This window comes from Mucilaginibacter sp. (assembly GCF_965201005.1).
Taxonomy (GTDB): Bacteria; Bacteroidota; Bacteroidia; order Sphingobacteriales; family Sphingobacteriaceae; genus Mucilaginibacter_A.
On sequence record NZ_OZ241747.1, the window covers coordinates 1,153,309 to 1,383,994 of the forward strand.

Annotated in this window: 221 protein-coding genes, 2 tRNA genes, 2 pseudogenes and 1 riboswitch (2 of these 226 running past the window's edge); of the genes and pseudogenes, 116 read left to right on the top strand and 109 right to left on the bottom strand. The window is 39.7% G+C overall.

The features are described from left to right. The 3 genes in view from ACOFKR_RS05320 to gap are tightly spaced (at most 53 nt apart) and all read left to right on the top strand, a layout consistent with a single transcriptional unit that may run on beyond the window. Positions 1-311 carry the 3' end of a glycosyltransferase family 2 protein gene (locus ACOFKR_RS05320; protein ID WP_419802984.1) on the top strand. 427 nt of this gene lie to the left of the window's left edge, so only the last 311 of its 738 coding nucleotides appear in the window; its start codon lies beyond the left edge, outside the window; it ends in the stop codon at positions 309-311. Positions 312-352: 41 nt separating this feature from the next. Continuing rightward, positions 353-1,426 carry an MraY family glycosyltransferase gene (locus tag ACOFKR_RS05325; RefSeq protein WP_419802985.1) on the top strand — a complete coding sequence of 358 codons (1,074 nt, stop codon included), beginning with the start codon at positions 353-355 and terminating at the stop codon, positions 1,424-1,426. A gap of 53 nt (positions 1,427-1,479) precedes the next feature. Next, the gene (gene gap / locus ACOFKR_RS05330; RefSeq protein ID WP_419802986.1) at positions 1,480-2,502 is read left to right on the top strand and encodes a type I glyceraldehyde-3-phosphate dehydrogenase; all 1,023 of its coding nucleotides are present in this window, start codon (positions 1,480-1,482) and stop codon (positions 2,500-2,502) included. A 73-nt stretch (positions 2,503-2,575) separates the two neighbouring features. On the opposite strand, the gene ACOFKR_RS05335 is transcribed toward gap, so the two are convergent. Further along, positions 2,576-2,965, bottom strand: coding sequence for a hypothetical protein (locus tag ACOFKR_RS05335; RefSeq protein WP_419802987.1), 390 nt, complete (start codon positions 2,963-2,965; stop codon positions 2,576-2,578). 240 nt (positions 2,966-3,205) lie between these two features. Here ACOFKR_RS05335 and ACOFKR_RS05340 point away from each other — a divergent pair, with 240 nt between their 5' ends. Together ACOFKR_RS05340 and ACOFKR_RS05345 are read left to right on the top strand one after the other, a co-directional pair. Next, on the top strand, positions 3,206-3,640 hold the full coding sequence (locus ACOFKR_RS05340) for a GNAT family N-acetyltransferase (protein WP_419802988.1): 435 nt from the start codon (positions 3,206-3,208) through the stop codon (positions 3,638-3,640). A gap of 102 nt (positions 3,641-3,742) precedes the next feature. Then, positions 3,743-4,933, top strand: a complete 1,191-nt coding sequence (locus ACOFKR_RS05345; protein WP_419802989.1) for a phosphoglycerate kinase — start codon at positions 3,743-3,745, stop codon at positions 4,931-4,933. 64 nt (positions 4,934-4,997) lie between these two features. On the opposite strand, the gene ACOFKR_RS05350 is transcribed toward ACOFKR_RS05345, so the two are convergent. Continuing rightward, positions 4,998-5,378, bottom strand: a complete 381-nt coding sequence (locus ACOFKR_RS05350; RefSeq protein WP_419802990.1) for an HI0074 family nucleotidyltransferase substrate-binding subunit — start codon at positions 5,376-5,378, stop codon at positions 4,998-5,000. Beyond that, the gene (locus ACOFKR_RS05355) at positions 5,375-5,668 is read right to left on the bottom strand and encodes a nucleotidyltransferase domain-containing protein (RefSeq protein WP_419802991.1); all 294 of its coding nucleotides are present in this window, start codon (positions 5,666-5,668) and stop codon (positions 5,375-5,377) included. Before ACOFKR_RS05355 ends, ACOFKR_RS05350 begins: the two co-directional genes overlap by 4 nt. Before the next feature lie 52 nt (positions 5,669-5,720). Here ACOFKR_RS05355 and ACOFKR_RS05360 point away from each other — a divergent pair, with 52 nt between their 5' ends. The 3 genes from ACOFKR_RS05360 to ACOFKR_RS05370 all read left to right on the top strand — a co-directional run bounded on the left by ACOFKR_RS05360 (position 5,721) and on the right by ACOFKR_RS05370 (position 9,239). Beyond that, complete coding sequence (locus ACOFKR_RS05360; protein ID WP_419802992.1) at positions 5,721-7,592, top strand: CocE/NonD family hydrolase; 1,872 nt, start codon at positions 5,721-5,723, stop codon at positions 7,590-7,592. A 356-nt stretch (positions 7,593-7,948) separates the two neighbouring features. After that, positions 7,949-8,773, top strand: a complete 825-nt coding sequence (locus ACOFKR_RS05365) for a hypothetical protein (RefSeq protein WP_419802993.1) — start codon at positions 7,949-7,951, stop codon at positions 8,771-8,773. Next, complete coding sequence (locus ACOFKR_RS05370; protein WP_419802994.1) at positions 8,736-9,239, top strand: thioredoxin-like domain-containing protein; 504 nt, start codon at positions 8,736-8,738, stop codon at positions 9,237-9,239. The genes ACOFKR_RS05365 and ACOFKR_RS05370 overlap by 38 nt, the downstream gene beginning before the upstream one ends. A 60-nt stretch (positions 9,240-9,299) precedes the next feature. Here the strand turns inward: ACOFKR_RS05370 and ACOFKR_RS05375 are convergent, their stop codons facing one another. After that, positions 9,300-9,482, bottom strand: a complete 183-nt coding sequence (locus ACOFKR_RS05375) for a hypothetical protein (RefSeq protein WP_419802995.1) — start codon at positions 9,480-9,482, stop codon at positions 9,300-9,302. Between the two features lie 240 nt (positions 9,483-9,722). On the opposite strand from ACOFKR_RS05375, the gene mraZ reads away from it, so the two are divergent. From mraZ to ACOFKR_RS05450, 15 genes are all read left to right on the top strand, one after another. Further along, on the top strand, positions 9,723-10,187 hold the full coding sequence (mraZ, locus tag ACOFKR_RS05380; RefSeq protein WP_419802996.1) for a division/cell wall cluster transcriptional repressor MraZ: 465 nt from the start codon (positions 9,723-9,725) through the stop codon (positions 10,185-10,187). Next, the gene (gene rsmH / locus ACOFKR_RS05385) at positions 10,171-11,082 is read left to right on the top strand and encodes a 16S rRNA (cytosine(1402)-N(4))-methyltransferase RsmH (protein ID WP_419802997.1); all 912 of its coding nucleotides are present in this window, start codon (positions 10,171-10,173) and stop codon (positions 11,080-11,082) included. The genes mraZ and rsmH overlap by 17 nt, the downstream gene beginning before the upstream one ends. Next, a complete protein-coding gene (locus ACOFKR_RS05390) occupies positions 11,079-11,483 on the top strand; it encodes an FtsL-like putative cell division protein (protein ID WP_419802998.1) in 405 nt (134 codons plus the stop codon). Before rsmH ends, ACOFKR_RS05390 begins: the two co-directional genes overlap by 4 nt. After that, a complete protein-coding gene (locus ACOFKR_RS05395) occupies positions 11,473-13,578 on the top strand; it encodes a penicillin-binding protein (RefSeq protein WP_419802999.1) in 2,106 nt (701 codons plus the stop codon). The genes ACOFKR_RS05390 and ACOFKR_RS05395 overlap by 11 nt, the downstream gene beginning before the upstream one ends. After that, entirely contained in the window at positions 13,575-15,035 is a 1,461-nt protein-coding gene (locus ACOFKR_RS05400; protein WP_419803000.1) for a UDP-N-acetylmuramoyl-L-alanyl-D-glutamate--2,6-diaminopimelate ligase, read from the top strand. Before ACOFKR_RS05395 ends, ACOFKR_RS05400 begins: the two co-directional genes overlap by 4 nt. After that, entirely contained in the window at positions 15,035-16,276 is a 1,242-nt protein-coding gene (gene mraY / locus ACOFKR_RS05405) for a phospho-N-acetylmuramoyl-pentapeptide-transferase (RefSeq protein WP_419803001.1), read from the top strand. The genes ACOFKR_RS05400 and mraY overlap by 1 nt, the downstream gene beginning before the upstream one ends. A 20-nt stretch (positions 16,277-16,296) precedes the next feature. Then, positions 16,297-17,676: a UDP-N-acetylmuramoyl-L-alanine--D-glutamate ligase gene (gene murD / locus ACOFKR_RS05410; RefSeq protein ID WP_419803002.1), complete on the top strand. Its 1,380-nt coding sequence runs from the start codon at positions 16,297-16,299 to the stop codon at positions 17,674-17,676. Positions 17,677-17,765: 89 nt separating this feature from the next. Continuing rightward, positions 17,766-18,932 (top strand): FtsW/RodA/SpoVE family cell cycle protein, encoded by a 1,167-nt coding sequence (locus tag ACOFKR_RS05415; RefSeq protein WP_419803003.1) that lies wholly within the window; start codon positions 17,766-17,768, stop codon positions 18,930-18,932. Positions 18,933-19,013: 81 nt separating this feature from the next. Then, a complete protein-coding gene (murG, locus tag ACOFKR_RS05420; protein ID WP_419803004.1) occupies positions 19,014-20,138 on the top strand; it encodes an undecaprenyldiphospho-muramoylpentapeptide beta-N-acetylglucosaminyltransferase in 1,125 nt (374 codons plus the stop codon). 6 nt (positions 20,139-20,144) lie between these two features. Continuing rightward, on the top strand, positions 20,145-21,497 hold the full coding sequence (gene murC / locus ACOFKR_RS05425) for a UDP-N-acetylmuramate--L-alanine ligase (RefSeq protein WP_419803619.1): 1,353 nt from the start codon (positions 20,145-20,147) through the stop codon (positions 21,495-21,497). Beyond that, positions 21,490-22,356: a cell division protein FtsQ/DivIB gene (locus ACOFKR_RS05430; RefSeq protein ID WP_419803005.1), complete on the top strand. Its 867-nt coding sequence runs from the start codon at positions 21,490-21,492 to the stop codon at positions 22,354-22,356. Before murC ends, ACOFKR_RS05430 begins: the two co-directional genes overlap by 8 nt. 2 nt (positions 22,357-22,358) lie before the next feature. Beyond that, positions 22,359-23,705 carry a cell division protein FtsA gene (gene ftsA, locus ACOFKR_RS05435; protein ID WP_419803006.1) on the top strand — a complete coding sequence of 449 codons (1,347 nt, stop codon included), beginning with the start codon at positions 22,359-22,361 and terminating at the stop codon, positions 23,703-23,705. Positions 23,706-23,812: 107 nt separating this feature from the next. Beyond that, complete coding sequence (gene ftsZ / locus ACOFKR_RS05440) at positions 23,813-25,429, top strand: cell division protein FtsZ (protein ID WP_419803007.1); 1,617 nt, start codon at positions 23,813-23,815, stop codon at positions 25,427-25,429. A gap of 142 nt (positions 25,430-25,571) precedes the next feature. Beyond that, entirely contained in the window at positions 25,572-26,819 is a 1,248-nt protein-coding gene (locus tag ACOFKR_RS05445; RefSeq protein ID WP_419803008.1) for an aminotransferase class I/II-fold pyridoxal phosphate-dependent enzyme, read from the top strand. Between the two features lie 167 nt (positions 26,820-26,986). Next, positions 26,987-27,175: a histone H1 gene (locus tag ACOFKR_RS05450; protein WP_419803009.1), complete on the top strand. Its 189-nt coding sequence runs from the start codon at positions 26,987-26,989 to the stop codon at positions 27,173-27,175. Positions 27,176-27,220: 45 nt separating this feature from the next. On the opposite strand, the gene dapA is transcribed toward ACOFKR_RS05450, so the two are convergent. The 4 genes from dapA to ACOFKR_RS05470 all read right to left on the bottom strand — a co-directional run bounded on the left by dapA (position 27,221) and on the right by ACOFKR_RS05470 (position 31,138). After that, the gene (gene dapA / locus ACOFKR_RS05455) at positions 27,221-28,102 is read right to left on the bottom strand and encodes a 4-hydroxy-tetrahydrodipicolinate synthase (protein WP_419803010.1); all 882 of its coding nucleotides are present in this window, start codon (positions 28,100-28,102) and stop codon (positions 27,221-27,223) included. A gap of 314 nt (positions 28,103-28,416) precedes the next feature. Beyond that, positions 28,417-29,055 (bottom strand): TMEM175 family protein, encoded by a 639-nt coding sequence (locus ACOFKR_RS05460; protein ID WP_419803011.1) that lies wholly within the window; start codon positions 29,053-29,055, stop codon positions 28,417-28,419. A 218-nt stretch (positions 29,056-29,273) separates the two neighbouring features. Next, complete coding sequence (locus ACOFKR_RS05465) at positions 29,274-30,206, bottom strand: helix-turn-helix domain-containing protein (protein ID WP_419803012.1); 933 nt, start codon at positions 30,204-30,206, stop codon at positions 29,274-29,276. Between the two features lie 98 nt (positions 30,207-30,304). Further along, complete coding sequence (locus ACOFKR_RS05470; protein ID WP_419803013.1) at positions 30,305-31,138, bottom strand: SDR family NAD(P)-dependent oxidoreductase; 834 nt, start codon at positions 31,136-31,138, stop codon at positions 30,305-30,307. Between the two features lie 683 nt (positions 31,139-31,821). On the opposite strand from ACOFKR_RS05470, the gene ACOFKR_RS05475 reads away from it, so the two are divergent. Continuing rightward, on the top strand, positions 31,822-32,934 hold the full coding sequence (locus ACOFKR_RS05475) for an acyltransferase family protein (RefSeq protein ID WP_419803014.1): 1,113 nt from the start codon (positions 31,822-31,824) through the stop codon (positions 32,932-32,934). Between the two features lie 305 nt (positions 32,935-33,239). Here the strand turns inward: ACOFKR_RS05475 and ACOFKR_RS05480 are convergent, their stop codons facing one another. From ACOFKR_RS05480 to ACOFKR_RS05505, 6 genes are all read right to left on the bottom strand, one after another. Next, positions 33,240-34,241, bottom strand: a complete 1,002-nt coding sequence (locus ACOFKR_RS05480; RefSeq protein WP_419803015.1) for a hypothetical protein — start codon at positions 34,239-34,241, stop codon at positions 33,240-33,242. A 27-nt stretch (positions 34,242-34,268) separates the two neighbouring features. Beyond that, positions 34,269-37,334 carry an efflux RND transporter permease subunit gene (locus tag ACOFKR_RS05485; RefSeq protein WP_419803016.1) on the bottom strand — a complete coding sequence of 1,022 codons (3,066 nt, stop codon included), beginning with the start codon at positions 37,332-37,334 and terminating at the stop codon, positions 34,269-34,271. 163 nt (positions 37,335-37,497) lie between these two features. Then, complete coding sequence (locus ACOFKR_RS05490; RefSeq protein WP_419803017.1) at positions 37,498-38,394, bottom strand: efflux RND transporter periplasmic adaptor subunit; 897 nt, start codon at positions 38,392-38,394, stop codon at positions 37,498-37,500. A 47-nt stretch (positions 38,395-38,441) separates the two neighbouring features. Then, positions 38,442-39,758 (bottom strand): TolC family protein, encoded by a 1,317-nt coding sequence (locus tag ACOFKR_RS05495; RefSeq protein ID WP_419803018.1) that lies wholly within the window; start codon positions 39,756-39,758, stop codon positions 38,442-38,444. Further along, positions 39,697-40,485: a phosphatase PAP2 family protein gene (locus ACOFKR_RS05500; RefSeq protein ID WP_419803019.1), complete on the bottom strand. Its 789-nt coding sequence runs from the start codon at positions 40,483-40,485 to the stop codon at positions 39,697-39,699. The genes ACOFKR_RS05495 and ACOFKR_RS05500 overlap by 62 nt, the downstream gene beginning before the upstream one ends. A 220-nt stretch (positions 40,486-40,705) precedes the next feature. Beyond that, entirely contained in the window at positions 40,706-40,966 is a 261-nt protein-coding gene (locus ACOFKR_RS05505; RefSeq protein ID WP_419803020.1) for a hypothetical protein, read from the bottom strand. Positions 40,967-41,287: 321 nt separating this feature from the next. Here ACOFKR_RS05505 and ACOFKR_RS05510 point away from each other — a divergent pair, with 321 nt between their 5' ends. The 4 genes from ACOFKR_RS05510 to ACOFKR_RS05525 all read left to right on the top strand — a co-directional run bounded on the left by ACOFKR_RS05510 (position 41,288) and on the right by ACOFKR_RS05525 (position 46,539). Continuing rightward, positions 41,288-42,121, top strand: a complete 834-nt coding sequence (locus ACOFKR_RS05510) for a sterol desaturase family protein (RefSeq protein WP_419803021.1) — start codon at positions 41,288-41,290, stop codon at positions 42,119-42,121. Between the two features lie 286 nt (positions 42,122-42,407). Continuing rightward, positions 42,408-42,578 (top strand): transposase, encoded by a 171-nt coding sequence (locus tag ACOFKR_RS05515; protein ID WP_419803022.1) that lies wholly within the window; start codon positions 42,408-42,410, stop codon positions 42,576-42,578. Between the two features lie 896 nt (positions 42,579-43,474). Next, positions 43,475-45,331, top strand: coding sequence for a sodium:solute symporter family protein (locus tag ACOFKR_RS05520; RefSeq protein ID WP_419803023.1), 1,857 nt, complete (start codon positions 43,475-43,477; stop codon positions 45,329-45,331). Between the two features lie 29 nt (positions 45,332-45,360). Beyond that, positions 45,361-46,539, top strand: a complete 1,179-nt coding sequence (locus ACOFKR_RS05525; RefSeq protein WP_419803024.1) for a glycosidase — start codon at positions 45,361-45,363, stop codon at positions 46,537-46,539. A gap of 154 nt (positions 46,540-46,693) precedes the next feature. Here ACOFKR_RS05525 and ACOFKR_RS05530 read toward each other — a convergent pair whose 3' ends face one another. Further along, on the bottom strand, positions 46,694-47,569 hold the full coding sequence (locus ACOFKR_RS05530) for an AraC family transcriptional regulator (RefSeq protein ID WP_419803025.1): 876 nt from the start codon (positions 47,567-47,569) through the stop codon (positions 46,694-46,696). Between the two features lie 204 nt (positions 47,570-47,773). Here ACOFKR_RS05530 and ACOFKR_RS05535 point away from each other — a divergent pair, with 204 nt between their 5' ends. From ACOFKR_RS05535 to ACOFKR_RS05550, 4 genes are all read left to right on the top strand, one after another. Continuing rightward, a complete protein-coding gene (locus tag ACOFKR_RS05535) occupies positions 47,774-48,895 on the top strand; it encodes a glycoside hydrolase family 26 protein (RefSeq protein ID WP_419803026.1) in 1,122 nt (373 codons plus the stop codon). Next, positions 48,895-50,094, top strand: coding sequence for an AGE family epimerase/isomerase (locus ACOFKR_RS05540; protein WP_419803027.1), 1,200 nt, complete (start codon positions 48,895-48,897; stop codon positions 50,092-50,094). The genes ACOFKR_RS05535 and ACOFKR_RS05540 overlap by 1 nt, the downstream gene beginning before the upstream one ends. 34 nt (positions 50,095-50,128) lie before the next feature. Continuing rightward, positions 50,129-51,289, top strand: a complete 1,161-nt coding sequence (gene dinB, locus ACOFKR_RS05545) for a DNA polymerase IV (RefSeq protein ID WP_419803028.1) — start codon at positions 50,129-50,131, stop codon at positions 51,287-51,289. 124 nt (positions 51,290-51,413) lie between these two features. Then, on the top strand, positions 51,414-51,605 hold the full coding sequence (locus tag ACOFKR_RS05550) for a hypothetical protein (RefSeq protein WP_419803029.1): 192 nt from the start codon (positions 51,414-51,416) through the stop codon (positions 51,603-51,605). A 6-nt stretch (positions 51,606-51,611) separates the two neighbouring features. Here ACOFKR_RS05550 and ACOFKR_RS05555 read toward each other — a convergent pair whose 3' ends face one another. The 4 genes and pseudogenes from ACOFKR_RS05555 to ychF form a co-directional block, all read right to left on the bottom strand. Next, entirely contained in the window at positions 51,612-51,878 is a 267-nt protein-coding gene (locus ACOFKR_RS05555; protein ID WP_419803030.1) for a nucleotidyltransferase family protein, read from the bottom strand. Positions 51,879-51,916: 38 nt separating this feature from the next. Then, positions 51,917-52,312 (bottom strand): annotated as a pseudogene (locus ACOFKR_RS05560) (nucleotidyltransferase substrate binding protein). Positions 52,313-52,378: 66 nt separating this feature from the next. Beyond that, positions 52,379-52,450 (bottom strand) — tRNA-Arg (locus ACOFKR_RS05565). Positions 52,451-52,518: 68 nt separating this feature from the next. Further along, positions 52,519-53,616: a redox-regulated ATPase YchF gene (ychF, locus tag ACOFKR_RS05570; RefSeq protein WP_419803031.1), complete on the bottom strand. Its 1,098-nt coding sequence runs from the start codon at positions 53,614-53,616 to the stop codon at positions 52,519-52,521. 172 nt (positions 53,617-53,788) lie between these two features. Between ychF and mgtE the strand changes: the two genes are divergently transcribed. Further along, positions 53,789-55,159, top strand: a complete 1,371-nt coding sequence (gene mgtE / locus ACOFKR_RS05575; RefSeq protein ID WP_419803032.1) for a magnesium transporter — start codon at positions 53,789-53,791, stop codon at positions 55,157-55,159. Positions 55,160-55,208: 49 nt separating this feature from the next. After that, a complete protein-coding gene (locus tag ACOFKR_RS05580) occupies positions 55,209-55,676 on the top strand; it encodes a DUF5362 family protein (protein ID WP_419803033.1) in 468 nt (155 codons plus the stop codon). 73 nt (positions 55,677-55,749) lie between these two features. Here ACOFKR_RS05580 and ACOFKR_RS05585 read toward each other — a convergent pair whose 3' ends face one another. Both ACOFKR_RS05585 and ACOFKR_RS05590 read right to left on the bottom strand, forming a co-directional pair. Next, positions 55,750-56,082 carry a DUF3276 family protein gene (locus tag ACOFKR_RS05585; RefSeq protein ID WP_419803034.1) on the bottom strand — a complete coding sequence of 111 codons (333 nt, stop codon included), beginning with the start codon at positions 56,080-56,082 and terminating at the stop codon, positions 55,750-55,752. Positions 56,083-56,206: 124 nt separating this feature from the next. Beyond that, a pseudogene (locus ACOFKR_RS05590) lies at positions 56,207-57,907 on the bottom strand (ABC transporter ATP-binding protein); the annotation flags it as partial. Positions 57,908-57,932: 25 nt separating this feature from the next. On the opposite strand from ACOFKR_RS05590, the gene nusB reads away from it, so the two are divergent. From nusB to ACOFKR_RS05630, 8 genes are all read left to right on the top strand, one after another. Continuing rightward, complete coding sequence (gene nusB, locus ACOFKR_RS05595; protein WP_419803620.1) at positions 57,933-58,880, top strand: transcription antitermination factor NusB; 948 nt, start codon at positions 57,933-57,935, stop codon at positions 58,878-58,880. A 5-nt stretch (positions 58,881-58,885) separates the two neighbouring features. Further along, the gene (locus ACOFKR_RS05600) at positions 58,886-59,311 is read left to right on the top strand and encodes a DUF1573 domain-containing protein (RefSeq protein ID WP_419803035.1); all 426 of its coding nucleotides are present in this window, start codon (positions 58,886-58,888) and stop codon (positions 59,309-59,311) included. 27 nt (positions 59,312-59,338) lie between these two features. After that, positions 59,339-59,665 carry a preprotein translocase subunit YajC gene (yajC, locus tag ACOFKR_RS05605; RefSeq protein WP_419803036.1) on the top strand — a complete coding sequence of 109 codons (327 nt, stop codon included), beginning with the start codon at positions 59,339-59,341 and terminating at the stop codon, positions 59,663-59,665. 64 nt (positions 59,666-59,729) lie between these two features. Next, a complete protein-coding gene (locus ACOFKR_RS05610) occupies positions 59,730-60,680 on the top strand; it encodes a YbbR-like domain-containing protein (protein WP_419803037.1) in 951 nt (316 codons plus the stop codon). Further along, entirely contained in the window at positions 60,680-61,279 is a 600-nt protein-coding gene (gene coaE / locus ACOFKR_RS05615; protein ID WP_419803038.1) for a dephospho-CoA kinase, read from the top strand. Before ACOFKR_RS05610 ends, coaE begins: the two co-directional genes overlap by 1 nt. Continuing rightward, entirely contained in the window at positions 61,276-62,214 is a 939-nt protein-coding gene (locus tag ACOFKR_RS05620; protein WP_419803039.1) for an MBL fold metallo-hydrolase, read from the top strand. The genes coaE and ACOFKR_RS05620 overlap by 4 nt, the downstream gene beginning before the upstream one ends. Next, positions 62,215-62,382, top strand: a complete 168-nt coding sequence (locus ACOFKR_RS05625; protein ID WP_419803040.1) for a DUF5522 domain-containing protein — start codon at positions 62,215-62,217, stop codon at positions 62,380-62,382. A 25-nt stretch (positions 62,383-62,407) separates the two neighbouring features. Then, entirely contained in the window at positions 62,408-62,857 is a 450-nt protein-coding gene (locus ACOFKR_RS05630; RefSeq protein ID WP_419803041.1) for a MarR family winged helix-turn-helix transcriptional regulator, read from the top strand. A 7-nt stretch (positions 62,858-62,864) separates the two neighbouring features. Here ACOFKR_RS05630 and ACOFKR_RS05635 read toward each other — a convergent pair whose 3' ends face one another. Together ACOFKR_RS05635 and ACOFKR_RS05640 are read right to left on the bottom strand one after the other, a co-directional pair. Then, positions 62,865-63,581 (bottom strand): ZIP family metal transporter, encoded by a 717-nt coding sequence (locus ACOFKR_RS05635; protein WP_419803042.1) that lies wholly within the window; start codon positions 63,579-63,581, stop codon positions 62,865-62,867. Then, positions 63,578-64,144 carry a phosphatase PAP2 family protein gene (locus ACOFKR_RS05640; RefSeq protein WP_419803043.1) on the bottom strand — a complete coding sequence of 189 codons (567 nt, stop codon included), beginning with the start codon at positions 64,142-64,144 and terminating at the stop codon, positions 63,578-63,580. The genes ACOFKR_RS05635 and ACOFKR_RS05640 overlap by 4 nt, the downstream gene beginning before the upstream one ends. Positions 64,145-64,294: 150 nt before the next feature. On the opposite strand from ACOFKR_RS05640, the gene glmM reads away from it, so the two are divergent. The 3 genes from glmM (at position 64,295) to ACOFKR_RS05655 (ending at position 67,381) form a co-directional block, all read left to right on the top strand. Beyond that, positions 64,295-65,686, top strand: a complete 1,392-nt coding sequence (gene glmM, locus ACOFKR_RS05645) for a phosphoglucosamine mutase (RefSeq protein ID WP_419803044.1) — start codon at positions 64,295-64,297, stop codon at positions 65,684-65,686. A gap of 34 nt (positions 65,687-65,720) precedes the next feature. Beyond that, positions 65,721-66,863 carry a cysteine desulfurase family protein gene (locus ACOFKR_RS05650; protein ID WP_419803045.1) on the top strand — a complete coding sequence of 381 codons (1,143 nt, stop codon included), beginning with the start codon at positions 65,721-65,723 and terminating at the stop codon, positions 66,861-66,863. Positions 66,864-66,985: 122 nt separating this feature from the next. Further along, entirely contained in the window at positions 66,986-67,381 is a 396-nt protein-coding gene (locus tag ACOFKR_RS05655) for a hypothetical protein (protein ID WP_419803046.1), read from the top strand. 226 nt (positions 67,382-67,607) lie between these two features. On the opposite strand, the gene ACOFKR_RS05660 is transcribed toward ACOFKR_RS05655, so the two are convergent. Beyond that, complete coding sequence (locus ACOFKR_RS05660) at positions 67,608-69,236, bottom strand: ABC-F family ATP-binding cassette domain-containing protein (protein ID WP_419803047.1); 1,629 nt, start codon at positions 69,234-69,236, stop codon at positions 67,608-67,610. Between the two features lie 161 nt (positions 69,237-69,397). Between ACOFKR_RS05660 and ACOFKR_RS05665 the strand changes: the two genes are divergently transcribed. Further along, positions 69,398-70,285 (top strand): DMT family transporter, encoded by an 888-nt coding sequence (locus tag ACOFKR_RS05665; protein ID WP_419803048.1) that lies wholly within the window; start codon positions 69,398-69,400, stop codon positions 70,283-70,285. Positions 70,286-70,369: 84 nt separating this feature from the next. Here ACOFKR_RS05665 and ACOFKR_RS05670 read toward each other — a convergent pair whose 3' ends face one another. Further along, entirely contained in the window at positions 70,370-70,795 is a 426-nt protein-coding gene (locus ACOFKR_RS05670; RefSeq protein WP_419803049.1) for a c-type cytochrome, read from the bottom strand. A 164-nt stretch (positions 70,796-70,959) separates the two neighbouring features. On the opposite strand from ACOFKR_RS05670, the gene ACOFKR_RS05675 reads away from it, so the two are divergent. From ACOFKR_RS05675 to ACOFKR_RS05695, 5 genes are all read left to right on the top strand, one after another. Beyond that, on the top strand, positions 70,960-72,621 hold the full coding sequence (locus tag ACOFKR_RS05675) for a M28 family metallopeptidase (protein WP_419803050.1): 1,662 nt from the start codon (positions 70,960-70,962) through the stop codon (positions 72,619-72,621). A 12-nt stretch (positions 72,622-72,633) separates the two neighbouring features. Next, positions 72,634-73,668, top strand: a complete 1,035-nt coding sequence (gene proB / locus ACOFKR_RS05680) for a glutamate 5-kinase (RefSeq protein ID WP_419803051.1) — start codon at positions 72,634-72,636, stop codon at positions 73,666-73,668. Between the two features lie 293 nt (positions 73,669-73,961). Next, a complete protein-coding gene (locus ACOFKR_RS05685) occupies positions 73,962-75,209 on the top strand; it encodes a glutamate-5-semialdehyde dehydrogenase (RefSeq protein WP_419803052.1) in 1,248 nt (415 codons plus the stop codon). A 24-nt stretch (positions 75,210-75,233) separates the two neighbouring features. After that, a complete protein-coding gene (locus ACOFKR_RS05690) occupies positions 75,234-75,437 on the top strand; it encodes a DUF2683 family protein (RefSeq protein ID WP_419803053.1) in 204 nt (67 codons plus the stop codon). A 237-nt stretch (positions 75,438-75,674) separates the two neighbouring features. Continuing rightward, positions 75,675-75,785, top strand: a complete 111-nt coding sequence (locus tag ACOFKR_RS05695; protein ID WP_419803621.1) for a type II toxin-antitoxin system YoeB family toxin — start codon at positions 75,675-75,677, stop codon at positions 75,783-75,785. A gap of 171 nt (positions 75,786-75,956) precedes the next feature. On the opposite strand, the gene ACOFKR_RS05700 is transcribed toward ACOFKR_RS05695, so the two are convergent. Beyond that, positions 75,957-76,535 (bottom strand): YdeI/OmpD-associated family protein, encoded by a 579-nt coding sequence (locus tag ACOFKR_RS05700; protein ID WP_419803054.1) that lies wholly within the window; start codon positions 76,533-76,535, stop codon positions 75,957-75,959. 113 nt (positions 76,536-76,648) lie between these two features. On the opposite strand from ACOFKR_RS05700, the gene ACOFKR_RS05705 reads away from it, so the two are divergent. Further along, positions 76,649-77,974, top strand: coding sequence for a flavin monoamine oxidase family protein (locus ACOFKR_RS05705; protein WP_419803622.1), 1,326 nt, complete (start codon positions 76,649-76,651; stop codon positions 77,972-77,974). An 8-nt stretch (positions 77,975-77,982) separates the two neighbouring features. On the opposite strand, the gene ACOFKR_RS05710 is transcribed toward ACOFKR_RS05705, so the two are convergent. After that, on the bottom strand, positions 77,983-79,176 hold the full coding sequence (locus ACOFKR_RS05710) for a serine hydrolase (protein ID WP_419803055.1): 1,194 nt from the start codon (positions 79,174-79,176) through the stop codon (positions 77,983-77,985). 163 nt (positions 79,177-79,339) lie between these two features. Between ACOFKR_RS05710 and ACOFKR_RS05715 the strand changes: the two genes are divergently transcribed. From ACOFKR_RS05715 to ACOFKR_RS05730, 4 genes are all read left to right on the top strand, one after another. Further along, positions 79,340-79,561, top strand: coding sequence for a hypothetical protein (locus ACOFKR_RS05715; RefSeq protein ID WP_419803056.1), 222 nt, complete (start codon positions 79,340-79,342; stop codon positions 79,559-79,561). Positions 79,562-79,910: 349 nt separating this feature from the next. Next, positions 79,911-80,106, top strand: a riboswitch (cobalamin riboswitch). 111 nt (positions 80,107-80,217) lie between these two features. Next, entirely contained in the window at positions 80,218-82,083 is a 1,866-nt protein-coding gene (locus ACOFKR_RS05720) for a TonB-dependent receptor plug domain-containing protein (RefSeq protein ID WP_419803057.1), read from the top strand. Positions 82,084-82,117: 34 nt separating this feature from the next. Beyond that, positions 82,118-82,699, top strand: coding sequence for a DUF6580 family putative transport protein (locus tag ACOFKR_RS05725; protein WP_419803058.1), 582 nt, complete (start codon positions 82,118-82,120; stop codon positions 82,697-82,699). 344 nt (positions 82,700-83,043) lie between these two features. After that, positions 83,044-84,342: a DEAD/DEAH box helicase gene (locus tag ACOFKR_RS05730; RefSeq protein WP_419803059.1), complete on the top strand. Its 1,299-nt coding sequence runs from the start codon at positions 83,044-83,046 to the stop codon at positions 84,340-84,342. 22 nt (positions 84,343-84,364) lie between these two features. On the opposite strand, the gene ACOFKR_RS05735 is transcribed toward ACOFKR_RS05730, so the two are convergent. Next, positions 84,365-84,601 (bottom strand): VF530 family DNA-binding protein, encoded by a 237-nt coding sequence (locus ACOFKR_RS05735; RefSeq protein WP_419803060.1) that lies wholly within the window; start codon positions 84,599-84,601, stop codon positions 84,365-84,367. Between the two features lie 61 nt (positions 84,602-84,662). On the opposite strand from ACOFKR_RS05735, the gene ACOFKR_RS05740 reads away from it, so the two are divergent. After that, entirely contained in the window at positions 84,663-85,103 is a 441-nt protein-coding gene (locus ACOFKR_RS05740) for a hypothetical protein (RefSeq protein WP_419803061.1), read from the top strand. A 197-nt stretch (positions 85,104-85,300) separates the two neighbouring features. Here the strand turns inward: ACOFKR_RS05740 and ACOFKR_RS05745 are convergent, their stop codons facing one another. Both ACOFKR_RS05745 and ACOFKR_RS05750 read right to left on the bottom strand, forming a co-directional pair. Further along, positions 85,301-85,795 (bottom strand): NADH-quinone oxidoreductase subunit B, encoded by a 495-nt coding sequence (locus ACOFKR_RS05745; protein ID WP_419803062.1) that lies wholly within the window; start codon positions 85,793-85,795, stop codon positions 85,301-85,303. 2 nt (positions 85,796-85,797) lie between these two features. Then, positions 85,798-86,382: an NADH-quinone oxidoreductase subunit A gene (locus tag ACOFKR_RS05750; RefSeq protein WP_419803063.1), complete on the bottom strand. Its 585-nt coding sequence runs from the start codon at positions 86,380-86,382 to the stop codon at positions 85,798-85,800. On the opposite strand from ACOFKR_RS05750, the gene ACOFKR_RS05755 reads away from it, so the two are divergent. Further along, the gene (locus ACOFKR_RS05755; RefSeq protein ID WP_419803064.1) at positions 86,381-87,598 is read left to right on the top strand and encodes an NAD(P)/FAD-dependent oxidoreductase; all 1,218 of its coding nucleotides are present in this window, start codon (positions 86,381-86,383) and stop codon (positions 87,596-87,598) included. The two genes, ACOFKR_RS05750 and ACOFKR_RS05755, sit on opposite strands and share 2 nt — an antisense overlap. A 13-nt stretch (positions 87,599-87,611) precedes the next feature. Here the strand turns inward: ACOFKR_RS05755 and ACOFKR_RS05760 are convergent, their stop codons facing one another. From ACOFKR_RS05760 to ACOFKR_RS05770, 3 genes are all read right to left on the bottom strand, one after another. Further along, on the bottom strand, positions 87,612-87,941 hold the full coding sequence (locus ACOFKR_RS05760; protein WP_419803065.1) for a type II toxin-antitoxin system PemK/MazF family toxin: 330 nt from the start codon (positions 87,939-87,941) through the stop codon (positions 87,612-87,614). After that, the gene (locus tag ACOFKR_RS05765; RefSeq protein ID WP_419803066.1) at positions 87,935-88,183 is read right to left on the bottom strand and encodes an AbrB/MazE/SpoVT family DNA-binding domain-containing protein; all 249 of its coding nucleotides are present in this window, start codon (positions 88,181-88,183) and stop codon (positions 87,935-87,937) included. Before ACOFKR_RS05765 ends, ACOFKR_RS05760 begins: the two co-directional genes overlap by 7 nt. A 72-nt stretch (positions 88,184-88,255) precedes the next feature. After that, positions 88,256-90,088, bottom strand: coding sequence for a glycoside hydrolase family 2 protein (locus ACOFKR_RS05770; RefSeq protein ID WP_419803067.1), 1,833 nt, complete (start codon positions 90,086-90,088; stop codon positions 88,256-88,258). Positions 90,089-90,539: 451 nt separating this feature from the next. Here ACOFKR_RS05770 and ACOFKR_RS05775 point away from each other — a divergent pair, with 451 nt between their 5' ends. Then, positions 90,540-92,276, top strand: coding sequence for a phospho-sugar mutase (locus ACOFKR_RS05775; protein WP_419803068.1), 1,737 nt, complete (start codon positions 90,540-90,542; stop codon positions 92,274-92,276). Between the two features lie 255 nt (positions 92,277-92,531). Continuing rightward, positions 92,532-93,089 carry a hypothetical protein gene (locus tag ACOFKR_RS05780; RefSeq protein ID WP_419803069.1) on the top strand — a complete coding sequence of 186 codons (558 nt, stop codon included), beginning with the start codon at positions 92,532-92,534 and terminating at the stop codon, positions 93,087-93,089. Positions 93,090-93,192: 103 nt separating this feature from the next. Here ACOFKR_RS05780 and ACOFKR_RS05785 read toward each other — a convergent pair whose 3' ends face one another. Further along, complete coding sequence (locus tag ACOFKR_RS05785; protein WP_419803070.1) at positions 93,193-94,176, bottom strand: GlxA family transcriptional regulator; 984 nt, start codon at positions 94,174-94,176, stop codon at positions 93,193-93,195. A 302-nt stretch (positions 94,177-94,478) separates the two neighbouring features. On the opposite strand from ACOFKR_RS05785, the gene ACOFKR_RS05790 reads away from it, so the two are divergent. The 3 genes from ACOFKR_RS05790 (at position 94,479) to ACOFKR_RS05800 (ending at position 96,180) form a co-directional block, all read left to right on the top strand. Beyond that, a complete protein-coding gene (locus ACOFKR_RS05790; RefSeq protein ID WP_419803071.1) occupies positions 94,479-94,859 on the top strand; it encodes a VOC family protein in 381 nt (126 codons plus the stop codon). 17 nt (positions 94,860-94,876) lie between these two features. Beyond that, positions 94,877-95,290 (top strand): VOC family protein, encoded by a 414-nt coding sequence (locus ACOFKR_RS05795; RefSeq protein WP_419803072.1) that lies wholly within the window; start codon positions 94,877-94,879, stop codon positions 95,288-95,290. 335 nt (positions 95,291-95,625) lie between these two features. Beyond that, entirely contained in the window at positions 95,626-96,180 is a 555-nt protein-coding gene (locus tag ACOFKR_RS05800; RefSeq protein ID WP_419803073.1) for a sugar O-acetyltransferase, read from the top strand. 117 nt (positions 96,181-96,297) lie between these two features. On the opposite strand, the gene ACOFKR_RS05805 is transcribed toward ACOFKR_RS05800, so the two are convergent. After that, complete coding sequence (locus tag ACOFKR_RS05805; protein WP_419803074.1) at positions 96,298-97,491, bottom strand: pyridoxal phosphate-dependent aminotransferase; 1,194 nt, start codon at positions 97,489-97,491, stop codon at positions 96,298-96,300. A gap of 89 nt (positions 97,492-97,580) precedes the next feature. On the opposite strand from ACOFKR_RS05805, the gene ACOFKR_RS05810 reads away from it, so the two are divergent. From ACOFKR_RS05810 to ACOFKR_RS05825, 4 genes are read left to right on the top strand one after another with little or no spacing between them, the layout of a single operon-like run. After that, positions 97,581-98,582 carry a cation diffusion facilitator family transporter gene (locus ACOFKR_RS05810; RefSeq protein WP_419803075.1) on the top strand — a complete coding sequence of 334 codons (1,002 nt, stop codon included), beginning with the start codon at positions 97,581-97,583 and terminating at the stop codon, positions 98,580-98,582. Positions 98,583-98,612: 30 nt separating this feature from the next. Beyond that, the gene (locus ACOFKR_RS05815; RefSeq protein WP_419803076.1) at positions 98,613-99,065 is read left to right on the top strand and encodes an NUDIX domain-containing protein; all 453 of its coding nucleotides are present in this window, start codon (positions 98,613-98,615) and stop codon (positions 99,063-99,065) included. After that, positions 99,062-100,327 (top strand): adenosylmethionine--8-amino-7-oxononanoate transaminase, encoded by a 1,266-nt coding sequence (gene bioA / locus ACOFKR_RS05820; protein ID WP_419803077.1) that lies wholly within the window; start codon positions 99,062-99,064, stop codon positions 100,325-100,327. The genes ACOFKR_RS05815 and bioA overlap by 4 nt, the downstream gene beginning before the upstream one ends. Positions 100,328-100,330: 3 nt before the next feature. Beyond that, entirely contained in the window at positions 100,331-100,951 is a 621-nt protein-coding gene (locus ACOFKR_RS05825) for a hypothetical protein (RefSeq protein ID WP_419803078.1), read from the top strand. Between the two features lie 121 nt (positions 100,952-101,072). Here ACOFKR_RS05825 and bioD read toward each other — a convergent pair whose 3' ends face one another. From bioD to ACOFKR_RS05845, 4 genes are all read right to left on the bottom strand, one after another. After that, positions 101,073-101,642 (bottom strand): dethiobiotin synthase, encoded by a 570-nt coding sequence (gene bioD / locus ACOFKR_RS05830; protein ID WP_419803079.1) that lies wholly within the window; start codon positions 101,640-101,642, stop codon positions 101,073-101,075. A 10-nt stretch (positions 101,643-101,652) separates the two neighbouring features. Then, entirely contained in the window at positions 101,653-102,795 is a 1,143-nt protein-coding gene (locus tag ACOFKR_RS05835) for an aminotransferase class I/II-fold pyridoxal phosphate-dependent enzyme (RefSeq protein WP_419803080.1), read from the bottom strand. A 66-nt stretch (positions 102,796-102,861) separates the two neighbouring features. After that, positions 102,862-103,227 (bottom strand): hypothetical protein, encoded by a 366-nt coding sequence (locus ACOFKR_RS05840; protein WP_419803081.1) that lies wholly within the window; start codon positions 103,225-103,227, stop codon positions 102,862-102,864. A 63-nt stretch (positions 103,228-103,290) separates the two neighbouring features. After that, a complete protein-coding gene (locus ACOFKR_RS05845; protein ID WP_419803082.1) occupies positions 103,291-104,067 on the bottom strand; it encodes an XRE family transcriptional regulator in 777 nt (258 codons plus the stop codon). 113 nt (positions 104,068-104,180) lie between these two features. On the opposite strand from ACOFKR_RS05845, the gene ACOFKR_RS05850 reads away from it, so the two are divergent. Continuing rightward, positions 104,181-104,471, top strand: a complete 291-nt coding sequence (locus ACOFKR_RS05850) for a GIY-YIG nuclease family protein (RefSeq protein WP_419803083.1) — start codon at positions 104,181-104,183, stop codon at positions 104,469-104,471. Between the two features lie 51 nt (positions 104,472-104,522). Here ACOFKR_RS05850 and msrB read toward each other — a convergent pair whose 3' ends face one another. Continuing rightward, a complete protein-coding gene (msrB, locus tag ACOFKR_RS05855; protein ID WP_419803084.1) occupies positions 104,523-104,936 on the bottom strand; it encodes a peptide-methionine (R)-S-oxide reductase MsrB in 414 nt (137 codons plus the stop codon). 447 nt (positions 104,937-105,383) lie between these two features. On the opposite strand from msrB, the gene ACOFKR_RS05860 reads away from it, so the two are divergent. Both ACOFKR_RS05860 and ACOFKR_RS05865 read left to right on the top strand, forming a co-directional pair. Continuing rightward, positions 105,384-105,704 (top strand): ArsR/SmtB family transcription factor, encoded by a 321-nt coding sequence (locus ACOFKR_RS05860; protein ID WP_419803085.1) that lies wholly within the window; start codon positions 105,384-105,386, stop codon positions 105,702-105,704. After that, positions 105,701-106,207, top strand: a complete 507-nt coding sequence (locus ACOFKR_RS05865; protein WP_419803086.1) for an SRPBCC family protein — start codon at positions 105,701-105,703, stop codon at positions 106,205-106,207. The genes ACOFKR_RS05860 and ACOFKR_RS05865 overlap by 4 nt, the downstream gene beginning before the upstream one ends. A gap of 125 nt (positions 106,208-106,332) precedes the next feature. Here the strand turns inward: ACOFKR_RS05865 and ACOFKR_RS05870 are convergent, their stop codons facing one another. From ACOFKR_RS05870 to ACOFKR_RS05885, 4 genes are all read right to left on the bottom strand, one after another. Further along, the gene (locus ACOFKR_RS05870; RefSeq protein WP_419803087.1) at positions 106,333-106,926 is read right to left on the bottom strand and encodes a hypothetical protein; all 594 of its coding nucleotides are present in this window, start codon (positions 106,924-106,926) and stop codon (positions 106,333-106,335) included. 47 nt (positions 106,927-106,973) lie between these two features. Continuing rightward, entirely contained in the window at positions 106,974-107,528 is a 555-nt protein-coding gene (locus tag ACOFKR_RS05875; RefSeq protein WP_419803088.1) for a D-sedoheptulose 7-phosphate isomerase, read from the bottom strand. A gap of 1 nt (position 107,529) precedes the next feature. Beyond that, on the bottom strand, positions 107,530-108,516 hold the full coding sequence (gene rfaE1 / locus ACOFKR_RS05880) for a D-glycero-beta-D-manno-heptose-7-phosphate kinase (protein ID WP_419803089.1): 987 nt from the start codon (positions 108,514-108,516) through the stop codon (positions 107,530-107,532). 67 nt (positions 108,517-108,583) lie between these two features. Continuing rightward, complete coding sequence (locus tag ACOFKR_RS05885) at positions 108,584-111,394, bottom strand: TolB family protein (RefSeq protein WP_419803090.1); 2,811 nt, start codon at positions 111,392-111,394, stop codon at positions 108,584-108,586. Positions 111,395-111,610: 216 nt separating this feature from the next. On the opposite strand from ACOFKR_RS05885, the gene hscA reads away from it, so the two are divergent. Next, positions 111,611-113,455 carry a Fe-S protein assembly chaperone HscA gene (hscA, locus tag ACOFKR_RS05890; protein WP_419803091.1) on the top strand — a complete coding sequence of 615 codons (1,845 nt, stop codon included), beginning with the start codon at positions 111,611-111,613 and terminating at the stop codon, positions 113,453-113,455. Positions 113,456-113,528: 73 nt separating this feature from the next. Here the strand turns inward: hscA and ACOFKR_RS05895 are convergent, their stop codons facing one another. The 6 genes from ACOFKR_RS05895 to ACOFKR_RS05920 all read right to left on the bottom strand — a co-directional run bounded on the left by ACOFKR_RS05895 (position 113,529) and on the right by ACOFKR_RS05920 (position 120,626). Continuing rightward, complete coding sequence (locus ACOFKR_RS05895) at positions 113,529-113,834, bottom strand: hypothetical protein (protein WP_419803092.1); 306 nt, start codon at positions 113,832-113,834, stop codon at positions 113,529-113,531. A 95-nt stretch (positions 113,835-113,929) separates the two neighbouring features. Beyond that, a tRNA-Thr gene (locus tag ACOFKR_RS05900) sits at positions 113,930-114,002 on the bottom strand. 62 nt (positions 114,003-114,064) lie between these two features. Beyond that, a complete protein-coding gene (locus ACOFKR_RS05905) occupies positions 114,065-115,081 on the bottom strand; it encodes a chemotaxis protein CheB (protein ID WP_419803093.1) in 1,017 nt (338 codons plus the stop codon). Positions 115,082-115,101: 20 nt separating this feature from the next. Next, on the bottom strand, positions 115,102-116,685 hold the full coding sequence (locus ACOFKR_RS05910) for a PAS domain-containing sensor histidine kinase (RefSeq protein ID WP_419803094.1): 1,584 nt from the start codon (positions 116,683-116,685) through the stop codon (positions 115,102-115,104). A 7-nt stretch (positions 116,686-116,692) separates the two neighbouring features. Beyond that, positions 116,693-119,647, bottom strand: a complete 2,955-nt coding sequence (locus ACOFKR_RS05915) for a CheR family methyltransferase (RefSeq protein WP_419803095.1) — start codon at positions 119,645-119,647, stop codon at positions 116,693-116,695. A gap of 394 nt (positions 119,648-120,041) precedes the next feature. Next, complete coding sequence (locus ACOFKR_RS05920) at positions 120,042-120,626, bottom strand: TIGR00730 family Rossman fold protein (protein WP_419803096.1); 585 nt, start codon at positions 120,624-120,626, stop codon at positions 120,042-120,044. A 352-nt stretch (positions 120,627-120,978) separates the two neighbouring features. On the opposite strand from ACOFKR_RS05920, the gene ACOFKR_RS05925 reads away from it, so the two are divergent. Continuing rightward, positions 120,979-121,716 (top strand): SDR family oxidoreductase, encoded by a 738-nt coding sequence (locus tag ACOFKR_RS05925; protein ID WP_419803097.1) that lies wholly within the window; start codon positions 120,979-120,981, stop codon positions 121,714-121,716. A gap of 142 nt (positions 121,717-121,858) precedes the next feature. Here ACOFKR_RS05925 and ACOFKR_RS05930 read toward each other — a convergent pair whose 3' ends face one another. Further along, on the bottom strand, positions 121,859-124,720 hold the full coding sequence (locus tag ACOFKR_RS05930) for a TonB-dependent receptor (RefSeq protein ID WP_419803098.1): 2,862 nt from the start codon (positions 124,718-124,720) through the stop codon (positions 121,859-121,861). 466 nt (positions 124,721-125,186) lie between these two features. Between ACOFKR_RS05930 and ACOFKR_RS05935 the strand changes: the two genes are divergently transcribed. Both ACOFKR_RS05935 and ACOFKR_RS05940 read left to right on the top strand, forming a co-directional pair. After that, the gene (locus tag ACOFKR_RS05935) at positions 125,187-125,495 is read left to right on the top strand and encodes a hypothetical protein (RefSeq protein WP_419803099.1); all 309 of its coding nucleotides are present in this window, start codon (positions 125,187-125,189) and stop codon (positions 125,493-125,495) included. Positions 125,496-125,603: 108 nt separating this feature from the next. Then, the gene (locus tag ACOFKR_RS05940) at positions 125,604-126,338 is read left to right on the top strand and encodes a YqjF family protein (RefSeq protein WP_419803100.1); all 735 of its coding nucleotides are present in this window, start codon (positions 125,604-125,606) and stop codon (positions 126,336-126,338) included. Positions 126,339-126,406: 68 nt separating this feature from the next. On the opposite strand, the gene ACOFKR_RS05945 is transcribed toward ACOFKR_RS05940, so the two are convergent. Genes ACOFKR_RS05945 through ACOFKR_RS05960 form a run of 4 tightly spaced genes read right to left on the bottom strand, consistent with a single transcriptional unit; the run spans position 126,407 to position 131,728 of the window. Next, the gene (locus tag ACOFKR_RS05945; RefSeq protein WP_419803101.1) at positions 126,407-127,672 is read right to left on the bottom strand and encodes an anthranilate synthase component I family protein; all 1,266 of its coding nucleotides are present in this window, start codon (positions 127,670-127,672) and stop codon (positions 126,407-126,409) included. A 10-nt stretch (positions 127,673-127,682) separates the two neighbouring features. Next, entirely contained in the window at positions 127,683-128,957 is a 1,275-nt protein-coding gene (locus ACOFKR_RS05950) for an adenylosuccinate synthase (protein ID WP_419803623.1), read from the bottom strand. 14 nt (positions 128,958-128,971) lie between these two features. Next, on the bottom strand, positions 128,972-129,448 hold the full coding sequence (locus ACOFKR_RS05955; RefSeq protein WP_419803102.1) for a Fur family transcriptional regulator: 477 nt from the start codon (positions 129,446-129,448) through the stop codon (positions 128,972-128,974). Between the two features lie 57 nt (positions 129,449-129,505). Then, complete coding sequence (locus ACOFKR_RS05960; protein ID WP_419803103.1) at positions 129,506-131,728, bottom strand: RelA/SpoT family protein; 2,223 nt, start codon at positions 131,726-131,728, stop codon at positions 129,506-129,508. Positions 131,729-131,953: 225 nt separating this feature from the next. On the opposite strand from ACOFKR_RS05960, the gene ACOFKR_RS05965 reads away from it, so the two are divergent. From ACOFKR_RS05965 to bshB1, 3 genes are read left to right on the top strand one after another with little or no spacing between them, the layout of a single operon-like run. Beyond that, positions 131,954-132,451, top strand: a complete 498-nt coding sequence (locus ACOFKR_RS05965; protein ID WP_419803104.1) for a DUF4294 domain-containing protein — start codon at positions 131,954-131,956, stop codon at positions 132,449-132,451. A 5-nt stretch (positions 132,452-132,456) separates the two neighbouring features. After that, complete coding sequence (locus ACOFKR_RS05970) at positions 132,457-132,993, top strand: glutathione peroxidase (protein ID WP_419803105.1); 537 nt, start codon at positions 132,457-132,459, stop codon at positions 132,991-132,993. Then, positions 132,986-133,711, top strand: coding sequence for a bacillithiol biosynthesis deacetylase BshB1 (gene bshB1 / locus ACOFKR_RS05975; RefSeq protein ID WP_419803106.1), 726 nt, complete (start codon positions 132,986-132,988; stop codon positions 133,709-133,711). The genes ACOFKR_RS05970 and bshB1 overlap by 8 nt, the downstream gene beginning before the upstream one ends. Before the next feature lie 18 nt (positions 133,712-133,729). Here bshB1 and ACOFKR_RS05980 read toward each other — a convergent pair whose 3' ends face one another. Next, positions 133,730-134,185, bottom strand: a complete 456-nt coding sequence (locus ACOFKR_RS05980) for a hypothetical protein (RefSeq protein WP_419803107.1) — start codon at positions 134,183-134,185, stop codon at positions 133,730-133,732. A 565-nt stretch (positions 134,186-134,750) separates the two neighbouring features. Here ACOFKR_RS05980 and ACOFKR_RS05985 point away from each other — a divergent pair. From ACOFKR_RS05985 to ACOFKR_RS06015, 7 genes are all read left to right on the top strand, one after another. After that, positions 134,751-136,664, top strand: coding sequence for a beta-N-acetylhexosaminidase (locus ACOFKR_RS05985; RefSeq protein WP_419803108.1), 1,914 nt, complete (start codon positions 134,751-134,753; stop codon positions 136,662-136,664). Between the two features lie 186 nt (positions 136,665-136,850). Next, the gene (locus tag ACOFKR_RS05990) at positions 136,851-137,678 is read left to right on the top strand and encodes an ATP-binding cassette domain-containing protein (protein WP_419803109.1); all 828 of its coding nucleotides are present in this window, start codon (positions 136,851-136,853) and stop codon (positions 137,676-137,678) included. Between the two features lie 5 nt (positions 137,679-137,683). Continuing rightward, positions 137,684-138,472: a hypothetical protein gene (locus tag ACOFKR_RS05995; RefSeq protein WP_419803110.1), complete on the top strand. Its 789-nt coding sequence runs from the start codon at positions 137,684-137,686 to the stop codon at positions 138,470-138,472. Positions 138,473-138,474: 2 nt separating this feature from the next. Beyond that, positions 138,475-138,849 carry a GntR family transcriptional regulator gene (locus ACOFKR_RS06000; protein WP_419803111.1) on the top strand — a complete coding sequence of 125 codons (375 nt, stop codon included), beginning with the start codon at positions 138,475-138,477 and terminating at the stop codon, positions 138,847-138,849. A 10-nt stretch (positions 138,850-138,859) separates the two neighbouring features. Beyond that, on the top strand, positions 138,860-139,588 hold the full coding sequence (locus ACOFKR_RS06005; RefSeq protein ID WP_419803112.1) for a hypothetical protein: 729 nt from the start codon (positions 138,860-138,862) through the stop codon (positions 139,586-139,588). A gap of 44 nt (positions 139,589-139,632) precedes the next feature. Then, the gene (locus ACOFKR_RS06010; protein ID WP_419803113.1) at positions 139,633-139,827 is read left to right on the top strand and encodes a hypothetical protein; all 195 of its coding nucleotides are present in this window, start codon (positions 139,633-139,635) and stop codon (positions 139,825-139,827) included. An 18-nt stretch (positions 139,828-139,845) separates the two neighbouring features. Further along, positions 139,846-140,448 carry an NTP transferase domain-containing protein gene (locus ACOFKR_RS06015; RefSeq protein ID WP_419803114.1) on the top strand — a complete coding sequence of 201 codons (603 nt, stop codon included), beginning with the start codon at positions 139,846-139,848 and terminating at the stop codon, positions 140,446-140,448. A gap of 40 nt (positions 140,449-140,488) precedes the next feature. Here the strand turns inward: ACOFKR_RS06015 and ACOFKR_RS06020 are convergent, their stop codons facing one another. The 40 genes from ACOFKR_RS06020 to ACOFKR_RS06215 form a co-directional block, all read right to left on the bottom strand. Then, a complete protein-coding gene (locus ACOFKR_RS06020; RefSeq protein WP_419803115.1) occupies positions 140,489-141,433 on the bottom strand; it encodes a GDP-L-fucose synthase family protein in 945 nt (314 codons plus the stop codon). 42 nt (positions 141,434-141,475) lie between these two features. Further along, positions 141,476-142,591, bottom strand: a complete 1,116-nt coding sequence (gene gmd, locus ACOFKR_RS06025; RefSeq protein WP_419803116.1) for a GDP-mannose 4,6-dehydratase — start codon at positions 142,589-142,591, stop codon at positions 141,476-141,478. 76 nt (positions 142,592-142,667) lie between these two features. Next, positions 142,668-144,065, bottom strand: coding sequence for an undecaprenyl-phosphate glucose phosphotransferase (locus ACOFKR_RS06030; RefSeq protein ID WP_419803117.1), 1,398 nt, complete (start codon positions 144,063-144,065; stop codon positions 142,668-142,670). A gap of 162 nt (positions 144,066-144,227) precedes the next feature. Further along, positions 144,228-145,484 carry a WcaI family glycosyltransferase gene (locus ACOFKR_RS06035; RefSeq protein WP_419803118.1) on the bottom strand — a complete coding sequence of 419 codons (1,257 nt, stop codon included), beginning with the start codon at positions 145,482-145,484 and terminating at the stop codon, positions 144,228-144,230. A 14-nt stretch (positions 145,485-145,498) separates the two neighbouring features. Continuing rightward, positions 145,499-146,047 (bottom strand): WcaF family extracellular polysaccharide biosynthesis acetyltransferase, encoded by a 549-nt coding sequence (locus ACOFKR_RS06040; RefSeq protein ID WP_419803119.1) that lies wholly within the window; start codon positions 146,045-146,047, stop codon positions 145,499-145,501. Positions 146,048-146,252: 205 nt separating this feature from the next. Beyond that, entirely contained in the window at positions 146,253-147,509 is a 1,257-nt protein-coding gene (locus ACOFKR_RS06045) for a glycosyltransferase (protein WP_419803120.1), read from the bottom strand. Next, positions 147,509-148,633: a glycosyltransferase gene (locus ACOFKR_RS06050; RefSeq protein WP_419803121.1), complete on the bottom strand. Its 1,125-nt coding sequence runs from the start codon at positions 148,631-148,633 to the stop codon at positions 147,509-147,511. The genes ACOFKR_RS06045 and ACOFKR_RS06050 overlap by 1 nt, the downstream gene beginning before the upstream one ends. Positions 148,634-148,688: 55 nt before the next feature. Beyond that, the gene (locus tag ACOFKR_RS06055; protein ID WP_419803122.1) at positions 148,689-150,047 is read right to left on the bottom strand and encodes a hypothetical protein; all 1,359 of its coding nucleotides are present in this window, start codon (positions 150,045-150,047) and stop codon (positions 148,689-148,691) included. 211 nt (positions 150,048-150,258) lie between these two features. Beyond that, positions 150,259-151,512: a glycosyltransferase family 4 protein gene (locus tag ACOFKR_RS06060; RefSeq protein ID WP_419803123.1), complete on the bottom strand. Its 1,254-nt coding sequence runs from the start codon at positions 151,510-151,512 to the stop codon at positions 150,259-150,261. Further along, positions 151,509-152,582: a glycosyltransferase family 4 protein gene (locus tag ACOFKR_RS06065; RefSeq protein WP_419803124.1), complete on the bottom strand. Its 1,074-nt coding sequence runs from the start codon at positions 152,580-152,582 to the stop codon at positions 151,509-151,511. The genes ACOFKR_RS06060 and ACOFKR_RS06065 overlap by 4 nt, the downstream gene beginning before the upstream one ends. Before the next feature lie 73 nt (positions 152,583-152,655). After that, entirely contained in the window at positions 152,656-153,768 is a 1,113-nt protein-coding gene (locus ACOFKR_RS06070) for a hypothetical protein (protein WP_419803125.1), read from the bottom strand. A 210-nt stretch (positions 153,769-153,978) separates the two neighbouring features. Continuing rightward, positions 153,979-154,986 (bottom strand): glycosyltransferase family 2 protein, encoded by a 1,008-nt coding sequence (locus ACOFKR_RS06075; RefSeq protein WP_419803126.1) that lies wholly within the window; start codon positions 154,984-154,986, stop codon positions 153,979-153,981. Between the two features lie 3 nt (positions 154,987-154,989). After that, positions 154,990-156,084: a glycosyltransferase family 61 protein gene (locus ACOFKR_RS06080; RefSeq protein ID WP_419803127.1), complete on the bottom strand. Its 1,095-nt coding sequence runs from the start codon at positions 156,082-156,084 to the stop codon at positions 154,990-154,992. A 317-nt stretch (positions 156,085-156,401) separates the two neighbouring features. Further along, positions 156,402-157,238: a glycosyltransferase family 2 protein gene (locus ACOFKR_RS06085; protein ID WP_419803128.1), complete on the bottom strand. Its 837-nt coding sequence runs from the start codon at positions 157,236-157,238 to the stop codon at positions 156,402-156,404. Between the two features lie 197 nt (positions 157,239-157,435). Beyond that, the gene (locus ACOFKR_RS06090; protein ID WP_419803129.1) at positions 157,436-158,305 is read right to left on the bottom strand and encodes a beta-1,6-N-acetylglucosaminyltransferase; all 870 of its coding nucleotides are present in this window, start codon (positions 158,303-158,305) and stop codon (positions 157,436-157,438) included. Further along, entirely contained in the window at positions 158,305-159,402 is a 1,098-nt protein-coding gene (locus ACOFKR_RS06095) for a glycosyltransferase family 4 protein (RefSeq protein WP_419803130.1), read from the bottom strand. Before ACOFKR_RS06095 ends, ACOFKR_RS06090 begins: the two co-directional genes overlap by 1 nt. Then, complete coding sequence (locus ACOFKR_RS06100) at positions 159,399-160,403, bottom strand: glycosyltransferase family 2 protein (protein WP_419803131.1); 1,005 nt, start codon at positions 160,401-160,403, stop codon at positions 159,399-159,401. Before ACOFKR_RS06100 ends, ACOFKR_RS06095 begins: the two co-directional genes overlap by 4 nt. Before the next feature lie 44 nt (positions 160,404-160,447). Then, complete coding sequence (locus ACOFKR_RS06105) at positions 160,448-161,353, bottom strand: alpha-1,2-fucosyltransferase (RefSeq protein WP_419803132.1); 906 nt, start codon at positions 161,351-161,353, stop codon at positions 160,448-160,450. Between the two features lie 42 nt (positions 161,354-161,395). Continuing rightward, positions 161,396-162,601 (bottom strand): hypothetical protein, encoded by a 1,206-nt coding sequence (locus ACOFKR_RS06110; RefSeq protein ID WP_419803133.1) that lies wholly within the window; start codon positions 162,599-162,601, stop codon positions 161,396-161,398. Beyond that, positions 162,602-163,567: a glycosyltransferase family 2 protein gene (locus ACOFKR_RS06115; RefSeq protein ID WP_419803134.1), complete on the bottom strand. Its 966-nt coding sequence runs from the start codon at positions 163,565-163,567 to the stop codon at positions 162,602-162,604. A 48-nt stretch (positions 163,568-163,615) separates the two neighbouring features. Next, positions 163,616-164,656 (bottom strand): exostosin domain-containing protein, encoded by a 1,041-nt coding sequence (locus tag ACOFKR_RS06120; protein WP_419803135.1) that lies wholly within the window; start codon positions 164,654-164,656, stop codon positions 163,616-163,618. Then, positions 164,649-165,422 carry a CatB-related O-acetyltransferase gene (locus ACOFKR_RS06125; protein ID WP_419803136.1) on the bottom strand — a complete coding sequence of 258 codons (774 nt, stop codon included), beginning with the start codon at positions 165,420-165,422 and terminating at the stop codon, positions 164,649-164,651. Before ACOFKR_RS06125 ends, ACOFKR_RS06120 begins: the two co-directional genes overlap by 8 nt. Before the next feature lie 215 nt (positions 165,423-165,637). Next, complete coding sequence (locus ACOFKR_RS06130; protein WP_419803137.1) at positions 165,638-166,570, bottom strand: hypothetical protein; 933 nt, start codon at positions 166,568-166,570, stop codon at positions 165,638-165,640. Next, a complete protein-coding gene (locus tag ACOFKR_RS06135; protein ID WP_419803138.1) occupies positions 166,560-167,825 on the bottom strand; it encodes an ABC transporter ATP-binding protein in 1,266 nt (421 codons plus the stop codon). Before ACOFKR_RS06135 ends, ACOFKR_RS06130 begins: the two co-directional genes overlap by 11 nt. Positions 167,826-167,842: 17 nt before the next feature. Then, positions 167,843-168,409 carry an acyltransferase gene (locus tag ACOFKR_RS06140; protein ID WP_419803139.1) on the bottom strand — a complete coding sequence of 189 codons (567 nt, stop codon included), beginning with the start codon at positions 168,407-168,409 and terminating at the stop codon, positions 167,843-167,845. Between the two features lie 9 nt (positions 168,410-168,418). Next, the gene (locus ACOFKR_RS06145) at positions 168,419-169,348 is read right to left on the bottom strand and encodes a glycosyltransferase family 2 protein (protein ID WP_419803140.1); all 930 of its coding nucleotides are present in this window, start codon (positions 169,346-169,348) and stop codon (positions 168,419-168,421) included. 18 nt (positions 169,349-169,366) lie between these two features. Further along, the gene (locus ACOFKR_RS06150) at positions 169,367-169,801 is read right to left on the bottom strand and encodes an acyltransferase (RefSeq protein ID WP_419803141.1); all 435 of its coding nucleotides are present in this window, start codon (positions 169,799-169,801) and stop codon (positions 169,367-169,369) included. A gap of 89 nt (positions 169,802-169,890) precedes the next feature. Continuing rightward, a complete protein-coding gene (locus tag ACOFKR_RS06155) occupies positions 169,891-170,763 on the bottom strand; it encodes a glycosyltransferase family 2 protein (protein WP_419803142.1) in 873 nt (290 codons plus the stop codon). Between the two features lie 211 nt (positions 170,764-170,974). After that, complete coding sequence (locus tag ACOFKR_RS06160; RefSeq protein ID WP_419803143.1) at positions 170,975-171,949, bottom strand: glycosyltransferase family 2 protein; 975 nt, start codon at positions 171,947-171,949, stop codon at positions 170,975-170,977. 5 nt (positions 171,950-171,954) lie between these two features. Then, the gene (locus tag ACOFKR_RS06165; protein WP_419803144.1) at positions 171,955-172,902 is read right to left on the bottom strand and encodes a glycosyltransferase family 2 protein; all 948 of its coding nucleotides are present in this window, start codon (positions 172,900-172,902) and stop codon (positions 171,955-171,957) included. 1 nt (position 172,903) lies between these two features. Continuing rightward, complete coding sequence (locus ACOFKR_RS06170) at positions 172,904-174,166, bottom strand: glycosyltransferase (RefSeq protein ID WP_419803145.1); 1,263 nt, start codon at positions 174,164-174,166, stop codon at positions 172,904-172,906. Then, positions 174,163-175,188: a glycosyltransferase gene (locus ACOFKR_RS06175; protein WP_419803146.1), complete on the bottom strand. Its 1,026-nt coding sequence runs from the start codon at positions 175,186-175,188 to the stop codon at positions 174,163-174,165. Before ACOFKR_RS06175 ends, ACOFKR_RS06170 begins: the two co-directional genes overlap by 4 nt. Before the next feature lie 30 nt (positions 175,189-175,218). Next, on the bottom strand, positions 175,219-176,511 hold the full coding sequence (locus ACOFKR_RS06180; protein ID WP_419803147.1) for an ABC transporter ATP-binding protein: 1,293 nt from the start codon (positions 176,509-176,511) through the stop codon (positions 175,219-175,221). 53 nt (positions 176,512-176,564) lie between these two features. Further along, positions 176,565-177,236 (bottom strand): exostosin domain-containing protein, encoded by a 672-nt coding sequence (locus ACOFKR_RS06185; RefSeq protein WP_419803148.1) that lies wholly within the window; start codon positions 177,234-177,236, stop codon positions 176,565-176,567. Next, the gene (locus ACOFKR_RS06190) at positions 177,220-177,675 is read right to left on the bottom strand and encodes a hypothetical protein (protein WP_419803149.1); all 456 of its coding nucleotides are present in this window, start codon (positions 177,673-177,675) and stop codon (positions 177,220-177,222) included. The genes ACOFKR_RS06185 and ACOFKR_RS06190 overlap by 17 nt, the downstream gene beginning before the upstream one ends. Positions 177,676-177,774: 99 nt before the next feature. After that, complete coding sequence (locus tag ACOFKR_RS06195) at positions 177,775-178,512, bottom strand: glycosyltransferase family 25 protein (RefSeq protein ID WP_419803150.1); 738 nt, start codon at positions 178,510-178,512, stop codon at positions 177,775-177,777. Positions 178,513-178,594: 82 nt separating this feature from the next. Continuing rightward, positions 178,595-179,461: an ABC transporter permease gene (locus ACOFKR_RS06200; protein WP_419803151.1), complete on the bottom strand. Its 867-nt coding sequence runs from the start codon at positions 179,459-179,461 to the stop codon at positions 178,595-178,597. A 500-nt stretch (positions 179,462-179,961) separates the two neighbouring features. After that, entirely contained in the window at positions 179,962-182,319 is a 2,358-nt protein-coding gene (locus ACOFKR_RS06205) for a GumC family protein (protein ID WP_419803152.1), read from the bottom strand. A gap of 2 nt (positions 182,320-182,321) precedes the next feature. After that, positions 182,322-183,110, bottom strand: coding sequence for a polysaccharide biosynthesis/export family protein (locus ACOFKR_RS06210; protein WP_419803153.1), 789 nt, complete (start codon positions 183,108-183,110; stop codon positions 182,322-182,324). A gap of 813 nt (positions 183,111-183,923) precedes the next feature. Continuing rightward, positions 183,924-184,808 carry a glycosyltransferase family 8 protein gene (locus tag ACOFKR_RS06215; protein WP_419803154.1) on the bottom strand — a complete coding sequence of 295 codons (885 nt, stop codon included), beginning with the start codon at positions 184,806-184,808 and terminating at the stop codon, positions 183,924-183,926. A 268-nt stretch (positions 184,809-185,076) separates the two neighbouring features. Here ACOFKR_RS06215 and ACOFKR_RS06220 point away from each other — a divergent pair, with 268 nt between their 5' ends. Next, positions 185,077-186,015, top strand: coding sequence for a hypothetical protein (locus ACOFKR_RS06220; RefSeq protein ID WP_419803155.1), 939 nt, complete (start codon positions 185,077-185,079; stop codon positions 186,013-186,015). A gap of 201 nt (positions 186,016-186,216) precedes the next feature. Here ACOFKR_RS06220 and ACOFKR_RS06225 read toward each other — a convergent pair whose 3' ends face one another. After that, positions 186,217-189,276, bottom strand: a complete 3,060-nt coding sequence (locus tag ACOFKR_RS06225; RefSeq protein WP_419803156.1) for a FlgD immunoglobulin-like domain containing protein — start codon at positions 189,274-189,276, stop codon at positions 186,217-186,219. A 598-nt stretch (positions 189,277-189,874) separates the two neighbouring features. On the opposite strand from ACOFKR_RS06225, the gene ACOFKR_RS06230 reads away from it, so the two are divergent. From ACOFKR_RS06230 to ACOFKR_RS06290, 13 genes are all read left to right on the top strand, one after another. Beyond that, positions 189,875-190,348 (top strand): OmpA family protein, encoded by a 474-nt coding sequence (locus ACOFKR_RS06230; RefSeq protein ID WP_419803157.1) that lies wholly within the window; start codon positions 189,875-189,877, stop codon positions 190,346-190,348. A gap of 316 nt (positions 190,349-190,664) precedes the next feature. Beyond that, positions 190,665-191,453, top strand: a complete 789-nt coding sequence (locus ACOFKR_RS06235; protein WP_419803158.1) for a polysaccharide biosynthesis/export family protein — start codon at positions 190,665-190,667, stop codon at positions 191,451-191,453. 10 nt (positions 191,454-191,463) lie between these two features. Further along, a complete protein-coding gene (locus tag ACOFKR_RS06240; protein WP_419803159.1) occupies positions 191,464-193,227 on the top strand; it encodes a GumC family protein in 1,764 nt (587 codons plus the stop codon). After that, positions 193,187-193,792, top strand: coding sequence for a tyrosine-protein kinase family protein (locus tag ACOFKR_RS06245; RefSeq protein WP_419803160.1), 606 nt, complete (start codon positions 193,187-193,189; stop codon positions 193,790-193,792). The genes ACOFKR_RS06240 and ACOFKR_RS06245 overlap by 41 nt, the downstream gene beginning before the upstream one ends. 366 nt (positions 193,793-194,158) lie before the next feature. Beyond that, the gene (locus ACOFKR_RS06250) at positions 194,159-195,718 is read left to right on the top strand and encodes an MATE family efflux transporter (protein WP_419803161.1); all 1,560 of its coding nucleotides are present in this window, start codon (positions 194,159-194,161) and stop codon (positions 195,716-195,718) included. 25 nt (positions 195,719-195,743) lie between these two features. Then, entirely contained in the window at positions 195,744-196,544 is an 801-nt protein-coding gene (locus ACOFKR_RS06255; protein ID WP_419803162.1) for a glycosyltransferase family 2 protein, read from the top strand. An 81-nt stretch (positions 196,545-196,625) separates the two neighbouring features. Next, positions 196,626-197,876: an O-antigen ligase family protein gene (locus ACOFKR_RS06260; RefSeq protein ID WP_419803163.1), complete on the top strand. Its 1,251-nt coding sequence runs from the start codon at positions 196,626-196,628 to the stop codon at positions 197,874-197,876. A gap of 14 nt (positions 197,877-197,890) precedes the next feature. Next, complete coding sequence (locus ACOFKR_RS06265; RefSeq protein ID WP_419803164.1) at positions 197,891-198,949, top strand: hypothetical protein; 1,059 nt, start codon at positions 197,891-197,893, stop codon at positions 198,947-198,949. Between the two features lie 11 nt (positions 198,950-198,960). Then, entirely contained in the window at positions 198,961-199,818 is an 858-nt protein-coding gene (locus ACOFKR_RS06270) for a glycosyltransferase family 2 protein (RefSeq protein ID WP_419803165.1), read from the top strand. Beyond that, the gene (locus tag ACOFKR_RS06275; protein WP_419803166.1) at positions 199,818-200,741 is read left to right on the top strand and encodes a glycosyltransferase; all 924 of its coding nucleotides are present in this window, start codon (positions 199,818-199,820) and stop codon (positions 200,739-200,741) included. The genes ACOFKR_RS06270 and ACOFKR_RS06275 overlap by 1 nt, the downstream gene beginning before the upstream one ends. 71 nt (positions 200,742-200,812) lie before the next feature. Next, positions 200,813-202,081 (top strand): protoporphyrinogen/coproporphyrinogen oxidase, encoded by a 1,269-nt coding sequence (locus ACOFKR_RS06280; RefSeq protein ID WP_419803167.1) that lies wholly within the window; start codon positions 200,813-200,815, stop codon positions 202,079-202,081. A gap of 11 nt (positions 202,082-202,092) precedes the next feature. After that, a complete protein-coding gene (locus tag ACOFKR_RS06285) occupies positions 202,093-203,241 on the top strand; it encodes a glycosyltransferase family 4 protein (RefSeq protein WP_419803168.1) in 1,149 nt (382 codons plus the stop codon). A 40-nt stretch (positions 203,242-203,281) separates the two neighbouring features. Then, complete coding sequence (locus ACOFKR_RS06290) at positions 203,282-204,253, top strand: hypothetical protein (protein ID WP_419803169.1); 972 nt, start codon at positions 203,282-203,284, stop codon at positions 204,251-204,253. Position 204,254: 1 nt separating this feature from the next. Here ACOFKR_RS06290 and ACOFKR_RS06295 read toward each other — a convergent pair whose 3' ends face one another. The 4 genes from ACOFKR_RS06295 to ACOFKR_RS06310 form a co-directional block, all read right to left on the bottom strand. Next, positions 204,255-204,998, bottom strand: a complete 744-nt coding sequence (locus tag ACOFKR_RS06295) for a WecB/TagA/CpsF family glycosyltransferase (RefSeq protein ID WP_419803170.1) — start codon at positions 204,996-204,998, stop codon at positions 204,255-204,257. Positions 204,999-205,455: 457 nt separating this feature from the next. Next, positions 205,456-206,301 carry a hypothetical protein gene (locus tag ACOFKR_RS06300; protein ID WP_419803171.1) on the bottom strand — a complete coding sequence of 282 codons (846 nt, stop codon included), beginning with the start codon at positions 206,299-206,301 and terminating at the stop codon, positions 205,456-205,458. A gap of 52 nt (positions 206,302-206,353) precedes the next feature. Next, entirely contained in the window at positions 206,354-206,596 is a 243-nt protein-coding gene (locus tag ACOFKR_RS06305; protein WP_419803172.1) for a hypothetical protein, read from the bottom strand. A 54-nt stretch (positions 206,597-206,650) separates the two neighbouring features. Beyond that, positions 206,651-207,376: a YebC/PmpR family DNA-binding transcriptional regulator gene (locus tag ACOFKR_RS06310; RefSeq protein WP_419803173.1), complete on the bottom strand. Its 726-nt coding sequence runs from the start codon at positions 207,374-207,376 to the stop codon at positions 206,651-206,653. A 223-nt stretch (positions 207,377-207,599) separates the two neighbouring features. Here ACOFKR_RS06310 and ACOFKR_RS06315 point away from each other — a divergent pair, with 223 nt between their 5' ends. From ACOFKR_RS06315 to ACOFKR_RS06355, 9 genes are all read left to right on the top strand, one after another. Then, a complete protein-coding gene (locus tag ACOFKR_RS06315; RefSeq protein ID WP_419803174.1) occupies positions 207,600-208,610 on the top strand; it encodes an aspartate-semialdehyde dehydrogenase in 1,011 nt (336 codons plus the stop codon). Between the two features lie 165 nt (positions 208,611-208,775). Beyond that, on the top strand, positions 208,776-209,360 hold the full coding sequence (locus ACOFKR_RS06320; protein ID WP_419803175.1) for a type 1 glutamine amidotransferase domain-containing protein: 585 nt from the start codon (positions 208,776-208,778) through the stop codon (positions 209,358-209,360). 192 nt (positions 209,361-209,552) lie between these two features. Beyond that, positions 209,553-211,061, top strand: coding sequence for a 1-hydroxycarotenoid 3,4-desaturase CrtD (gene crtD, locus ACOFKR_RS06325; RefSeq protein ID WP_419803176.1), 1,509 nt, complete (start codon positions 209,553-209,555; stop codon positions 211,059-211,061). A 114-nt stretch (positions 211,062-211,175) separates the two neighbouring features. Next, positions 211,176-212,522, top strand: a complete 1,347-nt coding sequence (locus ACOFKR_RS06330; RefSeq protein ID WP_419803177.1) for a sensor histidine kinase — start codon at positions 211,176-211,178, stop codon at positions 212,520-212,522. Between the two features lie 120 nt (positions 212,523-212,642). Next, positions 212,643-213,149, top strand: coding sequence for a zeta toxin family protein (locus ACOFKR_RS06335; protein WP_419803624.1), 507 nt, complete (start codon positions 212,643-212,645; stop codon positions 213,147-213,149). Next, positions 213,136-213,303 (top strand): hypothetical protein, encoded by a 168-nt coding sequence (locus tag ACOFKR_RS06340; RefSeq protein ID WP_419803178.1) that lies wholly within the window; start codon positions 213,136-213,138, stop codon positions 213,301-213,303. The genes ACOFKR_RS06335 and ACOFKR_RS06340 overlap by 14 nt, the downstream gene beginning before the upstream one ends. A 211-nt stretch (positions 213,304-213,514) precedes the next feature. Continuing rightward, complete coding sequence (locus tag ACOFKR_RS06345) at positions 213,515-214,087, top strand: Crp/Fnr family transcriptional regulator (RefSeq protein ID WP_419803179.1); 573 nt, start codon at positions 213,515-213,517, stop codon at positions 214,085-214,087. Between the two features lie 77 nt (positions 214,088-214,164). Next, positions 214,165-215,100 (top strand): SDR family NAD(P)-dependent oxidoreductase, encoded by a 936-nt coding sequence (locus tag ACOFKR_RS06350; protein ID WP_419803180.1) that lies wholly within the window; start codon positions 214,165-214,167, stop codon positions 215,098-215,100. 102 nt (positions 215,101-215,202) lie between these two features. Continuing rightward, positions 215,203-216,216, top strand: coding sequence for an MBL fold metallo-hydrolase (locus ACOFKR_RS06355; protein ID WP_419803181.1), 1,014 nt, complete (start codon positions 215,203-215,205; stop codon positions 216,214-216,216). A gap of 176 nt (positions 216,217-216,392) precedes the next feature. On the opposite strand, the gene ACOFKR_RS06360 is transcribed toward ACOFKR_RS06355, so the two are convergent. After that, positions 216,393-216,770 carry a winged helix-turn-helix transcriptional regulator gene (locus ACOFKR_RS06360; protein ID WP_419803182.1) on the bottom strand — a complete coding sequence of 126 codons (378 nt, stop codon included), beginning with the start codon at positions 216,768-216,770 and terminating at the stop codon, positions 216,393-216,395. Positions 216,771-216,919: 149 nt separating this feature from the next. Here ACOFKR_RS06360 and ACOFKR_RS06365 point away from each other — a divergent pair, with 149 nt between their 5' ends. Beyond that, positions 216,920-217,663 (top strand): alpha/beta hydrolase family esterase, encoded by a 744-nt coding sequence (locus ACOFKR_RS06365; RefSeq protein ID WP_419803183.1) that lies wholly within the window; start codon positions 216,920-216,922, stop codon positions 217,661-217,663. 8 nt (positions 217,664-217,671) lie between these two features. After that, entirely contained in the window at positions 217,672-217,890 is a 219-nt protein-coding gene (locus tag ACOFKR_RS06370; protein WP_419803184.1) for a hypothetical protein, read from the top strand. Positions 217,891-218,240: 350 nt separating this feature from the next. On the opposite strand, the gene ACOFKR_RS06375 is transcribed toward ACOFKR_RS06370, so the two are convergent. The 3 genes from ACOFKR_RS06375 to ACOFKR_RS06385 form a co-directional block, all read right to left on the bottom strand. Then, a complete protein-coding gene (locus ACOFKR_RS06375) occupies positions 218,241-218,600 on the bottom strand; it encodes a hypothetical protein (RefSeq protein WP_419803185.1) in 360 nt (119 codons plus the stop codon). Between the two features lie 221 nt (positions 218,601-218,821). Then, entirely contained in the window at positions 218,822-221,413 is a 2,592-nt protein-coding gene (gene clpB / locus ACOFKR_RS06380; RefSeq protein ID WP_419803186.1) for an ATP-dependent chaperone ClpB, read from the bottom strand. Positions 221,414-221,617: 204 nt separating this feature from the next. Beyond that, on the bottom strand, positions 221,618-223,036 hold the full coding sequence (locus ACOFKR_RS06385) for an ATP-dependent DNA helicase (protein WP_419803187.1): 1,419 nt from the start codon (positions 223,034-223,036) through the stop codon (positions 221,618-221,620). Positions 223,037-223,102: 66 nt separating this feature from the next. On the opposite strand from ACOFKR_RS06385, the gene ACOFKR_RS06390 reads away from it, so the two are divergent. Genes ACOFKR_RS06390 through coaD form a run of 3 tightly spaced genes read left to right on the top strand, consistent with a single transcriptional unit; the run spans position 223,103 to position 224,956 of the window. Next, positions 223,103-223,903 carry a DUF3822 family protein gene (locus ACOFKR_RS06390; protein ID WP_419803188.1) on the top strand — a complete coding sequence of 267 codons (801 nt, stop codon included), beginning with the start codon at positions 223,103-223,105 and terminating at the stop codon, positions 223,901-223,903. Beyond that, entirely contained in the window at positions 223,903-224,460 is a 558-nt protein-coding gene (gene rsmD, locus ACOFKR_RS06395) for a 16S rRNA (guanine(966)-N(2))-methyltransferase RsmD (protein ID WP_419803189.1), read from the top strand. Before ACOFKR_RS06390 ends, rsmD begins: the two co-directional genes overlap by 1 nt. A 34-nt stretch (positions 224,461-224,494) precedes the next feature. Next, entirely contained in the window at positions 224,495-224,956 is a 462-nt protein-coding gene (gene coaD, locus ACOFKR_RS06400; RefSeq protein WP_419803190.1) for a pantetheine-phosphate adenylyltransferase, read from the top strand. Here the strand turns inward: coaD and ACOFKR_RS06405 are convergent. Both ACOFKR_RS06405 and ACOFKR_RS06410 read right to left on the bottom strand, forming a co-directional pair. Then, a complete protein-coding gene (locus ACOFKR_RS06405; RefSeq protein WP_419803191.1) occupies positions 224,953-225,591 on the bottom strand; it encodes an NUDIX hydrolase in 639 nt (212 codons plus the stop codon). The two genes, coaD and ACOFKR_RS06405, sit on opposite strands and share 4 nt — an antisense overlap. 221 nt (positions 225,592-225,812) lie before the next feature. Further along, complete coding sequence (locus ACOFKR_RS06410) at positions 225,813-225,983, bottom strand: hypothetical protein (RefSeq protein WP_419803192.1); 171 nt, start codon at positions 225,981-225,983, stop codon at positions 225,813-225,815. 450 nt (positions 225,984-226,433) lie between these two features. On the opposite strand from ACOFKR_RS06410, the gene pyrE reads away from it, so the two are divergent. The 4 genes from pyrE to ACOFKR_RS06430 all read left to right on the top strand — a co-directional run bounded on the left by pyrE (position 226,434) and on the right by ACOFKR_RS06430 (position 229,326). Beyond that, the gene (gene pyrE / locus ACOFKR_RS06415) at positions 226,434-227,075 is read left to right on the top strand and encodes an orotate phosphoribosyltransferase (RefSeq protein ID WP_419803193.1); all 642 of its coding nucleotides are present in this window, start codon (positions 226,434-226,436) and stop codon (positions 227,073-227,075) included. Positions 227,076-227,086: 11 nt separating this feature from the next. Then, a complete protein-coding gene (locus ACOFKR_RS06420; protein ID WP_419803194.1) occupies positions 227,087-227,479 on the top strand; it encodes an SRPBCC family protein in 393 nt (130 codons plus the stop codon). Between the two features lie 87 nt (positions 227,480-227,566). Next, positions 227,567-228,244: a peptide-methionine (S)-S-oxide reductase MsrA gene (gene msrA, locus ACOFKR_RS06425; protein ID WP_419803195.1), complete on the top strand. Its 678-nt coding sequence runs from the start codon at positions 227,567-227,569 to the stop codon at positions 228,242-228,244. Positions 228,245-228,348: 104 nt separating this feature from the next. Continuing rightward, complete coding sequence (locus tag ACOFKR_RS06430; RefSeq protein WP_419803196.1) at positions 228,349-229,326, top strand: glycosyltransferase family 9 protein; 978 nt, start codon at positions 228,349-228,351, stop codon at positions 229,324-229,326. A 264-nt stretch (positions 229,327-229,590) separates the two neighbouring features. Here ACOFKR_RS06430 and ACOFKR_RS06435 read toward each other — a convergent pair whose 3' ends face one another. Together ACOFKR_RS06435 and fmt are read right to left on the bottom strand one after the other, a co-directional pair. After that, positions 229,591-230,013: a hypothetical protein gene (locus ACOFKR_RS06435; RefSeq protein WP_419803197.1), complete on the bottom strand. Its 423-nt coding sequence runs from the start codon at positions 230,011-230,013 to the stop codon at positions 229,591-229,593. Between the two features lie 79 nt (positions 230,014-230,092). Next, positions 230,093-230,686: the 3' portion of a methionyl-tRNA formyltransferase gene (gene fmt, locus ACOFKR_RS06440; protein WP_419803198.1), read on the bottom strand. 333 nt of this gene lie beyond the right edge of the window; only the last 594 of its 927 coding nucleotides appear in the window; the start codon falls outside the window, past its right edge — the gene reads right to left on this strand; it ends in the stop codon at positions 230,093-230,095.

The following is a 230,686-nucleotide window of genomic DNA, read 5'->3' on the forward strand; positions in this document are numbered from 1 at the left end:
GGATGCCGCCGCACCCAACTGTTTACATCAAAAAAAATATTTTTTTAAATTATGGTAATTTCCGCCTGGATTTCGCCACAGCGGCAGATTATGAACTGATACTTAGGTTCTTTTATCGCCATAAAATAAAAACAACCTATGTTGATAAAATTTTTGTAAAAATGTTAACTGGCGGAATAAGTAACAAAAATATTTTCAACCACGTATCAGGTAACATCAATGATTTAAAAGCCATGAAGCTTCATCGTTTACATGCTCCTTTTATCGCTGTTTTTTTAAAACCCATGCAAAAATTATTACAATATTTTTAATTTAAAGTTAAATTTATATCTTTAGATAATTTTAAAAAGATATGATGGTTCAGGAAATTTACTTTTTACTTATTACCTGCGTTTCGGTTTTGTTAGTGCTCTTGATTATGCCGTCAATTATCCACATCGCCCATAAATACAATCTTTTTGATGACCATTCCCTGTCGCGCAAAGAACATGGTTACGGTATCCCGCGGCTTGGTGGTGTGGCTTTTTTTACCGCAATCATGCTCACATCCTTTTTTGTTGTAAAAAACGGCACTGATTTGCCCATGTACCAGCTTTATGCGGCGAGCCTGGTTTTATTTGGTATCGGCATCAAGGATGACCTGGCCGGTGCGCATTTTCATACCAAATTAATTGTGCAGGCCGTTGTGGCGTTTATTGTTACTGTTCCGGCAGAAATCAGGCTAAATAATTTGCACGGCCTGTTTCAGGTTTACCAATTGGAAACATTTCCGTCTGTGCTGATTTCCATGCTGCTGATCATGTTCATCATCAATGCCTTTAACCTGATTGATGGCATCGATGGCTTGGCCGGTACACTTGCTTTAATCGCCTGCAGTACATTTGGGTTTTATTTTGAAACGATGAACCAGCCCACACTTGCCGCGCTGGCCTTTGCAGTTGCAGGTTCGGTCGGGGCATTTTTAGGGTATAATTTTTCGCCCGCCAAAATTTTTATGGGCGATGCCGGTTCCATGTTTTTAGGGTTAATCTGTGCTGTATTTGCGCTTAAATTTATATCGATAAACGAAACATCTGCCTTTAACTTAAACCAAAACGCGCCTGTTATAGCAGTTTCAACATTAATCATACCGGCGTTTGATATGCTGAATGTGATTGCAACACGCATCTACCACAAAAAATCCCCGTTTAAGCCTGATCGTAACCACATCCACCACCGGATGCTGCGTTTAGGGTTAACACATTTGCAAACCACCCTGATCTTAGGGGCCATAACAGTTGGGTTTATCACGCTTTCAGCTTTGCTGACCAACGTCAATACTTCTTTTATGCTGCTTTTTTTTACTTCAATTTTATTGCTGCTGAATAAACTGGTGAATGGTTTGGTGCGTGTAAAACTTCGGGAGGCCTGTCCCGCAACGGCGTAATAAACGGGCAAAAATCTTTTCATGTTTGATAACTTTGTTCAATCATGTACAAGATGAAAATTGCAATCAACGGATTTGGCCGCATCGGCCGGGTTTTTTTAAGGAATATATTACTGCGCCCTGAAATTGAAGTTGTGGCGATCAATGATTTAAGCGATACCAAAACGCTTGCCCACCTGTTCAAATACGATTCTGTGCACCGCGGTTTTAAAGGTGAAGTGGGTTTTGATGAAGAAAACCTGATCATCAACCGGCAGCGTATCCGGGTTTTTAAAGAAAAAGACCCGCAGCAATTGCCCTGGAAACAGTTGGGAATTGATCTGGTGATTGAATCAACTGGAAAATTTGTAACGCAGGAAAAAGCTTCGTTACATTTAAAAGCAGGTGCAAAGCAGGTGATTATTTCGGCCCCTTCTCCGGATAAAAATATTCCTTCCGTGGTTTTGGGCGTAAATGATGATTTGGTTGATTTATCATCGCCCATTATTTCCAACGCTTCCTGCACAACCAATAATGTGGCGGTAATGGTTAAAGTTTTGGATGATCAATGGGGAATTGAGGATGGTTACATTACCACCGTACACTCCATGACGAGCGACCAAAACCTGCACGACGCGCCGCATAAAGATTTGCGCCGCGCACGTGCTGCGTCCGGTTCCATCATCCCAACCACCACCGGCGCGGCCAAAGCCATTACCAATATTTTCCCGCACCTGGAAGGCAAACTGGGCGGTGCCGGCATTCGCATCCCGGTTTTGAACGGCTCGTTAACAGATTTTACCTGCACGCTAAAACAGGAAGCAACGGTAGAAAGCATCAACGCGGCCTTTAAGCAAGCTTCGGAAAGCTTTTTAAAAAACGTGCTGGAATACACTGAAGACCCGATTGTTTCGGTAGATATCCTGGACAATCCGCACAGTTGTGTTTTTGATGCGCAACTTACTTCGGTGGTGGGCAGTTTGGTAAAAGTGGTTGGCTGGTATGATAACGAAATGGGCTATTCAAGTCGGCTGGCAGATTTGGTGCAGAAAATTTATGTGCTAAAAACAGCATCGGCACAAACCATTTCTACCTAAAAACAGAAAAAGCGGCCTAAGCCGCTCTCCCAAAAAAACACTGCAAAAAAAGGTTTAGGTTTAGAACTGGTTTTTAACGTACAATCATCAATGTTGATTTATTTCTTCGCGGTGCATCCGGAAACGGTTCCATGTCTGGGTGGTAGGGCGTATTTTCGTCGTCCGCTTTCTTTACGTTCATCCTGTAATAAGACAAACCTTTTTCCGTAACCGATGCGCCAATGTTCAGGTATTTAATATCGGCTGCTTTTTTTGCCTTGATAAATAAATCCACATCGCCTTGCAAATCAATCAAACCCTTGTAGTACAACTCGTTAAGCAATACGGTTTTAAATTTTTTGAAGAACAAAGTAATGCTGAAAATTAAATATGGATTGGTGATATCGGTGTTGCGGTAAGGAACCGGATTGTTCAGGATTGATTTTAAGATTTTATCGCGAAGTGGGGTTGTATTGAAAAACATAGCTTTAAAATTTAATATTGTTGTTGATGATCACACAGATTCAATTAAAATGCCATTTGCCAAAAAGCAAACCCAAACTGTCGGAAATGCTTCTTTTAGCAGGTAAAATTGGGGCTGAAGGAAGGCCGGGTTTAAAAAATAACATTTCTTTTCAGGCAAAACCCGAGACCAAAAAATAGGTGATAAAAACAGTATCAAAAGCAAAATCAGCTTCAAAAACTACAAAACCGATTAAAAAACATGATTAAGTTTATTACAGCAGAAGAAACTTTGCCCATAAGAAATGAAGTGCTGCGCGAAGGAAAATTAAGTTTAAACGAATGCCGTTTCCCGTCCGATAACAACGAAGGCGCGTTCCATTTGGGGAATTTTGAGGAAAATATGCTCGTTACCATCGCCTCGTTTCATCCGCAGACTGTGGAAGGCCATATCGGCAGCGGCTACCAATTGCGCGGCATGGCAACTTTGCCGGGTTTTCAGGGAAAAGGGAAAGGCAACCAGCTTCTTAACTTTGCGGTTGTTTATCTGCGCGGGCAAAAAATTAATTATTTGTGGTGCAATGCACGCAAAAAAGCTTTAAACTTTTACACAGGTTTGGGTTTTGAAATTATTTCTGATGAATTTGACGTGCCCGGCATCGGCCCGCATTATATGATGTATGTTAAAATTTACTGATGCTGTTTTTATCAGCATAAAAACAGCATCTGCAAAAAAAACGCGTTTAAAAATCTTAGGGTTAACAGCAATTTTGTAATTTCCCGCCTTTAATTCAATCTTATGAAAACAATTGATCAGGCCAGCTTTGCCGGCAAAAATGTTTTGATCCGGGTAGATTTTAACGTTCCGCTGGATGAAAACTATAAAATTACAGACGATAACCGCATTGCGGCAGCATTGCCAACCATCAAAAAGATTTTGGCCGATGGCGGTGCAGTGATCTTGATGTCGCATTTGGGAAGGCCAAAAGATGGCCCGACCGAAAAATATTCGCTGAAACATTTGATTCCGCATCTGTCGGATTTGCTGGGTCAGGAAGTGCAGTTTGCCAACGATTGCATCGGCCAGGAAGCCATCGACAAAGCCAAAGAACTGGAACCAGGCGAAGTTTTGCTGCTGGAAAACCTGCGTTTTTATAAACAAGAAGAAAAAGGCGATGTGGAATTTGCCAAAAAACTGGCCGCTTTGGGCAATGTTTACGTAAACGATGCTTTCGGCACGGCGCACCGCGCGCACGCATCTACTTCGGTTATTGCGCAGTTTTTTCCGGATGCCAAATATTTTGGTTACGTAATGGCTTCGGAACTGGAAAATGCCGAAAAAGTACTGAACAATGCTGCCAAACCTTTCACGGCAATTATGGGCGGATCCAAGGTTTCCGACAAGATCCAGCTGATCGAAAAATTGCTGGATAAAGTTGATAACCTGATTATTGGCGGCGGAATGGCTTACACGTTTGCCAAAGCGGATGGCGGCAACATCGGCACGTCTTTAGTAGAAATGGACAAGTTGGAACTCGCCAAAAATCTTCAGCAAAAAGCAAAAGACAAAGGCGTCAAGCTGTTTTTACCGGTAGATAATGTGGTGGCCGATAAATTTGCCAACGATGCGCAAACCAAAATTGCCAAAACCGGCGAAATTGATGATAACTGGATGGGATTGGACATCGGGCCAGAAACCATAAAACTTTTCAGCGAAGTAATTGAAAATTCTAAAACCATTTTGTGGAACGGGCCGATGGGCGTTTTTGAAATGGAAAGCTTTTTAGTTGGCACCAAAGCCATCGCCGAAGCGGTTGTAAAAGCCACAGATAATGGTGCGTTTTCGCTGATTGGTGGCGGCGATTCTGCTGCAGCGGTATCCAAATTTGGTTTAACAGAGCGCGTAAGTTACGTTTCTACCGGCGGCGGCGCGCTGCTGGAATATATGGAAGGCAAGGAGTTGCCCGGCGTAAAAGCGATTAATGATTGATGCTGTTTTTATGGGTGTAAAATTTGAATTTCTTAAAGCCTTTGCCATTTTGGTAAAGGCTTTTTTACGCTTTCATTTTTATCGATAAATCGTGCATTGCAGTATAAAATATCGGCAGTTGCGAAAATAAACTTTCAGCCAGAACCTGATTGTAAGTGTGCACTGATGCGTTTCTTTTCAGCAGAATATCAGACCAAATGGTTTCATCATCAATAATATTTTCGGCATAAGCAGCAGCAAAAACAGATCGCGGACTGTTTAAATTAATAATGCCTCTTTTTTCTAAAAAACGTTTTAAAGTTTTCCAGGATAAATCAAAGCAATATTCAAAACGTTGTATGGCACCGTCCCGCTCCAGTTCTGATGGGTTTTTTAATAATGCAACTTTAAAAGTTGCTAATGCATGCTCAAAAGTAGCCAGTTTTTCTTCAAAATAATCGTTCATAGCCATTCAATATTTCTCATTGCAACAGTTTTAAATTGCTGATCTACTTCCTGGAAGTTGACCAAGTCAATATTATACAGCATCGGTAACTCTTCAATTTCAATACTGATTTTTGATAATTGTTGGTTTGAAATAGGTTCATCTGCCAGCAAACCCAAGTCGATATCTGCTCTGCGCAATTCGGATAAATTGGCTTGCGATCCAAAAATAAAAGCACGGTAGTTAGTGTTAGATAAATTTTTTTCTAAAATTTCTTTTAACCAAAAAAGTATTTGCTGCCGTCTCTTCATCTAAAAGCAAATATATCTAAATCATTAAGCTGAATAAACTAAATTTAACTCGATGAAAACGATAAATCTAATGCTTCTTTTATGCCTGTTTTTTTGGCGGGCATCGGCACAAACAAACACAAACCCGGATGCAGCTTACATCAAAGAAAATTATACCAAATACGAATACCAGATCCCGATGCGCGACGGCAAAAAGCTGTTCACTTCTGTTTATGTGCCTAAAGACAGGTCGAAAAAATATCCGTTTATGATGGACCGGACGCCGTATAGTGTGGCACCTTACGGAGCGGATCTGTACAAAAGCAACCTCGGCCCGTCGCCATTATTTTTGCATGATGGCTACATTTTCGTTTATCAGGACGTGCGCGGCCGCTGGATGAGCGAAGGGATTTATGAGGAAATGACGCCGGAAAAGGACGTTCATCCCACCAAAAAAGACGTTGATGAAAGCACAGATACTTACGATACGATCGATTGGCTTCTAAAAAACATTTCGAACAATAACGGAAAAGTTGGCGTTTGGGGAATTTCTTATCCCGGATTTTACACAACAACGGCTTTGCTGAGCAGGCATCCGGCATTAGTTGCCGCTTCTCCGCAGGCACCAATTGCAGATCTTTGGCGTGATGACGGCTGGCACAACGGTGCTTTTATGCTGGTTGCCAATTTTGGTTTTTATCCGGGATTTACAAATCGGCAGAATGATAAACCAACGCAACAAAGGGCTACAGAATTTAATGCCGGGACAGAAGATGGTTACAATTTTTTTATGAAAATGGCCACCATGAAAAACACAAACGATCTGTATTATAAAGATACCATCCGTTTGTGGAACGAAATGTTGGATCACCCGGATTATGACCAGCATTGGAAAGACCGCAATGTGCTCACACATTTAACCGATATAAAAACAGCAACGCTGGTAACAGGCGGCTGGTACGATGCGGAAGATTTGTACGGTGCCATCAATACGTATAAAACTTTGGTGAAAAATAATCCGAAAACGCCTGTTTACTTTGCGATGGGGCCTTGGGTGCACGGCGGCTGGGCTCGGGGCAATGGCGATCATTTGGGTGATGTTAGCTTTGGCGGGCCGACCGGTCCGTATTATCGTGAAAATATTGAGTTTAAGTTTTTTAGCCATTATTTAAAAGGTACGGAACTGGATCTGGCACCGGTAAATGTTTTTGAAACGGGCAGCAATCAATGGAAAACCTTTCGGAAATGGCCGCCGGAAGCTGCAAAAGAGAAAAATCTATATTTTTTACCTAACGGGAAACTTTCTTTCGATCCGCCAAAAACCAATGCTTCTTTTACCAGCTATATTTCTGATCCGAACAAACCAGTACCATTTATCAACGGAACTTCGATGGATATGGACCGCGAATACATGACGGCCGACCAGCGTTTTGCCGCCACGCGCCCAGACGTTTTAACTTATCAAACCGATGTTTTGGCGGATGATGTGACGCTGGCCGGAAACATCTGGGCAAACCTGAAAGTTGCGATCAGCGGCACCGATGCAGATTTTGTAGTAAAAGTAATCGACGTTTACCCGGATTCTATACGCAATACTTCTTTTACCGGCATAAATGTTGTCCTATCGCATTACGAACAAATGGTTAGGAGCGAAGCCATGCGCGGAAAATACCGCAACAGCTTCTCCAAGCCGGAACCTTTTGTGCCCGGCAAGATCACGCCGGTAAACTTTGAGCTGCAAGACATTTTGCACACTTTCAAAAAAGGCCATCGCATCCTGGTGCAGGTGCAAAGTACCTGGTTCCCGCTGATTGACCGCAACCCGCAGCAGTTTATGAATATTATGAAAGCCAAACCGGAAGATTTTAAGAAAGCTACGATTAAGGTTTTTGAAGGCGGGAATGAGGCGAGCTTTTTAAAGGTGCGGGTTTTGGGCGAAATGTAAAATATAAATGATTAGAAATCCTTAGATCAAAGAGAAGGGAAATTAAAAACCCAGCTTGTGGGTTTTAAAATTCAAAACCTTAATTAAATTCAAAGTTTAGTTTCATCAAAATAATTGTAATTTGATCTAACATTATTCGCTAATAATCAGACATTGTTTATGAAAAAATCTTTTACGCTCGCTATACTAATTTTGCTCTTTGCAATAAATGCTTTTGCTAAAACTGCAACGGTACATTTGATGATAAAAAACTTTAAAGGTTCTGTTTCGGTTTATGATCCCAATTGCGTTATGATCTTGCAAAAAAGCGATTTATAGAGCTTAGTTTAGATGCCCATGGATATGCATCCTATACAATGGATACAAATCAACCAACTTATCTCTTTTTACAGTCAGTATCCAATAATGCTTTTCACTGGTGCCTTTTTTTATCCCCTGGAGATGAGCTTTTTTTATCGGCTGATTTTTCAAAAAAGGACAATCAGGTTACAGTAAAAGGTAAAGGCAGCAACAACAACCAGCCTGAAATTTTTGCATTGACCAATATGGATATGCAGCCCTTTAATGATGAAAAAAATCCAGACCAGGTGATCGCTGCCATCAACAAACAGTATTTGCTGAATAAAACCATATTAACAAATTATATAAAAGCAAACAAACCTTCCGCTGAATTTATCAAGAATGCTATGGTTAACTTAAAATATTTTGCCCCTGCAAACTATTATGAATTTAGTCATAACCACACTCTCTTTATGTCGAAACAAGAATTAAAACCATGGTTAAGAATCCAGGATAGCCTGTTTGCAACTGTAAAACTAAGTAATGATGAGGCCTTAAATGCCTATAATTATAATAAGCTGGTAGATAATTTTGTAATGCGTGAAGCAGAAGCTGCAAAAATGGAATATGAAGCTAACCCGGCAGAATTTTACCATCGTTGGTTTAAAGCGAATCCCGCTAAAGGGAAAAAAGAATATAACGGCACGCAAACAGGCGTTTTAAATAATATGATTATCGACAAATATTTTAGTGGAAAAGCTGCCGAGTATGCATACGGTCAGACCATAAAACTTAAATTTGTAAGAGCAGATTATCCGGCAGTTGTTTCGATGTTCAATCATTTTAAGAAAGAATTTCCTGCAAGTGTGTATCTTAAAGGATTTAGTCCCTACCATCGCTGAGTTAGTAAAAAAACAACAGCAAACATTTAACACCGAAACTATTTTTGTTAAAAACAACGGCACACAGCTCAATACACTCAAGGACGTGCTGGCACTAACGAAAGGCAAAACCGCACTGGTAGATATGTGGGGAACCTGGTGCAGCCCTTGCAGAACGGAAATAGAAAAAAATGCTTTGAAATTAGAGGCTCATTTCAAAGGCAAAAATGTCAATTTTATCTATATATCGAATGAAGACATTGCACGAGAGCAAGAATGGAAAAAAGCGATTGCCTATTTCCAGATTGGAGGGATGCACATTTTGGCCAATCCTAGACTGACAAAAGATATTATGAACAAAGTTAAGGCAATGGGTTATCCTACCTATATCATTATTAAAAAAGATGGAAGTTATAGGCAAACAACATCGCAACTTCCGGTAAATCTCCAAGCAATGATTAAAGAAATTGAAGTTGCTAACTTGTAATATCTCAGGTGGCGACCTTGTTTAAAATTTAGAGCCTGTTTAAATTTCTATCATCAAAATTTATGATGCTTCTTTTATGCCTATAAATTTTGCTTTTGCATACTGTTCCAATGTAAATAGTGCAATAATCCAATGATTTTTAGGTGATAAAAGAAGCATAGAAAACGTATTGACCAAATTTAAAACAGGCTCTTGTAATTCAAGCACCTTATAATTGAGATTTTCTAATCCAACTGAAACCAATATTATAAAAAGTATTTTTTCTAGCTATAACTACAACATTCTATAATTCTTTCTTAAATCATTTCCCCAAAAATCCCTGTCCGCCACTGCGGATTTTTTTATGCCCGTAAAAAAAGCATTCCAATAAATTATCTGCATAAAACCTCTAAAAAACTTTGTTGAAAACTTTTAGTGGGGAATTGTGGTAAAAGGTGGTAATTTTTATACTTTTACTCATTAAATATTACCCTAACCAGGATAATGCCGCATTTTTTAGGTGAATTTGAATGTAAGCTTGATGCAAAGGGGCGGATGATGATCCCTTCTAACCTCAGGAAACAGCTTCCGGAAGCTGAACGTGAGGGACTTGTGATCAATCGGGGATTTGAAAAACACCTGGTGGTTTATCCGCGCAAGGAGTGGGATTTGATACTGGATGATCTGTCAAAATTGAATCAATACGAAAAAAAGAACCGTGATTTTGTAAGATATTTTACCCGCGGGGCAACAGAAATCGTTCCGGATGCCGCCGGAAGGGTACTTTTTCCGAAAGCATTACTGGATTATGCCGGTATCGGAACAGATGTGGTGCTGGCCGGCAACTTGAATAAAATAGAAGTTTGGGCAAAAGCCGCATACGACGAACAATTGGACAATGAACCGGAAAATTTTGCCAACCTGGCGGAAGAAGTAATGGGCAACAAAAAAAATGGTACAAACGAGTAGCTACCACACACCTGTAATGCTGCAGCAATGCATCGATGCACTGGCTATAAAGCCAAATGGTATTTATGTGGACGTAACTTTTGGCGGCGGCGGCCATTCTAAAAAAATATTAGATAAATTAGGCAAAAAAGGCCGTTTGCTGGCTTTTGATCAGGATGAAGATGCCAGGCAAAACGTGCCTGATGATGATCGTTTTACTTTTGTAGAACAAAATTTTAAATATTTAAAAAATTCCTGCCGGTTGTACGATGCGCTTCCGGTTGACGGGATTTTGGCCGATCTGGGCGTTTCCTCACATCAGTTTGATGAAGCAGAACGCGGTTTTTCTGTCCGTTTTGATGCTGATCTGGATATGCGGATGAACAAAAGCGGTGAACTGACTGCGCAGAAAATCATCAACACTTATGCTGAAGAAGAGCTGCACCGCATTTTCGGGATGTACGGTGAATTGCAAAACGCAAAAACGCTGGCAAAAACAGTAGTAACGGCACGGTTAAATCAGCCAATCAATACCATTGCAGAACTGAAAACAGCAATCCGGAACCTGATCCCGAAAGGAAAAGAAAATAAGTACCTGGCGCAGGTTTTCCAGGCTTTGCGGATCGAAGTAAACCAGGAACTGGAGGCTTTGCAGGAATTTTTGCTGCAAACCGCTGATGTGCTGGTTTCGGGCGGCAGGCTGGTGGTGATGTCATATCATTCGCTGGAAGACCGACTGGTAAAAAACTTTATTGCCAAAGGAAAATTTCGCGGAGAAGTAGAAAAGGATTTTTTCGGAAATGATTTGAAACCGTTTGATAGTTTTAGTCGCGGTGCCCTGACAGCTTCCGAAGAAGAAATAAAAATGAACAACCGGGCACGCAGTGCCAAATTAAGGATAGCTGTAAAAAGATGAACCGTTTACGTGCAGAAATTCTGGAGGAAGAACTGGAAAAGGAATTAATTGTGGAAGAAAAGCCGCCTGTCGGCAAAATCCCGGACAATTTTTTTACACTGTTTTTTCAAAAAGGAGTGGTTTCTACCGAAGCCGCAACCCGCATGTTGCCCTTTATTTTTTTTGTAGCTTTTTTGGCGATGGTTTACATTGCCAACCGACATATGGCCGAAAATACCATGCGGGAGATTGATAAACTATCTAAACAGGTAAAAGAACTGAGCTGGGACTATAAAACCACCAAAGCAGAATTAGCATTTAAAAGCACACTGACAGAAGTAGAAAAACGGACCGATACTTTGGGGTTAAAAACTTCTGTAGAACCTCCGCAAAAAATTATGGTGACCACCGATGAGCATTAGGACCAACATATTGCTGCGTGTATATCTGGCTTTTGGCCTGATTGTGTTATTTGCTGGGGCAGTAATGGTGCAACTGTGCCGTGTGCAGTTTTTACAGGGTAAAAAATGGACAGCCATGCAGGACAGTATTTCTGTTCGGTACAAAGACATCGAAGCAAGCCGCGGAAATATTTTTGCAATAGACGGCAGTATGCTGGCCACTTCTGTGCCTGAATATGAGTTGCACATGGATATGGTTGGTGGTGCTATTGCGGAAGACAAAGTTTTTTATGGTAAGGTAGATTCACTGGCGATGAAACTATCTTCGTTTTTTGGGGATAAATCATTCCGTGACTATTCCAGGATTTTGCGCAATGCACGCCGCGATAAAGTGAGGTATCTGCTGTTAAAAAGAAATGTTTCTTTTCAAGATCTCAAGAAAATTAAAAAATTTCCATTGTTCAGTATGGGGCATTATGGCAGTTGTTTAATTGTGATTACAAACAACAAGCGTATTTTGCCTTATAAATCATTGGCAGCCAGAACCATTGGTTATAAAAATGAAAATGTTAAAAATCCGGTTGGATTAGAAGGAGCCTATGCTTCTTTTATCAATGGAGAAACGGGCAAACGGCTGGAGCAGCGCATTGTAGGTAATGTTTGGAAACCTGTAAATGATGATTTTGAGATTGCGCCAAAAGAAGGTGCCGATATAATTTCTACACTCGATGTAAATTTTCAGGACGTTGCCCAAAGTGCATTGTTAAAGCAGCTGGCCATTAGTGATGCAGATCATGGTGCGGTAATTTTGATGGAAGTAAAAACAGGAGAGGTGCGCGCGGTTGCCAATTTTACCAAAGTGGCACCAGGGCAGTATAAAGAAAAATTTAATTATGCAATTGCCGGAAATCAGGATCCGGGTTCAACCTTTAAACTGGCCTCTTATATGGCTTTGCTGGAAGATCATAAAATAGATACCAACACGCTTATCGGTACAGGATATTATCAGATCCCGGGGAAGTTAATTAAAGATTCGCATCCAAAAATACAAACCATAACAGCAAAACAAGCTTTTGAGGAATCATCAAATGCGGCGATCGCTAAGATGGTAAACACCAGTTATGCAAACGATCAGTCAAAATTTACCGATCATTTATACGATTGGCATCTAAATGAAAAGATGGGGCTGCAAATCCCGGGTGAAGCGCAGCCGGTCATCAAAAACCCTAAAAACCGTAGTTGGAACAAAAATATGACGTTGCCGCAAATGGCTTATGGCTATGAAATGCAATTGACCCCTTTAAAAATGCTCTCCTTTTATAACGCCGTGGCTAATAACGGAAAGTACATCGCCCCGATTTTTGTGCGGGAAATACGAAGGTTGGGCAATCCCATCCAGCAATTTGAAGCCCGTGTAATCAATGAAAAAATATGTTCGGACAATACACTGCGCAAAATAAAAAAGATGCTGGAAGGCGTAGTGGACGATAAAAAGTTTGGCTCCGGTTATCACGTTATCCATAATCCGTTATACAAAATTGCCGGCAAAACCGGTACGGCACAAGTAGCCGACGGAAACAGAGGATATAAAGTAAAAAGTCAGTATCAGGCTTCTTTTGTAGGCTATTTTCCGGCCGATAACCCAAAATATTCTATGATCGTGGTGATTAACGATCCGAAAGGTGCTTACTACGGCGCGCTGGTTTCGGGGCCGGTTTTTAGGGAAATTGCAGATAAGGTTTATTCCATTGATCTGGACATCAATCAAACTGAGACCAATTTACACTTCACGGACAACATCCGGAAAACGCCAAAAACGAAAACGGGTCAGCAAAAAGCGGTACAGGAAGTTTACAGCAAGTTCGGGCTGAAACCGCTTTACGCTAAAAATAAAGAAGCGGCCATTGATAGTAACGACGGTATTGAAAGCGAAACGGCTGCTAAAAAAGGTGCTGTCCCATCAACATTAGGTATGGGTTTGCGCGATGCTTTGTTTATCATGGGAAATTCGGGCTATAAAGTTTCTGTAATTGGCAGCGGAACGGTGATCAGGCAATCAGTGGATGCGGGCAGCATGATCCCGAAAGGTTCTAAAATTGTACTCGAACTGGAATGAAATCTTTAAAAGAAATATGTGCAGGAATCCCTGGGGCAGCTGGTTTACAAAAACCGGGACAGGAAATTACTGCGCTTGTTTTTGATTCGCGGAAAGTAGTTCCGGGTTGTTTGTTTTTTGCGGTGCGCGGAACTTTGGTGGACGGCCATCAGTATATCGATCAGGCCATCGCTGCCGGTGCGGTCGCGATTGTGTGTGAGGAAATCCCGGCAAATATTAATCCTGAAATTTCCTATGTAAAAACAGCATCCGCATCTTTCGCGCTGGGTTTGGCGGCAGCAAACTTTTATGATCATCCTTCAACCAAATTAAAATTAGTTGGCATCACCGGAACGAATGGGAAAACAACGGTTGTAACACTGCTCTTCAAGCTTTTCCGGGAATTAGGTTATAAATGCGGCATGTTGTCAACTGTAGAAAACCGCATCAATAATGAAGTGATTCCGGCAACCCACACCACACCAGATCCGGTTGCACTGAATAAATTACTACAGGAAATGGTAGAGCTGGGCTGTGATTACGCTTTTATGGAAGTGAGTTCACACGCCATCGTGCAGCATCGGATTACCGGTTTGCAGTTTACCGGTGCAATGTTTTCTAACATTACACACGATCACCTGGATTTTCATAAAACATTCGATCAATATATAAAAGCCAAAAAAACTTTTTTTGATGAACTGCCTGATACTGCTTTTGCCCTCACAAATTTGGACGACCGAAATGGCCGCGTGATGCTTCAAAATACCAAAGCTGTACAAAAAACTTATGGCCTGAAATCAATGGCTGATTTTAAGGCAAAAATTATTGAAAATCAGTTTGGCGGTTTATTGTTGAAGATCGATCAGCAGGAAGTTTGGTTTAAACTGGTCGGAAGTTTTAATGCTTACAATTTGCTTTCGGTTTATGCTGCGGCGATGATGCTGGGTCAGGATCAGGAAAAAGTGCTGACTATTTTGAGCAGGTTATCCGGTGCAGAAGGCCGGTTTGATTACCTGATTTCCCCCAACAAGATCATCGGTATTGTAGATTATGCACACACGCCGGATGCCGTGCAAAATGTGTTGAGCACAATTAAAGACATCCGCAAAGGCAACGAACAAGTGATTACAGTAATTGGCTGCGGCGGCGATCGGGACAAAACCAAACGCCCGGTGATGGCCAATGTGGCTTGCCAATGGAGCGATAAAGTAATCCTGACTTCCGATAATCCGCGTTCTGAAGATCCGACGCAAATTATCCAGGACATGGAAGCTGGCATCACAGCCGATCAGCAAAGAAAAGTATTTTCAATTTCTGACAGAAAAGAGGCAATAAAAGCAGCATGTCATCTGGCGCAACCCGAAGATATTATTTTGCTTGCCGGAAAAGGCCACGAAAAATATCAGGAAATCAAAGGTGTAAAAACGCCATTTGACGATAAACAGATTTTGGCAGAACAATTTAAACTGATGAGCTGATGCTGTATTACCTATTCACTTATCTGTATAAAAACCATAACATTCCGGGTGTTGGAGTGTTTCAGTACATCTCGTTTCGCACGGCCATGTCGGTTATTTTATCACTGATAATCACAACGGTTTTTGGCGGGAAAATCATCAAATACCTGCAGAAAAAGCAGGTTGGGGAAACCGTAAGAAATTTAGGTTTGGAAGGCCAGATGCAGAAACAGGGAACGCCAACGATGGGCGGCATCATGATTTTAATGGGCATTTTGATCCCAACTTTATTGCTGGCCAAGCTGGATAATATCTACATCATTTTGATGATTATCACTACGATCTGGATGGGCACGGTTGGTTTTCTGGATGATTATATAAAAGTTTTTAAAAAAAATAAAGAAGGTTTGGCCGGACGGTTTAAAATTGTTGGTCAGGTTGGTTTATCGGTGATTATCGGCTGGACGATGTACTTCAGTCCGGAAATCGTGATCCGCCAAACCGTAACGCTTCCGGTAAAGTATGACGTGCCGGTAGAAGTGCATCAGGTGGGCAACAAATACGTTTATACGCAGGATATTAAATCAACAAAAACCAACGTGCCTTTTTACAAGCACAACGAGTTTGATTATGCCAAAGTGATCAAGTTTATCGGTCCTGGTTATGAGCATTATGCGCTGATTGTGTTTATGCTTTTTACCATTTTCATCATTACGGCGGTTTCTAACGGAGCCAATATTACGGATGGAATTGATGGTTTGGCAACAGGAACTTCAGCTATTATCGGGATAACGCTGGCCGTTCTGGCTTATGTTTCGGGCAACACGGTTATTGCCGAATATCTGAACATCGTTTACATACCAAATTCCGGCGAACTGGTAATTTTTGCAGGTGCTTTTGTGGGAGCCTGTGTAGGCTTTTTGTGGTACAATTCTTATCCGGCACAAATTTTTATGGGCGATACCGGCAGTTTGGCCATTGGCGGGATCATCGCAGCTTTCGCCATCATGATCCGTAAAGAATTACTGATACCTCTTTTATGCGGTATTTTTTTGATTGAGCTGGTTTCAGTGATTTTGCAGGTAAGTTATTTTAAGTTCACCAAAAAGAAATATGGCGAAGGCCGGCGGATTTTCCTGATGTCGCCGCTGCATCATCATTTTCAGAAAAAAGGTTATCACGAATCCAAAATCGTAACGCGGTTCTGGATCATCGGCATATTTCTGGCCATCTTAACAATGGTCACCCTAAAATTAAGGTAGTAAAAACAGCATCAGCAAAAATGGAAACAGGGAATCAAACAGCACAAGCAACAACTGCCGGAAACGGACAGTTTCTGTGCATTCTCGGAGCCGGGGAAAGTGGCGTTGGCGCAGCATTTTTGGCGCGGAAGCAAGGCTTTAAAGTTTTTGTTTCTGATTTTGGACTGATGGACGAAAAATACAAAGCGCAGTTGCAGGATTGGAACATTGATTTTGAAGAGAACCAGCATTCTGAAGAAATTATTTTGCAGGCAAATGAAGTTGTAAAAAGTCCGGGTATCCCGGAAAAGGCACCGATCATTAAAAAACTGAAAGCCAAAGGTATTCCGGTTATTTCTGAAATTGAGTTTGCCGGGAGATATACCGATGCCAAAATGATCTGCATTACCGGCTCCAACGGAAAAACAACAACCGCCAGTTTAACCTATCATTTGCTGAAAAAAGCCGGTTTGAATGTGGGTTTGGCGGGCAACATCGGCAAAAGTTTTGCTTACCAGGTTGCTGCCGAAAAATACGATCATTATGTGCTGGAAATCAGTAGCTTTATGCTGGATGATATGTATCAGTTCAAAGCTGATGTTGCCGTTTTGCTGAACATTACGCCCGATCATCTGGATCGTTATGAGTATAAAATGGAGAATTATGCAGATTCTAAATTCCGTATTATCCAAAATCAAACCGGTGCAGATTACGTGATTTATTGTGCTGATGACGAAGAAACCATCAAAGGCATCAGCAAAAGAAAAATCGAGGCCAAACAACTGCCTTTTTCCATCCGGAAAAAAGTGGAACAGGGCGCATACCTGGATGAAGACGAACTGTATTTTTTAACTGATAAAGGAGACCTGAGCATGAACATCAGCGAACTGGCCTTGCAGGGCAAACACAATATTTACAACAGTATGGCTTCGGGCATTACGGCCAAAGTGCTGGAACTGCGCAACGAAACCATCCGTGAAAGTATGGGCGATTTTAAGAACATTGAGCATCGGCTTGAGCACGCCGGCAATGTAGCGGGCATCCGTTTCATCAATGATTCCAAAGCAACCAACGTTAATTCTACCTGGTACGCTTTGGAAAGCATGAACACGGATGTGGTGCTGATTTTGGGCGGAATTGATAAAGGCAACGATTATACGATGCTGAAAGAATTGGTAAAGCAGAAAGTTAAAGCGATTGTGTGTTTGGGCAAAGACAACAAGCGCATTTACGAAGCTTTTGAAGACGAAGTGGAAATGATTGTTAACGCGTTTTCTGCTCAGGAAGCCGTGCAGATGGCGTACCATCTGGCTAAAAAAGGTGATACCGTTTTGCTGTCGCCGGCTTGTGCCAGTTTTGATTTATTTAGAAATTATGAAGACCGCGGACAGCAGTTTAAAGCAGCGGTGAAGGAGTTATAAGAAAGCAGATAGCCAATAGTTCTTAGTTCATAGAGCTATCAACCATGAACTAAGGACTATCAACTAAAAATTATACCGATAAAAGAAGCATGCATAGAATACTCAGTCAAACCAAAGGCGACCGCTGGATATGGCTTATCGTAATCCTGTTGTCTGTTATTTCGGCACTGGCCGTTTACAGCTCAACCGGAACGCTGGCTTATAAACATGGCGTTGGTGCAGAATCATATCTGATCAAGCACATGGCCATGATTTTTGGCGGTATAGCATTGATGTTTGTTTCGCACAAATTAGACTACCGTTATTATGCCGGGATTTCTAAAATCCTAATGATCGTAACGATCCCGCTGCTGCTTTATACACTGATTTTTGGTAATCACGTAAATGATGCCAGCCGCTGGATCGCCATCCCCGGAACCGGATTAACATTCCAGACTTCGGATTTGGCCAAGCTATCACTGATAACTTTTCTGGCGAGAAGTTTATCGCGCAAGCAGGAAAACATCAAAGATGTAAAAGAATCTTTTATGCCGATCATGGGTTCGGTTTGCTTGGTATTTGTTTTGATTGCATGGGCCAACTTATCTACCGGCCTTATGCTATTCGGGGTGAGTATATTACTATTGATTATAGGTAGGATCAGTGTAAAACAAATTTCGGTAGTTTGTTTAGCAGGATTTATATTGTTGTTAGGGATACTCTTTTTAGGGCCGAGGCGTCATATGTACTTAACCCGTATCGAGACTTTCCGGCATCCGGAAAAAGCTGACCCTGATAAATCTTTTCAGGCCAACCACGCCAAAATCGCCATTGCAACAGGTGGTATTTTTGGCAAAGGGCCGGGCAACAGTACCGAGCGTAATTACTTGCCTCATCCATATTCTGATTTTATTTACGCCACCATTATTGAAGAATATGGGATGATTGGCGGTTTTGCACTGGTTGTTATTTACCTGTTTTTGCTTTACCGTTGTATCAAAATTGTAACCAAAGCCCCAAAAGCGTTTGGCGCATTGCTGGCGGCAGGTTTAAGTTTTAGCTTGACGATCCAGGCATTTGCAAATATGGCAGTTGCGGTAGGTTTAGGTCCTGTTACGGGCGTTCCGTTGCCTTTGGTAAGTATGGGCGGAACATCGATTTTGTTTACCAGTGTGGCTTTCGGCATTATTTTGTCCGTGAGCCGGCACATTGATGAGTACGAAGACAACCGGAAAGTAGTTGTAGGGGAGATCAGGGAAAAAGAAATTGCAGCGTGAAGCTGATAGCTATCAGCCGTCAGCTTTTGTAAATGGCTCAAAGCAGAAAGCTGATAGCAAAATAAGAAACTAAACAAAGAAATGGCAAAAAGGATCATCATTAGCGGCGGCGGAACCGGAGGGCATATCTTCCCGGCGATTGCTATTGCTGATGCGCTCAAAAAGCTGCATCCGGAGACTGAATTGCTGTTTGTTGGTGCCAACGGACGGATGGAAATGGAAAAAGTCCCTGCCGCCGGATACAAAATTGAAGGTTTGGACATCGCCGGTTTTCAGCGTGGTTCTGTTTTGAAAAACCTGGCTTTGCCGTTTAAGGTTTTTAGTAGTGTGGGCAAGGCCAAAACCATTATCAAAAATTTCAAACCCGAGGTGGTGGTTGGTGTTGGCGGTTACGCTTCTGGTCCGCTTTTATATGCGGCATCTGTCAAAAACGTTCCGATACTGATCCAGGAACAAAATTCATACGCTGGCATCACCAATAAATATCTTGCAAAAAAAGCACAGAAAATTTGTGTGGCTTTTGATGGCATGGAGCAGTTTTTTCCGGCAGACCGGATTGTCAAAACCGGCAACCCGATCCGCAGAAGTTCTGTGTCAATTGAAGGAAAAAGGAAAGAAGCATTTGAATTTTTCCAACTTTCTTCTTCCAAAAAAACAATTTTAGTTACCGGCGGAAGCTTGGGTGCCGGCACTTTAAACAAATGTATGTTGGCTGGTTTAAAAGAAATCATTGCTGCGGACATACAATTGATCTGGCAAACAGGAAAATATTATTACAAAGGGATTTTAGAAAAATTGGGTTCAACTATCCAGCCAAATATTTGTGTTCTGGAGTTTTTAAACAGGATGGATTTAGCTTATGCGGCTGCGGATGTCATCATTTCTCGGGCCGGTGCTGGAACGATTGCCGAGTTGTGCATGGTTAAAAAGCCGGTAATCCTGGTGCCTTCGCCAAACGTGGCCGAAGATCATCAAACCAAAAATGCGCTGGCTTTGGTCAACCAAAATGCAGCGGTTTTGGTAAAGGATACTGATGCCGAAAAAACACTGGTAAAAACAGCATTGGCTTTGTTGCAGGATGAAAATCAGCAGCAAAAACTAAGTGCACAAATTGGTAAACTGGCCATGCCCGATGCCGATTTAAACATTGCAAAAGAAGTATTAAAGATCACGGAAAATAAAACCAATGCTGTTTTTACGGCATAAAAAATGATGGAACTGAACAGCATAAAACGGGTGTATTTGATTGGTATCGGCGGAATCGGCATGAGCGGATTGGCGCGGTATTTCAATCATCGCGGCTGTTTGGTTGCCGGTTATGATAAAACGCAAACGCCGCTAACAACGGCCTTGGAGCAGGAAAACATCGAAGTTTCTTACCACGATGAAATCGATTATATCCCATACGATTTTAATGAACAGGAAGACGGCACACTTATAATTTATACGCCTGCCATCCCGGCAAATGCTTTGATTTTAAGTTATTTCCAGGATAAGAAGTTCATCCTTAAAAAACGTTCTGAAGTTTTGGGCATCATCAGCAAAGGCATGTTTACCATTGCAGTGGCCGGTACGCATGGTAAAACCACTACTTCCAGCATGATTGCGCACATTTTGCGGGAAAGCGGCAACGATTGTTCCGCTTTTCTGGGCGGGATTGCCACCAATTACAACAGCAATGTTTTGTTCGGCAGCAATGAAATTTTGGTGGTTGAAGCGGATGAATACGATCGTTCTTTCCTCACTTTGCACCCGGATATTGCCGTGGTTACTTCCATGGATGCCGATCATCTGGATATTTATGGTGATAAAAACAGCATGGTCAAATCGTTTCAGCAGTTTGCATTACAACTCAAAACTGATGGAAAACTAATTGTTAAAAAAGGTTTGCCTTTAGATGGAATTGCGTATGCAGTGGAAGGCGGTGCAGCTGTTTCCGCAGAAAACATTAATATAAAAAACGGAAATTATTATTTCGATTTCAAAAACGAAGCAATTGAAATCAAGGATATTCAGTTAGGCATCGCCGGGACACACAATGTGGAAAACGCGGTTGCGGCAATACAAACGGCTTTGTTTCTGGATGTTCCTTCGGAGGAAATCAAAGCGGCTTTGAAATCTTTTTTGGGGATAAAGCGCCGGTTTGAATACATCATCAACACAGAAAATATTATTTATATTGATGATTACGCGCATCATCCGGAAGAGTTAAAGGCTGCGATCACTTCGGTAAAAGCACTGTATCCGCAGAAAAAACTGACGGTAATTTTCCAGCCGCATTTGTTTACACGCACGCGGGATTTTGCCGATGATTTTGCCGAAGTTTTGGCCAAAGCCGATGATTTGCTGCTGCTGGATATTTATCCGGCGCGCGAACTGCCGATTGTAGGTGTGGACGCGCAAATGATTTTAGACCGGATCAAACCCGCTGGGCACAAAAAATATACGGTAAAAGAAGCATTGGATTATGTACGGCAGAACCAGCCGGAATTACTGCTGACGGTTGGTGCCGGCGATATTGACAAGATGGTTGGACCTTTAAAAAACATCTTGCAAAATGTTTAAAAAACCGATCTGGAAACATGTGGCTTTTGGCCTGATCTGGGCAGTTTGCCTCAGCGGGCTTTTTGTGCTGATGAGTTTTATCGGCATAAAAAAAGCATCGATGCTGTGTAAGGAAGTAAAGATTTATATTCCCGGCAATCAATATTTTGTAGATCGGCAGGAAATTAATTCTATTTTGCATGTTGGCGGAAAAAATACACTGGTGGGCAAAAACCTGGATCAGATCAATATCCATCAGCTGGAAAAAACCTTACAGGCCAATCCGTTTATAGAATTTGCAAAAGTTTATACCGATATGGACGGGGTAATTAATGTAGAAGTGCGGCAGAGGCAACCGATTTTGCGCGTAATAAACCGTTTTGGTCAGGATTTTTACATCGATCAGTATGGTTTAAAAATCCCCTTATCGGCCAATTTTACGGCTCCGGTTTTAGTGGCAACAGGCAACATTGATGAGATTTTTATCAACCGGGTAGATACGCTGCACACCGCACTGGGAAAAGCGTTGTTTAAAACGGCAGATTTTATCAGCAGGGATTCTTTGTGGGATGCACAGATTGAGCAAATTACGGTTGCGCAAAACCAAGAAATAGAATTAACCCCGCGCGTGGGCAACCAGCGTATTTTGCTTGGCACGGCAGATTCGTTGGATAATAAATTTAAAAACCTGTTAATTTTTTATCAGAAAGCGATACCTAAAGTAGGCTGGGGAGCGTATAAAGTTATCAACATTAAGTATGCAAACCAGGTTGTGGCCATAAAAAGCGATTCTTTATTAAAAGTTGAGGCAGCATCACCAAAAAAAATATTACAAGACACTAACCATATTATTCAAGACACAATTCAAAACATACATTAGAAATGGAAAAGGTTTCTATCAGTCACGATAAAAGTTCGCCAATTGTAGTTGGTTTAGATATTGGCACTACAAAAATCTGCGCCATTGTGGGCCGCAGAAGTAAAGATAATACAGTAGAGATTTTGGGGATTGGCAAGGCCGAATCTGCCGGCGTTACGCGTGGCGTAGTTTCCAATATCGATAAAACCGTGCAAGGCATTACGCAGGCGATAGAGATTGCGGCTTCACAATCCAACGTAGAGATCCGGGTGGTTAATGTAGGGATTGCCGGTCAGCACATCAAGAGTTTGCAGCATCGCGGTTTGATCACGCGCCGGGATTTGAACCGTGAAATCAACCGGAAAGACATTGAAAAGCTAATTGAAGATATGTACAATTTGGTGATGCCTCCCGGCGAAGAGATCATACACGTTTTACCGCAGGAATTTACGGTGGACAACGAGCCGGGGATAAAAGACCCGATCGGGATGGCCGGTGTGCGGCTGGAAGCAAATTTCCATATTATTTCCGGACAGGTTACGGCGGTTAAAAACATTGTAAAATGCGTGACCAAAGCCAATTTGGAAAGCCACGATTTGATTTTGGAACCATTAGCCTCCTCCGAAGCTGTTTTAACAGAGGAAGAAAAAGAAGCTGGCGTTGTTTTGGTTGATATTGGTGGCGGAACTACTGATGTAGCTATTTTTCATGAAGGGATTATACGCCATACCGCTGTTATTCCGTTCGGTGGAAACAGTGTAACGGAAGATATCCGCGAAGGTTGTTCGGTAATGCGCAATATTGCAGAAATGCTGAAAACACGTTTCGGATCAGCCCTGGCAGAAGAAAATAAGGATAACGAAATTGTTTGCGTGCCGGGCTTGCGCGGGCGGGAATCGAAAGAGATTTCGGTAAAAAACCTGGCTTATGTGATCCAGGCGCGGATGGAAGAAATTATTGAACATGTTTATTACGAGATCAAAACTTCCGGTTACGAGAAAAAAATGATCGGCGGAATAGTGATTACCGGTGGCGGTGCGGATTTAAAACACTTGCCGCAACTGGTAGAATACGTAACCGGTTTGGATTGTCGCATCGGTTACCCGAGCGAACATTTGGCAAAAAATGAAGTTTTGCAAAAAAATATTTTTGATGATCTGCAAAGTCCGATGTTTGCAACCGGTATCGGTTTGCTGATCAAAGGCATCCAGAAAATGGAAGATTCAGAATTACCAACAGTTGCTGAAGTAAAAACCCCTGCAAAACAGGTTGTTACCTCAGAAAAAAAACATGGTTTGCTTTCGAGAATGCTTGAAAAAGGAAAAATCTTTATTAAAGACGATATTAAAGATGAAGACTTTTTGAAATAAATTTACCCGATAAAAGAAGTACACCAAATATTAAGAGTAAAAACGTAATATTACGTTCGTGTTAAATCAAATCCTCAATCTATCTATATAGCTTAAGATCAGGCATTATGCAATTTGAAATGTTAAAAGAAAAATCCTCCATCATCAAAGTGATTGGTGTGGGCGGCGGCGGCGGCAACGCTGTAAACCATATGTACAAGCAAGGTATCACCGGTGTTGATTTTATTATCTGCAATACCGATGCACAGGCTTTAGAGTTAAGTCCGATACCGAACAAGGTGCAGTTAGGTGCCAGTTTAACAGAAGGAATGGGTGCAGGTTCAATCCCGGAAGTCGGAAAAAATTCAGCCATAGAAAATATTGACGATATTAAGCAAATGCTGGGCACCAACACCAAAATGCTGTTTATCACGGCAGGAATGGGTGGTGGAACCGGAACCGGTGCCAGTCCGATAATTGCACAAGCCGCCCGGGAACTGGATATTTTAACCGTTGGGATCATTACCACGCCGTTTTCTTTTGAAGGTAAACGCCGCAAAATGCAAGCTGAAGAAGGCATGGAAGAACTGCGTAAATATGTAGATTCCTTCCTGGTAATCTCTAATGATCGTTTGCGGGAAATTTTTGGGAACTTAACTTTAGGTGCTGCTTTTGCACAAGCTGATGATATTTTAACAACCGCTGCCAAAGGTATTGCAGAAATCATTACGCTGCCTGGCTACATCAACGTGGATTTTAAAGATGTGCGTACTGTGATGAAAGATAGCGGGGTTTCTATTATGGGCAGCTATGCTTCAGCCGGTGAAAACCGTGCTTATGAGGCTGTGCGCGGTGCTTTGGCTTCTCCATTATTAAAAGATAATGAAATTGAAGGTGCCCGGTATATCCTGCTTAATATCAGTTCAGGGTCCAAAGAAGTAACGATGGACGAAGTAAGTATCATTACCGATTATATTCAGGAAGAGGCCGGTTTAATGGCAGATCTGATCTGGGGAAATTGTCAGGATGAAAACCTGGGTGAAAAAATCTCTGTAACAATCATCGCAACCGGTTTTCAAACCAAAGACGAGCGCGAAAAAACAATCAGCAGTAAAAAAATTGTCTCTCATTTAATTACAGAAACACCTTTGGTAAAACCTTTAAACGAATTTACCGGGTCAACTAACGGTAAAACAGACAAAACTGAGCCTTATTTGAGGGTTCGGGAAGAAAACCAAACTGTTGGTAATAATTACCAGAAGTGGGAAGAACCGGGACGTGAAGAACAAAACGGAAAAATCCGCTATCGTTTAACCGAAGAAGATAAGTTGCAGGAACCAGAACCTGAAAATTCTGGTTTCACGGTCAAGTATGCAGAACCGATCAGTTTTGATAAACCGGCAGAAAGTTTTGTTGCAGAACAAACACGCCCGGAACCGGTAAAACCAGAAGTGCAGCCTGTTGCCGCCGGTGCAGATGATGCAAAAACGGATGAATCGATAGAAGAACAATTGCGCAAATCCCGCGAACGGATTATGCGTTTAAAAGATTTGAGCATGAAGTTAAGAAGCGGCAATATCCAGGAATTGGAAAACGTGCCGGCCTACAAACGGAAAGAAGTTGCTTTGCAGCAAAATGTACATTCATCAGAAACCCAGATTTCCAGGTTTTCATTACTGGCTGATGAAGAAGGAAAAACAGAAATCCGACCTAACAATTCTTTTTTGCATGATAATGTAGATTAGGGTAAAAAAGTGTGATAAAAAAGGCTTTTGTATTTACAAAGGCCTTTTTTTGTATCTTTTAGGTAAGATTTGGTGCTTCTTTTGCTGATAAAAACTTAACCGCTATTTTAGCGTATTAAATTCATTTTAAAATAAAACGGTTTTGGATTTATTTGACAAAATACAAAAAAATATGGGTCCGTTGGGTCAGCATCAAAGCTGGTCGCACGGTTATTTTTCCTTCCCGAGGTTAGAAGGTGATATTGATGCGCATATGCAATTCAGGGGAAAAGAGCATTTGGTTTGGAGCCTGAACAATTATCTGGGTTTGGCCAATCATCCGGAAGTACGCAAAGCAGATGCAGAAGCGGCCGCAGATTATGGTATGGCTTATCCGATGGGTGCACGGATGATGTCGGGCAATTCTACACAACATGAAGCTTTAGAAAAAGACCTGGCCGAATTTGTAGGCAAAGAAGATGCTTTTTTGCTCAATTATGGTTATCAGGGCATGGTTTCCATCATCGATAGTTTGGTAGATCGAAATGACGTAATTGTTTATGATGCAGAATCTCATGCCTGTATTATTGATGGTGTTCGTTTACACATGGGCAAACGTTATGTTTATCAGCATAATGATATGGCCAGTTTGGAAAAACAGCTGGAACGGGCTTCCAAATTAGCCGAACAAACGGGTGGCGGTATTTTGGTGATTACGGAAGGTGTTTTCGGAATGTCTGGTGCACAAGGTAAAATAGAAGAAATTGTAGCTTTAAAAGAGCAGTATAAGTTCCGTTTGCTTATTGATGATGCACATGGTTTTGGCACGATGGGCGTAACTGGTGCCGGTACGCATGAAGCGCAAAATTGTATTGATGGCGTAGATGTTTACTTCGGTACTTTTGCAAAATCTATGGCTGGAATTGGTGCTTTTGTAGCATCAACCAAAACTATTGTCAACTTTATGCGCTACAATATGCGCTCTCAAACTTTTGCAAAAGCGTTGCCGATGCCAATGGTGATCGGTTTAAGAAAACGTTTGGAACTATTGATCAACCGGCCTGAACTGCGCGAAAAATTATGGATAATTGCCAGGGCTTTACAAGAAGGCTTGCGTGCTCGCGGATTTGATCTGGGGGTTACTAATACGATGGTTACGCCCGTATTTTTGAAAGGGGAACTGGAAGAAGCAACCAGCCTGACGATGGACCTTCGGGAAAATTACAGTATATTTTGTTCTATTGTGCTATATCCGGTTATACCGCGAGGGTTGATTGTGCTGCGGATTATCCCAACGGCAACACATACTTTAGAAGATGTGCAGCGTACGTTGGATGCTTACAGTGAAGTTTCTGAAAAACTAAAAAGCGGTTATTACAAAGAACATAAGTTTGCATTGGCAGAAAACTGACTTTTTATTGGTCATAAAAAAAGCATTGAAGTTTTCAGTGCTTTTTTTATGACCAATTTTTTGGCTTGGCTGAAACTGTATCCTGATAAAAGTTTCCAGTACGACATTTGTAAGTTTTGCTGAAAAAAATTACATTAGCTTATATAAAAACCTAACCTTATTACCCGATGAAAAAATTTGAAGAAATTAAAAAGCTGCTGGCAAGTTTGGAAGTCGATGCAGAAAAATTTTATAACAAAGGAAACAGTGCCGCCGGTACACGCATCCGTAAAGGGATGCAGGATTTAAAAAATATGGCGCAGGCTATACGTTTGGAAATCCAAGACACCAAAAATACAGAGCCTGCAAAAAAATAATGCTGTTTTTACCGCATAAAAACCCCGATAGCAAAGTCGGGGTTTTTATGCGTTTAACTTTTGCAGTTCCGCAGCAATTAGCCTGGCTGTTTTTTCAGCTACGTTTACCAAAGGCAGGCGCATGGTATCTCCGCATAAACCGTTCATTTTCAGTGCTTCTTTTACGCCACCGGGATTACCTTCTGCAAACATCAGCCGTGTAAATTCAATCAATTTATAGTGTATTGTCCGGGCGGCTTCCCATTTTTCGTCCAAACATAAGCGCACCATATCCGAAAACAACTTTGGCACGGCATTTCCGATCACCGAAATCACGCCGACTGCACCCATCGCAATCATCGGTAAAGTAACCGGATCATCGCCGGAAATCAGCATAAAATCTGCCGATTTATCACGCATAATCTGGTTAAACTGCTCAAAATTGCCCGATGCTTCTTTTATCGCTATAATATTGCTGCAGTCCCGGGCTAGTCTGATGGTGGTTTCTGCGGAGATATTGCTCGCCGTTCTGCCCGGCACGTTGTACAAAATCACGGGCAAATCCGATGCTTCGGCTACCGCTTTGTAATGCTGATAAATACCTTCCTGCGTAGGTTTGTTGTAATACGGACTGACCGATAAAATTGCATCAAAGCCACGTTTGTCAAAACTTCGGATGTTTTCTATAACTTCCTGCGTGTAGTTTCCGCCAATACCAGCTACCAGTGGAACGCGGCCGGCAATGGTTTTGGCCGTAAAAGCCCAGATTTCTTTTTTTTCTGCAGAAGACAAAGCCGCACTTTCGCCGGTTGTGCCGAGGGAAACTAAGTAATCAATCCCATTATCGATCAGGTTTTCCAGGATGTTTTTTAAAGCCGGAAAATCAACAGAACCATCAGTTTGAAACGGAGTGATAACGGCCACCCCGGTGCCATAAAATTTTTTCATTATTGCAGATAGAAACCGCTAAGATAATAGTTTGTGTTTTCAGTTAAACGGATGTTAAAGAAATATTAAAATTGAACCCCGGGCTTGGGCAGCAAAATCTTTTGTTTTTTGAAACAAAGGTTTGTTCAGGATTTCATTTACAATAATCTGTGATGCTTCTTTTATCACCTAAATTTTGCTTTTACAATTTTTGTCGATTCAAAAATTTATTAAAAACACCAAATTTTAGGTGATAAAAGAAGCATGTAAAATAAACTTTAAATCAAAATAAAACTGACTCAAAATTTAATCAGGTTCAGTTTATTTCATTTTCATTAATGATCCGTTTCATTATCTTTTGCCGTTACGGCCCAATAGATCCACATACAAAAATGCAGGCAAAGCCCAACAACCGGGGCGAAAAGGCTAATCACAAAAATCATCACACATAAAAAAAACCCTGTTTCCAAGCCTTTGCTAATTGTTTGAACCCCTTTTACCGATACATTTGGCAAGAACAAATTTTTAGCTTTACTTTTTGCCGCAGCCATCACCAGCAAATATAAAACGGCCACAACAACAGAATATCCGGTATAAAATACGATTGCGGTTTTTTGGGCATCAGAGCCTAAAAACTCGCCCAGGGTTTTTGTAGGAAATGGGACTAAAGCAACCGCGAGAAGCAGCAAACCGTTAGCAAGTATAAGTTTGTTATTTGTTGTACGAAGTAGTTTAAATAGCTGATGATGAGACATCCAGATCAATAACAATGAAGCAAAAGAATTAAAATAAGCGAAAATTTTTGGCCAGAGGTTGGTAAGTTGCCCCAATAATTCTTTAGCTGTAGTTGCTTCTAAACGATGATGCGCTTCAATGCCTTTAATATCTACACCAATATCTAAGGCCAGCAAGGTAATTGCAACTGCAAAAATACCATCGCTAAAAGCCTCGATCCTCGAAGTTTCTTTGTTCATTTATTTAATCATTCTGCTTATAACCTGTTTTAAAATATTGAAGGTCTTTGATTTTTTATCAGGTTTCTGATGCTTCTTTTATCACCTAAATTTTGCTTTAATGATTTTTGCAGACCATACAATTACCAAATTTTAGGCGATAAAAGAAGCATGCAAGATTTATGGTAAGAAAAAGAATTTCGTCTAGCATAATTAATCTCTGTATGATGAATTTATAGTTAATTAAAATTTGCCCTAAATTCAAGCGGTGATTGACTGGTTTTGTTCTTGAAAAACTTGGTAAATGATTGCGGGTGTTCAAAACCCAACCTGTAAGCGGTTTCACTGGCGGACAAACCAGTGGTTGACAGTATTTCTTTTGCCTTTTCAATAAGCTTGTCGTGTATACGCTGCTGCGCATTTTGGCCACTGAGCGAACGCAGCATATCACTTAAATAAGTTGGCGTAAGGTTTAAATGTGCGGCCAGATAACTAACCGTGGGCAGGCCTTCGCTTAGTGTTGTTTCGTTGTTAAAATAATCTTCTAACAGGCTGTCCAGTTGTTGGAGGAGGTCATTGTTCACTGCTTTCCGGGTTATAAATTGCCGTTTATAAAACCGGTCTGCATAGTTCAGCAACAGTTCAACCTGGGCAATAATAACGTTCTGGCTAAAATCATCGATCCTGCTGTTCAGTTCGGTTTCGATCATTTTAAAAATAGAAATAATAGTTTCTTTTTCTTCTTCCGATAAATGCAATGTTTCGTTGGCAGAATAAGAGAAAAAGCCATATTGACGGATTTTTATAGCGAAAGGTGAGTGCAGGAAAAAATCCGGGTGGATCAGCAGCGTATATTCAGAACATGCTTCAGCATTGTCAGGCTCGTTTTTTTCAGCGTTTCCAATAATCTGGCCCGGGGCGGCAAACAACAAACCGCCTTCATCAAAATCGTAATAATACTGCCCGTATTTTAATTTTCCGCTGAGTTTCGGTTTGTATGATATTTTATAAAAGTTCAGCACATGGGATTGCGGTAAATTATTTACTGCAGCCTGGTTCTTTTCTATGTCCAGCAAACTAATCAACGGATGCAGTGGTTTTGCCAGGCCGATAGACGAGTGCAAATCGGACAAAGACGCAAACCTGTGCGGGACGTTTTCATTTTTTTTCATCTTCCAGCAATTTATAAAATCGCAACCGATAATCAGGTATTATCAGTTGCGATTTGTACTTTAAAAATTTATCCCTGCTTGCGGCCCTTAGTTAAATATCAACCTTGGGCAGAATCAGAAACGGTTTCCCAAGCTTCCCAAGTGGCCAAACGCTCAGCATATGCCTTACGTACATCTGACAAATTGTGGCTGCCAAGAAAAAACCGTAGTGGCGGGTTTTCAGAATCTACAACCTGAAACAAAGCATCCGGTGTTGCATTCGGATTCCCCCTTTCAAGGTCTTTTATGCCATCAAAGGTTTTCTTTTTAAAAGCTGCGTAAATCTCAAGGCCTTCTGAAAACTTCAAAGATTCAGGGCTTCCAAACTCAGTTGCATAAGCACCCGGCTCAATGATGGTTACCTTAATCCCGAAAGGTTTGATTTCTGAAGCCAGGCTTTCATGGATCGCCTCGAACGCCCATTTGGAGGAGCAGTAATAGCCAATTATTGGCACTGTTACATGGCCGAGGTTGCTTGATGTGCCCAGTATATGCCCATAGCCCTGCTTTCTGAGCAATGGCAAAGCTGCCTGGATTACGGAAACCGCACCCAGGATATTGGTTTCATACAGTGCACGTACATCTTCTAAATTGCCTTCTTCAATGGTTCCTACAAGAGAATATCCGGCATTGTTAAAAACAATATCCAGCCTGCCAAAATGATCAAACGCCTGTGTTAATGCCGTTTTTACCTGATCGGGCTTGGTTACGTCCAACTCCAGCGTCAGCACTTTATCGCCATACTTTTCTTTAAAATCAGCAATGCTTTCCAGCGAGCGGGCCGTAGCTGCAACTTTGTCGCCACGCTGAAGTGCGGCTTCTGCCCAAATCCGACCAAAACCGCGAGAAGTTCCGGTAATAAACCAAACTTTGTTTTTTTCCTGATACGTCATGATTTTCTATTTTTTAAGTTAACGGTACAAAGGTTGGCCACTGTTGTTCCCCGGTTGTAGCCTAACTGAGGAACTTTGTAGCCTAACTGAGAAATCAAACATTTGCCGGGATATTGAAACTGGTTACAATAATACTATTTGCCTAAAACCAGCTTGTAGCCCTGGCCAATTGCCCAGACTGCCGCCACAAAACCCGCACGCTGTTTTGCTGCCCTGATCGATTGTAAATATTTTGGTTTGTGATTTTTAAAATATAAATATATGGGCTTGATAAAATTTCCCCTGACAGGTTTGCAATGCTTCTTTTATGCCCTAAAATTTTGCTTTCTAATTATTGCTGATGAAAAAAATTCCTAAAAAACCACCAAATTTTAGGTGATAAAAGAAGCATGTAAAATAATGCACTAAAATTCATCGGCCGCGCAATAACAACAGTCAAAAACTAAATCCTGAAAAATCAATTAAACGAGCATGAACCATGGCGACCGCAAACCCTGACCAAAATTTTATCGGCAAAAGGCTATATTTTACCTTTAATTTAACCTGAAAACCTGATGTTGCATTGGTGCAGTACTTTTCTGAGCGTTTAAGGATTTTGTCGGATTGTAAATTTTCAATAATTTGGGCAACTGCGGGCAGCGGATATTGCCCCGTCAAACTTTAACCGACAAGATCTACATTAAATGCACAAAAACCACATTGCCCCTGCAATGCTGCAAACAAAACAGCATTACAAAATTCTCGACGGGTTGCGAGGCATCGCTGCCCTGGCCGTTGTAACGTTTCATTTTATGGAATGGGTTTATACAGATCCTAAAGAAAATTTTATCGGGCACGGTTTTTTGGCCGTCGATTTCTTTTTCTGTCTATCGGGTTTTGTGATCGGATATGCGTATGATGACCGTATAGCAAAAATGGGCGTTCTTGAGTTTTTTAAATCAAGGATCATCCGGCTGCACCCGCTGGTTGTGGCAGGCTCGGTATTAGGTTTGCTGGCGTTTTTGTTCGATCCGTTTGGCGGTCATCCCGAACTGTATGACACAGGTAAAATCATCCTGGCATTTCTTTGCTCGATACTGCTTATCCCATTCCCTTTAATAGCCGACCGTAGCTTTAACCTGTTCAGTTTTAATGCACCTGCCTGGTCATTGTTTTGGGAATATGCCGCTAATATTGTTTACGCATTTGTGCTTTATCGGGTTCGCCGCGGCTATCTGCTGCTGCTGACCTTGCTCTCCGCCGTGGCTATTTGCTTTGTGGCATACCGTTCCGGCAATTTAGTGGGCGGCTGGAGCGGGCCTACCTTTTGGGATGGCGGTGCCCGGATATCCTATTCTTTTTTGGCAGGGCTGCTGGTTTACCGATACAATTATATCATCAAAAACAAGCTGGGGTTTATCGGCATAGCTTTATTGTTGTTCCTGGCTTTTATTATGCCGTCCTCCAGTTGGAACTGGTTGACTGAACCATTAGTCGTGCTGTTTTATTTCCCTTTGATGATTGCTTTGGGGGCAGGGGCTGTTTTGACAACCGGTTTAGAAAAAATCTGCGTTTTTTTAGGAAAGATATCATACCCATTGTACATGACGCATTATGCCGTGTTATGGATGTTTGGTAATTATTACGCCAGCCACAAACCAGGCACCGTGCAACTTGCCCTGATTATTATAGCCGCGCTAATCATGCTGGTTGGGGCAGCGTATTTGGTAATGGTGATTTACGATATCCCCGTGAGGAAATATTTAACCCATAAACGAAGTAAAAGCTTTGCCAAACAAGAAACCACTGCTGTTTAAAACCTGCGTTTTTAATGTTATAATTTGATTTTTTCCGGAGATTGGAATCTATAAGTTAATTTTCCGACCGCTACTAAAAGGTCGTTTTAATGGCTTGGTTAAATTTTGTTCAGAATAGTTACAATGCTTCTTTTATCGCCTAAATTTTGGTGGGTTTTTTATTGGAAATCCTTATAAAAGCGAAATTTATGGGCATAAAAGAAGCATGTAAATTTGCCGGTAAAAGTTCAAACAGACACCAATCTCAATAAAAAACATAATTATATTTCACTGTTTTTTAGGTGATAAAAGAAGCATCGGCTTAATCATTCCATCTTATAAACCAAAACTATAAAAGTTCCCGGAACAGCCTTGCGCGTGCCAGCAACCATATCGGCAACGCTTAAATAAATTTTATGCGTTTTGGTGTTTAAAGCCAGCGTTTTTGCGCGGAATTGTGTTTGCAAAGTTTGCAGAACGGCATATTCATCGGCGGTTTTTTGTTTGATGATGGTTGTGGTTCCGTCGCCGTTTGAGGCAAAGATGAGTTTGGTTTGAGGGTCGTAGGCCACGGCATCCACACCTGCGCCAATCGGCACGGTGGCAATTACTTTTCCGCTGGTTTCATCCACCACGCTCAAACCTTTATTTTCCCGGCAAACGGTAAAAAGCCTTTTGTTTCTGGCATCCAGAGCCAAACCGGTTGGGCCGCCGCACGGTGCCAGCGGGAAGTTTTTCAGCACTTTCATGGTTTTGGCATCAATCACGTCCATGCTGTTTTTATCCTCTAAATTATTGTAAATCTTGCCTTTACCATCACTAACGGCAAATTCCGGCCCACCGCCGAGCGCAACCGTTCCGATTTGTTTCAAGGTTTGCGGATCGATCACCGCTGCATTATTACTTTCTCCGCAGAAAGTAAAAACGCGATCGGAAGAAGGATCATACATAATTGCATCCGGCCCGTTCACATCGGTTAACGGGATTGTGGCAATTGTTTTCAAAGTTTTCAGATCAAAAACAACGGCTGCATTTGCCCTGCCATCGCTGATAAAACCTTTGTTTAAATGATTTACAATGGCGATGCCGTGCACACCTTTCATATCGCTGATTGTGCCGATACTTTGTTCCGTAGCGAGGTCAATCACGTTTACGGCCGTCCCGTGCGAAACATACAAACGGTTGTTTACGGCATCGATGCTGAGGTAATCATAACCGCCGTCGCCCGTAAGCGGTATGGTTTTATCAAGCACATAATTCTGCGCGTTGGCACACAAAGAAATACTGCCTAAAAACAGTATCATTAAAAATTTGAGGTTGGTTTTCATGCTTTTTTTATCGGTTAAATTTTAGTGTTATGAATTATTATTTGTTTCAAGGTTGTTTTTAATAACTGTGGTTGGTTCATGGCGATAGAATACTCGGATCATGGTGGGCAATACAATCAGCAACAATGGAAGTGCAATGATAAAACCTCCGATTACGGCAATGGCCAGCGGCTGGTGCAGTTGCGCACCCGCACCAATGCCCAAAGCAAGTGGCAAAAGTGCAATAATGGCTCCCAAAGCCGTCATTAATTTGGGGCGAAGGCGGGTGGAAATCGCATACACAACTGCCTCTTCCACAGATTTTTCGTGCAGGGTTTCTTTAAATTGCCAGAAAGTAAAAATCGAGTTTTCACCGATGATGCCCACAATCATAATCAGGCCGGTATAACTACCCACATTTAAAGGTGTATTGGTAAGGAACAGCGCCAGATAACTGCCGGAAATGCCCAGCACGGAAACAACAAGGATAATAAGTGATGCCCTAAAATCCCGGAACAGGAACAAGATCACCACAAAAACCAGGAAACTGCTCGCGATCAAAATCATTAACAGTTCTTTAAAAGATTGCTGTTGCTCGGAATAAGAACCTCCATATTCAATATGATAGCCGCCCGGGAGGTTGATGTTTTTTTGAATGCTGTTTTGGATGTCTTTCATTACGCTGCCCAAATCACGGTTTTCAAGACGGGCCGTAACTACGCCCATGGATTGCAGGTTTTCCCGTTCCTGTTCTGCATCACCGGGCAAAATATTTACATCGGCAAGGTTTTGGATCGGGATAAGCTGGCCATTAGCTAAAAATATTTTTGTTTGCTTGATGTCTGCAAGGCTGCGTTGCCGACTGCGCGGCATAACCATCCTAATATTTGAAATCTGTACATTTTGCAACAGGCTTCCAACTACTACGCCTTGTAAAGAAGTTTCTAATTGGGTTTGCAGGTCAGCCGGTGTAAGTCCGTATTGGGCAAGTTTAGTAGAATTAGGCTGAATATCAACCGACGGGCCAGCGATGACGATACCATTAAAGACATCAGCAGTACCCTGCACTTTGCTGATCGTTGCAGCCACTTGTTGCGACAGGTTTTTAAGGATTTGCCGGTCATCACCAAAAATCTTGATCTCAACCGGTTGTACCGAATTCATGAGGTCGCCCAGCATATCAGTAATAACCTGTCCAAAATCCACCGTTAATGCAGGTTGGGAAGATTGGATTTTCTGCCTGATTTCGTTGATTACCTCGTCGGTAGTACGGCTTCTTTTTTTCTTTAACTGAATGAGATAATCGCCGCGGTTCGGCTCGGTAATAAAGAAACCCATTTGTGTACCGGTTCGGCGCGAGTAGGCTTCAACTTCCGGTATTTTAACGATGATTTTTTCTGCTTCCCGAAGTATCCGGTCGGTTTCTTCCAGCGAAGTACCCGGCGGCGTATTGTAATCCAGCACAATACTGCCTTCATCCATTTCAGGTAAAAAACCGGTTTGTAAATGTGGCAGTACCAGCACGATGGAAACAATTAATATCGCTACAAAAATAAAACTGATCCATGCTTTCGATATAAAAAAGCTTACCCAGCCCTGCTTTTTAACCTGATGCTCTTGGGCTTTAATGGTATTTACCCCTGCATTACGGGTCAGCAGCAGATAAATAACGGGAAGGCCGATCCAGGTAACAAAAAACGAACACACCAAGGTAATGATCATGGTATTCGTCATGATGGAGAAATACGCGCCCGCCACACCCGACATCAAAATAAAAGGTATAAAAATAACAATGGTACTTAAAGATGAGCCAATCATGGCCGGGAAAAGATAGCCGATGGCACGTTGGATCAGTTCAGTAGTTGGTTCGTCCGGATGTTCTTCATGTGTACGGTGGATCTGTTCTACCACTACAATCGCATCATCAATAATTAAACCTATGGAAGCGGCAATCGCACCAAGCGTCATGATATTAAAAGTATAACCCAGAACGTAAAGCACAATCAGCGTAAGCATTAAAGTGATGGGAACGGTAATGAGGATCGTAGCACTTGCTTTTATAGACCGTAAAAAAATCATGGCAACAATGATGGCAAGGGCAAGGCCGATCCAAATGCTGTCGGTTACACTTTTTACGCTGGTATTTACAAAATCTGCCTGCACGTAATAAGGTTTTACAATCACGTCTTTGGGTAAAATTTGCTTCAGTTTTTCTACCTGCTTCGTCATTTTATCCGACAAGGTTATCAGGTTGGCGTTGGGCTGTTTAATTACAGCGATCAAAACGCCCTGGCGACCGTTGGCGTTAATTTTGGTGTATTCAACAGCCGGACTAATGTTTACATCTGCAATGTCTTTTACCTGGACTACTCTTTTCCCATTGTTCCTGATGATTAAATCTTCCAGATCACTTTTATTTTTTGGCGTAGCATCGGTAACCGTTAAATACAGGTATTTATAATCAGAGAGATAACCTTCCGAACGGATAAAGCTCGTATTGTTTAAAGCAGTCGCAATTTCTTGCGGTGTGATCGACATGGCAGTCATCTTTTCCGGCTTCAAAACCAGCCAGAATTCCTTCGTTTTGCCACCAACGATCCTGATTTCAGAAACGCCTTCAACCTGCGAAAGAAAAGGTTTAATGGTATAAGTAGCTAAAGTGTTAAGTTCGATGGGCGATTTGCTATTGCTTTCCAACGTATATCCGCTTACCGGCAAGATAGACGGGTTCATCTTTTCAACGGTCACGGCTACTCCGGCAGGTAAATCCGCTTGTATTTCGGCTATTTGCGATTCAACTTGTTGTTTGCTTAGGTCGATGTTGGCATTCCAGCTCATAAAAGCAGAGATTTCTGCACTGCCACGGCTGGTAATGCTTCTGATCAGCTGTAGGTCCGGTACTTTTTTGATGGCATTTTCCATCGGCCTGGTTACCGTAACCATCATTCGGTTTACCGGTTGAAGCCCGGCATCGGCAATCACTTTTATCTTCGGAAAAGTAATTTCAGGAAAAAGGGAAATATGGATTTTCTCATAAACAAATATGCCCGAGCCAAAAATAAGCAACAGGATAATGGCAATCGGATTTTTATAAGTTACAAAAAAGCTTTTCATGTTATGCCTGTTTACACTTGTTCAACTTATTTCCCATGCTTCTTTTATGACATAAAAATCTGTCAGCTGCACAGGCTTTTTAAAGAGTTGTGCCACACGGCACTGATTTTTATGCCATAAAAGAAGCATCGTCAATTTTCGTACATAAACTTTTATCATATCTTCAATGCCCTGCAACTTTTACTTTCGCCGTATCTGCTAATCCGTAATTTCCGGTAGTTAGTATTTTATCATGTGCCGCTATTTTATCTGAAATGATCTGTACCGATGAAGCCGTTTCTATGCCTTTTTTAACAAGTATTTTTACTGCTGTAGAATCATTGATCAGTTTCATCACCCAAAACTCGTCCTGTGTTTCATTTGTTAAAACTGCTGTTTGTGGAAGCAATAAGCCATTTGGGACTATGTTTTTCAGGATACTTACTTTCACGATCAGGTTTTCGGGTATTTGCTTTATGCTTTCGGCCCGGATTATTACTTTTTGTGTTTGAGAAAGCGAATCAACAACCGGCATTAATGAACCAACTGTGCCTTTTAGCTTACTGCCATCCGGAAGCAGTAAATTTACCGGTTTGCCCAATTGAACATATTGGCGAAGCTCGAAAGGTAAGTTCATTACAAAAACAAAACTGCTGTTGTTGCTGATGACGGCAAGCAAGTCGCCGTCTAATAAATAATCCCCTTTTTGATGGTTCAACTGCGTGATAAAACCGCTTTGATTGGCTTTTACACTGATAATTCCCGAAAAATGAAGGCTTGGGTCCAACGAACTAATTGCGTTTCCGATTGTCCGTGCTTCCTTTGTTTGTATGGTGAACAATTTTTTGCCTTGAACCACATATTGCCCCGGAATAACATTTACGCTTTGCAGATATCCCGTTGAACTTGCTTTAACATAGTTTTTCTGCAAAAAGGAAGAAGTAGCATTGAGCACTATTGAATCTGCAATCGTTTGCTGCTTTACTTCAACTACAGAAACAGGCGTTACAGCCTCCGGCGTTGCTTCTGCATCATCCGCTTTATTACCGCCTTTGCAGCTCAGCAGAAAAAATACTGCCAAAAAGAGTATGTGTAAAGGTTTGCCCTTCAAATTTAAAATTCTTGCCACTATTTTTTCCAGTAATTTAATTGATTGATCAGTTGTAAACCGTTGATTTGATTTAAGGTGAGCTGATTACGTGCCAGCAAATAATTGTTGATGGCCAACACCAGATCGGCCACGCGCAGATCGCCGGTTTGCATCAGCTCAAAATCAACTGTTACCAAACGTTCTGAATATTTAAGCTGCTCGGTAATTTGTTTAATTAAGCCTTCGTTTCCGCTGATTTGCTGCTGTAAAAGCGCAATTTGCTGGTTATATTGCCTTGTAAAAAAAGCACGGTAATTTTGGCGCGTATTCTCCTCCATATCCAACTTTTTGTATTGTAGTTTGCGCCGCCTGCCATCATAAATAGGCATGGTTAAACTAAAGCCGGCACTTGTACCAAAGTTGTGTGCAAACGGTGCAATAAAACCAGTGTTGTAACCGCCATCCGCAAAAATACTGGCTCGGGGCCGATAACTGAAATCAATTATTTTCCTGCTGTTTACCAGCCGGATACTATCCAAACTATATTGTTTAAAAAAAATGCTATTGGTAATCTGAGGCTTGATGCTGACCTCAATCCGAGGGTTTTGCAATTTTACGGTTGTTGTATCTTCAATTCCGGCCAGATAATTAAGCATGGCAAAATCGTTTTGAAACTGGATGCGCGATTGCGATAACTGCAGGCTTTGCTGTTGCAGCGTAACCAAAAAAGTAAGGTAATCGCTTTGCCGGTAAACATTGCTGCGGGTCAGTGCTTTCAGGATTTTTTCTTCTTTAAACAACAACTGATTTACAGATTGATTAAATTCCAGTTGCTGCAAACTGCCATAAGCGGTGATATACTGGCCGGTAACCGATCTGTTTAAATCCTGCTCCGAAATATTCCGGGTATTGTTGATAGAATCGGCAGCAAGCCCAAGCATTTTTAGTTGCGCTTTGATATAACTTTTACTATCTAAAGATTGGTTTGCACCAACTACGCCGCTCAAAGTTTGTATGTTGGTGATAGAGCCATCGTAGCCGTAGCCATGGATTACCGGCGCAAAAACACCAGAACTATTTAGCCCGACTTGTGGTTTGTACCGCGCTTTTATGCCCAAGCTGTCTAATTTAAAGGAAGCATACTGGTTTTGGTAATCTTTTAAAAGCGGACTGTTTTTTAAGGCTTGTTCCTGATAAAATTGCAGCGTATTATTTTGTGCCGAAGCAAAAAAACGGCCTGTCAGCAGTAAAATTGCAAGTAGTACCAATGCTGTTTTTATCGGCATAAAATCATCAATTAAAACGGTGCACCAGCGCAAAGCCGGGATATCCTTGCGTGTAACTCGGTATCGCAACCGTTTTGTAACTGTAGTTTTTAAATAAATGCCTCGCCACAAACGGATAAACCGTGTAAGCAATTTTGGTAGAGATAATGCCCAAACCGGCACCGGCAATCACATCGCCCAGATAATGTTTGTTGTTGTACAAGCGCAAAACGCCAACCGATGCCGCCACCGCATAACCGCCATAACCAATCCAGGGCGAAACATCTTTATATTCCTGGTACAAATATTCTGCAGCGGTAAAGGCCGAAGCCGTGTGGCCGGAAGGAAATGATTCATAATCTCCGCCATCGGGGCGCAATTCGCGGACTGATTTTTTGGTGATCTGGCTGCCCACTTCCATAATCCCGTTGGAAATCAAAACAATCAAAGTACGGTCGCGGAAGTTGTGTTTTCCTTCAACCCCAACCAAATTTAAACCGTAAAGTGCGGCCGTTGGAACTATCCACAGGTAATCATCGGCATGAGAAGAAAAATTAGGGTTATTGGTAACAATTTGGTGCTGAACAGAATGGTTTAGATTTTTTAGCGGTGGCACAAAAAGCGACAACGCGCCATAACCAACCATTGCCGTTGGCACAATATATGGTTTAAAACCTTTTTCAATTACACTGCGCTGGTATTTTGGGTGGATAAAAGAAGTATCCGTTTTGATAATTTTTGATGAATCCTGCGCCTGAAGATTACAAACACATAAGCTTAAAATGGTAAGCAAACCATAGATTTTAATTCGGGACATATACTTCTTTTAGGGCATAAATATTTGTCATCAAAAGTAGAAATCAATTTTGTAGAAATCCTGGACTTAAACCAGTTGGCGCAAACTAAAGTTGTAACCATTTTATCGCAAAAAATCAGATATTAACTTCTAACTCTGTCGAACTTAAATCAAAAAACAGGTTTTGTGCTTCATGCAAAAATCTGATGTATTTGATATGGTGCTTGTTTAGCTTAAAATCTCAAATCTGTTCTCGGTGGTCTTTCCAGGCAGGTATCAAATCATAATAGTCAGTCTGCTTATATTTTCTTCCGTATATAAAACCCGATTTTTGCAAAATTTCTTGTGTAATAGCTGCCGGTTTAATCAGTTCAAAACCTAAAACGGTTTGATTTTGCAGATGAATACCATGGCTGGTAATACCCATAACTTGTATATGTTTTTCAACAGGAACAACAGTTTTTACGTAGTTTCCGAAACGCAATTCAGTTTTTTGTATCATCTTCAACAATTGAAAATTATAGCTTAATGTTGTAAAGGTAAAGCAGTTATATGTTTATGCAGAGTTGTCTGGGTCTTAAATCCTTTGCTTTTTAAGATTGATCCTGATAAAATTAACTTATGAAATTGTATAAATTCTGTGTTTTTAAAAAATTGTAAGCCATTTTGAGTATTTTGAAACTTATGTCACATAAAAAGTTCTGAATTTTATTTAGCGGTTGGCAATTCAACCAGAATTTCTTCAGAATTTACTTATATGTTTGTTACAACTAATGATTTTGTTCTGAAACTAGTTGATCAATCATTATAAAGTTGAAAATTCATGATAATCCGGCATTTTATTTCCACCCATCAGGAACTTGTTCAGGTTGCCCTTTACGCAGTTATAATCACCGGTTTATGGCTTACAGAAGTTATGATCAGCGGTGGTTTTTTTCATTTAAAGTGGCAGCATAGCCGTGTCAACCTGATGTTTATTTTTACGGCCCTGCCGATTCAGCTTTTTTTAACAGGTTTTGTGGTGCTCATTATAGGTTGGACGAATCAGCATCATTGGGGCCTGATCAACTTTATCCCTTTCCATCAAAATCTTTGGGTATATTACATTAGCCTTTTCATTTTGCTCGATTTTTGCGAATACTGCTACCACGTAATCATGCATAAAACCGATTTTTTATGGAAGTTTCATCTGGTGCACCATAGTGATTTGGCTGTTGATGTATCAACCACCGTGCGCGAACATCCGGGTGAAACCATTATGCGTACCTGCTTTTCTATGTTGTGGGTGTTTTTGCTGGGCCCTGCTGTAGGCGTGCTGGTATTGCGGCAAAGTGTCCAGTCTTTTTCCAATATCTCGGCACATACCACATTCCGTTTGCCCCGAAAAATCAATAATATTATTGGTAAGGTTTTTATCACCCCAAACCTGCACCACGTTCACCATCATTATCAGTTGCCGCATACCGATCGTAATTATGGGGATGTGCTGAGCATCTGGGACCGTCTTTTTGGTACTTTTGGCGAGTTAGAAGAACGGGATACCGTTTTCGGTATCGATACCCACATGGAACCTGCAACCAATGGCATTTTTATGAACACTTTAAAAATCCCTTTTCAAAAATTAACACGTCCGGAGGGTACGCAGGAACAATCATAACCTTACTAAGGGCCTGTTTAAAATCCTGTCGGATAGTTGTCTGCTGCTTCTTTTATGCCAGTAAATTTGCTTTAATAATTGTTGCTAATAGAAAAAATCCATCCAAACCACTAAATTTTACCACGAGGTTATTTAAACTTTTGTTTTCTCGTTAACGTATCATTCTTAGGGTAAATCCCTCGCCTTTGGTTTAATATATTTGCTTAGTGCAAAATTATCGAAAGACGAGCCACACGACTTATGATTGTAAGTATCATATAGTATAGATAACGGAGTATCGGAAGAAGTGCTTTCTGGTTTAGTTGCAAGGCGCGTGCACGGACTAATAAGAGGGGTTTGTAAGGAGCATGACGTAGAGCTATCGAAAGGTCGTGTATCTCAAGGCCACGTTCACTTGTTTGTCTCTGTTCCCCCACATTTGGAAATAAGTAATTTGGTACAATATATAGAAGGGTAAAAGTTTTTACAAGTTGCTACAGGAAGACAAGAATTTGTCAAGGTAATTTTGGGACCGTTATTTGTAGGGACGGGGTTATTTTGTGGCAAGTTCAGGCAATATTGCGGATGAGATAATAATGGAGTACATAAAGAATCAGGATAATGAGGAAAAATATGAGGATTTTACTATTAACCTGAGTTATGGTCCTTCAGTCAACTTTCAGGCGAAATCAAACCTATCGGCTTTTAGCCGATAGTAGTTTAATCGCACTACTTATTAAATATAATTTGTGAACAATATTTATATTGACAACAAATAGATCATCCTTTAAGAAATGATACTTAATTGTTAAAATACTGTTGACAGTGAAACTTGTGTAATATCGTTTATCAATGTAAATTTCAAAATCGGTAAATGAACCGTGTGGATTTGAGGTTGCCATTGGTGATTTAAGTCAGAAATTTGAATATTGATATTTATGTTTCCGGAACAATAAATCACCTTTCACCATGCTTCTTTTATCACCATAAATTATGAACATATCAATATTGCTGATGCTGTTTTTACCGTATAAAACTTGTTGGGCACAGCAAAAATGTTTTAACAAAAGCTAAAATACTATTGAATAAACTGTAGAAAGCCGGTTAGTTTTGGGAAATGTGCACTGTTGATAAATGTGTCCTGATGTCAAAATCCCTTGTCGCGCAGCAAAGTTTTATTAAAACGGATGGCCGCCTTGGTTTTGTTTTAGGCAAATCCGACATAATAAGGGTTTTTTGAAACAAAAAGATGATTTTACGGGCGATCTGCTACAGGAAGGATCAAGCCAAATGCTGTTTTTAGCACTGGTTTTTCTACCTGGAGTTTGATCTGAACACATTCCAATAATTGATTTAAAGCTGATAAAAAAATAAATGAAGTTAAGACTGATTGATGTTTCCATCTTGGTTGCCTACCTCGTGCTGATGCTGATGATCGGTTGGTACATGCGCAAAAAAGCCAGTCAGGATAAAGAAAGCTACTTGATGGGCGGTAAAAAGTTGCCCTGGTACATGCTCGGTTTAAGTGATGCTTCAGACATGTTTGATATTAGCGGAACGATGTGGATGGTGGCCTTATGCTTCGTTTACGGCCTAAAAAGTATCTGGATCCCGTGGCTTTGGCCGGTGTTCAACCAGGTTTTCAACATGATGTTTTTGGCCAAATGGCTGCGCCGCTCCAACGCTGATACCGGTGCCGAATGGCTGGCCACGCGCTTTGGCACTATAGGCAAAAACGTAAAAGCATCGCACAATGTAACGGTTGCTTTTGCGCTGATTGGCTGCCTTGGGTTTTTGGCTTACGGCTTTATTGGCCTGGGCAAGTTCATCGAAATTTTTGTGCCCTGGAACATGATCGAGGCTTACGTTCCTTTCCACATTGCCCCGCAATATGTGGCACATTTTTACGGTATTATCTTCACGCTTTTTGCCATGTTTTATTCTATTTTAGGCGGGATGCACAGTATCGTTCTGGGCGATGTGATCAAGTACGCGATCATGACGGTTGGCTGCATTGCCATTGCGGTAATTGCAATGATGAACCTTCACGGACACGGTGGCCATACGTTAAACGTGCCGCACGGTTGGGCCGATCCGTTTTTTGGCTTGCACCTTAACATGGACTGGTCGCACATCGTCCCGGCGGCCAACCAGAAAATCAAAGATGATGGCTTCGGTCTGTTCGGTATTTTCTTTATGATGATGCTTTTCAAAGGCGTTTTTGCCAGTTGGGCCGGCCCGGCACCAAATTATGATATGCAAAAAATGCTCTCCACACAATCTCCAAAAGACGCTTCTAAAATGACCGGTTTTGTATCGATCATGCTGCTGCCCGTCAGATATTCTATGGTGATCGGATTAACGGTTTTGGCTTTATTGTACTACAATCAGCTCGATTTGGCCGCTCCCGGTGGCGGAACCGATTTTGAACGTATTTTGCCCGGGGCAATTAATCAGTTTCTGCCTGTCGGGATTCTGGGAATCGTGCTGACCGGTTTGCTTGGTGCTTTTATGGGCACTTTCTCCGGAACATTGAATGCTGCTCAGGCGTACGTTGTGAACGATATCTACCTGAAATACATCAACCCAAACGCGCCAACCAAAATCATTATTTACATGAATTATCTGGTGGGCGTTGTGGTGGTGGTTTTGGGCGTTACGCTGGGGTTTTTCGCTAAAGATGTGAACAGTATTTTGCAGTGGATAGTGGGCGGATTATACGGCGGTTACATCGCGGCCAACGTGCTGAAATGGTATTGGTGGCGCTTTAATGCCAACGGTTTTTTCTGGGGGATGGCCAGCGGGATTGCTTCGGCTTTGCTGCTGCCTTATGTCAAAATCTGGTTTCCTTCAGTTTTTTTCAACCTCGATTTATACAATTGGCCAATGCTTTTTGTAATCTCTATTATTGGCTGTATTGCAGGCACTTACGCTGCACCACCAACAGATATCGAAGTGCTTAAAAAGTTTTACCGTACAGTTCGGCCCTGGGGTTTTTGGAAACCGGTCCATGAGTTGGTTGTGGCCGATGATGCTTCTTTTATCGGTAATAAAAGGTTTAAACTGGATATGTTTAACGTGGTTTTGGGCGTGATCGCACAACTTTGCTTTACCATTTTGCCGATGTATTTTATCCTTTGGATGAAGCTGCCGTTGTTGATCACCATCGGCTTGATTGCTGTAATTATGCTGATCCTGAAAAAAACCTGGTGGGACAAACTAGAGAACTAAAATCTTATAAAAAATATTAAATCTTAACAATGACAACAGATTTTGAGGCAAGATTGACCACTATAAAACATGATTACGAACAGCTGATCACGCGCGAAAACGAAAAAGTTGAAGCTGGAAACGGCATTTTCGACCGCTATCAATATCCGGTTTTAACCGCTGCACACGCACCTTATTTCTGGAAATATGACCTGAATCCGGAAACAAATCCGTTTTTGATGGAGCGTATTGGCATCAATGCTGCTTTTAATGCCGGTGCAATCAAATTTGAAGGCAAATATATGCTGGCTGTCCGCGTGGAAGGCGCAGATCGGAAATCGTTTTTTGCCATTGCCGAAAGCGAAAACGGCGTGGATAAATTTCGTTTTTGGGATTATCCGATTGATATGCCGCAAGGCGAAAACTCGGCCGATACCAATGTTTATGATATGCGTTTGGTGAAGCATGAAGATGGTTGGGTTTACGGTTTGTTTTGTACAGAGCGCCGTGATCCATCAGCACCGGCCGGCGATCAATCATCCGCTGTGGCACAATGCGGCATTGCGCGTACGCATGATCTAAAACATTGGGAACATTTGCCGGATTTAAAATCACCATCACCGCAGCAGCGCAACGTGGTTTTGCACCCGGAATTTGTGGATGGGAAATACGCTTTTTATACGCGTCCGCAAGATAGTTTTATCGAGGCCGGAAGCGGCGGCGGTATTGGTTACGGCCTTTCCGGATCGATGGACCCGGCCGTGGTTCATCACGAAACTGTGCTGGATAAAAAAGTTTACCACACCGTTTACGAAGCAAAAAATGGCTTAGGCCCTGCACCCATCAAAACAGAAAAAGGCTGGTTGCATTTGGCACATGGCGTGCGCAACACGGCTGCCGGTTTACGTTATGTGTTGTATATGTTCATGACGGATTTGCAGGATCTGACCAAAGTTACGCACAAACCAAACGGTTATTTTATTGCCCCGGAAGGCGAGGAGCGCATTGGTGATGTGTCCAACGTGGTATTTAGCAACGGCTGGATTGCGGATGAAGACGGCAAAGTTTTCATTTATTATGCATCTTCGGATACGCGGATGCACGTGGCCACCAGCAGCATTGAGCAGTTGGTTGATTATGTGATCAAATCGCCGGAAGATCAATTCACTTCCGCAGAAACCGTGAAATCAATTACAAAACTAATCCAGCAAAACCAGCAATTTTTATAGGCTAAAAGAAGCATACTGTTTTTACAGGCATAAATTTGAGCTGGAGCAGAAAAGTCCGGACTTTCTATAAATCCGGACTTTCTGTTACTTAAATAACATTACATTTTTTTCAGGTTGAAGAGGTTGACATACTTCTTTTATCCACCCAAATTCATCAAACAAAAATCCGGTTGCCCGAATAATTTTCGCGGAATTCTTTTGGCGTGCAAACTTTCTTCTTTTTAAATAGCCTGTTAAAATGCGAAATGTTGTTGAAACCACATTTGTAGGCCACTTCGGCAACGGTTTGTGTAGTGTCGATCAGCATCCGGGAAGCATGGCCCAATCTGATTTCGTTCAAACTGTCGATAAATGTTATACCGGTGCGCTTTTTAATAAACCGGCTGAAGGAAGCTTCGGGCATATTGGCAATTTTGCTAACCTCGGCCAAAGTAATTTCGCGGTTAAAGTTGGCGTTCATGAATTCAAAAGCTTTTTCGATACGACGACTGTTGTAATTCGATTTTTCGTTGTTAAAAGTAGCATCAGACAACGTATGCATGTTGCGGGAAGTAGAAAGATCATGCAAAATCGAAAACAACTCAAGCACAGAATCAAAACCGCTTTTTTGCGTTAAGCCAACAATGCGCGGTTTCAAACGCCTGATAGTGCTTTCTGAAAATAAAATACCGCGCTGCGACCGTTCAAGCATATTCCTGATAAAACTCAACTGGTTCTTTTTAAGCAGTTTATCATCAAAAAGGTCTTTATGAAACTGTATCGTTACCTCCGTAATTTCTTCACTTTTGCATTGATGTGTAAACCATGCATGGTACTGGTTTGGGCCGATGAAAACCAGTTCCAGATCATCAATCAAATCAATATGATCGCCCACAATCCGCTTGGCACCTTTAGCATTCAGGATAAGGTTTAACTCGTATTCTTCGTGATGGTGAAGCGGGAAATCAAACTTTTTTTTCACCCTCGAAAACAAAGTAAAGCAATCACTTTGTGTAAGCGGCGTTATTTCCCTGATTACATTGCTGTGCATAAACTGTGGTTTTTTAATAAAAAAAATTAAAATACGATTAAATTTGTGTTAAAATAATACCATAAATATATGGTTCAAATTTTATCTTAATTTGAAAATTAATATTATGTTTAAATAATGTTAAAAACGTATTATCGAGATTGTAACAGGCAATAGATTAGCAGTAATTTTACTTCCTGTACGCAAGTTTTATTTTAGAGCAACATGGACATATTCAAACAAATGGTTATCAGTAGTTTATTATTGACGCAAATTATTTCAGTCCAAAATGCATCAGCGCAAAATATTTTACCATGCGATAAAGCAGCTACAACAGAAACACAGATTTTATACAGCAATATGCAAAAACTGGCACAGAAAAGTGTTATTTTCGGGCATCAGGATGATCTGGCTTACGGGGTGGGCTGGGCTTATCAAAATGGCCGTTCTGATGTTAAAAGTGTTGCCGGTGCTTATCCCGGTGTTTACGGCTGGGAATTGGGCCGTTTGGAGTTAGACAGTGCCAGAAACCTGGATGGCGTACCTTTCAAAAACATAATTTCCTATGTAAAAACAGTATATGGCCGTGGCGGCATCAACGAGTTTAGCTGGCATTTTGATGATCCGGTTACCGGTGCAACCGCCTGGAGCACGCCAACAACTACGGTAAATCAAATTATCCCGGGCGGAGAACATCATCAGGCGTATGTAGAATACCTGGACAAATTTGCCCGTTTTGACAACCAGTTAAAAGGCCCTAAAGGGGAAATGATCCCGGTTATTTTCCGTCCGCTGCATGAGCACACCGGCGGCTGGTTTTGGTGGGGAAACAAAGAATGTACACCCGAAGAATATATTGCACTTTGGCGTTTTACAGTGGATTACCTCCGCAACACTAAAAAACTGCACAACCTGATCATTGGCTATTCTGCTGCGGGTTACCAAACAGAACAGGAATATTTAGAGCGCTATCCAGGTGATAATTATGTGGATATTATCGGGTTTGACGCTTATATGGACAAAGATGCAGATTACTTTAAAAAAGATTTGAACAACCGTTACCAAATCCTTGAAAAAGTAGCTGCGTCACATCACAAATTACCTGCTTTAACAGAAACAGGTTATATAATGATCCCTGATCCGACGTGGTGGACAAAGGTTTTGCTTCCGGCTTTGAAACAGTATAAAACGGCATACGTATTAACCTGGAGAAATTGGAAACAAGAGCACTATTTTGCACCTTTTCCGGGCCAGGCAAGTGCTTCAGATTTTAAAAAGTTTTACGCTGATCCGAAAATGATCTTTCAAAATAAGCTACACGCTTCCATTTATACAAAAAAACTATAATGCCGAAACCTAAAATCGTTGATTTTGAAAATGAACTGGCCCAGATTTTAAAATATTGGGCAATACATACTTTAGATAAACCTTACGGCGGTTTTTTTGGGAAAATCGACCACAATAATCACGTTTATACAAAAGCACCAAAAGGCTCTGTATTGAACGCACGGATTTTGTGGAGCTTTTCTGCAGCTTACAACCACAATCAAAATCCCGAATACCTGGAGTTGGCCAAGCGCAGTTTTGATTATATCCGCAATTATTTTATCGATGGGATTTATGGTGGTGTGTTCTGGACAGTTGATCACCTGGGATTGCCTTTAGATGCTAAAAAGCAGGTTTATGCCCTGGCTTTTAACATTTACGGACTTACAGAATATCATCGTGCCTGTGGGGATGTATTGGCTTTGGCTTTGGCTAAAGAGCTTTTTTTATTGATAGAAAAGCACAGTTTTGATCCTGAAAAAGGCGGTTATTTAGAAGCTTTTTCACGCAATTGGAAAGAGCAGGCCGATTTGCGTTTAAGCGAAAAAGATTTCAACGAAAAAAAAACCATGAATACGCATTTGCATATTCTGGAAGCTTACACCAATTTGTACCGCATCTGGCCTGACGAGATTTTGGCCACACAAATCCATGCTTTGATCGATAATTTCCTTGTGCATATCATCAACCCAAAAACCAACCGTTTGATTTTGTTTATGGATGAAAACTGGCAGCCAAAATCAACTATTGTTTCTTACGGACATGACATTGAAGCTTCGTGGTTGTTGCTGGAAGCTGCCGAAGTTTTGGGTGATGAGGCTAAAATTTCATCGGTAAAAACAGTATCAGTAGCAATGGCGCGCGCCGTGGCCAGCGGTTTGGATGCAGACGGATCAATGTATTATGAGTTTGAGCCGGATCAAAAGCACCTGATTAAAGAACGCCATTGGTGGGTTCAGGCGGAAGCGATGGTCGGTTTTTTAAATGCCTGGCAACTTACCGGCGAAAAGGTTTTTTTCAATCAATTTACACACGTCTGGAATTTTACAAAACAACATATTATCAGTACCGATAAAGGCGAATGGGTTTGGGGCTTGAACGAAGATTATACCTTAATGGCCGGAGAAGATAAAGCCGGCCTGTGGAAATGCCCATACCACAACTCGCGGGCCATGCTGGAAGTGATAAACAGGTTGAAGAAAGGTGTTTTAAACCACTAAAATTATTAGTAAATTGGCTGTGATAAATAAATTTATGGCTGATTTACCACAACGATTTATTGCTCATTTTGACCTGGATTCGTTCTTCGTAAGTGTAGAGCGTTTAAAAGACAGTTCGCTGATTGGTAAACCTGTAATTGTTGGCGGGACTGGCGACCGTGGCGTTGTGGCAGCCTGTAGTTATGAAACCCGTGTATTTGGCGTGCACAGTGCCATGCCGATCAGGCAGGCACGCAAACTTTGCCCGGAAGCCATTGGTGTCCGTGGTGATTTTGAAAGTTACAGCTATTATTCGCGTATGGTTACTTCCATTTTGCGCGATAAAGTGCCTGTTTTAGAAAAAGCCAGTATTGATGAATTTTATGCTGACCTGACCGGAATGGACCGCTTTTTCGGTTGCAGTCAGTTTACCAAAGAACTGAAGCAAACCATTGTGAAAGAAACCGGCTTGCCTATTTCTTACGCACTGGCATCCAACAAACTAATCTCTAAAATTGCGACCAACGAAATCAAACCCGATGGACAAATAGAGGTAAAACACGGTACTGAAAAGCTGTTTTTATCTACCTTAAAAATAGACCGTATGCCCGGGATTGGTGAAAAAACTGCTGTTACCCTGCGGCAGATGGGCATTTTTACGTTAAAAGAATTAAGTGAATCCAATCCTGCTTTGATGGAACTGCGTTTTGGAAAAGGCGGCCATGATTTGATTAGAAGGGCAAACGGAATTGACGATTCGCCGGTTGTGCCTTACTCAGAACGTAAAAGCATAAGCACCGAAAACACCTTTGAAAGCGATACACTCAATGTTGATTTTTTGCAGAGCGAACTGGTGCGCATGACCGAAAAAATCGCGTACTTACTTCGGCAGCAAAAAAAACTAAGCGGTTGTGTAACCGTAAAAATCCGTTATGCTGATTTTTCTACCGAAACCAAGCAAGCGGTAATTGGCTACACGGCCGCAGATCACATAATTTTGGCCGCTGTAAAAGAGCTTTTTAAAAAATCTTACCATCCAAACCTGCAAGTGCGGCTGATTGGGGTAAAGCTGAGCCATTTGATCAAAGGCGAATATCAGTTAGACATGTTTTCCGAAAAAGCAGAAAACACAAAATTGTATGCTGCGCTGGATCAAATCCGCAACCGGTTTGGGGACAAATCTGTGCTTCGTGCCAGTGGTTTGCAAAAACCCTGACCGAAATGCCGATGCTTCTTTTATCGGGTAAAATTTGTTTAGCCAAAAGAGAAATAGTTTAAACCCGGCCGAAAATTATTCGTAGAAAGCAATAACCCCTGAACCATCAGATAAAAGTTTAACTATGAACCCGGATCAGTATTGTACCGTTTTAAACGTGATCAACGTTGTTGGCACAAATATTTTAGGTTTAACTTTTTGGGGCACTTCGGTAGAATTTATTGCGGACGACAACAGCATATCTGCCGGCATCGTTTACTTTCTAAATAAAGATGAAGCTTTGAGCCTGGATATTGGGAACCGGTTTTTGAGGTAGTTAACTTTATTTTTGATAAAAGCTGATGCCAACACGGTCAATATGTTCTTTTAAATCTGGCTGGTCAAGCAAGTTATAAGCCACAACATCTACATAATAAGGAATCGGTAAAACTTCATTCAGGTAAGCTTTCAAATTTAAAGCGATGACAGCAGAAACATTTTTTCCTGTAATGGCCAAATCAATATCACTTCCCTTCCTGTAATTTCCTTTTGCCCTGCTTCCGAACAAAACTGCTTTTTCAACTTCCTGATAATCTTGTAGGGCAGCCAAAATCAATTGATAAGATCTACGGGTTATACCAAACGTGTTCATACTTCTTTTAGCAACCTAAAATATACTTTTTGCAGTTCGATAAAATACTCGTGAACGATTAGGTTATAAGCCAGTTCTGCATTAGTTTCATTATAAGTATGGCTCATTAAATTTCTTTTCTGAAGCATATCCAGCCAAACTTAACCGTTCTCCAAAAGTTCGTATTTAAAACCTTCTTTAATCGTATCACGAGGAAATTTTACTTCTACATCTTTTTCTTCCAGATAATCTTTTACTGTTTTCCAGGCCAGTTCAAACGTAAATCCGTAAACCTGAATGATCCCTGCTTTTTCTAAAGCTGATAAGCCAGTGCGCGCTACGGATTCCTGTAAATAAAGTATTGCTTTTTCAAAATTTTGAAACCGTTGTTTCCATCTGTTGTCTAAATTCATGATAAAGCTTTATTTAAGAAAGAAACCCTTATAAATGTGATATTTACAAGGGTTTGCGTTAAAAAGTGCACTCGATAGGAATCGAACCTATATCATGAGAACCGGAATCTCACATTCTATCCATTGAACTACGAGTGCCAATTTTATGCCGGTAAAAACAGCATCGGGCTGCAAATATATTATTTTTAGGCAGAAGCCGGAAAACGTTAAACATTAAAACGGAAGTGCATCACATCGCCGTCCTGCACGATATAAGTTTTGCCTTCCACACTCAGTTTCCCGGCTTCTTTACAGGCCGCTTCTGATCCTAATTTTACAAAATCATCATATTTGATCACTTCCGCACGGATAAAACCTTTTTCAAAATCAGTATGGATTACACCAGCCGCTTGCGGCGCGGTAAAACCTTGGGTGATCGTCCAGGCGCGCACTTCCTGCACACCGGCCGTAAAATAAGTGGCCAGTTTTAATAAACTATAAGCCGCTTTGATCAACTGACTTACGCCGGAAGTTGTCAGGCCCAAATCTTCCAAAAACAGCTGGCGTTCTTCGTAGCTTTCCAATTGGGCAATTTCTGATTCTATTTGTGCCGAAATAATCAAAACCTGCGCATTTTCATCTGCAACGGCGGCCTTTACTTTTTCTACATAAGTATTACCGGTATTTACCGATGCTTCGTCCACATTGCAAACGTACATTACGGGCTTTAATGTCAGCAAAAATAAATCTTCCACATGTTCCTGATCTTCCGCAGAAACATTTGCCGTACGTGCAGATTTGCCCGAAAGCAGATGCTGTTTATACACGCTTAAAGCCTCGAAAGCTTTTTTGGCATCTTTGTCGCCGGTTTTGGCAGCACGTTCTACTTTTTGCAGTTTTTTGTCGATGGATTCCAGATCTTTCAGCTGCAATTCGGTATCGATAATTTCTTTATCACGGATCGGGTCCACAGAACCGTCCACATGGATCACGTTGTCATCATCAAAACAACGCAGCACATGGATGATGGCATTTGTGGCGCGGATGTTCCCCAGAAACTGGTTGCCCAAACCTTCGCCTTTACTGGCACCTTTTACCAGGCCTGCAATATCTACAATTTCAATAACATTGGGCACAACGCGCTGAGGGTTAACTAATTCTGTCAGTTTGGTTATCCGTTCATCCGGCACGGTTATCACACCAACGTTCGGCTCAATGGTGCAAAAAGGAAAATTGGCCGCCTGTGCTTTTGCGTTGGACAAGCAGTTGAACAAGGTTGATTTCCCAACATTTGGCAAGCCGACAATTCCGCATTGTAATCCCATATTTTTGATGATTTTTATCGTATAAAAACAGTATTAGCCCGGCAAGATTTTATGCTTGCTGTTACTGTAAAATTTGCGGCAAAGATAGCAGTATTTAAGCTTTCTATTTCAAAAAATTAAACGATTTTTGCAGGACTTTCCGGTAGGTATCATCAAAATAAAATATTGCTAAATGGAGGAAAACATAGCGGAAATCGAAATTTTACTGAAAAGCGGCCATGAAGGAGAACTGAAACAATATCTTGATGACCTGAACATTTCGGACGTGGAGCAGCTGATTGATGAGCTGCCGGAACATGCCGCTGTTTTTATCGAAACATTATCGATCAACCGTGCCGTCAATGTTTTCAGGATTTTAGATTTTCCGACGCAGGAACGCATCATCAAAAAACTTTCCGGGCCAAAAGTAACGGAGTTGATTACCGAACTGCCGCCGGATGACCGGACTTCCTTGTTTAGCGAACTGCATGGCGATACGGTAAAAAAACTAATTAACGAACTTCCTGCGGCCGAACGGAAAGAAGCCCTGGCTTTGCTTGGTTACGAAGAATACAGTATCGGCCGGTTGATGACACCGGATTACATCGCCGTAAAATCCAATTGGAACGTGAGCCGCGTATTGGCACATATCCGCCGCTACGGCAAAAATTCTGAAACGATCGATGTGATTTATGTGATTGATAAACAAGGGGTTTTGCTGGACGATATCCGTATCCGGGATATTTTGCTGGTTGATCCGGAAACGCCGATCAGTGAGTTGATGGACGACCGGCTGATTTCGCTGCACGTTCATGATCCGCAGGAAGAAGCCATCAACGTTTTTCGGATGAACAACCGTGTGGCTTTGCCGGTGACCGATCAGGAAAATATTTTGCTGGGCATCGTTACCGTAGATGATATTTTGTGGATCGCCAACGAAGAATACACCGAAGACATCCAAAAAATTGGCGGTACAGAAGCTTTGGACGAACCGTACCTGGATATGCCTTTGCTAAAGTTGGTCAGAAAACGTGTTGGCTGGCTGATCATTTTGTTTTTGGGCGAGTTGCTAACCGCTACAGCCATGCAGTTTTTTGAAAACGCTATCGAAAAAGCGGTCGTTTTAGCTTTGTTTATCCCCTTGATTATTTCAAGTGGCGGCAACAGCGGTTCGCAGGCATCAACTTTAATTATCCAGGCAATGGCTTTGAGCGAGGTAACTATGGCAGATTGGTGGCGCGTGATGCGTCGCGAAATTGTATCTGGTTTACTGCTTGGCTTAACATTGGGCATGATCGGTTTTATGCGGATTTTTATTTGGAGCATGTTCTCACACATTTACGGTCCGCACTGGGTTTTGGTTGGACTGACCGTGGGTTCTGCACTTATCGGTGTGGTATTATGGGGGTCTTTGGCCGGTTCCATGCTTCCTTTACTGCTTAAAAAACTGGGTGCAGACCCGGCCACATCTTCTGCCCCGTTTGTAGCTACGCTGGTGGATGTTACCGGTTTGGTCATTTATTTTTCCATTGCGGTTTTGATTATGCAAGGAAAACTTTTATAGGATAAAAACAGTATGGCCCAAAATTGTTATTACATCGAACAAACTAAAAATGGAACAAACAGATCATACAGAAGAAAACGGTGAAGCAACCGAAATGCTGCTTACCTTTGAAGCAGAAAACTTTTTACGCGAAACCGGCCGCTGGGCGCACTTTTTAGGGTTGGCGGGTTTTGTGTTCAGCTTTTTAACCATTATCAGTGCCTTTTCTGTAGGCGCGGTTGTAGGCAAATTGCAGCAAACTTATGGTACAGGTTTAGATGCCAAAGCTTTAAGCAGCGGTTTGAGTTTTTTGTATTTTGCTTTTGGCGTACTCCTTTTCATTCCGTCGCTGCACCTTTTTCAGTTTGCCGCCAGTTTAAAAAACGGTTTTAATTATGGCGATCAATCCAGCGTAAACCTGGCCTTTCAAAAACTAAAAGCTTATTTCAGGTTTTGGGGGATTTTGATTATTACGCTGATTGTGTTTTATACGATTGTTTTTATTGCGGCAATTGTTGGTGGCGGCCTCAAAGCATAACTCTAATTAGTGCTAAAACAAAAAATCCTGCCAAAAGCAGGATTTTTAATTATAGATAAGGTTTAGGTGTTTTTTAAATTTCAAATGAAAAATCATCGGCAGTTTTGCTGCTGATGCCATCATGCGAATCAGCAAATTCATAACGTTTTTCGGTAACTTCCTGATGGGATTTGATATAATCGGAGGTTTCTTTCAAGCCTTCGGCAAATTTTTCAAAATCTTCTTTATATAAAAAAATTTTGTGTTTTACAAAAGTTCCGTCTTCAAGGCGTTTTTTGCTTTCTGTGATCGTGATGTAATAGTCGTTGGAACGTGTGGCTTTTACATCAAAAAAATAAGTTCTCTTACCGGCTCTAACTTTCTTGGAATAGACCTCTTCGCGGTCTCTGCTATCAAAATCTCCCATTTGCAATAGTTTAACATTTAATTGACTGCGATAAATATAATGCTTTTTTAAAAACACGAAAGAAAAAAGCAGTCGTTGTGAACAATTATTTCTACGGAGAGATACTTAACAAGGTTTCCGATCGTTATTTCACACTTTCTGATTCTTCCAGGAGTTGTTTTTCGTACAATTCAAAATAACTGCCTTTCAAATCAATCAACTCGTCGTGTGTGCCTTGTTCCACGATTTGCCCGTCATCCAAAACCACAATTTTATCGGCATTTTTGATGGTAGAAATGCGGTGTGCAATCAACAAACTGGTCTTGCCGGACATTACTTCGCCCAGATTGTTCAAAATTTCTTCTTCTGTTTTGGTGTCCACTGCGGATAAACAATCATCAAAAATGAGGATTTTTGGCTGCTTAAAAACTGCACGCGCGATGGAAACCCGCTGTTTTTGTCCGCCCGAAAGTGTAACGCCCCGCTCACCGATCATCGTTTCAAAACCTTCATCAAAAGCGGCAATGTTATCGTAAACGGCAGCGGCTTTTGCGGCATTTTCTACTCGGTTCATGTCCATTTTATCTACACTAAAAGCAATATTGTTGGCAATCGTGTCCGAAAACAGAAAAACTTCCTGCGGCACAAAACCGGTTTGGGCACGATAATTTTCGAGGTTTAATGTCTGGATTGGTTTTCCGTCGATCAGAATCTCGCCCGAAGTGCAATCGTACATCCGCATCAGCAAGTTGGCAATGGTAGATTTCCCGGAACCGGTGCGGCCAATAACCGCAATCAGCTCGCCGGGTTTTGCCGTAAACGATACTTCTTTTAGGGCAGTAATTTTGGTGTCCGGATAAACAAAACCAACATTTCTAAATTCAATTTTTCCTTTAATATCAACTGCCGGAACATTTGGCTGATCAATTTCTGAAACGGTTTGCAGGTATTCATTAATGCGTTTTTGCGAAGCCGCCGCCCGCTGGATCAATGACGTTACCCAGCCCAAACTTAAAACCGGAAAGGTGAGCAAGTTAACGTAAACAATAAACTCGGCAATGTTTCCGGCGGTAATGTTGCCTTTCATCACTTCAATTCCGCCCACATAAACGGTAATCAAAGTGCTCATCCCGGCCAGCAAAAGCATCACCGGGTAAAATAAAGCCTGCACTTTTACCAACGATAAAGAATCGGTTTTGTACAATTCGCTTTCGTGGCGGAAACTTTGGTTGATGAAGTTTTCGCGCACATAAGATTTGATCACCCGAATTCCAGAAAAGCTTTCCTGCACAAAACTGGACAAGCCCGAAAGCCGTTCCTGGATGCGTTCACTACGATGGTTAATTTCAGTATTAACGAGATAAATGGCCAGAGCTAAAACTGGTAAAGGCAGCAAACAGAATACGGCCAGCCGCATATTTACAGTCAGCATGGCATAAATCACCATTATAAAAAGTACGGCCGTGTTGATTGCGTACATAATGCTTGGCCCGAGGTACATGCGCACGCGGCTTACATCTTCGGTTACTCGGTTCATCAAATCGCCGGTATTGTTGCGGCGGTAAAAAGCCAGCGAAAGTTTTTGATAATGTGCGTAAATCTCATTTTTAAGATCGTACTCAATATGGCGCGACATTAAGATAATTGTTTGCCGCATAAAAAACAGAAATAAACCGCGTAAAACGGCCATCAGCAATACAATCGCCCCAAACAACAGCAAACTTTGGCCAAGCAAGTTGTAGATGATGCTTTGCCTTTCGAAACCGTTGTACAGGTGATAAATGAGAATGTTTTCGGTCACCAAATTAAAAGAAAGCCGGATAACCGGGGCCGGAAGTACGCCGAAATCCGCAGCTCGTTCTTATCAAAATATGTTAAACAGAAGGCAACTCAGGGTTAAGGTTTTACAGGCGTTATACGCTTATAACCAATCCGAAAACAAAGAAATCACTGCGCACGAAAAACTGTTGCTGCAAAGTGTTGATAAGGTTTTTGAGATGTACATCTGGATGCTTTCGCTGATTGATGAAGTGGTGCAATATGCTGCTGTTGATGCAGAAGAACGGGCAAACTTACACTTGCCTACTGAAGCAGACCTCGCCCCAAATCTTAAAATAACCCGGAATAAATTTATTGTTTCGCTGCTCCAAAACCCCGAATATCTGGCCGGTTTGAAGAAATATAAAGTAGATTGGAGCTTTGACCCTGAACTGGCGCGCACCATTTTTTATGCCCTAAAAGAAGCACCGGAATATCAGGCGTATCTGGAAAGCGAGGCGGACACGATCCAGACGGACAAGGACATTATCAAATTCATCTTTAAAAAACTAATCCTGAAATCTGTTGCGGCAGAGCAGGTTTTTGAAGAACGTTTTTTAAGCTGGCCGGTGGACAAAGACACGTTGCAGGCGTTGATTGCCAAAACTTTCAAAAATTTTTCGCACCAGGAAGCCGCAAAAAACAAACTGGCAGAATTGAGTTTGGATTGGGTGGAAGACCGCGAATTTTTGGTTACGCTTTTTCAGCAAACCATCCGTTATGATCGGGAATATCAGCAGTTGATTAGCGGAAAAACCCAAAACTGGGAAGCCGAACGGATTGCGATGATGGACACTATGCTGATGAAAATGGCCATTTGCGAGTTTATGGGTTTCCCGTCCATCCCGGTAAAAGTAACCATTAACGAATACCTGGAAATTTCAAAAGAATTTAGCACGCCTAAAAGCAATTCGTTTATAAACGGTATCTTAGACAAGGTTTTGTCCGATTTAAAAAGCAACAACAAACTCCGGAAATCCGGCAGGGGATTAATAGATTAATCAGCATGAAACAATATATGATCTTATTGGCAATCAGTGGTTTGCTGGCTGCCTGTAACCAAAACGCCAATACAACATCTGCTGTTGCAACAACAGAAAAAGCAACAACCGCAAACATCCCGGTGATGAAGTTTGACAAAGAAGTTTACGATTTTGGCAAAATAAAAGCGGGCGACAAAGTGAGCTACGATTATGCTTTTGTAAACACCGGCAAATCGCCTTTGATTGTTACAGATGCGGTGGCAAGTTGCGGCTGCACCATCCCAACAAAACCTGACAAACCCATCAATCCGGGCGAAAAAAGCATGATTAAAGTGGTATTTAACAGCGCAGGCAAATCCGGTTTGATTGATAAACAAATTACCATTACGGCCAACACGGTGCCTGCGCAAACAATGGTGCATTTGGTTGGCGAAGTAATCACAAAATAACTAATTTCAATTTTTAAAAAGTATAATATGATTTCGACTATTTTATTACAGGCCGGAAATGGTTTAGCGGCATACGGGCAGTTTTTGCCTTTAGTGCTGATTATCGTGGTTTTTTATTTTTTCATGATCCGCCCGCAGGTAAAGAAGCAAAAAGATCAGAAAAAATATGTGGAAGAACTTAAAAAAGGCGATAAGGTGGTTACTTCCGCAGGCATCCACGGTAAAATTGTTGATGTTGGCGATACCACAATTTTAGTTGAAGTGGACAACAACGTAAAAATCCGCTTTGATAAAGGCTCAATTTCTTTAGAAGCATCCAGGTTGCTGAACCAGCCGGCCACTGCCAAAGTTTAGGCTGATAAAAGAAGCATTGATAAAAACGATGCTTCTTTTACACATACTTTTTTGAAGGAATTATATGGCTATCTTCAAATTATCCAGAGCAGAACGTAAGCGGATTTCCGCTTTTTTTACCTGCCTTTTTTTGGCCATGCTGGCCTGGATATTTGTCGTGATGTCCAAAAGTTATACTTTCCCGGTAAAAGTTGCCTTAAATTACAAAAATCACCCGGAGCGCAAGGCGTTTTTTGCGCTGCAGGCAGATACGGTTTTGGCTACAGTAGGCGGCACGGGCTGGCAAAGATTGTTTTCGGCCGTTTTACCGGAAAAAAATAGGATTATTAGTGTTGATTTGCGAAAACTCGAAACGCAAAACTTTATTGTATTGAGCAATCAGTTACAGGTGATCAACCAAAAAAACGTACTAAACCAGCAAATTTATTCTTTCAGTCCGGATACGGTTTTTTTTGATTTTGCCCTGCGCAAGGTTAAACGTGTGCCGATTATTTTGAAAACAGATATTACTTTTCAGCGGCAGTTTGCACGTTCGGATGATATTTTGTTTAAACCGGATTTTGTGACTATCAGCGGCCCGGCAGTATATGTAGATTCTGTAAAAAGCTGGCCAACAGATACTTTAGTGCTTAATAAAGTAAATACTTCTATTGCTGCAACTTTAAAACTGGTTCCTCCGCAAAAAAACAACGTTAGTATTAACCCAAAAACAGTTGATGTAAAAATTCCGGTAGATGAATTTACCGAGAAAACGCTGGAAGTGCCCGTGAAGCTGCTCAACAACAAAACTTACAGCAAAGTCAGCTTATTCCCCAAAAAAATCAAAATCACTTTTATGGTTTCGTTAGATAATTATCCGGCCGTAAATGCAGATTTTTTTGAAGTTGTGGCCGATTTGAACTCCTGGCAGCAAAACGGTATGCAAAAATTGCCGGTAAAGCTAAACCAGCAGCCGGATTATTGTAAAATTGTGGATATTCAGCCTGCTGCGGTTAATTTTATCGTGCATAAATAATGCTGAAAATCGGTATCACAGGCAATATTGGCAGCGGAAAATCCATCATTTCCAAAGTTTTTGAACTATTGGACGTTCCCGTTTTTTATGCCGATTTCCATGCTAAAAAAGTAATGACGGAGGATGCAGTTTTGGTAGTCGAAATCCGAAAAAAATTTGGTGCCGAAGCTTATTTTGCAGACGGAAGTTTGAACCGAAAATATATTTCAGGCATCGTTTTTAATAATGAAGCCGAACTGCAGCAATTAAATGCGCTGGTACATCCGGCCGTTTTCCGAGCTTTTGATATTTGGGCCGAACAATATCCGCATAAAATATATGTGCTAAAAGAAGCAGCCTTATTGTTTGAAAGCGGTTCAAACCAACAATGTGACCGTACAATTGTGGTTTCGGCCACGCTGGAGGAACGTGTGCGGCGGGTGATGCAGCGCGATAGTTTGAGCGAAGAAGAAGTTCTCCGTAGGGAAAAAAAGCAGATGCCGCAAGCCGAAAAAGAAGGCAAAGCTGATTTTATCATCCAAAACAATGGCGATAGGTTGGTGATTCCGCAGGTTTTAAAAATACACCAACAACTGCTGGAACTGACCGAAAATATATGATCCAGGAATATTTTTTAGAACTGACGGTCAGCGGATTGTATTGTGCCGCAGGCGATTTTTACTTGGATCCGCAGAAACCGGTGCAAACGGCAGTTGTTTCTCATGCGCACGCGGATCATGCCGTTGGCGGCCATCAGCAGGTTTTTGCAACAGGGGCAACGCTGGCTTTGATGGATTTGCGCTATGGAAAAAACGCCGGAAAAATTAAAAATACGCTTACTTATCACGAAAAAACATCGATAAAAGAAGTATCGGTCACGCTGATTCCGGCCGGGCATATTTTGGGTTCTGCACAAGTTTTGATGGAATATAAAGGTGTAAAATATTTGTACACCGGTGATTTTAAACTACAGCCTGATGCAACGTGTGAGTTGCTTGAATGGGAGGAAGCTGATGTTTTGATCACGGAAACGACGTTTGCCAACCCAAATATCAAACATCCCGATCAGGTTTCGGAAATTGAAAAACTCAACCAAAACCCTCAAAATATATTGCTTGGCGCGTATGCATTGGGCAAAAGCCAGCGGTTAATTAAGCTGATCAACCAGTTTTGTCCGCAGAAAAAAATCCTGGTTCACCGCAACATCGAACCGATCAACCGGATTTATGAAAAGTTTGGTTTTTTATTCGGCGGATATAAATTATACGATCGGAAATTCATGAAAAACCAGCAAAATTTTATCTATCTGGTGCCGCCGTTTACTTTCAACAGTTATATCCGGGCAACGGGTTTGCGGCGGATATTTGCATCCGGCTGGAAAAACTTGCAAACCAACGTACAGGATTCGCTATATATTTCCGACCACGCCGATTGGGAGGATATTTTGCTGCTGATTGATAAAGTTAAGCCTTCACAAATCTGGACTTTGCATGGAAACGGTATGCATCTGCAACAGTATTTTAAGGGGAAATTGCGTGTTAAAATTTTAAATTAAATGGAATTAGAGAAGCAGGATTTTTACATAGACGAGAACGGTAATACTGTTTTTACGGCATATTTTCATGTGAAGAGAGGTTATTGCTGTAAAAACAAATGCCGGCATTGCCCCTGGAACTTTGGCCGCGAGAAACAAAACAGCTCAGCAGAAAATAAATTATCATAAATTTACGGCGTTAGCAGCACAAAGCATGGAACTGGAAAAGGAAATTCAGAGTAACAAGTTTGAAGATAATTACCACAAAGCGGTGGTCAATATTTCTTACACTTACAGCTGGTTGAGCACAATTTTGCGGGAACGCTTGGAAAAACATCAGATTACGCACCAACAGTTTAATATTTTGCGGATTTTGCGCGGCCAGTTTCCAAATCCGGCAACCGTAAACCTGCTTAAAGAACGCATGATCGACAAGATGTGTGATGCTTCGCGGATTGTTGACCGGCTGGTGCAAAAAGAACTGGTTACGCGCTGCACCAACACTAAAGACAGGCGTGCGGTGGATATCCGCATCAGTGATAAAGGTTTGGAAGTTTTAGCCCAAATTGACCAGGAATTGAAGATGTGCGACCTTTTAAAAGATAGTATTACCGAAGAAGAAGCCGCTGTTTTATGTAAATTACTGGATAAACTCCGCGGTTAAAACCTGGTTAAGATTCTGCAAAAAAAGTAATTAAAGCAATGCCCGAACCGATTAAAACAGCTACCATTTTGCGTAAATTAAATTTATGATCTGAGCTGGATTCAAACAAAATGGTGGTAGAAATATGCAGGAAAATACCAATTACGATGCCCATAATCCGCGAAAAATACTGTTTTAACCCGGCCAGATTGGTACTTAACAAATGGCTGGTGTAAAATCCGGCCGGCGTCATCAGCGAAAAAACAACCAGTAAAAACAGTATGCTTTTTTTAGGCAGATGATTTTGCATCAGCACACTGCCCAACGCAAACGCTGCCGGAACATGGTGCAGTGCAATGCCAAAAACCAATTCCTGCTGATGGCCTTGTGCCAGCGGCATTCCTTCCAAAAATGCATGTAAACACAAACTGATCATAATCCCGGATGGGAACGCGGCTTCATGATTGTGTTGATTGTGGTGGATATGGCCATGTTCCACACCATCCGAAAACAGCTCCAGGATCAGTTGGAATAAAAATCCGGCCATGATGAAAATGCCCACATAACGATCGCCGCTTTGATAAGCATCCGGGATTAAATGTAAAACGGTAATGGCAAACAGGTAAGCACCGCTGAAAGAAAGGATGAGCTTAAGGTTTTTGCCCATATCTTTTTTAAACAGAAAAATACTTGTCCCACCAAAAAAAGCACTAAAAAACAAGGGAAAAACGATCCAGTAGTTCATGAAAATTTAAAGTATAAACGGTTGTAAACCAAGCCGTACAGCCAGCCGATCATACTGCCGAAAGCGGCACCGGCAAGCACATCTACAGGATAATGAACACCTACATAAACCTGTGCATAACAGATCAGCGCAGCCCAAAAAACTGCAAAAAACCAAATCCAACGCCAGTTTCGGCCAAAAGCAAAGCAGCAAAATATGGCAATGGCAAAATGATCACTCGCATGTGCAGACGGGAAACTCAAACCTGTACCGCAGGGCACACGGTTGACAACAGTTGGCTCAACAGCCTGATCATTGCAGGGCCGTACTCTTTTTACGTAGGCTTTTATCACCCGGACACAAACAAAATCTGCAGTGCCAACACTGGCAGCCAGCAGGACAATCAGTAATACAGCAATTTTTTTATAGCGATAAATACTGAAACCGATGATGAAAATATAAAGCGGAATCCAGGTTTTCGGGTTGCGGAGGATCGGCATCAGCACATCAAAAACCGGGTTTCCCCAATCATGGTTAATCAGGTGAAACAAGTGCTGGTCAAATTGCATCCAGGGAAAAGTCATTACAAACCTGGTTTTAAATAAGTCATCAACCTTAAATCTGTCAGCAGTTTTTAAACAGTCGCGAATATAGCCATTAAGCCGTCAAACAACCGCAAACTATATAAAGCCTAAGTCAATTATTCGTATTTTCGCAATCTAAAACACACATTCTTGACACTTATAAAATCGATTTCCGGCATCCGCGGCACCATTGGCGGGCAGGCCGGCCACGCGCTTACACCAACAGATATTGTAAAATTCACGGCTGCTTTTGGCAGTTGGGTCATCAAAAAAACAGGCATAAAAACAGTAGTGGTTGGCCGGGATGCGCGCATTTCCGGGCAGATGGTTTTGAACTTGGTTACCGGCACGCTGCAAGGTTTGGGCATAGATGTGATTGATCTGGGCCTTTCTACCACGCCAACTGTTGAGATTGCTGTTCTGATGGAGCAGGCAGGCGGCGGCATTATTATCACTGCCAGCCACAATCCAAAACAATGGAACGCATTGAAATTGTTAAGCCATAATGGCGAATTTATAAGTGAGGCAGATGGTGCCGAAGTGCTGGAACTGGCCGAAAGCGGCGAAGTGGTTTTTGCAGAAGTAAGCCATTTGGGGAAACTGATTTCGGATGGTTCTTATCTGCAAAAACACATCGGACTAATTTTAGCATTGCCTTTGGTTGATACAGAAGCTATTAAAAATGCCAATTTTAAAATTGTGTTGGACGCTGTAAATTCTTCCGGCGGCATTTATGTCCCGGCTTTGTTGAAGGCTTTAGGCGTAGAAGTAATTTATGAATTATTTTGCGAACCTGATGGGGACTTTCAACATAATCCGGAACCTTTACCCGAAAATTTAACGGCCTTATCAAAAGAAGTGCTGGCAAAAAATGCAGATTTGGGCATTGCGGTCGATCCTGACGTGGACCGTTTGTGTTTTATTGCCGAAGACGGAAATGTTTTTGGTGAAGAATATACGCTGGTTGCCGTGGCAGATTATGTGCTGAAAAATACGACCGGCAATACGGTTTCCAATCTATCCTCTACGCGGGCTTTGCGCGATGTGACTGAAAAAGCCGGAGCCGAATATTTTGCGTCGGCAGTAGGAGAGGTAAATGTAGTGAACAAAATGAAGGAAGTTGACGCTGTGATTGGTGGCGAAGGCAATGGCGGTGTAATTTATCCTGAGCTGCATTATGGCCGCGATGCGCTGGTTGGCATTGCGCTGTTTTTAACGCATCTGGCCAAGTTTGGCCGCTCGGTTTCGGTTCTGCGGAGCACTTATCCAAGCTACTACATCTCCAAAAATAAAATAACGCTTACACCGGAAATGGATATCAAAGGCTTGCTGGAGAGTGTAAAAGAGAAATATCAGCGGCAGCCGCACACTACAATTGATGGTTTAAAAATCGAGTTTGGAAATGATTGGGTGCACCTGCGTAGTTCAAACACGGAGCCGATCATCCGGATTTATTCTGAAGGAAATTCAGAACAGGTTGCCAACAGCCTGGCCAATAAAATGATTGCCGATATTAAAGAAATCCTGCAATTGCAAAACTGATACTGTTTTTACCACCTAAATTTTACCAAATAATATGCGTGTTTACTTAGATAATGCCGCAACAACGCCCATAGATCCGGACGTTTTAAAAGAAGTTTATACGGTGATGGAAACCTGCTACGGCAATCCGTCGTCCATACATGCTTTTGGCCGGGAAGCACGCACGGTTGTAGAAAAAGCCCGCCGGACGATTGCTTCACTTCTGCACGCTTCGCCATCAGAAATTTTTTTTACTTCGGGCGGCACAGAAGCCGATAACATGGCCATCAGTTGCGCCATCCATGATCTTGGTATTACGCACGCCATCACTACAGAAATTGAGCATCATGCCGTTTTGCATACGTTAAAAGCGTTGGAAAAATCAGGCGCGGTTAAACTGAGTTTTGTTGAAGTGGACCAACGCGGCAACATCAACCTGAACCAGTTAGAACAATTACTGCAGGAAAACGGGCGCAGTTTTGTTTCGCTGATGCACGCCAATAACGAAATTGGTACGATAACCGATATTGAAAAAGCAGGTGATTTGTGTGAACAATACAATGCTGTTTTTCATTGTGACACGGTGCAAACGATGGGTCATTTTCCGCATGATGTAACCAAACTGAAAGTGCATTTTTTGGTTGGCGCGGCGCATAAACTGCACGGGCCAAAAGGTATCGGTTTTATTTACATCAATCATCGCATCAAAATAAAACCGCTGATCCACGGCGGTTCGCAAGAGCGGAACATGCGCGGCGGCACCGAAAACGTATATGGTATTGTTGGTTTTGCCAAAGCTTTGCAACTGGCTTATGCGGAAATGGAAATCCACCGAAAGCACATTCAGGATTTGAAAAGCGATATGATGCAGCAGTTAATCGACGGCATTCCGGGCGTTGGGTTTAACGGGGAAACCGATGCTGAAAAAAGTTTGTACACTGTTTTAAACGTTTCTTTTCCGGAGATGGAAATGGGCGATATGCTGCTTTTTAGTTTGGATATTGCCGGGATTTCGGCTTCCGGTGGGAGTGCCTGCAGTTCGGGAACGGATATTGGTTCGCATGTTTTGACCGGGATTGGGGCAAATCCAAACCGGCCGGCCATTCGTTTTTCATTTTCAAAATTCAATACAAAAGAAGAAGTGGACTATACGGTTACCAAGCTGAAAGAAATTTGCCTGGCGAAAGTGCAGGCATAGTTTTTTATGCTGCCGGATGCTGTTTTTATCGATATAAATTTGTCAACTTTTTTTTATTTGCAAAAAACAATGAGTCAAATTAATGCGTTTCCGTACTAACACTAACGTTAAATTTCAAACTTATGACACTCACCCATGCCAGCACTTTAAATGATCAGGAAGATTGTTTAGACGCCAAAGATCATACTTTCGCCAACCAAACCATAAATGACATTTTTGCTTCGCCCAAAAATGCAGTTTCGGAAGATGACGATGATGACGATGATATTGATGCAACCGTTCCTGACCCGGATGAAGACGACCTTTATGACGAGGACGACGATACTTTTCCGGATGCAGATGAATTGGATAAAATTGACGACGATGATGATGCGGATGTGATCGACAGCGATGATCTGCAGGATGATGACGACAAAGGAAGCACCACTTCCGGTATGGGTTCATCGTCTTTTGCGGACCGCCCGACAGGCCGTACCACAGGCCGCATGACCGATCATGAGCCGGGATCAGGCCAATAACCAAAATCGTTTTCACCCAAAAAGGGATGCTAAAAACAGTATCCCTTTTTTTATATTGAAATTTTTATAGCCTGTTTCAAGTTTGTTTAATCTGTTTTAGATACTTCTTTTATCACCTAAAAAATGGCATTTTTTTTATTTTAAAATTGATGCGGACACCAAATTTTATAGGGTAAAAGAAGCATCACATTTTTCTGATATAAACCTTGAACAGGTTATAATTTAATTAAGCCATCGCGTACATTTCTTCCTGTTGTTTTTTAACGGCATCGCTGTTGATAAATTCATCGTAGCCCATTAATTTGTCAATCATTCCGCCGGGCGTTAATTCTACAATGCGGTTGGCAACGGTTTGCGTTAATTCATGGTCGCGTGAAGTGAACAAAACGGTTCCCCGGAAATCTTTCATGCCATTGTTCAAAGCCGTTATCGATTCCAGGTCTAAGTGATTGGTCGGTTCATCAAACAGCAAAACATTGGCGTGCTGCAACATCATCCGTGAAAACATACAACGCATTTTTTCGCCACCGGAAAGCACGGTTGATTTTTTTAGCACTTCCTCACCCGAAAACAGCATCCTGCCCAAAAAACCACGGATAAACTGATCGTCTTTTTCGCCTTCCGAATAATCGCGCAGCCAATCAATCAGGTTTTCATCTTTTCCTTTAAAATAATCCTGGTTATCAATCGGTATATCTGCCGTTTTAATGGTAATCCCCCACTTAAAACTACCGGAATAATCGGTATCACGACCGGTTAAAATATCGTAAAAAGCCGAAGTTGCCAGGCTGTTTTGAGAAAGTACGGCAATTTTATCACCTTTGTTCACCATTAAATTCAGGCCAGAAAACAGCACTTCGCCATGCAAAGTTTTGCCCAGGTTTTCAATCTGCAGGATTTGATCGCCTGCTTCCCTGCCCAGATTATTGAACAAAATAGCCGGATATTTTCGGTTGGAAGGTTTAATCTCGTCCAGATTAATCTTGTCCAGAGCTTTTTTACGGCTGGTTGCCTGCTTGGATTTGGAAGCATTTGCACTGAAACGCCGAATAAATTCCTGCAGTTCTTTCACGCGGTCTTCCGTCTTTTTGTTCTGATCAGAACGTTGTTTCAATGCCAGCTGACTGGATTCGTACCAGAACGAATAATTACCGGTGTAAATCGTCATTTTTGCAAAATCAATATCCACAATGTGCGTACAAACGGTATCCAGAAAGTGCCTGTCATGCGAAACCACCAAAACAATCGCTTCATAACTTGCCAAAAAATCTTCCAGCCAGGCTATTGTATTGATGTCCAGATCGTTGGTCGGCTCATCCAGCAGCAAAATATCCGGATTGCCAAACAACGCCTGTGCCAACAAAACGCGTACTTTCTGGTTTCCGTCCAGTTCTTTCAGCTGTTTATAATGCAAATCTTCTTTAATGCCCAAGTTGCTCAGCAAAGTGGCGGCGTTACTTTCAGCGTTCCAGCCATCCATTTCGGCAAACAAATTTTCCAGTTCGCCGGCACGTTCGCCATCTTTATCGGTAAAATCTTCTTTTAAGTAAATGGCATCTTTTTCCTTCATCACGGCATACATTTCCTGGTGGCCGATCAGCACGGTTTCAATCACCGAAAATTCATCAAACTCATAGTGATTTTGCTTAAGTACGGCCATCCGCTCGCCCGGCGAAAAACCAACTGTTCCGCTGGTCGGATCGATCTCTTTAGATAAAATTTTTAAAAAAGTAGATTTTCCCGCGCCGTTTGCACCGATGATGCCGTAGCAGTTGCCCTGCGTAAATTTGAGGTTGACATCTTCAAAAAGCGTGCGTTTGCCGTAACGAAGCGAGAGGTTGGATACCGTTATCATATTGTACTGATTTTGCTGCAAAGATACGGCTTATCAGCCTGAAAATTGAACTCAAATTAGGTTTTTTGATGAAGATTGATGCTGTTTTTACCGGTCAAAATTTGGGCTGTGCAACCATCCCAAAATTTTATCTTTGCCAAAATTTACCCGATAAAAACAGTATGGACATTGCCGAAGGTTTGTTGTTTGCTCTGCTTTGGTCTTCGGCAACGGTGGCCACCAAGTTTGCCTTTCATTCCTGCGATTTGTTTTTATTAACGCTGATCCGGTTTCTGACAGTAAGCGTGATATTGCTCAGTTACAATTATATTGTTAAACGGAAAAGCAGCCGGTTGCCTACCAAAACAGAGTTTAAAAAGCTTTTGATCTTGGGCGTGCTCAATGTAACTATCTATATGTCAGGCTATTTGATCGCAATAAAATATGTTTCTGCCGGATTGATCAGTTTGATAACCGCTGTGAACCCATTATTGCTGATCCTGTTTTCGGCACTGTTTTACAAACGCAAATTGTCTTCTTTTGAGATCATCGGCGTTGTAGTTTCTGTTTCCGGGCTGGTTTTGGCCGCTATCCCGAATCTGTACAACAGCCACGCCACTTTGCCGGGTTTGCTGGCTTTGATTGCCGGGATTTGCGCTTTATCGAGCGGCAGCATTTATTACGCCAACTCTGGCCTCAGCCTGAAAAAAATGGAAGTAAACACCTGGCAGATTACGCTGGGCGGCATACTGTTTTTACCGATAGTTTTTTTAAACAGAGGCCATAATTTCCTCATCCCAGACCTGAATTTTTTCCTGAGCATTGCCTGGCTCATCTTTCCGGTGTCCGTCATTGCTTATGCCATGTGGCTTATTTTGCTGCAGCGGGATTCTGTCAAGGCCGGTTTATGGCTTTTTGTAACACCGGCTTTCGGTTATCTGATGGCCGTAATCATCCTTCACGAAAAAATAACCGTTTATGGCGTACTTGGCAGTTTGCTGGTAGTGAGCGGTTTACTGTACTCCAGGAAGAAAAAAATGGTTGCCGCAACGATTGTTGCTGCTGAATGAGATGCTTCTTTTATCGGTATAAATTCAGCCAAAAAAAGCTTCGCCCATCAGTTAATCAAAGCTTTTTTGGTTGAAGCGATTTTGTTACTTCATCATTTTTTCTTCGCTTATTTCCGGGTGTGCTTCGCCGTGGTGGCAGGTATTGCAGTTGATGGCCGCCATCGCTGTCATACCGTTTTCACCTTTTTTTGTATGGAAATATTTTTTGTTGATCTTATTTGCCATGAGGTACATTTTGCGCGCCATTTCTTTTTCGGGCTTGGCATCGCTGGCAAAATTTAGCTTTTTAGGGTTATCGTCTGATGCTGCATGGCAAAAATTACACTTCACCCCGAGCGCGGTTTTCCACCCGTCCATCACATGGTCCAATTCCTCATGACTGATGTTTTTTGGCAGCACTTTTAAGTTTTTTGGCGCAGGCGGCGCGGCTTGCTGATAATCCGCTGTGGCGCCCATAGCCGCTACGGCAGCGATAAACAAGGTAAAAATTAAAATTTTCGGCTTAAACATGTAGTGTTTTTTTGGTGAAGCAAATTAGGGAATTATCGTCAGGTTTTTGTCATGTAACAAAAATATCAACTTAAAATATTAATCAGCCTAAATTAGGTTGATAAAAACAGCATTGCTTATAAATTTATGCACGTAAAAATTTAGAATATCCTATAATTGCTGCCATGAAAGCTTTTGTTTCTTTGCTTGCCACAGGCATACTGTTTTTACCGGTCAAAAACTTGTATAGTCAAAATTCAAAACCGGTTGCGGATTCTGCTGCGGTCAAAACCATCAACGCCAACAGCCTGGGCAAACGCATTGAGGTTTTGGCATCCGATGATTTTATGGGCCGAAAACCTTTCACCGCCGGCGAAACCAAAACCATCAATTATCTGCAGGAACAATTTAAGCAGATGGGCTTAAAACCGGGCAATGGCAGCAGCTATTTTCAGGACGTGCCGATGGTGGACATTGCCTCTAAAGCTGCCGGTCCGTTGCTGATCAAAGGTAAAAACGGCACATTGAGTTTAACCCCGCTGGAGGATTTTACCGCCACCACGCGCCATGTGCAAAACCAAGTGCAGGTTAATAATTCTGAAATTATTTTTGCCGGATTTGGCATTGTGGCACCCGAATACAATTGGAATGATTACGCCGGGCTGAACGTAAAAGGCAAAACGGTTGTGGTGATGGTAAATGATCCGGGTTTTTACGATGCCAAACTTTTTAGAGGTAAAAACATGACGTATTACGGCCGCTGGACGTACAAATATGAAGAAGCAGCGCGGCAAGGCGCAGCAGCTTTATTGATAATCCACGATACGGCACCTGCAAGTTATCCGTGGGCGGTGGTGCGCAACAGCGGCTCAAAATCAAAATTATATTTGCAAACGACAGATAACGGCAAATCGCGCGCGCTGCTGGAAGGCTGGCTCACCCAGGAATCAACGCACAAATTGTTTAAACTCGCCGGTGTTTCCGAGGACGTTTTAAAAGTAGCCAAAAAGCGCGGTTTTAAAGGTTTTAGCTTAGGTTTGGACGCCAGTTTAACGCTGAACATCAGCATTAAAAAATCAACTTCGCATAATGTTGCCGCAATTTTGCCCGGAACAAAACGTGCACATGAGTACCTGATTTATTCGGCACATTGGGATCATTTTGGTATCGGGGAAGCGATCCGCGGCGATTCGATCTATAACGGTGCAGCGGATAATGCCACCGGAACGGCCGGATTGCTAACGCTGGCCGAAGCTTTTTCCAAACTCAAAACCAGGCCGGAACGCTCCATATTGTTTTTATCTTTAACTTCTGAGGAACAGGGTTTGCTCGGTTCAGAATATTATGGCACGCATCCGTTAGTTCCCCTGAAAGAAACCGTTGCGGACATTAACATGGATGTGCTGAACAATTTTAGCCGTACCAAAGATTTAATTGTGGTGGGTTACGGACAATCAGAAATGGATGACTACGCCAAACGTGCCGCCGCCAAACAAGGCCGTGTCATCACGCCAGAACCTGACCCTTCCGGCGGCGGATATTACCGTTCCGATCATTTTAATTTTGCCAAAGTAGGCGTACCGTCTTTATATCCGGAGTCTGGTGTGGATGCCATCGGCCATGGCAAAGCCTGGGGAAAAGCCAAAGCCGCAGATTTTACCAAAAACCGCTATCATTCGCCGTTTGATGAATATGATGCCAAAACCTGGGTTTTTTCCGGAATGGTGGAAGATGTACGGCTTTTATTTGATGTAGGGACCACTTTAGCCAACGAAGCTTATTTTCCGAAATGGAAAACCGGATCTGAGTTTAAAGCGATCAGGGAAAAATCAATGGCATCCAAGTAAAGCAGCGAAATTTTGACAAAACCGATTCTCGTCATCAAATTTGGCACGGCTTCCATCACCCAAAAAAACGGTGAACCGGACGAAAAAGTGCTGGCAGAAATAGCCCGGCAGGTGGCAGAACTGCACCGGCAATACAATGTGGTGCTGGTTTCGTCCGGCGCGGTTGGTGCGGGCAAACATTTCATCAAAAATTACAGTGGCAAAATCAGTGAACGCAAAGCTGCCGCGGCTGTTGGCAATCCGCTGCTTCTGGGCAGATATGCATACTGTTTTTATCCCTATAAAATCAGCATTGCGCAGAGTTTGTGCGAGCGGAGGCATTTTTCTGACCGGAAACAGTTTTTGCAGCTCAAAAAAACTTATGAGGAATTGTGGGCGAACAACATCATTCCGGTTGCCAATGAAAACGATGTAGTGAGCGATCTGGAACTGAAGTTTTCTGACAATGATGAACTGGCCACGCTGATTGCCGTGGGTTTTGGTGCGTCGTTGTTGTTGTTCAGCACTTCGGTTCCTGGCGTTTTGGACGAAGCCGGAAAGGTAATCCCGCAGCTTGACATGACAGATAAATTGGTTCTTTCCATCGCCAGTAAAGAAAAATCCACTTTAGGTTTGGGCGGGATGGTATCCAAACTCACCTTTGCGCGCCTGGCCACGCAAATGGGAATTAAGGTCATGATTTTTGGAATACGAACGGAAGACGGAATCCTGAACGCCATTGAGGGGAAAACCGGAACGCTTTGTTTACCACAGAAATGTACGATTTCGGCGCGCAAAAAATGGCTGGCCAGCGGTAGTTTGGTTACCGGAAGGTTACAGGTTGATGCCGGTGCTGTAAAAGCCCTGCAAAAAGGCAGCAGTTTATTGGCCGTGGGAATTTTGCAAATCATTGAAAAATTTGTGGTAAACGAAGTGTTCGAGATTTTGGACGAGCAAAACCACGCTATTGCCATGGCACGGGCAAAAGTTGCTTCCGAAGAAATCCATCTCCATCAAAAAACAGAAAAACTAATTGTGGCACATGCAGATGAGATTGTGCTGTTGTAGTGTTCTTACGTTCTTTTTGCTTGAATAAAAAAAACCAAAAATTCAAGACAAACCCGATCCCTCCCGGCGTTTTGCCAGCCTTTCCGCGCCATAGCGCAGACCGTTTTATCGGATACTTTTATGATGATAATTTTTTATCAATTTTGTTTCCAATAAAAGGTAGCCACTCAGGAGCACAGGGCTGAATGCCGCCCGGAGGCGATTCGGCATTCTTGATTTTTTGGTTCTTTTGTATCAAGACAAAAGAACGTACAGCCAAGCAACTGCAGGTTTGCTTAAACACCAACATGATCATGCAAAACATCCAAACCCTTCTCCAAAATACTACCAAAGCCAAGCACTCCATCAGCAAACTTTCTGATCCTGAAAAAAAGCTTTTGCTGGAAAAATTAGCTTATCAAATCAAAGCTACAACCCGGGAAATCATCCTGGAAAACCAGAAGGATCTGGAGCGGATGGACGATACTGACCCAAAAAAAGACCGCTTGCTTTTGAATGAAAACCGCATCAATGCATTAGTAGAAAGTGTGCTGGATGTTTCCCTTTTGACCGATCCAACAAATATCATTCTGTCCGAAAAAACCTTGCCCAATGGTTTATTTATTCAAAAAAAAACCGTTCCGCTTGGCGTTGTGGGTATTATTTACGAATCAAGGCCAAACGTTACGATCGACGTGGCCGCACTATGCATCCGTTCGGGCAATGTTTACGTGCTGCGCGGTGGCACCGATGCTTCTTTTACCAATGTTTTTTTGGTGTCGTTGATTAGAAAAGTTTTGGAAGATTTCGGTTTGGATCAAAACATTGTGCAGTTGCTGCCAACTGACCGGAAATTTATCCAGGAAATGCTGACGGCCGTAAAATACATTGATGTAATTATTCCAAGAGGTTCGCAGCAACTGATTGAATATGTGCGTGATAACGCCAAAGTCCCGGTGATAGAAACCGGTGCTGGCGTTTGTCATACGTATGTTGAAAAAACGGCTGACTTGGATAAAGCCGCTGCAATTGTTGTAAATGCAAAAGTATCGCGACCGTCGGTTTGTAATGCTTTGGACACAATTTTAGTTGATGAAGGAATTGCCGAAAAACTACTGGTAAAAACAGCATCACAATTGCAACAGTTTCAAGTAGAAATTTTTGCAGATGAACGTGCGTTTTCCATCCTTAAAAACAGTAATTATCCATACTTGCAAAAAGCACAGCCAGAAGATTTCGGTCGTGAGTTTTTGGATTTTAAATGTTCGGTAAAAGTTGTTTCAGGTTATGAAGAAGCGTTGGAACACATTGAAAAATATTCTTCCAAACATTCCGAAGCGATCATTTCCCAAGATCCAAACTTGTGTGAAAACTTTTTGAACGATGTTGATGCCGCCGCCGTTTACATCAATGCTTCCACCCGTTTTACCGATGGCGGCGAGTTTGGTCTGGGTGCCGAGATTGGAATTTCTACCCAAAAACTACATGCCCGCGGCCCGTTTGCTTTGGAGAAATTGGTTACCGAGAAGTGGATTGTGCGGGGGGACGGGCAGGTGCGGTGAAGAATTAATTTGTTAAATTTGAATATGGAAACCCTTATTGTACAACCTGAAAATAAAGAGCAGCTTAAAGCTTTAAAAGCTTTTATGAAGGCTATGAAAATTAGATTTCAAAAAGAAGAAAAAACTTATAGTCAAACTTTTATTGACAAAATGCAACAAGCAGAAGATGATGTTAAAGCAGGCAGAACCACAAAAATTCAACCTGCCGATATATGGAACTTGAGCTAACTGATGTTGCTAAAGACGATATTATGAGCCTGTTTAAATTTTGTTCAATACATTTTCTATGCTTCTTTTATCACCCTAAAAATGGCAAACACTTGGTTTTCGATTGATTAAAATTGATGGAAATACCAATTTTTATTAGGTAAAAGAAGCATAAGGTTTTTTCGCAGATAAATTTTAAACAGGCTCTAAGTTTTTTAATAAAAGTGGGCAAATCCAAGTTGTTCGTAAATTGAGAAGCTGTTAATTGAAGTAAAAGAAAACTCCTTTGAAGGAATTGGTAAGCCAGAACAATTAAAACATCAATATTCCGGTAAATGGTCAACATCGAATGATTTATGCCATGGATAAAAACTTGATTATCATTTATTCATTGCGAGGACATTACAGATAAATTTCCTTTTTTATCAGTTTTGGAATCTTTTTAAATCATGTGGATGCCGCTGCCGTTTATGTCAATGCTTCCTCGTGAAATTGGTGCTTTCTGCACGTAAATAAGTTCAACTAATTCTTTTATAAGTATCAGTCATCCAAACCTTTCCCCTCAAAAATTAACGCCGTGCACTTTTCAACACGTGCTGCCCGGGTTTTGGCTTGTTTTGCTGCGGCAAAATAAAGATAATAAGCTTTTTGCCGGCCGGGCGTCAAGGCTTCAAATGCTTCTTTTAGGGCATTATTTTCATTTAGTTTTAGCTGAAATTCTTTGGCCACAACAAACTCGCTGGTTTTTTTCATTTCTACTTTTAAACCGGTTCTTTCTGCTTCAATAGCTTCAAAAATGTAGGCTTTTACAACAGGTTCAAGCTCAATAATTTCGTTCAAATTAGTAAACCGGATTTGGCGCGCTGCCTGCACATTTTCGGTTTGCCGGATCAGGATTTTATGCTCGTCTTGCAGCAAAGCCCCTTTAAAAAATAAAAATGCACAGTAATCTTTAAAAGCATGTATTAAAATGATGTTGCTTTTTGCTAAAGTGTAGCACGGAACGCCCCACTTTAATTCTTCGGTCAGGCCGCAATTCAATGCAATTGTTCGTAACTGCATCAGTTCCTGCTGCCATTTTTTGGCTTTTGTGAAATAAAAATCAACTTTAGGGTTCATGCTGATTATCGTTGAAGATGGATTAAATCGGTTAAAAAAATACAGCGTTTCCTGAAATTATAAAAATTCCTAAAAAGTATCAATTTTAGTAAAAATAACCTGCTAAAAGAAGTATCACCAAATGCCAAATTCCGTGTTATAAAACCATGGATTTTTCAGATACCATTATCATCGGTGCCGGTGCAGCCGGTTTATTTACCGCTCGTCAACTTTCCAAAGCTGGTCAAAAAGTAACGATTTTAGAAGCCCGGAACCGCATCGGCGGCCGTTGCTATACTTTTTCCGGACAAGATTTTACACAACCAATTGAGTTGGGCGCAGAATTCGTCCATGGCGAACTGCCGCTTACGTTAAAGCTGTTAAAAGAAGCAAATATTAAATATGAAACGGTTTCCGGGAAAAATTATCAGGGTAAAAATGGCGAAATTAAACAATCTGAATTTTTTATGGAGCATTGGGACAACTTTGAAAAAGCTCTGAAAGAAGTTAAAACAGATCAGTCGCTTGACGGATTTTTGCAGCAAAACTTCCACGGAGAAAAATATGCCGGTTTGCGAAGATCCATCATTCAGTTTGCCAAAGGTTACGATACGGCCGATCCTGAGTGTGTAAGTTTGTTTTCCCTGCGGGACGAATGGCTGGGCGGCCACGAAGAAGAAACACAGTACCGGATTGCGGGCGGATATATCCAATTGATGGATTTTATGGCCAGTCAAATTAAAAGTTTTGGTAGCGAAATTGTGCTTGGTTCAATTGTAAAACAAGTAAACTGGCATGAAGGTTTTGTAGAAGTAGTTACCACAAGTAATGCTGTTTTTATCGGTACAAAATTGGTGGTTACGGTTCCACTTGGTGTGTTGAATTGTAGTCCAAGTTTAGAAGGTGCGATCCAATTCGTTCCTGATTTACCAGAACAAAGAAAAGCTGCCGCAGACATGGGTTTCGGCGCGATCATCAAAATCCTGATTGAATTTTCGGAACCTTTTTGGGAGGAAAAAGGCTTGGAAAATTTACAGTTTCTTTTCTCCGAAGAAAAAATACCAACCTGGTGGGCGCAAACCCCGCAGAGAAACAACGTACTGACCGGATGGCTCGGCGGCAGTCCGAAAGATGAAATTCAACATCAAAATGATGATGAAATTTTAATAGATTGTGTTTTATCACTTGCTTCTATTTTTAACTTGGATGCTTCTTTTATCAGGCAAAAAATGGTTTCGGCCAAAGTTTATAATTGGACAACCGATCCGTTTACGCGCGGTTCTTACAGTTATGCAACTTTGCAAACGCAATCAGCTTTGAAAGTTTTAAAAAAACCAATTAGCAAAACTATTTATTTTGCTGGTGAAACTTTGTTTGATGGCGAACAATTGGGAACGGTGGAAGCGGCATTGATTTCTGGTTTGGAAACAGCAAACGAAATTTTAGATTTTAGAAAATAAACATAAGTTCAATTTCGGGACTTGTAATCAAACCTAAACTTTTTCAGATCAGGCAAATGCTGTTTTTGTCGGCTTAATTCCTGTTGATAAATTACTTGTCCTAAGTTTTTTAAAAAAGGCAACGTTACGGTTTCGTATTCATATTTGTTATCATTGTAAATTCCGTTTTCGTTGGACTGTACAACTGCGGTCAGCAAAAATTCAACTTTGTTTTTAAAATCTGCGATATAAGCATTGTCAATATTGTACCCGTAAGAATCGCCGATCTTGTTAAAAATCCTGATGTTTGGATTTAAAATTGTATCTTTTTCAGATCCATAAAACAAAAACTTACAGAACGTTGGCCAATATTCAGGTCCGTTATATTTTGGATGAACACTTTCTGTCGGATACATGCTCATATACTTGTAAATCAAATCATAATCTTCTTTTTTAAGTTGAAATTGCATTAAACTTGGATAGACTTCGGGGAACAACAAACGCTTTAAAACTTCCTGTTGATCTGAAATCATAAATACGTTTTTCTCCCGAAAATCAAAAGGTTCATTTACCAATTGATCGTTATTGTCCAAGTAACCTTTTCCCTGCAACATGTTGTCCAATTTCATCGTATAATCTTTCGGATCAAATTGGGCAACTTGTTTGTAAATGCTGTTTTTACCGATAAAAAATTCAATCGGATTAGTATGTTTTGCATTTTCGCCGCCATCACCAACGGCTAATCTCGAAATAATACGCGTACGATTTAATCCATACTTTTTTAATTTCTGATTGATTTCTTCTCTTCCAACAAATTCATACAAACGGTTAAAAGCATCGTTATCACTCACTAATAAAATCTTTTTGATGTAGTTTTCTATGCTTGGCAATCCGTTTTCTGCGGAAGTATCAACGCTTACTTTTGTTTGGCCGGCAAAAGCGCTGTCGGTTTGCATCGATGCTTCTTTTATGCCCTTAATTTTAAGTTGGTTGCATTTCTCCAAAGCAAAAATAACGGCTGGCAGTTTCACCGTACTGGCCGGATAGAAATAACGTTTTGGGTTGAGGTTGAAGCTGTACGAACGGAAATGTGGAATGTTATGTTCATCACGGTCTATCTGCGTGTATAAAATCTGGACTTCGTTTTTACTTGGATGGTTCAGGATTTTCCCGAACAATTCCGGTTTGGACTGAAGCAGTTTTTCAAGAAAAACAGTGTCCATTTTTTGTGCGGAAGTTTGCAAAGCGAGAAGTATAAAAAAGGTGGATAAACGAAGCATCATATTTATTATGATTAATTTACAAGATACTAATTTTGTTGTTGGTAAATCTTATATAACTTGAAATACCGTTAGTATTTGTATTTTTGATTAAGGATAGTTGAAAATGGATATTCAAACAGAAAAAATAAAGCTGGCGAAATTGTTGCTAAGTACAGATAAAGAGCATGTTATACAATCTGTTAAACAAATTTTTGAGCGTGAGCGACAGGATTTCTGGAACGATTTATCCACTGACCAACAAGAGGAAATTGACAAGGCTGATTTGGAAATTGAAAAAGGTGAAACAGTAGATTATGAAATATTAATGGCAAAACATCGGCTATGAGCAGAAATGTGATTATTTCTAAGCTTGCGCCGAGGACAAATTACAAAACTATTCGATTTTTTAATGAAAAACTGATCTTCAAAAGTCAAATTGGATTTTGTTAAAAAGCTTGATCGAAATATTGAAATAATTTAAAATCAGCCGGAAATCTTTCCGCAATCTTCTATAAAACCCGGCTTGTATAAATGCATAATTACAAAACAAACAACGTTGTATTTTAGGTTTACTTCAGGCAAAATAGTAGTTGTAAATATATTTGACAATCGTCAGGATTCATCAAAGTTAAATAGGGAAGTACAGTAATTTTCGAAGTTATCGATTTTCTATTTCCAAATTCCAATCCAAATCCTACCTTTGCGCCGCAATTGGTTCCCGGCCTCAACAACCGGGATTAAAAGGGAATCCGGTGCAAAACCGGAGCTGTCCCGCAGCTGTGAGCTCTATCAACTGATGCTGTTTTTATGCCACTATTTTGGGTAACCAAAACGGGAAGGCGCAGTAAAGGGGAGCAAGCCAGAAGACCTGCCTTTCGCGAATAAATTCATGGCTTTCGGGGATTGAAGCTGGAATGTGAATGCTCTTTTTACGGGTGTATTTTCATTTTATTGGTCAATTTTTCGGTTTGCTGTGGGATCGTTTCATCTTCACAACAAAAAATGAAAAAAGATTTTTACAAAAACACCGCAGGCTTTGCGCTTGCGTTTTCTGTGTTGGGCAGCACGTCAACCTTCGCCCAGGATTCTTCCAGGGTTTTAAAAGATGTGGTTGTTTCGGCCACAAAAACCGATCAGAAACAGTTGCAAACCGGTAAAGTCATCACCGTGATTACCGCAGATCAGATCGCGCGCAGCGAAGGCAAATCCTTAGCACAGGTTTTGAACGAACAGGCCGGTGTTACCGTGGCTGGGGCAAACAGTAATCCGGGCCTTAACAAAAGTATTTTCATCCGCGGCGCGGCAAGCGGTTTTGTGGTTACGCTGGTTGATGGCGTGCTGGTTGGCGATCCTTCTTCAAGCGGCGGTGCTTTCGATATCCGTTTGTTCCCGATCAGTCAGATTGAACGGATTGAGATTATAAAAGGCGGACAATCAACATTATATGGTTCCGATGCGGTTGCTGGTGTCATCAACATCATCACCAAAAAAGGCGGTCCGGAAGGAATTGGCGTTTACGGAACTTTAACCGGCGGAAGTTATGGTTCGCAAAAGCAAAATGTCGGTTTTAACGGATCAGAAGGTAAGTTTTCGTACAATGTGAGTTACACGCATAACCAAACAGACGGCATCAGCGAAGCAGCCGATAAAAACAATACCGGAACTTTTGACAAAGACGGCTTTAACCAATCCGCTTTAAACGCCAATTTTTCTGTGGAAGCAGCAAGGGGTTTGCGCATCAGTCCGTTTTTTCGCTTCACTTCCGGTTCCTATAAATATGATAACGGTGCTTTTGCCGATGCCAATAATCAAAGTTTGAACCGTTTTTACAACGCTGGACTAACTTCACAATATCAGCTAAATAACCGAAACCGGCTTAACCTGAATTATGGCTACACCGGAAGTTCTGCATCTTATGAATCAGCTTATCCATCGTCCAACATTGGGCGTTTGCATTTGGTTGATCTGTATTATAACCATGATTTTACCGATCAGATTAAATTGCTTTTAGGTGTTGATAACCGTTATACGCAGATTAAGCAGATCGGAGCGGCAAATGTTACACCGGACGCTAATTTATTTGCGGCTTATGGTTCGCTTTCGGCCAATAAAATTGGTGGTTTTTTAAATTTAGAAGGTGGCGGTAGATACAACGACCACAACCGTTACGGCCATAATTTTACGTTTGATTTAACGCCGTCTATTAATTTGCTACAAGACAAACTGATTTTTTTCGGAACGGTTTCCAGTGCTTTTAAAGCGCCTTTATTAACCGAATTATTCGGTCCTTACGGTGCAAATTCGGATTTGAAACCGCAGAAATCCATCAATTACGAAGCTGGTTTTAGTACCGCATTTTTAGACAATAGTTTCAATTTGCGCGTTTCCCTTTTCCGCAGAAAATTGCGCGATGCAATTGTCTATTTAACAAATGGTTATACCAATTTCGACCGGCAAAACGACCAGGGATTGGAAATCGAACCGTCCTATAAATACAAAAAGTTGAGTTTTAACGGTTTTTACAGTTTTGTGGATGGAACAGCAATCAGAAACGGTGTCAGCACTTACGGTTTGCTGCGCCGCCCTAAACAATCTTTTGGTTTAACAGCGGCTGTTCAGGCAACGGGCAAATTGTACGTAAGCGCGAATTTTCGCAGTTATGGCCAGCGTGGCGATTATAATTATCCAACAAATGTTACGCTGCCAGCCTACCAATTGTTGGATGCTTATGCGCAATACGGAATTAATGGCCGCATAAAGGTTTTTGCAGATGTGAAAAACATCCTCAATAAACGTTACCAGGAAATTTACGGTTACAATACCATGGGAACCAATTTCAATGCTGGCGTAAGTTTCAGCTTTAATTAAGAATCGTATTTTTGTGTGATAAAAGAAGCATTACATGTCTTTAGATAAATTCAACATCCGCAACGGCGTACTGATTTTGATGATCGTTTTGGCTGCGGCCATGCGTTTTGTCCATTTGGACAATCAGCTTACCTGGGCCAATTTTACACCGGTTGGTGCGGTCGCGCTTTTTGGCGGTGCTTATTTTACCGATAAAAAAAAGGCTTATCTGGTGCCGCTGGTTATCCTGTTTTTGAGTGATCTGCTGATCAATTATCTGTATTTCCACAAATTTGTATGGTTTTATGGCAGCGCAGTTTGGGTTTATCTCAGCTTTGCGGCAATGGTTTACATCGGTACAAAAATTGTTAAAATCAGTTTTGCCAATGTAATCCTGGCTTCGCTTGCGGCGGTTGTTGTGCATTGGCTGCTGACGGACATTGATCCGTGGCTATACGGAAATTTATACGATAAAAGAAGCATTGGTTATTTTCAATCGTTGTACGCCGCCATTCCTTTTGAGCGCAGTTTGCTGCTGGGCAACCTGGTTTATGGTTTTATTTTGTTTGGCGGATTTGAATTGGCAAAAATGAAATTCCCGGGTTTGAAAAAGCAAACACATTTAGTGCTGAATTAGAAAGGTAGCCGATTAGTGCAGCTCTCGCGTGAGGGATTGCAGTGGAAAGCCCGCAGCGCAGCGAGGACTTGGAACGTAAAGCCCGACCCGAAGGGGCACGCCCAAAACAAAATCTGATTTAACATAAAGCGATGAAGAAAGAAAACCTCATCGCTTTTTTTTGGCTCATACTGTTTTTACAGGCATAAAAACAGTTGCAGAAATGTTGCGTGCTTTGCCATCTGATCGATCATTTTCGAGGTAGGATTTTTTCTAAAACTTGGCAAAACATCTTGAAAAAATACCGGTAAAAGAAGCATCTGCAAAAATTGTAACTTCGCCCGTTCAAAAACAACCATCAACCCATGTGGGCAGAAAAACTCCGGCTCAGCAAACCTGTTTTGCGCATTGCCAACGAACTTGGCTTCACCCAACCCAAAGAAATTCAGGCTAAAACGTTGGCGCGCATTGCTGGCGGTCAGGATTTGATCGTTGTTGGCCCTGAAGGCTGCGGCAAAACCACAACTTATATTTTATCGGTTTTAAGCAAAATCAAACAAGGTTTTGGCGATGCGCCGCGTGTATTGATTTTAACCAACAGCAGGGAAAAAGTGATGGCCATTACCGAGGCTTTTGCGTTGTTCAACAGCAATAAATCAAGGCAAATTGTGGCTTTGTATCCGGCCCCGGGCATGGAAGCGCAGTTAGACGCGCTGGCCGATGGTGCAGATATTGTAGTGGCCACGCCTGATCGTGCGCGCGCCATCTACTTAAAATTAGCGTTAAATTTGAACAAAGTGGAACTGCTGATTGTGGACGATGCCGACCAGATTATTAAGCAGGGTTTGCAATTGCCCGTTGCCGAACTGGCCAACAGCATCGACAAAGCCCAGCACCTGGTTTTTACGGAAGTGCTGCATGATAAACTGCTGAAAATGACCGATCCATTTATGCAACTACCTGCCGTGGTAGAAGTGGAAGAGCTGGGCGAAATACCGCTGGTTACCTACGATCAGTTGCTGTATCAATTGCCAAATTTTCGTACAAAAATCAATTTGTTGTACATGTTTTTGCAGGATGCCGAACTGTTTACCAAAGTGGTGGTGTTTGTGAACACTGTTTTTACGGCCGAAAATTTGTACAAAAACATGCAAAAACAGATGCAGTTAGAAACGGCGTTGCTCAATCCGCAGTTTTTTGATACGCCGGGTTTTCCGGATGTTTATCAGTTTGAAGCTTCATCCACGCGGATTTTGATTGTGGCAAATGAGAACAACGTGCTGACCGATCTTTCCTGCATTCCGTTTATCGTTCATTTTGAGCTTCCGTTGGAGACCAAAGCTTTTGTGGATCGTGTGATCAATCCTTCCCCGCAGGAAAACCGGGAAACGCTGGCGGTAACTTTTGCTACAGATTTAGAGCTGAATGCGGTCCGGAAAATTGAACACGCCATCGGACAAAAAATCCCGGTTGCAGCTTTGCCGGAAGAACTGTTGATCGAAAAAGAACACAAACCGGAATCCGCAGAAAAAAAAACAGTCAAAACCAAAAGCCATGTTTCGGGGCCAGGCGCAGCTTTTCACGAAAAAAAAGCTTCCAACGCCAAAACTTTCAATTTTAGTTCGGGCGAAAAAGCCAAAATGAACAACAAACGCAAGCACTGATTTTAGGTGGATAAAAACAGCATCAACGGTTTTGGCCTGATTTTTTCCTGTTGAAACTGATATACAAATCTTCTACCTTTTTGCGCGCCCAATCTGTTTTCCGCAAAAAAACCAGGCTTGATTTGATGCTTGGGTCAGCTGTAAAACATTTAATGCGGATGCGCAAACCCAGTTCCGGCCAGCCAAAAGCTTCAACTAATTCCTTTAAAATTGATTCTAATGTTTTGCCATGAAGCGGGTTGTTTGCCTGGTTTTCCATCGGCGCAAAAGTAATCGCATCCGGCTTTCAAACAAAATCAGCTTAAAATAATTTACAAATCATGAAATTAACCACAGTTTTAGCCGGAGGATTGGCCGGTGCCCTTACCTTGAACCTGCTGCATGAAACTTACCGCCAAATTGATAAAGATGCGCCGAAAATCCATTTGATAGGAGAGGAAGCCCTATTGAAAATATTAAAATCGGCCAACCTGCCACTACCCAAAAACCGGGACGAATTATACAAATGGACGCTGGCAGGCGATATCATCAGCAATACGGCTTTTTACAGTTTGATCGCTGCCGGAAAACCGAAAAATCTGCTAAAAAGGGCTTTGATACTGAGTATGTCGGCTGGTGTTGCCGGTGTTTTCGCCCCTAAAAAAATGGGCTTAAACAATGCGCCCACAGACCGGACTTTGGAAACAAAAGTGCTGACGGTTTTGTGGTACACGTTGGGCGGATCGGCGGCGGCCGGCGTAATGAAGGCGTTTAAAAGATAAAGTTGGTTTGTCGTCTCGACCCGAAGGAAGATATCTTCTTCAAAGCGACCCATAGTTTTTTCCTTGTCCGTTCTTTTGCTTGATCAAAAGAACCAAAAATCAAGAATGCCGGATCGCCTCCGGGCGGCATTCAGCCCACCGCACCTAGGTAGCTACCTTCTTAGTTTGTTACCTTTACGTCTGCAAAATAAAAAACCTTATCCGGCAATCATTTCCTTCATCAAAGTTTCTTTTTCGATCTTTTTTTGTAGTTCTAAAATTCCGCCGATTAAAGCTTCCGGCCGTGGCGGGCAACCTTGCACATAAACATCTACGGGGATAATCCGGTCGACACCTTTTACCACGTGGTAACCATGTTCCCAGTACGGGCCGCCGCAGTTGGAGCATGAACCCATCGAGATCACATAGCGCGGTTCGGGCATCTGTTCGTACAAACGTTTAATGCGTTCGGCCATTTTAAAAGTTACCGTTCCGGCGATGATGATCACATCGGACTGACGCGGGGAAGTTCGCGGGAAAACGCCGTAACGATCTAAATCATAAGTAGATGCGTACGCGCCCATCATTTCTATCGCGCAGCAGGCAATACCAAAAGTCATGGGCCAGATAGATGACAGGCGCGACCAGTTCATCAAATCATCCAGCTTGGTAATCATAACGCTGCCGCTGTCCATCGTTTTTCCTGCACTCATTTTCAAGCTTTAAATTTTGGTTTGAACATCGGTTTGCGTACAGTTGCTGCCGGTTCCGATGCTTCTTTTACCGGTATATTTTCGGTTTCAGTTTCTCCGGAGAAAGGTTTTACCGTATATTTTATCTCGTTGATCCGGTTATAAACAGAAAGCGGGATTTTTACGTCAACTTCCGGAGTTACAATTTTGGTTTTGATCCATTGTAAATCACCTTTCGCCCAAACGTAAACCAATCCAAGGATCAAAATCCCCATGAAAACGAACATTTCGATCAGGCCAAACCAGCCCCAGCGTTCGTCCTGAGCAATCAGTTCGTGGCTGCCAAAAACGGTTGACCACGGAAAAATAAACACCATTTCTACATCAAACAACAAAAAAATCAGCGCGATCACATAAAAGCGGGAATTGAGCTGCACCCATGACGAGCCTATTGGTTCTTCGCCGCATTCATAAGATTTCAGTTTTTCCGGGTTCGGTTTGTTTGGGGCGATGAGTTTGTTCAACGCCAGCATCCCGCCCGTAATGGCGAAACCCGAAATCAGGAAGACTAATATCTTGCCAAATTCTGATATTTGCGATTGTTGCATGGCCACAAATTTAACAAAACACACGGATTATGATGCAGTCATCATCGGCGGCGGTGCCTGCGGATTAATGTGCGCGGCGCAGGCCGGACTGCTTGGAAAACGGACTTTAATCCTTGAAAAAAACAGTTCGCCTGGTGCTAAAATTATCATCAGCGGCGGCGGCAGGTGCAATTATACCAACCTGAACACTTCGGCGCATCAGTTTATTTCGGAGAATGCACACTTCTGTAAATCAGCGTTTTCGCAATTTACGGTAGCAGATACGATCAGTTTTTTTGAGGTTTACGGCGGTATCCATGGAAAAGAAAAAACTTTAGGACAGCTGTTCCCGGAGAATAATAAAGCGAAAGATATTGTGAAAATGTTTACCGATCTGTGTGCCGATACAGGCCAGGAAATCCGCTGTGAGGCAACCGTAAAAAGTATCGATAAAAACAGTATTGGCTTTGAAATCAGTTACTTACAAAACGGAAAAGAAGAAATCATCCAAACTTCAAAAGTGGTGATTGCTACCGGTGGCCTGCCAATTGCCAAAATTGGTGCAACAGATTTTGGGTTGAAAATTGCGCGACAATTTGGTTTACAAATCACGCAAACTGCCCCGGCTTTGGTGCCGCTCACCATAACCGGGAAAGAGCAGCAATGGTACGGGCAGCTTTCCGGAAGTTCGGTTTTTTGTAAGGTTATTTGCGGCGAAACCAGCTTTGAAGAAAATATTTTGTTTACCCACTGGGGCTTGAGCGGACCTGCAATTTTGCAAATTTCCTCGTATTGGAAACCTGGCCTGGCGATTGAAATTGATTTGCTTCCGCAGAAAAACATCTTGGGATTGATTGAAGCAGAGCGGCAATTGAACGGCAAAAAACAAATGTTGACATTGCTTTCCGGTTTATATACCCGCAAATTTGCTGAAGCACTGATGCTGTTTTTACCGTTAGAAAAAAACCTTGCTTCGTTAAGTAAAGCTGATCTGCAGAAAACGGAGCAACTGATCCATCATTTTAAAACAAAACCTGCCGGTGATAAAGGTTATGACAAAGCCGAAGTAATGCGCGGCGGCGTTTCTACCTGGGAACTTTCCTCGAAAACTTTAGAAGCTAAAAATGTGCCCGGCCTGTTTTTCGGCGGCGAATGCGTGGATGTTACGGGCTGGCTGGGCGGCTATAATTTCCAGTGGGCCTGGGCAAGTGGTTTTGTGATTGCGCAGGGTTTGTAGGATTTTAAACTGGTTAATCAACCAACATTTTTTGGATTACTTCTTTTAAGGCACTTATTTCCTCGTTATTTAATATCCCGATTTTTACACCAAAACGGGAATTGTCAACCACTTTTATTTGATCGGTAGCCAAAGAACCATTGCGGCCGGAAACAACACAATTGATTCGCCAAGGATAATTTTTCAGGGTAGAAGTGACTGGTATAATAAGAAAAGTCCGCAAAAACTGATTCATTTCATCAGGACTAATTACCACGCATGGTCTCATTTTTGCCATCTCGCTGCCAATGGTAGGATCTAAAGAAATCCAGTAAATTTCATATTGCCGGATTTCTTTTACCATGTCCATTCCTCCTTGTCAAATTCGGTTGGGAAATCTCCTAACAAAAGCTCATCATCGCTCGCAGCGTGCATTTGCTTTGCAGCTTCTGCCCAACCTTGTCGCGGTTCCGGTTTAATGACGATTACACCATTGTCAATCTTAATCTGTACGGTTGATTTGAGCGACAGATTCAATTTTCGTAACAACACCGCCGGAAGAATAATGCCCTGGCTGTTACCAATGTTTATAATGTTGGCTTTCATAAAAGTTATAACTGAAATATATTTTTTACAAAGCAAATATATATAAATGTTATAACTTTTATAATGCTTCTTTTACGCTCTCGAATTAAGCAAACCGGCCGGCACTTTCAACTCGCCGGAAGCGGTGAGCAAGCCGTTTACTTCATCCTCAATATCCGTGGCTTGCGTGTAAACATCACCGGCAATCGGGCGTTTGCGCAGTTCTTCTTTGTATAATCGGATTTGCTGTGTGCGCTCGTCGTCACTTTGCGGGCCGCCATAATCCGAAAAGCCGAAACCGCCCCACTCACTCACCAATAACGGAACCTGTTTGCGGAAAAAGAACGGATCGCCAACCACAAGAGGATTTGCAGCTACACCATTCATTTGTCCGCCGGCCAACTGGTCCAGCAATTCGCCCCAGCGGTGCAAATCAGGCGTGTATAAATGTGCCGTCAGCAAATCAGATTTTAACCGTCCCTGATAGCTGATGTGTTGCCAGCCATCGTTGTCCACCACCAGAAACTGCGGCTCGGCCAGTTTCATAAAATGGTACATATCCATAATATACTGTCGCGTTTCCGGGTTTATGGCGATGTCTTGCGCGCCCCAATCCTCGTTGTACAAACTCCAGATAATTACAGACGGATGTGTGCCGATCAAAGCCAGCATCCGCAGCAATTCTGCCCGATGGTTGGCGCGGCTTTTGGCGTTGGAAGAGTGCGGGCTCGGAACTTCCACCCATAAAAGAAGCCCTAATTTATCGGCCAGGTTATAAATCCGCGGATCAACCCCGGCAATATGTATCCGCACCAGGTTGCAGCCCAAAGCTTTCATGGCGTGCATGTGCTGCTTAATTTCTTCATAAGTGGCACCGCCCGGCTGGTACAAAATGCCATCTAAATAAACCGCTTCATCGTTTAGGTAGATGCAGCAGCCGCGCGATTCGATTTTACGCAGCCCGAAGCTGGTTTCAATTTCCGCAATATAACCGTTCTGGTCAATCAGTTGCGCAACCAAACGATAACGCGTTGGCGATTCCGGCGACCACAGTTTTGCGTCCGGGATTTGCATCACCACACGTTGCTCTTTCTGTCCGGCTTCCAGCAAAAGCTGATATTCATCTGTGGCAATCGGTTCGGCCTGATCGGGATGTTTGTTAAAAACTTGCAGCTTGATGGTATAAGCACCGGGATCGTGGATGCGTGTTGTCAGGTTTAAGCGGACCATTTTTTCCTCAACCATACTTACCACGCCAACCCGGGAACGCAAACGGTTCCGCTCTACAGATTCAAGCCAGATGCTGCGCACCGCACCGGTATAAGTTTGGTACCAGATACCGCCGCGTTTGTAAACTGATGATTCCTGCTTGCCGCGCGTGGTATCGGCATCTTTGGTATCGGCAATACGTACGGTTAAGCGGTTCATATCCTGCAAAGTACCTTCCTCCAGTTCGTAAGAAAAAGACGTGTATTCACCTGCGTGCACCAGTTCGCCTTCAATGGTTTGCAGCGGCAGTCCATTCAGCCAAACCTGGGTTTCATATCCGCAGGCACCAAAAGTAAGCTGAACAATGGATGGCGGCATGCCCGGGCCATTGCTTTGCACCGGCCGCTCAAACTCGCGCTCGTACCAAACCACAATTTTGTTTTCCCAGCTTTTTTCGGCTGGGTGCTCTTTGGCCATTTGCTGCTCTACGCTGCCCGGCCAGTGCGCCATATCATCATAAACATGACTAACTTGCCAGTTTTCCTGCACGCCACGATCGTCTTGGTCCAGCGCAAACTTCCATTCGCCATCCAAAAGCGTAAAAGAATTTGGGCGGATTACGGCACGCGGCAGCGGATTGATATAATCTAAAGTATCGGTATCTTCAAGGCTAACAACAGAAGAACCATAATTCGGCCTGTTCAGTTCAAAACTCATAATATAATCAGGGTGATGTTTAATTTGTAGTGTTCAGAAAAGCTACTTTTTGGGTAATACTGTTTTTAGGCAGATAATTATTATACGGACAATAGGTTAGGGCAAGTTTCAGCAAATAGTTTAAAATTTATCGTTGTGTTAAAATTTTTTAGCTGATGCTGGCCGATAAACAGTTACGTGGTTTGCAGGTAAGAAGTTTTGGGTAAAATAATTGCAAACGGAAGCTGACATTTTAGGTAATGCTGATAATACCGGAAACTGATTTTGGAACTTAGCCCAAACATCGCCGGTTGAAATTTCGTTTATCTGTTTCGGCAAAGAAAATGAATTTTATTGGTTTGGTGCTTCTTTTATCACCCTAAATTTGGTTTTCTTTCTGATGACACCCGTTTTAAAAACCTGTTTTTTAAACAAGATTTATAACTTTAACCCACAAATTAATCAAATTGCTATGCAACAATTAGAGCCTGCTGTTCAGGAAAAAATCAATCAATGGCTTCAGGGAAGCTATGATGAGACAACGAAAAAAGAAATCCAACAATTGCTGGACGACCAAAAATACACCGATTTAACGGATGCTTTTTACCGCGATCTTGAATTTGGCACCGGCGGTTTGCGCGGCATTATGGGCGCAGGTTCCAACCGCGTAAACAAATATACCATCGGCACGGCAACGCAGGGCTTGAGCAATTATCTGAAAAAAACCTATCCAAACGAGCAGATTAAAGTAGCCATTGCGCATGATAGCCGCAACAATGCCGACTTTTTTGCCAAAACTACTGCCGATGTTTTCTCTGCAAATGGCATCCATGTTTATTTTTTTAAAGCACTTCGCCCAACGCCGGAACTTTCTTACGCCATCCGAACTTTGGGTTGTAAAAGTGGTGTAATGCTGACCGCTTCCCACAACCCAAAAGAATACAATGGTTATAAGGCTTACGACGAATATGGCGGCCAGTTCGTTTCTCCTGCGGATACAAATGTGATGAATGAAGTATCGGCCATCAAAACCATTGATGAAGTAAAATTTGACCGCATAGAAGAAAATGTAGAGTTGATTGGTGAAGAAATCGATGCTAAATATTTGAAAGATATTTTGACCTTGTCGGTTTCCAACGAAGCCATTCAGCGGCAAAAAGATTTGAAGATTGTTTATTCTCCAATCCATGGGACCGGCATTACGCTGGTGCCGAAAGCTTTGGCCGAATTCGGTTTTGAAAATGTGATCCTGGTAGACGAACAGGCAACGCCCGACGGTAATTTTCCAACCGTAGTTTACCCAAACCCGGAGGAAAAAGAAGCGATGACTTTATCGCTCAAAAAAGCCAAAGAAACCGATGCGGATTTGGTTTTGGCAACTGACCCGGACGGCGACAGGGTTGGTATTGCTGTAAAAGATGACAAAAACGAATGGATTTTGCTGAACGGAAACCAAACCGGGAGCTTATTGCTCAATTATTTGATGACGGCCTGGGAAGAAAGCGGCAAGCTGACCGGCAAAGAATATGTGGTAAAAACAGTAGTGACCACGTATTTGATCGATAAAATTGCAGCATCCAAAAACATTAGTTGTTATAACACGCTGACCGGCTTCAAATATATTGGCCAGTTGATTACCGAACTGCTTGGTAAAGAGGTTTTTATTGCGGGCGGAGAAGAAAGTTACGGTTACCTTGTCGGCGCGTTCTCGCGCGATAAAGATGCCGTGGTCTCTGCTGCTTTTATTTCCGAAATGACTGCGTTTTACAAAGATAAAGGCAGCAGTTTGTACGAAGCTTTGGTAGAAATGTACCTGAAATATGGTTTGTACAAAGAGAAACTGATTTCGATCACCAAAAAAGGAAAAAGTGGTGCTGAGGAAATCAAAGCCATGATCGAGAAATTCCGTACCACGCCGCCAAAACAATTAGGCGGATCAAAAGTGGTGGTTTTGAAGGATTATGAAAAAGGTGTGGAAACAGATTTAAACTCCGGCAAAACTTCCAAACTGGATTTCCCGACTTCGGATGTTTTGCAGTTTATAACCGAAGACGGCAGCATTATTTCCGCACGTCCATCCGGTACAGAACCTAAAATAAAGTTTTATTGCAGTGTAAATGGTCCGCTGGAAAGTAAGGAAACTTATAACGAAACCGCACAAAAACTGGAAGACAAGATTGATACGATCATGAAAGATCTGAATGTTTGATGCTTGATTTTTTGTTAGTTATGCCGAACCCGTTTTAGCATTTCACCATAAAAACATCAATATAAAAAAGGCTTGGGAATTAGTTTCCAGGTCTTTTTTTTTAAAAAACTGTCAGAAAGTCAATCTCAATACAAATGTTAACTGTTTTTAAGCCAGTAATTTAAGGCTAAACCGACTAAAACAGGTTGCTGATGGCAAAGTATTTGTTTAAAACGTTCAGGATTTTATAAAAATCCGTTCACTAATTTTTAAAACATGATTAAAACAACAAAATTAATTGCTGCAATCACAGCTGTACTGGTTCTGTTTATCGGCCAGTCTCAGGCACAAACGGTTTACAAAAAGAAAGCATCCGGGGATTCTAAAAACGTTTTCCGGATGGGTTTGGGCTTGGAAGGCGGTTACCCGACCAAAAACTTTTCAAACTTTGAACTGGGCGGAACCGTGCGCCTGCAATACGATCTGGCCAGTAACTTGTCGTTGATTTTAACGCCGGGTTATTACCACTTTTTTAACAGAAACGGTTACGGACAAGCAACGGATAAAGACACTTACTACAATTCCGGTTTAAATGTGATCCCGGTAAAAGCCGGCGTAAAATCTTTCTTCGCCCCAAATTTTTATTTAAGTGCCGAAGCAGGTGCCGGATTTGAACTGAACCATGCCAAAGAAACCAAACTGATTTTGTCGCCGGGCATTGGTTTTGCCAGCAACAGCGGCATCGATTTAGGTTTGCGTTACGAAAACTTTAGCGGCAACCATAGCAATTACGGTTTGATTGGTTTGCGTGTGGCTTACGGTTTCAAATTATAGGTGATAAAAGAAGCATCTATAAAAAAGTCCTGGTCAACATTTTGACCGGGACTTTTTTTTATGTGGTAAAAGAAGCATGGGCGGTTCATTAATTGCTCATACTTTAACCAACCACAATTTCACGGTTATACTTGCTTCGGTATTCAACCGGAGACAAACCTGTGATCTTTTTAAATATCGTCCTGAAAGCTTTCGTGTCCGAATAGCCAACTTCGTACATCACTTCATTGATGTTTTTGCTGTTTGATTCAAAACTCTTTTTTGCGGCTTCAATTTTAACGCGCTGCATATATTCCACAGCCGTGTTGGAAGTTGCTTTTTTAAACCGGCGTTCCAGGTTTCGGCGACTTAAAGCAAGCATGGAAGCCAACTGGTCTATCGTTATTTTATGCTGAAAATTGTGCTCGATAAAGTCCTGCGCTTTTTTGATGGTTTCATCCTCATGCTCTTTTTGCCCGTTAAAAATCATAAACGGCGATTGACTATTGCGCTCAATATCAATCTCAAATATTTTGGAAGAAAGCAGTGCTAAACTTCTTCCGGCAAATTTTTCTACCAGATATAAAATGAGATTTAAAGACGAATAAGCACCGCCGCTGGTATAAATGCCGTCTTCATCCGTCAGGATTTTATAAGGCATCAGGTTTACATCCGGAAACATTTTCCTGAATTCATCGGCCATTAACCAATGTGTTGTGCAGCTTTTTCCATTCAACAAACCTGTTGAAGCCAAAATAAAAGCACCGATACAAAGCGAAACCACTTCGGCACCAGCGTGATATTGTTTGATGATCCAGGGGATGAAATCACGGTTAACTGTTAACACTTTTTCTATATCGCCGTGTACCGCAGGGATAATCACCAGGTCGGTCTTAAAATTGTCTTTTATGTCCAGCTCCGGTTTTATGGTAAATAAGCCGTTGGATAAAGTTGTTTCCCGGCTGATCCCGATTAACTGAACTTTAAACAAAGGTACTTTCCCTGCGCGCTCCAATGCTTCGTTTACTTTGGTAAACATTTTGTAAGTTGCTTCAATATTGCTCAGGCTGGTTTCGCCTTTGGGGATTAGGACCGAGATGTGTTTCATAAACCAAATATAACGGAGACAAATGTCGTAATCAACCCCTTATATTGCCGTATTTGCACCGGCTGCCATATAGTTTTATTACAATAAGTTTGTAGTGAGTTTATAAACGAAAATCATCAAAACGGTTTGGTGTACTTGCAGTAGTTGCACAAACTGTACTGCAATAAGAAGATGTTTTTTGGTTTGCTAATTTTGAAATCCGTGCTGATTAAACTTTAGTAAAATAAATGTTTAATTAGACCAAAACATCAGCCTGAAAAATAGCCGGTAAAAGAAGTATCTAAATTTAAAAAAATAAAATTATGTTTAAAGACAGCAAAGCATTCAGCGGGTTTTCAGTAGATGATATTTCCAAAGCAAGAGAATTTTACAATGGGAAACTTGGATTGGAAGTTACCAAAGAAATGCAAGGTTTGTTGACCTTAAAGTTTGCAAACGGAAACAAAGTTTTGATTTATCCGAAGCCAAATCATCAACCGGCAACTTTCACTATTTTGAATTTTCCGGTGGATGATATTGAACAAGCGGTAGATGAATTAATCAGCAAAGGTGTGCAATTCGAGCATTACAACGAGCCTAATTTAAAAACCGACGAAAAAGGCATTTGCCGCGGCAAGCCTTTAATTGCCTGGTTTAAAGATCCGGCCGGAAATATTTTATCGGTCATACAAAAAAAAAACTAACTTAACCTTCATCAAAAATGACAAAATTAAGCGTGTATTTCGGCTTAAACGGCCGCACCGAAGAAGCCATGGACTTTTACAAAAATTGTTTCGGCGGAGAACCGATACTTACCATCATTGGAGATAGCGACATGAAAGACCATTTCCCGGAAGCCATGAAAGATAAAGTGCTCCATGCAGAATTGCATACAGATGGTTTTACCATAATGGCATCAGACATGAACGGGCCGGATGGTTTCACGGAAGGGACGAACGTGGCCATTTCGTTAGACAATCCAGATCCGGAAAAAGCAAAACAGCTTTATAATAAGTTGGCTGTAGGCGGAACAATCATGGATGATTTTAAACCGCAATTTTGGGGCGGAATGATGGGTGTTGTTCGGGACAAGTTTGGGATAAAATGGATGCTGAGTTCATCTGCAAATTCCTGAACTGTTTGCATCATCTTATACAATTTCAATTTTCAGGTGGTAAAAGAAGCATTTCAAACCCGAATAAGATGGGCGTTCAATAATGAAAAAAATTGCATGTAATCAAGGGCCCGTTTAAATTTTCTTACAAAGTTTTATATGCTTCTTTTATCACCTGAAATCTGTCGGTTTATCATGTTTTTTTTCTATCGGCAACAAATATAAATTCAAAATTTTACCCGATAAAAGAAGCATTTGTGTTTTTTTCAGATCGATAATACTTGCAAACAGCAATTAAATCAGCCAGGATTTCAATTCAGGCTGGTAAAAAATTAAATTCGGGTCATTTATTGATTATGCAGACAGAAAAGCAAAAAATGCTCAACGGCAATCTTTATAACGCGGCCGATACAGAACTTGTAAATGAAAGAAGAAAAGCCAGGTTGCTTTTAAAACAACTCAACGGATCAAGCGATGACGGACAGAACCTGCGGCAGGAAATATTAATGGAATTGATCCCTGACCAGGGCTTGGATTTTTGGGTAGAACCTCCTTTTTACTGTGATTACGGCAGCAATATAATTGTTGGCGATAAAGTTTTCTTTAATTTTAACTGTATCGTTTTGGATGTGATGCAGGTTATTATAGGAAATAATGTTTTATTTGGCCCTGGCGTCCAACTTTATACGGCTACACATCCGATGGATTATCAGGAAAGGGCATCGGGCTTGGAGTTTGCAAAACCCATCACTATTGGCTCAGATGTTTGGATCGGCGGCGGCGCAGTTATATGTCCGGGCGTTACAATTGGTGATCGCTGCGTAATCGGGGCAGGCAGTGTGGTAACAAAAAACATTGCCGCAGATACTTTCGCAGCAGGTAATCCTTGCAAACCAATAAAGCGTTTATAACAAAAACAGGTTTTCGGGTTTATGCTTCAATAAAATAAATTTTTAAAAAGGGCATTCACAAAATAGTCACGCCCGAAACCCGGGCGGGACTCCAATTTTATACCGATAAAAACAGCATCAACTCAATTTCCCTAACGCTTTTTTAATCCGTTTCATGGCTTCAATCAGTTTATCTTCGGCAGCAGCGTAAGATAAACGGATGCAATTATCATCACCAAAAGAATCGCCGCCAACCGTTGCCACATGCGCTTCCTCCAACAGATAAATAGAAAGTTCGGCTGCATCAGCATAAGTTTTTCCGTTGTATTGTTTGCCAAAATACGCGCTCACGTCCGGGAAAAAGTAAAAAGCCCCATCCGGCAAATTCACTTTCAGGTTCGGGATTTCCTTCAGCAAACCATAAACCAGATCACGGCGTTTTTTAAACTCCACACGCATGGCTTCCACACTTTCCAAACCACCTTCCAGCGCAGCCGTACCGGCTTTTTGGGTGATGGAGCAAGTGCCCGAAGTAATCTGTCCCTGCAATTTATCGCAGGCCGTAGCAATTTCTTTGTTGGAAGCCGTGTAACCGATTCTCCAGCCAGTCATCGCGTAAGCTTTAGAAAAACCGTTGATGATAATCACACGGTCTTTCACCGATGCAAACTGCGCAATCGATTCATGCTTAGGCAGATAACTGATGTGTTCATAAATCTCGTCAGACATGATGTATATCTGAGGATATTTCTCAAATACTTTTACTAAACCAGCCAGTTCATCCTTGCTGTAAACACTGCCCGTTGGGTTGCAGGGCGAAGAAAACATAAACAGCTTTGATTTTGGCGTAATCGCCGCTTCCAGTTGCTCGGGCGTAATTTTAAAATCCTGCTCTGCCGTAGCTTGTACAAAAACCGATTCACCTTCCGCCAGTTTCACTACTTCCGAATACGAAACCCAGTATGGCGTCGGGATAATCACCTCATCGCCAGGGTTTACCAAACACAAAACGGCGTTGGCAATAGCTTGCTTGGCACCTGTAGAAACCACAATTTCCGAAGCATCGTAGTCCAGATTATTTTCTACTTTTAACTTGTTGGCAATTGCTTTGCGCAAATCCGGGTAACCGGCAACGGGCGTGTAATACGTAAAATTTTTGTCCATCGCTGTTTTTGCGGCAGCTTTTATATGTTCCGGCGTGTGGAAATCCGGTTCGCCAAAACTCAAACTGATCACATCCACACCTTTTGCAGCCAGTTCGCGGCCCATTTTGGCCATTTTTATCGTGGCAGATTCTGACAGATTATTGATACGGTCGCTTAAAATATTCATCGTGATTGCTTTGTTGGCGGCAAATATAGAAATAACTTTAGGCCGATTTTGCCTTGTTATTTATATTTTTGTGCGATAAAAACAGCATCGTGCAATTACAAAAAAGGATCATTCTTTACGCGTTGATAACGGGTTTCATCCTGATGATTGCCAAATTCACGGCTTATTTTATCACCGATTCCAACTTTATTTTATCTGATGCCGCCGAAAGTATTGTAAACGTTGTGGCCAGCACTTTTGCCTTTTTCAGTATTTGGTTTTCGGCCCGCCCGCGAGACATCAACCATCCTTACGGGCACGGCAAAGTAGAGTTTTTTTCCGTTTTTCTCGAAGGCGCGCTCATTATGGCGGCCGGTATCATCATCATTGTAAAATCCGTTTACAACCTTTTCAACCCGCACGAAGTTCAGCAGTTAATCATCGGCGCGGTCATTATCGGCATAACCGGGGCCATTAACGGTGCACTTGGTTTTTACATGATCAAACAAGGCAAAAAAATGCTTTCGCTAACAATTGAAGCGGATGGCCGCCATTTAATTACCGATATGATCACCAGTTCCGGCCTCGTTGTCGGTTTGATATTGATTTATTTCACCAAAATCCGGATGCTGGACAGTATTTTATCCATCGTTGTTGGCCTGTTCATCGTTTATTCGGCTTATAAATTAGTGCGCAAATCGGTTGCGGGTTTGATGGACGAAACTGATTTTACCGTGGTAGATGACATCCTTAAGATTTTGAATGAAAACCGGAAGGCTGAATGGATCGACATACATAATATGCGCGCACAACGTTATGGTAATGAGTTACATATCGATTGCCACATGACTTTGCCAAATTATTTCGATCTTACCAAAGTGCATCAGGAAGTATCCCTGACAGACCATATTGTGAACGGATCTGCCAAAATCAAAACCGAATTTTTTATCCATGCCGATCCCTGCGTCCCGCAATGCTGCTACTATTGCCGGATGCCGAACTGCCCGATCCGGTCTCATGAAAAAACGGAAGATTATTTGTGGGACATGGAACGCGTGGCCCAAAACAAAAAGCATTTCGCCACAGAAACCGTTACTGTTTTGCATGATTAAAACCGATGCTTCTTTTACCAGGTAAAATTTATGCTGAAAAAATATCCTTTCAATGTACGCGTTTATGGTTTGCTGATAAGCCAAAACAACCAGCTTTTGATCAGCGATGAACTGGAACACGGCATGTATTTTTCCAAGTTCCCGGGCGGCGGTTTGGAGTATGGCGAAGGTTTGATCGATGGCCTGAAGCGGGAATTTTTGGAGGAATGTTTTTTTGAGATCGAGATCGTCCGCCATTTTTACACCACGGATTTTTACCTCAAATCGGCTTTTGACGATACGCAGATCATCAGCATATATTACCTCGTAAAAAACCTGCTGCTCATAAATTTGCCCGTAAAAACAGTACCGTTTGATTTTGGCGAACGAACGGTTGACGGCATTTTTCAGTCTTTTCGCTGGATTGACCTGGATAAATTGAAAATTGAAGATGTCACCTTTCCGGCCGATCAAAAAGCCGTGGAATTATTGCTGAAACTATGAACTGGACCGAACGCGATCAGAAAATAATCTGGCATCCATATACACAAATGCAAACCGCGCTGCCGCCAATCCCGATTGTGCGGGGCGAAGGTGCGTTGTTATTTGATGATAAAGGAAGAGCTTATCTGGATGCGGTTTCCTCCTGGTGGGTAAATATCCACGGACATGCGCATCCGTACATCGCCCAAAAAATTTTTGAACAGTTGAATACTTTAGAGCACGTAATTTTTGCAGGTTTTACGCACCCAAGTGCAGTTTTGCTGGCAGAAGGTTTGCTTTCGATCCTGCCGGATAATCAGCAAAAAGTATTTTATTCTGATAACGGTTCTACGGCGGTGGAAGTTGCGCTGAAAATGTGTATGCAGTTTTGGAGCAATCAGGGCAAACCGCGCACCAAAATTTTAGCCCTGAAAAATGCCTATCATGGCGATACTTTTGGGGCGATGTCGGTTAGTGCGCGTAGTGCTTTTACCGCTTCGTTTGATCCGTATTTGTTTCAGGTTGAGTTTATTGACTTGCCGAATGGGGATAATATCGAAGCACTGAAAGAGAAGTTATCGGCTATCAGCCATCAGCTTTCAGCTTTCATTTTTGAGCCTTTGGTGCAAGGTTCTGCCGGAATGCTGATGTATGAAGCTAAGTATTTGGACGAATTGATGGCGCATTGCCGTAAAGAAAATATTTTAACCATTGCCGATGAGGTGATGACTGGCTTTGGCCGGACCGGAAAACGTTTTGCCTGCGATCATCTTACGGAAAAGCCTGACCTGATGTGTTTTAGCAAAGGGTTGACCGGCGGAACGATGCCGCTCGGGATCACCACCTGTACCAACCGGATTTTTGAAGCTTTTTTATCAGAAGATAAACACAAAACGCTTTTTCACGGGCATTCTTTTACGGCAAATCCGGTAGCTTGTGCGGCGGCACTGGCCAGTATGGAGCTTTTCCTTCAACCCAAAACCATTACAAACATCGAACGGATTTGCCGCCGTCACCAAATTTTTGCCGATAAAAACAGCATCAGCCCAAAACTGAAATCTATCCGCCAAACCGGGACAATTTTGGCAATGGAGTGGAATGTGGAAAGCGGAACATCGTATTTCAGCAACCTGCGCGATCGGCTTTATCAGTTTTTCCTCGCTAAAAACATCATTTTAAGGCCATTAGGCAACATTATTTATTTTTTAACACCATATTGCATTACCGATGCGCAGCTGGACGAATTGTATGCTGCTGTGGAAGATGCACTGGAAACTTTTTAATTTATGGATACTCAAGCAATATTTTCGGCAATCGTTTCTCAACCAAAATTGCACGCCAGATGGTTAAATACGTTATCGCTGATGGAAAATACCGGCGCACGCAAAATTTCGGCCAGTGAAGATACCGAAACCGTAACTTACATTATTTTAAAACACGCCGCGGAAGAGCACCGCCACGCTTTCTACCTCAAAAAACAACTGGAAAAACTGGGTGAAAACCTGTGCCCAACTTATGCGCAGCAATATTTGCTGGCACCGCGCGAAAGTCGGTTTTATTTGAACCGTTTGGATGTGGAAGTTTGCCGCTATTTGAAAGTTGAACTTGGATTGAAAGGAAAAGAATTAAGGTTTGCAGCTTATTTATTGGTAACTTATGCCATCGAAGTTCGGGCGGATGAGTTGTATCCAATTTATCAGGAAGTTTTGACGGAAGCAGAAAGCAAAGTCAACGTTAAATCCATTATTTTGGAAGAAGAAGGGCACTTGGAAGAAATGCTGAATCAGCTACATCATTTTTCGCCGGATTGGGAAAAACATGCGGCAAAAGCAGTATCCATAGAAGCGGGATTGTACGCTAACTGGCTGAAAGGTTTGGAAAAAGAAATTTCAGTTTTGGTTGATTAAGCTGATTTTTTCATTTTAACGATAGGAATACTTTTTATCAATCGGCATAATTTATACCCATAAAAGAAGCATTGCACTTTGATGAAGATTTTGTTCTGCGTTGGAAATGAGTAACTTAGCGTTAACTTTCTATCCAATCCAAATATTCATAACGCAATTCGGGATAACGCTTTCTGATCAGACTTTCTGAATATGCTTCTTTTAGCCCATTAAAAACAACACGGTTAATGGGCAGCTTCCGGCTTTTCAAAACCTCAATAGAAAGCAACGTATGGTTGATGCTGCCCAGATAATGCATCACTACCAAAACCACTTCAGCTTGTAGTTTTTCAATCAAATCGATCATCAAAAAATCATCGTTTAGCGGAACCATCAGGCCGCCGGCACCTTCCACAATCAACTGGTTTTGTGTTTTTGGCAGAACAAACTGCTGCGGATCAATCATCAAACCATCCAGTTCGGCCGATTTATGCGGAGAAAATGGCTGTGTTAAACGATAAGTTTCGGGATGAAAAACCGATTGATCATTTTTGACCAAACTTCTCACTTTCATCGTATCGCTTGCGTCCAGATCGCCGGATTGAACCGGTTTCCAGTAATCGGCCTGCAAACTTTCTACCAAATGCGCCGAAACTTGGGTTTTGCCAACGCCGGTGCCAATGCCTGTTATAAAAAGTGGTTTTTGGTTCATGGTTTTTAGTTCATTGCTGATAGCCAATTGCTGAAAGTTGGTGGCTGATAGCTAAACTCAATGTTGCGACCTCTTCTTTTGTATTAAAAGTATGGATGCAAATACGCAATCTTTCTTTGCCTATTGGAACGGTCGGGCTTAAAATTGCACGCACATCAAAACCGTTTTTTTGCAGATGATCGGCTATTTGTTTTGCTGTCGCATTTCCGGGAACGAGGATAGATTGAATTGCACTGTTACTTGGGATCAGTTGAAAGACATGCTGTTTTTGCAACTCTTTTTTAAACAACGCAATTAAATTTTGTAGTTTATTTTGTGTTGAAGCAGCTTCTTGTAACAACTGATAAGCCATTTTCGTAGTTACCAATTGATGAAAACTTGGGGCAGTTGTATAAATAAAAGAGCGTGCAAAGTTAACGAGGTAATTGCGCAAATTATCACTTCCTAAAACAATTGCACCATGCGAGCCCAACGCTTTTCCGAAAGTAACCGTGCGCGCAAATACCTGATTTTGCAAGTTTAAACTTTGTACCAAACCTGCACCAAAAACACCGGTTGCATGTGCTTCATCTACAATTAAATTTGCATTATATTTTTGTGTGAGCCTGATAATTTCGAGCAGCGGTGCTTCGTCGCCATCCATTGAATACACACTTTCTACCGCAATATAAATATTCCCTTTCGCATGTTTTAATTTCTTTTCCAGATCATCTAAATCATTGTGTTTGAAGGAATAACGATTGGCCAAACTCAGCGTTGCACCATCAATAATGCAGGCGTGGATTAATTTATCGGTAATAATCGTATCGCCGCGTTGCGGCAGCGAAGCAAACAAACCCAGGTTGGCATCATATCCTGAATTGAAAATCAAACCAGCTTCCGCCTGATGAAAGCTGGCAATTTGCTGCTCCAGTTCTTCTGCAAAAACGGTGTTTCCGGACAATAATCTTGATCCGCCCGAACCGTTTAAACAATCCGGATATTTGCTGATCTCTGCTTCAACCAAAGCTTTTAACTTTTCTGACCGGGCAAAACCCAAATAATCATTTGAACAAAAATCAATTAAACCGGATGCTGTTTTTAGCACCCTAAAATTGTTGTCCAGCTTTCGCTGCGCTAATTTTTGCTGAATGAAATTTTCTGCTTTGTTCAAAACAAAATTTTGCGCTAAAATAAGAAAAGCGACACGAGGCCGCTTTTCAAAATCTAAAATCTAAAATTATTTTTGGCCAGAACCGCCACCATTCTGCATTCTGCTCATGCGCTCGGCCATCATTTTATCATAAGCTGCAGACTGATCTGCAGTTAAAACAGCTTTGATTTTGGGCATCATCATTTGCCTTACAGACATCATCCCCTGGCGCATCACATCACGATCACCATTGGCAGCCGTTCTGATACTGTCCATTTTGGTGCTTTGCATCTGCATAATAGAAGTGATTTTTGAGGTTTGATCATCACTTAACTTCAGTTGTGTTTGCAATTGTTTGGCCTGTTCTTCCGGTGTTCTTCGTTGTCCGCCTTGTGCCTTGCTCAAAGTGGTTATGCCTGCTACAAAGCAAAGCATCAAAATTATTTTTTTCATGTTTTTAAGTTTTGGTTTATAGGATAAAGATAACATCCTATAGTTTAACTCAAAACTTGTAACTTAATTGTTGCCGTTCTGCAGTTTAGCGATTGATTTTTGCATCTGCGTCATCATTGAAGTCAGGCTTTCCATTGTTGGGTCAGGCGTTGGTTCCGGGAAATGCATCGAAATATAAGCTTTGGATTTCCACACTTCCAGAATATCTTCCGGGTTGATTTCATAAGGTTCGTAAACAGGATTATCAGAAACCAGCTTCAGCTTTTTATTGGTTTTAAATTTATTGCCGATCCGTTTATAAACCACACCGTCATCTTTGCTGATCACCACATAGGTTTCGCCGGATTTTATTTCCGCCCAGTTTTCCAGATATTCGGCAACGATGATCGAACCGGGATAAACCGGCAGCATCGAATCCCCCGTAATTTCAAAAGCGCGGTACGTTCCCTGTTTTAACATTGGCAAATGGAACTTCGGCAGCTGACTGATAAACTCCGGATCGGCATAACCGTTTAAATAACCGGCACTGGCTTTATAAGGGACCAACTCGATATTTTGCCGTTCGTTATGATCTACCGAAACACTTAAAACGCGTACATTATTTTGATCCGGCTTCGGTTTCTGCTGATATTTGTCATTGATATCTTCATTTATAAAATCCCCGATCGGGATTTCAAAAAAATTTGCTATCAAATTTAGTAATTCGTACTTCGGGTCTGCCCGGTCTTCCTCATAAGCACCAACTAATGATCGTTTTATAAGTAACTGATCTGCAAACTGTTGCTGCGTTAATCCTTTTTTTTTACGGAGATATTTAATGTTTGATGAAATTTTTGACATAAAATTTGGTATTACTAAATTTATTAGTAGCTTAGTGCTCATAAAATTAGTAATAAAATTGAATTATGCAAAATTTAAATGTTCGTAAAAGAGTAAAATTAGGAAAAAAAATTATGTATATTATTACTGACCGTAATCGGAACAGTTTGCACGTTGGCATGTGCTCTGATTTGGTTAAAACCCTTCAGTTTTATCAGCAAATGCCCAACCTGTTTTTTAATAGTTCTGATCAGTTGAACAGGCTGATTTATTTTGAAGAATTAAATTCGGAAGATGTTGCCGCAAAACGTTTTCAAACGGTAAGCTGCTTTACCAGGAGCCAGAAAGAAAACATGATCCGCTCGGTAAACCCGGATTGGGTGGATTTGACGTTGGGCTTAAAATACGAATTCGCTTTAAATTAATAAAGCGAATCCAATTTTATACCGATAAAAGAAGTATGCTTCTTTTATCCACTATTTTTTAACGAACTTGAACGCACCGGAGTTCATGCAATAACGTTTTCCGCCACGGTTTGCCGGGCCGTCATCAAAAACGTGGCCTAAATGGAAACCGGTACTTTTTTCGATCACTTCATCGCGATCCATGCCGTAGCTGCTATCGTGCACAATTTCTATCTTGCTCATATCCAGTGGTTTGACAAAGCTTGGCCAGCCCGTTCCGGATTCAAATTTATCCGCAGAAGAAAACAGCGGTTCACCAGTCGCGGCACTTACATAAATACCTTTTTCGTGGTTGTTGTAATAAGCATTGTGGTAAGGTGCTTCCGTGCCTCTGTCAACCATAATTTCGTATGCAGTTGGCGAAAGTTCTTTCTTCCACTCTGCATTGGTTTTTACGATTTTTCTCTTGGACTGATTGCTAGCCACCTTGTTTTGTCCATTTATATTCTGGCACCCGAAAAGACTAACAGATGCGGCCGTAATTGAAATTAATATCAAACGTTTCATGTTAGAATTAACGACATCCAAGTTAAAAAAGTTTGTAAAACCTGCGTCAATATAAGTTGAGGTTGTTTAAGCTTTTTTTCTAACCCTGTTTTTTTGGCTGATGCTTCTTTTACCCTATGAAAATTGGTGCTTGTACCCAGACTACAGAAATTAAAAATCGGGCAATTCCAATTTTTAGGCGATAAAAGAAGCATGGTGCAAAGTATGAAAGAACAAGTTTATACAAGTTCGTTAGCGGCAACTTCTACAAAAATCCAAATCTGCAATTTTAAAATAACATTCATCTAATTTTAAAATAAATTTGCGAAACCAAATAGTTGCGCATATATTTGCAGCCGATTGGTTTCGCGAACAAAATCAAACATTATGAGACGTGATATTTTTCAGGCAATAGCCGACCCGACAAGGCGGGCGATTATCACCTTGATTGCATTGCAGGCCATGACACCGAACGCCATTGCCGACAACTTTAACACTACCCGGCAATCTGTTTCTAAACATTTGCGCATACTTACAGAATGCGGACTTGTAAAACAGGAACAACAAGGCAGGGAAATTTACTACTCACTTGAAATCGAAAAAATGAAAGAGGTTGATAAATGGCTCAACGAATTCAGAAAAATTTGGGAAAGCCGGTTTAACCAACTCGACCAGGTATTATCAACAATTAAAAAACAGGAAAAATGAAAAACAATTTGCAATTTGATTTTACCGTTGACAAAACAACAAAAACGGTATTTGTAAACAGGGATTTTGCTGCCGGACTTTCGCTGGTATGGGACGCTTTTACCAGACAGGAAATCCTTGACCAATGGTGGGCGCCTAAACCCTGGGTTTCAAAAACAAAATTTATGGATTTTAAAGTTGGCGGGAGAAGATTTTATGCCATGGTAAGCCCCGAAGGACAAGAACATTGGTCAATTCAGGAATTTACTTCCATTAACCCGACAACCAATTTTAAATTCTTTGATGCCTTTACAGACAAGGATGAAAACATCAATACTGAAATGCCAAGTTCTGATTGGGATTTGAACTTCAGCGAACAAAACGGAACGACAAAAGTCAGTATTGCTATTAAACACAAAGCCCTTGCCGACTTAGAGAAGATAATTGAAATGGGCTTCCAGGGAGGGTTCACGATGACATTGAACTATTTGGAAGAGCTGTTGCAAACTTTACAACAACAATAGAAAAAACTGCTAACATTGGTTTGGTAAAATGGAAATTTTTGAATTTAACATTTGAACTTTAAATTCCTCCACTTTGCCAAACCAAAAAACGCAAACCGGTAAAACTCATACGGATAAAATCCAACTTAATCCGTCAACAAATCAATACAATTTGCCTGCAACGATTTCAAATGCTTGTCCAAACCGGCCAGGCCGGCTTTGTCGTTCAGTTTTTGATACAAGCTTTTGATCAAAGCCAAAGTTGCATCGTCGTGGTCGCAGGCTTCGGCTTTTTCCAAATGCGGCAGTGCTGTTTTTATCTGCCTGAAATATTGCGCTTTAAACTTTTCATAATCAGCAGGTTTGTTTTTGGCCGAATTGATCTTTTCAGTCAAACTATCTAATGGCAGCAGATATAAATAACCCAAAGCGCGGTGCGAAACGTAATAATCCGGCACGGCAGCCACTACTTTTTCATTATAAAAAATCGATTTTTCAGGCTGATGCTGGTCTTCATATAATTTGGCCAATCTGCCAAAAAAGCTGATTTCTGCTTTTGCCGGAAGTTTTTCTGAACTATGCAAAATACTATCTGCTTTTAACATGGCTTTTGCCGTTTCATTTTTGGATTGCGCTTCATTAAAATCCAGATACTGGTTATAAATTTTGCTATCGTATTGCGCCAAACAAGTTTGTGCACCGAGCAGCATCAGCAACAGGCATACTGTTTTTACAGGCATAAATTTGGTGTGGGGTTTAGTTTGAAAATAGTTTTGGTCCGGTTTTATCAAAAAAGATCATCTGTGGATTTACAAAAAATATGTCCGATCAGGATGTGCATTTCCTGTATGCGCGCTGTAATCTCCGAAGGAACAACAACGTTTAGATCGCATAAATCGTTCATTTGGCCACCGTTACGGCCGGATAAACCCAGCGTTTTGCAACCCGTTTTTTTGGCGGATTGGAAAGCAGCGAGTATGTTCCGGCTGTTTCCGCTGGTAGAAATCCCCAGAAAAAGATCGCCGGGTTTTGCCAGTGCTTCCAACTGCCTGCTGAAAATATGCTCAAAGCCATAATCGTTGGCGATGGCCGTAAGGGCAGAAGTATCGGTAGATAACGCAATGGCAGCCAGTGGTTTACGTTCTTTTACAAAACGGCCGGTAAATTCTGCCGCAATATGCTGCGCGTCGGATGCGCTGCCGCCATTTCCCGCGATCAGCAGTTTGTTGCCGCTTAAAATCGTTTCATTGATCATGGCGCAACCATTTTCTATCGGTAAAAGAAGCATTTCAATTACTTTGGCAATCAGTTCCTGGTGGTTTTTTAATTCCTGCGCTACCATATTAATCGTAGGTTTTTTCCATATCTGCAATAATTTCTTCTAAAGTGGTACTGGCACTTCCCACACGACGGATTACGATTGCCGCCGCATGATTGGCCAGTTCGCAAGCTTCTTCCACCGTAAAGCCCAACGCGGTAAAGTAAGCTAATGTAGCCAAAACGGTGTCGCCCGCGCCGGTCACATCAAAAACTTCGGTTGCTTTAACCTCCAAAAGCTGGTAAGAGTTTTGGGTGAACACGGCCATTCCGCCTTCCGATAAGGTAACAACCACGTAATCCGCATCAGTTTGCGCAAACAATGCCGAAGCCGCATTTTTTAAATCTTCGGTATGGCTGATTTTTTCAAATTTAACCGCCTGGGCCAGCTCTTTTTTATTGGGTTTGATGAGATATGCACCTTTGTATTTTGCAAAATCCAACCCTTTTGGGTCAACAATTACTTTTTTATGGATTGAACGGCAATGGTTAATGATCTGCGCACAAAGCGAAGGCGAAAAAACGCCTTTATTATAATCCGAAAACAACACCAGATCGGCAGTTGCAAAATGCGGCAAAATCTTGCCAAACAATTCCGCTTCACACTCCGGACTGATGGTTGTAGTTGTTTCACGGTCAACACGCACAATTTGGTGGCTTCCGGCAATTATCCGCGTTTTGATGGTCGTTGGCCGGTTTTTATCGGTTATGATTCCGCTGGTATCGGCGTTTTCATCGGCCAAAACTTTCAACAATTCTTTTCCGGCAACATCATCACCAATCAGGCCGGCCACAATCACATCCGCTTTAAACGACAATAAATTTTGCGCCACATTACCGGCACCGCCCAGCGTACTCGATTCTTTTTCTACATTGACCACGGGCACCGGTGCTTCCGGGGAAAGCCGCGTAGCATCGCCCCAAATGTATTGATCGATCATCAAATCACCAATAATCAAAATTTTAGGCTGACGTGAAATGGTTTGTAAAGCTTTTAATTTTTGGGGCAACATGCTGTTTTTACCGGCGAAAATAATGTTTTGATCAGGAAGCAAGACCAATTAGCCTAAAATTTATGTGCTAAAAGAAGCTTAGCGGAACAATTAGCTCAAAGCGGTTTGGCCCTTGGCCGCCAAATAAATCCCGATCCTGCAAATGCGTGTAGCGCAAACCAAATGTAAAAGGCAGCTCATTCCATAAGCTCGAATCAAAGTAAATTTCTGTTCCTGATGAACGAAAATTGGTTTTATAAGCTATTCCGTTACTGTAAACATCCGAAGCACGTGTATAATCGTAAAACACGTTTGCCCGGATGCGCAGCAGGTAAAAAAAGCTGGCAAAACCCGCATCGGTATAAGCCACCGGGAAATGATAATTGGCGGCCAGTTTATTCATTTTACGCAAGTTTTCGGCTGTATAACCTCTGGAAAAAGGCAATTGATTAGAAAACAAACTGATTCCGCCTGCACCACTATGCTGCTGATATGCGGCGTTGATCACCAGACTATTGTTCCTGAAAATCCCCGGAAAATAAAAATAAGCATTGGCCAAAAACTGGTTAGCTACGTAATGAGTAGTCGCAACTTTATAATTCAGACTGATGTTTTGCGCCAAACTTGGATAAATTTGCTGGTAAGCTTTTTGGTTTTGATGGCTGAACCTGACCGAATTATCCAGATAACTGTAAGCCTGCGTGCCCAGCAAAGCCCGGAAATCACCTTTATAAGCACTTTGATTGTACACATAATTGCTGCCGAAACCCAAATTGCTGTAATTTTGGCCGTTGCTGAAGGTAAGCGGAACAGAAAAACCGCCCTGGATTTGTGTTTCGTCCCAGTACAAATTTTGCCCCCTAAAGAAAGCACGCCGATCAAAAGTATAATTAACGCCGCCGGAAAAATAGGGGAAAAGCGCGTCGTAAACTGCATCAAAACCGATTTTTTTGTAACCTTCGTTGCGGTTGTAAGTGCCGAAAATTTCGGGCTGAAACGTATTCAAAATATTTTGGCCAACCAAAGCCAGCGTATAATCCGGATCATTAAAAGAAGGTTCGAGGCTGTGAAAATTTAACAAATGCGACAACCCGTTGTATTTTTCGGTCGTATATTTTTGACCGGGAACAGCAGCCAGCAAATCTGCATTGTTTTTCTCCAGGTCAGTAATTTTGAAATCATCAAGTGGCGCGGTAAATCCTGTTTCGGCAACCGGCTGCCATTCAATTTCATTTTTTGGGGTTTGATGCAACTCAAAACCCGAAGCCGTAAAGCTGTTGTACAAAATTTGATGATTGCCGATAGTAACCTGATAATTGCCGATCAGCGAATTGAGCATACTGTTTTTAAGCCGGTAAATTTGGTGGTTTGATAAGGTAACGGCAAACAAAGCATCGTTTTTATCACTGGCGGCCGTAAAATAAATGGTATCTTTTTGGATCGCCGGGAAACCGATCACTTTAAAACCGGCAGGCGTAAGGTTTACTAATTTGCCATTATTTAAGTTAATTTCAGACAAACTCATTTTCCCGGAAGGAAACCGGATGGCCGAAACCGCATTACTATCGTCCAAAAACTTAGGGTACGTATAAACCAAATTTTGCGGATTTGGTACTTTACGCAGCACTTTTCCGGTTGTGGCCTCAATCAAATGCAACTCGCTTTTCCCTTGCGGAGATTGCAAAACGGCGATGATCGTTTTCCCGTCTTCGCTTAAATCAGGAGAAAAATATTTGCTGTTTTTAGTGATGTTTTTTTGCGTTCCGGTTGCGACGTCCAATAATTGCAGGTCGCTGTAATCCCGATAGTTCCAGCGCAAATCCGGCCGGTAAGCGGCGTAAACAATTTTACCGTTTTTGTACGAAAACTGATTATCTAAAGAAATATCGCGCTTGCGGATCACTTTTTCCGTGTTCCCGTTCCGCAGCACAAACGTGTGCACTTTGCTGTAAGTAGATTTTACATAGATAAAAGAAGTATCATTGATGAAAGCCGGAAACTCCTGGTTGGCCACAAAATGTTTTGGCTGGGATTGCTTTGCATCCTCCGCAGAAAACTGGTTTTTGAAATAAGCCAAAGCCTTCGTCCGGAATTGCGGATAACCCAAACCCGAATATTTTTTGATTGCGCCGCGAAATGTTGATTTAACGGATGCGGCATCCTGCGTTACTTTTTTCCAGAAATCATCACCGTAATTCTCCCGTCCGAAAGCCACTTCCATATAACCCAGCGGATAATGATCGGGCACAAAATCCCGGTACGAACCGTTGCGCAGTTTCATCCAGCTATAATTTTTATTGGCCGACCACAACGCGCGGTAACCGTTGAAATAATAAGGCAGACGGCCGCGGCCTTGATTGCTTGTTAAAGTTTCATTAAAAACCGCATCACCTTCATAAAACCAGTTGGGCACGGTCAAAGTGCTTAAAACCGCTTGTCCGCCCTCGCCAAAAATGTTATGGAAAACTTTGGTGAGGCCAACATCAAAATTGTTGTATTGCTGCACGTGGCGAAATTCATGTATCGCCAGTTGGTCTGTCCAGGGCAAGCTGCCCAGCTCAAAACTGTTTTGATCTGGCGTTAAATAATATTCGCTCCGGAAAGGCGCCAAACCAACATAACCGTTGGAAACCGTGGTTTGGTTTTGGAGGACAATGTTGATCTTTTTTTGTTTAAAACCAATCGTTGGCGTAATGTCCCTGCTCATAAAATTGATGATATTGGCCACGCGTTGCGCCGAAGAATCCAAGCCCTGCGGAAAAATAACCCGTGCATTTTTTGTATTGATTTGCTGCCAATGGATGGACGGCGGGTTGCCGCCAAACTGCTGCGCCTGCAACCGGCACCAAAAAAAGGTCGATAAAAACAGTATCAGAACGGATTTGCAAATGGCAGACATTGATCAATTTTTTGCGGGACGGAAATTAACAAAATTATTTATTTCTGTGTTGCCTTGCCCAAACGATAGGAAAAACCTTTATCAAACCAACTAATTTATACCGGTAAAAGAAGCATTACATTTCGATGAAGGGTTTTCCTGAGGACCGAAACGACAAAAACCCCTTCTACACTCACATGACACGCCGTTTTGCAAAACTCCTAACTTTGCGGCATTATGGCTACAATTTCCATCAACCTCACCACCGGTTCCATCCAGCAGGAAGAAGTTATCGTTGGCATTGATCTCGGCACAACCAATTCGCTGGTGGCTTTCATCAACCCAGACAAAAACCCGCAGGTAATAAACGATACCGGCAAGGGCGTTTTGGTGCCTTCGGTGATCCATTTTGGCGAACAAGGAGAGGTTTCGGTTGGAAATGAAGCCAAAAACTTCTTGATCAGCGATCCGCAGAACACTATTTTTTCGGTAAAACGTTTGCTGGGCCGTTCTTACAAAGATGTGGCCGGTCATGAGGATTTTTTTTCCTACAAAATTATTGATGACGATACCGAAAGCCTGGTCAAAATAAAGGTTGGCGATGCTTTTTACACGCCGGTAGAATTGTCGGGCTTGATTTTAAAGGAGCTGAAAGAACGTGCCGAACATGCGATAAAAACACCGGTAAACAAAGCAGTTATCACCGTTCCGGCTTATTTTAACGATTCGCAGCGCCAAGCCACGCGCGATGCCGGTAAGCTGGCCGGTTTGGATGTGCTGCGGATTGTGAACGAGCCAACGGCCGCAAGTTTGGCGTACGGCATCGGCCTCAACCCGGAAGAAACCAAAACCATTGCCGTTTATGATTTGGGCGGAGGCACGTTTGATGTCTCCATCCTGCAGATACAAAACGGCATTTTTGAGGTTTTGGCCACCAACGGCGATACTTTTTTGGGCGGCGATGATTTTGACCGCCTGATTGTAAACTATTGGATCGAGAAAAACAACCTGCAAAAACAGCATGGCCTGCCTTACCAGGAATTAAGGTTGAAAGCCGAAGAAGCCAAAAAAGCGTTTGCCCATCAAAGTTTGTTCAATGAGAAAATTGGCGAAATCTGGTGTACGATTGACCGTAACACGTTTGAAGAATTGATTTTGCCCAAAGTGCAGCAAACCATACAAAGCTGCCGACTTGCGCTGAAAGATGCCGGTTTAGAAGTGGGCGATATTGATGAAGTGGTAATGGTTGGCGGTTCAACGCGCACGCATTTAGTGAAGAAAATGGTTTCAGAATTTTTTGGCCGCCCGGTACATGATGATGTAAATCCTGATGAAGTGGTTGCTTTAGGTGCTGCCATTCAGGCAGATATTCTGGCTGGCAACCGGACGGATATTTTGCTGCTGGACGTTACGCCGCTTTCCCTTGGCATCGAAACGATGGGCGGTTTGATGGATGTAATCATTCCGCGCAACGCCAAAATCCCGACCAAAGCCGGAAGGCAATATACAACGTCCATTGACGGACAAGTGAATATGAAAATTGCAGTTTACCAGGGCGAACGCGATCTCGTAAAAGAAAACCGCAAACTGGCCGAGTTTGACTTGAAAGGAATCCCATCCATGCCGGCCGGTTTTCCTAAAGTGGACATCAACTTTTTGCTGAATGCCGATGGTATTTTAACAATCCAGGCTGTAGAACAACGCTCTGGCGTGAAACAGGAAGTGGAAGTAAAACCGGCGTATGGCCTGACAGATGCCGAAGTAGAGCAAATGCTGATGGACAGCATTACCCACGCTCAGGACGACGTGAAGCAACGGATGCTGATCGAAGCGCGCACTGAAGGCGAACAAATGGTTTATACCGCCGAACGCTTTGTGCAAAAAAATGTAGCTTATCTGGCGGCAACAGAAATTACAGATACATTAAAGTTGGTTGCCGAACTGAAAGCATCGCTAACTTTGGGCGATAAAGATCTGATCCACAAAAACATTGATCTGCTAAACGAGTTTACAAAACCTTTTGCAGAACGGCTGATGGACCAAGCCATTGGTGTGGCCATGAAAGGCAAAAGTGTAGAGTAAGCCGATGCTGTTTTTATAGCATAAAAAAAGGCACCGATTGGTGCCTTTTCACTTTTCAGATTAAACTAAAAAATTATTCTTCGTTCCCGGCCGCTTCACGGATGGCGGCTTGTTCTTTTAAGGTTTCAATGTTGTTGGAATCGTGGAATTTATCTGTATTTCCGGCAAAATATTCCAAAATATTAGCAATTGCATCTAAATTATCAGAAATGCGTTGGTGCATATCCGGCAAATCTTTTTCTAAACGTTTGTCGCCAAGGTCAAAATTATCAACTTCTATTTTTCCTAATTTTTGTATGATTGCCTGCTGGCTGTTTTTTAAATCTTCCAGCTCGTTAACGATTTTTTCCATCGCGGCAAATTTTTTCAGGGTATCCATGGTGCTTCTTTTAAAGGGTTAAATTTGTGTTTAGTTTGCAGAACGTTGTTAAAGGGATAAAGTTTTGTGGTTTTTGGTGTGCCAAGTGAAGATTGAGCCGACGACGGGAATCGAACCTGCGACCTACTCATTACGAATGAGTTGCTCTACCAGCTGAGCTACGTCGGCAATTTTGTACCGGTAAAAGAAGCATGCTTCTTTTACCGGTACAAAATTATAATTATATCCGGTTACTCATATCCTATGCTGTTTGGAGCCGTTTCCCCCAGCGAAACAAGCAGCGTTTTTAACCTTTCGATATGTGCGGCCATTTCTTCGGCTTTTGCTGTTTTTTCGGCTTCTAAATCAGGATGGTTTAGCTGATGCTGATGTTTAGCGGTGGTTTGCAGCAAATTTTTTCGTTCTTCCAGCTTACGCAACGATACCCACAACGATTCTTCTAAAGATTCTGATTGTTTGTCCAGCAATAGTTTTTCTGTATAAACATGGCCCGTAAAGCAGCGGTAGCGGTGCGCTGTATCGTTATTCATTAAAAACAAACTGCCGCCGCAATCCGGGCAAGTGTAATCGCTGCGCGTACCAATTTTTTTCAGTTCATCAATATCGCTGATCATCTTTTCGGTCAGGGCAGCTTCAATCCTGATGTCTTCCGGAACCTGCGCGTCCGGGCTGGCTGGTTTTGTACTCATGTCATCCAAAATATAACCAATGTCGGAAATCGGTACTCTGTAATCCACATCTACATGGTTTAAAACACTGATAGGCATATCTGCAAACTCCGCTTCTTCCGGTTCCTGCACAATGCAAATGCCGCCGCACCTTTTAATGGCCAGCATGCCCGCTGTTCCGTCATCCAGCAAACCCGTAAGGATAATGCCGATGGTTTTAGCGTTGAATGCAGCTGCTGCCGACCGGAACAAAACATCAATAGACGGCCGCCAGCGGTTTTCGTGCGGACCTTTAATCACCCTGATAACCTCTGCAGTTACCAGGGTTTGAAAATCCGGCCTGGCAATATAAACGTGTTTGTTTTTGATGATCTCGCCGTCTTCTGCAATTTTGCAGGTAAAAGGGGTTTGTTTTTGCAGGTGATGGACCAAAATGCTTCCGTTAGAGCTGCGGGCCACATGCAGCACTACAAGTATGGTCGCATCCAGATCAGGGCGGATATTTTTCAATACACTGCTGATTGCCTGTAAGCCGCCGGCCGAAGCCCCGATAACAATTACGGATTTAAGATCACTCATATTTTACAAAGAAACAAACTTTAAAAATTTTTCAGGCTGATAGAAACTATTGTACCAGCTATTGCCTGCGGCTCTATTTTCAGGCTGCCCTTATATAACCTTAACCTGTTTTTAATGCTGCTTAAACCAATGCCTTTTGGCACAGTGGCATCTTTTTTAAAACCGGTGCCATTATCAGCAACTGTAAGTACAATAAGTTTGTTTTTTTTAACCGCTTCTATGTTGATTTTAGTGGGCGAAGCGTGTTTAATGGCATTGTTCACCAGTTCCTGTATCATCCGGAAAATGTTTAACTGCAACGGAAAATCCTGGTTTTGGCCAATATTGGTTACCTTGCTGCTGATCGATAAATTTTTGTTAGACAGGCGGACTGCCATATCTTCCAGCGTAGCTGCAAGGCCAAAATCTGCCAGGATTGAAGGCGTAAGCTCAAAAGAGATATTGCGGATATCTTTGATACTTCTGTTCAGCAGATAGGTAACTTGTTCAAAATCAGCATAATCAGGTGCTTTTTTTATCTGTTCTATATTTAATTTAATAGCATAAAGCATTTGGGCAATGCCATCGTGTAAAACCTCACTAATCCTTTTCTTCTCCCTTTCTTCGGCCTGCAGGCCGGCAGCCAAAATCATCTGCTGGTTTTCTTGTTTAATGCGGATGGAATCGAGTTCCAAAATCATCTTCTCGCTAATGTCTGTAAATGTGCCGATCAGTCGTTTCTTATCATCTTTATATGTAACTACCTGTGCCCTTGCCTGTATATATTTTATGTTTTGATCGGGCATAAGCGCCCTGAAACGAATGGACAGCTGTTTTTCTGCTACTATGGTATGCCTGATCTGCAGTTCCACATTTTTACGGTCATTTGGGTGGATATGGCGCAGCAGCGTATCGTATTTTTCATCAAAAGCCAGCAGCTCGATACCATACAGCGAGCAGCAAAACTTATCCAAACAAACTTTACCCGTAATGATATCGATTTCCCAAATGCCTGTTGAAGAGGCACTTAATGCTATGTCGAGCTGTGTTTTGGCATCTTTTAACTTTACTTGTGCCTGTTGTTTTTCGGTACAATCGATAACGGTCAAATAATATTGTGCATCGCCGGAAACCGGTTGAAGCGCAACGCCCTCAAGCTGTACAATCAGCACTTTTTTGGCGGCCGTTTGCATCCGGATCTGGCAGCTTAAAGATTTAGGTGATAAAAGAAGCTTATGGAAATAAACGTAAAACTGATCCGAGTCTTCTTTATAAATGTTCAGTAACAAAGGTTTGTGCAGCAATATGTTTTTTTCAACCTCCAGCAATTGCAAGGCTGCATGGTTTGCTTCCCGCACAACGGCAAATTTATCTAATACAATATACCCAACCGGAGCCAGCTCAAACAGGTTTTCATACTTCATTCGCTGCAGCTCCAGTTCGGCGGTGGCCAGCTGCAGTTCGTCGTTTTGCATTTCCAGCTCAATGTGGTAAAGCTGTAATTCCTGCAGCATACGCTTTACTTCTGTAACCGGCAAATCACTAATGCTGTTTTTATCGGTAGATAATACGTCTTTAGCCTTTTTCCGCAGCAATGCTATCCCTTTTTCTTTACTGTTTTTCATAAACTAATCATGACGGGAGGTTTTCAATTACCGCCAAAACCAACAGTGTTTCTTTCGTTTGCCTGTCTATAGACGGAATACTGTTGAAAGAAAACTTCTTATTTCCAATCTGCGGAAAATCCTGATCCAGTAAAATCCTGACATCTTCATCTGCCATGTTTTTTATCACTTTATCCAGCCGGTTTGTTTTCCAGTATTCGTGCACCAATACTGCAAAAGGCATCCCGTTCAAATCGTGTTCCTTCAAATCAAAATAGTCTGTAAACAAATTATTTGCTTCGATCACCTGTAATTTTCCATCCAGCAACAAGGCCGGCTGCTGCATCAGGCTGACCGAAGTTTTTGCATAAGTAATAATGGTGGCCAGTTTGTGCTCCATTATTTTGAGGGAAGTAATATCTGTAAAAGTAAGCACTACACCGCTTATAAAATTATCTATGGTGCGATAAGGCATAATCCGCAGGTTAAACCAGCTGTTTTTCTGGGTTTTGATTTCAACTTCCCGGGCAACCAGTGTTTCTATGACATTAAAAATCAACTGATTGATATTAGGCAGATCAAAATTGAGCACAATATCCGTAATAGACCTGCCAATATCCGTAGAAATTACATTGAGCAGCGTTTGTATTTTGGGCGTAAAGCGCAGGATTTTCAACTCGTTGTCCAGAAAAATCGTGCCGATTTCGGTGCTGTCGAGCAGGTTTTTCATATCATTGTTCAAGTGGGTAAGCTCTTCGGTTTTGGCCTGATACGAAGTATTGATCGTCATCAGTTCCTCGTTTAAAGATTGCATTTCCTCCTTTGTGGTCAATGATTCTTCATTAGTGCTTTGCAGTTCTTCGTTCATGCTTTGCAGCTCTTCATTGGTAGATTTCAGTTCCTCCAGCGAAGTTTCCATCTGCTCAATCGTACTGTTTAACTGCTGTTTGGTATATTCCAGCTCTTTTTCCAAAATTTCTGCAAGCGGGTTGGCCTCCTTGTTTTTTTCTTTGAGTGCTTTTTTTACCGATGCTTTTTTTACCAGCCCTTTATCTTCCAGGACAATCAAAACCAGGCCGTGCAAAGCGGGCGTGTCCAGCAAAGAAACTTTCAGGTTTACCAGCCGTGTTTGCTGGTCTTCTTTCACTTTAATATCATTGATGCTGATGTCGTTTTTCTGAATGTGTGCCTGGTAAATTGCATTCCGCAGCACATATTTCAGCTCATCTTTGATCATCTCATAGATATTGATCACCGCTTCGCCCGAGTTCAGCTCTAAAAACTTTCCGGTTTTGCCGTTGATGTACATGATATTGCCATCTTCATCCACCAAAATGGAAACCGGTGTATAATTAGCCAGCAAAAACCTGTTGAAATTATCGGCCATGCTGTTTTTACCCCATGTTTTTAGTTCGGGTTTTTTACTGATATTGATCGTTTGTTTAGAAACATTGAACGGGAAATCAATTACTTTCGGTGAGTAAACAGAACCTTCCCGTCGTTCAAAAATCTTCCACTTTGGGTCAATCGGCGCAAACATGTCCGTAAAACCACCAATGGTTTCTGCCGGCCCCATTAATAAAATCCCTTTTGGTTTGAGGGAATAATGATAAATCGGGATAATTTTTTTTTGCAGTTCCGCGTTCAGGTAAATCATTACGTTGCGGCACGACAATAAATCTAAACGGGTAAAAGGAGCGTCTTTAATCAGGTTGTGCTGTGCAAACACAATCATCTCACGCAGTTCTTTTTTTATCTGAAATTTCTCATTCCGTTTCACAAAAAAGCGTTCCATCCTGTCTTGTGAAACATCGGCCACAATATTGCTGTGGTAAATGCCTGCGCGTGCGGTTTCTATCGCTTCTTTATCCAAATCGGTTGCAAAAATCTGTATTTTGGGCACCCGGTTAACCCTTGAATTGCTAAAACACTCGATCAGGAGCATGGCAATGGTATAAGCTTCTTCGCCGGTAGAGCAGCCGGCCACCCAAACGCGGACTGGTTCGCTCTCCGTTTTATAACTCAGGAAATGGTAGAATTTTTCTTTCAACGACTCGAAAGCCTGTGCATCCCTAAAAAACTTGGTTACGCCAATCAGCAATTCATTAAAAAGAACATTAATCTCATGCGGGTTTTCGCGCAAGTAACTGATGTAGTGGTTATAGTCCGGCAACTGGTGGAAAGCCAGCCGACGATCGATCCGCCGCGTGATCGTATTTTTTTTATAATGAGAAAAATCATGACCGGTTTGGCTGCGCAGGATCATCAGGATTTTAAAAATGGAATTACTGTCTTTGATTTCTTTTTTTACAGGTTCTGTCGGGTCTTCACTCAGTGCCGGATGGTTCATGTACTGGATCAGTTTTACCGGCATTTCCTCCGGGGACAGCACGTAATCAACCAAATTAGTACCGATAGAGGCTTTGGGCATACTATCAAACTGAGCCGTTTCCGGGTCCTGCACCATGGCCATGCCCAGTTTCTCTTTAATCATCCGCAGGCCGGTTTCCCCATCAGATCCCATCCCCGAAAAAATGATGGCAACTGCTTTGTTCCATTGGTCTTCCGCCAGGCTTTGCAGAAAATAATCAATCGGCAACCGGAAGCCATGCGCCTTACCGGGCGAAAACAGCAGCAATTTGCGGTTATGTATGCCCATATCCTTGTTTGGCGGAATAACGTAAACATGGTCCGGCTGTATCAGCATTCCATCGCGGGCTTCGGCCACAGGCATTGGCGAGAAAGTTTGTATCACATCTGTAACGCCGCTGTTGTGGTTCGGGTCAAGGTGCATTACAATTATAAAAGCCATCCCGCTATCGGAAGGCATGTTCATAAAAAACTTTTCAAACGATTGAAAAGAACCGGCAGAACCGCCGATGCATATAATCGGGAAAGACTTTGGCTTTTTATTTCTGAGTAAAGTATTGTTTTTTTTGACTGTTTTTCGATTGATTTTTACTGTTTCAGGTTCACCTGGCATATCACTTTCCATCACCGCGTTTTTATAATTTAATTGATAAAATTAAGATTTATGTTCAGGTATTCTGTTGTTGAAGAGAAACAGATTGTACAATAAGCACAAATAACAATTGGGCAGCCAATAATAGGTATGAATATTCCTGAAAATTTTTTAAAATAGCCGGAAAAAATCAGGAGTAGTACGATTCGGATTTATTTTACGGGAGAAGAAATTTTTTGTAACCCTTGCTTATTTTGTTTCGTACAAAGCAGCAGTTCCCTCTCATTATTTAGGTTTATAATTGGTTAAAGCCTCCTGATCTCCCCGGTTCGGAGGCTTTTTTTCACAACAGAAAATGAAAGCATTTAAAAGTAGATACATCCGGGGTTTGCACATGCTTCTTTTACCACCTTTTTTAGGTGAGTTTTTGATTTTTAAACCAAACTTCATCCGGCAAGGCTTTGAAATTGTGCATCGCAGCAAGTAGTTCTTTCGGGTTTGTGCTGTTTAACAGCAGGTTGCGATTAGTGGGTTTTAAAAACTGCTGCTGTACCATTACGTCCATCTGTTTCAGCAAAAAATCATAAAAACCACCAATATTTAATATCCCGATTGGTTTATGATGTAAGCCCAATTGCAGCCAGGTCAGTGTTTCAAAAAGTTCTTCCAGCGTGCCAAAACCGCCGGGCAGCGTGATGATGCCATCGCACAGATCGTTCATCATTTGCTTGCGCTGGTGCATGTTTTCTACCACGTGCATTTCGGTCAAACCGTTGTGCCCGACTTCTTTGTCCATCAAAAATCCAGGAATTACGCCAATGGCTTTGCCGCCGCGGCTCAAAATGGCATCCGCCATCAAGCCCATCACGCCAACTTTTCCGCCGCCAAAAACCAATGAAATATTTTGCTCAACCATCAACTCCGCCAACTGGTCAACGGCCAATGCCAGGTTTTCATCTCCGTTAAAGTTTGATCCGCAGAAAATACAGATTGCATTCATGTAAAAAATATTTTGTTTAAGAGCCTGTTTAAATTTTGTTCAATACATTTTCTATGCTTCTTTTATCACCCTAAAAATGGCAAACACTTGGTTTTCGATTGATTCAGATTGATGGAAATACCAATTTTTATAGGGTAAAAGAAGCATAAGGTTTTTTCGCAGATAAATTTTAAACAGGCTCTAAGATATAAGGTTAATGAGCTTAAAAATAACGTTTTCTTTCTTAGATTTAGGTTTTGAACAATCTATTTGATAGTCGATCAGCTGTTAAATTCTTTTTTTTTACTCGGGTGCATTTTTTATCACCTAAAAATTGTTGGAAGAAATTATTTTTACTTTCAAAGAAAATTTTATGGAAAACCTACAAGACAAAGTAATTATCATTACCGGGGCAAGCAGCGGAATAGGTGAGGCAACTGCGCTGTTGCTTGCAGAACAAGGTGCAAAAGTGGTACTTGGTGCACGCCGGATAGATCGTTTGGAAGCATTGGCAAAACGTATTTCGGAAGTAGGCGGCGAAGCATCTTATGCAGTTGCAGATGTAAAAAAACGCGAAGATTTATCAAACCTGGTAAAGCTGGCCTGCGATAAATACGGCAGGCTCGACGTTCTCATCAGCAACGCCGGCATTGCACCAACTTCCCTTTTGGAGGAGTTGCGCGTGGAAGACTGGGAAGATATGATCGACGTAAACATTAAAGGTGTTTTGTATGGAATTGCTGCAGCTTTGCCTGTGTTCAGGAAGCAAGGTTTTGGGCATTTTGTAAACACGGCTTCTACGGCCGGATTGATCACCAAGCCAACCATGTCGGTTTATTCTGGTACTAAATTCGCCGTTCGGGCTATTTCTGAAGGCTTGCGGCAGGAAGCTGGGCCCAATTTACGCGTAACCATTATTACTCCGGGTTTCGTTCAAACTAACCTTGCAGATTCGATGACGAATCCTGAAGTAAAAGCCCAGATTGTTGATTCTATGGAAAAAATGGCTATGCCGCCGGATGCAATTGCCCGCGCTATCGCGTATGCAATCAGCCAGCCAGCGGAAGTTGATGTGAACGAAATTATTATTCGGCCGACTGCTCAGGCTTAACTCTGATTTTTAAAATAGAATTAATGAAGCTTTGATTCGTTTCCTTAATAATTGCAACAAAAAAATTTGGTTAGAAAGCACAGGTTTGCTTTCTATGCTTTTAATCCGATACTGTTTTTATGCCGGTAAAAACAGTATCCAACTATTTTTCCAGCAAACCATCAAAAGTAATGGCTACATAATATAAACCGCCAAGCGTTGGTCCGCCTGCGTATTGGATGTAACGCCGGTTCAATAAATTCGTCGCGCCAATTTTAACGATGGCTTTGTATTGAGGGACGCGCAACGATACTTGTGCATCAAATATATGGATGGCCGGAACGGAGCCGGTTACCAGCGGACTTTCCCACAAAAAACCCTGCTGCCATTTGTAGATCACGTTAAAACCAAAATTTTTAATGATTTCGCGGTTGCCAAAAGACAAATTGGTAGATAAAATCGGTGTGTTGAAACCGGTCACAAAAATATCATCCGTTTTGTTGGCCACCAGTTTGTTAAAGCTGATATTGCCTGCCATGCTGTACGTTTTATAAAAATTGTAGGTAATACCCAAGGCCGAGCCGTAATTATGATAATCGTTTTTGGCATTGGTGTAAACGCGGTAACGCTCTTGCCCTGCACTTGCTGCTGTTGTGGTTGTGGCCGTTGTGGCATCGCGGTTTCGGTCCAGCATGGCCAAAACCGCGGCATCAGAACCTAACATACTGTTTTTAGGCACATAAACTTGCACCTGACCCAGAAAGCCATTATAAATATTAGAGTAGGCGTCCCAGTCAATCACCACTTTGTTATCAAAAACCACGCTTTTATAGCCAATTTCAAAAGAATTGATGCGTTCGGGACGCGCTTTTGGCAGATCGGCGGTTTGCAATAAACCTTTGTTGGCCAAAGCTGCAGCATCCGTATTTCCGGCTGCGGCAACCGCATTATTAAAATTAACAACAGACGTCTGTGTATAGCTATTGTCCAGATAGCCCAGACCCTGATCGATGAAAGGCAAACTGCCGACTCTTTTTACCCGGCCATTATTGACGTAAGAAAGTGCTTCAAACAGCGACGGAAAACGGTAACCCTGCTGAAAAGTAACCCGAAAATTTTGGTTTTCTACCGGCGAATAAACGGCTGCAATGCGGGGCGTAATTTTAGGATCGTAATAAGGGTTGTAATCAAAGCGCAACGAACCAACGACTTTTAGTTTCTCATCAAAAAACGTTTTTGTCCCTTGTGCAAAAGCACCAACTTTTTTGTAGTAAACGTAGTTTCCGAAACTGCCGTCTGGCAATGGTTGGTTCCGGTCAGCAATCGGCCGTGAAAAATCCACAAAATTATTTCCATCCGGAATGATTTGGTATAAACGTGCATCGGCCCCAACCAGTAAATCAAAAATTTTAATTGTTTTTGATAAATCCCACTGGCCTTCCAAATGGTACATCCGGCTTTTTTGTACCAAAGCTGCGCCACCGGTTGCCGGTGCATCCGGTATTAAGCTTGATTTAATGTCCCAGTTATTGATACCGATAATGGTACTTTTCAGATCGTTAAAAGCTTGTGTGCCGGGCAAAACCCGACCCGCATCTGCTGCAGCACGGGCCGCATTATTGGCCGTAGCCAAATCTGCACCGGTATTTAATTGTGATACCAATGCGGCTTTGTATTTAGCTGCCCAAACTGCATTGCCGCCGCCGCTGTACAAATCCAGGTTATCAGCCAAAGGTTTTACGTTGTAGGATTTGCCCGTATTTTCCAAAGAAATATAACTCAAAATTTTGAAGTTTTTGCCCTTCACTTCCAGTTTGTGGTTTTGTACGATCACATCCTGCAGCCTGATTTTGTTGCCGCGCTGAAACGTACCGTCCATATCGCCGATACGGTAACTATAAACCATTTCGGTGTGCTCATTTGGTCTATAATGAAATGCGGCATCAAACTTCAGATTTTTTACTTCCGGGTTTACCAAATCTTTTTCATAATAACCGGTACGCGCCACACGCAGCGTTTGGTTGGGTTTTCCGTTGATGGTTAATCCGCTGATGGATATCAGGTTACTTCCTGCCAAAGCATCATCGCCATAACGGTTCCAGCCGTCATAAGCGGTATTATTGGCTCCATTCAGCTGCGAAAAAGAAGGGTTGGCGCCAGGTAAACTATTGGGGTTTTGATCCTGGGTTGAATTAGAAATCCAATCGGTTCCGTGCATATAACTGCCATTCAATTTAAAAGCAAACTTATTACTGAAAGCTTTGGCGTAACGCAAGGCCGTTTCGCTCAAAACGCTTGCCGAATGATCAATGCCATCGACATGGTTTATGCCCGTACGCTGATAAATGCTCAAACCCTGATAAGTAAAAGGGTTTTTGGTGATAAGGTTGGCCATACCGTTGATCGCGTTCATGCCATACAAAGCAGAGGCGGCTCCAGGCGTAATTTCCACGCTGGCAATATCCAGTTCGGTTGGGCCAATGGCGTTGCCGAGCGGAACGCCCAACGTTGCAGCCTGCATATCTACGCCGTCCACCAGCTGCAAAAACCGGAAATTATTCGGGATGTTGAACCCACGCGTGTTCGGCACTTTAAAAGTTAAGCTGGAAGTTGTCATCTGTACGCCTTTTACATTCTCCAGCGCATCATAAAAACTTGGGGCAGGTGAGTTTCGGATGGAGCGGATGTCCAGTTTTTCTATCGCCACCGGCGAACGCATCAGCCGTTCTTCCTGTCGCGAAGCCGTAATCACAACTTCGTTTATCACCATAGATTGGGTAACCAATTGTACGTTTAACATACTGCCCGGATTGTTCACCAAAAACTCCTGCGGTTTAAAACCGATGCTGGAAAATACCAGCGTCAGCGGAAATTTAGCGTTACTGGTGATGGAAAACATACCGTTTGAGGCGGATGTGCTGCCTGCTGTACTGCCTTTAATTTTAACGGAAACGCCGGGCAGCGGCTGGCCGGTATCATCTTCTACCAGGCCGGATAAAATGTAATTACCGTTTATCTGAGCCATTAAAAACGGCGGTAGTAACGCTAAAAAGCTGATTAACAAGATTTTAATAAGTAGGTTTAGTTTCATGCAAAAAATGTAACAATAATATTTTCAAGGTTTTAAAAGAGGCGTTTACTTCAACATAAATATTTTACAGCTTGAAATTTGTACGATAAAAAAAGTAGTCCATAAAGTCTATAAATTTAGTAGGCTAAATTAAGGTTAAAAATATTTTTTCCAAATCCGGATGCTGTTTTTATCAGTAAAATTTTATTTAAAATAAGTTCGGAAAGTTTGATTTCCATTGCAGACAGCCCGATTTTTACCTGATAAAAGAAGTATCAGATACTGTTTTTATCGACATAAAATCAAGCATTTATATATCAGGCAGAAACAATATCAGGTTTTGCAAAACCATTAATGGCTTTCTTGGTCATAAAAGAAGCGTGCTACTTGCAGAACATTTATACCTACTGATTTATCCGATATGAACCACAACGTATTTCTTTTAGTGAAAGATCCGAACGATGCCTGCCGGGACATTATCCGCTCCAGAGATACAGACCTAAAAATAATGGTTTACTGTTTGAACGAAGTGGATTTTAAACCGCATCCCGAAGAAATCCAGCTTTATGCAGATGACCGTGGCAATCTGCTCGCGTTTGAAACGATCAACATCAGTGCAGAAGATGCTTTGGATATCGCATCCGCCATTCAGTGGTATGCCAGGTATATCGGTTATCCGGAAATGGAAATTTTGCCCGAAGACCCGCGCTCGGAATATAATTTTGATTGATGCTTCTTTTACCGGTGTTTTTTTGGACTGCATTAATTTAAAGCCGATTTTATCCGGTTCGATAAATGACTGTCATATGTACTGGCAGTACAAAATTTATAAGTAATCATGCCCAAAATCAGATTTTTAGAAGCCGAATGGCACAACCTCATTATGATCAATTATGAAGTTGACCCAGAAATATTAAAACCTTTTTTACCTGCTGCAACCGAGTTGGATTTGTGGCAGGGAAAAGCATTGGTGAGTATGGTTGGTTTTATGTTTCTCAACACAAAAGTTTTAGGCATCAAATGGCCAGGGCATATTAATTTTGAGGAGGTAAATCTGCGTTTTTACGTCCGGCATTTTGATGGAAAAGTATGGAAACGCGGTGCTGTTTTTATCAGTGAAATTGTTCCGAAACACATTATTCCGATCGTGGCCAACAACATTTACAACGAACATTATCAGGCGATGCCGATGCGTCATTCTTCATCAAAAATAAGTAATGGCGAAACTGCTTTTTTGTACGAATGGAAATTGAACAAACAATGGAACCAGTTGGGCGCAATGGTTGCAAACAATCCGCAGGAAATAAAAAAAGGCAGTGAAGAAGAATTTATTTTTGAACATTACTGGGGCTATAACCGCCTGAACGAACACAAAACCGTTGAGTATCAGGTAGAACATATTTCCTGGAAAATTAGGCCGGTACACAAATTTATTTTCAAGGCTGATGTAGAAAAACTTTACGGGAAAGCGTTTGCGCCTTATCTGCAAACAAAACCTTGTTCTGTGTTTTTTGCCGAAGGGTCTGCTGTTGCAATCAGGGTAGCCGGGAAAATTTCAACAAATTTGATGTAAACTATTGCTTATCAGTAAATTAGTTTGAAAAGAAAGCCTGTTACGATACCAAACAGTGGCAACTTTTTTCAACTTAAAACCTGCATCATTGCACTTGCTTTTAGCAAACATTCTTCATATTCTGCTGCGGCTTCAGATTGAAAAGTAATGGCACTTCCAACCTGAAAACTAAGATATTTTTTTGCTGCGTTGTACAAAATAGTGCGGATGATGACATTGAAATCAAAATCCCCGCCGGGCGAAAAATAACCCGCCGAACCGGCATAAACGCTTCTTTTACTGACCTCAAAATATTCTGCCAGTTGCATGGCTTTAATTTTGGGCGCGCCCGTCATGGAACCGGGCGGAAACGTATTTTTGATGGCATCTACCGGATCAATACGCTCATCCAATGTTGCAGAAACGGTAGAAATCATTTGGTGAACCTGCCGGAAACTGTAAACCCCAAAAAGTTCTTCCGCTTCAACTGTTCCTGGTAAAGCACTCTTGGTCAGGTCGTTCCGCACCAAATCCACAATCATTACGTTTTCGGCTTTTTCTTTGATGCTGTTTTTAAGGGTGTTTTTTTGGTGTTCGTCCTGCTGAGGATCAGGAGATCGGGGAGCCGTTCCTTTAATGGGCTGACTGATCAACCGCTGATTTCTTTTGGCTAAAAAACGCTCCGGACTTGCAGAAATAACATGTTTATCTTTTACTTTAAAATAACAGGCAAAAGGTGTTGGCGAGACGGCGTTCAGTTCCTCAAAAACCGAAATCGGATCGATTTGTGCATTTTCAGCATAAAACTCCTGGCAAAAATTGGTTTCATAAATATTACCGCGAAGAATGTGCTGTTTGATCTGGTTTACTTTTCCAAGATATTCTTCCTTGCTGATTTTTGCTTTGATCTGAAGGGAAGCTTTTTTGATCAAATGTATTTTTGTTGCTTCAATTTCAAACCAAGTTTTTTCAGCTTCTGTAGAAATGATTTCCAATTGATTGTTCTTCAGCAATAAAACATGCTTCGGCACAAAAAAATAAAGCTGAGGAAAGTGCAGGTAATCAGGGTTTTCGGAGGTCAGGTTTTCAACCTCATTCTTCAGATCATAACTTAAAAAGCCTGGCAGCCATTGGTTCGGATATTTTTGCCTGAATGATTTTAGGTGGATAAAAGAAGCATTGGCATCAACTTCCAATTCATCCAAACTGCCCGCCGCCAGCATCCAGTCAAAATCAGAATAAGGATCATTGAAATTATTTGAATCAAAAACCGAAACCGTATTAAAAGAAGAAGCCCAATGAAGGGCTTTTCTTTTGAATAAATTGATATTGATCAGGGATGCTTCTTTTATCACCCTAAATTTGTTAATTCAAAAGCAGGGTTTGCACACGATCCGGCCCAACAGATAAATATTTTACCGGAACGCCCAGTTCCGCTTCCAGAAAACGGATATAAGCTTTCAACTTTTCCGGGATTTGGCCAACTGCTGTAATTGCGGTCAGGTTTTCATGCCAGCCATCAATTTCTTTCAAAACCGGTTCAGGCTTTACCGTACAAATATCGTATGGCATATAATCAATCGTTTCTGTTGGATAAGCGTAATTTGTGCAAGCGTAAATTTTTTCAAATCCGCTCAAAACATCAGCTTTCGTCATCACCAGTTGCGTAACACCGTTTAACAGGATTGCGTATTTTAAGGCAGGCAGGTCAATCCAGCCGGTTCGGCGCGGGCGGCCTGTTGTGGCACCAAACTCATGGCCGGTTTTGCGCAGTTCTTCACCGGTCTCGTTTTCCAGTTCAGTAGGGAACGGGCCGCTGCCAACGCGTGTACAGTATGCTTTAAAAACCCCGATTACTTCTCCAATTTTGTTTGGGGCGATGCCCAAACCTGTGCAGGCACCGGCCGTTGTGGTGTTGGATGAAGTAACGAAAGGGTAGGAGCCAAAATCCACATCCAGCATCGTGCCTTGTGCGCCTTCCGCCAAAACAGTTTTTCCTTCTTTTAAATATTTATTTACCAGATGCTCGCTATCTGCCTGCGGAATGGTTTTCAAAAGTTCTACCGCTTCAAAAAATGCAGTTTCTTTTTCGGAGAAATCAAGGATTTCGCCATGATGCACCAAAATTGATTTGTGTTTTTCAACCAAACGATCATAACGTTCTTTAAAATCGGGCAACATCGTATCGCCAACGCGCAAACCGTTGCGGCCGGTTTTGTCCATATAAGTCGGGCCGATACCTTTCAGGGTAGAACCGATTTTATTGGCCCCCATTTTGCTTTCTGAAGCGGCATCCAGCAATTGGTGCGTGGGTAAAATCAGGTGCGCTTTACGGGCAAGGACTAACTTGCCTTTTCCAACCGGATCAAAACCTGCTTTTTTTAAATCATCCAGTTCGCGTTTTAAAATTATCGGGTCGATCACTACGCCGTTACCAATCAAATTAAGCGTTTTTTCGTTAAAAATACCGGAAGGGATCGTGTTGAGCACATATTTCTGGCCGTCAAACTCAAGCGTATGGCCAGCATTCGGGCCGCCCTGAAAGCGGGCAATCATATCATACTGCGGACAAAGCACATCCACAATTTTTCCTTTGCCTTCATCGCCCCACTGAAGACCTAACAATACATCAACCATTATATATTTATCAGAGTTTAGTTTTTATTATAATATTCGCAGGAACCTGCCATTTTCAAACGCGAACAATCGCCATACATATTCATAGAATGATGCTTGATCTGAAACTTCAAAATGTCGCCCATCATATCCTGAATCTGGCCAATCCTCGGATCACAAAATTCTACCACACGGCCGCAGTTAAGGCATATGATATGATCATGCTGCTTATAACCATAAGATTTTTCAAACTGGGCCATATTTTTACCAAACTGGTGCTTAGTAACCAAATCGCATGAAAGCAGCAACTCCAAAGTGTTGTAAACCGTTGCCCTGCTAACGCGGTATTTTTTGTTTTTCATGTGGATGTAAAGCGATTCTACATCGAAGTGATCACTGCGGGAGTAAATCTCTTCAAGAATTGCGAAACGCTCCGGGGTTTTTCTAAGACTTTTATTTTCAAGGTAAGCCTCAAAAATTTTTTTAACCATATCAATGGTTTCCTGTTGAGCCATGCTGATTATTTATCAGATCAAAGTTATCAATAAATCAAGAAAATACGAATGCTTCGTTTACGAGACCTTTTCCATTGGCGAATCAAAACGCGCCACAGTCGTTACACCGCGGACCAATTTCAGCTTTTTGATCAGATTGTCCAAGTGCTCTTTATCATGCACATAGATCATAATGGTGCCTTCAAAAATACCGTCGTTGCTGTCCACCGTTAACGAGCGCATATTCACTTTAAAATCGTTGGAAATAACGGTTGTCAGTTTGTTGATCAGCCCCACATCGTCAATACCTTTAATGCGCAAACCCGTTAAAAACGCCAATTCCTGCTGGTTGGTCCACTTTGCTTTTACAATCCGGTAGCCGTAGTTTGACATCAGTTTTGTGGCATTCGGGCAGTTGGTTTGGTGGATTTTAATGCCTTCGCCAACGGTAACAAAACCAAAAACATCATCGCCGGGGATTGGGTTGCAGCAGCTTGCCAAGCGGTAATCGATTTTCTGCATGTCTTCGCCGATCAGTAAAATATCGCTGTCTTTGGTTTTGACGTTGCGGATCAGGGTTTGAATCTGCTCGGCATCAATTTTGTCCTGCGGTTTGTGCTCAATAATTTTCTCTGAAGCGATGTATTCACGCAAATCCTTCAAATCAATCTGACCTAAAGCGACTTTATAAAACAGGTCTTGCGTGGTTTGAAGTTTAAAAAAATAAGAGAGTTTATAAAGATTATCCGAAGTGTAGGATAGTTTGATCGATTTCATTTTGCGCTCCAGAATCTCCTTTCCTTCTTCGGCAATTTTGCGTTTTTCTTCTTTTAAAGCCGATTTGATTTTGGATTTTGCCTTTGCCGTAACCACAAAATTCAGCCAGTCTTCTTTTGGCGATTGCTTCCCGGAAGTGATAATTTCCACCTGATCACCGTTTTGCAGCTTATAACTCAACGGAACCAGTTTGTGGTTTACCTTCGCACCAATGCATTTCGCCCCAACGTCTGAGTGTATTTCGAAAGCAAAATCCAGTGCGGTTGCATTCAGTGGCAATTGCACCAATGCTCCTTTTGGGGTAAAAATAAATATCTCGTCAGAAAACAGGTTCATTTTAAAATCATCCAAAAAATCCAAAGCATTGGATTCGGGGCTTTTCAACATCTCGCGGACTTTAAAAATCCATTGGTCCAACCCGTTTTCGGTAGATGATTCTTTGTATTTCCAGTGTGCGGCAAAGCCTTTCTCGGCAATTTCGTTCATGCGGTTGGTGCGGATCTGGATTTCCACCCATTGGCCGCGCGGCCCCATAACGGTTGTGTGCAATGATTCGTAACCGTTGGCTTTTGGCGAGGAAATCCAATCGCGCAACCGATCCGGATTTGGGCGGTAAATATCCGTTACATCAGAATAGGCTTTCCAGCAATCTGCTTTTTCATTTTCAGGTTTGCTGTCGAGGATAATACGGATGGCAAAAAGATCATAAACCTCTTCAAAAGGAATATTTTTCTTTTTCATTTTGTTCCAGATAGAGTGGATTGACTTTGGCCGTCCAAAAATATCTGCGTTTAAATGCTGATCTTGAAACAGTGTTGTTACCGGCTTAATAAAGTCAGCGATAAACCTTTCGCGCTCGGCTTTTTTCTCATTCAGTTTCTTTTTGATGAACTGGTAAGTTTCCGGTTCCATATATTTCATGGACAAATCTTCCATCTCGGATTTTATGGCATATAAACCTAAACGATGGGCCAGCGGTGCATACAGATAAATGGTTTCCGAAGATAATTTAAGCTGCTTATCGCGGGGCATAAATTCCATTGTACGCATGTTGTGCAACCGGTCGGCCAGCTTGATCAAAATCACGCGCACATCATCTGCCAGTGTGAGCAGCATTTTCCGGAAATTTTCTGCCTGCAAAGAACTGTTTGTATCAAAAACACCGGAAATTTTGGTTAGCCCGTCAATAATTTTAGCTACTTTTTTGCCAAAATCACGTTCAATGTCATCCAAAGTGACATCTGTATCTTCAACCACATCGTGCAAAAGCGCACAAGCAATAGAAGTTGGGCCGAGGCCGATTTCTTCTGCAGCAATATGCGCCACGGCAATGGGATGATAAATATAAGGCTCGCCGGATTTGCGCCGCATGTCCTGATGGCTTTCCACGGCAACCTCAAACGCTTTTCGGATCATCCGCTCATCACCTTTTTGTAATTTGGATTTGCAGGCACGCAGCAAAGACCGGTATCTTTTTAAAATCTCTTTTTTTTCCGCTTCCAGGTCAATCACAATTTCTTTCATACTTCTTTTATCCTATGTTTTTTAACCTCAGCTGTGCCATGTTTACGTACTTAATTTAATGATATATTATTAAAATTACCCTATTTTTGTTTAGGTAAATTTATGAAATATCTGTGTTTTATAGGGCTTTTTTCATGTCTGTCTTGTGTTATAAAAGCACAATCTACAGATGGTATAACCAAATTTAAAATAAAACCCGGCAAAAATGACAGTATAAAAGTTGCAGTGACCGAATTGAACGGAGAATTTGTGCCTTGGGTTTTATTGCCCGATGCAAACATCCGTGATTTCCGGCTTTTTAAAACTCCTGAAGACCGGGCTGCTTATAATCGTTTGCGTTACAATGTTTTAAAAGTTTTGCCTTATGCACAGTTTGCAGGCAACAGATACCGCCAACTGCAACGTGATTTGGCCACCACCTCAGACAAGCATCAGCAGAAGGAAATGATGAAAGCCTGCGAAAAAGAGATTAAAGACCTGTTTAATAAACAGATTAAAAACCTGACCATAACCCAGGGCGAGATTTTGATTAAACTGGTGCAGCGTGAAACAGGAAATACCAGTTTTGAGTTATTGAAACAGATGAAAGGCGGATTTAAGGCTTTTATGTTTCAATCAGCAGCACGCATGTTTGGCCATGATCTAAAGGAAACTTATGATCCTGAACAAGAAAAAGACATACAAGCCATTTTGGTTTCTGCCGGTTACTCATCTTATTATTGACCATAATGACCGAAAAAAACATTTATCAGTTTAACGTCGAAACCGTTAGTGGGCAGGCCGTGCGTCTCGACATTTTTAGCGGAAAGGTATTATTGGTTGTAAACACAGCTTCAGCTTGCGGTTTTACGCCACAGTTGAAAGACTTGGAAGATTTACGACAGCAGTTTGCCGGCCAGGATTTTGAAATATTGGCTTTTCCATCAAATGATTTTGGCGCACAGGAACCCTTAAACGGCAAACAGATCGAAGAATTTTGCACCGTTAATTATGGCATAAATTATCAACTGTTCAACAAAATACGCGTGCGTGGGCCGTACGCTCATCCTTTGTACCAGTTTTTGGCTGATAAAAAGCAGAATGCCCATATCAATTCTTCGCCGCGATGGAATTTTCATAAATACCTGATCAATAAAAACGGAGAAGTTTGTGATTTTTTCTATCCTTTTACCAAGCCAACTTCTTCTAAAATTAAGAAAAAAATAGAAAAGTTACTGGCTCACAAATCGGGATTGGCTGATGTTAAAACCATAGCGGATGCTTAAATTAGATATTCTTGTTTTGCCGGCACATCCGGACGATGCCGAACTATATTGTTCAGGCACAATTGCCAAACACATCGCTTTAGGTAAAAAAGTAGGCGTTGCCGATCTGACCCGTGGGGAATTGGGCACGCGCGGAACAGTTGAAATCAGGCAGGAGGAAGCCAATCATGCAGCAAAATTGTTGAACTTATCGGTTCGCGAAAACATAGGTTTGCGCGATGGTTATTTTAAAGATGACGAAAAAGACCAGCTTGAAGTAATCAAAGTCATCCGTAAATATCAGCCCGAAATTATAATCACAAGTGCAACTTCTGACCGGCACCCTGACCACGCCAGATCTGCAAAACTGGTAGAACACGCCGGTTTTTATGCCGGATTAAGTAAGATAAAAACAGCATTGACAGATGGCGAAGATCAACAGGTTTGGAGGCCAAAACTAATTTTAAATTTTATCCAGGACACGCACCTTAAACCAGATATTTTGATTGACATAACCGGATACTGGGAACTAAAAGTTGCCAGTATCCGGGCGTATAAGTCACAATTCTATAATCCTGATTGGGCCGATGAACCTGAAACGTACATTTCCAGTCCTGCATTTATGGAAGTTGCAGAAGCCAGGGCACGAGAATTCGGCCGGGCAATACAAGTAAAATATGCGGAGGGTTTTACCTCAAAAAGATTATTTGGCGTTGATAACCTGTTCAATTTAGTATGATAAAAGAAGCATGTAACGTTAAGCCTTCATTTTAACGTATTCATAACGTTTGTTGCTCTGGTTTTTTTCCCGTTTTAAAATATTGTCTTTTACAGTTTTCAGCAATATCCCCGAAATCTCAGAAGTTTTAAATTCCTCATTAAATTCTTCTTTATATTTATTTGCTATTGCCGAAATAGACTGCGGCTGGTCAAAAAAATCCGTGTCGAGCAACCGGTACATGGCTTTAGTGGCCCCGGTTGGTTTGCGTTCCCTGGCAGGCGCATCGTTCAGCCAGTCTTTGTTCGGGTTGATTCTTTTTGCTCTTCTGGAAGCAAAATCCTGCATTTCCTGATTGGGTATCAAAACATCAAACAAAATATTGTCCAGTAGTTTTTCGGCAATTTTTACCTGTACAACTTCTGATTTAAAGGCATTTAAAATCTCAGCAAGGTCAAGAAGCTGAGTTTTGAGATTTTCATCTAGTTTGGTCATAACTAAAGATTATTGTAGTAGATAATTTTTTTGGAAACATAATATAAAATTGCCAAAATCAATTTAATAAAATTAACATAAAATTAAGCATTTCAAACTATATTGTATAAAAATTTAACAGTTTGTTCGATAAATTGAAGTTTATACAGAATTAATTGTAATGAAGGTTGTGTTGGACCCCAAAGCTTGTGGTATTTAACAGCTGTTTAATTCTGATCGTTTATATGCTTCTTTTACAACCTGAAATTTACTAATTTAAATAAATTTTTTCTATTAGCAACAATTGCAAAAACAAAATTTACCGGCATAAAAGAAGCACCATAAAACCATTCGACAGCAATTTAAACAGGCTCTTATAAAAACAAAGTTTATAGGGATAAAAGAAGCATTATAAAATTGTTGGTCAAAGTTAAAAAGGGATTTAATGATGTTGTCGCAAAAGTACGTTTATACTATATCAATTTTTTTTATTAAAATAAATATATTGTTGAGATTGATAGACACAACCTAATTTATACATTTGTATTGCGCATATTATTATTCAATTATATTTATCTGAACGTTAATGTTAAAAACCCCACTTTTACTATTTTGCTGCCTTTTTTGTATAGGTGCGCATTCCCAGAACCCGACAAAACAAATATCCATTATTCCGGTACCGGTTTCAATGAAAACCGGCCAGGGCAGTTTTGTTTTGCCTGCTTCTGTAACTATTGAAGCTGCTAATTCTGCCGAAATGAAAATGGTAAGCGGTTACTTGCAAAAAAAGCTTGAAACTGCAACCGGTAAAAAAGTTGTCGTAAAAACCAATGCTTCTTTTAGCAGTATAAAATTAGTGCTCAATAAATTGTCGAACCCGCTAATTGGTAAAGAAGGATATCAGCTTAGCGTTACACCAAAAAACATCAGTATAAAAGCTAATGCACCGGCCGGGTTGTTTTATGGCGTGCAAAGTTTGATGCAACTGTTCCCGAAAGAGATTGAAGGCAAATCCGCTGCAAAAAACGTGAAGTGGACGGTCCCATGCCTCAGTATAACCGATTATCCACGGTTCGGCTGGCGGGGACTAATGTTTGATGTTGCGCGCCACTTTTTTACTAAGCAGGAAGTGAAGCAATACATCGATGCCATGGTTAAATACAAATTTAATTTGCTGCATTTGCATTTGGCAGATGATGAAGGCTGGCGTATTGAAATAAAAGGCTTGCCAAGATTAACCGAAGTAGGTGCTTTTAACGCAAAACGGGTAGGTTATTTTGGCACTTTTGCTCCTCCGCCTGCCAACGAACCACGCACTTACGGTGGTTTTTATACACAGGATGACATTAAAGAATTGGTGCAATACGCAAAAGAACGCTTTGTAAATATTTTGCCCGAAATTGATGTTCCCGGCCATAGTTTGGCTGCCATAGTTGCTTATCCAGAACTTTCCTGCACACCGGGTGCAGAAAACTACAAAGTGCGTTCGGGCGAGGAAATTATGGATTGGTCTCACGGACAGCCACCTATTGCTTTGATTGATAACACTTTGTGCCCGGCCAACGAAAAGGTTTATACGTTTATGGATAAAGTGATCACACAGATAGCTCAGCTTTTTCCGTTTGAGTACATTCATTTAGGCGGAGACGAATGCCCGAAGAATTTTTGGGAAAAAAGCGATGCGGTAAAAGAACTTATGAAAAAAGAAGGGCTTAAAAACATGGAGGAAGTGCAAAGCTATTTTGAAAAACGGGTAGAAAAAATTGTAGAATCCAAAGGCAAAAAGTTTATGGGCTGGGATGAGATTTTAGAAGGCGGCCTAGCACCAAACGCTGTGGTGATGAGCTGGCGCGGCATGCAAGGAGGCATTGAAGCAGCCAAAATGGGCCACGAAGTTGTGATGAGCCCAACTACTTTTGCCTATATTGATTACATGCAGGGCGATCCATCTATAGAATCAAAAGTATATGCCACGCTTAGGTTGGATAAAACCTATCAGTTTGAACCCGTTCCGGATAGTGTTGATGCGAAATTGATCAAAGGCGGACAGGCCAATTTATGGACAGAACAGGTTTACAACATGCGAAAAGCAGAATACATGACCTGGCCGCGCGGCATGGCCATTGCAGAATCGCTTTGGTCGCCAAAAGCAAGTAAAAACTGGGACAATTTTGCCGGAAGGGTAGAAGGGCAGTTCCCGAGAATGGAGGAGGCCGAAATCAATTATGCGCCAAGCATGTACGATCCGATTGTAAACGTTTCAAGAAAAGACAGCGTGATGAACATTGCTTTATCCACCGAAATCAAAGGCCTGGATATCTATTACAGCTTTGATAATTCTTTCCCTGATCGTTTTTATCCTAAATATACACAGCCGTTAACGGTGCCAAAAGAAGCTGCGCAGATCAAAATGATAACCTACCGTGGCAACAAGCCTATTGGCCGGATGATGAGCATCCCGATTACAGATTTGAACGCCCGCCTTCCGAAGAAAAAGTAATTTTACACTGATAAAAGAAGTATCAGGATTTCGATGCTTCTTTTATCGGCATAAAATCAGATTCGTAAAAAGTCTTGCTTCCTGAAGCAGGACTTTTTTTTGTTTAAAAATTTATTTTCAAAAAGATTTGCAAATCTAAAATTCATAGTTACATTTGTAGTGTACTATTTATCTAATACACTATTTATGATAAAGATTTCAAACTTAACTTTCGGGTACGGCAAGAAAAAAACCTTGTTCCAGGATTTGAACCTGACAATGCAAACCGGGCACATCTACGGTTTGCTCGGTAAAAACGGCGCAGGCAAATCAACTCTGTTAAAAAACATTGCCGGTTTGGTTTTTCCGCAAAAGGGAACTTGCGTAGTAAACGGTTTTGATGCTTCCAAACGTTTACCGGCATTTTTGCAGGATTTGTTTTTTATTCCGGAAGAAGTTTACATGCCAGCTTTAACGGCCACACAATTTGTAAAAAGTACAGGCCATTTTTATCCTTCTTTTAATGAAAATCAGTTTGACCGGATGTTGGCCGAATTTGATGTTCCAAATGAAAGTTTACTCAGTAAACTTTCTTTCGGCCAGCAAAAAAAAGTAATGATTGCCTTCGGGCTTTCTACCAATACTTCGCTTTTAATTATGGACGAGCCAACGAATGGTTTGGATATTCCTTCCAAAAGTCAGTTCCGCAAAATCATTGCTTCGGCTTTAACGGAATCTCGTTGTATTGTGATCTCCACACATCAGGTCCGGGATCTGGATAATTTGATCGATAGTTTGATCGTAGTTCATAACCAGCAAATTGTATTGAACAAAAGTCTGGATGAGATTTCTGAACGCTTAAACTTCAGCACAACTCCTACCTCCGGAGCCGATGTTTTATATGCCGAAGAAAGTATTCGCGGCATAAATACCATCACTAAAAACAGCATCGGCAGTTACAGCAAAGTTGATATGGAACTGCTTTTTAACGCCATCATCGCTGACAACCAAACGGTAACCGAAATTTTAAACTAACTGCCATGAACCAAACTTTTGATTTCACCAGATTTGGAATGCTTTTTAAAAAGCATACAATAGAAAACTATAAAACTTACTTAATGTCGGTAGCGGTTTTGGCCGGCTTGCTGCTTTTGGTAATGGGCGTTACATCCTACAACACCGAAGGTTATTTGCCCCAGGGTTTTCAATTCGGGATTTTTATGGCCTTTTTGTTGCTTGCCGGTTGCATTTTTACCAGCATGATTTTTAGTGAAATGGGCGATAAAAAGAAAGCTATCCCGGCACTTACTTTACCAGCTTCACATTTTGAAAAATATTTAGTTGGCTGGTTGTATTCTTTCCTGATTTTTCAGGTTTTATATGTGGGCATATATTATCTTATTGCAACTGTTGTTGTGCAAATGGGTCAGCCAGGCACATTGCAACATCCTAATTCTGTGATTAATATATTTACCAATGATTTTAAACCGCATCCATATTACACTTTTATCATCTATACATTTTTGCATTCATTAACTATTTGGGGGGCTATTTATTTTGAGAAACTCCACTTCATTAAAACTGGTTTTGCATTTTTTATCGCAGCTTTTGCTTTTGGGTTGATCAACAAGCCAATTATAGGTGCGATGATCAATGAAAAAATTGACGGCACTACATTTTTTAGCCCGATATCTTTTACAGATGGGAAACAATACTGGTCGGTACATGCTGTTTCTATGCCCGATTATTCTGGCGCGATCGTCCTTGGTTTAGTGGTGTTGATTTTATGGATAAGTGCTTATTACAGGCTAAAAGAAAAGGAAGTTTAATTATGGATTTTAGGGACAACGAAGCTATTTACCTGCAAATTGCAGCGTACGTAAGCGAAAATATAACGCTGGAAAAGTGGACTGCGGAAGAAAAAATACCTTCTGTACGGGATTTGGCAGTTGAATTACAAGTAAACCCAAACACGGTTGCTCGCACTTATGATTTTCTGCAAAACCAGGAAGTGATTTTCAATAAGCGCGGCATCGGTTATTTTGTAAGTTCTGATGCGAAAACGAAAGTTAAAAGTTATCGTAAAGAACGTTTTTTACAACAAGAATTACCGGAGTTTTTCAAAAATATCTTTCTGTTGGAGATTGGTTTGGATGAGATTGAAAAACGTTATCAGGAGTTTAAGACACAAAATTATCAGGCATAAAAACAGCATCATGAAAACAAGTAACAAACTATTTATCGCTGCAATATTGATTATCATCTTATCAATGGTTGCTTATGATTTTGCTTTGCGTGCAGAATATTTGAAAGGCGAATACAAAAGCAGGTTTTATGAAAAAGAAAAGCTTGGGTTTAATGGATTCAAATCAATTGATAACCGTGCAGCAAATTATTTACCAATTACAGTTGAGCGCGGCGATCATTTTGGGGTTTGGATAGATAAAAACCTAAAAGACCGGATCAAAATTTCAAAAATTGGAGACCAGCTGATTATCGATGTGATAGATAGAAATAGTCCGAAGATTATTCCGTACAGCAATAGTGTTACTATTATTTGTCCTTCGATAAATGAAGTTGTTATGCAACCATTATTGCTGGTTAAAGAAAATCAGGAAATTTATCCTTCTGATGCAACAACCAACTTATCTGGATTTAATCAGCAAAACCTCAGCTTAATAGTTAATGAATCTACACATTTGAACTTGGAGAAAACTAAAATTGAAAATCTAAATGCTATAGTTGGCACCAATTCTTCCACACATGCTTATCTTTTTATTGCATCAAACAATCAGATTGGAAACGCAAATATTAATGTTTTGGGTAAAAACCAGTTGGTTATTGAAAATCCTAAAATCGAAAAAACAAATTTCAATATTTCAGATAGTGCCAACGTTAGTTTAGGCGGAAGCACTTTGAAACAATTAAGAACGCAGCCTAAGTAATTTATCCAAAATCAAAGCCCGAATTTCAACACAATTATTATCACATGAAAAAGTTTTTCCTGAACACAAACCCGTTCATACTTCTTTTAGCACCTGTTTTTTTGATTGCCACTGCGGGAACCTTACAGCACACAATCAGCCTGGAATTGCCCAATGTTTCTACGGAACTTGTTGGTATGTTTAACAACCGTACTATTTTTCAGGTTTTGTGTGAAGTAATTGTAAGCAAAATCCGTTAAAAATAATTTCAAAAATAGATGCAAAAAGCGTTAAACGGGTTGGTTTTGGTTGGAGGGCGAAGTGTCCGGATGGGCGTGAACAAAGCCGAAATTTGCTGGCATAAAAAGCAGCAGCAATATTATCTGGCAGATTTGCTGGGCTTTTTTTGCGAAGAAGTTTTTATTTCCTGCCGTACCGATCAGCAGCAGGAGATTGATCCGGATTATCAGGTTTTACCGGATTTATTTGAAGGTTCCGGACCGATAGAAGCGATTTTAACGGCATTTAATAAGCGTTTGGATTGCGCCTGGCTGATTTTAGCTTGTGATTTGCCGCTGCTTGATGAAGCAATATTAAAATTTTTGGTTGAACAAAGGGACGTAACTAAAATTGCAACTGCGTTTTTGAATCCTGTAAATAATTTGCCTGAACCGTTGGTTGCTATTTGGGAAGCTGAAAGCTACGGATTACTTTTGTCGGCACACCAGCAAAAGCATTTATCTTTAAGGAAACTCCTTATTCAACACCATGCAAAAATGATTAAAGCACCAAACCCTGATGCTTTAATTAATGCCAACACGCCTGCAGATGCAAAAATTGTGAAAGGGATTCTACAAAAAAATGCTTCTTTTATCAGGTAAAAATTTATCCGATAAAAGAAGCATTTTAAGCTAAGTTGTTTTACCTGAATGCTACATTTTCTGCTTTTGCCAAAAAATCAGCGTAAGCCAGGCCAATACCTTCTTCTATATCGATGCTGTGTTTCCAACCGGCATTATGCAATCTGCTTACGTCCATTAATTTACGTGGTGCGCCATCCGGTTTAGAGTGATCGTACTCAATTTTCCCTTCAAAACCAATAATCTTTTTTACCAATCCGGCCAGTTCTGCAATACTGATATCTACACCAGTTCCGGCATTGATTGGGGCAGGTTCATTATAATTATTGATAAGATAAAAACAGGCTTCTGCCAAGTCATCTGCAAATAAAAATTCCCTTCTCGGTGTTCCTGTCCCCCAAATTACAACCGTATCTAAATTATTCAACTTTGCTTCATGAAACCTGCGGATCATGGCCGGCAACACATGAGAGTTTTGCGGATGGTAATTATCATTATAACCGTACAAATTTGTTGGCATTACAGAAATGTAATTACAGCCGTATTGCGCGCGGTAAGCATCGCACATTTTGATACCTGCAATTTTTGCAATGGCATACGGTTCGTTGGTTTCCTCTAAAGGTCCGGTTAGTAGGTCATCTTCATGAATTGGTTGTGGGGCCAGTTTCGGGTAGATGCAGCTCGAACCTAAAAACAATAATTTTTTAACACCGGTTAAGTATGATTGATGAATGATATTGTTCTGAATGGCAAGGTTTTCATAAATAAAATCTGCCCGGTAGGTGTTGTTGGCAACAATACCGCCTACTTTTGCGGCCGCCAAAAAAACATACTCAGGTTTTTCAGCAGCGAAAAAACCCTCAACTGCCTGCTGATTTCTTAAATCCAGTTCCTTAGAAGGCCGGGTGATGATATTCTCAAAGCCCTTTTCCGTTAATTTTCGGAATATAGCAGAACCCACCATACCGTTATGGCCTGCTATATATATTTTGGCATTTTTTTCCAATAGTTTTGTTTTAGGTTTTAAAATAAAGTGGTGTTTGTTTATCTATTCGTATTGATTTTTGATAGTATAGCCCAATTCTTTTAAAGAGCGTTCTTTTTTGAAAAGTTTTAAGTCTGAATTCATCATATCCTGAACCAGCATCGGCAGGTCATATTTAATTTTCCAACCTAATTTTTCGATAGATTTGGTTGGATCTCCGATCAATAATTCAACTTCAGTAGGGCGGAAGTAAGCTTTATCCACAGCAACAACTTCTTTTCCTATTTCTATTTGATACTCCGGGTTATTGCAAGCCACAACATAACCTCTTTCATCTGCGCCTTCGCCTTTAAATTCCAGTTCAACGCCTGCTTCTTTAAAAGCCATTTTTACAAAATCACGCACCGTTGTAGTAACACCGGTTGCAATCACAAAATCTTCCGGCTTTTCCTGCTGTAAAATCAACCACATGGCTTCAACGTAATCTTTAGCATGGCCCCAGTCACGGCGTGCATCTAAATTGCCCAAATACAGTTTTTTCTGCAAACCTAAGGCAATTTTTGCTGCACCACGGGTAATTTTACGGGTTACAAAAGTTTCTCCGCGCAGCGGGCTTTCGTGGTTAAAAAGGATACCGTTGCAGGCAAACATATCGTAAGCTTCACGATAATTAACAGTGATCCAGTAAGCATATAGTTTGGCTACGGCATACGGCGAACGCGGATAAAAAGGTGTTGTTTCTGATTGCGGAACAGCTTGTACTAAACCATATAACTCGGAAGTTGAAGCTTGGTAAATCCTTGTTTTTTTAGTTAAACCCAGTAAACGTACGGCTTCTAAAATCCTTAACGTACCTATACCATCTGCATTTGCGGTATATTCAGGAGTGTCAAAACTCACTTTTACATGAGACATGGCACCCAGGTTATAAATTTCGTCTGGCTGGATTTGCTGGATAATCCTAATCAGGTTTGTTGAATCAGATAAATCTCCGTAGTGCATAAAAAAACTCACGTTTTCATCATGCGGATCCTGATAAAGGTGGTCGATTCGATCAGTGTTGAAAGAAGAGCTACGGCGTTTAATGCCATGCACTTCATAATCTTTAGCTAATAATAATTCTGCAAGATAGGCGCCATCTTGCCCGGTAATCCCTGTAACCAAGGCTTTCTTTTTCATATGTAAATGATTTGTTGATAATCGCGTTAAAATTTATTCTTCTTAAAAATATAGGGTAAAAACAGCAGATTTAAAATCAATAAGCATTTTCTTCTCCCTTAGCAGTGTTAATAATCGTTAAAAATATAACCTTGATATCCAGCATGATAGACCAGTTTTCGATATACCAGATATCATGCTCCACGCGTTTTACCATCTGTTTATGATCTTTAGTTTCGCCACGATAACCGCTAACCTGTGCCCAACCGGTAATACCGGGTTTTAACAATTGCCTGACCATGTACTGATGCACAATCGCTTTGTATTCGTCTGTATGTTTTAACATATGCGGGCGCGGGCCAACAATACTCATGTTGCCCATTAATACGTTAAAAAATTGTGGTAGTTCATCAATACTGGTTTTTCTCATAAAAGAACCAATTTTGGTTACCCGGGAATCATTTTTTGTTGCCTGGATGTGTTCGGTATCACTGTTTAAGGTCATGCTCCGGAACTTGTAGCACCAAAAAGGTTTGTTGTCCCGGCCTGAACGAAGCTGCATAAAAAACACCGGGCCTTTGGATTGCATTTTAATAATGATACTCAGGATTGGAATAAGCCAAGATAGTAAAAAAACGATCACCCCTAAGCTGAAAATGATATCAAAAGAGCGTTTTAAAACACGGTTGGCAATATGCTCCAACGGCTCTGAACGGGTACTTAAAACTGGTATTTCATCAAAATAGGTGTCAATAGCATAATCAGAATTGATGATTTTGGTAACATCTGGTATAAACTTAAAGCGCACGCAATTTTGCTCTGCTACAGATAACAAATCATTCATGCTGTGATAATCTTCCGGAAACAAAGTTGAATAAACTTCTGCAACTTCATTTTGGGCGGCAAATTCCATCAGGCTGTTGATCGGTCTGATCAATTCCTGGTTGGATTTATCAACATAACTTTTCTCAGTATGGTCAAAAAAACCAGAAAAGTTATATGACATCTGGTTTTTAATAAAATAATCTGCCAGTCTTTTTGCTGTTTCGTTGTAACCTATGATGGCAATTTTTTTCTTATGCCTTACTCTTTTAATGTGATATTGCTCAAAGGCCGTAATCACGAAACGGCTGATTAGAAAGCCGACTATTTCAAATACAAAAATGAATACCAGGAAATTTTTTGAATACAAAGCATAATTGGTCAATAAAATAACCACATTAAAAGTTAACGCATGAAGTACAACTGCTCTCCAGCTTTTCTGAAAAATAAATTCTGTTCTTTGGGCAGTTTCCCGGTGGTAAAGCTGCATAAAAAAAGCCGATGCAATCCAGGTTGCGTTAAATATCAATAAATCAAGGTTGTAGTGGGAAGATTGCAGGAAAACATTGGTTTGGTTAGCCCAAAAATAAGCAATCATGAAAGAACAATTGATTGCAATCAGATCACCCAGAAAGAGTAAAACAATTAAAAAAAATATATAACGGTTTTCCATATTTGGGGCAACAACCTTATATAAGGTTTGTAAAATGTTAAATTTATAATAAATGTTTTAAAATATACGTAATAATTTAATTAATCGGATGTATTTTTATAAATAGTAAACCAAAATGTATTAATAAATTAAACTATTTTAATTTTTATGTGGATAGTTGAATTATGCAGCAGCCATATCAGCACTGTATTTTTTTAATATTTCATTGATTGACAAATACTTTTTTGCGTAATTTCTTGCATTGTACCGGATTGTTTCTTCCTGTTGGTTTAAGGCCAATTCTATGGCTTGCGTTAATGCATTTTGGTTTTCCGGTTCGGCCAGGATCCCCATTTTATTTTGATCAACAATTTTATACAAACTTGAATGAACAGGTGCGGTTATCACGGCCAAACCACCAACTGCTAATATTGCAGTAAGTTTTGATGGCATAACCAAATCACTAGCATTCGTTTTTTGTATAACTAAATGAATATCGGCCATATTCAAAAAGTTGTTCAATTGGTCTGCCGGTTGCAAAGGCATGAAAATCACATTGTTCAATGCCAGCAAAACATTCAAATCTTCCAGCTTCTTTTTATACGGGCCAGAGCCACAAATGATAAACTTTAAACCAGAAATATTTTTTAAATAAGCTGCGGTATGCAAAATTGCTTCTAAACCCTGCTTTTCGCCAATCGCACCAGAATATAGTATGATTTTATCCTCGGCCTTAAAACCGAATGCTTCTTTTAGCACCTTTTTTTCAGCAATCGGATAAAAAGTGTTTGTATCAACCCAATTCGGGAAAAAACAGATTTTCGGTTGGTTTGATTTCTCCCTGATCCGGGCAATCATCCCTTCAGAAATGCTGCTTACCATATCTGCCTGACGCATAATAAATTTCTCTATTAGAAAAAGAAATTTGATTAGCGTACGGGATTTGATCATTTGTAAATCTGCAGCCGCATCGATCTGCAAATCCTGAACATGATAAAAAAACCTGGCACCTTTAATTTTTTTATAAATTACTGCTAAAACTCCGGTCAAAAACGGAGGCGAAACTGTAATAATATAATCGTATTTTTTTTTAAACAAGGCTAAAAACACCATAGCGGTACAAGAAAGGCAGAAAGAAACATCAGACAAAATGCGTGTTAAGCCGGATGGGTTGGCAGGAACAAAATGCGGGCACCGATAAATTTTAATGTTGTTGCCTGCACCGGATTGAGTTGCTTTATATGATCTGCTGAACCAGAAAGATTTTTTGTAGTAAGGTTCTTTTATTTTCCAGTCTGGATAATAAGGATATGTAGTAACCACGGTACATATATTGCCGTCTTCGGCCAGCCAATCCATCATTTCACCGTTGTACTTCCCAATGCCGGTAAGTTCAGGATAAAAATTTCCGCCAATGAGTAAAATTCTTTTCTGCGCCATTAACAATGATAAAATTAACCCGCAGATTTGCGTTCGCGAATGTAAACTGCCGGATTTCCGGAATTAATCGTCCAAGGCAGTAATTCTTTGGTCGCAACAGAATTAACTGTTAATATAGCATGTGACCTGCAGGTAATACCCGGGCAAACAACTGATTGTGCACCAATCCAGACACCATCTTCTAAAGTTATTTTTCCTAAGCGATATGGGAAATCACTTAATGTATAATCGTGATTGCCTGTCAGCAACATGGCACCTTGTGATAAACAAACATTGTTTCCCATAAAAACATTTTCTAAATTATCAATCCAAACAGATTCCCCAATCCAGCAATTCTCCCCAACAACCAACCGCCATGGGTTTTTGATCCTGACATTTGTTTTGATAACTAACCCTTTACCAATTTTTGCGCCAAACAACCCGAGCAAATAGCTTTTAAACGAATACGGCCAGGGAAAAGAACTGTTAAATATCAGGTAATTAACAAAATGCCATACAAAAACTTTCCATTTTGGACCGGCGGTATAATTACCAATTGTAAATTTCGACAGATCAGTTTGCATCAAAAATAACCATACTTCTTTTATACCTGTTTTTTCGGGTTAAAGGTTAAACTAATTTTCAATTAATAATAATTATTAATTATACATAGAAAAAGCTTATAACTGCGTAAAAATAGCAATTATAAGCTTAGATTTTTAACTAAATACGATCTGTTGACTATTTTAAGGGATAAAACTGCTTTGTTTAAATTTATTTTATAAAGTTTTAATCAATCGTTTTTCCTTCAAAAATAGCATTGATCAGGGCTTTGGTAGCTGGCTCAACAGCAAAAAAAATCTCATAACAATTTCGGGCATTTTGGCTCATTTCCAGTTTTTCGTCATTATGCATATAATTCCATTTTAGTAATAACTGCCTTGTCCCTGACAGCGTATCATCAAAAATCAGCCCTGCGTTTGCTTTACTTATTTCTGTATGAATGTTAATTTGGTCAGAGATCAAAACCGGTTTGCCGCAAGCCAAAGCCTCTACAACGGCGATCCCAAAATTTTCCTGATGACTTGGCAAAACAAAAGCTTCGCAGTTGTAAAATGCAGCCCATTTTGCATCACCGGTCAGCATTCCCGGAAAGAAAACGGTTTTCCCCGGTTGATTGAGTTGTTCTGCTTCAATACTGATTTTTTGTCCGTAAGGCGTTTCTAAACCCGGACCGGCAATAACCAAAGGAAGTATTCCTGAATTTTGTTCGATAAAAGAAGCATCGGCGTTTGTTTTCGTAGGATTCTGACCTTTCAGGATTTGAGTATAATTCCGGTAAGCGCCCATCAACAAATCCACACCTTTCTTTTCATGGATCCGGCCAATAAAAAGAAAGTAAGGTTTTGATTTCAACGCTTCAAAATTACTTAAAAACGCTTCCTGTATGGCCGGCGAATTTACTGGCGGTTCTTCAACGCCTAAACCAACCACCAATTCTTTTTTGGGCAAATAAGGTGAAAATGTTTGTCGGGCCAAAAGTAGTTCGGCTTCGCAGGTAAAAAGCAGTCCGTCGGCTTGGTTAATAACGTTTTTTTCGATCAGCTTCCAGTAAAACCAATTACGTGCCGCTTTCAGTTTTCTTCCTTCGGCTTTTTGAAAATAAGGGTCCAGCATCCCATGCGGCATCACAAAAAATTTGGTGCTAAAAGAAGCATTTTCGCTTTTTAACAACCGTAAAGCTTTAACCAGGCCATAACCCTGATAGTTCCATAAACCATGCAAAATCACTACATCAAACGCTGGCAGGTGGGTAGATAACCAGTTGTAATAATCGGCATTATAAAACCACGGACCTTTGCCTTCGCCCAAAGCATTTATTTTGACCAAATTTTTATCGATAAAAGAAGCATCAGGATCATCAAAGCTAAGCACTTCATTATCAATGCTTTTATAAATCTTTAAACCTTTGATCATGGTTTTTAAAGCCTGGCAAACGCCGCCCAGTTTTGGGTTCATACTGGCTGTGATATGAAGCAGTTTCATCAATGTTGATCGGTTAAAAGAATGCTTTGGTAGATTTCTTCAATTCGGTTTAATGCAAGGTTTGTATCAAAACGTTTCGCATTTTTAAGGCTGTTGTTTGCAGCCTGTTCACGTTCGGCAGCAGAAAATGAAACGATTTTATCGAGTGTTTTTGCTGCATTTATTGCCCAGGCTTTAGTTTTACTATCATCAACAGGTTGTTTAGGAATTAAAAACCCGGCATCGCCTGCAACCTCCGTCATTGGTGCCTCATCGGTTGTAATAACCGGACAGCCACAAGCCATGGCCTCTGCAATCGGCCAGCCAAAACCTTCTGTTAAAGATGGGAAAAGAAACACCAAAGCACCGGAGTAGGCTGCGCTGATCAGGTTATCTTCAATATTGCTGTCAATATGAATGGAGGATTTGTAGGCGGATGCGTTTATTCTGTTGGACAACCGTTCGTCGGGTTTTTCCCCGATCAAAATTAAAGGCAATTGAAGGTTAGTGTTGCTTCTCCAGGCATCATAAATTTCTATCACCCCAAAACGGTTTTTGTAAAACTGGTTGCCGCCAATGTGCAGAATGTAACCATTGACTAAATTTAAACCGGTTTTTTTACCGATTTTGATCCTTGCTAATGTGGTGTCTATTTTGCTGAAAGATTGGTTTAAGCCATTGTAAACTACTTCTGACCGAATAAGTTTTGGGTTGATAAACTGGTGCAGATCTGTCTGGGTTTTTTTAGAAACAGAGATAAAGTTTTTTCCTTTCACAAATCCCCGACGGATAAACTCCTGGTATTTTTTGCCCGTCCATGATACCGGATTTTCTGAAATCTGTCCCAGAGCGGATTGCTGTGCAATAAAATCATGGCAGTGAACCACATGGGATTTATCAGCAAACAAAGGCAACCACGGGCCCAAAGCATGATCTGTTAAAACAAATAAAGTATTTGGGTCTGATGATTTTAATCTTTTTTTCACCTGTGCCGGAAAAACTATATACTGATCAATATAGCCCAGCCACTTTTTTAAAAAAACAGGCAAAGGAAGCTTGGAAAAATAAGGTTTTGGTGACCAAGTATCAACCCGATGTCCTCGTTGCCGCAAACCATCAGCCAGCATATTGGCAAAGCGGGGCATACTTTTATGGCCTAAAAAACTAGGGTGGGTAAGGAGGACGAGGTGCAATATAGGTTTATTTTCTAAATGAAGGAGTGTGATTGGGTTTTGAATTAAGTGCAGCCAGCATTAATCCACTTATTATTATACAGAATCCTAAATATGTTGGCTGTGCCCAATTGCCTTGTGCTAAGGTTTGCAATCCAAAACTAAGTAGTAACCATGGTAATATATCATTAACAGAGAGTTTTCTGTAGCAGGCAAGTGCAATTTTAATTGCTAATCCAATACGGATAAATATAACAGATAAGCCTAAAATTGGGCCAAGCTCGCCAACTTCTCTTCCCCATTCTCCTTCAGCAATTAAGAATGTTTTACTGCCAGCCAAGAGCATACTACCTACGTTTGTTCCCATTCCTATTCCGTAACCCAAGATAGGCTGATCAACAGAACTGGTTAAAGACGAAATTGAACCACCAACAGCCCGGTTCCCTAATGTTCCCTGTAAACCTCCTTCGGTTCCACTTGCAGTAGTAAACCTAGAAACGAAAGCATCCGTTGCAGTGTTGAATAGACTAAGTTGGCTTAATGCTATTAAAATTATTCCACCACCGATAATTGCAATTAGGAGTTTACCAACGTATTTTGGTTTTCTGGAAACTGCCAATACAAGAAATATTAAAGTAACTCCAATTTGAAAAAATAAACCTCTGCTTATAGATAAAGGAATAGAAGCAAACAAACCCAATGTAGCACCCAGTAAAACTAATTTATTTATTTTTTTTAAATCAAACCAAAAATAAAACACAAAACAAGCGGCGTAAGAAAAATAAGATGTGGTGCCTGTAGTAAATGAGAAAGTAGCAGGTGGACGAAAAAAACCATTAGCACCGCTATATCCTGCTCCAGCCATATCGCCACCAATCCCACGATTTACCCAGGCAGATTGTGGACTATAAAATTGTAGTGTTATCAATATGGCCATTGGGATTGTTATCCATAGGGTCGCTATTCCAATTTTAATAACATCATCTCTATTAAATACTTGCCCGATTACAAATATTAAAGGAAAATGAAATACAAGTATTCTGGCCCCATACAATGCAACAAACAAATTTCCATGTCCTAAAAATATTGCTATAAAAGTACTTATTATACCTATGATAATCATTCCGTTTAGGTATATGGATGCCGGAAATAATCCTCTCTGCCAGCATTTGATTACAAGCCATATTGCAACAGGATCACGTATGATTAGTAGAGGTGTTGCAAGGCTGGGTAAAAACCATTTACGTAAAGCACCTTCAAAGATTAGTAACAAAAAATATATCCAAATTCCTGTTTTCAGATCCTTATTGGCCTCAACTTTTTTAGTTGACGAATAAGGCTTATCGGAATCAGAAATTGTGTGATTTATGTTTTCAATATTGACCATAAGAATCTGCTAATTTTGAAGCCTGTTTAAATTTAGTTCAATTTATTTTCTATGCTTTTTTACCGAACAAAAAACCAATGCTTCTTTTATCACCTAAAATATGGTGGAAGTTTTGAACAACCATCACCGCAAAAACAAAATTTACAGGCATAAAAGAAGCATATAAATCTTTGTTTGCCGTAAATTTAAACAGCTTCTAAAGCATTAGCAATTAACTATCGGATGTTTTTCCCCTTATAGCATCCACTAATTCCTCACCATAAACACTCCATGGCCTTTTACTGGCACTACGCATGGCTTCACGGCCAACTTCTGCAATATGTTGCGGATGTGAAATCAATTCTTCTATTGCATTTTGCAGGGCAGTTGTAGAGCCGGCTTCTACCAGCCAGCCGTTTTTCCCATGCGTGATTAAATCCGGGCCTGCTGTACGATCTGTGGTTATTACGGGCGTACCCTGCGACATGGCTTCTGTAATAACCAAACCAAATCCTTCAAACAAGGAAGGAAAAACCAATATATCGTGTTGGTGCATTAGTTTCAATACTTCATCATGCGGTAAACTTGGAATCCAGCGGTGTTTGGCTAAAGCTGCATCCAGGGCAGGGCAGGGCTGATCGCTAACTTTTTTCCCAACCACCGTAAGTTCTACATGCTTTTTAAGGTTTTCTACGGCAGCAAATAAATCGGCTATTCCTTTTCTTTGGGACAATCCGCCCACAAACAACAGTTTAAGCGGTTTTGTAACTGCTGCAGAAGTATAATTTCGATCAGCAGCAACAGGAGGAAAAGCATAAGGAACAACTACAATCGGTGCTAACTTCCCAGGATAATCTTTTAGAGTGCTTGCCGTAAACTGGCTGGCAACAAATATTTTGTCTGCTAAAAGAAGCTCTTCATCTTTTCGGGCCAGTTTAGTTTCAGAGTCACCAAAACTTAACAACGTTGGCCGCCATTCCGGCCAGCGTTCATATTCAAGTTCCAGCAAACGTTTTGCCGTACGCCAATAGCCAATCGGCAAATCGTACAGGCATTGCATATTCAGCATTTTGGCTTCTCTGAAAGAATGTAATGCCCCGTCTTCATAAGCATAAACTGCATCGGTGCCGGTTGATTGCATTGCTTTTAAACCGGCAGCCACGTGTTTGTCCAGGTTTCGATATACGCCATCTACACTAAAAATCCCGGTTTCCTGTTTAATTAAGTTTTTAAGACCTGCTTTTGATGCCGCAATTCTGCCCAATTCATAAAACGGCCACGCTTTGGTGAGTTTTTGCAGTTGCGGATTGTATTTGCGCCTGCTAAACTCTGCAAAAGCGTTATAAGTACTAAGTTTGTCAAAAATGTTCCCCGGAAAAGTAGCAACAGTTGTCCTTAATCCGGAAAGCATGTTTGCTTCGTAAAGTCCGTTTGCAGCAGCTCTGAAAAATGCATTACCCGTTGGGTGGGCTATAACTACTTTCATGGGTTTATTTTAGTTGATTTTGCAACAGCAGCTTCCACAACTTCTAAATACTTTTTTGACACAATATCCGGCTGGTGTTTATGCAAATGTGCTGGTGCCGCACTCCGTAACTTTATCTCTAAATCAGGATGGGCAATCAGGTTAATCAATGCATCAACCAATGCATCCACGTCACCTCTTTTATAACTTATGCCTGCATTTCCAATTGCATCGGGCAAACCTCCGCCATCAGATACAACAGGCACACAGCCGCAAGCCATACCTTCTAAAACTACATTGCCAAAAGGTTCTTCCCACAAAGACGGAACCAGCATATACCGGTGCTGATTTAATAACCTGGCTAACTTTTCCCCGGAAACAGAACCGGTAAATGTTACCTGTTCCTGTAAACCAAGTTCTGATACCAGGTTTTCTAATTTCTGTTTTTGCGGGCCTTCACCAATAATAGTAAGTTCAGGTTTGATAGTTAAAAACTGATGTTGTGCTTCTTTTATCAATAGTTTTTTAAAAGCTATTATGGCTTGATCAACACCTTTGTTTGGCACTAAACGGCCTAAAAATACAAATGCTTTTGTTTTGGTGATTTCCGGGATCACTCTGAAAACTTCTGCATTATACGGATTGCCAATAACAATTGCCGGTTTAAAACTGTGCTTCCTGATGGCATCGCTAACAGCTATAACTTTACTTGCTTTTTTAAACCATAAAAATTTAATCCGGTCCTGGATCCCGATTTTGCCATGAAGCCCAATGGTATTATCAATCCTTGAAACCCAGGTGTTGAGTGCGATTACATACGGATGGTTAAAAAATAAGTTCGGCCAGGCCAAACGCAGACAAGGGTTATTTTCAAAAACCAAATCTGCCCACTTATGCGCTTTAAACAAAGTGAAAACAGAAGGGTTGCGGATGATATTGAAGGGATAAATATTAGGGCTGGGGTCTGGCGTCCACGTCAGTACCTGAATTTCATGCCCAGCTGCAAAGAAAGCCCTTGATAAAATATCAGAATTAGCTTCTATGCCACCAATAAATGGGTAAAAATTATGGGATAAAAAAAGTATTTTCAAGAAATTAATTACAAATACTGAATTTAATTATTCGGCAAAAATAATACTAATTCATCAGCAAGGCTTGGTTAATTTACATTTTAACAGGATTATACAGGGAAATGTATTTTTTAGTGATGGTTTCCCAGCTCAAAACTTCTTTGTAAAACCGGGCTGCATTTTGGCTGATGGTATTGCTTAAAGTAACATTGGCAGATAGTTTTATTATGGAATCCGCCCAGTCATCCGCAGAGAAAGGGTTGTTTACAAAAAATATATTATGCTGGTGTTGAAGGAAAGTCTCATCCGTCATATCGCCTTTGGAGGTAACAACCGGCAAACCCCAGTTTAATGCAGCTGCCAGCGTGCCGTTTTTTAAAGATGCGCCGCCTCTGCCTTTAAGATCGATTTTTTCCATGTGTGCAAAAATCGTGAGCTGGTCAAAAACCTGTTGTATTTCTTGGGCAGATAACGTCCCGGTCAGAAAAAGCCTTTTGTTCTGATAAAAATTGTGCTTTTCCCAAACCGGATTGTTGGCCTTGTTCTGTTTGCCGATGAGATATACAACGCCCGTGCTTTTCTCTAAAATTTTATCGATCACTTCGGCAAAAAAACCATCAACCCGATTGGCAAAACAACCAATAACTAATTGGTTGCTGTTGGAAGTTTGTACGGTCTTCCTGGTAAAATTACTTGAAATCGGAAGTAGATTAAACTTAAAAGGAATTAATTGTTTGGCATTAAAACGCGTTGATGTTGTGCGTACCGAGGAGATGGCCGTTAAGAAATATGCGATTGACAATTGTAAGAAACTGACGGCAATCTTTTTAGGATTGGCAATGTACAATCGGGTTGCAACTTCATGGAACATGATTGAAACTTTGTATCCTTTGAATTTTAAAATCCCGAAAATGTAAATTAAATATAAAGGTATGCCGATTTTGCTGAACGAATATGGCTCATATTGGATAATAATTGCATTAACTTCCTGCACCGGTTTTAAGCAATTTAACCAGGCTTTGATGCTTTTTTTATCGGCTATTTTTATGCAATTTATTTTATTGTCCGAAGATTTGTTGTCAGAAAAAGTTATGATCTGGTTATCAAAATTGTTTTCTTCTAAATTTCGGTGCAGGTAATCACTGTAATCTCCGATACCACAAATATCAGGCGGAAAATTAGGCGTTAAAAGGTAAGTGGTTTTCATCTGGTTTTATTGCCCGATCGTGTTTTTTTAGCTAAAGCTGAGAACTTGTTTAAACTTATGTTACTCAATTTCCAATGCTTCTTTTATGCCGGTAAATTTGGATTTTATAATTGTTGCTGATGGGTAAGTTTTTAAAGAAACACTAAGTTTTAGGTGATAAAAGAAGCATACAAAAACCTTTAAAATTTAATTAAATACTAAAGTTAGTAATCAAACAGTAGCTTTAATATTACTGACACTGTTGTGATGCTGTGTTTTTTTAATCAGCTTTAAAACAGTTAAAGGTACTAAACGATTGATAACGTGATATTTGCTGATTAACTTTAAGCCTGGTTTTAAATTGAAAAAAACTTTTATGGCGTAGTTGTAAATATCATTCACAGATTTGCTGTTGGAAATTTCCTTGAAAGCAATTTGCCGGGTTGCATCCTGCAGCTGATAGATTTTTACCAAATAATCATCAAAATTATTTTCTATCAAATATTTCAAAACAGCAGCAGACGACCGGAGCAGTCGTTCATCTTTTTTAATCTGGTTTTCTTTTAATGCTGCATAAACAGAAAAATTATCTTTATGCATCCGCCACACAGACAGAGGTTCATCTAAGAAATAGCTTTTCCCTAAAGGCAATACCGCAAGCAGTAAAAATTCATCTATGTACATATCAACTGCATCCGGTATTACAATCGTTTTTAAAGCTGATGCTTTTGCGGCGTAAGTTGTACCACCGCCAAAAAACATATTACTGCTGTAAAAACGGTGCAGAAGCCATTTCCCGTGCAAGGGTTTTCCTAAAATATCTTTCGGGAGTTTTTCTGTTACCAGTAAATTTTTGTTTTGGTACAATACTTTTGCGGCAGTTCCAACATGCACAATTTCGTCATCATTTTCAAAAACTTTAACGTATGCTGCAATTTTATCTTTAAAAAAGTAATCATCGGCATCCAAGTTAAAAATGTATTTGCCGGTACATTTTTTTATGGCATTAAAAGTAGCATTGGCTTTTCCTTTGTTCTCCTGATAAAAGTACTTTATCGTATTTTGATCGATCAGTTTTTTTAAAGTATCATGCGTCCTGTCAGTAGAACCATCATCTACCACAATAATTTCAATTTTATCCTGCGGATAAGTTTGCTCTAAAACACTGTTAATAGCTTCTAATATATAATTAGTGTAATTATAGGTAGGGATAATAACAGAAACCAACGGTGCAGGCATGTGTTAATTGATTTCTTTTAAATTCATTTTCTCCAGCATCAATTGCATATCTGCAAAACTTATGTACATGTGTGTATCGGTTTCAATAACATTGTTGTTTTCATCATAATATTTTTCTCCGAGTGCTGTATAAAGTAAAAAATAATCTAACCCAAAGCCGTTGGAAAGATCGTGAAATGCTTTTCTATAATGTATGTTGTGGGTAACATGTCTGATTTCACAAACCTTTGTTCCCGGCCTACAAAAAATTATATTGGTAAGCTGCGAACCGTGGCAGGAAATAATATGTGTTGCATTTTTAAACAAGGCAATCTGTTCATCAGTTGATAAATCTTCATTGTGGACACATTCAAAACCATAGCGCTTCAAAAAAGCAACAATTTCATCTTCGTTTAAAACTTTTCGGGTTTTGACCCTTGATCTGCTTAGATAAATTTTTTGCGGGAAAGTTTTGGTTACAGTTTTGGGTCGGATAATACGATTAAGATAATCAATGTACCAGTTTCCTTTACGATTGTACCAGGACGAAAACACCAGTTCTTCACAGCGATAACTTTCCGTTTCATCAAACAAACGAACCTGTTTTTCGAGCGGAATACCTACGCGCGTGAAAAGGCTTGTTGCGCTTATGTCCTGATCCTGAATGATGAAATGATCTATTTTGTCAAAATCAAACCCTGCCAATTCTGCCAGATATAAAGCCGGTAAACCATCCTGCATTTTATGCCAGTATGCACCACCCCTAACAATGATAGATCTGCCTTTCAAGGTTTTACATTTTGGCAAAAACAAAGCCCCAAAAGCCGGGTGAGACTTCCGTTCATCACCGTAAACATTAGAAACCGGTGCCAGTAAATAATTGTCTTCTGTTAACGTAAAAAAATATTTGCTATAAACCCTGACGTTTGGCATCGAGTACACATACTCTGTTCTGTCTATGCAGTAGGAAACAACTTCTGCGCCGGGCACAGCTTTTCCAATCGTATATTCAGGGTCTTTAATTGTTATTTCATCTTCAAAAAAATGCCAGTAAAAATAGCTTAAGCCCTTTGCTTTTTTACTATCAACATATCGGTCAATTTCTGCAAAAGTCAGCAATGCATCTTTTGGCCCGCCAATATTATTTGAATTTAATTTAAAATGATGAATTACCTGTGTGTTCAGTAATTTTATAAGTGAAGATTTTATCCAATATAGTTTTAAAAGAATCGGCCTAAACTTGTTCTTGACAAAATTTGAATTAAATTCTTTTTTAAGAGGAAACTTTATCACCAATCTCAATCGTTTTCTACTGTTATCTGGTTTTTGATCTGCCTACGAACAATTTTACTAAAAGGTTTATGTAAAAATTTCTTTATGCGGAATTGTGCAAAAATATTATTTTAATCTATAAATATTATAAAATTTAGTAATGTTTAATGCTTGAAAATTAAAGTATATAAAGAAAAATATAATTGCAAAGCATCATACATTAATTTTTCGGCAAAACCTCTAAACCTAAAGTGAACGGAATTTTTAAAAGTATTTTTGATGAGCGAGTTGTAAAATGCCACTAAATAATACCGACTGTTGATCTCTTGCTTTTTTTCCGGATGTTTTTTTAAAAAATAAAGTGTTGATTTAAACCTGTTTAAGGTAACTTTCCACATATTTTTCTGGATGCGCCAAGGATGGATGACGTAAGCATTTTTTAAGAATACTTTGGCTATGAGCAACTTGTTTAAACGATAATTTAATTCTACATCTTCCATTGCGGCAAAAGGAAAATGTTCATCAAAACCATCTAAAGTATTCAAAAAAAGGTTTTTACTAATCATGAAATTGCATGACCACAAAAAACCTCCCGTTTCATTAACCGGGGATTCTTCTGCAAAACTGCGCTGTTCCCGATCAGCTTTGATACAACCTTCAAAGACCCTGATTTCTTTATTCTTCAAAAGTCCGTCTTGATAATTCTTAAGCAGATTTTTGTCTGGTAAACAATCATCGTCTATAAAAATTAACCATTCGCCATTTGCCTGTTTGGCAGCGTAATTTCTGTTTGCCGCTGGTCCGCGTTGTGGCCCGGCAATCCATTTGACCCAATTAAAATTAGCTTGTACAAATGGTTTAGCCGAATGTTGCCTGCTGTCATCAGTAACAATTACTTCATAACTGTTTTCATCAAATTCCTGAAAAAATGGCGTGAGGCATTCTAAACATTTGCCTAATAAATCGTTACGGTTATAAGTTGGGATTATGACTGAAAACAAAGTAGAAGTAAAATAGATTTTTAAATATAGATTAACCCTAATGTTTAAGAAGCTGTTTAGATCTGATGAAAATTATTGTTATGCTTCTTTTATCACCTAAAATATGGTGGAAGTTTTGATCAACCATCACCTTAAAACAAAATTCACAGGCATAAAAGAGGCATCTAAATTTTGTTTGCTGTAGATTTAAATAGTTTCTAAGCATTTAATATTTCTTTATCAATTAAATCAAGTATTTTTTCATCAATATTTGTATCAAATTTTCTGGCAAAAGGTGTAGTTTGCTTCTTTAACAATTCTAAATCTTTTGATTTCCATATAACTGGGTTTGGGGCATTATAATCTGCATATGTGGTTTGTAGATTTATTGTATTTTCTGCAAAATGTGAATTCAAAAGCAAAGTCTGAAAATACATTTCATCAGAACTTATGGTAAATTTATAAAAGTTATTGAAGGTTGTATTCGAATTATATTTTTCTACAAAGTATTTAGCAATATTTAAAGGTAAGATGAACCACACCCTACCCACAAACGGAACAAATCCTTTTAAAAAATTTCTTTTTGGTAGAATTTTTGTTAAAATTCTCGGAATTATTGGAACTTTTTTATAATCAAAAACGCCTGTTTTATTGTATTTAAAATAATCTGCAAAGTAATATCTGTTAGTTCTATTTGGTAAAGTCTTATTCAAACTACCCGTTTCATATTCAATTAAAGCCTTACCGTTGTAGTTATTCAAATACTGTTTTAAACTATTATTACTCATAATTGGATAATCCTGCCCACTTATAAATACAATAGTTTCTGTTTCATTTTCAACTGCAAGTTTTAATAATTCTATTGTAGCTTTAACAGTATTAAATCCTCCCCAATTAGTTTTATATCTTTTAGTTGTAAAATATAAGTTAGAGTATTTTGAAAGTTCATTTTTAAAAGGATATATATCTGTGTTTAAATCAACATGGATTACAAAAAGTGAATCTTCATAATTTAATCTGCTTATCAATCTGGAAACTTGTAGTGGATTTTTGTGTGCAAGAATTATATAAGCAACTTTCATAGCCATTATGTAATTTCAACAAGTTCAGTAATCATCTTCAAATAGCTATCTTTCAAAACCTTCCAGGAGTAAAGCTGATCAGCAGCCTCAATGATTTCATACCGGTCAAAATCAGGAATAATATGTGATAAACATTTTGCCAATTCCCCTGCCTTGGCCATGTTGATATAAGTTCCGTAATTATTGAGAACCTGCTTTGCATTAATATAATCATGAACAACACAAGGCAAACCATAACTCAGCGCTTCAATCAAAACACGGCCAAAACCTTCGTTTAACGATGCCAGAACGAAGTAATCAGCAGCAACATAATAGTTTTTTACTTCCCCCAACGGAACACTTGTAATGACAAACCTGCCTGCCAGTTTTTCTTCTGCTAATCTGATGATAGCTGGCGTTTCAGTTTCAAACTGGCCTAATATAATCAGGAAAAACTCATTTCCAAGTTTAGCAACTTCTTCAATCAAGTAATCCATCCTTTTATGATGCTTGTTTACTGTTCCAACAGAAAGGATTATTTTTTGATCTTTTGAGAAACCTAAACTTTTTCTGATTGCATCTTTTTGTTCTATTGCAGATAATCTTTCCTCAACATTTATATTGAAACCATAAGGCAGCAAAGTTTGTATAGATGCAGGTGCACCCTGTAAAATGGCCTGCTCTAAATAAACCGGTAAAAGCTGCTGCACATGATCTTCCGTTTTAAAAGGCGGTCCGTTTGGTGCACCATTTGAAAATAGTAACTTATATTTAAACTTTAGATATTTTCTTAAATGCCACAAGTAAGTGCCCAATGTAAAATCACTATAATAAATTACGACTGGTTTTTTGGTAATGATAATAGGTAATAATGATAAACAGAAAGTAATTTGTTCAATTGTGTAAGCATCAAAAGGAAGGATTTTTGCTAATAATTGTGCTGGTTTTTTTCTGCGTGGTAAGTTTGGTAATACAATTTCCCGGTCTGTACTTTTTCCGCCACCTTTAATCAAGTACAAGTTAAATTCCTGCGTATCTTTTAAAGCATCAAAACATTCTCGGGTAAACGATTCATAACCGCGGTTGATATGGCCTAAACCAGTACAAATTATAAAAACGTTCATACTGTTTTTATGCCTGTTTTTTTGGTGAACGTTCTGATCACTTTTCTAAACCCAAACAATAAAACGTCAGTCATTGATTTGAAAGATACAAGTATCCAAGTTGGGGAAATCTGCCATAAGGATTTTATAATAAATATCGTTTCAGCTTTTTTTAAGAAAATTCTTTTTCGGGATGTTTCCAACAAAACACTGAACAAATAAACATCAAAGTATCTTAGTTTTTGCCTTAATGAAATTTGATGTTTTACTTTTTCATAAGCATACAAACTTACTTTCAGTTTTTCCAACAAAAATATCTTGTAAGTGTCTTTTTGGTAATGATCTGATCTGCTGACCGAAGTATCGGATTGCCTGAAATAATTTAAACATTGCGGTAAGTAAGCAATGTAATTGTCAAAACAAATGTCTATCCAAAACTGCCAGTCGCCACAAATTTTATATTGCTTAAAAGAAGCATCAACGTTATAAAAATTGTCTTTTTTAAAAACTACGGCACTTGCGTTTGGTACAATTGGATGGAAAAAGAAAGTGTTTCTGCATTCATCAAAACCATTGTTTAGGTAGTAATTATCTTTGTTGTTTGATACATCATGTATTAAACTTCCAACTTTATCTCCAGACGCATCAACGGTGTTAGAGCCGCAAAATACCAATCCAAGATTATTGTTTTTGTTGATGATATTGACCAATGATGACAAAAATTGATTATCTGCATAATCATCACTTTCTGCAATCCAAATGTAATTGCCTTTTGCTAATTTAATTCCTTTTTCCCATTGTAAAAAGGTGCTTCCGGAATTTTGTTCGTTAAAAACAGCATGACTAACTTTCGGATGATTTCTGTATTGTTCAATAACTGTTCGGCTTTCGTCTTTAGAACAATCATCCAAAATTACAACTTCAAAGTTTTGGTAAGATTGATCAAGCACAGAATCAATACGCTGTTTTAAATATTTGGCATGATTATAATTCGGGATAATAACAGAAATTAAATCAACCATTAAAATTTATCAACAATTTGGATACTTCTTTTATCGGGTAAATTTCAAAACTTGATCCAATCCGGAAATTGTAAATGTATGTTTTGATTAACATCTTCTCTTGGCGACCATTGATGCGGTGCAATTACAATCTTATCTAAGTTACGGTTTAAAACTGCGCCCCACCAGCTAAAAGTGCTGTTGGCAATAATTTGATGTTTGCAGTGCCGCATCAAATCTAAATCAATATAATCCGGATTGCCATTAACATAAAAGTTTGTAGTACCGGTTTTTATATTAGATTTTACCCATTCCAGATCATCAGAAAAAAAGTAAAAGTTAGGTTCAGCAATATTTTCCTTGATGTGCTGAATAGCTTTGTTGTAATATTCAATCGGCAAAACGCCCATTAGATAATTGGCCCCAGGATCGGTTACATAGTCACCACGGCGGATATGAACGGCAACTGCAAACGGATCATTTTTGATTTTTCTTAGCCAATTATTTACATCTAACACCGGATGATCTTTTAAAGTCAATTCCTCGAAAATTTCCGGTTGCAAACATTCGTAATATTTATAATGCTGCCAGTACCCTTCTATGTAAACTTCGTTTGGTGTTTTATAAACTTCGGGTTCCAATATCCACCAGGTAGCTTCTTTAAAATAAATTTTAGTATGTTTCGGAAACAAGACAGGTTCTAAGTTGCGATATACTTTTGCGTAGAACGAAGTTTGCTGATGCAGGTTATTGTAACGATTGATTTCTTTTTCAAATGGAAGTAGTTGAGATTCAGTTGCAACTTCAGCAGCAATGTTAAAATGATCTAATTTATAACTTCGGAGGTTTTGATCTCTAAAAAAAGAAATGTCTAACAATAACGGTACTTCTTTTAGCAGGGATAATTGCCTGCCCATTGCATATTGCAACAATTGATTCCCTAAACCACTAACTAACTTTGTAACTACCAATTATTATTTCTATCGATTAAGTTGTGTATAGTTCAGAGTAATTTATTGTAAACTTAATTGCAAAAATTCTTTTATTTTTTGATGAACAGCTTCTTTTGAAAAATCCTGTAAAGTGTTCCAGGCGTTGGTCACCAAATTTTGGTAAGCACTAAAATTGTTGATAATTTCCACAACTTCTTTTGCAATATCACGCTCGTTATTAGTTTCAATACAAATGCCGCAATTATTATTTTTTATAAACTTATTGTTGGCTGCATAACTTGGTGCACAACTAATAATCAAGCGCTTTGATTTACAATAATCTGTAACTTTAGTTTGAAGTGATCCGGTAGAATGGGTATAATTTTCCGAACTAAAAGAAGCAGTGATCAAAAGTGCATCCGCTTCGTTCAGTTTCTGATGGACTTGATTATAAGGCAGATGTCCACCGTAAACAACACCTAAAGGTTCCAATTCAGCTTTGCGCCATTTCCATTGACTTTCTTGCGTATAAAGTATCAGTTGTGCTTTAAGTTGAACAGGAAGCAACTTTAAAGCTTTTGCAAATGCCAAAAAACTATCAAAGTGCATAGGCCACAATGCACCGGCATAAGCAATTTTAAATGGGTTGTGTTTAACAGGAATACTGTCTTGTGGTGCATCACTTAAATCAACCGGGTTCCTAATGTATAAAATCTTTTCCGGTTTTGCCTGATAGCGTTCTGCCAGCAGGTTTCCAAGTTCTTCGCCAATCATCATCCAATATTTGTTTTTTTGCAACATTTTTTGAATAATGTTGTGAACCAGTTTTCCGACTTTGTCTTGTTTATTTTTATACATCCAATCATCCATAAAGTATGGAATTATCGGTGCAAAAAGATCATTGTTGTTAAACAGTTTGTCATGCATCAATATACCTGATGAAGTATTGGAGCAGGAGATAACAACATCGGGCGCAAACATTAAGATTTCCTGCTTTAGCTTATTATATTGATTTTGCTGAAAAATGTAAAAATTGATTTGGTTAACAAAAGGTAATAAAAACTTTGTAAAACGATTTACCGGAAAATTGATTAAGTTAAGTTTATAACTTTTATAACGATTTGTATAAGGTTCAACAGAACCCAATTTTTGTAAAGTTTTTTTGTCAACTTCAGTAATTCCCATAAAATCTTTGGGATCAATAAAGGAAAACAAGTTGTATAAGGTTTGATTGATGCCACCTTCATTTAAAGCCATCGGGGCATCGCCAAACAATAAAATTTTCATTTAATTGGTGTTGTTTTGATACTTGACAATCTTTTTTCCGGATAGTTTTTTAACCCAGTATTTGCCGTAAATTGGAAAAAGATCAGTCCAGAAACTTTTGTATTTCCAGAAAGAATTTAATAATACCGAGAAATGTTTTTCGGTATCAAAACGGTTTTCGTAATAAAGTAACTTGATGATATTTGCCGGAAAATAACTTTTGATCAAATTGACATTTGTAATATCAATTATCCTTTTGTCATAACCTTCTTTCACTAAAGATTTTAAAATATAATTATAGTTTTTAGCAAAAGTAGTTACAAACTGATAGCTTCCGGAGTTGTTTTGTTTTGCCGCAAACAAGGGTGTTTGTATAAAAAGATTTTCCTGTGCTGCAAAAATAGCTTTCATCGTCCAGCCAATTTGTACAATGTTGGTGTGCATGTATTTTTTATAGCTCGTGTCACCTTGTAAAATTTCCTTGTTTATAATATTTCCACTGATAAAAGTAGCATAGTAATGAATACTTTTTACAAATTCAACAGGCTGATTGTAAATAATTGTTTGTGCTTCTTTTACAGGTGTTTCGTCAACCTCTGCTTCGTTGTGAAATGGAATGCAATGCATGTAAACATCTCCGAAATCTTTGTTTTTTAATAAATTGATAATGATATTTAAACTTCCGGCAATCAGGTATTCATCATCACCCAAAACCCAGACATACTTGCCATTTGCTTTTTCAAAACATAGCGATGATGTAGAATCAGGTCCCAAATTGGTTTCTCTTTCATAATAATCAATTTTCATTTTTGATGAATACTGATCAATTATATTTTTGGTATGATCTGTAGAAGCATTGTTTGCAATAATCAACTCTATATCTTTTTCAACACCATCAAATTGCATCAATATTGAATTTAAACAACGATCCAAGTATTTCGCCCGGTTATAAGTAGGGATACCAATAGTTAGTAATGGTTTTTGCATGAAGCTGAAGTTGGAAATTTACTAATATACATTACAAAAAACTTTTGCTTACAACTTATCAATTAAAGGAAAATATCGATTTATATTTTTGTAGAACCCATTTTTACTAAAATATTGCTCCCATAGTTTTCTATTGCTTTGTTGCAATTCTATAAATTGTTCGGGTGATTTTGACTGATGAAAATTTAATATATACTGCCCGGCTTTACTTGCATCTTTTTCTTCAACCCAAACAACATGGTTTTTCCAATTTATAAACTCTTCAAAAGGTAAAACACAATCTGTATTAATAAAAACCGGGATGCGGCCTGCACTTAAAATTTCATACAATCTGAAAGAATAATTGCCATGGCCGCTTACACAGATATTGTATTGGTTGTTAAATACATTATTTACAAAAGGTAATTTGCCATTAATTGGGTCCCAGCTTTGTTCTATTGTGGTAAAGCTGATATCGGTTTTAATATTTTTATTTTGGATGCAAGAACCAATTGCATCCCGCCGGGCCAGATACCCAAAGTTGTAATGCAAGTTAAGCTGCTTTTGTATGCCGGAAAATTTAAAAAGTTGGTTCAGCTTTCTTTTGATTTGCAGTTTAACCGGCAGTTGCAACGGTGCAGATTGCCCGCGAAAACCTACACTTGGCGATGCTGTTTTTATCAGGTAAAAATCAGCCTCAGTTATTGGCTTCTTGGTCCTGAGGTCATCACCATAAGCCGGCATAGCAAATTCGTTATTGTCTTTTTTCGTTTTCAGCAATGAAGTCCTGAACACAATTGCATTCGATATATCAAGTTTTTTTACCGGATCATAATAATAAAACAAGATGATTTTCTTTTTGCAATCAGATGCCATTTCTGCCATCAAATCAAAATCTTTTCTTAAAGTTTGTATTTCGTTTTTTGTATAATTAAAGTGATTGTACTCATGTTCTGTGTAACCATAAAGCTTTTCATAAGATACCGGAAACAGAAAAAAATCTGCCAGCTGCGGTTGCGATACTATTGTGGAATGAATTGCTAATTGTTCAATAATTTCTTCTGTACCATACTTTTGCGGATAGCCATTTCCAACATAAAGTTTATACATTTTTAGAATCATCAAAAGCTGAAAATTTTTTACGGGCGTAACTGATCAACTCTTCATCCGCCAGATTCCACCATTCATCTTGTTCTAACTGTCGTATTGTCCCGGCTGTAAATCTATCTTTAATCTTTTTTGCCGGCACACCTGCCACAATGCTATAAGGCTCAACATTTTTGGTAACCACAGCTCCGGCACCAATTACGCTGCCGTTGCCAATGGTAATTCCCGAACGAATATAGGCATTGTAACCAATCCAAACATCGTTCCCAATAGTTGTGGTAGCAAATTCTTTGATTTCTTTCTGAAAAAATTTATTTGTATTGAACGGATTTTCCTTTTTATAAAACACAGGCGAAGTTGAAAATTGCGTATAGAGATGTTCTGCATGGCCAATAGTTGCATTTTCTGCAATTGAACAAAAAGCTCCGATTATAGTGTTGAAAACCCGGTTGTTTCCGGCCAGATAAGTATAACTTCCGATGCTGCTGTTGGAAATTGCAGTCCGGTTGCCAACATGAATATGGTTCGCAAGTTTGGCGGAAAACAAAATAACTTCAGGCAACAGGGTTACCTCGCTACCAATTTCAGAAGAAAATACAGATGCTTTTTTTATCACACAATTATTGGCCAAACTTGTATAGTGGATTGTTGAACGATCAATCTTATTATTTACCCCAACTTTAATATCCGTAGATAAATCTGAATTTAGGGTGATTGTGTTCCGGCTGTTTTTTAAAATAACTAATAATGTTTTTAAAAACTTAAACATGCTGCGTTAAAATTTAAGAGCCTATTTAAAATTTGTATCAGAATAAATGGAATGCTTCTTTTACCATATAAATTTTAGTGTCCGTATCAACTTTAAATAAGAAACTTACCATGTTTTAGGTGATAAAAGAAGTATTCAAAATCGATCCAACAAATTTTAAACAGGCTCTAAGTTCCTACAACAAAAAATATAGGATAAAAACAGTATGCAGTTTTTTAAAAAATCCGCCATTCCTGAGCATCAATTCCATGCCATGCTTTTGCTTTTCGCCGCATCCCAACAAAACTACCAACGTTAGAACTGATCGTACCGATAAATATTTCAGACCGGTATAAAGCTTCAGTATCTGCAAGTAGATTGATTAAAGTTTCTTTTTTGGATGCTTTACTTTGACTATTGTATGCACCTTCATCAAACCCGGTTTCGGTTTGTTTGCAAAATGTGTAAATGTTGTATTCAGAATATTCTGACTTAATTTTTGCAATACTGCTGTAATTATCAGTTGCAACAAACAAGTTTTTATCTGTAGATAGCGAGGTTATAAGATTGATATAGGACTGAATGGCATAATTTTTTTTCTCAATATCACCACTTCTGATGTGCACGCCCAGGTAGGAGGGTGGCAAGTTTAAACTATCGATTTCGCTTTCAATAATTGCTTGGACATTAGGTTGATAACGCCAAATATGTTTTACCAGCACGTGCATGGCTGATAAAAAATCACCTTTTATTTCTAATTCCTGGAACTTAAAACTTTCATTATAAAATTTAGCATCTTTAATATAAGGCCAAATATCCTGTGTTAAATATGCCACACCTAAACTTTTACGGATAAATTTTAATTTAACGATATTGGTTAGGGAATAGCTAATTTGATGGCTGCGGGCATTATATTTTAAATGAAGATTACTTTGGCTTTCTTCACAAAAAGGCAAAAAATAATCTTCCCAGCCTTTTTGATATGCAAAGTTGTTTTCTTTAGAAGACAAAACAAATTTGATTTTATGTTGAAGACAGTACAAAACGGCCATCAGCATGTGGTTGATCTCTGAAAAAAAACCTGCCGAAATACCAACCCTGAACACTAAAGTTTTACTGAAAGAATTATTCAGTTTGTTATAGTTGTCAATCCAGGTTTCAGTTTTCATTCCTGTTGATTAAAAAGAAACCAATTTCATTGTAAGTCAAGTATTTACCAGAGGCTGTTGTGCGTCCGTGTTTAATCATGTTCACACCGTCAATACCCAGGTATTTCTCAATGTTTGGATAACTCAATTCGATATTTAAGTAATATTCGCCATTTACCAAGTTGGAAGGAAGATGCAAATTATCTTTAAACACAAACTTGCCAGCGGGAAAGGATAAAATCTCGGCATCCATGTGTGCCGGACTATAAAATGAAACCAATACACCTTCCAAAGTATAAACTTTAATTTCTATGTTAAACTGAAGGTTTTCTGAGGTATAACCATCAATTTCAATATCTAACCTATTATCATCAGTTCCGATTTCCAAAGTAGCGTCTGTACTATTGTTAATTAAAATCCGGTCAATAGTTAATGCAGCGTGTTTGACTTTAATTAGCTGGGTTAAATTTTTGTCTTCTTTAACTATTCCCTGTTCCTTGTAAAAAGTGATTGCCCCTTCCACTAATCCGTTGTAACCGATGGAGCCTTTGTCCAGTACAATGCCTCTTTTACACAACTGTTTTACCGAAGCCATGTTATGGCTAACAAATAAAACCGTACGGCCTTCGCCCTGGCTCACTTCGCCCATTTTGCCCAAACATTTTTTTTGAAATTCGGCATCACCTACGGCCAGCACTTCGTCCACAATCAAAATTTCAGATTCCAGGTGTGCTGCCACTGCAAAAGCCAAGCGCACGTACATGCCTGAGGAATAGCGTTTTACAGGCGTATCTACATAGCGTTCCACCCCTGCAAAATCAACAATTTCATCAAACTTAGAAGCGATTTCGCGTTTACGCATTCCCAGGATGGCACCATTCAGATAAATATTTTCCCGGCCGCTCAGCTCCGGATGGAAGCCAGTGCCAACTTCCAGTAAACTTGCAATCCGGCCTTTAACTTTAATATTGCCGGTTGTAGGGGCGGTAACCCGGCTCAGTAATTTCAATAATGTACTTTTGCCTGCACCGTTTCGGCCAATAATACCAATTGCATCGCCTTGGTTGATGTTAAAATTAAGGTCTTTCAAACTCCATACCACGCCACTGGTATCTTTGCTGGTACGATCATTGGTTTCCCCAATTTTTAAGAAAGGGTCTTCTTTACCTCTTATCCTTGCAAACCAGCGTTCTAAATCCCTGGAAATGGTTCCTGTACCTATTTGCCCTAACTGGTATGCTTTTGAAAGATTTTCAACCTTTATGGCTGTAGACATGTATATGTTTAAATAACTTAATTTCTTTGTCCAATTTTTTTTGCCGGTACACCACCCCAAATTTCATAAGCAGGTATAGATTTTGTAACTACTGCTCCGGCAGCTACTATTGCACCATCTCCTATGTTTACGCCTTTCAAAACAATCACGTTGCAACCCAGCCACACATCGTTACCAATAATTATTTTGATACGTGCACCATATTGGCTAAGCATCAACTGATTCATTTCGATGCCGTGGTCATGGTCTATGAATTTACAACCCGAAGCGATTAAGCAATCATCTCCAATTTTAATTCCTTCATTAATATTAAATTCGCAATTTGTACCGATAAAAACAGTATTGCCAATCACAATCCGTGGGCCGGGAAGCCAGGGGCCATCATATTTAAAATTGATGTTTCTTTCTAAAATAGATTTACTTCCGATTGAAACTTGGTGTGGCCAGGAAACAAACATTTTTGACAAGTTGACATCCGGTTCGATCTTCATGCCCCAAAGTTGAAACCACAATTTTCTTGATGAGTTTATAAACCCATTAGCAAATTTGAAGCGTAGATAAAAACCGATACGGTGAACTAACACTGTTTTATTTTATGAAAAAAAAGCTATTTTCCCAATCTGTAAATAGGTGGCAGGTTTATACCATAAGTATTTGAAAAAGTTATTAAAAGAGAACAGATACTTTTTTGCAGCATTATAATCTTTAACAATGATATAATGACTGATCACCATAGATAAATCTGTTTTTAACACCTGATGAAACACGTTCGGATGAGTAATATTAGTTTTAAACTCATATAAGATTTTCAGTTTTCTTTCGCCTGCGTTATTTTGAAAGCTTGAAGTTACAGAATCATCCGAAATATTGTAGGCGGTTGTATATTCATTAATAAAATAAAAGCCTAAATGATATTCTACCGTAGCACGTAAAGCAAAATCAAAATCACATGCAGTACCTATTTCTTCTTCTAATCTTGAACCAATCGCTTTTGCATGTTCAGTTAATAAGATATACCCATCATTCGGGCATTGCTGCAGCATAGCCATTGCAATACTATCTTTTTGTTTTCCTTCAAAAGAAGCATTTCTTTTGAAATCAGTATTTACACTGTCAGAGTTGGGATAATCAAAGTTATTATTATAGGTAACCTGTTTTCCAAAAACGATGTAGTTCTCGTTTTCTGTAGCTTTATCCAGTAACCTATTAATCGATCCATCTAAAAAGAAGTCATCATCGTGCATGAGACAAAAACATTTTCCGGTAGCCCTGGAGATTAATGACCCAACATTGGCATTTTGTCCTTTTGCTGGCTGATGATGCTCATATCTTATGACTATGTTAGATGGGAGGGTTACTATTACTTCATTCAAAGAGCCTTCGTTGTTGACTTTCGAATCATCACCTATTAAAATTTCGATAAAGTATTGGGTAATATCTTTTTGGGTGATAATGGATTTCAATAATCTTTTTAATAAATCTGGCCGCTGATAAGTTGGTATTCCAATTGATAAATCAAACATTGTATATGTTTATAAATTTTAATGAAACCATCTGATATAAGAAGCATTATAATTTAAATCTTTGATTCTTTCAGATTTAAATTTTGCGGGCACGCCATTATATATACCATAACTAACCGTAGATTTTGTAAGTAATGATTTAGCACCTAAAACAGATGCAGTTCCCATTACTACCCCAGGTAAAATCATAGCATCAGACCCGATGAAAACGTGATCTTTGATTAAGATTTCTTTTTGTCGACCGGTACAGTTAGTAGTTTGGATGTCGTGATCAGCAGTAATTAAACTAACGGATGGGGAAATAGAAACATCATTACCAATAAAAACACCACCGCGGTTATCAATACGGCAGTATTGATTTATCGTGCTGTTAATTCCCATTGCAAAATTTGTAACAGCTGTAAATTTGCAGCCTAAATGGATACTGCTCCCTTTACCAATTTTAAATTTCATAATATATCTATAATAAGATAACCTGATGAAATGAAATGGGACAATTCCAATGATAAAATTACATATATAAACTTTTAGATCGTGTAGCATTAAAATATTCCTTGAACGATTCTTTTAAAATATAGCAAACAAAGGCTAATTTCAAAGCTTTTCCATCTTTTAAAAAGATTGCAGTACGTTATAAAGCCTCTTGTTAGTTTTACTACATAGTCAAAACCTGCTCTTTTTCTAATAGATTTACGATGGTAATACAAAAAATCCTTTAAAAAACTTTTTAGTTCACCATTTGGAATATAGGAGTTATTACTGTCATGTTTCCTGTAATATCCCCAGATAGCTGTGTTATCAAAATATACTTTGGGATTAACAAGCGAACACCTATACCATAATTCAGCGTCGCAAGCTTGTGTCTTTAAAAAAAGTTTACCGTTATCCAATTTAACTTTTTGTAACAACGAATTTTTTATTAAAGTATAATTCCAGTGATAAGAACCCCTAAAGTAAAGTTTATCCCACAAACTGGTAACCATTCCTCCTTTTTCCTCAACATGATCCGGATATAAATAAGTTTCTCCGGTTTCAGAAATTAATATTTCAAACTTTCCAGTAATAATATCAAGGGAAGGATCAGAATCAAATCTATTCAAAAAACTAAGAACTAAATTACGATTCAGCAAATCATCAGCGTTAAAGATTATAACATATTCCCCATTAACTTTATCATAAGCTGCATTCCAATTATCCCCAATACCCAAGTTTGTATCATTTCTACATAATCTAACTTTTGTATTATCGCCGTATAGTTGATTAACTAATTCCCAAGTTCCGTCCGTAGATCGATCATCCTGTAAAATAATTTCAATATTATCATATGTTTGGCTTAAACAACTATTTATAGTCTCTTCAATATACTCGGCTGCATTGTATGCAGGGATTATGATGCTTACAAGTGGATTTTCCAATACTCTTTTTTATTTATGGTAAATATATTTATGGTTCAATGATTTCACCAAATTTATATTATCATTGAATATTACTCTAAATAATGATGTAGTTTAAATATAAAAAATCACCTAAGATTGCGCCACTTTTTGCTAACGGCTTTTATGATGTTTAATTTTAAGTTCGTTAAAATAAAAAAATATTTTTTTGATAAGGTAATTTTGTAATTTATTAATTAATATCACTCTTAAATAATCTGGATTGGATAATCCTTATAACTTTATATATAGGATAGAAAGGTTTTCTACTTTTGATAGAGTATTTAATTAATTCTTTTATTGCTAATACTTTGTCACCATAATGAATATTATATTCATATATCTCTTTACTTAATAGTATTCTGTGCATGCTCAACAGCTTAGTAATATAAGAATTGTTTACAAAGCTACTATCACACGTTATACAAAGCGCTATAAAATCAATTATACTATTTCTCGCAACAATTCTGGACAACAACATTTTATCCCTCACTTTAGACATGTTTGAATCATGATCGCGAACCAATAAATGCGTGCCCGGACGATCATCAAAATGAAAGTAAAATCCAGATAATGCTGTGCGAGACCAATATTCCCAATCCTCCAGACCATATAGTGTTTCGTTAAATCCGCCAATGGTTTCGTAGATAAGTCTTCGAAATATCACGCAGCCGGGCAGAAAAAATGTATCTATAATAAGAGCGTTGATTACTAACTCGTTTCTCCCAGATACCCCAAGGTCGTTCGGTAATTTGAAAAGTAGAAAAACTCTTTCCTTAGCTTCGCTTGAAAAAATTAGCATTTCGCTATATACAAAGTCGATACTTTTATTTGCTTCGAGTAATTCAACTTGCAATCGTAATTTATCAACTTCTAAAAAATCATCTGCATCAAGTAACTGAATATATTTCCCCGCAGATCTGGCTAATGCAGTATTACGGGCGCCAGGTAAACCTTTATTTGATTGACTGATATAAATGAATCGATTATCGCTTCGTGCAAATGCATTTGCAACTTCCTCTGTATTGTCTGATGATCCGTCGTTTACTACAATACATTCCCAATTTTGATATGTTTGATTTATCAAGCTTTGTAAAGTTTCACCTAAGTATCTTCCGTAATTATAACAAGGAGTTATAATGGATACCAAAGGGTTAGAATCAGCCATATCTGTTAAATAATTGAACTTTTGTGATAAAATTGATCGGATAATAGCTTAGCTGCAAACTTAGGATTTGCCATAATTAAGCTTAGCTGTTTGTTTAAAAAGAGCGAAATTTTTTTATTTCTTTTTAACGAAAGATAGGCAAAATCTTTAAAATTTTTTAATTCAGCACCGTAACTTCTATTCTTTGCTTCTTGAGAAACTAATTTATTTTTGATAATTAAAGCATGGGCAAGTACTAATTCATAATATTTTAAGCCGTTTCCAAATGATTCTTTACTAGTATTTATAGCATGATCTCTAAAATAGTTTAGGGGCTTGGATATATAATAAATATCAGATAACATTAAAATTTTAATATACAACAACATGTCGCCGGCATATCTAAATTTTTCGTTAGCCATACCTGCTTTAACAATATATCTTTTGCTAAATAACGCCGAACTTGCATTATCAATTATATTATGAAAAAGCAGGTAATTGTTCACTTCGTCAATTCCTAAATTTGTATAATCAGCTTCCCAGCGTTGGGTAGAAAATCTCTCGTTTTTCCAGAGATGGGTACATTTTAGTTTTTCGCCATACTCATCCATATAATACGAATCGCAGTAAACGATACCTAACTTAGGATTCTGTTCAAATGGTTTGATTAATTCCTCTAAAAAAGTATTGGCAGCAGCATCATCACTTTCGGCAAACCAGATCAGTTCACCTTTTGCTAAACGGATACCTTTATTCCACTGTTTAAAAGTAGTGCCGCTATTAACTTCATTATAAACAATTTGTGATACTTTTGGATGGCTTCGGTATTGTTCAATAACTTTTTTGCTATTGTCTGTTGATTTGTCATCCAGAATAATTATTTCAAAATCTTGGTATGTTTGATTCAAAACAGAATCAATGCGTTCCTGAAGATAAATTGCGTGATTGTAGTTAGGGATTATTACAGAAACCATATCAGTTTGCAATAATATTTTTTATTAATTCTAATCTGACAGCACCAGCCGCATTTTGGCTAAATTTTGATTTTGCCAAATTTTGTGCATTTACTGCTAACTTTTCTCGTAATGACGTGTTTTTAACTAAATTGATAATGGATTTTGCAAATTCAACATTAGAATTCGATATAATAATTTCTTTCAAATGAGTAATCCCAAGCCCTTCACATCCGATTGATGTTGATATAATTGGAGTGCCATGTGCCATAGCATACAAAATTTTAGTTCTAATCCCACTTCCTAACCTTAGTGGCACAACCATGATACTGTTTTTACAATATGTTATAAGATCATCTACAAAGCCGGAAAAGATAATTTGGTTGTTGCATTTTTTTAAAATCTGATCCATATTTTCTTTACTCCACTTGCCAATAACGTGTAGTTGTAATGAAGATGGCAACAATGGTATAATCTCATTTGTAAACCACTGTACTGCGTCTAAGTTAGGAAAATGCGAATCGCCACCAATAAAAGTTAATTTATCAATAGTTTCATTGCTGTTGGTTATATTAACAAAATCAGCATTTAAAATTGGAAAAGGTGAGGTAAACACTTTCCCTTTCAACTCTGGAAAAACTTCTAATTTTTTTTTATCATCATTACTGAAAACAACAATTGCATCATAAAAGCTAAGCATTTTTACCTCTAATGCTTTTACATGATTTATTATATAATTTTGATAAATAGCATCCGTGTTATCAAACCCAGTCAGTAATCGTGCAAATCTTATTTCATGGTGAACAAAGATTTTTTTTGTATGTTTTGGTATAATATTAGACAAGTCAATAAAATCTAATAGATCTATTTGAACCAAATCATATGTTTTTTTGTTTGCAATTTTAGTTAACTGACTAATGAAACTTTTACTTTTTAAGTAAGTTAAATTAAAAATATTAGGTTGATCGAAATCAGATTTTGGGATAGAAAAAAGCGGTTCTTTATTAATGTAACCTTTAATTAATTTTATTTGTTCTATAATTACTTGACTTAAAGTCTTTTTAGGAAAATTTAAATCATAAGTTGTGATAATTTCAAACTCCACATTTGGCCAAAGTGCTTTTAAAGAATCAATGTCGTTTAACTTTTCAATCCTATCAGCAAGTAATACCAGCGTTATATTATGATCATTTCTTAAATAATCAATCATTGCAAATTGAGATATTTTGCCGCCTTCTGTTAATGGAAAAGGTATATAAGGAGTGATAAATAATAAATTAATCAAGAAAGTATAATTATATTTTTGTTTAGATTTTTACTAATTATATAATTTCTAATAAATTGAACACGATCAAAATTATTCGATTTAAGATTAAGCTTAACTAATAAGTAATTATAAACAATATTGAAATGTTTGAAACTCCAGTAAAACGCTATAGTGATTTTTTTTATTAAGGATTTTTCTTCCCTCAGCAAAAACCTGAACCTATCAGTATCAAATACAAAAAACAATGCATTTAAATCATGCTTATTTTTAATATTAATTGTCTGGTTAGAAAAATTGAAAGCATGATTTGCCAGTTGGACTATTTTTTTTCGATGTGCGGCGGTGTTATTATAATTAGAATCTGTAGCTTGATCTGAATGCAATCTCCACGTCGCAAGTTTTTCCGGAACGTAAATAATGTTTTCTAATAGTGCAACCCGCATTCCCCATTCAAAATCCGCAATTGGCCCAACATCAGTTAAAAATACACCTACTTCTCTAAATACAGATTCTTTTATTAAAAGCTGAGTTATTGAAGTATATACCGTTTGTACAGACATATGAAGTATTCCATCATGTGGAGCTAAACGCTTGTGGGATTGTTGTAATAAAGTTCCAAAATATTGACTCGTCCAGTATTTCTCCCATGAATGATCAACCGGGTTATCATTTCCATCAATTATTGTTAAACCGCAATGAGCAATACTACAATCTGGATTTTTAATTAATGCATTCTGCATTTTTTCAATTAATTCATTAGACATTGTATCATCGCTCGTTGCAATGTATATGAATTCCCCATTCGCTCTATATATTCCTTCATTCCAAGCGTTATAAATACCTTTTTTTGGAAGCTGATATAGCCTAAATCTAACTTCCTTTTCTGTTTGGGATTTTAAATATTCCCAAGACCCGTTTGTTGAAAACCCGTCAATTACGATACATTCCCAATTTACAGATGTTTGATTCTTAATAGTTTCAAGCCTTTTTTTTAAAAAGTCAATAGGAGTATTTAAATTAGGAAGGACGATTGAAATCATTAATTGTATACTATAGTAAGCTATTTGATATCATTGTAAAACAAACTTATTTTGGATGTCAATTAATCCTGAGCCTTCTGACCAATATGGAGATTCTATATTTGATTTGACTAATTGAAAATTTAAAGTTAGTTGTGATTCTTCAGCATTACAAATCCATTTTTGGTGATGTAAACTAATATGAATATTGATTATATATTTTCCAGGCATTAGTATTTTAGTAGGAATCTGGGTAATGATGCTGTTTTTACCCTCCTTTAATTCCGGCCATGCCGATTGTTGTGAATCTGTTGTTAATGAAGTGAATAACACCCTTTCGTTTCCATCGATTAATTCATATCCAATTTTTAAAGCAGGATCATATTCAGTAATATTACCTTCAATCAATAAATTTAAAACTTCCTCGCTATCAACTACTGTACTTGTAATATCTTGTAAATTATTATTTAATAAAGCTACTTTAGTTAGGTTGAAACTTTTATCTTGGAATTTTTTATCTTTATTAAACCATAAGGTTTTAAGTTCTTTCGATTTATATTCTGCTAAATAAGCCGCTACGCATTCTGTAGCAGAACCATTAATCTCTACCGATCCTTTGTTTAATAATATGCCTTTGGTGCAAAGTGTGGCAATTGAACTCATATTATGACTTACAAACAAAACTGTTCGTCCTTCACCTTTACTTACTTCCCCCATTTTGCCCAGACACTTTTTTTGGAATTCCGCATCACCAACTGCTAATACTTCATCTACAATTAAAATTTCTGATTCCAAGTGTGCAGCTACTGCAAAAGCCAAACGCACATACATACCGGAAGAATAGCGTTTTACAGGTGTGTCAATGTACCTTTCTACACCGGCGAAATCTACAATCTGATCAAACTTGCGGGCAATTTCACGCTTGCGCATACCGAGGATTGCACCATTCAGGAAAATGTTTTCACGGCCAGTCAGTTCCGGGTGGAAACCGGTCCCCACTTCCAGCAAGCTGGCAATACGGCCCTTAACTTTTATAGTACCTGTAGTAGGGGAGGTAACCCGGCTAAGCAGTTTTAACAAGGTACTTTTACCAGCACCATTACGGCCAATAATCCCTACAGCATCGCCTTGCTGTATATCGAAACTGATGTTATTTAAACTCAATACCACATCACTGCTGCCTTTTACCGAACGGTCATTGGCTTCTCCGATAGTCATAAACGGATCTTCTTTACCGCGGACCCGGGCAATCCAGCGTTCTAAATCCCGGGAAAGTGTACCGGTACCGATAGTACCTAACTGATATGCTTTGGAGAGGTTTTCAACTTTAATAGCTGTTGACATAATTGTATAATTAATAGTTGCTATACTATTTTTAGCAATCGTATATAATATGATTAAGCATTCAGATGCAAATGCAGATTTTTATAAAACCCTTCTGGTGTAAAATATTCTTTCCAGATGTTTCGGATTTCAATCTGTAAATTTTTAAATTCATCAGGTGTTTTTTGTTGATGAAATGCCAATACTTTTTCCGGTATGTTCCCTATTTCATCTTCTTCTATCCAAACACAGTATTTCTTCCAATCGATTATAAAATCGAAGGGCAATACACAATCGGTATTTACAAATACTGGTATCCGGCCGCAGCACAAGGCTTCAAAAAACCGGATAGAATTATTACCATAGCCTCTTACACACAAAGTATAATCACTATCAATAATATTTTTTACATAGCCTTCCCTAAAGGAAGCATTCAATTCCTTTACGCCTCCGGGGTATAGACCACCCACCGGACCACCAAAACCAAAGTTAGACCGGATGATAAAATTATTTTTAACTTTTTTACTTCGCAATACAGATAATAAAGCCCTGACACGATATGAATGGGCAGAATAAGAAGGAAATTTTTTAATAAAACCAAGATAGTTTATACCCAGCCTTAATGCCTCTTTTAGCTTATAAAATCCGAATTTTTGTGCCATCGGCGGCGCATATCCGCAAAAACCAATGGTTGGAACAGTTGATTTTTCGCGTAACGGTAATTGGTTATTATAGATATTTTTCAATAAAATCCTCAAAGAAAAATGTGAAGGCAAATTCATTGTTTTTTCTTCTGGATTGATACAAGGTATTGCAAAAGATTATGGCATTTTTTATTTTAACATCAAAATAATCAATGTCAGATCCTAAAAATACAAATGTTTTTTTTCCGCTTTTTTCAGCGAGTTCAGCAAAAATTTTAATCTCCTGCTCAAACTTGACATCGTTTTCTTTTTGAGTATATCTAATGGGAAGCAAAAAAGCGTCGCTTTCTTCGATAGAAGTGAGTTCAATAAACCCTTTACCTTCTTTTTCATACTTGTCAAACCTCCCGATGGTGATATTCAATTCGGGGTTTCTTTCTTTACTGTCCTGGCCACAAAAAGGGACTAATAAATCAACTACAGGCTGATCTATTTTTAGTAGGTCAAGATCGGTATATAGTTTTAATTTATTTAAATCCAATGAGGTTAGTTTTATTAGATTTTTTTAGTGACAAGCTAAATGTTTTAATCTTGGTAAATTAAAAATATTATATAAACTGTAGTTCATAGTTATTATGTTCTATTTTCCCCATATAGAAGAATGGATTTTATCGTTTTGTTTAAAAAAAATATATTTTGAAGTGTAGGAAGTAACTATATTTTTTGCGATTGCATCCATTAATAACAGGTCAGGGGCTACTTGTGCTAATGGCGTTTGTAATTTAATCAGTTTTTTAACAGCATTGCAACGTACGGCATAAGCGTGTGTGCCAATATGGGCACCTTGCTTTTTCAAAAGTGAAGAGAACGGGGCAGGATAAGTTTTTTTCTTACGTACAACTGCTTTTGTTTTAATTCCAATTTTATAAAGAAAATGCGTTAAATAGTAATATTTTATTTTACCAAACAAGCTAAAATTATTATTAATAACATGGCCTAAATACAAAACTTCCCAGTTTTTTGGAGCTTGATTTAGTGTTTCAGCCAAATATTGTAAGTTTTCTTCTACAGGGATTACATCATCTTCTAATATCAATACTTTATCATCCGTATTATTACTAATGTATTCGTATATTTTTATGTGAGAAAGGGCACAAGCTATTTGATTAATATGGATAGGTTTTGTAGAAACCATATTCATATAATCCATATTGGTTTGTTTGTAGATTTCTTCGATATCGGGAGAAACTTCTCCTAACCCGATCATCTTTTTTAAATCTAAAGTAGCTCCATCAACACCTAAAAAAACCTCATAATTAAGCCCGTTTAAAACTTTTTTAATGGTTTCTAATCTTGATACATTTCTTTCAATTGTCAACAAAATTATTTTGTCGAAATAGGTATTTAATATTTCTAAAGGGTTCGAGCTAATCATACCGGCCATATTTTATTTGTTACATCTAAACAGTATCAACAAAACTTTTTTCTACTTTGTTAAAAATGACTGTTCCCAACATCAAAAAAGCGACCGTCATGATAGTGGAGTAACCTAAAGCACCCCAACTGAAACTTCCCCTGCCAAGAAAGCCGTACCGGAAAATTTCGATCAGTTCAGACATTGGGTTTAATGAAATCAGCCATATATATTTTGCAGGCGCAGCAGATAGGGGATAGATAATCGGTGTTGCATACATCAGTAGCTGAATGCCAAAAGTGATCAAAAAGGCTAGGTCACGATATTTGGTTGTCATGGCAGAAATAATCATGCCCAAACCCAAACCCATTGATGCCATCAAAACCACAACTAAAGGAAACAATGTAATTGCCCAGGTGAGATGAAAGTGTGCCCCTTTTACGGCATAAAATATCATCACCATTATAAATAAGAGAAATTGAACGCCAAAGCGCACCAGATTGCTCAAAACAATACTTAAAGGCATAATCAGTCTTGGAAAATAAACTTTTCCAAAGATGTCCGCATTGTCTTTAAACACAGTGGAAGTTTTTGTCAGGCAATCCGCAAAATAATTCCATGCGGTTATCCCAGCCATATAAAACAACGGCTGAGGCAAACCATCAGTAGGTATTTTTGCCAAGGTTCCAAACACAAAAGTGAACATGATCGTGGTGACCAAAGGCTGGACAAAAAACCAAATCGGACCTAAAATAGTCTGCTTATAAAAAGACACAAAATCCCTGCGTACAAGCAAACCCAATAAATCCCGATACTTCCAAACATCTTTTAAATGCAAATCAAATGCACTGTTTTGCGGTTTGATTTCCAGGTCCCAAACCTGATGTTGATCAGCAGTTAAGTTTTTGTCCATATATACGATACAAGAATGAAGTTTAAAATGCGTAGAGTTAGATACTAATTCTTTTTGTTATAAATTGATGATGCTTCTTTTATGCCAGTAAATTTTGCTTCTGTGATTATTGCTGATAAAAAACTGGTGTAATAGAGCAAATTTTGTGTGCTAAAAGAAGCATGTAAATAAAAGCCTTAAACTAATTTTGCCATGTTCTAATAGTTATTTGAAATTTTTAAAGCAGTAATACAAAAACTCAATAGATAATTTTTAAAAGTTATAAATGAAAGATTTGTATCCGTTTAATCATTTTGCAAATGTAATTATAATAAAACTTATACTCCATTAATAAATTTTCATTTTTTTTGACTATTGTACTTAAACGGCTTCGCCTTTTCAGTCCCATTAGTTACTAAATAATTTTTAATGATGACAATTCCCAATCATAAAAAACTAAACTTGGGTAACTGGTAGTTTAAGCAGCAGGCATAATAAATAAACATATGCCTTGGAACCGATTAAAACCGGGAAAAAAAATCTTTGAATTTAGATTTTAAGGATTTTTTTTCAACGTTTTGTGTATAGTAGCTGTTATCATAATGATAACCATTGCCATATTTTTGATTCTGAACACCGTTGAAAACAATGTTTAGTTTAGGTAAGCGCCGTTCTTTTGAAATGCGCTTGATGAAATCCAATTCTTCTTTAGAGGTATATCCCTGTCTGATGATGTATAGTGTTACCTCACTCAAATCTGCAACAATCATCGCATCGGTAACTAAATGAATGGGTGGGGTATCCAGCAAAATATCATCAAACTGTGTTTTCAATTCATCGAGCATTCCTTGCATCCTGTAATTTTCGAGTAGCTCTGATGGATTTTCAGGAATTGTGCCAGCACCAATAATGTACAATTCTGGTCTGATTAATGAAGGCTGAAGGATTTTCTGTAAGTCTGTGACCTTACCGGATAGATAATCACTGATACCTAAATGCTCTGGGCTTAAACCATAATTCTGAGAGATTTTGGGCTTTCTTAAATCCAATTCTAAAATTACAGTTTTTCTTCCTGATGCCGCAATTGCTAACCCTAAGCTACTGGCGATAAAACTCTTTCCTTCAGCGGAAGTGCTGGAAGTAAACAAAGTTACCCTTCCTTTTGCTTTATTTTGATGCAGGTGAAGCAACTTTGTCCGCAATTCTCTGATCTGCTCGCCAAAAATATTTCCATTTCTGCTGGTGATAGATTTCAGTGAATTACTTTCTTCATAATTGATTTCAGATACCACAGGTACTTTGGTACTGCTTTCGATTTCGCGTTTATCAATGATCTGATTTTTTAAAGCAGTTCTGCCATAAACAAACCCTGCAGGCAGCAGTAATCCTAAAATGAAAGCAGTTGTTAATACCAGCGGTGCTTTAGAAGGGGTCATACCCGCTTCATGCGGCGCATCAACAATTTGTACATCAGACAAGGTTGAAGCATAGTTTAAGGCAATCGTTTCGCGCTGTTGAGACAAATACAAATACTGATCTTCTTTTAACGTTTTTTGCCGAGTCAAACCAACAAACTCTTTTTCCTGGGCCGGAACTTCTTTAAAAGAAGACTCAAAACGCGAATTGTTTGATTCCAGCTCTCTTTTTGTGATCATTAAAGATGACCGGACACCACGCAATGCTTCTTTTATGGCATCTTTTATGGATTTGATTTGTTTATTGATTGGCTCAAAAATAGGGTTGCTTTCGGGCGTTGTTGCCAGCAGCTTATTTCTTTGTTGTAACACAATTGACAACTGATTGACCAATCCGGCAAGGGTTCCATCCGTAATACCAGTTGTAACCGGAACATTATTGTCATTCCGAGAAGAATTTACAAAGTTTTCTATACTGGACAAAATATCCAACTGGATTTTTAGTTCAGCAAGTTTTGCATCATTGTTTTGTACATTTCCCAGATAAGCACCCCCTTTTGCAGAAATATCGGTAAATTGATTACTGCTTTTATAACCTGCTGTTTTCCTTTCAGCATCATTAAGTTCTTGGGTAGTCTCTGCAATACGTTTATTAAGAAACTTAAGAGAATTAGCCTGAGCTAAATTTTTGTTTTCCTTTGTTTTGACAATATAATTGTCAATCAAGGCTTTTAAAAAGTTTTTACCTCTTTCCGGAACTTCATCGCTAACACTTAAATTTAAAAGGTTTGAACCGGTCGAGGAAGCTAAAACTTTAACATTGTTTTGATAAGCACTGGCTACTACATCAGGGTTACTTAAATTGATCCTGATTTTTTTACCAATATAATCAGGTGTAAACTTTGTAGCGGTAAGCATCCATTCACCAAAACTATTTTTTAAAACGGTATTGAAAGAAGTATTAAGGGTTGAACCATCCGACTTTAACAGTACAAAATGATTGTCTGCCAAAACAATAATATCAAAATATAAATTTCCGACAGGTTTAGTTTTATTTATTATTTTAAACCGGACAGGAGCTGTGCTATACACATCTTTTTGATAATATTTCCCTATTTCCTGATATTGTATCCATAAATTAAGGTCTTTAACTGCCTCCAAAACCAGTGGCCTTGACCTTAAAATTTCTATTTCATTATCAATTCCTTTTGAAACTTCACCTACGTTCAATTTTTCTAATGCTGTATTAGCCCCGGCAGATTTTCCATCATTGACTAAAACTTTAGCATCAGATTCAAACAAAGGTTTTTGTTTTTTAAGACTGTAATAGGCAATACCAGTTGTGATCAACACACCAATTAAAAACAATGGCCAGTGATAAACACAACGGGATAAAAAGTATTTTAAAGCGTTGAAATTATCAGTTTCTTCGTTTACCGGGTATTGCATTTGTTCTGTATCCATATTTATTTTCTGGTAATAAAATAAACGATAGTAATTCCTAAAGAAATTATTGTTGTGATGATACCAATGTTTCTGTTGGCACGATCTAAAGCCAGAGTATTTTTATATTTGCCCGGAGTAACATAAATAATATCATTACTTTTAAGGTAATAATACGGCGAGTTGAAAATATCTTTTGAGTTTAAATTAATTGGTATGTAATCCCTTTTTCCGTTTTGTTCCCTGATCAGAAGTATTGTACTCCTATCGGCTGAAACGTTCAAATCTCCAGCCAATGTTAATGCATCGGTAACATTGATTCTCTCATTCTGTACCCTTAACACTCTTGGGCTGCCCACATCGCCCATCACAGTTACTTTAAAATTACTGATGCTTGCGGTTACGTAAGGCTCTTTTAAATATTTTTGAAGTAAGGCTGTCAAGGATTTTTTAAATTCGGGGATGGTTTGGCCGGACACTTTTATAGAACCCAAAATCGGCAGTTGAATGTTGCCGGCATTATCAACCAGATAACCTGTTGAAGCCGCAGTTGCATCTGTTGCGCCGGTAACCGTTGTTGCATTATTGCTAACCACTCCATGATTATAAACTGCAGATGCATCCGGGTTAAGGCTGCTTATATTTAAGGCTATTATATCTAACGGTTGAATTGTGACCGGTATGTAGGGTTCTGCTTTTTCCGAAGTAACCGAAGTTCTGCTGACATCTTGAAAGTACGCAAGATCTTTGTTGGTTGCGCAGGACGTGAAAACAATAGCAACTAATATGCTATAAAGCAAATTTTTAATCATAAAGGAATTTTTGTGGCTAATATAGAAGTATAAAGTAAATATTCAAAAAACTGCTGTCCGGTACAGCTACACAATAAGTGCTCTTCTACGGTTGCTGTTAGGCTAAGTTATATTAATATTTTTTTGTTTAGATGAAAATATTGAGCCCTGCCAATATAAAACTCTTTTTCAGGTTTATGCAAACAAGCTAGATGTTTCTTTTATGCCTTCAAATTTAGTTTTGCAGCTGATGATGATTCACATGTATATTACAATCATCAAATTTAAGGTTGTAAAAGAAGCATTACAATAATGTTCAAAAAGTTTATCAAGGTTGATGCTTGAATTTTTCATTTAATGCTTTTTTCAAATTATAAGATATCTATCTCAATTATCAGGAGCTTGTTTAAACTACATTTATAAGAGCCTGTTTAAATTTATGCCGAAAAAAACATCGTGCTTCTTTTATGCCTGTAAATCTTGCTTTTTTCAATTTTAGGCCGATAAAAGAATCATAGATAGTTCCGTTTTTTATGTGGTAAAAGAAGCATAGAAAATAGATTAGATAAACTTTAAACAGATTCTAAAAACTTTAAACATTATTTTAGTACTATAAATTTGTGTTTTGTGCCTTAACCAAATAAAAATTAAACTTTGTATTTTTAGTTATTTTAGACATAAAAAAAGCATTTTTAATTTAGTAATCTATAATCGCATAATTAGTATTAAATACCAAATTGCTAAATGATGCAATAAATAAATCAGGATTTTTTATAATCCACTTACAACTATATTTCAAAATAGGCAGAAATTTAACCAGTATAGCCTTTATAATTATGCTTTAGTAATTTTATTTTTTATTTTTGAAAAGCCTTTATTAAATAATCTTCTATATTCAGGAATTGGTTTAAAATCTTTATAGGCTGTGTAACTCAAAATTCTATAAAACTCTCTTTTGTGCTGTTCTTTTGAAAAGCAAGACTTGAATATTGGTTTTATATCAATAAAATGAACCAGTTTTACATCGTCTGGATATTCAAATAGATCACTATGGTTCCAAATTCGACCTATTTCATACCAATCGTTACGTAAAACTACATTTAAACCATATTGATCAGGATACAATATATATTTTTTATTATCGTAGAGGCATTGGATTACTTTATTAGCAATATCTTCCTGAATCCACTTTTCCGTATTCATTAAAAGCAAACCTGAATTGAAATACTTCATATTTGCAGGAAGCCCCAGTTCCTTGTAATTTCGTATTGCAGTAGGTGAACTTACTATCATCTGATAATCTTGTACTGCGCCAACAATGTTATCACCAATATTGGTATGATATAAAAGTGAAATATCATCATAAAGTATCATATCTACATCTAAATAGATAAGTTTTTTACATTCTACTCCGGCAGCAGCAGGGGCAAATAAACGTAGGTAGGCTGTTATAGGGTAATGTGAAACTTCAAGAGGAATAGTAACACCAGGCGGAACAATATCCTTTATCTTAACCCAGGAGATTGTAGTCATTTCAGGATTAACAGAATTTATTATTTTTTCTTTGTTCGTTTTAGAGATGCCGTCATCAATAATTATAAAATCAATCAGTTCTTTTGTTTTGTGATTTAATTCGATTGATTTTATAAGTGCAGTTGCCAGTATTGCATAAAAATTGTCCGAAGCCACAACAACTGTTATTTTTTCTGTTAATTCCATTTGCGATTAAATTGAAAGCTAAAATATGATAAAAAAATGATAGAGCAACTAAAAGTCTATTTAACTTTCAACCAAGGGTTTTTTATAAGCTTCTTTTAATAACTAAAATTTGGCAGATATATAAATTTTCTAATCATCAATAATCATAAATTAAAAACATAATCATAAAAGAAGCATGTAACATGTAGTAAAAAGTTTAAACAGTTTCAAATAATATTTATAAATTGCGTTGTTAAGATTTTACTAATAAAACAGCAACTATAATTTAATGATAAACTGTAAAACTTTGTTAGGTCATAAGGGACTTGACTTTTCAATATCCTGTTTAAAAACATTTATTGAAAACTCAGAAAATGAAATTCATTTACAGATTTTTGAAGACGGAACTTTAAGTAATGAAGACAAGCTATTACTAAAAACATCTTTAAAAGGCAGTTCTGTAATAGATAAAGCGGATATTGACAAACAAGTTGAAGAAAAATTGTCTAATTATCCTGCCTGTTTGGCCTACAGAAACAGTACTATATATGGGATAAAATTATTTGACATAATGCTTTATAAAGATGAAGATACTTTTTATATAGATAGTGATATATACTTCATTAAAAACTTTACTTTGCCTAAGTTTGCTAATTTGCCAATTTTTATGTCTGATACATTCAATGCATACTCATTTCAACCGTTAGAGTTTATTCAGATCAAGTTTCCAATATATCCTTATATAAATTCAGGTTTTTTTTATTTTCCAAAAGAACTTTACAATCTAAATTATATTGAGGAGTTACTAAACAAGCCGGTTATTAAAAATGCATTCAAAAATGCTTTAGCTAAAAAATTATACTGGTCAGAGCAAACTATATGGGCATTTTTATCTGGTAAATCAAAAGCAATATGCTATTTCAATAATAATCAAATTATGATGGCACAACAAGTTATGAAGTACCCTATTCAAGATAATATAACTTCAGAGACAATTGCAATACACTTAGTATCATCCTTAAGAACCAATATTTATAATGTATTGGAAAGAGATTTTTCACAAAAAAGTAAATCGACTAATTTTAACCACATTGAATTAGAGTATAATGAAAACCATCTCAGTAAATTGGGGTTTTTGATTGACAGATTACAGAAAAAATGGCGTCAAATGAATCCTAAGAAGTACTCCAACCATAATTCTAATGTTGTTCGTAAAAAGCTTTCTTAATGTATTGATTATTGGTTCTGTTCTAAAACTTGTGATAGCTATATTTACCAGTAGTTTTACTCTAAATACAGCAGACCTGTTTGGTTGTAAAATTGAAAATAATTTATTCTGATTGATCGGTTTTTACAGTTAAAATTAATTCATCATGTACTTGGCAAGACAACATGGTTATTACTATTCTTTAATATTATGAAAAGGCATTTATTTTACGAACTTTAATTCCGAAATCCCTAACTGTGCATTGCCAGAAACACGAACCTTAAAGTTGGAAGGTTTGTTCAAATCCCCTCCCGATTCAAAAGGCGTATTTACAGTTGTTGAATAACCGGCATAACTGACCGTCAATAACCCGTTTATGTTTTTGACAGAAAAGTTTTGCGGTATTTGAATAAAGCTTGCAAACGGCAAATATTCAAACCCTGACTGCACAGTAATACCGTTGATCTTAACGCTTTGCAGGTACCCATTGCCGGAATCCATCAGAACGTTAAAATCGATCAATACTTTACCGTTTACGTCCAGTACCTGATACCTTACGCCCTCATAACCCGGGTAGCTTTTTCCCGTAAACCAGCACATTTTTCCCGTCAATAAATAATTGTTTGTGTTGTTTGCACCCTGGTCTTCCAATGACCTCAATACATAGCTTTCAGAATTACTTGTGCCGGTCACAAAAACATCTATGTTGTCAGGCTTATAGGTCAACACAGATGTTTTTACATTAAAGTTGGCATCAGGTTGCCTGTTTAAACTCCAGCCATTGCCACCGGTAAAGTTTTGTGAGCGGAAAGGCAGGCCCCGCATCAGGTTTGTTTTGTCTTCTGTAAGGGTGATAGGTGCCTTAATGGTCATGGGCACAACAGTTTCTTTTATGGTTTCCAGGCCAGAAATTTCAAAAGTCCCTATACCACCGTGTTGCCCTTCATCACAATAAGCAAGCGTGATGTTCCCGTTGGGGCCTAAAACAGCATCTGTGGCAAAAGCATTGCCTGCCGCCATTGGTGCAGGACTGCCCAGTAAATTTGATTTTTGACCTGTTGAACCGCCCTGGACCAAGAACAATCCGTTATCATAGTATATATTATGAAGGTTGTTTTGAAACGCCCCTCCGGTATAATTTTTCCAGAACTCACTGGCGATCTGGATTATTGCAAACCTTCCTACCATCATTAAATTGCCACCAGCGTGTGCGGTCGGGTAACCATTGCCAATATCTATGTCGCCATTGGCAGGGTAATCGCCCACATAATCAGTTGCCGTGCCCCGTGCAGTAACCCATTCATATTTATTTTGGCCTTTTAAAACTGAACCTAAATGCCAGTTTATGGTCGGATCGTCCTTCGTTTGGGACCACGGGGAACTTCCGTTATAAAATATATATCTTGGTGAAGTTGCGCTAAAGCCAACCCCGAAATCATAAGGGGTGGCCGGTACTTGCCCAAAATTATGGTTGTTGTTGTAGGGTGAGGTTACAAAAACCGTAGGTGAGGAAAAAACAGGGTTATTACTGGCATCAAAAGATATTGTTTGGACAGTTACCTGATCTTGCGCATTATCAATACTATTTATTGTAAACAGTGATCCGTCTTTTCCTAACTTTTGATTGTTACTTAAGTACACACCCGTTGCCCTTGCACCGGCGGCCTCGTCCAGTTCATAGATTTGTCCCCCGGCGTAAGCATAAGTACGGCCATTGCCCAATGTCACAACCTGACCAAAGCGTTGAAAAATATCGTACCCCTGGATCTTGTCCCCCCAGTTGGCGTAAAATTTCCAACTTCCGTTTTTGCCATTGTCCAAAGGTTTTGAGTAATCCCGCCTAAACTCTAAAAAGTTGGCAAAATAACGTGTGGGGTTGTTCAGGTCGATATGGGCACTTCTGAAGGAGGGGATGTGCTGGCTTGATTCTTTGTAGGAATAATCAGCATTGAAATGTACTGCCCGGTTGTTGGACAGGTTGTGGTCATTGTCATAAGGCACATCGCCAACCCAAAAAGACCCGTCTTTTTGAAATTTGATATAATTTATTGAAAAAAAACGTGCTTCGCCGGCAAGTGGTGATGTGCCATAACCGCCTGCCGCCCCCAAAACATAAACTGCCGCGCCTCCTGCAGGGCCATAAAATTTTACCTGTTTGGTATCGTCATCGGCCACCGCGATCTTGCTGCCGTCTGGGGAAACGGCCAAGCAACCAGGGGTTGTAATGCCCGTAAAGTTTATGCCCGTATCTGTTAATGTACCATCACTGTTTATGGTCAATTTATGCACGGCATTATTGTAAACGATATAAATAAAGGTTGAAGCATCACATCCTATCCCTTTAATATCCGGGTAAGTCAAAGTTTGTAATAAAGCACCTGAAGAGGCCCTGCGGTCAATTACCTGTAGTTCATTTTTCAGGTTTCGGGCAACAAACAAAAAATTACCGGACTGCTGTCCTTCCATTGCGGATATAACGCCTTTGTAATCGGTTTTTGTTACAGACAAAGCATGGTCATAATGTACATTGCCGGAACCGCTATTATTGCTGTCTTCTACAACGCCTGAAGGAAACGCGACAATGCCAGTGTTCGGATCACCATTTGCAGAAGTGTACTGGGCATATACCCAGTTGTTTTGGTTAATGTTCATATTGGCGTCATACCCTAACTGGACGCCGCCCCCACAATAGATAATATTTCCGTCTGTCCACATCTGGTTTGTGGATTGCGTGGTCATATTATAGCGCAGGTTAGTGTACTTGTTTGGGTCAGCTAAATCAAAAGATTTCAAAACGGCACCATGTTCGCTATAACCATTTGTTGCATATCCTTTTGCCACAGAAAAACACATGTTAACAGGCGCAGCGTTGATCACGCCATCACCGGTCAAATCTGTAGATGTATTCCCTATTACACCGGTGCACCAGGTTGAATTAATGTTGTTACTTAGAAGCTTTATATTATAACTACCATAAGCCGCCTGTGTGCCATCATCCAGTAAGCCGTCCCATTGGCCAACGTAACAACCGGCATCATACCGTACACCGCTCCACAAAGTTCGGATCAGGCTGCCATCGGTGTTATAAACACCGGCAGAAGTATTTGCAGAACTGCTGAGTTTAAAGTTAAAGCTGGTGTTGACTGTACCTGGAGATGTGAGGGTGGCTGCATTTGAAGCATTATCATTGATAATAATGGTGGCCTTTGTATTAATATCGCCACAACAGTCAACTTTTTTAACCTGTTGTGCCCGGATAATATTAAAGGAAAGTAATAACAAACAGAAACAAAATACTTTCTTAACAAAAGAATAAACGGACATGCAATATTTGGATTTTAATTTGTTTAAACCTGTTATTTGTTGATGTTATAGCCTATTTAATAGCATAAAATACTGTAACAACTGATGTTTTGATTTCTTGTAACGGTTTTTAAACTTAAAAAGTTGTCCTTTTACTAACCAGATTTTATTGGTGCACTGCAATTTAAAAATTTAACTGTGTCAAATCTGATAAAATATATTATTATGCAAATAATGGTTTTTGAAACCATGTTTTACGGCCTGTTTGAATTTTATTGAATTTATTTTACAATGCTTCTTTTATTGCCTAAAAATCAGTCAATTTTAGTTCGTTTTTTTCAGAGGTGAATTATAAATCCGAAATTATGGTGCTAAAAGAAGCATCAGGCTGAGTTAAATAAAATTTTGAAATTAGAATTTGGCAAGAATGTTTAACTAAAAGTTCATTTTTGAAGAATGTAAGTCAGTCAAAAAATCATAAACGAAATAATTTCGTAAGTAATAATAATGTTTTGCTCCCGAAACAAATATTATTAAAATATGTATATTTCGCATTAATAACTAAAACCAATATATTATGAAAACCAAAGTATTATTTTTTACAATTTGTGCAGTGGTGATGATTTTTGCAGGCGTTAAGGCTTTCGATTTTCACACAAACAAAAAAATGGTGGCTAAAAGAAGCATTATAGACAAAAGTGCCCTGATCGCCGAAGTAACCAAAAATATTGAATATGATTTTGCCAAAGCTTCTGTACGGAAAACGTATGATGCAAATTTGAACAAGCTGGCAAAGCTGATGGTTGAAGACGAGTATGTAGTATCGCTGCGTGGCCATGCCGATTCAATCGGACAATACAAACCGAACTGGGTTTTGTCTGAAAAAAGGGCGGTTGAAGTAAAAGATTACCTGATTAGTAAAGGTGTTAAAAAGGAAAGGATTGTGGCCATTCCATATGGCAGCACCATCCCGATTGCCACTAACAAAACCGCCGAAGGCAGGCAGCGCAACAGAAGGGTTGAAATAAAACTAAAAGAAATTAATAAATAGTATCAAATCTTGATCCTGGCCATTAGTAGTGTCATCAGAATAAAAAACTATAATGCTTCTTTTACCGTATAAATTTCATTATGCAGTATTTAGAAGTTTTTGTTGACCAGAACCTGATTCAAAATCATAAACACAAACCCTGTATTTACGGTTTTGAGCGACAAATATTTTTTCCCAACTCCTGATAAATTGATACTTTATCAGGAGTTGGTATATATACCGATCAGATTTTAAACAAACCCGCATTTATTTTATCAAATTTTTAAACTAATTTTGTATATCTGCTACCTTACTTAATGCTTAACACAATTAAAAAATGAAATTAAACACCAGCCTGATTTTCTTATTTTTTTTATACCAGTTAACACTCTCTTCCTGTGTTGACGTAAAAAAAACAATCTATTTCGCCAATCAGCGGGACACAACGCTGGCTTCAAAAAATGAGGCACCGTTAACATACATCCAGGCCAATGATTTATTAAGCATTGCAGTAAGCAGTTTAAACCCAGCGGCAACAGCAATTTTTAATTCCCCAAACAATTCTTATGTAAGTTCTTCGTCCGCTTCAGGGATCAATTTGCAGTCGCCTGGCTATCTGGTCAATACAGATGGAAATATACAGTTCCCGGTAATCGGTAACCTTAAAGTTTCCGGTTTAACAACTACACAACTGAAAGATTTGATCACCAAAAATTTGTTGGACAGAAAATTACTGGTTGACCCGGTTGTGGTAGTAAGGCAACTGAATTTTAAAGTAAGTGTTTTGGGCGAAGTTGCCCGTCCAACGGTATTGAACGTGCCCAGCGAAAAAATATCTTTGTTAGAAGCTTTAGGTTTGGCTGGCGATATTACGGTTTACGGACGAAAAGACAACGTACTGATTATTCGGGAAGAGCAAGGTAAAAAAACTTTTAAAAGGCTGAATCTTAATACCAATCAACTATTTAACTCAAATTATTATTACCTCAAATCCAACGATATTGTTTATGTTGAGGCAAATAAGGCCAAAATATCAAGTTCTGGCCGTACGGTGGTTATTTTGCCGATTATTTTGAGCGGATTGTCTTTTCTCGCCATTATACTGACTAATATAAAATTTAAGTGATCTAAAGAAAATGAACAGAAAAATTTCTGAAAATAAAGAATCTGATTTTAGCAGCACTTTCATCTTTCGGTATTTACCCTACTGGCCGCTGTTTTTATTGCTGATTATTGTGGCAATGATCGGAGGCTGGTTTTACCTAAAGATGGCCGTTCCGGTTTATGAAACAAATGCGCGGATTTTGATTAAAGATGAAAAAAAAGGTTCAGAAGATTCTAAAACATTAGAATCCTTGGATTTGATCTCGCCCAAAAAAATCATAGACAATGAAATGGAAGTTATTCAATCCAAAACATTGTTAAACCAGGTAGTTAAAAACCTTAATTTGGCTGCTCCGGTATCCGAAGAAAAACGTTTCAACAGTATTTCTGCTTATGCAAGTTCGCCGATAACCATCGTAACAGATACCACCAATACCAAAAGGGCCAATAAGGTTTACTTTACAACCGATAGTTCGCATATAAAAATTGGCAAAAATACTTATTTGCTTAATGAATGGGTTGATACTCCTTTTGGCCGGCTAAAATTCAAAACCAATAAGTATCATTCTGATTTAGAACCTGATAAAAAACTGTACTTTTCTTTGGTTGACCCCAAAAAAGTTGTTACTTCCCTGGCATCTCGGGTAAAAATCACTGCAGCCAACAAATTGTCAAGTATTATCAACATTAGTTTTACCGACGAAAGCCCGGTGAGAGGGGAAGATATTGTAAATGAACTGATTAGGGTTTATAACGAATCGATCATTGATGATAAAAACACATTGGCCCGGAATACTTCTAAGTTCATTGAAGAACGTTTGGCCCAGGTGGGGGATGATCTGATAAAAATTGAACACAGGCAACAAGCTTACAAAGCAAACAAAGGAGCCGTTGATGTTGATACCCAGGGAAAATTATTTTTAGAAAACGTAAGCACTAACGATCAGAAAGTCAGTGAGATCAATACCAAACTTTCTGTTTTAAACCAGGTAGAAAGTTCTGTCCGCTCCCGGGATTTGTCCGGCGGAATAGTACCTTCAATGGCCGGTGTTGATGACCCGAGCTTAACGCAAATGGTTAAAAACTTGTATGATTTAGAAATTCAATCAGAAAGTTTGAGAAAAACAACAGGCGAAAACAATCCTTTAACAGTTTCATATACTGATCAGATCAATAAAATCCGGCCGCAGATTTTAGAAAACGTGCGCAACCAAAGAAAAAGTCTGGAAGCAAGCAGGAGTAATTTATCAGCTACCAACAGCTCATATAGTTCTGTTTTGCAGGGATTGCCTGAAACGCAGCGACAATTGGTTGACATTAACCGGGAACAAACCGAAAAAAGCAATCTATACACGTTTTTGCTGAACAAAAAAGAGGAAACCGAATTATCCTATGTTTCTAATATCATGGGAAATAAAATTATCGATCCGGCAGAGTCCGGTGAAAATCCGGTAAGCCCTAAAAAGAAGTTTGTGTATTTAAGTGCATTTTTATTAGCATTAATTACCGGTTTTGGTGTGGTGGTCGGAAAAGAAAGTTTGCGCAGCAAAGTCATGTTCCAAAAGGAAATTGAAGAGTTGACCCAGTTGCCGGTAATTGGCGAGATCACTGCTGAAAAATCCAAAAATGCCATCGTGATCGGTAACAATCAAAAAACATTGATTGCAGAACAATTCAGAAAGCTGAGGACAACGCTGAATTATCTGGGTATTGGTGCCAAGCAAAAACGTATCCTGATAACTTCTGCAATTTCCGGTGAAGGCAAGAGTTTTGTTGCCGCCAAATCTGGCCATTAGTTTAGCATTAACCGGTAAAAAAGTGGCATTGGTGGATTTTGATCTGAACAATCCTTCGCTGGCCGGTAAGCTGAACATCGACCCTGAACATGTTGGTGTTACAGAATTTTTGCAGGGGACAGCTACTCCGGACAAAATCATCAGGCAGACTGAAGTAGATGAAAACCTTTCGTTTATCTCAACCGGTAAATTGCCCAAAAATCCTTCGGAATTAATTATGAATGGCAAAGCAGAGGATTTATTAAATTATCTCGATGGCCTGTTTGACTATATTGTAATTGATATTGCGCCGGTTGGGCCGGTTTCTGATGCGTATATTGTATCTCCGTTTTGCGATGCCACATTATATATTGTAAGGCATGGTTACACGCCAAAAGTATTTATTGAACGTATTGACGAAAACAACCGCTTAAATAAATTGACCAATGCCGCAATTGTTTTCAATGGTGTTTCCGGCAGAGGGATCGGTAGCAAATATGGTTACGGGTATGGTTACGGATACGGCTACGGTTACACCTATGAAGAAAAGAAAAGTAAAAAATTTCTTACCGGTTTTAAAGGGTAAATGTCATCTTTTTTCAAACTGATGCTTCTTTTGTACCCTAAATTTTCGTCAAATTTTATATGCTAAAAGAAGCATTTCGTTTCAGTTAATTGTAAAACCAACACCGCTAACTTTGTTCAAACCGATGCTTCTTTTATGGCATAAATTTTAGTCAGATTTTATACGCTAAAAGAAGCATTTATTTTAGTTTTTGTAAAGAATCAACCGAGTTAAAATTTATGCCTTTTGCAAAATTTATCAAAAACAATAATACATTTTAGTGATGCAAAAATTTTGATTTTTATAATTCTAAATGATCTGATAACCGTATAACATTTAACCACCATTTATTATTATCGTTAGTTTTGCAGCGTTTACTTTCTTTACATGGATAAAAAAGTTTTAAAGTGGAATTTTGTCTTTCAATATGGATATGTTTTAACCAATATATTTAATTCAATTATTTTACTTCCGCTTTATGTTAAACATATTGATTCTGCAACTTTAGGTATTTGGCTGGCAACCGGTAATGTACTCAATTGGATTACGCTTACTGATCCTGGAGTTGGCGATGTCCTTCAGCAAAAAATTGCCGAACTAAAAGGTAAAAATCTAAAACAGGAAGTTGGTTTAACTATTGGTGCCGGCCTGTTTGCATCCTCAATAATCCTGTTTTTTTCCATCATTGTTGGTTTTATATTTTATTTTCTTTTAGGCACGATCATCAATAAAGATGTTTCCATTTACCCGCATCTTCAAACTGCATTAATGCTGTCCATCATTGCTATCGGCATGTCTTTGGTTTCTTTCAGCATGTCGGGCATCAACCAGGGTTTGCAAAATTCTGCCGATGTTGCAATTGCTACCATACTGGCCAATGTTTTATTCCTGATCATCAATGTCATCTTATTATACAAAGGTTTTGGGGTAATTTCTATTGCTTTTGCTAATCTGACAAGGTCTGTTTTTATAAATATTTACAACTTTGTTTCGATGCTGAAAGTGATGAAGCTGGAGCAGCTCAAAATGCAGTTTAACTTTCCCTTCTTCAAAAAGTTTATCAAGATATTTTCTTTTACTTCTATCTCCAGGATCATCACAGGGCTGTCGGGCAGTATCGATATGATTATGCTTGCCCGCTTTATACCGCCAAGTATGATTACGGTTTACGAAATCAACAAACGCCCAATCAACATGACGTCAGGTTTAATCGGCCGCCATTCTGTAGCCCTGATGCCTTTGGTTTCCCACGGAAAAGGTATGGGCGATGAAGAGAATGTGGTTAAATTTATCGGAAGTCAGTTTAAAATTTATTCTTATGCCGTTTTGATGGCGGCGTTACTGTTTTGGCTTACTTACAAAAACCTGATCTCTGCCTGGACGGGAAGTTCAAAATTCGCCGGCGATACAATTTTGTACTTTCTGATTGCCAACTTCTTTTTAGGACTGATCGGTTATTTCATGTCCAACATGTGTTACGCTTTGGGCGACATCAAAAACAACAGCTTAATTAATATGGTAAAAGGGGCATTACTGGGCGTAACCATGTACTTTGTTGCTCAAAAATATGGTATCATCGGTACACTGTGTGTATTTCTGTTTATTGGTTCTTTTACAGATATATTCTACTTCTCTTACCGGCTGTTTAAACTCGGGTTTCTTAAATCAGCGGTAATTAAAAATATTTTTGGAATCTGGATCATCATTGTGCCACTCTGTTTGCTGGCTGGATGGGGCTGCAATTTATTGACCAATCACCTGTTTGCCCCAAATATCTATCTGTTCAAGTTGTTGGTCAGCGGATCAATTTTCACAGTTTTCTTTTGCCTGGTTGTGCTATTGTTTGATAAACAAATGCGGGATATTTTTAACGATTTGAAAAGTAAATTTTTAATTGGCCCTTTTTACAAATTCAAAAAATCAGGATCAACTGTTGAACAGGTTTAATTTAAAAGGTACTAAAATTCAACCCATGCCAAAACTGGTTTTATTACTTCGGATTAAGGACGGAATATTTTTCGTTCAGGAGTGGCTGGACAATGTAGAAAAATTAGTTGACGAGATTGTAGTGGTTGACAATGGCTCTACAGACGGAACTTTTGAAATCCTGCAAGCCCGTCCAAAAGTTGTTGATATTGCCCGAACTGAAGGATTTAATGAAGGCCGCGATAAAAACCTGGTTTATGCCATGGCCAGAAAACGTAACCCGGATTGGTGCCTGTGGATTGATGTAGATGAATTGTTTGAGCCCGAATTGACACGTGCTGATTTTGACAGGTTAATGCAGCGGAAATTTGTCAATAAATATCGCTTCCGCCGTTTTCATTTTATAGATCGAGAACATTTTGCGGGTTCTAAAGCACGTTTGCATTACTCTGCCGGGCATGATCGTGTGCTCTGGCGTGAATCGCCAAGCGGTTATTTTGAAGATTTTATCATTGATTCGCCCATGGTGAAAGGCATCAGCGGCCTGCAAATCAATACAGATTTCAGGATAAAACATTTGGGTTACATCAACAAGGCAATCGTTGATAAAAAAGCAGATATCTATCGGGCTATCATCCCGGAAAAAGAGGAAACTTTTCAGGAAATGTACTTGCGAGATGAAAAAAAGATAAAATGGGTAGATAAAAGAAGTAGTTTGAAAGTGCGGAAATTAAACTGGTATCTTTCCTGCGTCCGGTTAACAACATTACTGCCAAGGGCTTTTAACAAGGTTTTTAGGTTGATAAAAACAGCATTCAAAAAATCAGGAGAACCCAAAATTGCATAAAAGATGAATCATATCATCAAGATTTTTAATTACAGGTTTACGGTAAAAGAATTCTTAATCCTGTTTTTCGGGTATCTGTTTATGGAGCAGATATTTTCCTGGCTTTTTGCGCCCACATCAGCCATCATTCAGCCTTATCAAAAAATTTTTGGTTTTGTGATATATGGTTATATGCTCATCAATATCAAACAGTATAAACCTAACGAGCAGCTGTTTATGGGTATTTTTGCCCTGATTTTAGTTCGATTGGTATTAGAATCTTTATACGTTTACAATACCTTTTTTCAGCAGCTAACAATGTATTATGTGCTGTTTCCGGCCGTATATTCATTGTTCATCAAAAACCTTTGCCGCACTTACGATTTTGACCTGCTTGAATTTATGGCCAAGTTTTATTTGTACACTTACTTGATTTTCATGGCCATTTACGGCCGCGGTTTTTCTTTTAGTCTGGAAGGTTTAGATCTGCAAGATTTAGGTGTGTTTTCCGGAGATGGCCGGATCATTCACGCTACTTCTGTTTTTATGCTGATTTTGCCGTTTTTATGGTATCTCAACAAATTCATCAAAACCAAAAAAGCGATGGATATGATCCCGCTGGCTATATGTTTTATCGCAATCCTGATCCATCAGCACCGCTCGGTTTGGAGCAGTTGTATTGCAGCATTGTTTATTTACCTGGGCATCAGTATGCGGGTGAACAAAGAAAACATTCCGAAGATTTGGAGCTTGGCCGTTGGTAGTATAATTGCCTTGTTTTTCGTATATTTCTTTGTTTCAACCATGTTCCCGGAGTTGACAGATTTTTTAGGTGAGCGGTTCAGCGAAATTTTTGATCCTAATCAGCTGGAAAGTACCGGCCGTTTCCGGATTGAACAACGCGAAGTTTACGGCACGCTCTTTTTACAAAGGCCAATTTTCGGCTGGAATTTTGAAGGCTTTGAAATGCCCAATCCATTAGTAGATTGGTGGCCCGAAAAAACCGGACAACATTTTCACGAAGGTTTTATGGAAGTTCTCTTCTACCACGGTATTGTCGGGTTGTTGTTTAAATATTCATTTATATTTTATATCGGTTTCCGCGCTTTCAGTCGTAAACTTTCAGAAGAAACCGTTGTGCTGATGGCTTTTTGTTTGTCCGGATTGCTATTTTCACTTAGTTATGTTCCGCAGATAATATTTTGGGGACATGTTGGCCTGTGCTTGTATTATCTTGAAAAAGATGATTTAAAACAGCATAATAATGAATTGCCGGAAGATGATTTTGAGCATGATCCATTGCCAAAGCAGCTTTTTAAAGGCAGAAAAGTGCTTGAATTAGATGCCCGTTAACGAAAATATTTTGTATGAATTACATATGTACCTGGCTTTGTGCAGATAAAAAAGGAGAAGAAAGCGTATTTTTTCAAACCGGCGAAGTTTCATCTTCTCAAAAGCATCAAAATATTTACTGGCGTTGCATCCTGCTGTTTTATGTTACCAGCAAACGTTTTAACAAGCAGGAAAAGCATTTATTGTTTACCAACGTGCAGCAGTTACCAGTTGTAGATGGTATCAATGTTAAAGCTGTTTTGACGGATTTGGAGGTGGAGGTTATCCATACAGATTTCAAATATAAAACACCAAATGGTTATTTTGGCTCTTTTCAAAACCAGTTTTACGAATTTTCAATTTTAGAATACATCAGCAAAAACAACCGTCACGAAACAGATAATTACCTGATTGTTGATTCGGATTGTATTTTTATCAAACCTGCCCGGCATTTATTTAATGCCGCATTACCTCTTGGTTTTATTTCTTTTGAAGATCCGGTCAAGCCTGATTATGTGATCAACGGTTTGAGCAGAAATGACCTGAAAACCATTTATCAGGAATTGCTCGGCACAGAAATTAACGAAATCCCATCTTATCATTTAGGCGAATTTTTACTTTGCAGTGTAGCCAACATCCAAAAAATTTATGCTGATTTCGAACAGCTCTGGCCGCAGTTGCTGGAACGGAACGATAAAGGTTTGATGAAGTTTAATGAAGAAGCACATACGCTGAGCTACCTGTATTTTAAAAACGGGTTTCGCGCCAGCACCGATGCTTCTTTTATGAGGAGAATTTGGACGAACCCGGTTTTTTACCGCGAAGTAAGAATAGCTGATAAGGAATTGATTTTGTGGCACTTACCTTCAGAAAAAACCTTTGGGATTAAAACATTGTATAATTTGTTTTTCCATAAATCAACAAATTACGGCCTCAGTATAAACGATCAAAAGTATATAAATTTAGTGCAGAAAGCGGTTAGCGTTCCGCGTTTGTCTTTCAGGATGAGGTTAAAATATTTTGCAGTAAGTTATTATAAAGCACTGAAAAAACGGTTTAAAAAACTGCCCGTCGTTAAGAAACTATCTAAATAAATCATTTTTTTATGACGATTGCCGTATTGCTTACCACCTTCAACCGAAAACAAAAAACACTAGCTTGTTTGCAAAGCCTCTATCAGCAGCAATTGCCGGAAGATGTGCATTTAAAAGTGTTTTTAACAGACGACAATTCTGCTGACGGAACTTCTGATGCGGTAAAAACACATTTCCCGGAAGTGCAGGTTTTCAACGGAAGTGGCTCCTTATTTTGGGCTGGCGGAATGCGCAACACCTGGCAAAAAGCTTTGGCCGCAAATCCTGAGTTTTATTTATTGTTAAACGATGACACTTTGTTAACCCAAGTAGCTGTTGCATCACTTTTAAAATGCAGTGGTTATGCAAAAAGCAAAGGCAATAAACCGGCGGTTTGTGTAGGCAGCACGGCAGACGATGAAACCGGAAAAATATCATATGGAGGCAGAAAATTAGCCGATAAAAACAGTTGGGGCGAAGGTTTTTTGGTTTACAGTGAAACAGAATTTTTAAACTGTGATGTAGCCAACGCCAATATTTTGCTGGTTCCGGCGGAAGTTGTAAAAGAAATCGGGATTTTATCCACCACTTTTACACATGGTTTAGCAGATTACGATTACACCTTAAAAGCCAAAAAAGCCGGTTTTGGTTTACTGGTTGCGCCCGGTTTTTTAGGGACTTGTATTGATGACCATGGCAACAACTGGAAATCTGCCAATACAACTTTAAAAGAACGGCTGGCATATTTAAAAAGTCCGAAAGGTTTGGCTTATCACGAATTTTTGGGTTTTATTAAAGAACATTTCCCTAAATCTTATCCGGCTGTTTTTGTTAAATTGTGGTTAAAAACATTATTCCCGGTAATTTGGGACAAATTCAAACATAAATAATGGAAAAAACAATTATTGGTGTTTTTTGCTATAAACGGGCTTCTAAATTAAAAGCTGCTGTGGAGGCTTTGCTAAAAAACCCGGAATGCGCTGAAATGGACATTATTTTTTTTGCGGATGGTTACAAAGGCGAAAAAGACAAACAAGGCGTACTGGAAACACGTGCCTACATCAATCAGCTAACAGGTTTTAAAAACATTTACAAGCATTATCGGGATAAAAATTTCAGTACCGGGCCAAATTTTCATACAGGTTTAAGTTATCTTTCCAACAATTACGACCAGTTTATAATTGTAGAAGATGATTTGGTGGTTACGCCAAATTACATTAAATATCTGCTGGATGCTTTAGCTTTTTACAAGAATGAAAAATCTGTTTTTTGTGTAACCGGTTTCGCTTTTCCGCTGGAAATTGGCAATTATCCTTTTGATACAATTATGGCCAACCGCTTTTGTTCTTATGGCTGGGGAAGCTGGGGCGATAGAGTAAAAAACGTAGTTTGGGACAAAGCAGGTTTGCAAAAAATCGTGCAAACTTCACCCAATTTCAAAAACCGCTTAAATCAGGAAGGGATGGATTTGTACCGGATGGTTTTGAAAGAAATTAATGGCACGATTTCTACCTGGGACATCCAAATGCAGGTTCATGTTTCCGAAAACCGGTATCAGGTAGTTTACCCGATCATTTCTAAAGGAACAAATATTGGTTTCGATGAAGAATCAACCAATACTTTCGGAGTTGATTATTTGCAAACGCCGCAAGACTTGGGCACAAAAAGAACTTTTAAGTTTTGCCCGGTTGATGTAATCGAACCAAATTTGCAAAAGCAATTGAAAAAACCTTACAGCTTACCGGTTTTGGCCAAGAGGAAAATTATGAACGATCTGATCAAATTCGGGTCAAAATTTAAAAAAAACAATTAGGTCGATGCTTCTTTTACCTGCCTAAATTTTAGGTGATAAAAGAAGCATCCCATAAAATATTTCTGTATAAAATGAAAAAAGCTATTGTAATCGGTTCCGGTATTTCCGGTTTGAGCATATCCGCCATGTTGTCTGATCGTTACGAAGTCCGGATTTTAGAAAGATCGGAAAAAGCCGGCGGATTGATCAAGTGCGACCGGATTGACGGAAATCTTTTTCATCGGGTTGGCGGTCATGTTTTCAACAGCAAAGATCAGGCTGTTTTGGATTGGTTTTGGAAACATTTCAACCGTGATGAAGAATTTTTAAAAGCAATCCGTAACGCTAAAATTTTACTTGGCGGAAAGCTGATCGGTTATCCTTTGGAAAATTATCTCTACCAATTGCCGGAACATGAAACCCGTGCAATTGTGGAGGAACTGATCCAAATGCTGGTGAACGAAAAAGATAAAACGGCGCATTATGATAATTTTAAGGATTTTTTGATTGGTAACTTTGGAGAGAATTTGTACCGGCTTTATTTCGGTCCGTACAATTCTAAAATCTGGCATACTGATATTGGCAAAGTACCGCTGGAATGGCTGGATGGAAAACTGCCGATGCCGCAAATCAAAGAAGTCATCATTAGTAACATTGTAAAAAAAGAAGAAAGCAACATGGTGCATGCTTCTTTTTATTACCCGAAAGTTGATGGTTCGCAGTTTATTGTTGACCGGCTTGCAAAAGATCAAAACATCCAATTATCGTTTACCGTCTCTAACATTGCTATCGATGTAAATGGTTTGTTGTCTATTAATAATAACCAAATCTTTACAGATATAATTGTGTATTGCGGTGATGTACGCCAGTTGCACAACATTGTTAAAATTGATGATGCCGAATTGAAAAATGCTTTAGAAAGTGTAGCAGATTTACCATCTAACGGAACGTCAAATGTGCTGTGCGAAACAGATGAAAATGATATTTCGTGGTTATATCTGCCTGAAGATCAGTTTAAAGCGCACCGTATTATTTATACTGGAAATTTTAGCGATACCAATAACGAAGGCAGCAACAGAAAAACCTGCGTGGTAGAATTTTCCGGAAAACAGGAGCAGGAAATAATGCTGGAAGAATTGAAAAAACTTCCCGGAAATTTGAAACCGCTGGCATTCAATTATGAACCGAATTCATACATAATTCAACATAAAGAAACCAGGCATAAAATTGTTAACTTAAAACAACATTTAGCCAAATACAATATTTACCTTTTGGGGAGATTTGCCGAGTGGGAATATTACAATATGGATAAAGCAATTGAAGCAGCAATGGATTTGAACAAAAAACTTTCTGAATCCTAATTTTAATAATTTTGAAAGTATTAGTAATTCATACAACGTACAAGTATAGAGGAGGAGAAGATACAGTTGTATCCGAAGAAATAAAACTATTACAGCAAGCGGGCATCCAAGTTGAATTGTTGGAATTTAATAATGATAAAAATGCCCTGCTAAAACTTATACAGCTACCTTTTAACATCCAATCTTACTACACAACAAAACAAAAGCTGGCAACGTTTAAACCTGATGTTGTGCATATTCATAATTTACATTTTGGCGGTTCGCCTGCTGTAATTTATGCCATTAAAAGAAGTAAAATTCCGTTTGTAACCACTTTGCACAACTTTCGTTTGTTGTGCCCATCTGGTATCCTATTTAATAACGGAAAGCTTTTTTTAGATTCATTGCATCAAAATTTCCCATGGAAAGCTGTACAACTTGGGGTTTATAAGAAATCAAAGCTGATTACTTTTTGGCTTGGTTTATCAATGTACATTCACAACAAATTAGGTACTTGGAAAAATTGTAACAAGTATATTGTATTGAGTGAACATGCGCGACAATTGTTTCTTCATTCTAAATTAAACTTATCTGAAAATCAGTTAGTTGTAAAACCAAATTTTAGTTCTGTACCAAGTTTGCAGGAACAGGTACGGGAAGATTATTTTTTGTATGTTGGAAGGTTATCCGAAGAAAAAGGTATCATGCTTCTTTTATCGGTGTTTTCTTCTTGTCCGTATAAAATTATAATTGCCGGTGACGGGCCGTTGAAAGATGAAGTTATTAAATATGATTCCAATTATCCGAACATAGAATTTGTAGGTAGTTTACAAAAGACAGAAGTTTTTAAATTTTTACAGCAATGCACAGCACTTGTTTTCCCTTCGGTTTGGTTTGAAGGAATGCCTTTGATCATTATTGAAGCTTTTGCTTGTGGCACGCCTGTTGTTTCGTCTAAAATTGGTGCAATGGAAACGATGATTACCCCAGGTTATAACGGCTTGCATTTTGAAGTCAATAACGAAACTGATTTTAAAAATAAGTTGAGTGATTGGATGAATTTAAGCATTGAAGAAAAGAATTTATACCGGATAAATACTTTAAAAGCCTTTGATGCTAATTATATCAGCAGTAAAAATTTAGAACAATTGCTGCAGGTTTATAATGAAGTAACTGGCTGACAAATTATTATTTTAAACTAATATTGTTTATTTTTCGGATATGGAAGGAAAGGTTGCCCTGATATTTGTTTTCAATCACAAGTATGATCGAAATATAGATATTTTAGAAAACTTGTACAAAGATCGTTTTTCTAATATTTATCACTTAGTCCCATTTTATGATGGGGACAAAAAAAATGTGATTTCTGTTTACGAAAGTTCTCAGTATTTTCAGGGTTATCTGGCACAAGGTTACAAAAAATATTTTCAGGAGAATTATGAACATTATTTTTTCATCGGTGATGATTTGATCTTGAACCCGGCCATAAATGAAACTAATTACAAGCAGTATTTTCATTTATCGGAAGATTCGTGCTATATTCCGGAGGTACATTCTTTGCACAACTTAACAAATAACGATACTTTGCGTTTTTTGCCGGTCAAAAGTATAATAGGAAAAAAGCAATGGTATTGGTGCAAGATCAAAGATTTGGTGCAGGATTATGGCCACAAAGCATATGGTGTAGAAAATACAAATGAAATGCCGTCTGATCAGGAAGCTGCGGCAATCATAAAAAAACATGGTTACGATGTACAATCCGTTTCTTACAAAGATTTGCACGGTGATGTGTTACCGCTTACTTCTGCAACTTTAAAGTACGCCTTGCATTTAAAATCTTATTTTAAAGAGTTTAAATTAGCTTATCCTGTAGTTGGTTCTTATTCTGATATTGTAATTGTTTCTAAACAAGCAATAACTAAGTTTTGTCATTATTGCGGTGTATTTGCAACCAATAAACTTTTTGTGGAATTTGCAATTCCTACGGCCTTATTATTAGCAGCAGATCAGGTTATAACAGAAAAAAATATTGGTAAAAGAGGCATCATTTATTGGCTGTACACCAAGCCGGAAATAGAAAAATACGAAGAAGATATGAAACCTTATCATCAAAACTTAGCAGAATTGATGGCCAATTTCCCGGAAGACAAATTATACATTCATCCAATTAAACTATCTAAGTGGAAAGTGTAATCTAATGCGATAACACAGGCTTGTATTTAATTTTATATTTAATTAAAGTAAAAAGGAAAACAGGGCCATAATACAAGTAACGTTTCCACATTCGCTTCGGTTCGTTTATCAATCTCCCAAACCACTCAAAACCCATATTTATCCAAAAGTTACTTGGCCTGTTCATGGTTTCGGCATAAAAATCAAAAACTGCACCGATCGATCCGATAATTTTTGTGTCCAACTTTTCGCGATGTGCAACAGCCCATTTTTCTTGTTTTGGTGCGGTCATCCCAACAAATAAAACATCAGGTTTAAACTGATTTACTTCTATAATCATCCTGTTGTTATCAGTTTCTGAAAATGCAGGTTTGAACGGAGGGGAGTAAAACCCAACACGAACATGCGGAAACTCAATAGCTAATTTGGCTTTTATTTTTTTTAAGGTTTTCTCGGAAGAACCCAAATAAAAGCAACTGCCATACTCTTTGTTAAGCTTGTTTAACAAATGTATGTGAAGATTAGAACCGGAGATTTTTTTTATTTTTTGTCCGGATTGCAACCGGATTGCCGCAACAATGCCAACCCCGTCTGGCAACAAAACATCAGATCGTAACAAAGAATTTTTAAACTCGTTGTCCTTCTCAGCCAAGCAAAATGAGTATTGATTAATTGTGTTGACAACTAACTTTGGCAGCTTCGGCAAATCATCCAATGATCTGGAAAATAGATCATAGCCCACATAATTACTTAAAATCTGATCCATTTCAGTATATTCTATATATAATTCCTGAATTTTTACTTTTACAGAAAATTTTTGATTTGTTATACAATGTATGTACGTTAAACTTTAGAAATTAGATTCTAAAAAATAAAACTAATTGCAGTAAAAAGCTATAAATCTCGAACCTTTTAAAAAACATAGAATTGAAATGGGAGGATTTTGTAAAATTTGACATATATTTTGCAGAAGCGATTTTTGCTAAATTGTAAGAGCCTGTTTAAAATTTATTGAATAAGTTTTAGATACTTCTTTTATCAGCTAAAAAATGGTGGTTTTTTATTTAGGATTGAAGCGGACACTAAATTTTATAGGGTAAAAGAAGCATTACATTTTTTTCGGATATAAATTTTAAACAAACTTTGATTGTAAAGTATTTTAGGAAAATAAAAACTTGCAGACAGCAACGTGTTGAAAAAACAACCATGTAACAAAATATTTTTCAATCGGGTTGCGTAGGCTTGTTTGGGTTTTTCATTTGAAAACGGGGTTTATAAGTCGGCTTGTACGGTTTAATTTCGGGTTGCTGCTCGTTTTCTGCTGATGCTGATTCCTCCTGCGTTTGTTCAGCAATTGGTTTCGGAAGGTTTTTAAAGTTAAAGCGTGGTACATAAGCCGGTTTTGGGAGAGTTTCTTCCGGTGCTGTACTTGTATCTGCGCCGTTATGATCAGGAATAGTTTCAACATTTGGTACAACAGGCTCCGATACTGTTTTTACCGTATCTTTTTTAATGTTCTGCATGTTGAACCGGGGTTTAAAAGCCGGTTTTGTTGTTTCACTCTCCGGTTTAGCAGGCTTCGGTGAAGCTTCCGTTGTTTCTTCCTCAAGCTGATTTTTAGTGTTGGGAAGATTTTTTGAATTAAACCTCGGTTTGAAAGCTGGTTTTATAACTGTAGTTCCTTGCTGAGATTGAAGGATATCCTGTTCTGCTTCTGCTAAAGAAATATCATTTTCTGCAACGTCCGGAGCAGACAAGGCCACTAATTCATCTTCTTTAAATTTGGGTTTTTCAATACCTGTGTCCAAATTTTGTGCGGCAGCAACAGCAATGCCCTGCACGGCTATATCAGAAATAGCTTCGGCTAAAACCGGATGTGGTTTAACAATTTCTGGTAAAGGATAAGTGCGGCGCAAATTATTAAACCAATATTTTTTGGAGTGATCAAAACTTTTCTCACCCATTAAAGGATATTCCCGGTTAAACTCAGCATATACAGCAGGTTCGGCCTGTTGCAGTTGATGTAGGTCTATTTTCTTTTTTTTGAAAAAATCTTCGAAAGTTAGCATTGAAAAGAAGCTGAGTAAAATAATCGTAAGGTGATTATAATCGAATCAATAGTCAGTTTTGATTAAACTTTGATTCTAAATTATCTAATCGGCTAACAATTTTTTCGTTCACAATAAGCTGTTGATCGAACTGTTTAAGTGCCACTTCCATAAAAGCGGTTAACACTTCTCCTTGTGTTTGAAGGCTTTTGTTTTGCAACTCCAGCGTTTCAGAATGTTTGTTCAACATTTCAGAATGCTGATCCAGCTTTTTTAGCATGTCCGCAATTATTTCAAGCAAATCTTTATCAGCCATAACCCTAAATTTATTTCACCAAGATACTTCTTTTACCACACAAAAAACCGTCAATTACTCCGCCATGTTGTGGTAAACGGCCTGCACATCATCGTCTTCTTCCAGCTTGTCAATCAGTTTCATCACATCGGCAACCTGTTCTTCGGTAACTTCATGGTACGATTGTGCAACACGTTCCAGTTTGGCACTTTTGGTTTCGATGCCTTGTTCTTCCAACGCTTTTTGCATCTTGCCAAAGTCTTCGTAGGCGGTGTGGATTACGGCCAAATCGTTTCCTTCTTCATCGGTTTCCACAAATAAATCTTCCAGTCCGGCATCGATCAGTTCCAGTTCCAGTTCATCAAGATCTAATTCTTTCGGCTCAAAAGTAAAAACTGATTTACGGCTGAAAATAAAGTCCAGCGAACCCGTTTTGCCTAAAGAACCATTGGTTTTGGTGAAATAACTGCGCACATTGGCCACCGTTCTGTTGGTATTATCGGTAGCGGTTTCTACCAAAACGGCAACACCATGCGGCGCGTAACCTTCATAAACAATTTCGTCGTAATTACCTTCATCTTTGCTGGTTGCCCGCTTGATGGCCGCTTCAACACGGTCTTTCGGCATGTTTACCGCTTTGGCGTTTTGCATGGCCGTGCGTAACCTTGAATTGGTATCCGGACTGCCGCCACCGGCTTTAACCGCCATTACAATCTCCTTGCCCAAACGCGTAAATTGCACGGCCATTTTGGCCCATCTTTTAAATTTCCGTTCTTTACGGAATTCAAATGCTCTTCCCATTTATATTTTTTGTTGATAGATTATCGTTTTGTGCCGACAGCAATCAGTTTCCGGCAATCAGCTTCAAAGTTAAAAAATTGATTTAAACGTTTGAAGTTTGGTTACAGGTAGATGCTTCTTTTATGCACTAAAAATTGGTGTTTGAAAGGTTCTTTCTCCACAAAACCAAAATCTTTCGCATATTTGAATAATTAGAAATTCAAATTAATTGCTTAAACAAAAAATGAAAGTAGCAGTAGTAGGCGCCACCGGTTTGGTTGGTACGAAAATGTTGCAGGTTCTGGCAGAACGCAACTTTCCCGTAACAGAGTTGATTCCCGTAGCTTCCGAAAAGAGCATCGGCAAGGAAGTTGAGTTTAAGGGGAAAGCCTATAAAGTAGTTTCTGCGGAAACAGCTATCAACCAAAAACCGGATATTGCTTTGTTTTCGGCCGGAGGAAGCACTTCAACAGAACAAGCGCCACTTTTTGCTGCAGCCGGAATTACGGTTATCGATAATTCATCTGCCTGGCGTATGGACCCGACAAAAAAGTTGGTTGTGCCAGAAGTGAATGCCGATGTTTTAACTGCGGAAGACAAGATCATCGCCAACCCAAATTGTTCTACCATACAAATGGTGGTGGCGTTAAAACCGTTGCACGATGCTTACAAAATCAAGCGTGTGGTGGTATCTACCTATCAATCCGTAACCGGAACTGGCGTAAAAGCCGTTGTGCAATTGATGAACGAGCGCAAAGGAATTGACGGGCCAATGGCTTATCCGTATAAAATCGACCTGAACGTGTTGCCCCAAATTGATGTATTTACCGATAACGGTTACACCAAAGAGGAGATGAAAATGATCAGGGAAACTCAAAAAATCATGGGTGATGAAAATATAAAAGTAACGGCCACAACGGTGCGTATCCCCGTGATGGGCGGCCATTCAGAATCGGTTAACGTGGAATTTGAACATGATTTTGATCTATCCGAAGTAAGAAACATTCTTGAAAAAGCACCCGGTATAATCGTGATTGATGATGTGGCCAACCTGAAATATCCGATGCCGCTGGACGCACACGGAAAAGACGAGGTTTTTGTGGGAAGGATCCGCCGGGACGAAACACAGGCCAATACGTTAAACTGCTGGATTGTTTCTGATAACCTGCGCAAAGGTGCAGCTACCAACGCCGTGCAAATTGCCGAATATCTGATGGAAAACCATTTGATCGGGCAAGCGGTTGAAGCAGTTTAGGTAACCCGGCCATTTTACAAAGAAAGGTGTTTGCATAGGTCAACACCTTTTTTTATGTGCTAAAAACAGCATCGTCATTTTTTAAAATTTTTCAAAACCAAGCCCAAAAGCTGCTGTTTTAAATTGGCCAACCGGATAAACCAGTTGGTATCAAAATAAAACACAATGGCTGATTTAAGTAATAAAAAAGTAGCGATATTGACCGAAAAAGGTTTTGAACAGGTAGAACTGACCAGTCCGCAGCAAGCTTTAAAAGATGCAGGTGCAACGGTTGATGTGATTTCCCCGGAAGGTGGCGAAATTAAAGCGTGGGACCAGACGGATTGGGGGATCACCATCACAGCAGACAAAAAACTGAGCGAAGTTAGTCCGGATGATTACGATGCGTTGGTTTTGCCCGGCGGCGTGTTGAACCCGGACAAATTGCGCCAGGACAAAGACGCGGTCGCTTTTGTTTCTGCATTTTTGGATGAAGGAAAACCGGTGGCCGCGATTTGTCATGGGCCGCAAACGTTGATCGAAACGGGCATGATCAGCGGTCGGCAAATGACTTCTTATCCATCCTTAAAAACAGATTTGAAAAATGCCGGTGTAAATTGGGTTGACGAAGAAGTTGTGGCAGATAAAGGGTTGGTAACCAGCCGTACGCCAAAAGATTTACCGGCTTTCAACAAAAAAATGATCGAAGAAATTATGGAAGGCCGGCACAATGTACCGGAAGTGCATCATTCCCCGGGTCAGAAAATCTGATTTTATACCGATAAAAACAGTATCAAAAAAGCAGGATCAAAAACGGTTCTGCTTTTTTTGTTGGAGAAGCTGGAAACGATTAGCATTTAGCTATCAGCAAAACCCTGAAAAATCAAAGAATGATTAAATTTGCAGTTACGTGTATCAAATTGGCTTTAGCTGATTGCCGACAGCTGAAAACTAATAACTAGAATGAAAAAAGCCCTCATTATCGGTGCCGGAATTGCCGGGATTGCAACCGCCATCCGTTTGGCTGTAAAAGGTTTTGAGGTAGCTGTTTTTGAAGCCAACGCTTATCCCGGCGGCAAACTGGCGGAAGTTGTGCAAAATGGTTTTCGGTTTGATACCGGCCCAAGTTTGTTTACCATGCCGCAATATGTGGATGAGCTTTTTAAGCTGGCCGGCGAAAAACCGGATGCTTCTTTTACTTACCAAAAATTGGATTTGGTTTGTAAATATTTTTATCCCGATGGAACAGAACTTAATGCTTCAACAAACCTGGAGAATTTTGCGGATGAAATTGCCACAAAAACCAAAGATCAACCGGAATCCATAAAAAAGTACCTTAAAAACAGTAGGCGAATTTATCAGATCACCAATCACGTTTTTTTGGAAAAATCTTTGCACCGATTGAAAACTTACCTGAGCTGGCAAACGCTGAAATCCGTTTTGAGGTTTCCGCAGATTGATGCTTTCCGATCGATGCACCGCGCCAACAATGCTTTTTTTACCGACCCAAAAATGGTGCAATATGCGGATCGGTTTGCCACATACAACGGTTCTAACCCGTACAAAGCACCGGCAACTTTAAATGTGATCCCGCATTTGGAGCAGCATTTTGGCGCTTATTTTCCGGATGGCGGCATCTATCAAATTACGCTTTCTTTAGTTGCCTTGGCGGAAAGGTTAGGGGTGAAATTTCATTATCAATCTCCTGTTGAACAGGTTGTTATCGAAAAAAGTAAGGTAAAAGGAGTATGGATAAAAAGGAGCGGAGAGCGAATGCAAAATAAGGAACGGGATGGCGAATTTATAACGGCTGATGTGGTGATCTCTAACATGGATGTGTATTTTACATACAAAAAGTTACTGGCCGATCATCCGAAGCTGCTGCCGAAACGGATTTTAAAACAGGAACGGAGCAGTTCGGCATTGATATTTTATTGGGGGATCAAAAAACAGTTTCCGCAATTGGATTTGCATAATATTTTTTTCAGTGCAGATTATCAGGCTGAATTTGAACACATCTGGCAAAAAAAAGATATAACCGATGATCCGACGATATACCTCAACATCAGCTCAAAATATAAACCAGATGATGCACCGAATGGTTGCGAAAACTGGTTTACAATGATCAATGTTCCTTCAAACCAAGATCAGGACTGGGACAAACTGATTGCATCGGCAAGGCAAAACATTATTCAAAAATTATCCAAAGCTTTAGGCGAAGACATTGCCAAACTGATTACCTGCGAAAGCATTTTAGATCCGCGCAGCATCGAAAGCAAAACATCTTCTTATCAGGGTTCGCTTTATGGCACGAGTTCTAACAGTCAGTTTGCGGCTTTTTTGCGGCATTCCAACAAATCCTCCAAAGTTAAAAACCTGTATTTTTGCGGTGGTAGCGTACATCCCGGCGGCGGCATTCCGTTAGCTTTGTTATCTGCAAAAATTGTAAGCGATTGGATTTCAATAAAATAACATCAAAACCGGATTTGATTTTTCCGTTGTAATTTAAAACACAAATCCCGGTTCCAAATTCTACCTTTAACCTTTAACCTTTAACCTTTAACCTTTAACCAGCCGGTTTTGCCGATGAAACCTTACCAATGGCATATTTTGTGGCGGATACTGCTTTTACCGCTTACTTTTGCGGCGGCGGCTTATGTGGCTTTTCATTTCGGTTTCCACTACGCGATGCTGTTTTTACCGGTGTTTTTTTGGCAGCTGGGCAACCTGTATTATTTTCAGCATAAAACCCACAAAGAGTTGCAGCAGTTTGTAGAAGCCATCCATTACCGGGATTTTTCTAGGCATTTTGACGATAAACATACATCAGCCAATTTGCAGATTTTGCGCCAGGGTTTTAACGAGATCAACAGCACGTTTAAAATGATCTCGCGCGAAAAAGAAACGCAATATCAGTACCTGCAAAAAATTTTGGAACTGGTTGGAACGGGCATAATTTCGTACGAAGCATTGACTGGTAACGTACAGTGGATGAACGAGTCGCTGAAAAATATGCTGCAATTGCCTTACCTCCGCACTATCCATTCGCTGCAAAAACGGGACGAGGATTTGTACCTGGAAATCATCAGCTTAAAAAGCAGCGAAACCAGGATTGCAACGGCCCGGACCGAAAAAGCCACGTTTAAAATGCTGCTTTCGGCAACGGCTTTTCAAACGGAAGGCAAAGTTTTCAGGCTGATTGCATTCCAGAATGTGGACGAAGCTTTGGACGAGACCGAATCCCGAGCCTGGCAAAAATTATTGGGCGTGATGACGCATGAAATCATGAATTCTATCGCACCGATTTCATCATTGGCGCACACGTTAAAAAACCGTTTGCAGGAAGCCAATGCTTCTTTTATGCCTGAAAAAAACGGATCGGTTTTGCTGGAAGACCTGGAACTTGGCATCGATACCATTCAGCGGCGAAGTGAAGGTTTGTTAAAATTTGCTGAAACCTACCGTAACCTCAATAAAATCAATACTTTAAGTGTGAAAAAAGTATTGGTGCGCGATCTTTTTGAAAGCCTGAACACTTTAATGGAACCAACTTTAAATCAGAAAAAAATTGAGCTGGACATCATTTTAAAAGATCCGGCTGTAACCATTGAGGTGGACCCGAACCTGATCGAACAGGTTTTAATTAATTTATTGGTGAATGCCATTGAAGCCGTGAAAGACCGGCCGGAACCGCAAATTGTACTTTCTGCTTCTGTTTTAAACGATAAAAAAACCATGCTGAAAATAGCAGATAACGGCACCGGTATGCCCGAAGATGTGCAGGAACAGATTTTTGTGCCATTTTTTAGCACCAAAAAAACCGGAAGCGGTATTGGTTTAAGTTTATGCAAGCAGATTATGCTGTTACATAAAGCGCATATTTCAGTACAATCTGTGGAAGGTGAGGGGACGGCTTTTTTGCTGGTGTTTTAGAATTGATTATTGTTTGTACTTTTAAGAATATTAACCGAATCACAATTGCTAAATTTATACATTATTGCAGGTTGCAACTGAGCTGGAAAAACAACCGCATCTTTCACAATTTTGCCTGAAATGTTGGATTGCAAAGAATTTATAAATGCAGATGAAATTGCAAAAGGGATTTCACCATTTCAACCTGAAACCGTTTCTTTTTTAGCCGGAAGAATTATGTTGGAAAGGATAAATGAATTGTTGGAACAGCAGATAGATTTTGCAATTGAAACAACTTTAACAACGCTTTCTTATCAAAAAACAATTGCCGTTGCAAAAAGTAAAGGTTATCGTGTTACTTTGATATTCTTCTGGCTGAATGATGTAAACTTAGCTATCGAAAGGGTAAAAATGAGAGTTGCAGAAGGCGGGCACAATATTCCAAAAGAGGTAATTATTCGACGTTATTATAAAGGAATTTTTAATTTGATTAATGTTTTTACAAAATTATGTGATGATTGGATAGTCATTAATAATTCATATGATCCATATTACGTTGTTGCCAATGGTAAAAATAATTTAAGTATTGAAATTAAAAACAGAAGAAGTTGGATGCAAATTTTAAATTTAGCAGATGGAAAAAGTTGATTTAAAACATAAAGAATTAGTTCAGAAAATTGAAAAAGGTTTGGATCTGACTTTTAAAAAACTAGTAAAATCTAAACGTCAAACAGGAGGTAGTTTTGTTTTTTCTAAAAATGGGGTTATCAAAAAAATTAAGGCGGAAGATATGGAAGATTAAAAAACCTATTTTAAGATGATGCTTCTTTTATCCTTATAAAAACTGGTTTTGGTTTTATTGATATCATAAAAATCAAATAAAAGTTTGATGATTTTTATGCCCTAAAAGAAGCATCATTTCATATTTATCTTTAGGTATAAGCTTTCAATTAGTCTTGCGCTTTTTGCCAAATGGCAAATGCAAACCAATGTATATCCGGTAACTTGCACAAATGGAAGCACTCATCAATTATTTATTGCAATTCGGCCATTTGAACCAGCAGCAAATTGACCTGGTAAAAAGCAAAGGGGTTTTAAAAGAATTAAAAAAAGACGAGTATTATGCCGAAGCTGGAAACATACCGCGTGAAGTCATTTTTTTGACTGAAGGGATTTTTAGGATTTGTTATTATAACAACAAAGGAGAGGAAATTACCAAATACTTTATCGATGAAAATAACTTTGTGGTCGACATCAATAGTTACAATCAAAACATTCCATCTTCAGAATATGCACAAACGATTACAGATTGCAAATTCATTTTTTTTTCTAAAGAAGCAATGCAGGAACTATCAATGACGATCATTGGTTGGGACAATATTATCAGTAAAATTACGGCAAAAGGATTTGCTGATAAGGTAAACAAGATTAGTTCTATGATGGCAGAAGATGCAACTGAACGTTATCTTAACTTCTTTCAAAAGTTCCCTAAACTTGCAAACCGGATCCCGTTGTCGTATTTAGCTTCTTATCTGGGTATTACACAATCGTCTTTAAGCCGGATCAGAAAAAACATCAGCGGCTAAATTGCTTTTTGCCAAATGGCAAATGGTTTCATTTTTCTATTGATGAAATTTGGGTTATAATTTAAAAAAAGATAAAAATGGAATTAATCATCCTTACAGGCGCAACAAGTGGTATTGGCTTTGAATGTGCTATGCAAATGGCCAGAATTGCACCTAACGAGCAAATTATACTTGCTTGCCGAAATCAAAAGTCAGGCGATAAAGTAATTCAAAACATTAAACAAAAAACAGGACATAAAAATTTAATTTGTATGCCATTGAATTTGGGATCTTTACAATCTGTACGAGAGTTTACAGTACAATTTTCAAAGCAACCCAACAATAAAATAATTGCGTTGATAAACAATGCAGGCATCCAAAATGTTGCGGAAACTCAATACACAAAAGATGGTTTTGAAGTTACTATTGGTGTAAATCATTTGGCTTCTACTTACCTTACTTTATTGCTTTTGCCGTTTATGGACAGTAATGCAAGTATAACGTTTACGGCAAGTGGCACACACGACCCAAAACAAAAGACGGGAATGGAACCGCCCATATTTAAAAGTGCAAAGGAATTGGTATATCCAACCGAAACAAATGAAAAACCAATGACCGTAGGGCAACGCAGATATACAACTTCAAAATTATGCAATGTCCTGACCACCTACGAATTGCAAAGAAAGTTATCAAAAACCAATATCAGGGTAAACGCCTTTGATCCGGGATTTGTGCCTGGAACAGGCCTGGCCAGAAACTATCCGCCTTTCTTGCGCTTCATATCCGACCATATATTGCCCGTGCTTAGATACTTTGTGCATAACGTTAACACAGCGCAGGTATCGGGCAAACGTTTAGCAAACCTTGCTTATGCTGACCAATACAAAAATTTTAAAGGAAAATATTTTGAAGGCGAAAAAGAAATCAAATCTTCCGCAGATTCATACAATAAAGAATATCAAGATATTTTATGGACATCAACAATTGACCTGCTTGGCATAAAACAGAATGAAACTTCTGTTCAATTAGTTTAATAATAAATATGTAACAGCTAAAAAAATGTAGCGTTAAATATCAAATAAATAAAAAGGCAATTCAAATAGAGTTGCCTTTATTTGTGCTATATAATTTATACAATGACAAACAACAACATAAAAGCATACCAGAACAATCCGCAATTGCAAACACCAAAAGCACCGCAAGGATGGCAAGGGACACCTGTTGATCAAAAAGGTAGATTTCTAAACTTGAACCATCCTTTTGTCCCAAATTGGGCGGATGTATTTCGTTGGAAGTTGGAAGCCAGCCCTTTCAAAAAAGAAAAAAAAGCAGAAGTTTGGGACCCAATTGTTTACAAGGACAATTCCTGGTTGTATGAAAGTAATGATATGATTGTTTGGCTTGGGCACAGTACTTTTTATATCCGTTTGGCTGGGGTCAGAATACTCACGGACCCTGTATTTGGTGATATTCTTTCGGTTAAACGGCGGTCTGGATTTCCTGTTGATCCACATCTTTTAACAATTCTTGATTATATTTTGCTGTCGCATGATCACCGTGACCACTTGGATGATAAAAGTTTGAAACTTTTATCCAAGCAAAATCCAAATGTTAAATATTTGTCAGGGTTAGGCATGAAAGAAATAGTACATAGTTTCACCGGTTCAACTAGCATTGAAGAAGCAGGCTGGTATCAGCAGTATAATACCGGAAGCGGCCCGGTAAAAATCACGTTCATTCCTTCCAGGCATTGGTCAACACGCGGTTTGTTTGATACCAACCAACGGCTTTGGGGAGGGTTTGTGATAGAAACGGCAAGCAAGCGTATTTTATTCGGCGGCGACAGCGGTTATGATACGCATTACAAAGAATTGGCATCGGTTTTTGGCAGCTTTGATTATGCCATTTTAGGGATTGGTGCTTATGAACCTGTTTGGTTTATGAGTGCCAATCATCAATCTCCGGCAGATGCGTTAAAAGGTTTTACAGAATTGAACTCCACCCGTTTTATACCGATGCATTACGGTACTTTTGACCTTTCGGACGAGCCGCTAAGCCAGCCTTTAAAAGATCTGCAAGTAGCGGCAAAGAAGCTTAAACTGGAAGCAAAATTGGATGTATTGAATATTGGAAAACCATTAATTTTATAACCTGATTTCAGATGCTTCTTTTATCACCTAAAAATTTATCTTTTCAAACTTGGACAACTATACCAATTTTTATGGCATAAAAGAAGCATCGCATATTTGGAAACTTGTAAACCCCAAGTACAAGTTAAAAAAAATCACCACAAGATTTCTAACTTAAACAAACAGGAAAATATATTTTACTTTTTTCCAATTTGATGTTTGATGTTTTTCCGGTGCATAGTGCCCCAATTGCTCAAAGAACGCACTACATCTTCTAAAGTGTTGCTGTATTCGGTAAGTTGGTAATCAACTGTAACCGGTGTCGCCACAGCATTTACATTTCGTTTTACAAAACCATTCATTTCCAAGTCTTTCAGTTCGTTGGACAATACCCTGGCTGAAATTCCGGTTATAGTCCGCTGCAGTTGATTAAATCTTTTATTGCCATTAAACAAAGCAATAATTATCCTTAGTTTCCATTTGCCGCCCATCGCATACAATGCATCGCCAACTGCCTGAAGCATTGCCGCACATTGTTCGTCAGAAGCATTACTGCTTAGTTTACAAAGTTCCATTTATTAAAAATCTACTAACCTAAAGGTTACTGCTAACCTTTTGTTTACTACTGATATTTGATAAGCTAATGTACCTACATTTGAAACAGAAATTTTAAATTTTTTTTAAAAATGCTGAACAAACGGATTGTTAAACAAGCTAAAATAAAATGAACCGGACCATAATTATTGTTGGCGTCCTGCTGCTCCTTGTAGTAATTGCTTATTTTTATTTTGCTTATGCGCTCGTTCCAAACGAACCTCAGCTTAGCGCGAAAATTGAACAAGCCACAATCCAAGTGAATAATCAAACGAGAAGTTATTTGTACTACATCCCGAAAAAGCTAAGCCCTAAACCTGCATTAATTATTGCTTTGCACGGAACCGGAATGAATGCAGATAAAATGCGGCAATGGACAGCCTATGAGTTTGACCAGTTGGCGGATCAAAAAGGGTTTGCAGTGATTTATCCAAACGGCTACAAAGGCAATTGGAACGACTGCCGAAGCGATGCGCCTTTTCCGGCAAAAAAAGAAAATATAGATGATGTTGGTTTTATCCGGAGCCTGATCGAAAATTTTAGTAAAGACTATGGAATTGACCCGGGCAAAGTATATGTGTTCGGATTTTCAAATGGCGGACAAATGGCTTTGCGCCTTGCCATGGAAGTGCCGAATTTAGTAGCTGCTGTTTCCGCCGTTAGCGCCAATCTTCAAACGCCGGCCACTTGTTCCTGTGTTTTGGAAGGACAAACATCAAGGGTCATGCTAGTAGCCGGGACCAAAGACCCGATCAATCCCTACAATGGTGGCGAAGTAACGCTGTTTGGCTTGAAAAAGATTGGGACAGTGGTTTCTGCCCAGGATCCGCGCAAAGTTTGGCTGAACGGAATGGTGCCACAATTAAGCCTCTAATAGAAAAAGTGCCGGATTTAAAAGAAAAAAATTTTAAAAGAGACAATGAAAGTTATACAGAACGCCAAACATGGATAAAAGCAGGGCAAACTTTCGTTGAACTTTACACTGTTTACGGTGGCGGACATGTAATCCCGCAACAAAACTTTAGGTTTCCAAGGTTGATGGGCAAAACTTTTAAGAGCTTTGATACGCCTAAACAAGCTGTTTCCTTTTTTGGTCTTTAAGCCAACGAGAAAAGACTTTTGATCCTATTGACAATTTAATTTTAAATGCTTCTTTTATCACCTAAAATCTATAAACTTTCTAAAATAAATATGCTAAAAGAAGTACCGAAAACATTCAGAATAATTTTCTTCAACAAAAAAGGGCTTTCCATTTAATTGGAAAGCCCTTTTATTTTGAATGCTTCTTTTAGCTCCTGTTTTTCAAAGATTAGGAATTTAAGAAAATAAAGTTGTGGTAAAATTCATTCAGTTTAATGTTGCTGTCTATGTTTAGCTTGTCAGCTAAAGTCGTAAAAGTATAAATTCCAATTCGAAAACAGTTAACTTTAAATTGTAAAAACAAACCACAATTATTTAACTTTGCGCTTCAGGTTAACATGTAAAGGACTGCCTTTATAATCAATATCCAATGAAATAGAATCAGTGAACACTGTGCCTTTGTGCGGCAAATCCAAGCCATTTAAATTAACGGTAAAAGTGATTTCTTTGTCGGTAACTTTACCATTTTCAATCATTCCTTTACCATAAACGCTCTCGAAAGTACCGGTAAGCCTCGTGCCATCAGCTTTAAATGTATAATCTAATTGCGAAGTATTGCCATCTGGGCTGTTTAAAACGCCTGTCCAATTGCCAGTCAGATCCACAATAGTAGATAAGGCAACACCAATGCCACCAATAAGCAAAAGGGCCACAATAATTGTTTTTTTCATTTTCATTTGATTTAGTTGTAAAAGTGATAAAAATACAAAGTTAAATTGATCATTATACCGGTAAGACTGTCAACAAGCATATTAGGTTACGGTTTGAAATAAACAATCATATCAGAAAAACCAAAACATTGTGGCTTTAAATCTAAACAAAAAAGGAGGTTTCCAATTCAACGGAAACCCCTTTTGTTTTGAATGCTTCTTTTACCAGCTATTTTTCATTATTAAGAATTTAAGAAAACAAAGTTGTGATCAAATTCATCCAATTTAATGTTGCTGTCTTTGTTGATTTTGCCGGATAAAATCTGTTTGGAAAGTTCGTTCAAAACCTTTTTCTGGATCACCCTTTTTAACGGCCTTGCTCCAAACTGCGGGTCGTAACCCAACTGGCCAAGCCAATCCAAAGCAGCATCTGATGCTTCGATGTTGATGCCCATATCTTGCAAAGTATTCTTTAATTGATTAAATTGCAACTTAACAATTGAACCAATTTCATTTCGGCTCAACGGCGTAAACATAATAATTTCGTCAATCCGGTTTAAAAACTCCGGCCGGATCGTACGGCGCAACAACTCGAACAGTTCATTTTTGGTTTTGGCAACAACTTCATCGTGGTTTTCATCGTTTAGATCGCTAAAATTTTCCTGGATAACGTTTGCGCCAATATTGGATGTCATGATGATGATCGTGTTTTTAAAATTGACCACGCGGCCTTTATTGTCTGTCAGCCTGCCATCGTCCAAAACCTGCAATAAAATATTGAACACGTCCGGATGCGCTTTTTCAATCTCGTCCAGCAAAACCACGCTGTAAGGTTTGCGGCGCACGGCTTCCGTCAATTGCCCGCCTTCATCATAACCAACATATCCCGGCGGCGCGCCGATCAACCTCGAAACCGCATGTCGTTCCTGATATTCGCTCATATCAATCCGCACCAAAGCGGCTTCGTCGTTAAACAGATATTCGGCCAAAGCTTTGGCCAATTCAGTTTTCCCAACGCCCGTTGTCCCCAAGAAAATAAAAGAACCAATCGGTTTTCGCGGGTCCTGCAAACCGGCGCGGCTACGGCGGATGGCATCAGAAATCGCTTCAATTGCTTCCTCCTGACCTGCAACGCGTTTATGTAGTTCGTCTTCCAGGTTCAGCAATTTTTCACGCTCGCTCTGGATCATTTTAGAAACCGGAATGCCCGTCCAACGCGCCACAACACCTGCAATATCGTCGGCGGTAACTTCCTCTTTCAACATCCGGCCGTCGCCTTGTTCATCTTCGATTTGTTTTTTCAAAAGATCAACTTCGGCTTCGGTTTCCTTGATTTTGCCGTAACGCAACTCGGCAACTTTGCCATAATCACCCGCACGTTCGGCTTGTTCGGCTTCTAATTTATAGTTTTCGATCTGCTCGATCTTGTTGTTCACATTATCCACCAAATCCTTTTCGCCCTGCCATTTTGCACGCACAGAATCGCGTTCGTTAGAAAGATTGGCAATTTCTTCGCTCAATTCTTTCACGCGTTTTTCATCATTTTCCCGTTTGATGGCTTCGCGCTCAATTTCTAATTGCATGATGCGCCGTTCCAGTTCATCCACAACTTCAGGCACAGAATCCATTTCCAAACGCAATTTAGAAGCGGCCTCGTCCATCAAATCAATGGCTTTATCCGGCAAAAAACGATCAGAAATATAACGTTGCGACATTTCTACCGAAGCAATAATTGCCTCGTCTTTGATCCGCACTTTGTGGTGCGTTTCATATTTTTCTTTTATTCCGCGGAGAATGGAAATCGCGTCCGCCGTGTCCGGTTCATCTACATTTACCTTTTGGAAACGGCGTTCCAACGCTTTATCCTTTTCAAAATATTTCTGGTATTCGTTCAAAGTTGTTGCACCGATTGCACGCAATTCGCCGCGTGCCAAAGCAGGTTTTAAAATATTTGCAGCGTCCATCGCACCTTCGCCGCCGCCCGCACCAACCAGCGTATGGATTTCATCGATAAACATAATGATTTCGCCGTCTGCCTGCGTTACTTCTTTTATCACTGCTTTTAAGCGTTCTTCAAACTCGCCTTTGTATTTGGCACCTGCGATCAGCGCGCCCATATCCAATGAAAAAACAGTTTTGGTTTTTAAATTTTCCGGCACGTCGCCTTTGATAATCCGGAAGGCAATCCCTTCTGCAATGGCAGTTTTGCCAACGCCGGGTTCGCCGACTAAAATCGGGTTATTTTTTGTCCTGCGGGACAATATCTGGATCACACGGCGGATTTCCTCGTCGCGGCCAATTACCGGGTCTAATTTTCCGGATTCTGCATATTCGTTCAGGTTCCGGGCGTATTTGTTCAGCGAATTATATGTCGCTTCCGCGTTTTGATCGGTTACTTTACTGTTTCCGCGCAGCTCTAAAATTGCTTTTTTAAGGTCTTTTTCTGTCGCGCCAAAATCTTTGAGTAAACCGGCAGTTTTGTCTTTTCCTGCTAAAATAGCCAGTAAAAGATGCTCTACGGACACAAACTCGTCCTTAAATTCTTTCACATAAGATAATGCTTTTTGTAAAACTGAATTTGCGTCCGACGAAAGATAAACGTTACTGCCGCTTACTTTAGGGTACGAAGCAATCTGTTCATCCAAAGAAGTATTTAGTCGGCTGATATTTACGTTGAGTTTTTTGAGCAGATAGTTAACAACGTTTTCATCCACCAGCAACATCCCTTTGAGCAAATGTGCATTTTCAATTGCCTGCTGCTGGTTACCGGAAGTGATCTCAGAAGCTTTCTGAATCGCTTCCTGGGCTTTTATCGTATAGTTGTTTAAGTTCATTACTGATGATTGGCAAATCCGTTACCAAAATTGTTTTATGTTGAAAAATGGAAAATTTGTCGGTTGATTTTAGATTGATAAGACAAAAAGTCAGTCTTGATCTTGGCCGATGCTTCTTTTATCGCACAAAATCTGTTGCTTATTTCAGGCAGGTTTTAAGTTGAAGTTGGATTTTTGACCGATGCTTCTTTTATCACCTAAAGATCATTCCGGCAATTTGTCCCGATAAAAATTCTGACTGAAATTAATCAGAAAAAGCTCTTTGGAAGCGCGTGTACAGGCCGTATAAAACCATCGCAAAAAATCAGTGTTCAGCATTTCATCCGTTAAATAACCCTGATCTACAAAAACCGCGTCCCACTGTCCGCCCTGCGCTTTGTGGCAGGTAACGGCGTAAGCAAATTTGATCTGTAAAGCATTGAAATAAGGGTTGGCTTTGAGCTCTTCCATTTTTTTTTGCCTGCTGGCGATGTGTTCGTAATCTTTCATCACTTCCTCAAAAAAACGCTGACTATCTGCCTGCGATAAACTTGACGTTTCGGTGTAAAGCGTGTTCAGCATCACCGTGCAGTCCAGCGTTAAACCATCTGCATAATCTGTAAATTCGATCTGCACGTCCGCAAACTGAAAACCATACATTTCGCGGATATTGCGCACGCGTTTGATCTGGCCAATATCGCCGTTTGCAATAAAATCCGTACTCGCCCCTTCCTGATCTTTCATCCAGAAATAATTGTTGCGCACCACCATCACAAAATCGCCGCCGGTAAGTTCTTCTTCGCGGTACAAAATCCGGGCGCGTACCTGCTGGTTGTAAGTGTTGGCGTTTTTGTTGGAGCGGCAAATCAGCAGCGTGTTTTCCATGCCATATTTTTGGTAAGCATAGTTCAAACCTTCTTCCAGCCGTTCGCCGGTCATGCGGTAAATGTCTTTAAAACCTTTGGTGATTACCTGCGGATATTCGGCTTCCTCCTGCCTGATCAGGTTCCGCATGGCCGTAACGTTTTCTAAAATACCCGAATTTTTTTCCTGCCGCATCACTTCCGTCAGCTCAAAACTGAAAATCCGTAACCGGAACAAATCATTTAAAATCTTGGGTTCCAAGGCAATGCTTTGTTCCGAACCAACCGGCGGCAACTGTGCCGTATCACCAATCAAAAGCAGTTTGCAATTACGGCCGTTGTACACATATTCAATCAAATCGTGCAGTAAGCTATTGTTGCGGCCGCCGCTTTCGCCCGAAATCATGGAAGCTTCATCCACAATAAAAAGCGTGTCTTCGTGCAGGTTATCTGAAGCAGAAAAATTCATGTCAGGCGTAACGGCACTCTTTTTACGGTATATTTTTTTGTGGATGGTCAGTGCTTTGCGGCCGGAATAGTTGCTCATCACTTTAGCGGCGCGGCCGGTTGGCGCCATCAAAAACGACTGGAAGTTATAGTTTTTCAGCAGCTTGACCAGCGCGGCCAGCACGGTTGTTTTCCCGGTTCCGGCGTAACCTTTTAAAATGAAACAGGCATCTTCATCAGTGCTGATCAAAAACCGGTGCAGCAAACCAAACAGTTCCATTTGCTGCAAAGTTGGCGTATGCGGGAAAGCTTTGCGGATGAGTTCTTCGTTCATGTGCCGCAAAATTCACGATAAAAACGCTAAATCCTATTTCACAAAATTTTTTACTTTTGTTTACCGATGCACTTTGTCCCGATAAACTTTTCCGGTCCCGGATTTAATCCTGCTTACACGGCTGATTTTGAGTTGGTTATTTTATTAAATACAACAACTTTTAGTTATGCCGTCCGTCATCCGGCCACGCATCGTCTGGTCCGGCTAAGCACAGGCCATTTGCACAACCAGCTTTTTGACCAGCAGCAAAACGCGCTGTTTGCGGCTTCCAACTATGAAAATGTTATTATTGCTTCGGACACCAATAGTTTTTGTTTAATCCCGGATGCTGTTTTTACCCCTGAAAATTTGGCGGATTTTGCCGTTTTTTTATCGGTAAAAGAAGCAGATTTGATTTTAACGGATCAAATTGAAAATGGCAAAAATATAGTCATTCTCACTTTGCCAGAAAATTTGGTTGAGCAGGTTCAATTAAAATATCCATCGGCAAAAATCCAGTTCGCCCCAAAAAGCTGGATAAAAACGGTTCTTGAGGAGAAGGTTCCGGGCCAAAATTTATACTTGTTTTTAGAGGAAAAGAGCATCAAAATCCTGTTTGCGGATCAGGAAAGCATCCGTTTTTATAACCAGTTTGCGATCAGTACAACCGATGAATTGGTTTATTTTACAGCTTTGGTTGCAGATCAGCTCAACCTAAAACCGGAAGAAACCAGTTTGCTGATTTGTGGAAACGTTGCAGATCAATCCCGGGAAATGCTTCGTTTACAGGAGTTTTTTAAGGAAGTGAAATTATTTGGCAAAAATGATTTCGACCAAAAAAACGAATTACATTATCATCAGGTCATACAATTTTTAGGTTTAAACTGATGCGGATTATCGGAGGACGATTAAAAGGCTTGCGCATCAACCCGCCAAATAATTTGCCGGTGCGGCCCACAACCGATCTGGCCAAAGAAGCTTTGTTCAACATCTTGAACAATCTGCTGGATTTTGAAGGTTTAAAAGTGCTGGATTTATTCAGCGGAACGGGCAACATTTCACTGGAATTTGCCTCGCGGCAAGCCGAAAAAGTGGTGGCGGTAGATCGGGCGGCACAATGTATTTTCTACTTGAAAGAGATGGCCACAAAACATAAACTGCCTGAAATCACTACTTTTAAGGCCGATGTTTTTAAGTTTCTGGAGATGGAAACCGAGCAGTACGATTTGATTTTTGCTGATCCGCCATATGATCTGGACAAAATCCCGCAGCTGCCAAATGCTGTTTTTACCCATGATTTATTGGTGGCCGGCGGTTTGCTGATCGTGGAACACCCATCTTACCAAAACCTGAACAATCAGTCTAATTTTTCTGAAAAACGTGTTTACGGGAATACGGCCTTTTCGTTTTTTAAAAACCCTGCTTTAAAATCAATAGAAAAGTAATGCCCAAAACCGGAGGATTTAATACTTTTACTGTATGAAAATCGCTCTTTTTCCAGGTTCTTTTGATCCGGTTACCAAAGCACATGTTGATATTTTAATACGATCTATCAGTTTATTTGATAAAATTTATATCGGTATTGGCTTAAACAGCACCAAAAAACCATTTATCAGCCCGGAAAAACGTGAGCAAATGTTAAAAGCGGTTTTTGCAGATGAACCAAAGATTGAAGTAGTTGTGTATGAAGGTTTAACGGTAGGTTTTTGCAAACAAATCGGCGCAAATTATATGATCCGCGGCATCCGTACCGTTTCGGATTTTGAATATGAAAAAGCGATTGCCCAGATGAACCATGCGCTGGAACCCGAAATAGAAAGCATTTTTATTGTTAGCAAGCCAGGTTATTCGTCCATCAGTTCTACCATTGTACGCGAAATTATTAAATACAACGGTGATGTAAGTCAGTTTATCCCGAAAGAAGCATTGGCGTTTCTTTAAAAAACTTCTGTTTTATCGGCAAGTAAACCCATATTATCCAAAACATCAATGATGGAAGGATAAGTGTTTTGTGTTAAAATAGCCAGTTTTTCTTTGGTAAACCAGCGGGCTTTGGTGATGCCTTCTTCTTTCTGCGGCTTTAATTTATCCTGTCCTTCGGCTTTCATGCGGTACCAGTGTGTTTTTTTTAAGGCCAGTTCCTGGTTGCGCATTAGGTAAACATGGAAAGTTTTACAAATTTTTTTGCCGGCTTTTTTTACTTTAATGCCGCATTCTTCCTCCACTTCGCGTATGGCTGCTTTGCGTGTTTTTTCGCCTTCTTCAATTTTCCCTTTTGGCAAGTCCCAAACGCCATTCCTAAAAATCACCAGGCATTCCTTGCGTTCGTTGCGCACCAAACCGCCGGCAGCTTCAATCAGTTTAATGCTTTTAGAGAGTTTTTTTAAGGTTGATTTTGCGTTTTTGCACAGAAACAAAAATTGTGTACGGGCTGAGTTTTTGATCAGGTTATAAATCAGTTTCAAGTCAGCATCTTCCAGGCTGATATCCTGATAATCAGTTAGTTCTTCTGGCAAATTTTCAGCGACAATCAGTTGCTTTTCGTCAAAATAAATACTGTAAACACTGTTTTGCATATTCTACGGGATGATATTTTTAAGCCGGGTCCGGTTTTTATTTCCTGCAAATCTTTCACTGATTTTTAGGTGATAAAAGAAGCATTCCATTTCAAAACCAATCACTAAATAACGGAATTATCTTTATCGTTAAAAAAAATCTTGAAACAATAAAAAAGGTTTGCCATGCCGGAGATTTCCGACAAAAACAAACCCTCAATACGGCAAATAATATTGCTGATTTACATCAGCATTGGCAAGGCACTAAAAATGGTGCTGTAGTTTTCGATAGCAATTTCCAACTCCATTTTTACTTTAAAAGTATCACGGTGCCCGGCTTCGGCAGTGCTAAGCAGGTTGTTTTTTTCTTCAATGTCCAGGCTTAACTTTTTTAATAAATTCTGAATTTCCATTTTTAAAAACACTTTTGGTTATGCCTTGTACGCGGTGGCGTTTATCAAGGTTCGTTTTTTTTATTTTTAAGGATAGTGCCTGTTTATATTTTATTGATTTATTTATGATGCTTCTTTTACCGAATAAAAATTGGTAAAACCTAATTTGCTTTTTCAAGCAGGCGCACACAGGCAACCAAATTTATCGTGCTAAAAGAAGCATCAGGGTTTTTCAGAAAAAATTTTAAACAAGCCGACAAACAATTGGATGTTATTTATACATACTATTTCTGCAAAACCGGGTAAAGAATTTTATCTTTGCCGGGCTGTAAACAACAATTCAGGCCTTTTAAAAAAACAGTGGCCCGTTAAATAGTTATGATTATATCTTCCATTCGGAAACCGGCTTTGTCCATTGCCATAAATATTGATCAATTTAAACCTGCCATTACCCGATTTTAAGTTAAAATTATGTTTGATAAACTGGAAGTTGAGCAGCAGGTTGCCGAATTTTTATTGCAGATCAAAGCCATTAAATTAGAACCAGATAAACCTTTTACCTGGGCTTCGGGCTGGAAATCACCCATTTATTGTGACAACCGGTTAACGCTGTCGCACCCTGCCATCCGTACTTATATCCGCCAGCAACTGGTGGCATTGGTTCAGGAAGAATTTGGGGCGGTAAGTTGTATCGCCGGTGTGGCAACCGCCGGGATTCCGCAAGGTGTTTTAGTGGCGCAGGAATTAGGTATGCCGTTTTTATACGTCCGCTCTAAGCCAAAAGAGCACGGAACAGGCAATTTAGTGGAAGGCGAATTGCACCGCGGCCAGCGGATTGTAGTTGTGGAAGACTTAATTTCTACCGGTAAAAGCAGCATCCAGGCAGTAGAAGCTTTGCGTGCGGCCGGTGGGGACGTTGCCGGTATGGCAGCTATTTTTACGTACGGATTTGATGCGGCAACAGAAAATTTTAAAAATGCCCGCTGTCGTTTTGCCACGCTTTCTAATTATGCGGCACTGCTGAAATATGCTGCAGGACATCAATATATCAACGAAAACCAGTGGGAAGTTTTGCAGCAATGGCGCGCAAACCCGGCAGTTTGGGGCAAATAATTGTTTTTTTTATGACTGTTATCGAAAGTAAAGTTTTGATTGATGCACCAGAAGCGTCTGTATATAATTTTTTGGACGATCTAAACAATCACCAGCAACTGATGCCGGAAAACATTATCGGCTGGACATCAACCCGGGATGAAGCGCGTTTCCAAATCCAAAATATGGCAAAACTGGTTTTAAAAGTCAGCAGCCGGAACCCAGACGAAATCCTGATCAATGCCATTGAAAATCCGCCTTTTCCGCTTGAATTAAAATGGGCGTTAAAAGAAGCATCGGCACAAACTGAAGTTATGTTTACCATTTCTGCAGATATGAACATGATGATGAAAATGCTGGCCAAAACACCGCTGCAAAAACTGGCCGACCATGAAACGGCACGTTTAAAAGAACTGGTAAATTAGCTTGTAAAAGCAGTGTCAGTTTTGCTGCAGCAGTCTTCTGAAAGATTTGTAATTACGTATCTTGGTTGATAATCACAAACAAAATTTATGTTAATCAATCCGAAAATGTATAATCTGATCGTTGCCTCATTATTTTTTGCCGCGTGCGGACAGGCATCTTCCAATAATTTAACTTCTGCTGAAGGGCCAGGAAAAGATGCCGTACGAAAAATATCCGTTACGGCACCAAAAGGCAAAGCCGTTGCCGCTTTTGCAGAAGGCTGTTTCTGGTGTTCTGAAGAAATTTTTGAAGATGTGGCAGGCGTGGATTCTGTGATTTCCGGTTATTCCGGCGGCCACACACAAAATCCGACTTACGAAAAAGTAAGTACCGGCACAACCGGTTATGCAGAATCAGTGCTGGTTTATTATGATCCGAAAAAAGTTTCTTACCCGGAATTGTTAAAAGTTTTTTACGCTTCGCATGATGCAACAACTGTAAACGGACAAGGGCCGGATATGGGCACACAATATCGTTCGGTTATTTTTTATGCCAATCCAACTGAAAAATCATTGGCAGAAACAGCTAAAACCAATGCCTTAAAATCAGGTATGTTCCAGCGTGCCATCGTTACAGAAATATCACCGCTGAAAGATTTTTACCGTGCCGAAGAATATCACCAAAATTATGCAAAACACAATGGCGATAATCCGTATATCCAAAATGTATCGGAACAACGTTTTGAGAAATTTAAAAAAACTTACAAAGGCAAGCTGAAACAATAAAATTAATTTCGATACTGTTTTTATGCCGATAAAAACAGTATCGAAAACTATTATAGCAAAACATAATTTCAGCATCAGCAGTTAACAAAGCAAACGCAAACCTGATGCTTACTGCTCATCCCATACAAAAAATTGTAATTTTCCGCGCCTTACAATTAGGCGATTTGTTGTGCTCGATACCTGCTTTCCGGGCATTGCGCACCACTTATCCGGAAGCAAAAATCACGTTAGTTGGTTTACCCTGGGCAGAAAGCTTGTTGACCCGCTTTCCGGATTATTTTGATGCTTTTATTGCTTTTCCGGGTTATCCGGGTTTGCCCGAACAGGAAATCGACCCGCAGAAAACAACTGCTTTTTTACAGCAGGTGCAGGTTGAGAAATTTGACCTAGCTTTACAAATGCAAGGCAACGGCTCCATTGTAAACCCTTTGGCAGAACTATTTGGGGCTTTTTATACAGCCGGTTTTTATCTTGAAGAAGATTATCGCCCCAACCCATTATTTTTGAAATATCCTGAAGGTATTCCGGAAATTGAACGCCATTTGTTACTGATGAACCACTTAGGAATCCCTTCTGTGGGTACAGAACTGGAGTTTCCGATCAATAGTTTTGATCGTGATGCATTTGATCAGTTAAACCTGCAAATCATCCCGCAAAAATATATTTGCATCCATCCCGGCTCGCGGAGTTTGGCAAGGCAATGGCCGCCTGTTTATTTTGCACAACTGGCCGATTATTGTCAGGAACAAGGCTTTGATGTCATCATTACCGGCACAAAAGACGAAGCACATTTGGCAGCAGAAGTGATGCAGCACATGAAACACGAAGGATATAACATGGTTGGGAAAACTACTTTGGGCGCAGTTGCTGTTTTGATTAAAGATGCTTTTGCGCTGATCTCTAACTGTACAGGAGTATCACACATTGCCGCGGCTTTCGGCACGCCGAGTGTGGTAATCAGTTTACACGGAGAGCCGGAACGCTGGTCGCCTTTAAATCAAACCAAACACCGCACAATTGATTGGACTAAAACACCAAAATTTGAACTGGTAATGGCGCAGTTAACAGAGGTTATCGTATAATTTCCAAAACTATTTTTTTAAAAAATATCATCCTGTTCAGATGTATTTGAAAAAAACCGGATGCTTCTTTTAGCACTATAAATTAAGCGGCTTGTATTAATAGTGCTAAAAATTTAGTTTTTACCAAATTTTAGGTGGTAAAAGAAGCATTCTGAAAAACAATAAAACATAAACAGGCTATTAAAAAATCCAATAAAAAAGGTTGCTTCATTTTTTGGAGCAACCTTTTGTGGTTTTAATCAAACCTTCCAAAATACATCTAAATTATCTTTTTGGTGAGGTTGAAGGCGTTGTACTAGTGCCGGTTCCGGTTGTACCGTTGGTCTGCATACCAGCTGTACCTTTTCCTGACTTGCGGTCAGACATGTGATTTCTGTGCATTCTACCGGTACTTTTCATTTTACCGTTTTCCATTTTGCCACTTTTCATTTTGCCGTTTTCCATCGTACCTTTATCATGCATCGTTCCTTTACTACGCATCGTGCCATGATCTTGCATTGTTTCAGTTTCTGTGTTGGTGCCCATTTTGCCGTTTGTGGCAGTACCCGTTCTCATTGTACCATTATGGGTGGTTCCGGTATGGGTTCCAACTGTACCGTTTGTTCCGGTTTGGGTGGTTTGAGCTGATGCGTTTTGCACTCCCCAAGCGAATAAACCAACCAGCATTGCTAAACTTATCTTTTTCATAATATTATTGTTTTGTTACTGTTAGAACTACTGCTATCTGCTTTTAGTTTTGATTATTTTTGAAGATTATACTTTGCAACTAAAATTTTACACCTCGCAAAAAATCTTCAATGTTCATCCGTTTTTTGCCTTCCAGCTGTGCTTCTTTTATCGATATAAAACCATCATTGCAGGCAAATTTTAAATATGTTTTTTGATCGGTGACAAATTTCCCGGCCTCTGTTTCAGGATCGATCAATTCTTTTTCTGCCCGGAAAACTTTAAAAACTTTATCGTTCAAAAACGTGAAAGCAGTTGGGTGCGGGCTCATTCCGCGGATAAAATCATAAACCTGCGCGGTTGGCTGCTGCCAGTTGATCAGACAATCATTTTTAAAAATTTTTGGTGCCGGTTTCAGTCGGGTGTTTTGATTTTGGCCGATCAATTCCTGCTGCGGAACTTCTTTGTATTGATTTTCAGAAACCAGTTCAACCGTTTTTAGCAACAGTGCAGCACCAATTGTCATCAACTTGTCGTGCACATCACCGGCCGTATCTGTTTCCAAAATGCTTGTTTTATCGGTCAAAATCACGTCGCCTGTGTCAATTTCCTGCTTCAAAAAGAACGTGGTAACACCGGTTTCTTTTTCACCATTGATAACAGACCAATTAATCGGGGCCGCACCACGATATTG

Coding starts and splice junctions, on each gene's coding strand:
- ACOFKR_RS05990 (WP_419803109.1), top strand. CDS start 136,851: ATGATAAAGATTTCAAACTTAACTTTCGGGTACGGCAAGAAAAAAACC.
- ACOFKR_RS05505 (WP_419803020.1), bottom strand. CDS start 40,966: ATGATACAAAAAACTGAATTGCGTTTCGGAAACTACGTAAAAACTGTT.
- ACOFKR_RS05460 (WP_419803011.1), bottom strand. CDS start 29,055: ATGAACAAAGAAACTTCGAGGATCGAGGCTTTTAGCGATGGTATTTTT.
- ACOFKR_RS05895 (WP_419803092.1), bottom strand. CDS start 113,834: ATGGATACCCTGAAAAAATTTGCCGCGATGGAAAAAATCGTTAACGAG.
- ACOFKR_RS05870 (WP_419803087.1), bottom strand. CDS start 106,926: ATGCCTGTAAAAACAGTATGCCTGTTGCTGATGCTGCTCGGTGCACAA.
- ACOFKR_RS05755 (WP_419803064.1), top strand. CDS start 86,381: ATGGCCACAAATTTAACAAAACACACGGATTATGATGCAGTCATCATC.
- ACOFKR_RS05765 (WP_419803066.1), bottom strand. CDS start 88,183: ATGAAAGCCAACATTATAAACATTGGTAACAGCCAGGGCATTATTCTT.
- ACOFKR_RS05450 (WP_419803009.1), top strand. CDS start 26,987: ATGAAAAAATTTGAAGAAATTAAAAAGCTGCTGGCAAGTTTGGAAGTC.
- dinB (WP_419803028.1), top strand. CDS start 50,129: ATGGCTGATTTACCACAACGATTTATTGCTCATTTTGACCTGGATTCG.
- ACOFKR_RS05365 (WP_419802993.1), top strand. CDS start 7,949: ATGGATACAAATCAACCAACTTATCTCTTTTTACAGTCAGTATCCAAT.
- ACOFKR_RS06200 (WP_419803151.1), bottom strand. CDS start 179,461: ATGGACAAAAACTTAACTGCTGATCAACATCAGGTTTGGGACCTGGAA.
- ACOFKR_RS05675 (WP_419803050.1), top strand. CDS start 70,960: ATGAAAGCTTTTGTTTCTTTGCTTGCCACAGGCATACTGTTTTTACCG.
- ACOFKR_RS05905 (WP_419803093.1), bottom strand. CDS start 115,081: ATGAGTGATCTTAAATCCGTAATTGTTATCGGGGCTTCGGCCGGCGGC.
- ACOFKR_RS06420 (WP_419803194.1), top strand. CDS start 227,087: ATGACTGTTATCGAAAGTAAAGTTTTGATTGATGCACCAGAAGCGTCT.
- ACOFKR_RS06265 (WP_419803164.1), top strand. CDS start 197,891: ATGAATTACATATGTACCTGGCTTTGTGCAGATAAAAAAGGAGAAGAA.
- gmd (WP_419803116.1), bottom strand. CDS start 142,591: ATGAAAAAGAAAGCCTTGGTTACAGGGATTACCGGGCAAGATGGCGCC.
- ACOFKR_RS05725 (WP_419803058.1), top strand. CDS start 82,118: ATGTCTTTAGATAAATTCAACATCCGCAACGGCGTACTGATTTTGATG.
- ACOFKR_RS06330 (WP_419803177.1), top strand. CDS start 211,176: ATGAAACCTTACCAATGGCATATTTTGTGGCGGATACTGCTTTTACCG.
- ACOFKR_RS05745 (WP_419803062.1), bottom strand. CDS start 85,795: ATGAGTGCAGGAAAAACGATGGACAGCGGCAGCGTTATGATTACCAAG.
- ACOFKR_RS06130 (WP_419803137.1), bottom strand. CDS start 166,570: ATGAAAACTGAAACCTGGATTGACAACTATAACAAACTGAATAATTCT.
- ACOFKR_RS05480 (WP_419803015.1), bottom strand. CDS start 34,241: ATGAAAACCAACCTCAAATTTTTAATGATACTGTTTTTAGGCAGTATT.
- ACOFKR_RS05720 (WP_419803057.1), top strand. CDS start 80,218: ATGAAAAAAGATTTTTACAAAAACACCGCAGGCTTTGCGCTTGCGTTT.
- ACOFKR_RS05525 (WP_419803024.1), top strand. CDS start 45,361: ATGACAACAGATTTTGAGGCAAGATTGACCACTATAAAACATGATTAC.
- ACOFKR_RS06365 (WP_419803183.1), top strand. CDS start 216,920: ATGAACCGGACCATAATTATTGTTGGCGTCCTGCTGCTCCTTGTAGTA.
- ACOFKR_RS06070 (WP_419803125.1), bottom strand. CDS start 153,768: ATGAAAACCACTTACCTTTTAACGCCTAATTTTCCGCCTGATATTTGT.
- ACOFKR_RS05935 (WP_419803099.1), top strand. CDS start 125,187: ATGAACCACAACGTATTTCTTTTAGTGAAAGATCCGAACGATGCCTGC.
- ACOFKR_RS05465 (WP_419803012.1), bottom strand. CDS start 30,206: ATGAAAAAAAATGAAAACGTCCCGCACAGGTTTGCGTCTTTGTCCGAT.
- ACOFKR_RS06300 (WP_419803171.1), bottom strand. CDS start 206,301: ATGCTAACTTTCGAAGATTTTTTCAAAAAAAAGAAAATAGACCTACAT.
- ACOFKR_RS06030 (WP_419803117.1), bottom strand. CDS start 144,065: ATGGAAAACCGTTATATATTTTTTTTAATTGTTTTACTCTTTCTGGGT.
- gap (WP_419802986.1), top strand. CDS start 1,480: ATGAAAATTGCAATCAACGGATTTGGCCGCATCGGCCGGGTTTTTTTA.
- ACOFKR_RS05475 (WP_419803014.1), top strand. CDS start 31,822: ATGCACAAAAACCACATTGCCCCTGCAATGCTGCAAACAAAACAGCAT.
- ACOFKR_RS06115 (WP_419803134.1), bottom strand. CDS start 163,567: ATGCAAAAACCATTACTAACTATTGGTATCCCTACTTATAACCGGGCG.
- ACOFKR_RS05800 (WP_419803073.1), top strand. CDS start 95,626: ATGCAGACAGAAAAGCAAAAAATGCTCAACGGCAATCTTTATAACGCG.
- ACOFKR_RS06215 (WP_419803154.1), bottom strand. CDS start 184,808: ATGGAATTAACAGAAAAAATAACAGTTGTTGTGGCTTCGGACAATTTT.
- crtD (WP_419803176.1), top strand. CDS start 209,553: ATGAAAAAAGCCCTCATTATCGGTGCCGGAATTGCCGGGATTGCAACC.
- ACOFKR_RS05875 (WP_419803088.1), bottom strand. CDS start 107,528: ATGGTAGCGCAGGAATTAAAAAACCACCAGGAACTGATTGCCAAAGTA.
- ACOFKR_RS05960 (WP_419803103.1), bottom strand. CDS start 131,728: ATGAAAGAAATTGTGATTGACCTGGAAGCGGAAAAAAAAGAGATTTTA.
- ACOFKR_RS05845 (WP_419803082.1), bottom strand. CDS start 104,067: ATGTCAAAAATTTCATCAAACATTAAATATCTCCGTAAAAAAAAAGGA.
- ACOFKR_RS06100 (WP_419803131.1), bottom strand. CDS start 160,403: ATGGTTGATTTAATTTCTGTTATTATCCCGAATTATAATCATGCCAAA.
- ACOFKR_RS05355 (WP_419802991.1), bottom strand. CDS start 5,668: ATGAAGAGACGGCAGCAAATACTTTTTTGGTTAAAAGAAATTTTAGAA.
- ACOFKR_RS05925 (WP_419803097.1), top strand. CDS start 120,979: ATGGAAAACCTACAAGACAAAGTAATTATCATTACCGGGGCAAGCAGC.
- ACOFKR_RS06335 (WP_419803624.1), top strand. CDS start 212,643: ATGTTGGATTGCAAAGAATTTATAAATGCAGATGAAATTGCAAAAGGG.
- ACOFKR_RS05690 (WP_419803053.1), top strand. CDS start 75,234: ATGGAAACCCTTATTGTACAACCTGAAAATAAAGAGCAGCTTAAAGCT.
- ACOFKR_RS05640 (WP_419803043.1), bottom strand. CDS start 64,144: ATGACTTTTCCCTGGATGCAATTTGACCAGCACTTGTTTCACCTGATT.
- coaE (WP_419803038.1), top strand. CDS start 60,680: ATGCTGAAAATCGGTATCACAGGCAATATTGGCAGCGGAAAATCCATC.
- ACOFKR_RS05850 (WP_419803083.1), top strand. CDS start 104,181: ATGTATATTATTACTGACCGTAATCGGAACAGTTTGCACGTTGGCATG.
- ACOFKR_RS05665 (WP_419803048.1), top strand. CDS start 69,398: ATGGACATTGCCGAAGGTTTGTTGTTTGCTCTGCTTTGGTCTTCGGCA.
- ACOFKR_RS06230 (WP_419803157.1), top strand. CDS start 189,875: ATGAAAACCAAAGTATTATTTTTTACAATTTGTGCAGTGGTGATGATT.
- bshB1 (WP_419803106.1), top strand. CDS start 132,986: ATGCTTAAATTAGATATTCTTGTTTTGCCGGCACATCCGGACGATGCC.
- ACOFKR_RS05540 (WP_419803027.1), top strand. CDS start 48,895: ATGCCGAAACCTAAAATCGTTGATTTTGAAAATGAACTGGCCCAGATT.
- ACOFKR_RS06275 (WP_419803166.1), top strand. CDS start 199,818: ATGGAAAAAACAATTATTGGTGTTTTTTGCTATAAACGGGCTTCTAAA.
- ACOFKR_RS06320 (WP_419803175.1), top strand. CDS start 208,776: ATGGCTGATTTAAGTAATAAAAAAGTAGCGATATTGACCGAAAAAGGT.
- ACOFKR_RS05395 (WP_419802999.1), top strand. CDS start 11,473: ATGAGCATTAGGACCAACATATTGCTGCGTGTATATCTGGCTTTTGGC.
- ACOFKR_RS06280 (WP_419803167.1), top strand. CDS start 200,813: ATGAAAAAAGCTATTGTAATCGGTTCCGGTATTTCCGGTTTGAGCATA.
- ACOFKR_RS05360 (WP_419802992.1), top strand. CDS start 5,721: ATGAAAACGATAAATCTAATGCTTCTTTTATGCCTGTTTTTTTGGCGG.
- ACOFKR_RS05910 (WP_419803094.1), bottom strand. CDS start 116,685: ATGAAAAACAGTAAAGAAAAAGGGATAGCATTGCTGCGGAAAAAGGCT.
- rsmH (WP_419802997.1), top strand. CDS start 10,171: ATGGTACAAACGAGTAGCTACCACACACCTGTAATGCTGCAGCAATGC.
- ACOFKR_RS05860 (WP_419803085.1), top strand. CDS start 105,384: ATGAGACGTGATATTTTTCAGGCAATAGCCGACCCGACAAGGCGGGCG.
- ACOFKR_RS06260 (WP_419803163.1), top strand. CDS start 196,626: ATGGAGCAGATATTTTCCTGGCTTTTTGCGCCCACATCAGCCATCATT.
- ACOFKR_RS05735 (WP_419803060.1), bottom strand. CDS start 84,601: ATGGAAAACCAGGCAAACAACCCGCTTCATGGCAAAACATTAGAATCA.
- ACOFKR_RS06315 (WP_419803174.1), top strand. CDS start 207,600: ATGAAAGTAGCAGTAGTAGGCGCCACCGGTTTGGTTGGTACGAAAATG.
- ACOFKR_RS05630 (WP_419803041.1), top strand. CDS start 62,408: ATGGAACTGGAAAAGGAAATTCAGAGTAACAAGTTTGAAGATAATTAC.
- ACOFKR_RS05585 (WP_419803034.1), bottom strand. CDS start 56,082: ATGGGAGATTTTGATAGCAGAGACCGCGAAGAGGTCTATTCCAAGAAA.
- yajC (WP_419803036.1), top strand. CDS start 59,339: ATGATTTCGACTATTTTATTACAGGCCGGAAATGGTTTAGCGGCATAC.
- ACOFKR_RS06250 (WP_419803161.1), top strand. CDS start 194,159: ATGGATAAAAAAGTTTTAAAGTGGAATTTTGTCTTTCAATATGGATAT.
- ACOFKR_RS06405 (WP_419803191.1), bottom strand. CDS start 225,591: ATGCAAAACAGTGTTTACAGTATTTATTTTGACGAAAAGCAACTGATT.
- ACOFKR_RS06435 (WP_419803197.1), bottom strand. CDS start 230,013: ATGAAAAAGATAAGTTTAGCAATGCTGGTTGGTTTATTCGCTTGGGGA.
- ACOFKR_RS05930 (WP_419803098.1), bottom strand. CDS start 124,720: ATGGCTCAGATAAACGGTAATTACATTTTATCCGGCCTGGTAGAAGAT.
- ACOFKR_RS05520 (WP_419803023.1), top strand. CDS start 43,475: ATGAAGTTAAGACTGATTGATGTTTCCATCTTGGTTGCCTACCTCGTG.
- ACOFKR_RS05795 (WP_419803072.1), top strand. CDS start 94,877: ATGACAAAATTAAGCGTGTATTTCGGCTTAAACGGCCGCACCGAAGAA.
- ACOFKR_RS05550 (WP_419803029.1), top strand. CDS start 51,414: ATGAACCCGGATCAGTATTGTACCGTTTTAAACGTGATCAACGTTGTT.
- ACOFKR_RS05770 (WP_419803067.1), bottom strand. CDS start 90,088: ATGAGTTTTGAACTGAACAGGCCGAATTATGGTTCTTCTGTTGTTAGC.
- ACOFKR_RS06270 (WP_419803165.1), top strand. CDS start 198,961: ATGACGATTGCCGTATTGCTTACCACCTTCAACCGAAAACAAAAAACA.
- ACOFKR_RS05920 (WP_419803096.1), bottom strand. CDS start 120,626: ATGAATGCAATCTGTATTTTCTGCGGATCAAACTTTAACGGAGATGAA.
- ACOFKR_RS05840 (WP_419803081.1), bottom strand. CDS start 103,227: ATGAAAAAAATAATTTTGATGCTTTGCTTTGTAGCAGGCATAACCACT.
- ACOFKR_RS06240 (WP_419803159.1), top strand. CDS start 191,464: ATGAACAGAAAAATTTCTGAAAATAAAGAATCTGATTTTAGCAGCACT.
- ACOFKR_RS05415 (WP_419803003.1), top strand. CDS start 17,766: ATGCATAGAATACTCAGTCAAACCAAAGGCGACCGCTGGATATGGCTT.
- ACOFKR_RS05970 (WP_419803105.1), top strand. CDS start 132,457: ATGACCGAAAAAAACATTTATCAGTTTAACGTCGAAACCGTTAGTGGG.
- ftsZ (WP_419803007.1), top strand. CDS start 23,813: ATGCAATTTGAAATGTTAAAAGAAAAATCCTCCATCATCAAAGTGATT.
- bioA (WP_419803077.1), top strand. CDS start 99,062: ATGAACTGGACCGAACGCGATCAGAAAATAATCTGGCATCCATATACA.
- ACOFKR_RS05940 (WP_419803100.1), top strand. CDS start 125,604: ATGCCCAAAATCAGATTTTTAGAAGCCGAATGGCACAACCTCATTATG.
- hscA (WP_419803091.1), top strand. CDS start 111,611: ATGGCTACAATTTCCATCAACCTCACCACCGGTTCCATCCAGCAGGAA.
- ACOFKR_RS05785 (WP_419803070.1), bottom strand. CDS start 94,176: ATGAAACACATCTCGGTCCTAATCCCCAAAGGCGAAACCAGCCTGAGC.
- ACOFKR_RS06375 (WP_419803185.1), bottom strand. CDS start 218,600: ATGAAAAAAACAATTATTGTGGCCCTTTTGCTTATTGGTGGCATTGGT.
- ACOFKR_RS06090 (WP_419803129.1), bottom strand. CDS start 158,305: ATGGCTATGAAAGTTGCTTATATAATTCTTGCACACAAAAATCCACTA.
- ACOFKR_RS05915 (WP_419803095.1), bottom strand. CDS start 119,647: ATGCCAGGTGAACCTGAAACAGTAAAAATCAATCGAAAAACAGTCAAA.
- ACOFKR_RS05325 (WP_419802985.1), top strand. CDS start 353: ATGATGGTTCAGGAAATTTACTTTTTACTTATTACCTGCGTTTCGGTT.
- ACOFKR_RS05400 (WP_419803000.1), top strand. CDS start 13,575: ATGAAATCTTTAAAAGAAATATGTGCAGGAATCCCTGGGGCAGCTGGT.
- murC (WP_419803619.1), top strand. CDS start 20,145: ATGGAACTGAACAGCATAAAACGGGTGTATTTGATTGGTATCGGCGGA.
- ACOFKR_RS05710 (WP_419803055.1), bottom strand. CDS start 79,176: ATGGACACTGTTTTTCTTGAAAAACTGCTTCAGTCCAAACCGGAATTG.
- ACOFKR_RS06055 (WP_419803122.1), bottom strand. CDS start 150,047: ATGGTCAATATTGAAAACATAAATCACACAATTTCTGATTCCGATAAG.
- ACOFKR_RS06135 (WP_419803138.1), bottom strand. CDS start 167,825: ATGTCTACAGCCATAAAGGTTGAAAATCTTTCAAAAGCATACCAGTTA.
- ACOFKR_RS06350 (WP_419803180.1), top strand. CDS start 214,165: ATGGAATTAATCATCCTTACAGGCGCAACAAGTGGTATTGGCTTTGAA.
- ACOFKR_RS05350 (WP_419802990.1), bottom strand. CDS start 5,378: ATGAACGATTATTTTGAAGAAAAACTGGCTACTTTTGAGCATGCATTA.
- ACOFKR_RS05660 (WP_419803047.1), bottom strand. CDS start 69,236: ATGATAACGGTATCCAACCTCTCGCTTCGTTACGGCAAACGCACGCTT.
- ACOFKR_RS05340 (WP_419802988.1), top strand. CDS start 3,206: ATGATTAAGTTTATTACAGCAGAAGAAACTTTGCCCATAAGAAATGAA.
- ACOFKR_RS06385 (WP_419803187.1), bottom strand. CDS start 223,036: ATGAACGAAGAACTCATCCGCAAAGCTTTCCCGCATACGCCAACTTTG.
- rfaE1 (WP_419803089.1), bottom strand. CDS start 108,516: ATGTTGCCCCAAAAATTAAAAGCTTTACAAACCATTTCACGTCAGCCT.
- ACOFKR_RS06165 (WP_419803144.1), bottom strand. CDS start 172,902: ATGGTTTCTGTAATAATCCCTAACTACAATCACGCAATTTATCTTCAG.
- ACOFKR_RS05730 (WP_419803059.1), top strand. CDS start 83,044: ATGTGGGCAGAAAAACTCCGGCTCAGCAAACCTGTTTTGCGCATTGCC.
- bioD (WP_419803079.1), bottom strand. CDS start 101,642: ATGAACCAAAAACCACTTTTTATAACAGGCATTGGCACCGGCGTTGGC.
- ACOFKR_RS06050 (WP_419803121.1), bottom strand. CDS start 148,633: ATGCCCCGCTTTGCCAATATGCTGGCTGATGGTTTGCGGCAACGAGGA.
- ACOFKR_RS06150 (WP_419803141.1), bottom strand. CDS start 169,801: ATGAAATTTAAAATTGGTAAAGGGAGCAGTATCCATTTAGGCTGCAAA.
- ACOFKR_RS05535 (WP_419803026.1), top strand. CDS start 47,774: ATGGACATATTCAAACAAATGGTTATCAGTAGTTTATTATTGACGCAA.
- ACOFKR_RS05655 (WP_419803046.1), top strand. CDS start 66,986: ATGACACTCACCCATGCCAGCACTTTAAATGATCAGGAAGATTGTTTA.
- pyrE (WP_419803193.1), top strand. CDS start 226,434: ATGTTTGATAAACTGGAAGTTGAGCAGCAGGTTGCCGAATTTTTATTG.
- ACOFKR_RS06390 (WP_419803188.1), top strand. CDS start 223,103: ATGCACTTTGTCCCGATAAACTTTTCCGGTCCCGGATTTAATCCTGCT.
- ACOFKR_RS05345 (WP_419802989.1), top strand. CDS start 3,743: ATGAAAACAATTGATCAGGCCAGCTTTGCCGGCAAAAATGTTTTGATC.
- ACOFKR_RS05780 (WP_419803069.1), top strand. CDS start 92,532: ATGATTAAAACAACAAAATTAATTGCTGCAATCACAGCTGTACTGGTT.
- ACOFKR_RS05600 (WP_419803035.1), top strand. CDS start 58,886: ATGAAACAATATATGATCTTATTGGCAATCAGTGGTTTGCTGGCTGCC.
- ACOFKR_RS05715 (WP_419803056.1), top strand. CDS start 79,340: ATGGATATTCAAACAGAAAAAATAAAGCTGGCGAAATTGTTGCTAAGT.
- ACOFKR_RS06005 (WP_419803112.1), top strand. CDS start 138,860: ATGAAAACAAGTAACAAACTATTTATCGCTGCAATATTGATTATCATC.
- ACOFKR_RS05610 (WP_419803037.1), top strand. CDS start 59,730: ATGGCTATCTTCAAATTATCCAGAGCAGAACGTAAGCGGATTTCCGCT.
- clpB (WP_419803186.1), bottom strand. CDS start 221,413: ATGAACTTAAACAACTATACGATAAAAGCCCAGGAAGCGATTCAGAAA.
- ACOFKR_RS06035 (WP_419803118.1), bottom strand. CDS start 145,484: ATGGCGCAGAAAAGAATTTTACTCATTGGCGGAAATTTTTATCCTGAA.
- ACOFKR_RS05685 (WP_419803052.1), top strand. CDS start 73,962: ATGCAAAACATCCAAACCCTTCTCCAAAATACTACCAAAGCCAAGCAC.
- ACOFKR_RS05760 (WP_419803065.1), bottom strand. CDS start 87,941: ATGGTAAAAGAAATCCGGCAATATGAAATTTACTGGATTTCTTTAGAT.
- coaD (WP_419803190.1), top strand. CDS start 224,495: ATGAAAATCGCTCTTTTTCCAGGTTCTTTTGATCCGGTTACCAAAGCA.
- ACOFKR_RS05805 (WP_419803074.1), bottom strand. CDS start 97,491: ATGAATATTTTAAGCGACCGTATCAATAATCTGTCAGAATCTGCCACG.
- ACOFKR_RS06205 (WP_419803152.1), bottom strand. CDS start 182,319: ATGGATACAGAACAAATGCAATACCCGGTAAACGAAGAAACTGATAAT.
- ACOFKR_RS06075 (WP_419803126.1), bottom strand. CDS start 154,986: ATGCCTGCACCGTTGGTTTCTGTTATTATCCCTACCTATAATTACACT.
- ACOFKR_RS05815 (WP_419803076.1), top strand. CDS start 98,613: ATGCTGAAAAAATATCCTTTCAATGTACGCGTTTATGGTTTGCTGATA.
- ACOFKR_RS06360 (WP_419803182.1), bottom strand. CDS start 216,770: ATGGAACTTTGTAAACTAAGCAGTAATGCTTCTGACGAACAATGTGCG.
- ACOFKR_RS05985 (WP_419803108.1), top strand. CDS start 134,751: ATGTTAAAAACCCCACTTTTACTATTTTGCTGCCTTTTTTGTATAGGT.
- ACOFKR_RS06180 (WP_419803147.1), bottom strand. CDS start 176,511: ATGTCAACAGCTATTAAAGTTGAAAACCTCTCCAAAGCATATCAGTTA.
- ACOFKR_RS05670 (WP_419803049.1), bottom strand. CDS start 70,795: ATGTTTAAGCCGAAAATTTTAATTTTTACCTTGTTTATCGCTGCCGTA.
- ACOFKR_RS05500 (WP_419803019.1), bottom strand. CDS start 40,485: ATGTCCCGAATTAAAATCTATGGTTTGCTTACCATTTTAAGCTTATGT.
- ACOFKR_RS06355 (WP_419803181.1), top strand. CDS start 215,203: ATGACAAACAACAACATAAAAGCATACCAGAACAATCCGCAATTGCAA.
- ACOFKR_RS05510 (WP_419803021.1), top strand. CDS start 41,288: ATGATAATCCGGCATTTTATTTCCACCCATCAGGAACTTGTTCAGGTT.
- rsmD (WP_419803189.1), top strand. CDS start 223,903: ATGCGGATTATCGGAGGACGATTAAAAGGCTTGCGCATCAACCCGCCA.
- ACOFKR_RS05750 (WP_419803063.1), bottom strand. CDS start 86,382: ATGCAACAATCGCAAATATCAGAATTTGGCAAGATATTAGTCTTCCTG.
- ACOFKR_RS06220 (WP_419803155.1), top strand. CDS start 185,077: ATGATAAACTGTAAAACTTTGTTAGGTCATAAGGGACTTGACTTTTCA.
- ACOFKR_RS06015 (WP_419803114.1), top strand. CDS start 139,846: ATGCAAAAAGCGTTAAACGGGTTGGTTTTGGTTGGAGGGCGAAGTGTC.
- ACOFKR_RS05995 (WP_419803110.1), top strand. CDS start 137,684: ATGAACCAAACTTTTGATTTCACCAGATTTGGAATGCTTTTTAAAAAG.
- ACOFKR_RS05580 (WP_419803033.1), top strand. CDS start 55,209: ATGGAACAAACAGATCATACAGAAGAAAACGGTGAAGCAACCGAAATG.
- ACOFKR_RS06290 (WP_419803169.1), top strand. CDS start 203,282: ATGGAAGGAAAGGTTGCCCTGATATTTGTTTTCAATCACAAGTATGAT.
- ACOFKR_RS05740 (WP_419803061.1), top strand. CDS start 84,663: ATGAAATTAACCACAGTTTTAGCCGGAGGATTGGCCGGTGCCCTTACC.
- ACOFKR_RS06045 (WP_419803120.1), bottom strand. CDS start 147,509: ATGAAACTGCTTCATATCACAGCCAGTATGAACCCAAAACTGGGCGGC.
- ACOFKR_RS05530 (WP_419803025.1), bottom strand. CDS start 47,569: ATGCACAGCAATGTAATCAGGGAAATAACGCCGCTTACACAAAGTGAT.
- dapA (WP_419803010.1), bottom strand. CDS start 28,102: ATGAAAAAATTTTATGGCACCGGGGTGGCCGTTATCACTCCGTTTCAA.
- ACOFKR_RS05825 (WP_419803078.1), top strand. CDS start 100,331: ATGGATACTCAAGCAATATTTTCGGCAATCGTTTCTCAACCAAAATTG.
- ACOFKR_RS06110 (WP_419803133.1), bottom strand. CDS start 162,601: ATGAAAATTTTATTGTTTGGCGATGCCCCGATGGCTTTAAATGAAGGT.
- ACOFKR_RS06040 (WP_419803119.1), bottom strand. CDS start 146,047: ATGCAAACTGATCTGTCGAAATTTACAATTGGTAATTATACCGCCGGT.
- ACOFKR_RS06145 (WP_419803140.1), bottom strand. CDS start 169,348: ATGTTTGATTTATCAATTGGAATACCAACTTATCAGCGGCCAGATTTA.
- ACOFKR_RS06255 (WP_419803162.1), top strand. CDS start 195,744: ATGCCAAAACTGGTTTTATTACTTCGGATTAAGGACGGAATATTTTTC.
- ychF (WP_419803031.1), bottom strand. CDS start 53,616: ATGGGATTACAATGCGGAATTGTCGGCTTGCCAAATGTTGGGAAATCA.
- ACOFKR_RS05650 (WP_419803045.1), top strand. CDS start 65,721: ATGCGTGTTTACTTAGATAATGCCGCAACAACGCCCATAGATCCGGAC.
- ACOFKR_RS05335 (WP_419802987.1), bottom strand. CDS start 2,965: ATGTTTTTCAATACAACCCCACTTCGCGATAAAATCTTAAAATCAATC.
- ACOFKR_RS05790 (WP_419803071.1), top strand. CDS start 94,479: ATGTTTAAAGACAGCAAAGCATTCAGCGGGTTTTCAGTAGATGATATT.
- murD (WP_419803002.1), top strand. CDS start 16,297: ATGGAAACAGGGAATCAAACAGCACAAGCAACAACTGCCGGAAACGGA.
- mraZ (WP_419802996.1), top strand. CDS start 9,723: ATGCCGCATTTTTTAGGTGAATTTGAATGTAAGCTTGATGCAAAGGGG.
- ACOFKR_RS06210 (WP_419803153.1), bottom strand. CDS start 183,110: ATGATTAAAAATTTGCTTTATAGCATATTAGTTGCTATTGTTTTCACG.
- mraY (WP_419803001.1), top strand. CDS start 15,035: ATGCTGTATTACCTATTCACTTATCTGTATAAAAACCATAACATTCCG.
- ACOFKR_RS06295 (WP_419803170.1), bottom strand. CDS start 204,998: ATGGATCAGATTTTAAGTAATTATGTGGGCTATGATCTATTTTCCAGA.
- ACOFKR_RS05775 (WP_419803068.1), top strand. CDS start 90,540: ATGCAACAATTAGAGCCTGCTGTTCAGGAAAAAATCAATCAATGGCTT.
- ACOFKR_RS05470 (WP_419803013.1), bottom strand. CDS start 31,138: ATGACGTATCAGGAAAAAAACAAAGTTTGGTTTATTACCGGAACTTCT.
- ACOFKR_RS06125 (WP_419803136.1), bottom strand. CDS start 165,422: ATGTTTAAGTTTTTAAAAACATTATTAGTTATTTTAAAAAACAGCCGG.
- ACOFKR_RS06095 (WP_419803130.1), bottom strand. CDS start 159,402: ATGAACGTTTTTATAATTTGTACTGGTTTAGGCCATATCAACCGCGGT.
- ACOFKR_RS06120 (WP_419803135.1), bottom strand. CDS start 164,656: ATGTATAAACTTTATGTTGGAAATGGCTATCCGCAAAAGTATGGTACA.
- ACOFKR_RS05980 (WP_419803107.1), bottom strand. CDS start 134,185: ATGACCAAACTAGATGAAAATCTCAAAACTCAGCTTCTTGACCTTGCT.
- ACOFKR_RS05625 (WP_419803040.1), top strand. CDS start 62,215: ATGGAATTAGAGAAGCAGGATTTTTACATAGACGAGAACGGTAATACT.
- ACOFKR_RS06310 (WP_419803173.1), bottom strand. CDS start 207,376: ATGGGAAGAGCATTTGAATTCCGTAAAGAACGGAAATTTAAAAGATGG.
- ACOFKR_RS05635 (WP_419803042.1), bottom strand. CDS start 63,581: ATGAACTACTGGATCGTTTTTCCCTTGTTTTTTAGTGCTTTTTTTGGT.
- ACOFKR_RS05865 (WP_419803086.1), top strand. CDS start 105,701: ATGAAAAACAATTTGCAATTTGATTTTACCGTTGACAAAACAACAAAA.
- nusB (WP_419803620.1), top strand. CDS start 57,933: ATGTTAAACAGAAGGCAACTCAGGGTTAAGGTTTTACAGGCGTTATAC.
- ACOFKR_RS05390 (WP_419802998.1), top strand. CDS start 11,079: ATGAACCGTTTACGTGCAGAAATTCTGGAGGAAGAACTGGAAAAGGAA.
- ACOFKR_RS06345 (WP_419803179.1), top strand. CDS start 213,515: ATGGAAGCACTCATCAATTATTTATTGCAATTCGGCCATTTGAACCAG.
- ftsA (WP_419803006.1), top strand. CDS start 22,359: ATGGAAAAGGTTTCTATCAGTCACGATAAAAGTTCGCCAATTGTAGTT.
- ACOFKR_RS05955 (WP_419803102.1), bottom strand. CDS start 129,448: ATGGCTCAACAGGAAACCATTGATATGGTTAAAAAAATTTTTGAGGCT.
- msrA (WP_419803195.1), top strand. CDS start 227,567: ATGTTAATCAATCCGAAAATGTATAATCTGATCGTTGCCTCATTATTT.
- ACOFKR_RS06340 (WP_419803178.1), top strand. CDS start 213,136: ATGGAAAAAGTTGATTTAAAACATAAAGAATTAGTTCAGAAAATTGAA.
- ACOFKR_RS05485 (WP_419803016.1), bottom strand. CDS start 37,334: ATGAAAAGCTTTTTTGTAACTTATAAAAATCCGATTGCCATTATCCTG.
- ACOFKR_RS06060 (WP_419803123.1), bottom strand. CDS start 151,512: ATGAAAGTAGTTATAGCCCACCCAACGGGTAATGCATTTTTCAGAGCT.
- ACOFKR_RS06175 (WP_419803146.1), bottom strand. CDS start 175,188: ATGATTTCAATCGTCCTTCCTAATTTAAATACTCCTATTGACTTTTTA.
- ACOFKR_RS06000 (WP_419803111.1), top strand. CDS start 138,475: ATGGATTTTAGGGACAACGAAGCTATTTACCTGCAAATTGCAGCGTAC.
- murG (WP_419803004.1), top strand. CDS start 19,014: ATGGCAAAAAGGATCATCATTAGCGGCGGCGGAACCGGAGGGCATATC.
- ACOFKR_RS05885 (WP_419803090.1), bottom strand. CDS start 111,394: ATGTCTGCCATTTGCAAATCCGTTCTGATACTGTTTTTATCGACCTTT.
- ACOFKR_RS06160 (WP_419803143.1), bottom strand. CDS start 171,949: ATGGCTGATTCTAACCCTTTGGTATCCATTATAACTCCTTGTTATAAT.
- ACOFKR_RS06305 (WP_419803172.1), bottom strand. CDS start 206,596: ATGGCTGATAAAGATTTGCTTGAAATAATTGCGGACATGCTAAAAAAG.
- ACOFKR_RS05620 (WP_419803039.1), top strand. CDS start 61,276: ATGATCCAGGAATATTTTTTAGAACTGACGGTCAGCGGATTGTATTGT.
- ACOFKR_RS05430 (WP_419803005.1), top strand. CDS start 21,490: ATGTTTAAAAAACCGATCTGGAAACATGTGGCTTTTGGCCTGATCTGG.
- ACOFKR_RS05700 (WP_419803054.1), bottom strand. CDS start 76,535: ATGAACCCTAAAGTTGATTTTTATTTCACAAAAGCCAAAAAATGGCAG.
- ACOFKR_RS06010 (WP_419803113.1), top strand. CDS start 139,633: ATGAAAAAGTTTTTCCTGAACACAAACCCGTTCATACTTCTTTTAGCA.
- ACOFKR_RS06410 (WP_419803192.1), bottom strand. CDS start 225,983: ATGGAAATTCAGAATTTATTAAAAAAGTTAAGCCTGGACATTGAAGAA.
- ACOFKR_RS06430 (WP_419803196.1), top strand. CDS start 228,349: ATGCTTACTGCTCATCCCATACAAAAAATTGTAATTTTCCGCGCCTTA.
- mgtE (WP_419803032.1), top strand. CDS start 53,789: ATGGAGGAAAACATAGCGGAAATCGAAATTTTACTGAAAAGCGGCCAT.
- ACOFKR_RS06235 (WP_419803158.1), top strand. CDS start 190,665: ATGAAATTAAACACCAGCCTGATTTTCTTATTTTTTTTATACCAGTTA.